Origin of the sequence: Candidatus Uabimicrobium helgolandensis (genome assembly GCF_041508025.1) — a bacterium.
Lineage (GTDB): Bacteria > Planctomycetota > Uabimicrobiia > Uabimicrobiales > Uabimicrobiaceae > Uabimicrobium > Uabimicrobium helgolandensis.
Map to the genome: position 1 here is coordinate 3,570,461 of NZ_CP165719.1, position 230,686 is coordinate 3,801,146.

General features: G+C 35.0%; 161 protein-coding genes, 2 tRNA genes and 1 pseudogene (2 of these 164 cut by a window edge). 92 read left to right on the plus strand and 72 right to left on the minus strand.

Annotated features, from left to right (window positions below):
* From bamA to UABHE_RS13110, 6 genes are all read left to right on the plus strand, one after another.
* A protein-coding gene (gene bamA / locus UABHE_RS13085) for an outer membrane protein assembly factor BamA (RefSeq protein ID WP_372370788.1) crosses the window boundary here: on the plus strand, positions 1–1,141 show its final stretch. Its footprint begins 1,175 nt before the window's first position; only the last 1,141 of its 2,316 coding nucleotides appear in the window; the start codon falls outside the window, past its left edge; its stop codon occupies positions 1,139–1,141.
* Between the two features lie 11 nt (positions 1,142–1,152).
* The gene (gene lpxC, locus UABHE_RS13090) at positions 1,153–1,977 is read left to right on the plus strand and encodes a UDP-3-O-acyl-N-acetylglucosamine deacetylase (RefSeq protein ID WP_372370789.1); all 825 of its coding nucleotides are present in this window, start codon (positions 1,153–1,155) and stop codon (positions 1,975–1,977) included.
* A 62-nt stretch (positions 1,978–2,039) separates the two neighbouring features.
* Positions 2,040–2,609, plus strand: a complete 570-nt coding sequence (gene hpt / locus UABHE_RS13095; protein ID WP_372370790.1) for a hypoxanthine phosphoribosyltransferase — start codon at positions 2,040–2,042, stop codon at positions 2,607–2,609.
* Between the two features lie 2 nt (positions 2,610–2,611).
* Positions 2,612–3,847 carry a metallophosphoesterase gene (locus UABHE_RS13100; protein ID WP_372370791.1) on the plus strand — a complete coding sequence of 412 codons (1,236 nt, stop codon included), beginning with the start codon at positions 2,612–2,614 and terminating at the stop codon, positions 3,845–3,847.
* An 11-nt stretch (positions 3,848–3,858) separates the two neighbouring features.
* Positions 3,859–6,300, plus strand: coding sequence for a hypothetical protein (locus tag UABHE_RS13105; RefSeq protein ID WP_372370792.1), 2,442 nt, complete (start codon positions 3,859–3,861; stop codon positions 6,298–6,300).
* 203 nt (positions 6,301–6,503) lie between these two features.
* Positions 6,504–7,298 carry a metallophosphoesterase gene (locus tag UABHE_RS13110; RefSeq protein WP_372370793.1) on the plus strand — a complete coding sequence of 265 codons (795 nt, stop codon included), beginning with the start codon at positions 6,504–6,506 and terminating at the stop codon, positions 7,296–7,298.
* A 34-nt stretch (positions 7,299–7,332) separates the two neighbouring features.
* On the opposite strand, the gene UABHE_RS13115 is transcribed toward UABHE_RS13110, so the two are convergent.
* From UABHE_RS13115 to alaS, 5 genes are all read right to left on the minus strand, one after another.
* Positions 7,333–8,700: a protein kinase gene (locus UABHE_RS13115; RefSeq protein WP_372370794.1), complete on the minus strand. Its 1,368-nt coding sequence runs from the start codon at positions 8,698–8,700 to the stop codon at positions 7,333–7,335.
* Positions 8,701–8,827: 127 nt separating this feature from the next.
* Complete coding sequence (gene fabF / locus UABHE_RS13120; protein WP_372370795.1) at positions 8,828–10,075, minus strand: beta-ketoacyl-ACP synthase II; 1,248 nt, start codon at positions 10,073–10,075, stop codon at positions 8,828–8,830.
* Between the two features lie 8 nt (positions 10,076–10,083).
* Complete coding sequence (locus UABHE_RS13125) at positions 10,084–10,419, minus strand: acyl carrier protein (RefSeq protein WP_372370796.1); 336 nt, start codon at positions 10,417–10,419, stop codon at positions 10,084–10,086.
* Complete coding sequence (gene rpmF, locus UABHE_RS13130) at positions 10,365–10,628, minus strand: 50S ribosomal protein L32 (RefSeq protein WP_372370797.1); 264 nt, start codon at positions 10,626–10,628, stop codon at positions 10,365–10,367. Before rpmF ends, UABHE_RS13125 begins: the two co-directional genes overlap by 55 nt.
* 354 nt (positions 10,629–10,982) lie before the next feature.
* Complete coding sequence (gene alaS / locus UABHE_RS13135) at positions 10,983–13,628, minus strand: alanine--tRNA ligase (protein WP_372370798.1); 2,646 nt, start codon at positions 13,626–13,628, stop codon at positions 10,983–10,985.
* 147 nt (positions 13,629–13,775) lie between these two features.
* Here alaS and UABHE_RS13140 point away from each other — a divergent pair, with 147 nt between their 5' ends.
* The 6 genes from UABHE_RS13140 to UABHE_RS13165 all read left to right on the plus strand — a co-directional run bounded on the left by UABHE_RS13140 (position 13,776) and on the right by UABHE_RS13165 (position 30,416).
* A complete protein-coding gene (locus tag UABHE_RS13140; RefSeq protein WP_372370799.1) occupies positions 13,776–14,273 on the plus strand; it encodes a hypothetical protein in 498 nt (165 codons plus the stop codon).
* 747 nt (positions 14,274–15,020) lie between these two features.
* Complete coding sequence (locus UABHE_RS13145; RefSeq protein ID WP_372370800.1) at positions 15,021–16,592, plus strand: ATP-binding protein; 1,572 nt, start codon at positions 15,021–15,023, stop codon at positions 16,590–16,592.
* A gap of 15 nt (positions 16,593–16,607) precedes the next feature.
* Positions 16,608–19,595, plus strand: coding sequence for a bifunctional serine/threonine-protein kinase/formylglycine-generating enzyme family protein (locus UABHE_RS13150; RefSeq protein WP_372370801.1), 2,988 nt, complete (start codon positions 16,608–16,610; stop codon positions 19,593–19,595).
* A 7-nt stretch (positions 19,596–19,602) separates the two neighbouring features.
* Positions 19,603–26,592 carry a hypothetical protein gene (locus UABHE_RS13155; RefSeq protein ID WP_372370802.1) on the plus strand — a complete coding sequence of 2,330 codons (6,990 nt, stop codon included), beginning with the start codon at positions 19,603–19,605 and terminating at the stop codon, positions 26,590–26,592.
* Complete coding sequence (gene pulA / locus UABHE_RS13160; protein ID WP_372370803.1) at positions 26,589–29,285, plus strand: pullulanase-type alpha-1,6-glucosidase; 2,697 nt, start codon at positions 26,589–26,591, stop codon at positions 29,283–29,285. Before UABHE_RS13155 ends, pulA begins: the two co-directional genes overlap by 4 nt.
* A 6-nt stretch (positions 29,286–29,291) precedes the next feature.
* Positions 29,292–30,416 (plus strand): saccharopine dehydrogenase C-terminal domain-containing protein, encoded by a 1,125-nt coding sequence (locus tag UABHE_RS13165; protein WP_372370804.1) that lies wholly within the window; start codon positions 29,292–29,294, stop codon positions 30,414–30,416.
* 81 nt (positions 30,417–30,497) lie between these two features.
* Here the strand turns inward: UABHE_RS13165 and UABHE_RS13170 are convergent, their stop codons facing one another.
* Entirely contained in the window at positions 30,498–30,701 is a 204-nt protein-coding gene (locus tag UABHE_RS13170; protein WP_372370805.1) for a hypothetical protein, read from the minus strand.
* A gap of 68 nt (positions 30,702–30,769) precedes the next feature.
* On the minus strand, positions 30,770–33,085 hold the full coding sequence (locus UABHE_RS13175) for a TonB-dependent receptor plug domain-containing protein (RefSeq protein ID WP_372370806.1): 2,316 nt from the start codon (positions 33,083–33,085) through the stop codon (positions 30,770–30,772).
* 109 nt (positions 33,086–33,194) lie between these two features.
* Between UABHE_RS13175 and UABHE_RS13180 the strand changes: the two genes are divergently transcribed.
* Both UABHE_RS13180 and UABHE_RS13185 read left to right on the plus strand, forming a co-directional pair.
* The gene (locus tag UABHE_RS13180) at positions 33,195–34,022 is read left to right on the plus strand and encodes a TonB family protein (RefSeq protein ID WP_372370807.1); all 828 of its coding nucleotides are present in this window, start codon (positions 33,195–33,197) and stop codon (positions 34,020–34,022) included.
* A 56-nt stretch (positions 34,023–34,078) separates the two neighbouring features.
* Positions 34,079–35,461 (plus strand): leucine-rich repeat domain-containing protein, encoded by a 1,383-nt coding sequence (locus UABHE_RS13185; RefSeq protein ID WP_372370808.1) that lies wholly within the window; start codon positions 34,079–34,081, stop codon positions 35,459–35,461.
* 1,167 nt (positions 35,462–36,628) lie between these two features.
* On the opposite strand, the gene UABHE_RS13190 is transcribed toward UABHE_RS13185, so the two are convergent.
* Genes UABHE_RS13190 through UABHE_RS13200 form a run of 3 tightly spaced genes read right to left on the minus strand, consistent with a single transcriptional unit; the run spans position 36,629 to position 38,905 of the window.
* Positions 36,629–36,952, minus strand: a complete 324-nt coding sequence (locus UABHE_RS13190; RefSeq protein WP_372370809.1) for a hypothetical protein — start codon at positions 36,950–36,952, stop codon at positions 36,629–36,631.
* Positions 36,945–37,436: an RNA polymerase sigma factor gene (locus UABHE_RS13195; RefSeq protein ID WP_372370810.1), complete on the minus strand. Its 492-nt coding sequence runs from the start codon at positions 37,434–37,436 to the stop codon at positions 36,945–36,947. Before UABHE_RS13195 ends, UABHE_RS13190 begins: the two co-directional genes overlap by 8 nt.
* Positions 37,433–38,905 (minus strand): hypothetical protein, encoded by a 1,473-nt coding sequence (locus UABHE_RS13200; RefSeq protein ID WP_372370811.1) that lies wholly within the window; start codon positions 38,903–38,905, stop codon positions 37,433–37,435. Before UABHE_RS13200 ends, UABHE_RS13195 begins: the two co-directional genes overlap by 4 nt.
* Before the next feature lie 557 nt (positions 38,906–39,462).
* On the opposite strand from UABHE_RS13200, the gene UABHE_RS13205 reads away from it, so the two are divergent.
* The 4 genes and pseudogenes from UABHE_RS13205 to UABHE_RS13220 form a co-directional block, all read left to right on the plus strand.
* Positions 39,463–42,237, plus strand: coding sequence for a protein kinase (locus UABHE_RS13205; protein ID WP_372370812.1), 2,775 nt, complete (start codon positions 39,463–39,465; stop codon positions 42,235–42,237).
* An 862-nt stretch (positions 42,238–43,099) separates the two neighbouring features.
* Positions 43,100–43,822: a protein kinase gene (locus UABHE_RS13210; RefSeq protein ID WP_372370813.1), complete on the plus strand. Its 723-nt coding sequence runs from the start codon at positions 43,100–43,102 to the stop codon at positions 43,820–43,822.
* On the plus strand, positions 43,822–45,453 hold the full coding sequence (locus tag UABHE_RS13215; protein WP_372371610.1) for a serine/threonine-protein kinase: 1,632 nt from the start codon (positions 43,822–43,824) through the stop codon (positions 45,451–45,453). The genes UABHE_RS13210 and UABHE_RS13215 overlap by 1 nt, the downstream gene beginning before the upstream one ends.
* Positions 45,454–45,529: 76 nt before the next feature.
* Positions 45,530–46,648: pseudogene (locus tag UABHE_RS13220) on the plus strand (ABC transporter ATP-binding protein); the annotation flags it as partial.
* 75 nt (positions 46,649–46,723) lie between these two features.
* Here UABHE_RS13220 and UABHE_RS13225 read toward each other — a convergent pair.
* Positions 46,724–47,998: a carbohydrate porin gene (locus UABHE_RS13225; RefSeq protein ID WP_372370814.1), complete on the minus strand. Its 1,275-nt coding sequence runs from the start codon at positions 47,996–47,998 to the stop codon at positions 46,724–46,726.
* Between the two features lie 806 nt (positions 47,999–48,804).
* Here UABHE_RS13225 and UABHE_RS13230 point away from each other — a divergent pair.
* Positions 48,805–49,068, plus strand: a complete 264-nt coding sequence (locus UABHE_RS13230) for a four helix bundle protein (protein ID WP_372370815.1) — start codon at positions 48,805–48,807, stop codon at positions 49,066–49,068.
* Between the two features lie 134 nt (positions 49,069–49,202).
* Here UABHE_RS13230 and UABHE_RS13235 read toward each other — a convergent pair whose 3' ends face one another.
* A complete protein-coding gene (locus UABHE_RS13235; RefSeq protein WP_372370816.1) occupies positions 49,203–49,970 on the minus strand; it encodes a hypothetical protein in 768 nt (255 codons plus the stop codon).
* A 104-nt stretch (positions 49,971–50,074) separates the two neighbouring features.
* On the opposite strand from UABHE_RS13235, the gene UABHE_RS13240 reads away from it, so the two are divergent.
* Positions 50,075–50,491 (plus strand): cyclic-phosphate processing receiver domain-containing protein, encoded by a 417-nt coding sequence (locus UABHE_RS13240; RefSeq protein WP_372370817.1) that lies wholly within the window; start codon positions 50,075–50,077, stop codon positions 50,489–50,491.
* 153 nt (positions 50,492–50,644) lie between these two features.
* Here the strand turns inward: UABHE_RS13240 and UABHE_RS13245 are convergent, their stop codons facing one another.
* The 4 genes from UABHE_RS13245 to UABHE_RS13260 form a co-directional block, all read right to left on the minus strand.
* Positions 50,645–51,346: a hypothetical protein gene (locus UABHE_RS13245; protein WP_372370818.1), complete on the minus strand. Its 702-nt coding sequence runs from the start codon at positions 51,344–51,346 to the stop codon at positions 50,645–50,647.
* 92 nt (positions 51,347–51,438) lie between these two features.
* On the minus strand, positions 51,439–52,941 hold the full coding sequence (locus UABHE_RS13250) for a protein kinase (protein WP_372370819.1): 1,503 nt from the start codon (positions 52,939–52,941) through the stop codon (positions 51,439–51,441).
* On the minus strand, positions 52,938–53,537 hold the full coding sequence (locus tag UABHE_RS13255) for a sigma-70 family RNA polymerase sigma factor (protein ID WP_372370820.1): 600 nt from the start codon (positions 53,535–53,537) through the stop codon (positions 52,938–52,940). Before UABHE_RS13255 ends, UABHE_RS13250 begins: the two co-directional genes overlap by 4 nt.
* A gap of 99 nt (positions 53,538–53,636) precedes the next feature.
* On the minus strand, positions 53,637–55,421 hold the full coding sequence (locus UABHE_RS13260) for a hypothetical protein (protein WP_372370821.1): 1,785 nt from the start codon (positions 55,419–55,421) through the stop codon (positions 53,637–53,639).
* 29 nt (positions 55,422–55,450) lie between these two features.
* Between UABHE_RS13260 and UABHE_RS13265 the strand changes: the two genes are divergently transcribed.
* Positions 55,451–57,949 carry a pentapeptide repeat-containing protein gene (locus UABHE_RS13265; RefSeq protein ID WP_372370822.1) on the plus strand — a complete coding sequence of 833 codons (2,499 nt, stop codon included), beginning with the start codon at positions 55,451–55,453 and terminating at the stop codon, positions 57,947–57,949.
* A gap of 223 nt (positions 57,950–58,172) precedes the next feature.
* Here the strand turns inward: UABHE_RS13265 and UABHE_RS13270 are convergent, their stop codons facing one another.
* Positions 58,173–59,117, minus strand: coding sequence for a hypothetical protein (locus tag UABHE_RS13270; RefSeq protein ID WP_372370823.1), 945 nt, complete (start codon positions 59,115–59,117; stop codon positions 58,173–58,175).
* A gap of 128 nt (positions 59,118–59,245) precedes the next feature.
* Positions 59,246–60,127: a DHH family phosphoesterase gene (locus UABHE_RS13275; RefSeq protein ID WP_372370824.1), complete on the minus strand. Its 882-nt coding sequence runs from the start codon at positions 60,125–60,127 to the stop codon at positions 59,246–59,248.
* A gap of 321 nt (positions 60,128–60,448) precedes the next feature.
* On the opposite strand from UABHE_RS13275, the gene UABHE_RS13280 reads away from it, so the two are divergent.
* Positions 60,449–64,390, plus strand: coding sequence for a DUF4062 domain-containing protein (locus tag UABHE_RS13280; RefSeq protein WP_372370825.1), 3,942 nt, complete (start codon positions 60,449–60,451; stop codon positions 64,388–64,390).
* 263 nt (positions 64,391–64,653) lie between these two features.
* On the opposite strand, the gene UABHE_RS13285 is transcribed toward UABHE_RS13280, so the two are convergent.
* The 5 genes from UABHE_RS13285 to UABHE_RS13305 all read right to left on the minus strand — a co-directional run bounded on the left by UABHE_RS13285 (position 64,654) and on the right by UABHE_RS13305 (position 73,248).
* Complete coding sequence (locus UABHE_RS13285) at positions 64,654–65,469, minus strand: hypothetical protein (RefSeq protein ID WP_372370826.1); 816 nt, start codon at positions 65,467–65,469, stop codon at positions 64,654–64,656.
* Between the two features lie 214 nt (positions 65,470–65,683).
* A complete protein-coding gene (locus UABHE_RS13290) occupies positions 65,684–66,901 on the minus strand; it encodes a hypothetical protein (protein ID WP_372370827.1) in 1,218 nt (405 codons plus the stop codon).
* On the minus strand, positions 66,898–67,701 hold the full coding sequence (gene rfaP / locus UABHE_RS13295; RefSeq protein WP_372370828.1) for a lipopolysaccharide core heptose(I) kinase RfaP: 804 nt from the start codon (positions 67,699–67,701) through the stop codon (positions 66,898–66,900). Before rfaP ends, UABHE_RS13290 begins: the two co-directional genes overlap by 4 nt.
* 493 nt (positions 67,702–68,194) lie before the next feature.
* Positions 68,195–71,881, minus strand: a complete 3,687-nt coding sequence (locus tag UABHE_RS13300; protein WP_372370829.1) for an SIS domain-containing protein — start codon at positions 71,879–71,881, stop codon at positions 68,195–68,197.
* Between the two features lie 32 nt (positions 71,882–71,913).
* Positions 71,914–73,248, minus strand: a complete 1,335-nt coding sequence (locus UABHE_RS13305; protein ID WP_372370830.1) for a protein kinase — start codon at positions 73,246–73,248, stop codon at positions 71,914–71,916.
* A gap of 545 nt (positions 73,249–73,793) precedes the next feature.
* Here UABHE_RS13305 and serS point away from each other — a divergent pair.
* The 9 genes from serS (at position 73,794) to UABHE_RS13350 (ending at position 85,828) form a co-directional block, all read left to right on the plus strand.
* A complete protein-coding gene (gene serS / locus UABHE_RS13310) occupies positions 73,794–75,053 on the plus strand; it encodes a serine--tRNA ligase (protein ID WP_372370831.1) in 1,260 nt (419 codons plus the stop codon).
* A gap of 12 nt (positions 75,054–75,065) precedes the next feature.
* The gene (locus UABHE_RS13315) at positions 75,066–77,120 is read left to right on the plus strand and encodes a protein kinase (protein ID WP_372370832.1); all 2,055 of its coding nucleotides are present in this window, start codon (positions 75,066–75,068) and stop codon (positions 77,118–77,120) included.
* A 253-nt stretch (positions 77,121–77,373) separates the two neighbouring features.
* Positions 77,374–79,143 (plus strand): hypothetical protein, encoded by a 1,770-nt coding sequence (locus UABHE_RS13320; RefSeq protein ID WP_372370833.1) that lies wholly within the window; start codon positions 77,374–77,376, stop codon positions 79,141–79,143.
* An 8-nt stretch (positions 79,144–79,151) separates the two neighbouring features.
* Entirely contained in the window at positions 79,152–80,357 is a 1,206-nt protein-coding gene (gene gspF / locus UABHE_RS13325; protein WP_372370834.1) for a type II secretion system inner membrane protein GspF, read from the plus strand.
* 9 nt (positions 80,358–80,366) lie between these two features.
* Complete coding sequence (gspG, locus tag UABHE_RS13330) at positions 80,367–80,783, plus strand: type II secretion system major pseudopilin GspG (RefSeq protein ID WP_372370835.1); 417 nt, start codon at positions 80,367–80,369, stop codon at positions 80,781–80,783.
* 651 nt (positions 80,784–81,434) lie between these two features.
* On the plus strand, positions 81,435–82,457 hold the full coding sequence (locus UABHE_RS13335) for an IS110 family transposase (RefSeq protein ID WP_372370836.1): 1,023 nt from the start codon (positions 81,435–81,437) through the stop codon (positions 82,455–82,457).
* A 326-nt stretch (positions 82,458–82,783) separates the two neighbouring features.
* Complete coding sequence (locus tag UABHE_RS13340; RefSeq protein ID WP_372370837.1) at positions 82,784–83,608, plus strand: oxaloacetate decarboxylase; 825 nt, start codon at positions 82,784–82,786, stop codon at positions 83,606–83,608.
* A gap of 12 nt (positions 83,609–83,620) precedes the next feature.
* Positions 83,621–84,211 (plus strand): DUF4291 domain-containing protein, encoded by a 591-nt coding sequence (locus tag UABHE_RS13345; RefSeq protein WP_372370838.1) that lies wholly within the window; start codon positions 83,621–83,623, stop codon positions 84,209–84,211.
* Positions 84,212–84,523: 312 nt separating this feature from the next.
* A complete protein-coding gene (locus UABHE_RS13350) occupies positions 84,524–85,828 on the plus strand; it encodes a hypothetical protein (RefSeq protein WP_372370839.1) in 1,305 nt (434 codons plus the stop codon).
* 376 nt (positions 85,829–86,204) lie between these two features.
* On the opposite strand, the gene UABHE_RS13355 is transcribed toward UABHE_RS13350, so the two are convergent.
* The gene (locus tag UABHE_RS13355; protein ID WP_372370840.1) at positions 86,205–87,194 is read right to left on the minus strand and encodes an ROK family protein; all 990 of its coding nucleotides are present in this window, start codon (positions 87,192–87,194) and stop codon (positions 86,205–86,207) included.
* Between the two features lie 101 nt (positions 87,195–87,295).
* Between UABHE_RS13355 and UABHE_RS13360 the strand changes: the two genes are divergently transcribed.
* The 10 genes from UABHE_RS13360 to UABHE_RS13405 all read left to right on the plus strand — a co-directional run bounded on the left by UABHE_RS13360 (position 87,296) and on the right by UABHE_RS13405 (position 96,682).
* Entirely contained in the window at positions 87,296–88,687 is a 1,392-nt protein-coding gene (locus tag UABHE_RS13360; RefSeq protein WP_372370841.1) for a cytochrome D1 domain-containing protein, read from the plus strand.
* A 25-nt stretch (positions 88,688–88,712) separates the two neighbouring features.
* Positions 88,713–89,075 carry a hypothetical protein gene (locus UABHE_RS13365; protein ID WP_372370842.1) on the plus strand — a complete coding sequence of 121 codons (363 nt, stop codon included), beginning with the start codon at positions 88,713–88,715 and terminating at the stop codon, positions 89,073–89,075.
* Between the two features lie 3 nt (positions 89,076–89,078).
* Positions 89,079–89,627 (plus strand): hypothetical protein, encoded by a 549-nt coding sequence (locus UABHE_RS13370; RefSeq protein ID WP_372370843.1) that lies wholly within the window; start codon positions 89,079–89,081, stop codon positions 89,625–89,627.
* Between the two features lie 331 nt (positions 89,628–89,958).
* Positions 89,959–91,050, plus strand: coding sequence for a hypothetical protein (locus UABHE_RS13375; protein ID WP_372370844.1), 1,092 nt, complete (start codon positions 89,959–89,961; stop codon positions 91,048–91,050).
* Positions 91,051–91,344: 294 nt separating this feature from the next.
* On the plus strand, positions 91,345–92,901 hold the full coding sequence (locus tag UABHE_RS13380; protein WP_372370845.1) for an aldehyde dehydrogenase family protein: 1,557 nt from the start codon (positions 91,345–91,347) through the stop codon (positions 92,899–92,901).
* Between the two features lie 92 nt (positions 92,902–92,993).
* Positions 92,994–93,296, plus strand: coding sequence for a BMC domain-containing protein (locus UABHE_RS13385; RefSeq protein WP_372370846.1), 303 nt, complete (start codon positions 92,994–92,996; stop codon positions 93,294–93,296).
* Between the two features lie 147 nt (positions 93,297–93,443).
* Entirely contained in the window at positions 93,444–94,058 is a 615-nt protein-coding gene (locus tag UABHE_RS13390) for a hypothetical protein (protein WP_372370847.1), read from the plus strand.
* Between the two features lies 1 nt (position 94,059).
* Entirely contained in the window at positions 94,060–94,626 is a 567-nt protein-coding gene (locus UABHE_RS13395) for a BMC domain-containing protein (RefSeq protein ID WP_372370848.1), read from the plus strand.
* A gap of 6 nt (positions 94,627–94,632) precedes the next feature.
* Positions 94,633–96,102, plus strand: coding sequence for a formylglycine-generating enzyme family protein (locus tag UABHE_RS13400; protein WP_372370849.1), 1,470 nt, complete (start codon positions 94,633–94,635; stop codon positions 96,100–96,102).
* Positions 96,095–96,682, plus strand: a complete 588-nt coding sequence (locus UABHE_RS13405; protein WP_372370850.1) for a HEAT repeat domain-containing protein — start codon at positions 96,095–96,097, stop codon at positions 96,680–96,682. Before UABHE_RS13400 ends, UABHE_RS13405 begins: the two co-directional genes overlap by 8 nt.
* A 90-nt stretch (positions 96,683–96,772) precedes the next feature.
* Here the strand turns inward: UABHE_RS13405 and UABHE_RS13410 are convergent, their stop codons facing one another.
* Entirely contained in the window at positions 96,773–98,722 is a 1,950-nt protein-coding gene (locus tag UABHE_RS13410) for a SpoIIE family protein phosphatase (RefSeq protein ID WP_372370851.1), read from the minus strand.
* A 613-nt stretch (positions 98,723–99,335) separates the two neighbouring features.
* Here UABHE_RS13410 and UABHE_RS13415 point away from each other — a divergent pair.
* Together UABHE_RS13415 and UABHE_RS13420 are read left to right on the plus strand one after the other, a co-directional pair.
* Positions 99,336–100,394 (plus strand): RluA family pseudouridine synthase, encoded by a 1,059-nt coding sequence (locus UABHE_RS13415; RefSeq protein WP_372370852.1) that lies wholly within the window; start codon positions 99,336–99,338, stop codon positions 100,392–100,394.
* Between the two features lie 19 nt (positions 100,395–100,413).
* Positions 100,414–101,598: an ATP-binding protein gene (locus UABHE_RS13420; protein WP_372370853.1), complete on the plus strand. Its 1,185-nt coding sequence runs from the start codon at positions 100,414–100,416 to the stop codon at positions 101,596–101,598.
* On the opposite strand, the gene UABHE_RS13425 is transcribed toward UABHE_RS13420, so the two are convergent.
* Positions 101,599–101,988, minus strand: a complete 390-nt coding sequence (locus UABHE_RS13425) for a hypothetical protein (protein ID WP_372370854.1) — start codon at positions 101,986–101,988, stop codon at positions 101,599–101,601.
* A 23-nt stretch (positions 101,989–102,011) separates the two neighbouring features.
* Between UABHE_RS13425 and UABHE_RS13430 the strand changes: the two genes are divergently transcribed.
* A complete protein-coding gene (locus UABHE_RS13430; protein ID WP_372370855.1) occupies positions 102,012–102,533 on the plus strand; it encodes a hypothetical protein in 522 nt (173 codons plus the stop codon).
* A gap of 24 nt (positions 102,534–102,557) precedes the next feature.
* On the opposite strand, the gene mnmE is transcribed toward UABHE_RS13430, so the two are convergent.
* On the minus strand, positions 102,558–103,907 hold the full coding sequence (gene mnmE / locus UABHE_RS13435; protein ID WP_372370856.1) for a tRNA uridine-5-carboxymethylaminomethyl(34) synthesis GTPase MnmE: 1,350 nt from the start codon (positions 103,905–103,907) through the stop codon (positions 102,558–102,560).
* A 302-nt stretch (positions 103,908–104,209) separates the two neighbouring features.
* Between mnmE and UABHE_RS13440 the strand changes: the two genes are divergently transcribed.
* The 4 genes from UABHE_RS13440 (at position 104,210) to UABHE_RS13455 (ending at position 108,525) form a co-directional block, all read left to right on the plus strand.
* Positions 104,210–107,293 carry a hypothetical protein gene (locus tag UABHE_RS13440; RefSeq protein ID WP_372370857.1) on the plus strand — a complete coding sequence of 1,028 codons (3,084 nt, stop codon included), beginning with the start codon at positions 104,210–104,212 and terminating at the stop codon, positions 107,291–107,293.
* Positions 107,294–107,452: 159 nt separating this feature from the next.
* Entirely contained in the window at positions 107,453–107,587 is a 135-nt protein-coding gene (locus UABHE_RS13445) for a hypothetical protein (RefSeq protein ID WP_372370858.1), read from the plus strand.
* A 25-nt stretch (positions 107,588–107,612) separates the two neighbouring features.
* On the plus strand, positions 107,613–107,795 hold the full coding sequence (locus UABHE_RS13450) for a four helix bundle protein (protein ID WP_372370859.1): 183 nt from the start codon (positions 107,613–107,615) through the stop codon (positions 107,793–107,795).
* Between the two features lie 205 nt (positions 107,796–108,000).
* Entirely contained in the window at positions 108,001–108,525 is a 525-nt protein-coding gene (locus UABHE_RS13455) for a transposase (RefSeq protein ID WP_372370860.1), read from the plus strand.
* Positions 108,526–108,533: 8 nt separating this feature from the next.
* Here UABHE_RS13455 and yidC read toward each other — a convergent pair whose 3' ends face one another.
* The 5 genes from yidC to rfaD all read right to left on the minus strand — a co-directional run bounded on the left by yidC (position 108,534) and on the right by rfaD (position 113,538).
* Positions 108,534–110,444: a membrane protein insertase YidC gene (gene yidC, locus UABHE_RS13460; protein ID WP_372370861.1), complete on the minus strand. Its 1,911-nt coding sequence runs from the start codon at positions 110,442–110,444 to the stop codon at positions 108,534–108,536.
* Between the two features lie 126 nt (positions 110,445–110,570).
* Positions 110,571–111,338: a metallophosphoesterase gene (locus UABHE_RS13465; RefSeq protein ID WP_372370862.1), complete on the minus strand. Its 768-nt coding sequence runs from the start codon at positions 111,336–111,338 to the stop codon at positions 110,571–110,573.
* Positions 111,339–111,473: 135 nt separating this feature from the next.
* The gene (locus UABHE_RS13470) at positions 111,474–112,046 is read right to left on the minus strand and encodes a hypothetical protein (RefSeq protein ID WP_372370863.1); all 573 of its coding nucleotides are present in this window, start codon (positions 112,044–112,046) and stop codon (positions 111,474–111,476) included.
* Between the two features lie 72 nt (positions 112,047–112,118).
* The gene (locus tag UABHE_RS13475; RefSeq protein ID WP_372370864.1) at positions 112,119–112,616 is read right to left on the minus strand and encodes a hypothetical protein; all 498 of its coding nucleotides are present in this window, start codon (positions 112,614–112,616) and stop codon (positions 112,119–112,121) included.
* On the minus strand, positions 112,570–113,538 hold the full coding sequence (gene rfaD, locus UABHE_RS13480; RefSeq protein ID WP_372370865.1) for an ADP-glyceromanno-heptose 6-epimerase: 969 nt from the start codon (positions 113,536–113,538) through the stop codon (positions 112,570–112,572). Before rfaD ends, UABHE_RS13475 begins: the two co-directional genes overlap by 47 nt.
* Positions 113,539–113,938: 400 nt before the next feature.
* Here rfaD and UABHE_RS13485 point away from each other — a divergent pair, with 400 nt between their 5' ends.
* The 3 genes from UABHE_RS13485 to UABHE_RS13495 all read left to right on the plus strand — a co-directional run bounded on the left by UABHE_RS13485 (position 113,939) and on the right by UABHE_RS13495 (position 121,590).
* Positions 113,939–118,444, plus strand: coding sequence for a CDC27 family protein (locus UABHE_RS13485; protein ID WP_372370866.1), 4,506 nt, complete (start codon positions 113,939–113,941; stop codon positions 118,442–118,444).
* Positions 118,445–118,641: 197 nt separating this feature from the next.
* Entirely contained in the window at positions 118,642–119,607 is a 966-nt protein-coding gene (locus tag UABHE_RS13490; protein ID WP_372370867.1) for a carbohydrate kinase family protein, read from the plus strand.
* Positions 119,608–119,610: 3 nt separating this feature from the next.
* Entirely contained in the window at positions 119,611–121,590 is a 1,980-nt protein-coding gene (locus tag UABHE_RS13495) for a glutamate synthase (RefSeq protein WP_372370868.1), read from the plus strand.
* Positions 121,591–121,826: 236 nt separating this feature from the next.
* Here UABHE_RS13495 and UABHE_RS13500 read toward each other — a convergent pair whose 3' ends face one another.
* Complete coding sequence (locus tag UABHE_RS13500; protein WP_372370869.1) at positions 121,827–122,219, minus strand: type II secretion system protein GspG; 393 nt, start codon at positions 122,217–122,219, stop codon at positions 121,827–121,829.
* An 86-nt stretch (positions 122,220–122,305) separates the two neighbouring features.
* A complete protein-coding gene (locus tag UABHE_RS13505; protein ID WP_372370870.1) occupies positions 122,306–123,151 on the minus strand; it encodes a LysR family transcriptional regulator in 846 nt (281 codons plus the stop codon).
* Between the two features lie 127 nt (positions 123,152–123,278).
* Between UABHE_RS13505 and UABHE_RS13510 the strand changes: the two genes are divergently transcribed.
* Positions 123,279–124,289: a zinc-binding alcohol dehydrogenase family protein gene (locus UABHE_RS13510; RefSeq protein ID WP_372370871.1), complete on the plus strand. Its 1,011-nt coding sequence runs from the start codon at positions 123,279–123,281 to the stop codon at positions 124,287–124,289.
* A gap of 81 nt (positions 124,290–124,370) precedes the next feature.
* On the opposite strand, the gene UABHE_RS13515 is transcribed toward UABHE_RS13510, so the two are convergent.
* Entirely contained in the window at positions 124,371–129,098 is a 4,728-nt protein-coding gene (locus UABHE_RS13515) for a protein kinase (RefSeq protein ID WP_372370872.1), read from the minus strand.
* 156 nt (positions 129,099–129,254) lie between these two features.
* Here UABHE_RS13515 and UABHE_RS13520 point away from each other — a divergent pair, with 156 nt between their 5' ends.
* Positions 129,255–130,178 carry a Gfo/Idh/MocA family oxidoreductase gene (locus tag UABHE_RS13520; RefSeq protein ID WP_372370873.1) on the plus strand — a complete coding sequence of 308 codons (924 nt, stop codon included), beginning with the start codon at positions 129,255–129,257 and terminating at the stop codon, positions 130,176–130,178.
* Between the two features lie 10 nt (positions 130,179–130,188).
* The gene (locus UABHE_RS13525) at positions 130,189–131,463 is read left to right on the plus strand and encodes a radical SAM protein (RefSeq protein WP_372370874.1); all 1,275 of its coding nucleotides are present in this window, start codon (positions 130,189–130,191) and stop codon (positions 131,461–131,463) included.
* Positions 131,464–131,799: 336 nt separating this feature from the next.
* Here UABHE_RS13525 and UABHE_RS13530 read toward each other — a convergent pair whose 3' ends face one another.
* The 3 genes from UABHE_RS13530 to UABHE_RS13540 form a co-directional block, all read right to left on the minus strand.
* Complete coding sequence (locus UABHE_RS13530; RefSeq protein ID WP_372370875.1) at positions 131,800–132,642, minus strand: tetratricopeptide repeat protein; 843 nt, start codon at positions 132,640–132,642, stop codon at positions 131,800–131,802.
* 287 nt (positions 132,643–132,929) lie between these two features.
* On the minus strand, positions 132,930–134,795 hold the full coding sequence (locus tag UABHE_RS13535; protein WP_372370876.1) for a prenyltransferase/squalene oxidase repeat-containing protein: 1,866 nt from the start codon (positions 134,793–134,795) through the stop codon (positions 132,930–132,932).
* A gap of 166 nt (positions 134,796–134,961) precedes the next feature.
* A tRNA-Pro gene (locus tag UABHE_RS13540) sits at positions 134,962–135,036 on the minus strand.
* A 403-nt stretch (positions 135,037–135,439) separates the two neighbouring features.
* On the opposite strand from UABHE_RS13540, the gene UABHE_RS13545 reads away from it, so the two are divergent.
* Entirely contained in the window at positions 135,440–135,712 is a 273-nt protein-coding gene (locus tag UABHE_RS13545) for a hypothetical protein (RefSeq protein WP_372370877.1), read from the plus strand.
* An 8-nt stretch (positions 135,713–135,720) separates the two neighbouring features.
* On the plus strand, positions 135,721–136,269 hold the full coding sequence (locus UABHE_RS13550; protein ID WP_372370878.1) for a hypothetical protein: 549 nt from the start codon (positions 135,721–135,723) through the stop codon (positions 136,267–136,269).
* A 24-nt stretch (positions 136,270–136,293) separates the two neighbouring features.
* Here UABHE_RS13550 and UABHE_RS13555 read toward each other — a convergent pair whose 3' ends face one another.
* The 4 genes from UABHE_RS13555 to UABHE_RS13570 are packed head-to-tail and all read right to left on the minus strand — an operon-like array spanning position 136,294 to position 140,636.
* Positions 136,294–136,665 carry an STAS domain-containing protein gene (locus tag UABHE_RS13555; RefSeq protein WP_372370879.1) on the minus strand — a complete coding sequence of 124 codons (372 nt, stop codon included), beginning with the start codon at positions 136,663–136,665 and terminating at the stop codon, positions 136,294–136,296.
* Complete coding sequence (locus tag UABHE_RS13560; protein ID WP_372370880.1) at positions 136,662–138,314, minus strand: tetratricopeptide repeat protein; 1,653 nt, start codon at positions 138,312–138,314, stop codon at positions 136,662–136,664. The genes UABHE_RS13555 and UABHE_RS13560 overlap by 4 nt, the downstream gene beginning before the upstream one ends.
* A 50-nt stretch (positions 138,315–138,364) precedes the next feature.
* Complete coding sequence (gene mgtE / locus UABHE_RS13565) at positions 138,365–139,726, minus strand: magnesium transporter (protein WP_372370881.1); 1,362 nt, start codon at positions 139,724–139,726, stop codon at positions 138,365–138,367.
* Complete coding sequence (locus UABHE_RS13570; RefSeq protein ID WP_372370882.1) at positions 139,704–140,636, minus strand: DMT family transporter; 933 nt, start codon at positions 140,634–140,636, stop codon at positions 139,704–139,706. Before UABHE_RS13570 ends, mgtE begins: the two co-directional genes overlap by 23 nt.
* A gap of 724 nt (positions 140,637–141,360) precedes the next feature.
* On the opposite strand from UABHE_RS13570, the gene UABHE_RS13575 reads away from it, so the two are divergent.
* The 8 genes from UABHE_RS13575 (at position 141,361) to UABHE_RS13610 (ending at position 150,266) form a co-directional block, all read left to right on the plus strand.
* Complete coding sequence (locus UABHE_RS13575) at positions 141,361–143,055, plus strand: SpoIIE family protein phosphatase (RefSeq protein ID WP_372370883.1); 1,695 nt, start codon at positions 141,361–141,363, stop codon at positions 143,053–143,055.
* Positions 143,056–143,373: 318 nt separating this feature from the next.
* Positions 143,374–143,760 (plus strand): hypothetical protein, encoded by a 387-nt coding sequence (locus UABHE_RS13580; RefSeq protein WP_372370884.1) that lies wholly within the window; start codon positions 143,374–143,376, stop codon positions 143,758–143,760.
* A gap of 7 nt (positions 143,761–143,767) precedes the next feature.
* Positions 143,768–144,130: a ribonuclease P protein component gene (gene rnpA, locus UABHE_RS13585; protein ID WP_372370885.1), complete on the plus strand. Its 363-nt coding sequence runs from the start codon at positions 143,768–143,770 to the stop codon at positions 144,128–144,130.
* 4 nt (positions 144,131–144,134) lie between these two features.
* On the plus strand, positions 144,135–144,344 hold the full coding sequence (gene yidD, locus UABHE_RS13590) for a membrane protein insertion efficiency factor YidD (RefSeq protein WP_372371612.1): 210 nt from the start codon (positions 144,135–144,137) through the stop codon (positions 144,342–144,344).
* An 87-nt stretch (positions 144,345–144,431) separates the two neighbouring features.
* Positions 144,432–146,897, plus strand: coding sequence for an ATP-binding cassette domain-containing protein (locus tag UABHE_RS13595; RefSeq protein WP_372370886.1), 2,466 nt, complete (start codon positions 144,432–144,434; stop codon positions 146,895–146,897).
* A 45-nt stretch (positions 146,898–146,942) separates the two neighbouring features.
* Positions 146,943–147,518: a CDP-diacylglycerol--glycerol-3-phosphate 3-phosphatidyltransferase gene (gene pgsA / locus UABHE_RS13600; RefSeq protein WP_372370887.1), complete on the plus strand. Its 576-nt coding sequence runs from the start codon at positions 146,943–146,945 to the stop codon at positions 147,516–147,518.
* Complete coding sequence (locus UABHE_RS13605; RefSeq protein WP_372370888.1) at positions 147,511–148,977, plus strand: NFACT family protein; 1,467 nt, start codon at positions 147,511–147,513, stop codon at positions 148,975–148,977. The genes pgsA and UABHE_RS13605 overlap by 8 nt, the downstream gene beginning before the upstream one ends.
* Before the next feature lie 53 nt (positions 148,978–149,030).
* Positions 149,031–150,266: a DUF1501 domain-containing protein gene (locus UABHE_RS13610; RefSeq protein ID WP_372370889.1), complete on the plus strand. Its 1,236-nt coding sequence runs from the start codon at positions 149,031–149,033 to the stop codon at positions 150,264–150,266.
* A 179-nt stretch (positions 150,267–150,445) separates the two neighbouring features.
* Here UABHE_RS13610 and UABHE_RS13615 read toward each other — a convergent pair whose 3' ends face one another.
* From UABHE_RS13615 to UABHE_RS13645, 7 genes are all read right to left on the minus strand, one after another.
* Positions 150,446–152,032: a phytoene desaturase family protein gene (locus UABHE_RS13615; protein ID WP_372370890.1), complete on the minus strand. Its 1,587-nt coding sequence runs from the start codon at positions 152,030–152,032 to the stop codon at positions 150,446–150,448.
* A gap of 455 nt (positions 152,033–152,487) precedes the next feature.
* On the minus strand, positions 152,488–153,207 hold the full coding sequence (locus tag UABHE_RS13620) for a class I SAM-dependent methyltransferase (RefSeq protein WP_372370891.1): 720 nt from the start codon (positions 153,205–153,207) through the stop codon (positions 152,488–152,490).
* A 339-nt stretch (positions 153,208–153,546) separates the two neighbouring features.
* On the minus strand, positions 153,547–153,855 hold the full coding sequence (rpmB, locus tag UABHE_RS13625) for a 50S ribosomal protein L28 (RefSeq protein ID WP_372370892.1): 309 nt from the start codon (positions 153,853–153,855) through the stop codon (positions 153,547–153,549).
* A 120-nt stretch (positions 153,856–153,975) separates the two neighbouring features.
* Entirely contained in the window at positions 153,976–155,241 is a 1,266-nt protein-coding gene (locus tag UABHE_RS13630) for an adenylosuccinate synthase (RefSeq protein WP_372370893.1), read from the minus strand.
* A gap of 2 nt (positions 155,242–155,243) precedes the next feature.
* Positions 155,244–155,813, minus strand: a complete 570-nt coding sequence (locus UABHE_RS13635) for a helix-turn-helix domain-containing protein (protein WP_372370894.1) — start codon at positions 155,811–155,813, stop codon at positions 155,244–155,246.
* 366 nt (positions 155,814–156,179) lie between these two features.
* The gene (locus UABHE_RS13640) at positions 156,180–156,848 is read right to left on the minus strand and encodes a DUF445 domain-containing protein (protein ID WP_372370895.1); all 669 of its coding nucleotides are present in this window, start codon (positions 156,846–156,848) and stop codon (positions 156,180–156,182) included.
* Between the two features lie 27 nt (positions 156,849–156,875).
* Positions 156,876–156,961, minus strand: a tRNA-Leu gene (locus tag UABHE_RS13645).
* A 151-nt stretch (positions 156,962–157,112) separates the two neighbouring features.
* On the opposite strand from UABHE_RS13645, the gene UABHE_RS13650 reads away from it, so the two are divergent.
* Positions 157,113–157,691 carry a hypothetical protein gene (locus UABHE_RS13650; protein WP_372370896.1) on the plus strand — a complete coding sequence of 193 codons (579 nt, stop codon included), beginning with the start codon at positions 157,113–157,115 and terminating at the stop codon, positions 157,689–157,691.
* 5 nt (positions 157,692–157,696) lie between these two features.
* On the opposite strand, the gene UABHE_RS13655 is transcribed toward UABHE_RS13650, so the two are convergent.
* The gene (locus tag UABHE_RS13655) at positions 157,697–159,322 is read right to left on the minus strand and encodes an FHA domain-containing protein (protein WP_372370897.1); all 1,626 of its coding nucleotides are present in this window, start codon (positions 159,320–159,322) and stop codon (positions 157,697–157,699) included.
* Positions 159,323–159,499: 177 nt separating this feature from the next.
* On the opposite strand from UABHE_RS13655, the gene UABHE_RS13660 reads away from it, so the two are divergent.
* The 6 genes from UABHE_RS13660 to UABHE_RS13685 all read left to right on the plus strand — a co-directional run bounded on the left by UABHE_RS13660 (position 159,500) and on the right by UABHE_RS13685 (position 173,663).
* Positions 159,500–160,336, plus strand: a complete 837-nt coding sequence (locus tag UABHE_RS13660; RefSeq protein WP_372370898.1) for a phosphatase PAP2 family protein — start codon at positions 159,500–159,502, stop codon at positions 160,334–160,336.
* Between the two features lie 109 nt (positions 160,337–160,445).
* Positions 160,446–164,552 carry a protein kinase gene (locus UABHE_RS13665; RefSeq protein ID WP_372370899.1) on the plus strand — a complete coding sequence of 1,369 codons (4,107 nt, stop codon included), beginning with the start codon at positions 160,446–160,448 and terminating at the stop codon, positions 164,550–164,552.
* Between the two features lie 10 nt (positions 164,553–164,562).
* Positions 164,563–166,149, plus strand: coding sequence for a protein kinase (locus UABHE_RS13670; protein ID WP_372370900.1), 1,587 nt, complete (start codon positions 164,563–164,565; stop codon positions 166,147–166,149).
* Positions 166,150–166,158: 9 nt separating this feature from the next.
* Positions 166,159–172,056, plus strand: coding sequence for a protein kinase (locus UABHE_RS13675; RefSeq protein WP_372370901.1), 5,898 nt, complete (start codon positions 166,159–166,161; stop codon positions 172,054–172,056).
* Positions 172,057–172,722 carry a hypothetical protein gene (locus UABHE_RS13680; protein ID WP_372370902.1) on the plus strand — a complete coding sequence of 222 codons (666 nt, stop codon included), beginning with the start codon at positions 172,057–172,059 and terminating at the stop codon, positions 172,720–172,722.
* The gene (locus UABHE_RS13685) at positions 172,722–173,663 is read left to right on the plus strand and encodes a M14 family zinc carboxypeptidase (RefSeq protein ID WP_372370903.1); all 942 of its coding nucleotides are present in this window, start codon (positions 172,722–172,724) and stop codon (positions 173,661–173,663) included. Before UABHE_RS13680 ends, UABHE_RS13685 begins: the two co-directional genes overlap by 1 nt.
* An 89-nt stretch (positions 173,664–173,752) precedes the next feature.
* On the opposite strand, the gene UABHE_RS13690 is transcribed toward UABHE_RS13685, so the two are convergent.
* Positions 173,753–175,462 (minus strand): serine/threonine-protein kinase, encoded by a 1,710-nt coding sequence (locus tag UABHE_RS13690; protein WP_372370904.1) that lies wholly within the window; start codon positions 175,460–175,462, stop codon positions 173,753–173,755.
* Positions 175,463–175,974: 512 nt separating this feature from the next.
* On the opposite strand from UABHE_RS13690, the gene UABHE_RS13695 reads away from it, so the two are divergent.
* The 6 genes from UABHE_RS13695 (at position 175,975) to UABHE_RS13720 (ending at position 183,467) form a co-directional block, all read left to right on the plus strand.
* Entirely contained in the window at positions 175,975–177,114 is a 1,140-nt protein-coding gene (locus UABHE_RS13695; protein WP_372370905.1) for a Re/Si-specific NAD(P)(+) transhydrogenase subunit alpha, read from the plus strand.
* Positions 177,115–177,121: 7 nt separating this feature from the next.
* On the plus strand, positions 177,122–177,424 hold the full coding sequence (locus UABHE_RS13700) for an NAD(P) transhydrogenase subunit alpha (protein WP_372370906.1): 303 nt from the start codon (positions 177,122–177,124) through the stop codon (positions 177,422–177,424).
* A complete protein-coding gene (locus UABHE_RS13705; protein ID WP_372370907.1) occupies positions 177,421–178,845 on the plus strand; it encodes an NAD(P)(+) transhydrogenase (Re/Si-specific) subunit beta in 1,425 nt (474 codons plus the stop codon). Before UABHE_RS13700 ends, UABHE_RS13705 begins: the two co-directional genes overlap by 4 nt.
* A gap of 103 nt (positions 178,846–178,948) precedes the next feature.
* Complete coding sequence (locus tag UABHE_RS13710) at positions 178,949–180,082, plus strand: cysteine desulfurase family protein (protein ID WP_372370908.1); 1,134 nt, start codon at positions 178,949–178,951, stop codon at positions 180,080–180,082.
* 50 nt (positions 180,083–180,132) lie between these two features.
* On the plus strand, positions 180,133–182,499 hold the full coding sequence (locus UABHE_RS13715) for a serine/threonine-protein kinase (RefSeq protein WP_372370909.1): 2,367 nt from the start codon (positions 180,133–180,135) through the stop codon (positions 182,497–182,499).
* A gap of 140 nt (positions 182,500–182,639) precedes the next feature.
* On the plus strand, positions 182,640–183,467 hold the full coding sequence (locus tag UABHE_RS13720; RefSeq protein WP_372370910.1) for a hypothetical protein: 828 nt from the start codon (positions 182,640–182,642) through the stop codon (positions 183,465–183,467).
* 184 nt (positions 183,468–183,651) lie between these two features.
* On the opposite strand, the gene UABHE_RS13725 is transcribed toward UABHE_RS13720, so the two are convergent.
* From UABHE_RS13725 to UABHE_RS13735, 3 genes are all read right to left on the minus strand, one after another.
* Positions 183,652–185,397, minus strand: a complete 1,746-nt coding sequence (locus tag UABHE_RS13725) for a hypothetical protein (protein ID WP_372370911.1) — start codon at positions 185,395–185,397, stop codon at positions 183,652–183,654.
* A gap of 1,539 nt (positions 185,398–186,936) precedes the next feature.
* Positions 186,937–188,184, minus strand: a complete 1,248-nt coding sequence (locus tag UABHE_RS13730) for a serine/threonine protein kinase (protein ID WP_372370912.1) — start codon at positions 188,182–188,184, stop codon at positions 186,937–186,939.
* Positions 188,184–190,355 carry a SpoIIE family protein phosphatase gene (locus UABHE_RS13735; RefSeq protein ID WP_372370913.1) on the minus strand — a complete coding sequence of 724 codons (2,172 nt, stop codon included), beginning with the start codon at positions 190,353–190,355 and terminating at the stop codon, positions 188,184–188,186. The genes UABHE_RS13730 and UABHE_RS13735 overlap by 1 nt, the downstream gene beginning before the upstream one ends.
* Before the next feature lie 295 nt (positions 190,356–190,650).
* On the opposite strand from UABHE_RS13735, the gene UABHE_RS13740 reads away from it, so the two are divergent.
* From UABHE_RS13740 to UABHE_RS13775, 8 genes are all read left to right on the plus strand, one after another.
* Entirely contained in the window at positions 190,651–191,112 is a 462-nt protein-coding gene (locus UABHE_RS13740) for a hypothetical protein (RefSeq protein WP_372370914.1), read from the plus strand.
* 267 nt (positions 191,113–191,379) lie between these two features.
* Positions 191,380–194,688, plus strand: coding sequence for a protein kinase (locus tag UABHE_RS13745; protein WP_372370915.1), 3,309 nt, complete (start codon positions 191,380–191,382; stop codon positions 194,686–194,688).
* A gap of 157 nt (positions 194,689–194,845) precedes the next feature.
* Entirely contained in the window at positions 194,846–196,588 is a 1,743-nt protein-coding gene (locus tag UABHE_RS13750; protein ID WP_372370916.1) for a hypothetical protein, read from the plus strand.
* 10 nt (positions 196,589–196,598) lie between these two features.
* Positions 196,599–197,066 carry a hypothetical protein gene (locus tag UABHE_RS13755; RefSeq protein WP_372370917.1) on the plus strand — a complete coding sequence of 156 codons (468 nt, stop codon included), beginning with the start codon at positions 196,599–196,601 and terminating at the stop codon, positions 197,064–197,066.
* A gap of 202 nt (positions 197,067–197,268) precedes the next feature.
* Entirely contained in the window at positions 197,269–201,780 is a 4,512-nt protein-coding gene (locus tag UABHE_RS13760) for a tetratricopeptide repeat protein (protein ID WP_372370918.1), read from the plus strand.
* Positions 201,780–202,706: a pseudouridine-5'-phosphate glycosidase gene (locus UABHE_RS13765; protein ID WP_372370919.1), complete on the plus strand. Its 927-nt coding sequence runs from the start codon at positions 201,780–201,782 to the stop codon at positions 202,704–202,706. The genes UABHE_RS13760 and UABHE_RS13765 overlap by 1 nt, the downstream gene beginning before the upstream one ends.
* A 248-nt stretch (positions 202,707–202,954) precedes the next feature.
* Complete coding sequence (locus tag UABHE_RS13770; protein WP_372370920.1) at positions 202,955–203,347, plus strand: hypothetical protein; 393 nt, start codon at positions 202,955–202,957, stop codon at positions 203,345–203,347.
* Positions 203,348–203,602: 255 nt separating this feature from the next.
* Positions 203,603–204,214, plus strand: a complete 612-nt coding sequence (locus UABHE_RS13775) for a hypothetical protein (protein WP_372370921.1) — start codon at positions 203,603–203,605, stop codon at positions 204,212–204,214.
* 85 nt (positions 204,215–204,299) lie between these two features.
* On the opposite strand, the gene UABHE_RS13780 is transcribed toward UABHE_RS13775, so the two are convergent.
* The gene (locus UABHE_RS13780) at positions 204,300–204,737 is read right to left on the minus strand and encodes a universal stress protein (RefSeq protein ID WP_372370922.1); all 438 of its coding nucleotides are present in this window, start codon (positions 204,735–204,737) and stop codon (positions 204,300–204,302) included.
* Positions 204,738–205,407: 670 nt separating this feature from the next.
* Between UABHE_RS13780 and UABHE_RS13785 the strand changes: the two genes are divergently transcribed.
* Complete coding sequence (locus UABHE_RS13785) at positions 205,408–205,890, plus strand: HPP family protein (RefSeq protein WP_372370923.1); 483 nt, start codon at positions 205,408–205,410, stop codon at positions 205,888–205,890.
* Positions 205,891–206,849: 959 nt separating this feature from the next.
* On the opposite strand, the gene UABHE_RS13790 is transcribed toward UABHE_RS13785, so the two are convergent.
* The 9 genes from UABHE_RS13790 to UABHE_RS13830 all read right to left on the minus strand — a co-directional run bounded on the left by UABHE_RS13790 (position 206,850) and on the right by UABHE_RS13830 (position 216,182).
* A complete protein-coding gene (locus UABHE_RS13790) occupies positions 206,850–207,368 on the minus strand; it encodes a hypothetical protein (RefSeq protein WP_372370924.1) in 519 nt (172 codons plus the stop codon).
* A 32-nt stretch (positions 207,369–207,400) separates the two neighbouring features.
* Positions 207,401–208,741, minus strand: a complete 1,341-nt coding sequence (locus UABHE_RS13795) for a serine/threonine-protein kinase (protein ID WP_372370925.1) — start codon at positions 208,739–208,741, stop codon at positions 207,401–207,403.
* A 10-nt stretch (positions 208,742–208,751) separates the two neighbouring features.
* Positions 208,752–210,074 carry a tRNA (N6-isopentenyl adenosine(37)-C2)-methylthiotransferase MiaB gene (gene miaB / locus UABHE_RS13800; RefSeq protein WP_372370926.1) on the minus strand — a complete coding sequence of 441 codons (1,323 nt, stop codon included), beginning with the start codon at positions 210,072–210,074 and terminating at the stop codon, positions 208,752–208,754.
* Positions 210,074–211,366, minus strand: coding sequence for a tRNA (N(6)-L-threonylcarbamoyladenosine(37)-C(2))-methylthiotransferase MtaB (gene mtaB, locus UABHE_RS13805; protein ID WP_372370927.1), 1,293 nt, complete (start codon positions 211,364–211,366; stop codon positions 210,074–210,076). Before mtaB ends, miaB begins: the two co-directional genes overlap by 1 nt.
* Before the next feature lie 12 nt (positions 211,367–211,378).
* A complete protein-coding gene (locus tag UABHE_RS13810; RefSeq protein ID WP_372370928.1) occupies positions 211,379–212,104 on the minus strand; it encodes a metallophosphoesterase in 726 nt (241 codons plus the stop codon).
* A 321-nt stretch (positions 212,105–212,425) separates the two neighbouring features.
* A complete protein-coding gene (gene ligA, locus UABHE_RS13815) occupies positions 212,426–214,486 on the minus strand; it encodes an NAD-dependent DNA ligase LigA (RefSeq protein ID WP_372370929.1) in 2,061 nt (686 codons plus the stop codon).
* Positions 214,476–214,976 carry a tetratricopeptide repeat protein gene (locus tag UABHE_RS13820; RefSeq protein ID WP_372370930.1) on the minus strand — a complete coding sequence of 167 codons (501 nt, stop codon included), beginning with the start codon at positions 214,974–214,976 and terminating at the stop codon, positions 214,476–214,478. The genes ligA and UABHE_RS13820 overlap by 11 nt, the downstream gene beginning before the upstream one ends.
* Positions 214,945–215,454: a tetratricopeptide repeat protein gene (locus UABHE_RS13825; RefSeq protein ID WP_372370931.1), complete on the minus strand. Its 510-nt coding sequence runs from the start codon at positions 215,452–215,454 to the stop codon at positions 214,945–214,947. The genes UABHE_RS13820 and UABHE_RS13825 overlap by 32 nt, the downstream gene beginning before the upstream one ends.
* Positions 215,455–215,456: 2 nt before the next feature.
* Positions 215,457–216,182: a metallophosphoesterase gene (locus tag UABHE_RS13830; RefSeq protein ID WP_372370932.1), complete on the minus strand. Its 726-nt coding sequence runs from the start codon at positions 216,180–216,182 to the stop codon at positions 215,457–215,459.
* A 421-nt stretch (positions 216,183–216,603) separates the two neighbouring features.
* On the opposite strand from UABHE_RS13830, the gene UABHE_RS13835 reads away from it, so the two are divergent.
* Entirely contained in the window at positions 216,604–217,752 is a 1,149-nt protein-coding gene (locus UABHE_RS13835; RefSeq protein WP_372370933.1) for an acyl-CoA dehydrogenase, read from the plus strand.
* Between the two features lie 8 nt (positions 217,753–217,760).
* Positions 217,761–218,822, plus strand: coding sequence for a two-component regulator propeller domain-containing protein (locus UABHE_RS13840; protein ID WP_372370934.1), 1,062 nt, complete (start codon positions 217,761–217,763; stop codon positions 218,820–218,822).
* A gap of 159 nt (positions 218,823–218,981) precedes the next feature.
* On the opposite strand, the gene UABHE_RS13845 is transcribed toward UABHE_RS13840, so the two are convergent.
* Entirely contained in the window at positions 218,982–220,787 is a 1,806-nt protein-coding gene (locus tag UABHE_RS13845; RefSeq protein ID WP_372370935.1) for a sodium:solute symporter family protein, read from the minus strand.
* Positions 220,788–220,790: 3 nt separating this feature from the next.
* The gene (locus tag UABHE_RS13850; RefSeq protein WP_372370936.1) at positions 220,791–221,042 is read right to left on the minus strand and encodes a DUF4212 domain-containing protein; all 252 of its coding nucleotides are present in this window, start codon (positions 221,040–221,042) and stop codon (positions 220,791–220,793) included.
* Between the two features lie 217 nt (positions 221,043–221,259).
* On the opposite strand from UABHE_RS13850, the gene UABHE_RS13855 reads away from it, so the two are divergent.
* Complete coding sequence (locus tag UABHE_RS13855) at positions 221,260–222,489, plus strand: hypothetical protein (protein WP_372370937.1); 1,230 nt, start codon at positions 221,260–221,262, stop codon at positions 222,487–222,489.
* Between the two features lie 163 nt (positions 222,490–222,652).
* On the plus strand, positions 222,653–223,159 hold the full coding sequence (locus UABHE_RS13860; RefSeq protein ID WP_372370938.1) for a hypothetical protein: 507 nt from the start codon (positions 222,653–222,655) through the stop codon (positions 223,157–223,159).
* Between the two features lie 35 nt (positions 223,160–223,194).
* Here the strand turns inward: UABHE_RS13860 and UABHE_RS13865 are convergent, their stop codons facing one another.
* Genes UABHE_RS13865 through UABHE_RS13875 form a run of 3 tightly spaced genes read right to left on the minus strand, consistent with a single transcriptional unit; the run spans position 223,195 to position 224,445 of the window.
* A complete protein-coding gene (locus UABHE_RS13865) occupies positions 223,195–223,512 on the minus strand; it encodes a leucine-rich repeat domain-containing protein (protein WP_372371613.1) in 318 nt (105 codons plus the stop codon).
* Positions 223,482–223,703: a hypothetical protein gene (locus UABHE_RS13870; protein WP_372370939.1), complete on the minus strand. Its 222-nt coding sequence runs from the start codon at positions 223,701–223,703 to the stop codon at positions 223,482–223,484. The genes UABHE_RS13865 and UABHE_RS13870 overlap by 31 nt, the downstream gene beginning before the upstream one ends.
* Positions 223,693–224,445: a HEAT repeat domain-containing protein gene (locus UABHE_RS13875; protein ID WP_372370940.1), complete on the minus strand. Its 753-nt coding sequence runs from the start codon at positions 224,443–224,445 to the stop codon at positions 223,693–223,695. The genes UABHE_RS13870 and UABHE_RS13875 overlap by 11 nt, the downstream gene beginning before the upstream one ends.
* Positions 224,446–224,702: 257 nt before the next feature.
* Here UABHE_RS13875 and UABHE_RS13880 point away from each other — a divergent pair, with 257 nt between their 5' ends.
* Positions 224,703–225,119 carry a hypothetical protein gene (locus UABHE_RS13880; RefSeq protein ID WP_372370941.1) on the plus strand — a complete coding sequence of 139 codons (417 nt, stop codon included), beginning with the start codon at positions 224,703–224,705 and terminating at the stop codon, positions 225,117–225,119.
* A gap of 73 nt (positions 225,120–225,192) precedes the next feature.
* On the opposite strand, the gene UABHE_RS13885 is transcribed toward UABHE_RS13880, so the two are convergent.
* Complete coding sequence (locus UABHE_RS13885) at positions 225,193–225,789, minus strand: hypothetical protein (protein WP_372370942.1); 597 nt, start codon at positions 225,787–225,789, stop codon at positions 225,193–225,195.
* A gap of 260 nt (positions 225,790–226,049) precedes the next feature.
* Between UABHE_RS13885 and UABHE_RS13890 the strand changes: the two genes are divergently transcribed.
* A complete protein-coding gene (locus UABHE_RS13890; protein WP_372370943.1) occupies positions 226,050–228,269 on the plus strand; it encodes a DUF3160 domain-containing protein in 2,220 nt (739 codons plus the stop codon).
* 272 nt (positions 228,270–228,541) lie between these two features.
* On the opposite strand, the gene UABHE_RS13895 is transcribed toward UABHE_RS13890, so the two are convergent.
* Together UABHE_RS13895 and UABHE_RS13900 are read right to left on the minus strand one after the other, a co-directional pair.
* Positions 228,542–229,303, minus strand: coding sequence for a hypothetical protein (locus tag UABHE_RS13895; protein ID WP_372370944.1), 762 nt, complete (start codon positions 229,301–229,303; stop codon positions 228,542–228,544).
* Positions 229,304–229,394: 91 nt separating this feature from the next.
* Positions 229,395–230,686, minus strand: the 3' portion of a protein-coding gene (locus tag UABHE_RS13900; RefSeq protein WP_372370945.1) for a M56 family metallopeptidase. 52 nt of this gene lie beyond the right edge of the window; the window shows 1,292 of its 1,344 coding nt (coding positions 53–1,344); the start codon falls outside the window, past its right edge; its stop codon occupies positions 229,395–229,397.

Below are 230,686 nucleotides of genomic sequence, written 5' to 3' on the forward strand. Positions count from 1 at the left end.
AATGGACTTAGCAAATACTGAGGATGCAAATTGGAAAGACATTGCTATTCATGTAGAAGAAGGACGCACAGGTAACTTGCGTTTTGCTGCTGGGCTTACCTCTGATGTGGGTGTGGTGGGAGAAGTATCTGTCACTAAGCGTAATTTTGATATTACTAAATGGCCGCGTAGTTTTGATGAGTTTTTTAGCGGTGTCAGCTTTACAGGAGCAGGCCAAACTCTTTCTGTAAATCTTCAAGCTGGAGGAGAAATTTTACGCTTCAACGTTAACTTTACAGAGCCACGACTTCTTGGATATAATTTAATCTTTGGTGTCAACTTGTTTTCAAATGAAAGACAAAGAGAATCATTTGATGAAGAGCGCCTAGGAGCAAAACTTACCTTTGGTCGTAATCTCGATATAGATACCAAAATAAGCGCGAGCTATCGTTTTGAAAGTGTAAATATTAATGATGTAGATAATGATGCTCCTCAAGATGTTGTTGATGTTGAAGGAGATAATATTCTGTCTAGTATCATTCTCGATTTTACTATAGACACGCGCGACGATTTTATACTTCCTGCACGCGGTTATATTTTTGGAGTATCATACGAACTTGCAGGCACCTTGCTTGGTGGAGATCACGACTTCTCTAAAGTGAATTTTCGCCTTGCGTGGTTCCAAACTCTCTACACAAACGATGATGGCTTTAAACATATCCTCAGCCTTGGAAGCAGAATCGGCTTTGCACTTGCTCACTTAGATTCTGATCGTGTACCTATTTTTGAGCGCTTTTTCGCTGGAGGCGCGAGTTCAATTAGAGGTTTTGAATTTCGTACAGTAGGTCCTATCGATCCCGTAGGTTTAGAAGATCCTCTTGGAGGAGAATTATTATTTGTAAATACAGTAGAGTACTCTATTCCTGTATTTCAAAATACGTTTCGCATGGTACTATTTTCTGATTTCGGTAGTGTAGCTCCTGAAATTGAGGATGTCGACGTTATATTTGATGAATTTAGATTATCTGTAGGAATTGGTTTTCGAATCAAAGTTCCAGCTTTAGGACCACGTCCTTTTGCTTTAGACTTTGGTTTTCCAATATTATCAGAAGATACAGATGACAAGCAAATCTTTAGCTTTTCATTTGGCAAGCCTTTTTAACGGGAATAAATATGGCAACTATATCTAAAACAGCACATTTTGAAGGTGTTGGGTTACACACAGGAGAGCACGTTCAGCTCAACATACATCCTGCTCAAGTAGGGCATGGAGTAGTATTTGTACGCACGGATATCGAGTCTCAACCCAAAATACCAGCGAGCATAGATTACATAGATTATAGGCAAAGGCGCACAGCTCTTATGAATAACGGTGTTGAAATTCAAACTCCTGAACACTTTCTTGCTGCTTGCTATGGTTTAGGTATTGAAAATTTGCTTGTTGAAATTAGTGGAGCAGAACTCCCAGGTGCTGACGGAAGTGCATTACCATTCTGCAAAGCTTTACTTGGCGCTGGTATTGAGGAACAAAGTGGTAGTAAAACAGTCAAAGTTAGTTCTGAATTACAAGCAGATAGAGATAAAGCCTATATTAAAGTTACTCCAAGTGAAAAATTCGAAATAAAATATACCTTAGACCATGATCTAGACTTCTTTCCAAAACAAGTATTCTCACTAGTAGTCACTAAAGACAGTTTTTTAAAAGAAATTGCACCTGCAAGAACATTTGTTCTAAAAAAGGAAGTGGAGGCCCTTCAAAAGTTTGGTTTGGGAAAAGGAGCCACGGTTAAAAATACTTTAGTTATAGACGATAATGGTAGTATTATTGACAACGAACTGCGTTTTCCTGATGAATTTACTCGTCATAAAATACTTGACATTATTGGTGACTTTTTTCTACTCGGCGCACGACTACAGGGAAAACTTGAGGCCCATCGTTCTGGACATAACTTAAACGCAATGCTAGTAGAAAAAATTAGAGGTGCAGAGCATAAGTAGAGCATAAGAAAACACAATCAAGTGAGAATGTTTGAGATTTTTAGTGAAAAGGACGATGTACAATGTCAAATATAGAAGAAGTTCTCTCCAGTGACGAGTTAGAAGAAAGAGTTCAAGAACTAGCAGACCAGATAAGTGAAGACTACAAAGACGAAGAATTGACAATTATCACCGTATTAAATGGAGCGTTTATTTTTTCTGCCGATTTAGCAAGAGCAATAGATTTACCTATGCATTGCGAGTTTCTAAAAGTTTCGTCTTATGGAGATGCCAAAGTTTCGTCAGGGAATGTGAAGATGGTTCTCGATATAGATTCGAAAAAAGTAGAAGGTAAAAACATTTTAATTGTGGAAGATATTGTTGATACTGGAAATACCGTTCATTTTTTGAATCAACATTTTACAAAGATGAACCCTAAATCTATTAAGATATGTAGCTTGCTATTAAAAAAAGATGCTCTAAAACATGATTTGAAAGTAGACTACGTAGGTTTCTCTATACCGACTTTATTTGTAATTGGTTACGGTTTAGATTACGGTGGCCTTTATCGCGACTTACCATTTTTAGGTGCTATTGTTGAAGATGGTGAAAACTTAGACCGAGAAGCTTTGGCTCTTGAAAAAGGCCAGTAGGAATGTTAAAAAGCGTTTTTACTAAAAAAATTTCATCTAAATTTAGAAAACTACTAGAAGAAAAAGAATATAACAAAGCAAAAACCTTGTACGATAAGCATATTGCAAATATTCTTTCTCTTCGCGATGTGTGGATTCATGTATACCGTAAGAATTTAAAAGTAGGAGCCCATCAAACGGCTTTAACCATTGCCACTAATTTTGAAAACACAAGACAATGGATTGTGCCAGCAGTAACAAGCCTTGTACAAACCGCTCTTTGTTCAGGAGAGTACAAAAAAGCAAAAGAACTTTTGATGCAATTTCCTGCCCATTATTTTTCAATAATTGAAATTTTAAAAGAAATAAAACCAACTAAAAATTCCGACCTAAAAATCATTTTAGAAACAATAGAACCCCAACCACGCAGAGATAAAAACCAAGTTTTAGAGATTCTCAATGCAGCTCTTGTTATTCTGCAAGACAGTATTTATCGTCAAGGATTTCTATTTGAATTGCCAGAAGATGCAGAACTTTTCATTACTGGTGACCTACACGGAAATCGCAATAATTTCGAAATTATAAAATCAAAAGCTAAATTGCAAAAACATGGAAATCGCCATTTAATTTTCCAAGAAATTATTCATTCTCGAAGCTTTCTCGTTGACTATCGCGACGTTTCATTTTTAGAAGTAATTGACATTCTTGAACTCCTCGTTACTTTTCCAAATCAAGTTCACATCATACTTGGTAATCATGACCTCAACTTTTTTCTAAATCGATCATCTATGAGAAGTAAACGAAAACTAGACGATTATTTTTTCCGTGGTATAGAACTTATTTTTGGTGGTCCTGCTAATGAAATCATCAAAAAGTACAAGGAAATCATCACTTGGATGGCTGCTGCAATCAAATGCGACTCAATGATACTAACACACTCCAATCCTAGTTCTCATGACATGAAAAATTTCGACTTTGAACGATTAAAAAAAATATCAACTCTAAAACCCAAAAAAACTATCGACTTTTTGGTTTCAGGCCGTGATCATTCGGAAGAAACGGTTAAAACATTCTTACAAAAGTGCGAAAGTGAGTTTTCGGTAATTGGACATGAATTTTGTCGCAAAGGGTTTTCAGTTGCAAACTCTCAACAAGTTATTATCGACAGTTGTCATAATTTAGGTACTTATCTGTTGTGTCAGCCCAATAAAATAAATTCAATAGAACAATTACAGGCATGTATACATAATCTTCGCTAACGGAATTTTTTATGAAAAATACCAAACTATACAAAAATTTAAAGTCACATTATTGCAAAAAATTTCCCAATGACATTAAGAATTGTCAAATACGCGCAGCAGTACAAACATACGGTTACATACCTCTTGCATTTGAAATTGCACAAAAAGAGTTATCAAACCAAGATATATTTATCGCTTTAGATACCCTACTTGAAAAAAAATACAATCATCCTATCGAAGATTTAGGTTATGAGACAAGCTCTTGGTTACACCAAGAACAGCACAAAATAGAAACTCTTTGTATGTCGGGATTTCGCGATAGCGATAGAGGCTTTTTTCGCAACTATCTAATAAAAATAATCACCACTCCTAAGGGAAATACCCAATTACAATTACCAGCAACAACTTTTTATTTGCTACCTCCATATAGAAGAGATATGGCTTTTTCATCTGTCTATTGCCCTATTTCTACAGAAATTGATATAGAGGACGAAGATCTTCGCCAAAATTTAGGATGGGATGGAGAAAAACAACTATCTTTTTTTATACGTTTAAGTCAAAGTATTGGCCATCCTATTGTCATCGATTTACTGCCTCAAGTAGGGCGATTTAGCAAAACTATCTTTGCTCATCCCGAATGCTTTCTATGGAATGACCTAAAACATTTAATAAGCCATTTAGAACAAAAAATCCATGAAATTACTGAGAGAATGGGGTTACAAGGTTTTGCTCCTATGATTGTCAGAAACCTTCATGGGCTACCTTTATTCGAAAAAGAAGAAGGTATTGAAAAACAAGTTCTCAACGCTTTACGAGTAGAATACAACAAAAGGCGAAAACAAATTTTAGCTAAATATAAATTTGTTGATGGTGGCGATAAGGGCGTTCGTTGTGCAAAATTACAAGAAGATTTACTCCAAGATATTCAAAATATTGATATAAACGAGCTAGCAGAAAATTTTTCTTTTAGTGAAGAAATTACTCATGAAAATTTTTGTCAATTGTACGCTCAACTTGCAAAAATTGATTTTTATCTTGATAAAGAAAGAGCACACTTTTGCACTCAGCAGTTTATTGATTCCGTACAATGCGAAATCTTACAAAAAGTACAGCACTTAATTTATGAGAACGTAGGTCTTATTCACGATGAAAAAGATTTAGATGACGATGAACATAGAAATCTCATTGAAATATTTATTGCTTCTGGCTTGTGGCCTATTAGTGGAGGTTGTTGGAATAGTAGTGGCTATCCTATTTTTCGCCATATGTCTACAGAAAACTACCCTGTTAGTGACCATTATAACTACCAAGGGAACCTAGTGAGTGCATTTGCGGGAGATATGGACATAATCGCTCCATGGCATTTTGCTATTCCACATAAACATGAGCAAGCGTGTAACTTAAATTATCATGTCATTAAAAAGTACATAACTTACTGCGAAAAAATATACGATCGTTTTCAACCTAACGGCTTTCGTTTAGATCACGTAGATCACAGTGTTGACTACCCTGTGTCAATCAACGAACAAGGAAATCCTATTAGTTATAGAGCTCCATTGATTGTTTTTGCTGAACTAGCTAAAAAATTACGAAAGCAACAACCCACTTTTGCATTTCTAGCTGAATACATGGGATGGGGAGATGACAACAATCCTCATTTGTACGAAGCATATGCTAAAAACGCTATTGGGACAGCAATTTCTTTGGATATTGTCGGAGAATATCGCCACAATGCGAAAATAATTATTGAAGAAACCAACAAGCGCCTAGAGGAGTTTAATGCAAAACAGCAACAACAGAGTTTTACACTAACACATATATTCGACAATCATGATCGTAGTCATCCTGACATTGTCAGAGCGTTAAGTGAATTTAATGAAGAGCGGGCCTTGTTAAAATGGGTAAAATGTATATTTTTACCTGGAGGAATATTTGCGCAAAGATCAACTGTGTATCTCGACGGAAACGATACTTTCACACCAAATAAAGAATTTGCACAAATTTTTCTCAATACCGGACCACTTAATCGTTCGCAAAATTATCGATTTTTTAATGCCTTTTCTGCATTATATAGACATTCACTAAATGACAAAATTTTACGCTATGGAAAAGCAGAATTAATTTTTTGCGACACAGCAACACCAGAGTCAAACAACGCAGTTAGTGCTTGGAGTGTTCTAAATGAAAATCACCCACAACAAGGTTATTTGGTAGTATGCAATGAATACATTGACGACAACACTCCTTCTACTCCTGTTACTGTTAATGCTGCAATTCAAAGTATGCCTTCATATGAAATTGCCTCAGAAATTTTGGTACCACAAACAACTGAAATAATAAGAACGTTCGATAAAATACCTGAAATCATCCAAACAAAACAATCCAAAAATCTTGACATTAATCATAATAAGTGGATATGCATGAATCTAAAACATAATGAATTCCGTATTTTTGTAATTGAGGCTAAATAAGGACTTTCATTAGGGCGTGTCATCATTCAATACAGATAAAAATATAACGGATTCATTTAATGATACGCCAGTAGTATTGAGCCCGAGCCCGTTTGCGAGCCCGCGCTCGAAAAAACACACAATATTTTGAATGATGACACACCCTAATTAAAACATTATGCTAAAAAATTAGTGACTGCGAATCTAGAACGGGAGTTAAAATTATGTTAAAAGCATTGTGGCTAACAGATATACACCTTGAATTCCTAGAAGATGACTTATTGCAGAAATTTATTGTCGAAACTAAACAGTATGATTTTGATATGATTTGGATTACTGGGGATATTTCTCATGGCCCCCACCTTTCGCCACATTTAATTTCTCTAGCTAATTCATTTCAAAAGCCTATTTACTTTGTACTTGGCAACCATGATTTCTATGGCCAAAAAATGATTGATGTCTATGGAGATATGGCAACAATCACAACCAATCCAAATCTTACATACCTTTCCACTTCTTCAGGAATACATCTTAATGATAACAACGTCTTAATAGGTCATGATTCTTGGGGAGATGGACGCTACGGAAATTATTATCAATCAGAAATTGTACTTAACGATTTTTTTGCCATTCGCGATTTTGTAGGTTTAAGTAAAGAGAATATTTTACAAAAAATGCAAGACATCGTTTCTAAAGCTACTATTCATACTGAAAAGGTTTTAAATAAAGCTCTACAAACTTATGAGCACGTTTGGATGCTAACTCACGTTCCTCCGTTTAAAGAGGCAAGTTTATATGGGGAGGTTATAGCAGATGATAATTGGTTGCCTTTTTTTTCATGCAAGCAAATGGGTGATATGTTAAAGGAAGTAATGAGGAAACACAGTAAACAAAAACTTACCGTTTTATGTGGTCATACTCATAATAAAGCTGATATTCAGGTATGTGAAAATCTTCGTGTTTATGTTGGTGGTGCGGAATACTGTAAACCATGCGTACAGAGAATATTTGATATCTAATTAGTATTGTTTTAAAAGCTCCCGAAGGAGCTTTCTACGTTTTAATTGCTAAAAGAGCATCGCGCATTTCTTCCATTGTTTGAAAACGATCTTTACTCTTTTTAGCTAGAGCTTTCATTATGATATTTTCAAGCTCTGCTGAAATATTTGCAACTGCTCCACGAAGAGGAGGAGGATCATTACGCAAAATATTTTCAATCACTTTACCAGGTGGGTCTTCTCCAAAAGGAGGATAACCTGTAAGAGTATAATATAGTGTACCACCAAGCGAAAATATATCAGTTTGCGCATTTACGCTTTTCGCATCTTCTAATTGTTCTGGCGAAATATACTGTATTGTTCCAAGCATTTGTCCCGATGCAGTAAGTTGCCCGGCTTTTTCGCGAACTTTTGCCAATCCAAAGTCTGCTATTTTCACTACACCTTTACGATCAACCAATATATTCGATGGTTTTACATCGCGATGAATAATGCCTTTTTGATGTGCATGTCCTAATCCACTAGCCATTTGAACAGCCAATTTTATAAGTATTGGCGGAACAAGCGGTCCGTGTTTTTTGATAATTTTGTTCACATCTTCGCCATCAAAACACTCCATCGATATATAAAAATTTCCATTGGCTTCGCCAGCGTCATGAATACGTAAAATGTTTGGATGGTCCAAAGATATACCAAGCTTAGCCTCTTGAAGAAAGCGTTTTACAATTTTTTCTTCTGATGTAAACTCTTCTTTAATAACCTTGATTGCAACGACATTTTCAAGATAAGTATGTCTCGCTTTGAATACAAAACCCATACCACCTTCCCCAAGAACATCAAGCACTTGAAAAGGCCCTATTTGGGTTGGAATACCAGGAGGTAGCGAAACCTTTTGCACATTTGGAGCTGGTGGATTTCCACCTCCCATTGGAGGTCTCGACGACATCTCTTCGGTAATTGTCGCTTGGTGAGCTCGCCTTTGGTTCTTTGCTGGAATTCCTCGTTCTAAACACTGTTGGCAATATATTTGATCACCGTGTCGGAAAGCTCTTCTTTCTTTTACATCTCTGTCAAGAATATTACAGGCACATTGACCACACTTCCCAACAATTCCAGGAGATAAATTTTGTTGAGGTACTATTTGAAAAACATGGCTCCCCACGCGAATTTCATCGTGTAGACCAAGAATTTTTTCTCCTATTCTCTGCCCACTGACGAAAGTACCATTTCGGCTTTTTAAATCAATAGCTTTTATACCTGAGTTTGTGATTTCTATAAGGCAATGTTGTCTGGAAAGTAGTGGATCATCGGGAATTGAAAGATCGCAGCTAGCATCTCTACCTATTAGCACTCTCTCTGGCTTAGTGATTTGTTTTAGGTAACCAGTTCTTTGTCCTTTAGTTATACGAAGTTCCAGGTTCATAATTTTATGTTACAAATCTCAAGATATGAGTTTGTTTTCCTTTATTCAGTGTTCTATTTGGAATAACAAGTTTAAAATTTTACCTAAATTTATGATAGAGAATAGTATTGTTTTCTATTCAACATAACTAGTCGTTTAGTTTGCCTAAAACAAGTGATACGTTTGAGCCTCCAAACGCAAAAGAGTTGGACATAGCATAGAGTACTTCTAAATCTCTTGATTCATTAGGAACATAATCAAGGTCGCATTCAGGATCTGGAGTTTCGTAGTTAGCTGTTCCGTGAATTTTGCTATGAAAAATACTAAGAGCACAAACCATACACTCTATACCGCCAGCAGCACCAATGAGGTGGCCTATCATTGATTTTGTTGATGACACCGGGATATTATAGGCATAGTCACCAAACACACTTTTGATTGCCATGGTCTCAATAAAGTCATTTTGTTTTGTACTTGTGCCATGAGCATTAATGTAAGAAATTTGCTCTTTTTTTATGTTTGCATCATTGATAGCTTGAAGCATAACATATTCTGCACCTTTGCCTTTTTGATCTGGTGCGGTTATATGGTACGCATCAGCTCCCCAACCAACACCAACAAGCTCTGCATATATTTTAGCATTTCGCTTTTTGGCGTGCTCTAACTCTTCAAGAATAATTATTCCAGCGCCTTCTCCCATAACGAAGCCGTCGCGCTCACTATCAAAAGGTCGCGATGCTTTTTGTGGTTCATTATTTCTTTTTGATAAGGCTCTTGCCGATGCAAAACCTGCTATTGTTGTAGGAGTCACTACTGCCTCTGTACCCCCAGACACAACAATATCAGATTCTCCATACTGAATCATTCTTGCTGACAACCCAATCGCATAAGATGACGAAGCACAAGCTGCAGATGCTGCAAAGTTCATCCCTTTTAAACCATATTTAATTGAAATTTCAGAACTTGCGGCACTTAGCATAGCAGAAGGAATTGCGTAAGGAGCTACTCTACGAAATCCTTTGTCTCTAGCAAGTTGAACTTGTTTTTCTACTTGCGTCATTCCTCCCATGCCAGACCCCAAGTTTACACTGATTCGCGAAGGGTTTTCTTCTGCAAAATTGATTTTTGAGTCTTGTACTGCTTCATGGGTTGCATACAAAGCGTATTGAGTAAACAGGTCTAATCTGCGAATATCTCGCGGCTCAATTACTAATGAAGGATCGAAATTTTTTACTTCTGCTGCAATCTTACATCTATGTTGCGAACAGTCAAATTTAGAAATAGTGTCAACACCGCTTTTTCCTTGTAACAAATGTTCCCAGAACTCAGGGACACTGTTACCTAGCGAATTCACAGAACCTATACCTGTAATTACAACTCTTTTTTTGTTTGTCATACGCTATATTACTTAATTCTTTTTTCTATATGATTTGTAGCATCATCAATAGTTTTGATTTTTTCTAAGTCTTCTTCATCAATTTCTATTTCAAATGTGGCTTCTATTTCCTGTGCGATTTCATATGTCATCAAAGAATCAGCGTGGATATCTTCGATAAGAGAAGAACTTCCCTGGATCTTTTCCTCAGGAAAGCTAGCAATTTCAGCTACAATATGAATGATTTTTTTTTGTATTTCGTCTCGTGTCACGCTCTTATTTGCCTTTCTAAATGGTAGCTCAGAATAACCTACTTCTTCTTTTCTTTCACTTTCAGAATTTGTACACCCTTGTATGTTCCACATGCAGAACACACAGAATGTGGTCGACTTAATGAACCACAATTTGTACATGATGTATATACTGGTGCTGTGAGCGCATCATGAGAACGTCTTTTTCTCGAACGAGATTTTGATTGTCTTCTTTTTGGAACTGCCATTTTATATCTTTCGCAAATAATGTTCAAAGTTAATAATTTTCTAGTCAATAACAAGTTATGGAATATAGCAAGCATCGAATAGTTTGTCAACTTTTTTTTAGGCAATCTAAGGTGGTCTGATAAAAATATCTACTTAATCGGAATAATGAGGTTTTATTTTTATAGTTCTTTACAAACAATAATAGAGGTATTCAAATAAGATAAACTTGAGCTAAGTGATTTGTAGGGATAACCTTGTGCCGCCCGTATTGTAAATATTTAAATAGTGTTTGCTGATTATTTGTATTTGCAATACGGGTGTATAAATAACGCAAAAGGTGTTTCTATAAAAGTGTAGATATTTGAATGGATTATTTTGACAGAAATAGTTCATTTTAAACACCCAAGTCAATGGTTTGGCTTGGGTATTATCACAACTCATTTACAATTTTAAACTTGTGTTGCTGTGGTGATGTAATTCATTACCAAGTCTTGCGCTTCCTCAAGCAAGTCCAATTTAATAGCCTGCCCTTGAGCAAAATCTTTTCTTTTTGAATTGCCACCTCCACCTAAAAGCCCGCATATTTGTTTGAGAAGTTCACCAGCATGAAGTTTAGGGTGCTCAGATAGATGATCGGATAAAAATACAACTAAAGGCAACTTACCATTTTTCTCACATGAAATCACACCGACACAAGGACTAGAACTTTTACGCATCAAATCAGCCATTTCGCGTAAATTTTCGACCTTTGCTTGATCTAAAGTTGTAAAAATAGCTTTTACATCATTTATTTGACGCGCATTTTGTAAAATCACATCTCTTTGAGCTTTTACTTGCTGCTGCTCTAGCTGTTTTTGAGCTTTACGCAAAGACTTGATTTCATCTTGCATTTGTATTATTTTTTCTAATAATTGCGGTCCACTGACTTTTAATTGCGTCTGTACAGAATCAACTAGTGAATCAACCTCTTGTATATTTTCAATAGCAGCACTACGAGTTACCGCTTCTATTCTACGTACTCCTGCCTGCACTGCACCTTCAGAAGTTATCCTAAAACAACCGATATTGCCAGTATAGTGTACATGAGTTCCTCCGCATAACTCCATCGAATAGTTACTAATAGAAACAACCCGTACTTTATCACCATATTTTTCGCCAAAAAGCGCCATTGCACCTTTACTCTTTGCCTCTTCTAGAGAACAAACGCGACGGCTTACTCTTGTGTTTTGAGCTATTGCACTATTGACAATTCTTTCAATGGTAACAATTTGCTCTTTGGTAATTTTTTGCGGATGAGATACATCAAAACGCAATCTCTGTGGCGAAACTTCAGAACCTCTTTGTACAGCATGTTCCCCTAAAACTTGGTGTAAAGCAGAATGTAACAAATGCGTTGCAGTATGATTTGCCATTATATTACGGCGTCTTTGTTTATCAACATGAGTACTTACCCATCGTGGCAACTGCGACAAATCCCCTTCGACAAGTTGTCCATAATGAACATATATTTCTCCATGTTTCTGTGTATCGTCTACTTGGAAAGCAAAACTCTTACCAGTAATCATACCTGTATCGGAAACCTGACCACCTGACTCAGCATAAAATGTGGTGCGATCTAAAACTATTTTATCAGTACCAATAAGTTTTAATAATTTTGCTTGGCCAGATAGTTTGCCGTAACCATTGAACTTAGTCGCAGGTAAACCTTCTATTTCTGTCATCGAAAAGCTATAGTTAAACGCTTTACCTCGAGAAAGCTCGCGATGTTTTTGCTCTGCTTTTTGCCATTCATCATCATTAATTTTTACTGAATTTTGTTCCGCCATTAACTCGATGAGGTCAACAGGAAAACCGTGTGTCTCGTATAGAGAGTAAGCTTTTTCTCCTGAGATTTCTTTTGCGTTTTTACTTTTAGTTTCTTCAAGTAGCTCGTTAAAAAGAGTCACACCGTTTTCGAGAACCTTTGCAAATGATGGCTCTTCACTTTTGATAACCAGTGAGATATGATCTTGTTGTTGCAAAATCTCAGGAAATATATCCTCGTAAATTTTACCAACACAAGGAACGAGCTTGTAAAGAAAAGGTTCTTCTATATTTAAATACTCTTTAGCAAATAACGAAGCACGCCTTAGAATGCGACGTAGTACCGATCCTCCACCTTTATTACTAGGAAGACCTCCATCGGAAAAAGCAATCGTTAACGCTCGTATATGGTCAGCAATAACGCGAAAAGCAATATCTGATATTAGCGTTTCTTGCCCAGAGTATTTGAAATTACACAAAGTCTCCGTTTCTTTTATAATAGGTGCAAATAAATCAGTATCATAATTCGATTTTTTGTTTTGCAAGTAAGCGACTAAGCGTTCAAATCCCATACCAGTATCAACATGTTTTGCTGGTAAAGACTCTAGTTGTCCTTCTTCATTACGATTATATTCTATAAATACTAAATTCCAAATCTCAATAAAACGATCATTTTCACCATTAACTCCAAGCACTGGATCTGTAGCGAGTGCTAAGTCTCCTACTGTTTCACCGCGATCAATGTGAATTTCGGAACAAGGCCCACAAGGACCACTTTTTCCCATTTCCCAAAAGTTGTCACTTTTATCAAAAGACAATATACGTTCTTTTGACACACCTGCTTCTAGCCAAATCTTAGACGCTTCTTCATCTGCAGGTACATTATCCTTTTCATCACCACCAAATACAGATACCCACAAACGTTCTTCTGGTATTTCAAGTACTTTTGTTAGAAACTCCCAAGCCCAAGAAATAGCCTCTTTTTTGAAATAATCTCCAAATGACCAGTTACCTAACATTTCAAAAAAAGTATGGTGATAAGAGTCTCTCCCGACAACATCAAGGTCATTGTGTTTTCCCGAAACACGCAAACATTTTTGCGTATCAGCAACTCTATTTTCGTTAGTTTGTCGTGTACCAAGAAATATGTCTTTGAATTGGTTCATACCCGCATTACAAAAGAGTAGCGTCGGATCTCCGTGGTTCATAACAGGTGCAGAGCTTACTATTTTGTGGTCTTTACTCTTAAAAAAATCTAAAAATTGATTGCGTATTTCCGTTGAGGTTTTCATTCAAACTACCTTAATCTAAATCTAGGGCGCGCCCTACAGAAATAAAAATTTATCTAGAATCATAACTCCTTTTGTAGTATCATATTATTGATACTCTAAAATTGTTGCTCATAAGTTATGACTACTCTATCAAACATGTGGTTTTCTATGAAAAAATGTATAGTTTTTGTTTTACTAATATGTATCCTGTCTCCAGGATGTGTGTTGTTTGAGCTCCCAGGTATGCTTTTACAACAAGTAGTTCCTATGGTGATTCAGTACGCTCCATATGCACTAATGTTTATAGAAGAAACAAACGAACGCACTATTGCAGAGAACGACCTGGAAAAATTTTATCAAGATCTGCATAGTAATATACCGAAATCTTCTGATAATTTAAATGAATTATCGTTTAGCGTACGTAAAAGTTTAGCACAAAAAAATAAAAAAATACAATCTGTTTATGTCCTAAATATTAAAGATATAAGCGAAGAACAGCTTACACATTTTTTTACAAAGCTGTCTAAAAAGGGAAAAATACATTATAAGTTTGTTAAAATAAATACTCTTGAATACAAAGAAAAAATTACAGAACTACAACTACAAGAAAATATCCCCATACATACAACGCAAATAGCTACAGCAAATCTTTATAACAAACAATAAAAAATACTCCAAAATTAATTTTGGAGTATTTTTATGCGCTTTTACAAAAAAATAACATCGTTTGTTTTCATCCAATCTGACCATTAATTTTAGATTCAAGACAAAACTATTTCAGAGATACTAAGGAAAAAAATTTGCCAAATTATTTTTCTCTACATTCTTTACTAATACATTATTTTTGAGTAAGGCGTCTCGGCATTTCAACTTTTATCTGGCATAAATTGTTTTAGGGAGTAACGAAGAATTTTAAAAGCGCAAATTATGCTCCACCACTGAAAAGTAACCAAGCTAACCCATAAAAGAATTAAATTATAAGTAAGATAAACGTCAGCACGTTCTACTACAATACAGAGATTTCCATTTTTAAACTGACGTTTTCAGTAAGCGAGAAACAATCATACTAAAAATTGAATAGATTAGGGTTTGTCATCAATTAAAACATTCGTGACTGTGACCCTAGCCGTAATCGTGATTGTAGCTGTAATCATAACCAAACAGTTGCGATTTTTTTTCAAGAAATATTCGATTACAGTCAGGGGCAGGTCACGACTACCGCTACGATTACGATAGTTATTAATATCTAATTGATGACACTCCCTAGAATATACAAAAATTTTTGTAACACTGTACTAGCTTTTTCTACTGGCACAAGCCATAATGATTATATATTATATACACAGGGCATTTCAACACCCTTGATCATTTGAACTTAATTTCCTAATGTAATTGTTTTGAAAGGTAATAACCTTGAGACTGCAAATTTTATCTGGTCCTGGAAAAGGTAGAGTATTCGACATACAGAAAAACAGAATAACCATTGGTCGAAGAGCAGATCAAGATATCCGACTAGTAGATGATGTTAAAATATCACGTTGTCACTGCGAAATCACTCATAACGGAATTTGCTATACTGTACAAGATTTAAACAGTGTTAATGGTACGTGGATTGACGGCGAGAGAACAGATTTCGCTAAACTAAAAATCGGTAATGTTTTTACCGTAGGGCAAACAGAGTTTTCTATTTTAATAGAACAAGAAACATCTGTTACTATCGACTCCTCGTCGACTAATCACTTAAATTTCTCTACAATTTCCACAGCAAATCTACTTATAGACCACGAAGACGCACATACTCTAAAAAAGCACCTACTCGTTTTGCAAAAAGTATCAAAGTCTTTAGTTGGCAAACTGAGTATGGAAAACTTTTTAGAAGCAATAGTCGAAATTATTATAAAAGCAATTGATGCCGAACGAGCCTTTGTATTATTAGTCGAAGAGAATAAGTTCTCAACGCCTGTAGTAATAAAAAACTATACGACAAACGTAACAATCAGCGATACAATTTTGCGTAAATGTATTGACGATCGCATTGCAATTCTTATCGAAGACACAGAAAACGACGAAGACTACAGAGACCAAGAAAGTATACGCCGCTTATCGACGCGTGCAGCTGTGTGTGTTCCTTTAACATCGAAAGACAAAGTAGTTGCGGTTATTTATCTTGACTCAAGACAAGAACAAAAATTTCACGAAAATGACTTACAATTACTGGTAGCGATTGCTAGACAAGCTGAACTGGCAATTGAAAACATTAAGTTATATGAAGAATTACAACAAAAACACGAAGAGCTGAAGAACGCACAAGAGCAATTAGTAAAAAATGAAAAATTATCTATTGTTGGTACTTTAGCGACAGCCATTTCTCATGACATGAAAAATATTTTAACACCTATTCTTGGTGTTTCCTATATGGTGCTTAAAAACGATCAGATTGACCCTAGCTTACGCGAAGCTTTTGAAAGGCAGATTGAAAGACTTCAATCTTTAACACAACAATTACTTTCGCTTGTACGAACAGACCCTATTAATCTGGCTCTTGGTGATATTAATGAAAAAATAGATCAAAGTTTACAATTAATAAAAACTGAAGCACGTTGTCAACAGGTTTCTGTTGTTAAAAACTTCGCCAAAGATCTTCCCTCTATACGTATGGATGTAAATCGTTTAGATCAGGTATTTATTAATTTATGTTTAAATGCAATACAAGCAATGGCAGGCCAAGAACAACCAACCTTAGAAGTAAATACACACGAAGATAATAATTATATTGTTGTTACGTTTAAAGACAATGGTCCAGGGATCAGGTTAGAATACCAAGGTTTAATCTTTGAGCCATTCTTCACAACTAAAAATACAGGAACAGGAATGGGGCTTTTTAGTTGCAAAAAAATTATAGAAAAAGATCACAAGGGATTATTGGAAATGAAAAGTGAACTAGGTAAAGGTACAACCTTTATCCTTAAAATACCAAAAAATTGATAGAAGGTTTTAGATATGGAAAAGTCAGGAGATGACCTCGAAAAAACGCAGTGCAATTTGGAAGATGATGGTACTCAAAACAGTGGCGATGAAGTCACGCAAAGACAAGATTTCCAAAATAGTAATGAACAAGAGGGTAATGCTACAAAATCAACCCCCTCCAAACTAGAACAAGACGAACAGGCAACAGAATCTACAAAACTAAATATTCCTTCAATGCCTGAATGGGAAAACAAGGAAAGTAAGGAAACGATATTAAACTCTTCAGAAGAACTAAGTATTCCTTCTGTATTAAAGCTAAAAAATATTGACCAAAAAACAATAGATGTTAATTTCGCAGAAGATTGCTTTAAAGAAAAAGAAGAATGTAAACCTTCTGAAATAGTGAGATCAAATCAAAATTCCTCCACTCCAGACTCAGACACTATTAAAAGCATTTCCAACAAACGAAGTCTTTTTGAACAAGCTCAAAAACCTGCCAACGCAAATAAAAAAACCGCCGTCGACAATAAATCAAAGGAGAAATCATCAGGAAGAGATTCGTGGAACCAAAAAGTAAAAAGTATTGGTGCCACACTTGGTAAATCGACAAGTGGACAAGATATAACCATTGAAAATCTTGGAATAATTCCTAATGAAGAGCGGTATCAAGTAAAGAAAATTCTTGGTAAAGGTGGTATGGGCGTTGTTATGCTTGCGCGCGATAATATATTACAACGCGAAGTGGCCATGAAATTGATTAAGGGTAACAACATAACAAACGCTACAAGATACCGCTTTATGCGAGAAGCTCGTATTAGTGGTTTACTTGAACATCCAAATATAGTAACAATATACGATATATCTTCTTTGGATGACTTATATTTCACCATGCGAATGATTAGCGGTGTTACTCTCGCAGACATCATCGACAACCTTAGAAAAAAAACACCCGAAAGTAAGGAATATACTCTTATACGGCGTTTAGAAATTATTCAAAACATATGCTACGCACTAGAATTTTCTCATAGTAAAAAAATAATCCATCGCGATTTAAAACCTGAAAATATTATGGTAGGAGAATTTGGCGAAGTTCTAGTTCTAGATTGGGGACTTGCCAAAAAAATAGGAGAAGAAGAAGGAGAAGGAGAAGAAGAAGAAGAGAAATTTTCCGTAGATTTTATTGATGAAACTGTTGACGGAAGTATTATCGGTACTCCACGTTACATGTCTCCAGAACAAGCACGCGGCGAAACAAAAACGATGGACGAAAGTACTGATATTTATTCTCTAGGAGCTATTCTTTACGAATTTCTTGTTTTATCTCCTCCTTTCAACGCTAAAAACTTAGTAAAAATTGTTCAGTTGGTAATTAATGAACCTGCAGAAAAAAAACGCTATGATTACAATAAAGATCCAATTCCTAGGGAACTAATGGCTATTTCACTTAAGGCTATGGCTAAAGAAAAACACAACAGATACTTTTCTATCAAAGAACTTCGCGAAGATATACGTCTTTTTATGGAAGGTCACTCCGTAAAAGCAATACGCGATAACTGGTTCAATAAACTAGAAAAAATGATTGCTCGCAATGCAAATATTGCAATTGTCTCTTTTATTTTTGTGGCTGCCCTACTTTTGGCATATAGTTATTCTATTGGAGACACATCGAGTGCTGTTACAAGTGAACAAGCAATTAAAATGCAGAGAACGTACTGGATAGACGAAATCATTAAGCAAGCTGCTTATTCGCAAAAACGGTGGACAACGCTCCGCGAAAAACGTTCTCAAGTACTAGATACTTTACGTAAAGATGAAGAGCAAAACAAAAGTTCTGTTTCAGAGTTGCTATCACAAGCAACAGAAATCAATGCGCGTATACAAGAATGTGAACAGCGCATCACAACATTGTGTAAAAATATCTTAGATTTTTCTCCGGACAATGAAAAAGCAAAAAAGATTCTTGCTCAAAATTATTTAAATTCAGCACAGAAACTATTTCATGAAAGAGATTACAAAGATTTTTCTACTATACGCGACAAATTGAACAAAGCCGTACAGTTAAATTCTCAGTTAAAAGATCTAACAAGTAAAATTAATAATCATGGATCTATTCATATCAAAAATACACCAAATGCTGCGATTACCTTATTTCGTATAATAAAGAAAGATGGTTTTCTGTTGGCAAAAAATCTTAAAAATTTCGTACAAAATGATACTTATAAACTTGAAATTGGCAGCTATGTACTAAAAACGAATCAATATTCTTTTCCTTTCAATCTTGAAACTAACGCCCATCTGGATATCCCAATATTCCGTACAGAGAAAGCGCCTAAAAATATGGTTTTTATACCAGAAGGAAAGTTTTATGTCGGGGCAAAATTACTTATGGATGATTACCAAAATCAAGTATCTGTAAAGTCCTTTTTTATAGACTCAACAGAGGTAACATTTAGAAATTATAAACAATTTTTTCGCGCCCTAGGTACAGATAAGCACATTCCTCGTGTTATGATTGCAAATGCCTGGGAAGTCTTGTGGGATAAGGATCTCAATTTGCGCTTTGGGCTAGAAGAAGAAGCTCCTGTTTTTGGAGTCAATTATTATGCAGCAAAGGACTTTTGTAAGTGGAAAAGTCGCGTGACAGGGACACGTTTTGATTTACCTCGCGTAAAAGAATGGGAAAAAGCAGCACGCGGTACAGATGGTCGGAATTTTCCGTGGGGAAACAAAAAAGACTCCTCCCTTGCTAATTTAGCTACAAACCAACAATTTGGTAGAGTCACAAAAGTAAAAAGTTTTCCATATGACCAGAGTATCTACGGAGTCCATGATATGGCGGGTAATGTAGCTGAATGGACAAATACTCTTCTTGCTAATGGCAAATATCTTGTAAAAGGCAGTCATTTTAACGGTACAATTGACCGAGCAAAGACATATGTTAGCCACGGAGTAGAACCAGAACACATTGGTTTTATCGGTTTTCGCTGCGTATGTAGAACAGTCAAAATAAAGAAACAATGAGGTTACCATGCAAAAAAATATGTTTTTCTTCGCTTGCCCGTTTTGCTGTGCTAAGTTAGTTAACGAAGTTTCAGAAGTTGGGCAAAAAAGAAGCTGTACGCAATGTAGTGGACAGCTTACTATTCCTAAGCCACCAGAACGAATACCTCCATTTGCCATACTTAATAAAGTAGAGCAAACTGTAGTATCGATTTGTCCTTATTGCCGCGAAGTAAAAAGAATAACGAGTAATCTTTATGGCACTCGTATTAACTGCGAGCAATGCCACATACCAATAGAAATTCCGAAAATACATGCAGCAAAACTACAACTAAAACTATCTCAAAATACGATTACTGCTGACGGCAAAGGAATTGTTCATATCACAATCCGTACGATTGATCGCGACAATATAGCTGTTGCAGGACAAAAAGTAGAACTTACTATTGAAAGACAACGCGGAAAAAGTCATAAAGTAACAACTGTAACTAAAGAAAATGGTCAAGTTACAGTGGGTTACACAGTAAACGTATACAGCGGTGTTACACAAATCAAAGCTGTTCTTTGCGAGCACACAAATACAACATGCCAACTGACTCTAAAAGAAATAAATGGTGTTGCCGACGAACGTATTCGTATCAGTGATATTGTTTTTTCTCCTCGTAATCCAGAAGAAGATATAAAAGGAGAAATCGTCCTTGAAAATAACAACGAAATAGATATTGTCTTATCTTCCATTGCTTTCGATTCACAGCAAAATAAAAATATTAGCTGGGGACAAACGTTTCGCGATACGAAAATCACTGCACACAGTAAGTATAATGTTCCTTTTAGCATTCCTCACACAGAGGACAATATACAAAAAATGATAGGACAAGTTAAGGTAGTGGCACAATTGCCAAATGTCCGAAAAACATTTGTGAAGGACATTGAAAAAACACTACCTTCAACAGGTAAAGTATATTTTATTCTTCAAAGTGACTGTGAAGAGGTGATTGCTGGACAAAGTTTTTCATTAAAAATAAAAGCTATGTGTAGCGAGAAACTTGCCACTTCTTTTACAAAGGAACTTGATGTTTCTTTTTGCTTTGATGCCAAAAAATCACCAAACGATAAACAAGTGAAATTTCCAGAGAAGTATAAGTTAAAATTTAATGATGGAATTGCACAAACGGAAAATATTTTTTGCAGTTTTGCCAGCCAACCAGATGCTGTTATTGTTATGTTGCATCAAGAAGAAGTGCTTGGAGAAACAGCAAACATAAAAATTATTCCTAGTAAAGATTTGCAATTAAATATACAACTTACATCTCCTCAAATAAATGGAGAGAAATTAACTGGAACTAATACTATCGAGGTCACTGACATTTATGGCAATTTCATAGATGATTTTAATGAAAACATTACATTATCTGTGGAAAATGGTTACCTGAATAGCAAAGAAGAACAAACTCTTCTACTTCCAACGGTTAATGGTGTTCTCGATCTCACATCGACAGGTATGTCATGTATAGTAGATAATGTTTCGCAAAAAGCAAATTTACAGTGCGCGTACCAAAAAATAAAATCCACAGATTCATGGGAAATGCATTCTTTAGAATGCCACATGGAACTTAGTAATATGCAATTAATTGATAATTGCATTCTTGAAGGAGAAAAAGGAGAAGTTACCTTAACCGCTTTGATAGAACCTTCGCAGTTTTCTTTAGAAAAAGTAAAAGTCCTATATGGTCATTTTCCCGATCAGGTAAAAGAAATAGATGCTCCTTTTATTTATAATGACAATGAACTTAGTGTAAGTCTTTTAACAGAAAAATTATCTTTGACAGGAGAAATGGACTTACAGCTTTCTCTCTGTGCATACAACCCAATCACAAACGAAAAACACTACGCAGACTCAGATAAAATAAGCGGTTTTTTAGTAGAAAAGGCAGGACGAACTTTTGCTATTTCCTCCATGGAAAATGATGTTGTTGTAGGGCAGAAATTTGCTATTTCTATACAATCTAAACACAAAGAAAACGTGGATACTACTTACTCCGGTAAGAAGAAAATTTCTTTTTTCTACAACGACATTAAGGAAAACGAAAATTTAGTTAGTAAAGTAACCTTAGATTTTATAAATGGAGAAGCATGTACTGATAAAATCTTACAATTTAATGAGCAACGTTCGGTAACAATTGAAATAGAAGATCCTTCGTTGGGAGGCGCCAAAGGAACATTTACATGCGAAATTCTAAGTGGAAAACTACAATGCTTTGACATTCACATAGACCCCCAAGATGCATCATTAGAAAAAAACTATATATTGGCAAAAGATGCATTTGGGAATACCATAAACAATTTTGCTAAAGATGTCATTCTTTCTAGTGAAAATCTAAATTTTTACAACAAGGGGTTCTCCTCTATACTGCCAGGAGAACAATTTGTTGATGGCAAATGTTATTTGGAAAAATTGTTTTTGTTCCCAGACAATAACTGCGATGAGGAATCCTATATTTGTTTTTCTTGCGACAAAGTACAAACCAAACATCAAATAAATTTTCCTCTACAAAAAGGTACTTTGTTATGCAAAAGCCTTGTTTGCGACCAGTTTATTGTTGAGTGCGGCGATAAAATAGATTTTGATTTACATTTATATAACAATGGACATACTTCTTTAAAAATAAATAAATTATCACTGACAATTGGAAATTGTTCTATCCCTTTGGGACAAAATCAACAAATAGAAGGACAACAATACTTCCATCATCGTTATTCATGCTCTTTACCTGAAAATCTCAAGAAAGGTACATTTCCTTGTTACGTTACTGTTGAAACAACTGACCTTAGCTCACAAGAAACAAATTCCTATTCTTACAAGAATAGATTTTCCCTGCAAATAGAACCCAAAAATCGCACCTTAAATTTTATTATGCCAACAAATGTTGTTGCAGGTAAAAAATTTGGAATTGAAATTGAGGTTTGGCATAACGGAGAACTTGACCAAACATACAATCGCAAAAGTATTTTGAAAATAAAAGGTGAACACCGCCATGAAGAATTTCCTCCTACAGTGCCCGACAATATTACCCTAAATTTTCATAAGGGTTCTGCAACAACTGATACTGTTTTTTGTTTATATGCAAGCGAAAATCGCTATACCTTTGATGTCTCTTTGCCAGCTCCTGGCCGCGCAGAGTCAATGCTCACATTTCCAGAATGCGTTGCTGCAGAAATAGATCATTTGCATGTTATATGCGCGCAAAAACAAGTTGCTTGCCGTCCATTTGGAGGCAATTTCATTGTATGTGCCCAAGATAAATTTACCAATCTTAAAGAAGATTTTTCAGATAAAGTAACCGTGGAAGCTATTGGCAGTGGTTCTTTACAGTTGAATAATGCTCCATTTATCATTAAACCTCAGCAATTCAAAAAAGGTAAAGTCAAGATAGATGTTCAAAATTTGTGCTACCGTTCCACCTTACGCCAAACAGAAAATGTACAAATTTTACTTCGAAGTTCAAAATGTACTAGCCGTTTCCCTATGGAAATTACTCCTGCCCCTGCTGAATTATCCATTACCGGAGTTACAATTCCAAACAAGAAAGTTCAGTGGAATGAGAGTAACTATATAGTTTCTCTTAAAATAGAAAATATCGGACAGACAACCGCAACCGTAACTAACGCTGAGATTAATTTTTACTTCAACGACACTAAAGTAGAAGAGGGTTACGAGATCACGGCACAGAAAAAAGCGACAAAGATAGCACCTGGCGATACTGGTGTTGTACCACTCATGGTAGCGCTTAGTGACAAAGTACCACTAGGATCTCATAGTTTAATGGCACATTTGGAATATAAAGACGAATATTATAAAGTCGAGTCGACTTGCACAACAAATAACTCAGCGTGGCAAGTAGAACCCTGCGGTCGCGTTGTTACTTTTTCAACCAATGACAAACCACGAATGCTTGAAGCATTTGCATTTGATTTTTCCGTTTCGCTCAATGGTAAAGTTGACACTACTTACCACGGTAAGCGAGTGTATTTGTGTAGCAGTAAAAACAATATTACCAAAAAAATTCCTCGTAAATTGGATCTTACCTTTTACGAAGGTATGGCCCAATCAAAAACTGTTTTTCAGTTTGATGAAAAAGCCCAAAACGTAGAGATTGAATTTTTAGAAATGGAAGTAGGCGGTGCCAGCGGTAAGGGCCAAATTACTATTTACCCTGAAAGACTAGAGGTCGTTTTACAACGTTACTGGACATCCCTTGTAAGATTTTGCAAAGAGCATAAACGGCGTCTTATTCTCGCTTTTTGCGCATTATATTTTATATTGTTTGGTTTTTGGCACTGGCAAAAAGTCAAAGAAACACAATCTTTCAAAATATTATCTATATCCGGAGTTGTTACTGTCGATGGGCAAAAAGTCAATGAAAATTCTCTTGTTTATCAATCGCAAAATGTTCAAGTATCACCAGGAGGATTTTGTGTACTACAAACTAAAAATGGTTCCACGGTAAAGCTATACAAATCAGCAAATATTTATATTCAAAGCGTTGGAAGAGGTATGATTACTTCCTCATACGACAACCAAATAGACGTCAAAAAAGGTGAAGTTAGTTATCAAGCGAGTGAAACATCTCAAGGCCAAAGTTTTCCAAAAATAGCTATACCTGATGCTGACAAAGTGGATGTAAGTAGCCAAAAGTTCCGTGTAGGCGTCCAAGACGAAGGATCTCTTCTTTCTGTATACCAAGGTTCTGTAGGACTAACTTCAGGTGGGCAAACTATTTCTGTAGGTAAAAATCAAGGTTCGTCGGTTAAAAAAGGGCAAGTTCCTTCTCCACCAAGGTCTCTCCCTACTCCTCCTACATGGATTTCTCCAGATAAAGATGGACTCATTATTGCAACAAATGCTATTCCCTTGGAATGGCAAGGAACTACAGGTATTAATCTATACACACTAGAAGTATTTAATCGCGATACGCCAAGTATTCCATTACAATCTGAAGATGTTGAAGCAGAGACTCCAAAATCTATCTTTCATAAATTACGAGGAATAAGTAATGGTAGTTTTTATTGCCAACTAACAAGCATTGATAGTATGGGATTTGCGAGTGAGTCAATTGCATCTAAGTTTTTTATACGCCAAGTGGACAAACCTAAATGCGAACTTATTATAAATGGTCAAGATAAAAAATCTGGCCGTCTTATCGATATCGAAATGTTTTTTATCGATAAAATTCAATATAAAAACGGCAGTGAAATAGAATCTGGCGTTCATAAAATCGAAATTAAAAAGCCAGGTTACCACATCGAAAAAATGGAAATAACCCTAGACAACGATAAAGATGTCAAACGGCTTCAAGTAAAATTGTTACCAAAAGAACGCGTAGTAGAATTTGATTTACAAGCAGACACTGGGTATTATGCAAAAGACACAGTTTCTATTACAACAAAACAGGGACAACAAATAGAGAATCCGAGTAAACTTAATCCTGATAAATATACTTTTGTCATCAAAGTTGAAGGCTTCAAAGAATTTTCAGAAGAAATAGTTATTATTCCTGGAGAAAAACCACAAAAACTCGCCATTCCTATCATTGCCAAAGAACGACAATTTTCTCATAAAATCAATACAGGTATACCAAACTTTGATTTTAATGGAGTTATTAAACTTGGCGAGCATGAGAATCCTAAAACTATCAAACCAGGAGAATACAACCTCGATATACAATGCGATGGTTTCGAAAGAATAAATAAAGATATCAATATTCTTCCAAAAGAAGAACCATTTGTTTTAGAAGAAAAAATAATGGCAATGTTACGCCCTATCTTTTTCAAAATAAAAAAAGACAAAAGTGACATTCCTGGAGCAGTAATTACAGCAACGCAAGGCCAAGAAGAATTTAAATTGAAAGCAAACGTAGAGCAAAAGTTACTCCCAGGAAATTGGAATTTACTTATAGAAGCTCGTGGCTACCGAACAGAAAAAAAATCTATTTATGTAAAACCATCTCAGAGACTTTTTGAGCACGAAATACTACTGGAAATTGAAAACGTAAAACTAGAAATCAATCTCTTTGAAAGCGAATCACTACAAGGCCTTAAATTAACAATCATTAATTCAAACGAGAAAAGAATCGATTTTGATTATCAAAAAATAGTAATGCTCCCTCCAGGAGAATATACACTAAAAGTTACTGCTAGAGGCTACCAAGACTACACAACACAAACTCATTTACGTTCAGATGAAGAAAATGTAGAAGATATTCGCTTAGAACCAATACCAGTAAAACTAAATCCACAAATTATAGATCCACAACATAACATTCAAGAAACTATTGTTGGCGTTATACATAACGGTGAACTTAACGAAGAGCTAGAACTTGTACCGGGGCAATACACAGCAACGATCCAAACATCAAGATTCGGCGATATTCAGGTAGAGGTAAATCTCTCTCCAGGACAAAGTATGTACCAAATATATACTGTGTTACCTTACAAGACCAAAACATATGCTTTTACTCTCAACGATATTCTAAAAAATGGTAACATCGTTGTGCGTTCAAAAGATGAATCAATTATTGAAAATACATTTCTCATTGATAGCCAAACATATTCAATTGAAGTATTTGAAGATGGTCAACAAGTCAATGAAAACCAAATGACAATAGTCGAATATCTTAATAAAGCGAAGGTTGCCAAGGTTAAAGCATTTCATTCATTCAAAGCGTTTGATTTCAAAATAGGCTGTTATAGAGCGCGTGTTACTCGAAACCAGTATATAGACTCAGTAACTCTTTCATTATTGAACATTAATGTTAAAGAATTCTTAGAACACATTGAGAATGAAAAAGATATAAACACCAAAATTCAGCGCATAGAAACTACTCTTAAACTAAGTGAGATAGTTGAAAGCATTTCAACAGAAGAAAAAGAGTTTTTAAGTAAGTTCATTCTAACTCTAGAAGAAGAGTCAGCAAAAGATTTGCGTTATTTAATAAAAGCACTAGGAGAGAATAAGTGAAAAAAATAGTGTTTTTGTATATTTTTTTAGGATGGATAATGTCGCAAACAACTCATCTGAACATTCAACAAGCTAAAGCATATTGGTTAAATTCACAAACCATTTTGTGCAAATTGCCGCAACAAGAGTATATAAATAACTGCCGCATGTACCATATTGAAAATGGCGATAGTAATTTAACAAACTCTCCGTATATAGAGCTTAGCGTTAGCAAAGACAAAATAGCAGTACCTAGTTACTTAAAAGACTATACACAGTTCACTTTAACGATAAAAAAACAACAAATTCGTGAACTCCTACAGCAGCAATTGATTTTTACAGCAGTGCAAAACGAACAAGTTGTATACGCAACAACTTTACAAACTTGGGGAGTATTAGATCAGCTATTTCACTACGATGGTGATTTAGGAGTGATTTTTGATGGCAATAATGTGATTTGCCGTCTGTGGGCTCCGACCGCAAAATCAGTAAAATTACATTTGTTTGATAAAGCGCAAACACCGCAAAAACAAATTTTTACAACTAAATACATCAAAAACGGATTGTGGCAAGTACAAGGTCCACTATCATGGAAAAATAAGTTTTACTTGTATGAAGTTGAAGTTTTTACCACAGCCACAAATCGCATTGAAAAAAATATGGTGACAGATCCTTATTCTGTTAGCTTGGCTCAGAATAGTAAGCGCAGCCAAATTGTTGACCTAAATGATAAATGCTTAAAACCTGATGGATGGGACAAAGTCAATAAGCCAATTCTCGAAGACTTTACTGACATATCTTTATATGAATTACACGTACGCGATTTTAGCATAAATGATTCTAGTATTTCAGAGAAATATCGTGGAACCTTTATGGCTTTCACCGAAGAAAAATCTTTTGGGATGAAGCACTTAAAAACCTTATCGAATTATGGATTAAGCCATGTTCACTTGTTACCTATCTTTGACATTGCAACAATCAATGAAGATAAATCGCAACAACAACACATAGAAATACCAGAAAATTTAGCACGAGATTCAGAAATACCTCAAAAACTACTCAGCGGTGTGGACGATGGCTTTAATTGGGGATACGACCCTTTCCATTACGGAGTTCCTGAAGGAAGCTATGCTACAAATCCTCAGGGAAATTCGCGAATCATAGAAGTGCGCTCGATGGTACAATCCCTATCTAAAATCGGCCTACGTATTGTAATGGACGTAGTCTACAATCATACACATGCAAGTGGTCAAGACTCTCGTTCGGTACTAGATAAAATAGTTCCAGGGTATTATTACCGTTTAGATCGCAACGGTTATGTACAAAATAGTAGTTGTTGTCCAGATACTGCGACGGAACGAATTATGATGGAAAAACTGATGGTTGACACCCTTCTTACTTGGGCAAAACACTACAAAATAGACGGTTTTCGTTTTGACCTTATGGGCCACCATACCATAGATAATCTACATAATATACGCATTGCTTTAGATAAGCTCACTTTAGATAAAGATGGTGTAAATGGTAAAAAAATATATCTCTACGGAGAAGGTTGGACATTTGGTTCTTTACACAACATTCATCCACAAAAAGTAATGAACCAAATAAATGCACGTGGTACAGGAATTGGTACATTTAATGATCGTTTGCGCGACACAGCACGTGGTGGTAATTTTCAACATCATACGCGCTCCGACCAAGGATTTGTCACAGGCCTTTTCTATGACTATAATCATTGTGAAAACAACAGCGAAATTACGGCTGATTTACAGCAACAAAAACAAGTCCTCCTCAACTACGCCAACAACATTCGTATATCCCTAGCAGGAGGCCTTGCCGATTTCCCACTGTATCAAAACTCTAATAAAAATATTTATGGTTACGAAATAGATTATCGCGGAGCTCCTAGTGGTTATACATCACAACCTTATGAATGTATCAATTACATTTCTGCACATGATAACTATACGCTATGGGACCAAATTTGCGCTAAAGCGACACTACGAGATACTCAAAAAACAACAGTCACAACATCAGAACGTATTAAAATGCAAACTTTAGGTTTAAGTTTAGTGCTTTTGGGACAAGGAATTCCATTTATCCATGCTGGTTCTGAAATAGCACGTTCGAAATCGGGTGATGGAGACAGCTATAACTCAGGTGATTGGTTTAATCGATTGGATTTTACTTACGCTACAAATAACTGGGGAGTAGGACTTCCTTGTAGAGAAAAAAACTATCATGAGTGGGATTTTTGGCGTCCACGACTACTAGATAAAAATCTACGAGCGACAACACCAGATATTATAGAGTGCTTTGCGCAATTTTTACGCTTGCTTAAAATTCGCTATAGCTCTAAACTATTTCGACTTGCAAATGCACAACAAATAATCAAAAGAATAAAATTCTTAAATGTTAATTCATTGAATTTACCAGGTGTTATTGTTATGTTAATCGACAATAGTGATTTAGCATTTGATAGTAAATACACACAAGTGATCGTTGCATTTAATGCCGATGTTAATTCAGTAAAATTTTCTCATGAATTATTAAAGCAAACTTCATGGAAAATTCACCCTGCAATGTTGGAACCTGTTGTTATTTCAGTTGCAGGTCAAAATCACACAGTTACCAGTAATTTTAGTAAAGATGTACATTACCAAGAATTAATGTTACCACAGCGTAGCTGCACCGTTTATTTACAAGAGAGGTAAGACAATATGAAGAAAATCATTGTACTAGGCGCTGGTCTCATGGGGAAAGCGATGGCCAAAGACTTGGCAAAAGACTACCAAGTAACAGCCGTAGATGTAAACCCTGATAATCTACAAGAGTTAAAAAATGCCAATATCGAAACCAAAGTAATGGATCTTACAAAGACGGATGAAATTAAGGCTTGTATAGATCCTTTTGATCTAGTTGTACTCGCCGTTCCAGGTTTTATGGGATTCGAAACGCTAAAGGCTGTTATTGAGTCGCAAAAGAATGTTGTAGACATTTCTTTTGGCGAAGAAGACTTTTTTTTACTAGATGATTTGGCGAAAAAAAATGGGATAACAGCAGTTGTCGATTGCGGTGTTGCTCCTGGCCTTGGTAATATTATTTTAGGGCATCATACTCAAAAAATGCAAATAGAGAATTTCGAATGCCTTGTAGGTGGTTTGCCAGCAAAAAGAACATGGCCTTACGAATATAAAGCTCCATTTTCTCCGATTGATGTTATCGAAGAATACACTAGACCAGCACGTATTGTCGAGAATGGCGAAGTTGTTATAAAAGAAGCACTCTCTGAAGCAGAGTACATTGAATTTTCGCAAATAGGCACTCTAGAATCTTTCAATAGTGATGGCCTAAGAACTTTGCTCACCACAATGCAGATACCAAATATGAAAGAAAAAACTATGCGCTACCCAGGGCATATAGAGTATATGAAAGTACTCCGAGAAACAGGATTTTTCTCCAAAGAGGAGATGACAATAAATGGCACAAAAATACGTCCAATAGACTTTACTTCAAAATTGCTATTTCCAAAATGGAAATTCAAAGACAAAGAACACGATTTTACCATTATGCGCATTACTATTGATGGTAAAGAAAATGGCACTAGTAAAAAATATGTATATGAAATGCTAGATCGTTATTGCAGTGAAACAGACACAACTTCAATGGCAAGAACAACGGGATATACATGTACTGGTGTTGCGCGCTTGGTTGCAGAAGGACATTTCTCTCGTAAAGGAATTTGTCCTCCAGAGTATGTAGGTCAGCATGAAGACTGTATGGCAAAAGTATTTACTCATTTACAGCAAAGAAATGTGACTGTTGATTTGCAGCCAGACGCGTAGTGCGATGATAAAGTGGAATCTCGGATTAGAGATTCCACTTGCTATCTTTTTCAAAACAATGAAGTTTCAATTTTTACGATTTCACATAATTCTTAATAATTTCAACACGCCAAAAAGAATGCACAGAGGAGAAGCAATTACAATTATCTTCCCGTAACGATTTTTCCAATCTTCAAAACCTTCAGGATCTTTATTTGGAATAATTTCATTGTAATACAGAAAAGCCCAAAGTCCTCCTATAAAAGGAATTACCCCATCAATCCACTCCCCGATATTTTCAAACATAAATATCCTTTCTCGGGCGTATGACCTCCCTAAGCTTCATTTCTGTCAACAATTAACACTCCAAAGTATTAATAATTAAAATCAACAGAAACAATCCCATTAAATCCCGGTTCATTTTGCCCAGACCCATGTACGCGAAAATCTTTATCGCTAATATTTTCAATAGCAGCGCTCACTGTAATATTATCAGTAATTTGTGCGCCCGCACGTACTGTGTAGGTTGTATATCCTGGTGTACCTCCAGGTGGAATTCTCTCAGTATCAGCCGCATCGCGCGTCGATAGACGATCTTGTCCGCGAACCATAGTAACAAGTCCCTCCGCCCAATATTTTTTCGACGGGTGTGTCCAACGTAGTCCTACAAAGCCTTGTGCTGGCTGCATACGGTCAATGGGTTCATCTTTCTTAATTCCATTTGCTTCTGGAAATGTAGATACAATCCCTTCCATCCACGCAAAACCACCAAAAACTTGCCAATCAGAGGTGATGTTAAAACCTCCCTCAAGCTCAACACCGTGCACAAAACCATCACCTTCATTATCTTTAGTTACTTCGACATCACCATTGATAATATTGCCAGTAGGAAAACGAATGATCATATTGTCTATTTGTGTATAGTAATAAGAGCCTTGAAAATACCAATTCGAATATTGCGCTTTTAAGCCTATTTCATAAGAAATAAAATATTCAGGATCGAGTTCGCGTACAGGCGTTTCGATCTCATTAGAACGAGCTGTATCAAAGCGCGTGACATCTGAAAGGTTTGGAGTACGAAAACTTTGTGAAACACCACCAAAGATATGCCAATTTTCATTAAGCGCCCATACAAACTTTAAACTACCAACAAAACCTCCCCAATCGTCTTCAATAGATACCGCGTCGCCAGTAACTGGATCTTCCACTTCATTTGCCTCTAACCATGCATGAGTGTAGCGTACGCCAGGAATAATAGTAAGCTGATCGAAAACAGGTAGCTCAAGTTGTACATATGCTCCAAGTAAATCGTAAGTCGCATCATCTCCTACTGGTCCTTGTATTCTTCTTCCACGAAAACTACCATCGGCATTAAAATCTTCGCGAAAAGAGCGCACAAAGTCGCGATAGTACTCTCCACCATAAACTAAAGTTCCAAAACCTAAATCACTAGCAAGTCGCGCATTAAGTCCAACCGTATTTGTAGTAATCCCCTGTACATCGCGACGTAAATTTGCACGAACTCGATCTTGCTCTTCTTGTTGGTAATGCCATGAAGCAGTAAAAGTAGCGTTGTCCACAAATTCCTCAACATCATACAAACGATACTGCACGTAAGTCAAGTGTCGATCATGGTCTAAACGCCTTTGCAGTTCATCTCCAACATCAGTGCCGCGAAAACTTTTTGAAAAAATGGTTTTGTGAGTACGCTCTGCATTGTTTTGATTTAAGCCAAAATAACCAAAAACAAGCTCTTCATGATTCGATAAAAACCAATTGAGTTTAAAATCTCCTCCACGCTCATCATATCCGGTTTTTTCTAACTCATTAGTATCACCACCAGCAATCAAATCGCCAAATCGTTTGTAAAAAATTCCACCAGTAAAACCAAAATCATAACCATAATTCCCCGAAACCTCTGCACGCGTAACATGAGAACGTTCACCACTAGAATAACGATAATACAAACGCGTATTTAGTAACGAATCATCACTATAGCGCTCGCGCTCTCTGGTAATAGCATTGACAACTCCTCCCACTGCATCGGAACCATAAATAAGTGACCCTGGTCCCTTCACCACTTCCAAAGACTTGATCGCTAAAAAATCCACAGTATTCCAATATTGATTAGGTCCTTCGCGAAAAATAGAGTTGTTTAGGCGAACACCATCGATAAGAAGAAGTGTACGAAACCCAGTAAATCCACGGATAAATGGTGAACCTTGCCCATGAGCTGTCTTTTGTACCATAACTCCTGGCGTTTCTTTAAGTGCTTCAGGTAAAGTACGTACCATTTTTCTATTTTGTAAGGTCTCTTGGTCGAGTTTATAAATAATATTTGGTTGATCAAATTTTTTCGATTCTTGGGTATTTGGCGTAACTACCGTTTCATCCAACGCCCACTTTTCATCAACCACATCTTCTTCTTGGTTTTCCTTTTCTTTTTCTTCGGCCATTTTCCGCTTCATGTTACTGTTAGGAATAATTTTAAATTCTTTTTTCTCTTTTTTCTCTTTTTTCTCTGCTTCCATTTTCCGTTTCATACTATTATTGGGAATAATTTTAAATTCAGGCTTCTTCTGTTTTTGCGAAGTCTCTTCTTCTAAATCAAGAGGTTCATCAAAAATAATGTCATCATCTGCACAAACGGGCAACATAAGTAGAAAAGTCACAAGTAAAATCGTTTTCATTTGTTATTCCTATGATAAAAATATTTTTTTCGTTGAACATAACGTGTTATATTACGTATACGTAATTAATATACCAAAGTTCATAATAAAATTTTTTTTTGGCCAACATATGAAAATAAACAAAAGTCTTTTAGCTTCCATTGTAGTACATATTGCGATTTTTTCGGTTTCATTTGTCATTTTAATAGGACAAAAATCGAAAACCAAAATCTCACTACACTATAATTATGAAGTAGACCCGCACATTTCACGAGATACAACACTGCGTAACAATTTACTAGTTGAGCCACAAGTATTCGAGCCAAAAATAAAAGACCCGCAAAATCCAAGTGTCGATTTTACAGAACAAACAGACGACTTCTCAAAACCAATTGTAGACCATAAACCTCTTCCAATAAAACCACAACAAAACTTCGGATCATTACGTCTGACCCCAAAAAAACCTATAACGAAACGTACCCCTAAACTACCATCCAAGCAAGTAAATAAAAATAATCAACCCATAAAAAGCAAAACACCCAAACAACAAAACGCCAAAATGACGAAAACAACAAAACAACAATTCGAAAAAAAACAAACACAACAAACAGCGTCACAAAAAAGTACATCAAAACAGCAAACCTCAAAACAAAGTACTGCGACTAACAGCTCTGCGCAAAAAAACGCAAAAATCACCCGACCAAAGCTGCGAAAAAAACTCCCCATAGACTACCCAAAAATGGCGAGAAGACTTAGGCTTTCAGGTAAGCTACTCCTACGCATTCAGATACTCAAAGATGGGACAGTAGGCCAAATAGAGATGCTAAAAGGAAGTGGCATGAGAATGCTTGACCAGGCCGCCAAAAAATCAGTAAAAAGATGGCAATTTGTCCCCGCAACTAAAAATGACGTACCTGTAAATTCGTGGATTAAGGTACCCATTGCGTTTCGACTGTAGAGGTTACTTCGTTAGATGATTTTGATAGGAATTGCCCTAATCGAAATGAGAACAGAATGAAAAAAAGTAAAATTTTAATTAAACTGTTATTAGTGGCAATTATTCTGTGTTCTATTGGGTGCATAATAATTGCTGCTGTATTTTTCCTCGGACATCTCAAAGGCAAAAAGATTTATGGCAATAGTCTAGAAACGAATACTTTCTCTCTTTCTTACAAACACGGAATGATTTTTTACGGTACATATAAACGGCAACGTGAAGTATTAGGAGAAACTCGTACTTTTCGCGAGCCAATATTATGGAGCCTAAAAGCTAAGTATCTTGACTGGACTGATGACAACGTTTATTACATAACAAAGTTGACTAAAACTTCCTTGTGGAAATTAAATAACTTAACCACATTTTTACCAAAAGGAATAGAAAAACTTTCATCTTTGAAAACTTTAATAGTGGGCCAAAAATCCACCGCTGGTTATTCTCGATTTGTGGTTATAGATGTAGATGTAGCTGAAACATTAACAGGTAAATTACCAAAAGGAATAGGACAACTTACCTCTTTAGAAACTTTAATAATAGAAAAAGAAGCATTTGTCAGTGAACTTCCAAATGAAATAGGGCAACTTTTAACTTTGAAAAATTTAGTGATAGAAGACACATACATAACAAAATTACCAAAAGAAATAGGACAACTTACTTCTTTAAAAAAGCTGTCTTTGTCTTATAATCAAATAAGTGAGTTACCAAAAGAAATAGGACAACTTACTTCTTTAAAAGAACTCTTTTTGTCTTCTAATCAAATAAAAAAACTACCGAAAGAAATAGGACAGCTTTCATCTCTTCAAAATTTATCTATAAACGAAGATAAACTAAACAAACTACCAAAAGAAATCGGACAACTTATATCTCTTCAAAATCTAAGCATAGACAAATCACAAATAAGTGAATTACCACAGGAAATAGGGCAACTTTCTAAGCTTAAAAGTTTAACAATCAGACAAACACCATTAACTAGCCTCCCACCAGAAATAGGAAAACTTTCATTAATTAAATGGTTAGATTTATCAATAAATAACTTAACCAGTTTACCTAGTGAAATAGGAAAACTGCATTCTCTTGAAAATTTAAACTTATCCTCAAACATAATAAAAACTTTGCCAAGGGAAATAGGACAACTTACTTCCTTAAAAAAACTATTTTTATCTTCTAATCAAATAAGTACATTACCAAAAGAAATAGGAAAAGCTCATTCTCTAGAACTACTAGATTTATACGACAACAATATAACGCAATTACCAAAAGAAATAGGAAATCTCTATAAACTTAAATTGCTAAGTATTGGCAAAAATAATATCAATAAACGATATCGAGATGTAAAAAAGTGGTTACCTAATTGTAATGTAAAAGATAATCTCGAGTGGTTTGAAATGTTTACAAAATAGAGACTAATACACACAAAATTTAAGTGAGCTTTTCGCGCTAGCCTCAGACTCAGACTGAAATTTTTTTGTACGAAATAGTGTCCAAGAAATCAACACCCACATCACACTTGATGCTCTCATCAAAAACGACCACAAAATCTACAACACTGCCAGAGAACTCAACAAAAAAGAAAACATCGAGAGAATTAATGGCAAAGCTGTTGCTTTGTAAGAAAGATTAACTAAAATAGAAAATTCGTACCTAATTGCAAAATCGTTTGGTTACTCTAACATTGGTAAACGGGTGATATACGTTAGAATAACTACCTTTTAGGAAAGCAGAAAAAATAAATATTTCCACTTCCCTTAGTTTATATAAATATTGTGGAGCAATATAATGAGTAAGAAAAATATACGAGAAAAATATGCTAGTAGCTACTTTTATGGTTCCATAGTCGTCTTTATCATGAATATGTTCTTCAATCCGCTATTGATGTTCTGACCAACCGAAAATACAACTAGTTTAGTTGTAGGAATTTCTTCATTTGTTATTGGTACTTGGTTCTCAATAAATGGATTGTGGTTAAAAACGAGAGGAAGTAGGGTAGCTGGTATATTATTACTATCGATGAACTTAATGATTATGTTATCTGTTATATATCACGCAATTTTTGGGAGAGGCTTTGCATACTACATTATACTATTCAAAGGTTTTTATGGTTTATTTTGAATTGTTATCAAGGTTGCTGTGCAAAATAGTATTTTGTACAGCAATTTTTATTTTATATCTCAATCGTGGATTTCTTACGATTGAAGATGAAGTAGCAAAATTAACAAACAAAGTAAAAAAAATAATAAGGTCTCAAGAAACTTATAAAGCAAGGACTTTATGATTTACGTAAAAATAAATATAATTGCACCTCGATACTATTTTATATAGAGTATCTCTATAAAGACAACTCTCCTTGAGATTTATCTTAAATTTTTGATAAAAATTATACCATTAATAATTTTCGTTATATAAACGTTTTAATATAATCTGTTTTTAGGAACACAAATGAGATATTTATTAATAGTTATAATATTTGTAGCTACATTTACACATGCAGAAGTTGTTTTTGCATTCTCAAATGTAGAATACCGAGATAACGGTGGCGGAGGTACGCTATTCCCTACCCTAGCATCGGATTATTTCGTTAAATAAGCAAACTTACGTTTTAGTAAAATTTCATTCGCAAAGTCAGTTTTTCTATATAATCCTTTAAAATCTTGGTAGATATTTTTTTTAGTAACCATTTTATAGTTTATAGTTTCAAGTATTTGATAATTCTCGTACTCGCGCCATACAACAGTGATCGCGATAAGTATAATTGCTGCTTTAAGCCAAAAATGATTACCAAACTTTGGTTTTTCTGAAAGTCTTGGATTAAGAACCTTACAACTTAATTCTAGCGATGGTTGTTTGGGACGAATTGCCTGCAAACGGTTTTCTAAATCTGCAAATTCATTCATTGTTTTCCCTTAAAAATTTATTCATTTTTTCTAATCCATAGCGATATCTGCTAGTAGCTGTATTGATAGAGATTTTCAGAATATCGGCTATTTCTTGAAATGTCAAGAGGCCATATATTTTTAAGTAAACTATCTCACGTTGTTCCTCTGGTATCCTCAAAAGTGCTTCTTCCAGAGATAAGGAATCTAAAATTGAGATTTGCTCGGGCTTTGCCACCTCAAAAAAAGCACTATCGTCTTGCACTATTCTGATGCGACTTTTTCGTTTATCTAGTTCTCTCCATACTTCATTTCTAGCTATGGCAAACACAAAAGCTTTGAGGTTTTTTATATTTTCTATAGATGTTTTTGTTTGCCATAACTTGCAGAAGACATTTTGAAAAATATCTTCTGCTGTATTGCAGTCTCGTAAGAGAGTTTTGATATAACCAAGCAAAGAGGAAGCCATACTTTCATGCACTATCTCTGCTAGAGAATTGCTCATTTCACGCGTACTCCTATATCAAAATTTTTACCTTGTCTGGCAAAACGAGCATTATCATCTTTAAGATCCTTTCCCACACTATAGATATAATATTTTCCTGCGATATTTTTACATATTAAAGATTTCTGGGTAAAAGGGTCCTTAAATAGCGAATTTTTTTGCAGGAGTTCAAAATCCAATTTTTCAGAATTATTCAAAGTAATATCGATAGCTGCGACAAGACTTCGTGCTTGTGCTAATTTATTAAATTCTTTCATTGCCATGTTGACTAAGTGATTATAATAAGGAGAAATTTTTTCATCTTTTATAGCAGGCAAAATTAACTTATAAGCTTCATCTTCAGTTTTATTAATTTTTTGAAAATGCAATGTATAATACGAAACAATATTAGCCAAAAACCACTTGCCAAAACCACGTGGTATTATAGGAGCTTTTATGCCCATGAATTTATCAATTTCCAGCTCTTCAGGATATTTCCACATATCTTGTTCAGCCCAAGAATGGAGATAAAGCAATTCCCAACTTACATTAATAGAATTATATTCGCAGTAATCTTGCACCATGTTTTGAAGCCTTTGTAAGCGTTCTTTATCATCGCATACTAAATAGTAGCGATAACACTCTTCTAAGACCGATATCTGAGTTCTTATTCGATAGCTTTGAGAAGACATTAGACATTCGCCCTCTAAAGCAGATACCAAACGAAACATCTTAGATATGCAGTTTTCTAATGAATCAAATTGCTTTGTGTGTAAGAAATAATAACAACGTAGTTGATAGAATTTTATCATACTTGGTAAACTAGAAAAAAGGAGAGTTTCAAAGTGCGAACTTTTGCTATAGAGAGAATAATAAGGCTCAAACTTTGGAGAATCCAAAGCTTTTTCCAAAATAGCAACATGATCTTCAGTAAGCGACATTAATTGCGAGATGTGCTCCAAATGTTTTTTAGAAGGAGATTGAAACTTTGCAAGATCACGATCCAAAGGAAACCATGTTAACATATATTTGAGATCTTGATCTTGCAAAGTTTCACAAAAATACTCGTATTGTTTTTGGATAATTTGACTTACTCCCTGAGCCAAAGGAAGCCCGTTGACAGTAAATTTTAAATCATCGCCGTGAGCAAAATTCTTCCATAAATCTGCAACAGTAAGCGGACAATTTCGCTTGCCCGCTTCTTCAAAAGCTTTTCTTAGGCAATGTGTACCGTAAATATTAAATGTTTGTAAAACAAGAAAACAAACAATTGTGATGGTGATAACAGATTTTTTTGCACGCTTATACCAACAATACTTCTGTATAGAACGGCAAAACCAGTGGACGATAAACAATACAGCTAAAGTTGTCAACATTGTAGGATAAGAATCTGCCACAATAAACATTACGATAACATATGCCATAGCCAATAATGCTATTGCAGAATACAGCAAAGATTTTTGCCACCAATTAAGTTGTCTTTTTTCCATTGTTTTCTCCTCGTTATAAGAATAACCTCTAAATTTTATGTGCGATCAAGTAAATAAGTTTTATTCAATATTAAGCTAGACCCCCAAATTTACATTTTTTGTTTATGGAAAAAAAAAATTTAAAGTTTTTAATATGAAAATGGAGTACTACATATCTGTTATTTACGAACAATTTAAGGAACCTCTAAATTAGAATGGTAAATTTACTTATAGTTTTTTTAAACTTGAATATCTGACATAAGGACAGAGGCTTCGAAGTACTCCATTACGAGTTATAAGATAATCAAAAATAGAGCCGTGAGTACTTTGACAAAATTTTTCCTGTACATATATTTTTAAGTAATTGATATGATATAAGGCGTGTTCTTATTCATAAGCTATTCAATCGAACTAGTCATCTAAAACCTAACAAGGAGCACCAAGGTCTCATAGCCAATTTCTTTAAAATAGGTCCAAACAAGATCAGTATTTACAAGGAGTTGTAGAGTCAACAATCTAAATAGAGACACGTCCTAGTAGGAATAATATTTTTAAACTACTTTTTGTGGAATTACTCGATGTCTGAATCAAAAAATAAAAAACCTAGCGATGATAATTTAAATTTATTAAAAGAAAAATACAACAATTATACTTCACAGCGCAATTGGTCAAAAGCTCTAAAAGTTCTTGATGAAATCTTAGATATAAATACCAATGCAGATTTTTATTATAAACGAGCTAGAGTATACTTAAAACTTTCGATGTTAAAAGAAGCCCGCAATGATTTACGGCAAACTATATCACTAGATTCGGCACATCTCAAAGCCCAGAAACTACTAACTCAATTTCGATTAGACAAAGAAATAAGTTCTGCCGATACAGTTGTTTTTAAAAGTCGCGTAGATCAAGATCCAACAGCATTTTTGGAAGATACTGGCAAATTAGAAAAAATGACCGCTGCTGCGACAGTCGTCGATTCCCACGGTTCTAATAAGTCATCAACACAAATATTAATCCAAGCTGGACAACGTCTCGGGCGCTACGAAATCAAAAAGAAAATTGGAAGTGGAGGTATGGGATATGTTTTTCAGGCATATGATATCGAATTGGAAAGAATTGTTGCCTTAAAATTACTACATCGAGGTGACAGTGAAAAACAAAAAGAGAATATTCTTAAAGAAGCAAAAACAACAGCAAAACTTGTACACCCTAATATTGTGACCATACATGACATTGGCCACGAGTCAGGAAATTACTACTTTTCGATGGATTTCATCGACGGTTCACCACTTAAAGATTTAATCCTCAAATATAATCAGCAACAACTAATTGAAATTTTTATTCAAGTAGCATATGCTGTAAATTTTGCCAATAATGAAGGAGTTATTCATCGCGATTTAAAACCTGCCAATATCATGGTAGATAAAAACAACATTGCAAAAGTGATGGATTTTGGTTTGGCAAAAACAGGGGCTGTCCAAGAAAGTATCTCGCAAACAGGAGGACAGATGGGAACACCTCTTTATATGGCTCCTGAGCAAGTAGAAGGAAGCAAGATTGGCAAATATACAGATGTATATGCTTTGGGCATTATTCTTTTTGAAATACTAACTGGCGATGTTCCTTTTGGCGGAGATACTCACTATAATATATTCTTTCAAATTCTCAATACCTCTCCCGAATTCCCAAAAAATCTCAAAATAAATAACAATCTCAAACTTATATGTTTTAAAGCATTAGCAAAAAATCCAAAAAACCGCTATAAAAATGCTGAAGAACTTGTCGCAGATATAGAAAAAGTCATTAAAAATCGACCTATCAATATAAAAAAAACATCTAACAACAGAAAAACTATTCTTGGCTCCGCTATCATTCTTTTATCTATTTTAGTTTACTTATGGCTACAACCACACCTTTCAATCTCAGTACAAAAACCGCAAAAAGTAGATAGCATAACAACAGGAGTTTTTCCCAAAGGAGAACAAATTGACCCTGAGATACTTTCTCTCAACGGTAAAAATATTCGCGACAATACATTTATGCCTGGAGAATACATATTAAAAATTTCTCAGCCAGGTTATTATCCTATTAATAAAAAAATTCATATTTACTCATTTCCATATATAATAAAGGAAGAACTTAAAACAATACCTCGAAAAATAGACATCAAAATTAGTCATGATATAAAACCGAAAGAAAAGACTCCTTACAAAGTAACATTCACTTCTCTAAATAATCCAAATCAATATGAAGTACAAAAAGGCGACTCTATAGCTCCAGATAGTTACAAAGTCAATATAAAGCAACGAGGATTTGAAGATTATATAGGTAAAATCCATATTTGGCCGGATGATCGTCAATATACTCTTCAGGTAAAAATGACAGCAAAATTAATTCCTATTTACATTTCGACAAATATGGACGATTTTTTAGCGAATATTAAGGATATGTTTACTGATGTAAGTCAAAGTATACAAAGTGGAGAAAAAATAAAGCCTGGTAAGTATCTACTTCAAATATCTCATCCCAATTGCAAAACTATTACTAAACAAATAAACATAGCTCCTGGTCCAAACAAATACCAATTTAAATTCAAATTAAATTTTCTCCAAAAAGGTGAAAAAAACACCAAAATATCTAGCGGTCGTCAAATAGTATTTCATATCTTAGATCGTAATCTAAATAAAGTTGTTACCGCTTACAAAATAATTTACCAAGCCAATAACAAAATGCTTCGTTTCAAAGATCGTTTGCCAATTGGAAAAATAAAAATTATTGTGCAGTTTCTAAAATATAAAACCGTTCGCAAAACAATAAATGTTATCGCTGGCAAAGAACCAATGGTTGTAGAAATCTCGCTGCAAAAATTGGCAAAGAAGGAGTTTATAACAAAAGAAAATGCGCAAATGATTAATGGAATCGTATACAAATATCGTCTTTATTCCAATGGTAAAGAAATAGAAGACCACTTGATAAAAATATATAGAGGTGTCGGGCGTTACTATTGGAGTATTCAAGTAAAACCGCAAGTAGAAAAGATAAAAATCTGCGCTGGGTATTTCTTTGATATAAGTAGTTTTGGTTCTACTAAAGATACATTTTTTTCCCAAATCGAGATTGCACACCTAATAGAACACCTAAACAAACTAATCCCCAAAGGAGAAGCGGTTCTTTTATCAGCGATAGAATCATTGGTTCACGATTATATGCACACTCAAGCTTTAAAGAATTGCAACAAAAAAGAAATTAAAAAACTCATTGTTTATCTCACAAACCTAAACTTACGAAAAGTCTACGCGGCACGTAAAAAAGAAATAATCAATACAATCATTGAAATCCGTAAAAGTAAATAACTGCAGCTAACTTGAGTATAGTTTAATATTATTGTTCATTCTTGGACAGTATGCACGAATTGAGTAAATTTTTATTTGCGGTGTTGTATCCTATTTATTTCGTTAAATTTAGGAGGAGATTTCTATCCATGTAGTACATTTGCTGAACAACCTTTCAACAACAAGAAATATAAAGGATATAAAAGATTTATTGAACATATTTCCTCAAAAAATGAGTTAAATATTGAACAACTTTTTATTGTATTGTAAATGATTTCTGACAAGTATTGATGGTCAAAAATCTTTTAGAGCTAGCAATAATAACAACCCACTATCTACAGACGATGAAATAATTACTATCAATATTGTCGGACAACTCTCTGGACAGAACTCTCAATCTACCTAGTTTCGTTATGTACGAAAGAATTATCAATATTTATTTCCCCAAATTTCTCAACGTCCACAAATATGTAAAAAGATCTTTTCGTTTGCAAAACACTACTTGCTTTCTCCAACAGTATCTCGTAAACCATACAGATGCTAACTGTAGCAAAGAATTTCTTATTGATTCTTTTCCCACTTAACCATGTAACATCCAAAGATTGAAAAACTCTTCATAAGATAATCCCAAAAATAGAGCTGTGAGTAGTTTGACAAAATTTTTCCTGTACATATATTTTTAAGTAATTGATATGATATAAGGTGTGTTCTTATTCATAAGCTACTCAATCGAACTAGTCATCTAAAACCAAGGACCTCATCGCCAACTTTTTTAAAATAGTTACAATAATCAGTATTTACAAGAGTTGTAGAGTCAAAAACCTGAATAGAGACGCGTCCTAGGTAGAAAGAATATTTTAAACTACTTTTGTGGAATTACTCGATGTCTGAATCAAAAAATAAAAAGCCTAGCAATGATAATTTAAATTTATTAAAAGAAAAATACAATCAATATACTTCACAGCGCAATTGGTCAAAAGCTCTAAAAGTTCTTGATGAAATCTTAGATATAAATACCAATGCAGATTTTTATTATAAACGAGCTAGAGTATACTTAAAACTTTCGATGTTAAAAGAAGCCCGCAATGATTTACGGCAAACTATATCACTAGATTCGGCACATCTCAAAGCTCAGAAACTACTAACTCAATTTCGATTAGACAAAGAAATAAGTTCTGCCGATACAGTTGTTTTTAAAAGTCGCGTAGATCAAGATCCAACAGCATTTTTGGAAGATACTGGCAAATTAGAAAAAATGACCGCTGCTGCGACAGTCGTCGATTCCCACGGTTCTAATAAGTCATCAACACAAATATTAATCCAAGCTGGACAACGTCTCGGGCGCTACGAAATCAAAAAGAAAATTGGAAGTGGAGGTATGGGATATGTTTTTCAGGCATATGATATCGAATTGGAAAGAATTGTTGCCTTAAAATTACTACATCGAGGTGACAGTGAAAAACAAAAAGAGAATATTCTTAAAGAAGCAAAAACAACAGCAAAACTTGTACACCCTAATATTGTGACCATACATGACATTGGCCACGAGTCAGGAAATTACTACTTTGCGATGGATTTATCGACGGTTCACCACTTAAAGATTTAATCCTCAAATATAATCAGCAACAACTAATTGAAATTTTTATTCAAGTAGCATATGCTGTAAATTTTGCCAATAATGAAGGAGTTATTCATCGCGATTTAAAACCTGCCAATATCATGGTAGATAAAAACAACATTGCAAAAGTGATGGATTTTGGTTTGGCAAAAACAGGGGCTGTCCAAGAAAGTATCTCGCAAACAGGAGGACAGATGGGAACACCTCTTTATATGGCTCCTGAGCAAGTAGAAGGAAGCAAGATTGGCAAATATACAGATGTATATGCTTTGGGCATTATTCTTTTTGAAATACTAACTGGCGATGTTCCTTTTGGCGGAGATACTCACTATAATATATTCTTTCAAATTCTCAATACCTCTCCCGAATTCCCAAAAAATCTCAAAATAAATAACAATCTCAAACTTATATGTTTTAAAGCATTAGCAAAAAATCCAAAAGACCGCTATAAAAATGCTGAAGAACTTGTCGTAGATATAGAAAAAGTCATTAAAAATCAACCTATCAATATAAAAAAAACATCTAACAACAGAAAAACTATTCTTGGCTCCACTATCATTCTTTTATCTATTTTGGTTTACTTATGGCTACAACCACACATAGCTCCTGGTCCAAACAAATTAAATTTTCTCCAAGAAGGTGAAAAAAACACCAAAATATCTAGCGGTCGTCAAATAGTATTTCATATCTTAGATCGTAATCTAAATAAAGTTGTTACCGCTTACAAAATAATTTACCAAGCCAATAACAAAATGCTTCGTTTCAAAGATCGTTTGCCTGTTGGAAAAATAAAAATTATGGTGCAGTTTCCAAAATATAAAACCGTTCGCAAAACAATAAATGTTACCCCTGGTAAAGAACCAATGGTTGTAGAAATTCGATTATCGTATCCAGACATTGCAACTAAGGGAAAGCTAAAACAAAAAAATGGTAATCTCCCTGTTGATATTTCAATGAAGCTTCCAAAAGAACCAAAAATTAATCAAAAAAATATTTATAACCTTGATTTAAAAAGCACAGATGGTTCTTCTCTGGAAAACGTTACTTTACATGTAAAACTACCATTTAATGTGAAGTATAAAGACTATAAATATCCAAGAGATTTGAAATATCAAATTAGCGAATTACGCGAAAAAATAACATACCAATTTGAAGTTGCGCATTTGTGTAGTGGCGATGGTTCCTTTGATATTACTTTAACTGATAGGAACGGTAGACAAAAAATAACTAGCTTTCCTTTTAAAATTGAACAGAAAGAACTACCTTATTACAGAGTTACTGCAGAACAAAACGACTATCAAGTCGACATGCAAAGTGCAACGAGTGCTGTAATAATAAAAAAAGGAAATGAGTTTATATGTAGAACATCAATACATAATGAGAGCGATCAGGTTAAATTGGTTACAACAAAAATATATACATCTTATAACATAAATTGCCCTGAAAGAGATGAAAAAAGAAGAACATTTGAGTGGACAAATACTATAAGGCCAGGTTTGAAAAGTAATTATTTTATACCACTAAATGGACTAAGTATTGGCAAGGGAAAAGTTACTGTTAAGGGACTTATTGATGGAAAAGAGATATTTGTTGCAGATCATAAAATTACTGTAGAGTAAGTGATAAAAAGAAAATCGGAAGTGGAGGTGTAGGATACATTTTTCAGGCATATGATATCGAATTGGAAAGAATAGTATTTTTGGCGTCGGAGCAAAATTACTAGATCGTTATAAGCGTATTTTTAACAAAAAATACCAAGAAGACCGAAATTTGACAATTCGCCGGAGTTTTTGGGGTTACGTTTTAGGTTTGTTAGGAACTATTGCATTTTATGGAGCTTATCTGTGGATTGCAACTGCTGCGATCAAAAATCAAATTACTTTGGGAGAAATGACGATGTATATTCTCGTATTTAAACAGGTTCAAACGAGTTTATCATCAGCACTAAATTCAATTAGCGGAATGTATGAAGACAACCTTTACTTATCAAATTTATATCAATTTTTAGAACAATAAATTATATCCTCTACAGGAAACCACAATGAGGGTTTACAGCCTGGAGATGGAATACGTTTTGAAAATGTTTCTTTTATTTATCCTGGATCAGAAATTCCAGCAGTGCAAAATATTTCTTTTCACTTACAACCAGGAAAAAAACTAGCATTAGTTGGTGAAAATGGTTCTGGAAAAACGACATTGATAAAATTGCTCACTCGCCTCTACAGTCCTACTTCTGGACGCATTCTTTTCGATGGTCGCGATTTACAAGAATGGAGCAAACAAAGTCTGCATAATCGCATTGCAGTAATTTTTCAAGATTTCGTTAGATACCAATTTAAAGTAGGAGAAAACATCGGAGTTGGGGATATTTCAGGTTGGGAAGACGAAGAGCGTTGGCAAAAAGCTGCAGAAAAAGGAATGGCAGCTTCTTTTATTAAAGAGCTACCTGAGCAGTACAATACGCAACTAGGACGATGGTTTCGCGGTGGCCAAGAATTATCCTTAGGTCAATGGCAAAAAATTGCTCTAGCGCGAGCTTTTATGAGGAAAAATGCAGATATTTTTGTCCTCGATGAGCCAACAGCTTCAATGGACGCAGCAGCAGAATACCAAATGTTTGATTACTTTCGTGAAATGACATCGGAAAAAATTACCATTTTCATTTCTCATCGATTTTCCACAGTACGCATGGCTGACCATATCATTGTTCTTCACAAGGGAACAATCATCGAAGAAGGCAGTCATCAACAACTCATGAAGCAAGAAGGTCAATATTCGCGACTTTTTTCACTGCAAGCTAAAGGCTATCAATAAACAACATCAAAGCCGGACTATTCTACTTTTTGTTGGTTCAACTGGTGTTTGTCTGGAAGTGCATCTTTGAAATGTCTACAAAAGCACAGAAAAACGTAAAGCCAATACTACAGCATCATCTAGATCTGGATCGGTACCAGGGTTAATAACATACTGGATATTTGGCTGCAAGGTAAACCATGGAGTAATTTGCGCTAGATAAGTAAATTCTATACTTGCTTCAAAAGCATTTGCACCATTCGCATTTATAAAATCATTTCCGTTATATGCAATAGCAGTAGCAATACCAATGCTATCTTCGTTACGATTGGGAACCAAACCTGTATAGGCAAAACCAAAGCCTGAATAAGCTGCAAACTGGTTTACATTACTGTTAGCAGCACCTATACGCGCGTAAACTACACCGCGAGGAGAATTTCCATCGCAGATAACAGTTTGCTCCATTAACAAATATAGCCCTGCGTTACCACGATGAAAATCATCCTCTCTTGCTACGTCTTCAAATTCTTCGGTATAATACCACCCGCCCAATGCATATTTACTGTAGACTTGTGATTCATCGTTCTCTGAATATGTAATATAACCAATTTCTCCTGCGAAAAGTAAACCATCATCGCGTTTGAGAATAACATGTGTTCCTACTTCGTCGTCTGGATCTCCTGGAATTCCGTCGAGTACAGCTGCTAATAGATAGATATTTTGGGTTGCCTGAACAAGTACTCTTGCTGCTAATGAAGTTACTGGAAATATCGAGGGGCCATTCACGCCGCTTTGTGAATAATCTGCGCCTATTCCATGTGAACCATTGAGAAATAGACCAGCAGCTTCGATTACATCAAATTCTGAGTTTATATCATATAGTCCGATTTTAAAAGAAAGTTGATCTCCAAAGAAATTTTGTTGCCACCATGCTTCATAAAGTTTAAATGTATCAGGAGCTTCAATATTGCTTGTGCCCTGGGCATCCCCAACATTTTCCGAAGGATCTCCTCCGTAATTGCCAATACCATAAATGAGAAAAGTAGAACCACTCCATCCAAATAATTTCTCACCGTCAATTGACATAATGAGGTCTACATTGTCTAGGTATTCCGTTTGACGTGCGACACCTCCTGCTACGTTAGATACAACCTCACCTGTATAGGCAATTTCAAAAAAAATCCCCCTGTCTTGAAGATCTGTACGCATACCGCCCCAATTCCCAGTTGCATAATCCCACTCGCTGAATGGTTTTTCGTCACTTACACTGTTCAAATTTTCTTTGGGCGCTTGCTTGTTTTCTGTTTCTATCGGTTCGTTTGCAAATATTAATAGTTGTAATAATAGTAGTAGTACAAGTATATTTGTCATTTTTTTCCTTATTGTTTTTGTGAAAGTAAATTACACTTCTAGTGCCTAGAATTTTTTAACTAGCATGTTCCCCTCCTATATCATGCGAAATATACTAAGAATGCCATATGTTCAATTCAAATATAGAATTCAAGTTTTAGCAAATATGAATTATTAATAATATTACATATTGAATATATTTAAAAGACTATAAATTAATAATTTATAGTAAATATTGGCAATTGCATATAAACTCAACAATATTATTGTTTATTCTGAAACCCAATCAGTATTGGACAATCTAGCTTCTATTGAAATACTGACAAAACCGATCAATGAACAAAATCTTACAGAGCTAAAAAATTACTACGAAGAACAAAAGTATTGAAATGTAGTAGAAATAAAAGAAACAGAGTCAGAGCTAAATTACAAAAAGCGAGACTTTGTAAAACTACTACGATTAATGTTGACGGGAAACATTAAACGAGTAGTGGTAAGTTATCAAGATCGATTGATAAGATTCGGTAGAGAAATAATAGAAGAAATATGTTTATCAAGAGGAATATTATTAGTAGTTATCCATGAGAAAAAAAAGCAAGCCTTTGAAGAGCAACTTTCAGTGTTCTGTTCGAAAATCCATAGGCGTAGATCTCACGAGCGAAGAAAAAAGAGAAAAATGCAAATAACAATTCAAACTATACTGGATAAAGAAACGGCGAAGTATTTAGAGAAAGCAGGAAAATAAACTGCAAAACTTCGCAGAGAATTGTTGTGCGCGTTGTTACAGGGAAAAAAGCAATCCTATACTAAAAAAGTTACCAAGAAAATTGGCTGCGCTCTATCAGTTGGATAGAGCATCAACCTCGATTGCTTTAAATATTGCAGAAGGAAACGGAAAATATACACCTAAAGATCGCTACTTTGATATTGCTAGAGGATCTGCGCTTGAAAGTGCTGGCGCTTTAGATATAATAATTACCAAAGAATACTACCCTAAAGAGCAAATTAATTTGGGAAAAAATATGCTGCGGTCAATTGTCTCAATGCTGGTTCTTTTGATCAAAAGAACTTCCAAAGACCGCGCCCCTTAAAGGATTAAGATTAGGATTAAGAATTAAGATTAAGAATTAAGACTACTAGGGCCTCTGAATCTCTATTTAGTGTTGATTTCCTACGATATTTCATCAAGCGAAATATTAGAATCCATGTATTTTCACTTGTATTTCTAATCGTTTGTTTTGTTTAGTAATCTGATAATAGCTGCTCTCATAATTTTGTTATATCTTTGTAAATCTTTTTGTGGCAAACCCAAAAGAGCTTTTTCATTGTAATGAGCAATTTGTGTGGCTTGTTGCGGATTTAGATTTTCGATATTTTCGGTTAGACTAGTGCACTTTTCTTGATCTTCTTTAGGCAAACTTGAAAAAGCTCTTTCTTGTATTTGATCAAATTCTTTCTGTTCTTGAGTCGTCATTTCTTCAAAAATGAGAGAAAAATATTGCATTCCGAATTGTAAACCGTGTTTTTTTATATCGTTGTATATATTTATTGTATTTAGTATATGAAAACGTTGTTCTATTTTTACATTCAAATAGCGTTTGATTAGTGCTTTTGTTGTTGGTTCAAATTGCCGTTTTTTCTCTACTACTTCGCTAACGCCTTGTTTCATCTGCTGTTTGATTTTTTCTAATTGCTTCTGAGCATCTTTTTGTTCTCCTAATCCACCAATAATACCTAAAAGCATTGACAGTAAAAAAGTGGTTATCCCTATTTTCATTAAGGACCAAACCTTCGGTGATTTACGAATAATAAATCCATTAACTATCGCTGCCATAAAGAACACAGCGAAACAACGTCCACAAATTTCTGCCACTACTCTACTAGGAATTTGTTTTTCAATATAATTAAAAAACAAAGCTAAAGTGATTACCGCAAACACAAACGCAAATGAGAATACCTTTATAAATGGCTTTGCTGTGTTGTTATTTTCCATGAGTCCTCCTGATGCTTTTTTAAAAGATGACTTTATTCTTCCATATTTTTTTCTTATAGTTGATAATCTCAAACTAAGATTAGCCTAAGAAATAGGAGTGTCATATGTCAAATAAAAAAATACTGAGGATATTGTTTGTTGAAGATCTGCTTGAAAGACAACAGAAACTTTGTGACATGTATAAAGATCATGCATGGATTGTAGCGGAGACAGCAATGCGAGCAATAAAATTAATTTCAGTGTACGACTTTGATCTAATTCTTTTAGATTACAATTTAGAAGAGGAAACAACAGGACTTGAAGTGGCACAATTTATCGTAAAATCTCGTAACGCTCATACAAAAGTAGTACTACATTCTATGAATCCTGACGGTGCGAAGAAGATGCTTGGAGTGATAACGAGCGCAGAAGTGATTCCTATTTCTAAATTAACAAAAAAATCTATGTATACAAAAAGACTAAATGAGCAGTTAAACCAAGAGCAAGTGAATTGGAATTATGTTTTCAATGGTTATTGTTGAACTAAGTAGTCTTTCAATTAGGGCGTGTCATCATTCAATACAGATAAAAATATAATGGATTCATTTAATTATATGCCAGTAGTATTGAGCCCGAGCCCGTTTGCGAACATATTCCCTCAATTACAAAATTACGACGATACAAAATTATTCTATTTATTGTTTTTTATCCTTCCTTTTTTTAACAAAATAACTAAAAGCCTCTTGTACATCCCCTCTTTTATCGTTTTTATACCGCATAATATGTGGTACTGCCTCGGATATATCAGTATCAAGATCAGACAATATCCCAATAGCAAATGTACGACAATCTTCATCATCTATCATCTTGATAAGATGAGAAACGCTAGCTTTTTTCGCAGCTAAAAATATTTTAATAATGATCATCTCTAAATACGGATCAACACCATAGTGACCATCTTTCTTAACTGCTTCCGTCATTTTTTTTACTGTTTTTACAACAGTAGGAAGAGTTAATTCTGCGTAATCTTTTAACAACATAATGCCAAGAGCAGCGCTTTTTAGACCTTTTTCGCGAAACATTTGATATTTATAATGTGCAGTATTATTGTATTTTTTTAAATAAGGTAATATGCGGTTAACAGCTTCTGTTGCCTGAAATAAAGACATATTACCTGGAATATATGTGCTAATAATGCATCCACAATGCTTTACAACGCAACCTGTACCAAAACAACTTCCACACAAATACACATCTTCATTTTGAGTAAATTCACCACTTCCACGGCATTTAGTGCACATATCGCTAATATGAAACTGTTCTTTCTCACATGCACATGGTTCGTCAGCGATAATAGTTGCTGCTAAAATTATAAAACAAAAAAGATAGAATTTCATTTATTCCCCCCTACAAGGACGCTTCTGTGAGCTCTATTTCTATTCGATAAAACGAAAATTTCTATTCTGAAAATAAGTTCGATTTTTTGCTATTATTTTGCTAGTTTATGGCGGATAAATAAACGGTATTCTTTTTTTGAAATAAAAGAATCTTTATTTTCGTCTATTTTCCAAAACAGTGGTTTGTCGAATTCCTTTTTGGATAACTTTCCGTTTTTATCTATATCTAGATGAGTAAAAGCTGGTACTCGCCTCTGCAATTTGTTTTTTCTTGTCCGCTGTACCCACGAGTGCATTTCGCGTCTTTTCCCCATGTGATTAAATAAATGCTTGATCTTTTTATTTAATTCTCGCTTCGTTAACGATTGGTCCCTGTTTCTGTCTATAGCTCGAAAACTCTCTTTTTTGAAGGGCCATTCTTTTATATCTATTTTATTATCATTGTTCTCATCATATTGCTCTAAAAAACTAGCAGCTATAACTTGCTGCGGACGAAGGGAGTCTTTTTCTGAGATTTCTTCGGTATTATTTGGTTGCGTTTTTTCCTCTTTGTTTTTTGGCGGTTGTTGTGCCTTTTGAGTTATCAGGCTTTGTGGAAACAGATATTGATTATTATATATAACAAAAACAAACAGAATTGCCGCAGCAGCGATAAATGATTTTTGTAAAATGCTTTGCTTTTTGTGATGCAGACGCGTAAAGTTTTTTTTCATCTCTGTTACCGATGAGAAACGCAGTTCTTTATCTTTTTGCAAAGCTTTTAAACAATAGTTCTCCCATTTAGGAGATAGCCTTTCTATTGGCAAAGGCTTTTCATTCATTACTTTATGTAATATCGTAAATGGGTTATTTCCTGTAAACACCGGTTGACCTGATAGCATTTCATAAAGTATAGCGCCTAAAGAGTAAATATCAGTGCGTCGATCGACTTTATGTCCTTGTGCTTGTTCAGGTGACATATACATAGGGGTTCCTATAATCTCGCCTGTTGTCGACACATTAGAATTTCCTTCATTTAGAGCTTTTGCTATACCAAAATCAGTTATAAATACTTTGTTATTTTTATCCAGTAAAATGTTGCTTGGTTTTAAATCGCGATGAACTATTCTTTCTTTATGAGCATATTCAACAGCATCTAGAATTTGATGAAATATATGATAGACTTCCCCTAAGTCTAACTTTTTTTTTCTCAAAAAGTCGGCGAGTGATATACCTTCAACATATTGCATAATTATACATGGAGCATTGGCAATTGTCTGAAAATCATGAACAGCAACAATATTAGGATGATGGAGAGAGGCATTGTTCACGGCTTCTTTTTGAAAACGCTGCAAAGCGACAGGAGAAGGGAGCATTATTTGTTTGATCGCAACAATACGCGAGAGTATTTTGTCGTACGCTTTATGAACAACTCCCATACCACCTTGCCCTATTTTTTCGCGTAGTTCAAAGCGTTGGTTTGCAGATACTGTTGAATCATTGCTTGGTTCCATACTCATCGTTTTATCACTGTGAATGCTATTAGAACTATCTTCTGGAAGTAACTTAGCGCATTGACGCAGTAATTGATCGACTTTGCTTGAAGCATCATTCATTGTTCTTCTTCCTCCAAATAGCTTTTTACTTCATCGTGAATCTTCTTTAAGTATTTCTTTACTTGATAATCAGTAATTCCAAGTTTATTTACAATTGATTCAATGCTTTCATCATCGCGGTAACGAAGAGCAAAAACCTTTTTCATTAGAGGGTCTTCAGCGTTTTCAATCAAGTCTCGAATAACAAGCAAACTAAGTACTTCCTCCGCTTTTTTTTCGTTGCTCTCTAGTGTTGATAAAAGTGAAATATGCTCATCGTTGTGATAAATTGTCGCTTGGCGCATCAATTGAGCTTTTTTGGTTTTTTTCCCTTTCCAATAGTTACTAATTTCTCCTTTTATTACCATTAGCGCCAAAGCATTAAACGCTTTTTTTTCGCGAATTTCTTTTACTTTTTTTGACAACGTTAACAAAATTTTATTTGTTAGATCATAACTGTCGTGATAATGACCAACAGTTAAACGCACAAAATTAAAAATTGGAGTTTGGTAGCGAGCCAAAAAAGCATCCATGTGATGAACTGTATTGGGATTATTTTGGATATACCGAATCAGTTCAATTGTCATTGTCGAACATGGTCTATTTAAATTTTTCATAAGCGCGTCCTCAACAATTTTTAAAGATGCTGCCCATACATTATAAGTGTACAGATATGATAAACTTCAGTGTTTTTTGGGTAATTCCATGATGCTTACTTAATAAACAAAATCAATTTCAAGCGCCGTATTCCATTGTATTTCATCTGATGCTGTTTCTATTTCAGCAGAAAGGTTTATCTTAAACGACCTTGCATAATTAAGGTATTTTTTCCAAATACGCAGTAACTGAGCTTTAATATGCTCCATTTTCCTACCATTAGGATTACGGATGGATATTGCCAACGCTTTTTCTTCTGCCCATAACTCTTGAAAATCTTCGATATATTTTATTATACCACTACTTGCAACTTCTACCTTTATTAGTGGAGAAAGAGACTGTACCTCTTTTGAAAAAGTGTATAAATTACTTTGCCGCCAATCAGGAGCTATTTTATCTTTGATATCAACTAGATCCTTAAAAAAGGATATGTGGCTACAGAAAACAATATAGTTATCAAAAATTGTCAGAATAGGCTGCACTGCACCACCAGTAATATCAAAGTTTCCGATATCTATACGCAAAAAAGTATGATTGCCGTATTTATCCTCAAAAACCTTTACTTTACCTTTAGTTTTTGCTACTTCTCGCTGTAACATTTCTTTCAAGTAATTGTAAAATTCCTGGGCTGTAGATGAAGGTGCAAATACACATAGTGCAGGATAAGGATCAAAAACATCAATATCTTGTTTTACATAATCAATAGATGAAGAAGTTAATATCAAATGCTGATCTATATGCTTAAAGATATAATCTTCTACGAAACTAGCTGTTCGATGAGATCTGTTTAATAAGCGAATACGACGATCTGCTTCTTTACGAATTTTACGAGGAAGTAGTAGATAAAGTTTTTCCCATATATCGATGTTTATAGGTACTTGCGTTTTCAAATATACCTTCTTAGGTAAAATTTCATCGCGAAATAAGTGAGGAGAAATTTGATATATTTTTTCGTGATATTGAGATATAGAATTTATTTTCGTAATTCCTTCAATGACAATATTCGGTTGCATTTTTATAGAGACCAGAGTATGGCCAATGTTTTTCAGATCTACTAAAGGTTGAATTTTATGAACTATTTTTGATGAAATGTATTTTTTTAGTGTCTCATTATCTGAATATAGCAACAAAGGAGTTTTTTTATTATGTGCGCGATTTTTTAAAGTAGTTGATTGGGACAGTATAGAGGAATTTTTTTTATTAACTAAACGCCAACTTTCTTGTAGATAGTCCTTGTTATTTGAAACAAATAACACATCGCTTTGAAAAGCAATAAACAGTGTATTCTTTTTATCTAAGTGTATTTCTTTTATTACAGAGTTTACAACATGCTTTTGAGACATATGATCTGGAATAACATAAGGAGCGATTCCTTCAGCAATTCTCATTAAAAAATCAACACGAGCAACACTTAAAAAATGTAATTTATTTTCTTTAAAACGTATAGAGGTAGCTATTTCACCTTTTATAAGTTTCCATAAATACTTTTCTTGCAGAAATTGAAAATCAATCTGCTGTTGTTGCTTCTCTGCATTTTTCCATGCCGTTTTCAAAAGACGATATTCTTTTGTTCTTGCAAACTGGCGAAATGCTAAAGTTTTTTTTATTTCAGAAAATGGAAAGCGATCCTTTACATCACTCCACAATTGTTTTGCATCATGAATATATGCTATACTGTCACTTTCAATAGGAAGAAGAGAAACTAAATTTTTGTTGTAAGCACTTTCAAAAGGATTAGCAATGAAAATGCAAAATAATATAAATGAAATGCATAGCAGCGAAAGTATAGAAATACTCAAATAAACAAAGACTTTTTTCCAGCGCTTTTTTTTCACGTCTTCCAATTTTTAACCTTTCGCGGCAGGGGATTATTTTGGCTAATTTAAAGCATTTTGAGCTTATTCTACAATCTTGTAAACAGAACAATTGTAACACACAATGGAATACATGGCGTAAACAAAATCCGAAAGAATTTATAGATCTATCATCGGTAAATTTATCGTATTGTGATCTATCGTCAGCTAATTTAAATGGAGTGTTATTTGATAAATCTTACCTAAAAGATACTGTATTTACAGATTGTAATTTACAAAACAGTTCCTTCTATAAAAGTTATGCACAGAATGCTTCTTTCAAACATTGCAATATGGCAAAAACAAAAATAATTGATGCTCATTTTTTGAACATATGTTTTTTCGACACAAATTTACTTGGAAGTGATTTTACAGGGAGTGACCTACGTGGATGCCGTTTTGATCAAGTTTGTTACAGAAAGATACGTTTGCAGAACACTCTTGTAGACAATATTTGCTTAAATAATTGCCAGGGGCGCGCAGCGAAAGTTGTAAATATAAAATGTAGTAAGTGCACAATAGACGGCAAATATATTACAAACGAGAACGCACACTTATTGTTGAAAGATATTTTGTTATTTTCGAAACAACATAAAAATTTGCAACAATTCTTCCACAGCAATGCGAAAAAAGAATTGATTGTCCCCAAAAAAAAACAACGACAAAAATCCGAGAAAATTACTTCTAGTTCGCTAGAAACGGATATAAGTTTTTTACCTACAAAAATTCATGCACAAAAAAATGAACCGCAAAAAGAACAGTTTAAATCCATCTCTAATACTTCTCATTTTAAAAAGTACTTACTTCTAGGAGGAGTATTTTTAATTTTTGCAGGCCTTATGAGCTTCTATTTTCGTCAAAATTTGTTTTTTTATATTTTATCTTACAAACTTCATCATCATGAAACTAAAACGCGTTACAAAGCAATCTCTGATTTAAAAATGTCCTCGCGAGAAACCCAGTCACATCCACAAGTTATTAAAATTTTAATTTCGCGATTAGTGGAAGATGTTCCTGAAGTTCGCGAAAAAGTCCTCAAAGTTCTAAGCATGATTAATCGTCCAGCGTTAAAGTATTTGTTAAAAGTTTTATATTTTGGCAATAAAAAACAACGATTGGCAGCATTAGAAATTGTCGAAGGTATGAGAGACGAGGGTTTTGCGGCTTTACCTATTGTTTTAAAACTCCTAAAAAGCACAGATCGCGATATTTGCATTGCAGCAACAAAAGTAATTCTACAAATGGGACATTTAGCAGGAAAAGCTTTGCCTTTGTTACTCGAAAATTTGGAAGTGAACGATTCCAAAGTACGTGTCATTACAATTCGCGCTATCTCACAAATGCCATCGTTTAGTTTAGTTCGTCCGCGTTTATTTAAATATTTACATTCCCAAGATAAAAATGTACTTGGAGAGGTGGTTTTAGCAATCTCTGGAAGTCATTATTTACCTTCCGGTACAATTCCATTGTTATGCGAACGGTTACTGAAAGAAAAGAGCGCCCATCTGAAAAATCGCATATTGTTTTGTTTAGGAAACCTCAGTCAAAATATGGATTTACATATTCCCACGAACAGTATTGAGAAATGCTTGTATGGTGAAAACCCTAAAACAGCTAACTATGCTGCGCGAACTCTAGGACAAGTTAAGGCCATTGGAGTAATAAAGAAACTGCTAAAAGCAAAAGAAGCGAATATACGATATTTAGCGGTAATTAGTGTGCATTCATTGGGAGAACAAAAAAATGCTATCATGAATGATTTTTTTAGGGCTATGAAAAACGAAGAGAATCATGGTGTATTATTAAAGCAATTAGCAGTGTTTTCGTATTTAGAAAAGTCATTATCCAATGAAAAAATGCTACTTAGTATTATGAATTCAACCAACGATTATCGAGTTCGTAACTCTTGTATACACCAACTCCGCTATGTTGCTGTGTCGCCAGAGGTCATTGACATGCTAGTGCAGATTATTATTGACGATTTGCTTGAAAAGGAGGCAGCAAAAGTTTCTTTAGGATTTATGGAGAAACGAACTTTACCGTTAATTTCTAACATTTGGCCTAAAGCAAAACGGCGCGTAAAAATTGATCTACTCGAAGTTTTACAAAAAATGAGCGATATAACAACAATAACGTCCTTAATTTTACCGATGGTTCGAGATAAAGATCCCCAAGTAAGAAGAAGTTTATTAAAAGCGTTAATGAAATCAAAATCACAAAACATCACTCATATTATTGAGAAGTGCCTTCAAGACGAAAAGATAAGTGTGCGGCGTTTAGCAACACAGCTATTTGCAAAATCACAAATAAAACGTTCACCAGGGATCCACCGTTTTCTTATGCAAAATATTACCCACACTGATAATAAATTACGTTTATACAGTTTAAAAGCTTTGGTGGAATCTGGATATTATAACAAAGAGTTTATTGAACATCTAAAAAAAGATCCCTATCACCAAATACTAAATTTAATTAGGAAAATAGAAAGACAAAAGATCTTGAACGAAAAAATCCGCTAAGGGGTGTCGAAATAATTTACCTGATTTTACATGGAGATTTTATTTTATCAGCTAGGCATTTTGAATGCACATAGCCAGTTTCTGTAATTGAAAAATAACGACGCTGAAAAATAAAAGAATATGTAAAATGGTAAACTATTTTCGACCACATCCCTAAGATGTGCTCCAAAATGACGGCACCCCTACAAACTAACATAAACGGATTTTTTTCATACAAAACTTCTTAGTTATTTGACTCGCGATAATTGAATTGAACAGCTTGCCAGCGATAAGCTTTTCCTGATCCAACGCGCTTTTCACTACCAAGAAAAGGTTTGTAGTATATATCAAAGTTTTTAACAGTGTATTTATAAACAAGATCTACATAAGCATATTTTCCAGGTGCAACATCTCGCCAGTATGAAAGAGACCGAGAAAATGTACTGGTTACATCAAAACCTACTCCAGCAGTAACAATGTCTGCTTTAATACCTACACTTGCTGAAACTTTGTTAGAAACAGTTCTTGTTTCGTTAACAATCACTTTTCCACCAGGACCACTGTGACTAATGATAGTACCTTGGCTTATAGGGAAATAATCTTGTTGCCCAGTAACAACGACACGATAAGAACCAAGTACTCGTGCTTGTGCTTGCTGTCTAACCTCAGGTTCAATATCATTTGCAACAGGATCAATTCCTGGTTTAAATACTTTGAAATTATTTTCTTGTAAAAAAGATTTTACGAAAACATTTCGAGAGACACAGTGATGGGCTCCCCACCCACTGTGAATTACAGTCACTTCTTCACCTTGAACATCAATAACAACCATTGTATGTGCTTCAGGTGAATTCTTTTGTAAAACATCACCAGCTTCTACTTTTGCTACAGAATGTGTTGCATAGTCAAGCCCGCTAGGAAGTGCATAACCGCACTCTGATGATACAATAATACGTGCAAAAGTTTTACTATCAGCCACATGGTGGCCAGAGCCTGCAGGAAAATCTGTAAAGCCATTGTATTGAAGAAGTTTATCGTCTTGTTTTAATTGCGTAACAGCCTCCGTGCTACGTTCAACAACCCATTTCCCCAAAAATTCTAGACTATTAGCTCTTTGAGCAATATTTGCATTTTCTGCAGCAATAAAACTAAACGCAATTATAAGTGATAACAAAATATTTTTTAACATAGCGATTCCTTATGAGAAATGCCCTGTGTTCAATGTAAGAGTATTCTACTCTTGTAAAATTGAATAGGAGCGCGTCCTAAAACAAAACATATTATATAATAAAAGATAGCTTGTACAAAGCATTATCTCTACGTATCTTTCAAACCCAAAAAAGAATAGATGTCAAAGTCTTTATCTGCATATCCAGCAGCATTTTTGTGTCCTCCGCCCCCAAATTGTTCAGCAATTTTACTGACATCAAATTCATTATCATACGAACGTAAAGAGTGGGTACCTTTTTCAACATTGACCATATCAATATATTTGACATCTTTCCACTCTGCAGGAGGATTTTTTAGACCACGAACATACCCTGCAAGGTCAGATCTGTGAAGATTAGCAACAATAAGAAGACGATCTCCATCGACAACAGCGCTTTCAATTTTGTTTTTAAAATACCATTCTTTTTTTACAGAAAGAGCGTCTAAAAATAAAGTATCGTTACTACTTATCAAAGCTTCTTTTTTGCGTAAACGACTTAGCATGGTGTCCACAAATTTTCTTTTACCCAGTAAACCGAAAAGATCATTAAACTGCGTTGCGTAAGGTAGTGTATGTAGCCATAGGTCATAGTCATTAACGTAATACACAAAAGCTGGCAGATGTAGAGGAACTTTACACCCTGGTTTTCTTGTGCAGCTATCGTCAAAAATAATTTTGGTGGCACTTTTTTGTTGATCAATCACACACCAACTATAGTCTTTTAAATATTCCTCAGAGGTTTGATGATGATCATACAACAACACGCGTTTTGCATATTTCTCATCTATAAGAATTGCTGTTTCTTCTGAAATAGATACATCACTTACGATTAGCTTTTCTTTTGTTTCTGTGAGAATATTTTTTACTGTTTCGTTTACAATGCCATAATCACAATGGTAAACTTTATCAGGGGTAATTTCAGGATAAAAGCAACGAGCAACTATCTCGCAACCAACGCCATCTAAATCATTATGTGTAACTAAAATCATACAAGAACCTTTAAATTTATTTGGATTTTAACAAGTCCAAAACTTTTTGCGACTTGTTAAGATCGAAGAAAAGTGTGAAGAATTCTTCACTATAACAACTTATCAAACAAATACAATAAAAGAGTTACTAAGCAAGTCACAAAAGTTTCTGGAACCGCATAACTTGTCTTTGAGTATCGTAGCGGTGTCAAGTATTCAGCTAAATAGCCATAGCGATATGTCTCTCGGATGCCCTTCTCTAATAGTCAAATTCTATGTTGACTTAAAATGTAATCAAAAATTTTTCACGACCCACTTAAAATACATATCAAAAGGAAACTCATGAATATTTGGAAAACACTTAAGTTATTTTTAAGTTCTACCTTTGTTGACTTAGAACTTGAACGCGATGAATTGGCTAAACAATTTCGTAAACTTAAATCTCAATTAATTGAACGACAGCTTTCTTTTATGACTTACGATTTAAGATGGCGTCAAAAACATGAGCGCGATTCTATTGTAAAATGGTGTATTGAAATGGTGGAACGCTGCGAATATTTTGTAGGTATATTAGGAAGTCGTTATGGTTGGCGTCCTCCACAAGATGCCTGGGGAAAGAAGAATTTTTCGGGTATCTCGGTAACAGAAATGGAGATAAGGCATGCGCTTTTACATACCGATCGCGGTAAACGTTTTTTTTGTATTTTACATCGAGAAATAAAGGACACTAAAGATCGAGCGTCCATACTGGCTTTAAAAAAACATTTAAAAGCACAAGGAGAAGATGTTTTTGAATTTGCAGATACAAAATCAATGCTTGCCTTTATTGTCGAACATATGCGCAAAAAAATCGATGAACACTACCCTCTCTTATCTACAACTGAAAATGACGCAAATGCTCGCGAAACGTTGATGGAAGATTTTGCGCGCGAAAAATTGCAAGGCTTTGTGGGTCGTGATAGTTTTTCACAAAAAATATGGGAATTTGCTAACAGTAAAAACCAACAAAATTATTTGGTAATACATGCTCTTGCAGGTACAGGAAAATCGGCAATAATAGCGCAGTTTTATAAACATTGGAAACAACAAAATCCTCAAATCACTATCTTACGCTATTTTTTTAGTGTTAACAGTAGCGCTCGTGAATTTATTGCTAGTATTGTCGAGCAAATGTATTTTTATGGTTTATTAGAAGAGGTTCCTAAAAAAGACCCTTTAGAGTTAAGATTTCAAATGCGCTCAGCTCTAGAAAATACTTCCCAAAAATTAATTATTGTTATCGACGCGATTGATGAAGTAGATGAAGCTAACAAGGATTTATCATGGTTACCGAGCAATTTACCAGACAATATCAATATTATTCTTTCTACAAGACCTGTGTCTACTTTTGACATTGCTAAAGATTATATAAATGTACAAACGCAAGAATTACCTCCTCTAACAACTCACGAAATCACAACTATCATCGAAACATATGTTGAGAAACATAAAGTAAAAATTTCACCAGAAGATATTCAACTTTTGCAAAAAAGAGCTGATGGTAATCCCCTATACTTGAAAGTTGCTCTAGAAGAAATTGCCTCCAGTGGCTCAGGTGTTGGACAATTGGCAACATCTATTGATTCTTTATTTGAACAGATAGTACAACGTTTAAGTGACAAATACAATACTAGTGTGATTTTTGACTATTTGGGATTTATAGCTGCTAGTGAAGCTGGTCTTATGGAAATAGAAATACAGGAAGTACTGCAACAATACTACAATACTGGAGATGATCTGCTATTAATGATAACTAAATCTCTAGACCACTTTATTGTGGAACGTGGAGGAATGTTGCAGTTTTTCCACGCGGAATTCGAACGATCTATAAAGGAACGTTTAGGTCGCAACCGTTTGCGAAACTACCACCAAAAACTCGCTGATTACTTTAAAAATAAAGGTCATAAATACTCGCGTGGACTAAAAGAAGTTTGTTATCAACTGTTGTGGGCTGAAAAATATGAGGAACTTTTACAACAACTTTGTGATATTGAATTTCTTCAGAAAAAAGCAGCCAGTGGAATGATTGATGATTTGGTTCATGACTTTGAAATAGCTTTGTATCATCCTCTACTACCTATGCCAAAAAGCACATCTAGCAAATATATGGAAGTAGAAATCGGTACAGAAATGTTGCGTTTATTGTGTCACTCTCTCTCTTTAGATTTGCGCTTCTTGCGCCGTTATCCACTATCTTTATTTCAATGTTTATGGAATCGATGTTACTGGTACGACAATCCCAAGGTAAAAAACTATTATAGTTATGATGAGACGGCGTATTTACCTTGGAAAAAAACGCAATTATTTGTGCTTGTCGAAAAATGGCGCGAAAATTATCACGAAACTTGGGCGAAGAGCTTATCTCCTTTAGAGCCGCACCTAAATTCTAAGCTAAGAAGATTGTTTATTGGACATAGTCGCGAGGTACTTTGCGTTGCCTTTAATCAAGACCGCGAACGCATTATCTCTGTGGGTACGGATAGAAAAATTTGTGTTTGGAACTCAGGAACAGGAGAGTGCTTATACGAAATTAGTGAGCACGAAGAAATTATCCGTCGTACTATTTTTAGCAGTGATGGTAAAAAATTTGCAACAGCAGGAGACGATGGTTACATTTTTGTTTGGGATACCCAAACAGGAGAGTGTGTCCAAATGATAGAAAGTGGCCTTGGCATAATTACTGCTTTGCAGTTTACAAAAAAAAATAAATGGTTAATTTCTGGAGGAGATGACGCGCGCATTGTTATATGGAATGTTAACAATGGTAAACAAGTCTGTTTTTTAGAAGGTCATAACGAAGCTGTATATGCTCTGGATGTAATGGGTGACTATTTTGCTTCGGCATCAAAAAACGGCGAAATAAAAATTTGGCAGAACAATGAATGTATTTGCTCTTTACAAGGCCATGAGAGAATTGTAAACGATTTAAAATTTAGTTTTGATGGAAAGTACCTAGCTTCCTGCTCTAAAGATAATAGCATTCGCGTTTGGAGTGTTACCAACAAAGAATGTATGCAAGTCATTGAAAATCATTATGATAGTGTAAATGCTATAGATTTTGTTCCATACACCCATTTGCTAGTTTCAGGAGGCGACGATCGTTCGATATGCATTACAAATATCATCACCGGCAATATTGTGATGGGTTGGAAACATCATAATTGGCAAGTAACTAGTTTACAAGTTAGTTTAGATGGAAAATATTTAGCATGTGGAGCAAGAGATGGTTCTGTATCTCTTTGGGATATCGGTCGCTATGAATCACAAGACTACAAAGCTCAGTTCACTTTAAAGGGACATAAAGAGAGAATTCGTAGTTTATCTATTTTAACTGAGCGCGCACAAGCCGTAACAGGTTCGAAAGATCAATTTATTAAAGTGTGGGACATAAAAAGCGGAGAATGTAACAAAAGTATTTCCACCAATATGAAAATACGTTGCGTTAGTACCAGTAAAGATGAAACTAAAGTTGTTGTAGGCAGCCGTCAAGGTGATATTGGCTTATGGAACTTGCAAAGCGGAGACTTCATTCACCTCTTGCAAGGACACAAAGGAATTGTCTCTCATGTTTTATTTTGCCACAATGATCAACAATTACTTTCTATCGGTTATTTTGACAATACTATGCGTTTATGGAATGTTGCTGATGGTAAATGTTTGAAAGTCTACAAAGGACACAAAAGATGGATTGAGTGTGTGGGTCTAGATCCGAAACAAAATTTAATTGCTTCTGGTTCTCGCGATAAAACATTAAAAATCTGGGACATGAATGGCAATTGCATTCGTACAATGCATGGGCATGAAATTGGCGTAACAAGCGTTGCCTTTCACTATGACAGTTCAAAAGTTGCCTCAGCAAGTGGTCACTCTGGTATTATACGAATCTGGGACGTAGATACTGGAGCGTGTCTACATATTCTAACGGGACACAAAGATGTAATTACTCAAATGCGATTCAAAAATAATAGTCTAATTTCCGTTAGTCGCGATCATCAAACATTTATATGGGATACAACAAGTGGAAGTTGCGTACGTCAGATAAATGGGCAGGTTGATTTAGAGAGTTATTGTCGGCAAGATGTTTTTAGTTTAACTGAAAGCTGGCAAACCACTATTGTAAAAAATAACCAAGAAATTGTTCACATTCCCGAAAAAATGTCGTTTGTTTCTGTTGTCGATAATCACATAGTTGGCGTTTATAAATCAAATGAACGCTCCGTCGGAGTGCTAAAAATTACTTGCTAGAATAAAAATACTTTTTCGTAGAATACTAAGACGTGTCATCATTCAAGCTGACAAAAACCAAATAATATAAACCGGCTTGAGAAAATAGGTAATACTATAGCAGGCTGTAATTTTCTTATATCATGCAATTGGCTGTAAACTCAAGAAAACCTGTCATTCCCACAAAAATGGGAATTCAGGTATGTGAAAGTTCGAATTGATTATCCTAGGTTACTACTTTCGTTTATAAGATATTATTCAAGCTTAGATTCTTCAATTTGGATTTATTTGGCATCTTGTATATTTTTACAAAAAAATCTTACTTGTATAGGACTACCAGTGTGCGAATCCACGGAGCTACTTTTTTCTATAGGAAACTCTATTTTTTTACTGAAAGGTAGATCCGAAATATCGAGATTTTTATTTGTGTCAGTTCCTCCCAGCCACACTGTAAAGTAACGGCTTTTGAGACCAACAATACGAAGGTTAACGACAGAGATTGCTTTGCTTTTTCCCTTACCAACAACACGACCTTTGGCATCACAAACCTCAACTTCTTGCCTAAAACTCGTTTTACCGTCCACAACAGCAACAAACTCTATGCTCCAAAGTCCAGGATGTTTCCAATCAGAAAGAGAATCTTCTGGTACGTTATAGTATTTTGCAATTTTTTTTCTTATACCACGAAACATTTTGAAATGTTCTAGTTCTATCGCTCGAAAACGTTCCCACAATGCTGGGTCCCATACATAAGAAAAAATTTCTTTATTGTGTTTTAAAAACCACCCTTTTTGATGCCACTTTACTTTCCTAAACTTTGCATTAGCAATTATTTTTCCGTTATACTGATCTAACGATTTTAAAATTTGCTGGCGATCAGGCTGCACCACCTCATATCCGCGAATAAATTTTTCAAAGCCATTGTCACATGCTTTTTGAGAAGCAAATCGAATACGTTTGAGAAATTCTTTTCTTGTAGTTTGTAAAAACGTTTTGGCACTATCATCCGCATTTTTTTGCAAATCGCTTTTTTCTTGGGTATGTAAAGTTGTGAATACAACGAAAACTAGCAACAATCGTCCGAGTGTAGATTTTTTCATGCTTTTCACCCTTACAAAATGAACTCAAACATAAAGTTCCTCTTGTAATTATTCTCCATTAAATACGATTTAGCAATTTTTTTTTAAAATAGTTTCAAAGAAGAACCTTTTTTCTGCGTTTTTTTATATTTTCCAGGTAACAAAATTTACAATCATCCACACCTGCACAAGTGATAATTCCATATCATCCGCACTCTCACTATCTTCGTAGGGATTACTTGGGCTTATTAATGAGAATATTCGATTTTTTTAAGTCGGTGGCGAATAATATTTCGGCCCTTAAAATTTCATAAAATCTTGATGTTTTTTGTGTACCTAACTTATAAACAAAAGGCTTTTTTGTTTTTAAAAGCGTTGGTATAGAGGATAAATAGATTGGAATAAGGTCTTGCAAACTCTGTGGTAATTCATCATTATTACTGTAGTACGCTTCTATTGCGAGTGATATTTTCAATAGTATTGTTGTTTCATTAAATGAAAAAATTAGTGGATACATCTGTTCTAAAGTAATTCCTTGTAAAGCAACATTTGAAGATAAACTCATCTTTTTTATTTTATCTTCAATAGAAATCTTTGAATTAAGTATCTTGTAATCTTCCTGCCATTTTTTTAAATGCCCTATAATTGTTTTTGATGCTGTTGCTTTTATCTTATCCAAGAATTGTTCTTTTATTCCGTGCTTTTTCGAATTTCTAAAAATATCTATCGCACACGCCATTTCAGAAAAAAAATAACGTTTAATATTCATATGTGGAATTTGCGAAAATACGTTTTGCAATACTTGTATGTGTTCATTAGTTAATTTACGATTTTCAACTAATATTTGAAAACCATGTACTATATTAATGTTGATTTTACGTAAGTGAACTAAAGATAAAATAGATGGCTCTTCGCGTATTGAGTTGAGTATCGCAACGCTACTTCGAAGACACTCAATTGCTAGAGAAATATCCTGGGATTCAACTGCAACATACAAACGAGATAAAAGTAAACGCGATAAAGTACTGAGATCTACTAAATGGTCTTGTTGAAGAAGATAGCCTTGGTTAAAATCAATCCCAAATCGACAACGGTTGTTAATAGGAATAGTGTTCAGTATTTTATATACTTCTTTGTAGCGTTGACAAAAAGTCTCGATTTTCAATTTAGAGTGCTTTTTGTCCCAATCAATGTGGTAAAGAATTTCATCGTGAGAATCTATTTTTTCAACACCTTGGTAGGCTTGTATTGCTTTCTCAAAGGACGACGCAAAGTTTTGCTCTATAGGCGCATAATAAGTATTATGAAGTACAGATAAATTCGTGATCATGCCACTTTTTTGTAAATACTGTATCTTTATATCTACAGCGTTGTGAAGAATATTAATACGAATATATACCCCTAGACATGTCACAACAATAAGCCCTAATAAAATACCAAGCACTTTATTCATAGCGAAGGTTCCTTCTTATGTATTTTACGATATAGTTTGATTGCTCTTTGTTGAACTTCTTTCCAAAAAAGCAAATCATTTTTCAGAATCCATGATATCGATTTCTCGCGATAAGTTTCCATAAAGAGGTGTAGATCTTCTTCTGCAAGAGGTAAATCCATAGAAGAAAAGTAAATGGCTGCAAGATCTTTTATTATATAACGTCTCTTTAAAAGAGAATGATATTGAGCTCTATGCAAGTCAATCAGATACAGACTTACTTGATTGCTCTGTAACTTTTTATGGTCAATAAGAAAATGACATATGTACAAATCGTGGTGAGTCATGTTTACGCGATGTAGTTTGCGAGTAATTACTGCCATTGATTTAATGATTTGTTGTTTTAGTGGGTCATCTCTCGTAGCTTGTGCTAAAAAATGGGGAGTAAAATCCTCCAATGTTTCCATTGATTGTAGAGCATCAGTAATTAGAAAAGATTTTTGTTTGGCAGGATTTATTCCTTTTTTCCCATAGCCAGCGATTTCCATGGTGTTTATATCTAGCTTTTTACATAATTCAATGGCTTGCCACTCATTTTTTGCACCAATGATGGGTATTTTGGCACGAAGTAAATTTTTGAAGATTTCTTTCCAGCCAACACCAGTGTGTATTTTAATAAAATATGTTTTGTTGTTTCTGTCTATAGAAAAAGTATGACGATTTTTTACTTGGCGATAAGTTTTACCACAAAGTTTCAATATATCGTCAAATGTATTTTGAGGTGATAAATCTTGTTGTAGATTTTCGCGTAAATAAAACATAGTTTTTACCTGCTAGTTGAAAATAGGCTGCGTACAGCAGCTAAAAAATCCCAAAAGCCTAAAATTACTATTGACTAATTATAAAACAAATGCACAATAAACCGTACAAAAACAGTAACAAGTATTTTGTGAATCATTTTTTTTAGCAACGCTCCTCGTCTGCCAGAGGATAGACTTGGCCACGTACTAGAAATAAAAAAATTATTTACTCTGCTGTCTCTAACAGGGAACTATAAGTTGAGTTTTTACTCTCGGCACTACACTCTCAGACTGTAGTGACCTCCACTTATTTTCTAGAGTGAGATTCTCTAGCAGCAATCGGCCACAGCACTGTTCGGTGTCCGCCTTAAACCTGCTTTTCGATTTTTGGGTTTTAATAGGAGCGGTTCTTCTTTCTAACTGAGACGTACCCATAAAGAAAAACGAATGTCATTTAATTTTCAAGGGATTTAAGATTAGGGCATGTCGATGCCCTAGTAATTGGGTTAGTTTTCTATTGTTGGGTTTGATCAATAATTTTCTCACTAATATCTTCGTGAGAAAGTAACAATAAATCTTTTACTGTTATTTGTTGTAAGAGTTTTGCTAAAAAACAATCGTCTAAAATATTGTTATTTATATTATGATAAGCAAGAATTTGTTCTCTATTTTCTTGGACAGCAATGAATATTTCTGTTGCCTTAGAATTTCTCGCTTCTAATCCACCAAGTAGAGTTACTTTTTCTAATGGCTCAATATTTTCATTCGTTTCAAACCGACACAATAAAATTTTACTAATTTTACCTAAAGAACGAATAGGAATGCTTATTGTATTTTTGTTGTCGTGTCCTTTACCAATATTTACTTTATCATTTTTTATGGCGATGGCTTTGCGCCCACCGCGCAATTGTGCTTTTGAATTATAGCGTGAAGTTTGGTTTTGCGAATCACCAAAAGCTGATTGCGGCACAACTTGTAAGAAGATTTGTTGTTCTTGTTCGTAAACATCATAAAGCAGGCCACCAATAATTTTGCCTATACCACACTGAATATTTGACAATGTAATGAGGTCATATTCATTTACGTCTTCTTCGTAACGAATGAGTAGGTTTTGTTGCAAAAGATTTTGAAAAACACTTTGTAACACTCCATCAGGCATATCAGTAATACCTTCAAATCCCGTTACTCCAACAGTTATATATTTTGCTTGGTGCTTGATCGCATCAATAGAACGACACAGCCATGTTCGCAAATACGACAACTTGCTTTTAAATTCTTGTAAAATACGTTCACTGCTCCAATTTTCATCAAAAAGCACAGAGGTCGCGCTCGCAGGGATAACTTGTAAAATAAGTAAAAAAAGCTTTTCCAATTCACTCGCATCTTTTGTAAGTAAACCATTGTTAAAATCGTTTTTAACAATAAGATCCCTATAGTTTTTATAGTGTTTACTCATACACTTCTGGAAATCTTTAGAATGCATTATATTTTGTTTGTTTGCGCTATTTTCATAAGTCGCTTCTAAATTATGAAAATCATCGAGAATTTGCGCCAAAAACAAGGAACGTCTATTCAAAGCTTGGGCAGCATAATATGCCCATAAATGTCCTGCTGCAGTATTCATTATAACAGAAAAAGTAGGAGAAATTTCTGGAAGAACCTTAAGAAGTTGATAAGGTTGTTTATCTTCTGGAACAACATCGTCGTAAGTGATATCATTTTCAGTAGTGATGACAATAGGGGTATTGCTTTGAGCTAAAAAGATAGCTATTTCGCCTCTCAAGTCTTTAGCCAAAGCACCTTGGTGCGATATACCTGAAAAATCTACTGCTCCTAAAAAGCATAGAATGAGCGCTTCAGCAGAGAGATTAATATGTTTTTTGTTCGCTGCTGCAAACGAAGGAATACTCATATAACAAAGTTCACTTAATTTTATCTTAAGTTCGCGAGCAACAGGTTTGCCAATACCCGTTGAAAGAGTATCCCAATAAACATGTTTAGGGGCCAGCTCATATGCTGAATTTTTGATATGATTACGACGCGCAAATAGTGTCTCTAATTTACTAGGAATCTCTAGTAATTCGCTAACAATTTCGTGAATTTTATTACCAGAGAGTCTCTGTATCTTCGCTATTTCTAATGCATAGAGTGTTCCTGCAACTACTTGGGCATAAAACGCTTTTGTTGACGCCACGGCAATTTCTACATCGCGTCCATCTCCTGTATATAAAACTCCATCTACAAGAAAACTCATATCAGAATCGCGCTTGTTGATAATACCAAGTACATCTGCTTTATCTTCTATGAATTTGCGAATAGCAGCATTTGTGTCTGTTGTTCCTCCCGATTGAGAGACACCTATAACTAGTGTATTTTGGCGATTCTTTTTTGTATAAGTTGCCATAAATTCTGTGGCAAGTAAACTCGAAAAAATAAGTTCACTGTGCTCTTGTAGGATATTGGCAAAAGTAGCAGCAATAGCTTCTCCTGCAGCATGCGCTGTTCCCATTCCGACAAAATACACATACCTATATTCATTTTTTTGCAGTTTATCGCGAATCTTTAGAGGAAGAATTTCGCTCCCAAGATTAGTTGTTATTTGGCCGTTAGTTGTCTTTAACCATTTGCCACAAAGAGTTTTTTCAATAATTTGCGGAGCTTCATGAATTTCTTTTTGTAAGAAATGTTGAAATTTTGTCGTATCAAGAAAAACATCGCGCGTTGTGATTGGCGTTTGTGCTGTTTTGAGATCAAGAGCTATAGGTTGTCCATTCGTGTCAAATGCGCGAATTGCATCAATACCACCACTGCTATTTTGGTCAAGAATAATAATTTGCCCTGGTTCCATTGATATATATTTTGCTGTCTGTTCGACAAACCCATATATTTCCGAGGCAATATGGTAACCATATTCAGAGATGCCAACATACAGTCCTTGCCCTTTACCTTGTTGCGCGAGATATATTTTTCCTGGCTCTAAACTACTGTGCATCTCAATAGCAAAAGATCCGTTTAGCACCTTTATAGCTTTGCAAAACGCCCGATCTAGATTATTATCTTCTTGGAAGAATCTATCAATAACTATCGGAATAATTTTAGCATCTGTCGTTATTTGTTCGCTAATAGTTTGTTGGTCATTTTCATATCGGTGGCGTATTTCTAAATAGTTATCAATATCTCCATTTAATACCGTATAAATAGAACCTTGGTTTTTGCAATTAGAAAGGCTATTATCCACAGGGTGGCAATTTTCAATAGAAACTACTCCTTGAGAAGCCCAACGAGTGTGAACAATCGCACTGGAAAATTCATGTTTCGCATTGCATAGTAAAGCACGTAAAATTCGGTCTTCTTTTATATATTTTTGTAATAAAGCAACATTATCCCCTAGTTGGCCCACCGCTTTTGCTACTTTGTAAGTAAAGGTAAACACACTAGACTTCTCACCATGATAAATGCGAAGTGCATAATTTTTTAAATCCACAATATCACATCGGTCATTGAATATTTTTGCCAAAGACTGTTGATTTAAAAAATCAACAAAAAAGTTGTAATCTTTTTTATCTAAGGTAAACATTACTGATAGTCCACATGAATCGCGTCCACGCGTTTCTAATTTCTTATCTAGTCCGCGTAAGACTGCTGCAATAGCCAAACATTCACAAAAGATGTCTAACTTACTGCGCGCTTCAGGAAATAAATCAACAACATAATCGGCAAAATCTATACACTCTTGTTGAATAGACCAGGCGCTATCAAGAAGCCACAGATTTTCTTGGGTGATTTTTTCTGTTTGTTGCGAAGATATATTGGAAATTTGTTTTACGCGCGATGCCACAAAATCGCGAATCTCACTTGCAAGTTTGGAAAGCTGTTGCCGCTCCTTTTCACTGTTTAAAATTTCGAACATTTTTTGTGGCGTTTTTAATAAGCGTACAGATTCAAGTAGTGACAATGCATTCTGGGGAGAAGATTTTATTTCTCCCCAGAATGCACACGGATCAGGAATATCAGAGACTTGTTTTAAATATCGTGGGTAGACAATGCCTGCGATCCCGCAACCAAGAACAACAGTATCACCATCGCTGTCAGTCAGATATCGAATAATAGCTGACTGGCACTGCCAAATAGTTTTTGCTACCTTCCAATTATAATAAACAAATGTGTTCAAGCTTTTTCGGATGATGGTTTTTATACTCACAATATTCCTCTATACAAATTTTTCCAGATAACCTAAAGATCTTTTAGGTACACTTTTACTTCTTCCATTGTTTGCGGACGTTTTTTCGCATCTTTTTGTAAAGATTGTGTAATAAGCTTGTTTAGTGCAACAGGTATACCTGGGCATAATTCTTTAATAGGAACAAATTTTCCTCCCAAAACTTTATCTAAAAGCTCAGCAAGCGTTTTACCTTCAAAAGGCGGACGCCCTGTTAAACAATAATACAAACACGATCCAATAGCATAAATATCAGCACGTTGATCTACTTTGCTTGCATTTGCTATTTGCTCTGGCGGTTGATAGCGGAGTGTCCCAATAAATTGACCACGCTGTGTTAAATCGCTTGATTCTGGGTTTTCCCACTCTTTTGCAGCTCCCAAATCTGTTAGTTTAAGTTCCCCTGTGTGGTTGATCAAAACATTTGACGGTTTTATATCACGGTGGACAACTCCCCATGAGTGGGCATAGGCTACCGCATTACACAGTTGCTTTGCGATTTGTATTGTTTGAGAAATTGAAAATGGCTTTTGTCCGGCTACCTCATATAATGTTTTACCATCGAAGTACTCTAGCACTAGATAATAATATTTTAGAGCTTTGCCAGCATCGTAAATTCGTACAATGTTTTCATGATCAAAACGAATTCCAAATTTGGCTTCGCGAAAAAATCGTTCAACGATATTTTTTTGACCAGTTAAATTGGTACGCATAAGTTTAATAGCAACCACTGTATCAACAAAGACATGACGAGCTTTAAATACATTACTCACTGATCCACCGCCTAAGGGCATCAGTAATTTGTACTGCGCAACAACAGGAGGAATAGCCTTTTCTAAAGGTAGGCAATCTTCGCAGTAATAACGCTTTTTAAAAAATACAGCTTTTCCTAGTAGTATATCTTCTCTTGTTACTTCTTTTGAACAACCACGGCATGGGTGTTTTTCATCGGCTAGGTTATTACTATCATCAACAAGAACCTCTTTAAGCGTATTGTGTTTTTGTAATCGCTTTGATGTATTACTTGCTTTGGTTTTTTGTACTTCATTACCATCGTCACGACGTACAAACTTGAAGACATTCTTTCCTAAACGAATTTCGTCTCCAAATATGAGGGCTGATTTTTGTACTCTACGGTCATTTAGGTAAGTACCAGTTGCACTTCCTAGGTCGACAATACTACTGCCCTTTGGAGAGAAAACAACTAAAGTATGAAGCCGCGAAACATTCGCGTCGTTAAGGATTACCTCGCACAGATGATGACGCCCTAAAACTACTTTCCCATTGGGTTGGATAATAATTTTCCGTGCAGTATTTTCCCCCTGAACCATTAGTAATTCGGCCTTCATAAACGTTTTACTTCCTCTGTAATGATAAAATGTTTTAGATTAGAGTGCACTTCTATAAGCGCACGTCTATGCAATGTTATCGATTTCTTGTTATTATTATATATTCGAGGTTACAAATCAATAAGAAACTATCATTAAATGTCAGTTGCTTTTTGAAAAAAAAAAAGGTAAACTAGGGCATGTCATCAACGAAATTTGCGCATTATTAGACACTTTCAATAGGGTGTGCTCTTATTTAAATTTTTATAGAATTCGAGTTATTTTAGGCAATAGCGAAGCACTTTAAAAGTACACAATGCCGTTATGTGCTTTCAAAGTAAGACGTATCGACATCTAAGTTTTTATAGAATGTTAGTTATTTTAGGGAGTAGCGAGGCGCTTTGAAAACACAAAATTGCCTACAATAAAAAAGTAGTATGTTAACCTAAAAAAGCTAAATTATAAAGAAGGTAAATGTTCGTACGCCTAACAAAATACTAGTGCTTAAAGATACTGAATATGAGTAAATAGGGTCACTCCTTAATTTATACGAGGAAAATTTTTCCATGTTAGATATAAAGTTTGTCCGGAAGTACCCGGATAAAGCCAGAGAACTGTTAAAAAAAAGAAAATACGATCATAGAATAGATGATCTTTTGCAGTTAGATGAATTGCGACGAGAGAAAATAGTTGCTGTTGAAAATTTAAAACAAATCAGAAACCAAAAAAATGAAGAAGTCGCCGCTGCTAAAAAAGAGGGAAGAGATATTTCCGAAGTAATTTCGCATATGAAAGAAACTTCCAAGAGTATCAAAGATCACGACCACGAAATCAGTGAAATAGATGACAAAATACGAGGCATTCTTTTAGAAATACCAAATCTACCACAGGAAGATATTCCGATAGGGGATGAATCGCAGAATAAACTTCTTAGTGTTCACGGAGAAAAATCTAAATTTGACTTTACTCCTAAAGCACATTGGGATTTAGGCAAGGATCTTGGAATCCTTGAAACTGAACGCGCTTCACGTATGAGCGGCAGCGGTTTTAACGTTCTTGTTGGAGCCGGAGCTAGATTTGAAAGAGCACTTATTAACTTTATGTTGGATTTACAGGTAGAAGCTGGTTACACCGAGATTTCTCCTCCTCATTTAGTTTTGCGTAGAACTGTCGAGGGATCAGGACAACTTCCTAAGATGGAAAACGACATGTACAACACTCAGCCTGATGATTTATTTTTAATACCGACATCTGAGGTTGCCTTAGTAAATCTGTATCAAAATGAAGTTATTCCGGCCAGTGAAATACCTATCAGCGTAACCGCCGCGACTTCTTGCTATCGCAGAGAAGCAGGGGCTGCAGGTAAAGATACACGTGGCTTACTTCGCGTACACGAATTCAAAAAAGTTGAGTTAGTAAAATTTGTTGAGCCAAATAAGTCCGATGAAGCGCTTGAAACGATACTGAAAAATGCAGAAGCTGTACTTCAAAAATTAAATCTACACTACCGAGTATTATTACTTGCTTCTGAAGATATGTCTTTTGCGTCTTCAAAAACGTACGATTTAGAAGTTTGGGCACCTGGAGTAGAACGTTGGCTCGAAGTATCTAGTTGTAGTAACTGCAAAGATTTCCAAGCAAGAAGAGCTAATATTCGCTACAAAAATCAAGGCGAAAAACCGCAATTTCTTCACTTACTTAATGGTTCAGGTTTAGCGGTTCCACGGCTCATGGCTGCTATTTGGGAAACATATCAAAAAGCCGATGGTCGTATTTCTGTTCCAGAAGCTTTACAATCGTACCTAAGTGGGGCAAAAGAAATTTAAGGGATACATACTATGATAGGCCAGGTTTTCAATAACTGCAAAATCGAATCAAAAATAGCATTGGCGACTACTGGAGTAGTTTATAAAGCAACAGATATTCACCTCGAAGTTATGCGCTCAATAAAAATCATACATCCACAACTCGCGAAAAAGAAAGTTGTGCGTGATCGATTACTATTGGCAGTTCAAGCTTGGGCAAAGTTAGATATTCCTAGCTTTGTTCAAATATTTTCGGCAATTTATCACGACGATCAACTTGGATTTGTGATGGACTACTTCGATGGCGTTTCACTAGCCAACATGCTAAAAGATCAAGGTCATCTAGGAATTTCACAAGCGGTAGAGTATTTTTTACAAATATCTCGTGCAATTGCTTTTGCACATAAAAAGAAAATATTACATCGCAAATTATATCCTGGTAATATCATTGTAGGTAAAGCAGAAACTGTAAAAATACTAGGTCTAGGAGCTTGTCGAGAGATAAATGTTCCAAAAGTAACTCCATCTAATTTATGTTTAGGTAAAATAAAATATATGGCTCCAGAGCAATTAGCCGGTGAGTATACTGTGCACACCGACCAATATGCTCTAGGAGCGATTTTTTACGAAATGGTGACAGGTGTTCCTCCATTCAACGGAACAACGATGTCATCGATAAGCCGAATGCATTTACAGCAAAAACCAGCGAAACCTAACAAACTAAATGGCGAGATTTCAAAAGAATTGGAACAAATAATATTAAAGGCTCTATCAAAAAAACCCGAAGACCGCTATCCTGATATTGAAACGATGATCAATGAAGTTATTGGCGCAACAGATCGTATTGATTTTACTACCGATTTAAGTGTCCACTCCTTAATGTCTCACGGACGCAAGGCTCTTGAACGCCGAAAACTCGAAAATGCTATTTATTTTTTCAATAAAGTCCTCTCTATATACGGCAAAGAAACAGCATACTACGAAGAAGCATTCGCAAATCGCGAAGACTCCATCAAAATGCAAAAAGAAGAAGAGGCTGCGGTGCATATTCGCGATTTAGTCCAAGAAACCTTTGTTCTTTTCGACGAAGAAGATGAAGAAGGAGCTCTCAACTACGTTGCAAAGATATTGCGTATAGTTAAAAAATATCCCAACTCTAGTCGTTTAAAAGGAATTGTTCAGGATATAGACAGAGAACTTCCTGATTTACTCAAAGCAGGGGAAGCGATTATTCAACGCGAAACAGAGCAGTGCAATATTGCATTTACAACAGGCCAAAAAGCTTATGATGAGGGTAATTATGAAGATGCAGTTGACTTTTTTGAGCAAGCTTTAGATTACGATGAGGATCACATAGAAGCAGCACAGCTTCGCAACAGTGCCCAGAAAAAATTACGTATAGCCGAAATTACTGGTTTATATACCAACGGCCTTATCTCCATGAAAAAAGGTAGATACCAAACAGCGATCAACTACTTTAAAAAAGTATTGGAAATAAACCCTGATCATGATCATGCCAAAAACTACCATGATCTCGCTGAAAAATCGTACGAAAAACAAGCAACTACGAGAATCGCTGTTGATGAAGCTTACAAACGCGGGTTGCAAATGTACGAGCGTTGGCAATATGATGAAGCGGTCTTTAGTTTAGAAGAAGCCATTTCTTTAAATCCAAATCACAAAGAAGCCCATCAGTTCTTAGAGCAAGCTAAAGCACGTTTACATGATGGAAATACAATTGAAGATATCAGCTTTTTCTACCAGGAAGGAATGAAGTTTTATAATCAAAAACAATGGCATGAAGCAATTGTTTGTTTTAACAGAATACTACAATGTATGGATTCTCACAAAAAAGCTTTGGAGTATAGAAATTATGCTCAACATGAGCTAGAAAAAGAAGAAGTGTTCGAAAAAGCAATGGATGAAGCCATGTTATTTTTCAGAGAAAATAAATACAGCGAAGCACTGGAAAGATTTGATTACCTACTTACCTTGAGCGATGAATCGAGTAAAGAAAGTGAAGAAGTGCACAAATACAAAGAACTATGTTTAGAATTTATGGAGATGGAGAATAAACGTACAGTATAATTCTACCTAGCCTTAAATAATGTCACAAGCATCAATCGTTTAAGAATACAACTTTACACAGACTTTTATTAAAAGTTATGCTCCTTTAGTTCTTATTTTCCGCGTTCTTAATTAATTTTTCTTTTTTCTCTACATCCTTCATGGTTTAATTTTCAAGGGATAAGATTAGCAATTAGGGTAATTATATAAAAAGAGATAGTCCGTTTTTCTTGCTTCTAAGAAACAGCTAAAATTGCTATACAAAAACTAAAATATGAATAAAAAAGCTCCTACTATATATTTTCTATCTTTGTTTATATTGATTATCACTTTGTTTGTAAATTTGATTCTTCAAAACACCACTTTAAATTATTTTAGTTGTGCGATTTCTATTTTTGTCTTGTTCGTAGCCATCAATAGATTATTTCTTGCACAAGAAGAAGCCTTACGAATTAGTAAATTACAAAAGCTACCAATCGTTATACAACAAAAAGAAGAAGCGATAACAGCTCTCAACGCAAAATGTGAAAATTATTCTCAACAACAAAAACAACTACAACAAGATATTAAAAATCTTACTGAAGATAACAAAAGCAATAATAATTTTCGCCAGCAACTAGAACAGCAATTAAACAATGTTGCACAAAAAAACAATTTAGATACTCAAAATTTGTGGGAAATCATCCGTTCAAACACAGATATTCTTCAAGATTTTTTGCGAGAAATTCCACAAAAAATAGAAACACTTCTCCATGAATTTTACCTTCTTCAAGAACAATCAGCGAATCGCGGACTTCTTGCCAATCTAGACATTCACATTCAACAAATCAAAAACCATGTGCGCTTATTAAAATTTGATACCGCAATAAATAAGTGCAAAAAAATCGAAGCTCTTTCTGGAATTGTACGTACAAAAACAGGAGAGATTCGCTTAGAACAACTTGTTGAAATGGAAAATCACGTTTTACAATTAGTAAAAAGTCTCAGACAATATCACAAGTTTGGGCAAGAATACCTAGAACAATTACAAAAAAATGCCAAAAATAATAAACTATCTATTAGTGGTCAACGTCTATCTAACATAGAAAATCACTTACAGGTGTTACAACGTATGATTTTCTCTGGAGATGTCTATAGTTCAGAACTAGATGAGTTTTTAAAAACCACGCACAAGGCGCTCATTAACATTATCGATTTGCCACCATTCAAAGATAAAATTATTTTTGAGTTTTGTGATGTTTTTGATCAGGTTTTTAAATCTCATTATAATAGACTTCTTCGACGCCAAATTTCGTGGAACATTGTTCACGAACAATCTCGCGTTTTATTGTATGCTGATTGTGTAAGTACAAATCAAATACTTACAATTTTTACATACATGTGTATTTTATTGGCTGAAAAAGGAAGTTCGATTTCTTTTGTATCTAAAATTCTTCCTGCAACACGTAAAGGTGACTGGGACATTTTACAAATAAAAACAGTAGCTAAAAATGCTAGTAAAACAGAAAAGACAAAGAAAAGTATCAAAAAGTTATTTCGCGAGTACCAAAAAGTTACGCGTAATACTTTGACAGAATTAGAGGTCATTAGTAAAGGATTTTGTCTGCGTTTTCCCGTAGTAGTCAATAAAAAATTTCAAGAAAAGTTACTTGTGGGAATATTCGGTTCTTTAGATGAACGTCTTTCAAACAAACTAGCATCTTGTGCAAAATTTTTTCCTTTTGAATTTGAAATCGTTTTGAATCCGACAGATTGTTATAATATCGATATTGCAATTGCCGACAGTAAAGTTTTGGGAAGTTTAAGTGGTCATATATACAAATTACTACAAGCTGGTCAGCATGCTATTCCACTGCTTATTCCAGTTTTACAAGATGAAAAAGATCCAATTACATTCGCAGGAGAATATTACTATTTGAATTTACCTGTACGAAAAATTCAACTGCGCTGGCTCATTTTTCAATGTCTTGATTATATTATTATAAATACCAAGACTCCCAAAATAGAAAAAACGATTATGTTTCAACGTCCCCCAAGACAATGAGGTATTTTATGCCAATATATGAATACAAAGCACTAGGAAAATCGGGTCAAATAAAAAGAGGTCTTATTGATGCCGATAGCCCAAAAGAAGCACGAGATAAATTGCGCATGGATCGCATTCATGTAATGGACTTAAAGGTTATGAATAAAAAATCTGCCTCAAGTCCAAAAAATCGCTCGGCAAAGAAAATAAAACCAATGGAATTAGCGATGATAACGAGACAGTTAGCTACTTTAATTGAATCAGATATTAAATTGCGTGAGGCGATTGGCGTACTTATTGAACAAATCGAAGACAAAAATGTACAAATTGTTTTCCGAGATATTCGCGAAAAAATTACCGCAGGTACTACTTTTGCGGATGCACTTGCGCAGCACGCTCATGTTTTTCCCGAACTATATATTCACATGGTTCGCGCAGGAGAAGCAGCCGGAAATCTCGATGCTATATTGAATCAATTAGCAAACTATTTACAAGCGCAAAGTCGCATGAAAGGAAAAGTATCTGCTGCCTTAGCATATCCTTTTATGATGGCATTTATTGGGGTTGTAGTGGTTATTTTCTTAGTAACTTTTGTTGTCCCTAAAATTCGCCGCGCAATTGAAAGTAACGGTGGTGAGTTACCTGTGCCAACACAGATACTTATATTTTTATCTGATTTTTTTATTAATTGGTGGTGGCTAGTTTTGGCAATTGTGATCACTATGGTTATAGCGTTTAAATCTTTTATTTCAAGCCCTTACGGGCGACGCTCTTTTGATCGCTTTTGTTTGTCGCTTCCTATCTTTGGAATATTATTCAAAAAACAATCGGTATCGCGATTTGCAGTAACATTTTCTACATTATTGCAATCGGGTTTACCAGCACTCGAATCACTACGAATTGTACGTAATGTCGTTGATAATAAAGTAATGGAAGAAACATTAGATGAAGTAGAAAAAAATATCATTGATGGTAATGGAATCTCACTTGCCATACGTAAAAGTGATGTTTTTCCTTCGGTTGTAGGTTATATGATCTCTGTGGGAGAGCAGAGTGGTAATCTTGATAAAGTTTTAGTTAAGATTGCAAGTGCTTACGACGAAGAAGTTGAAATTACTACCCAAAAAGTTACATCTTTGTTGGAACCTATTATGATAGTTAGCTTGTCAGCTATTGTAGGTTTTATCGTATTAGCTATTATAATGCCCATCATGCAGATGTCACAACTATAGGAGAAATTTATGAAAAAATCTCATTATAATCGGTCACGTGGATTCTCTCTAGTAGAGATCATGGTTGTAGTGGTTATTATTGGACTTCTTGCAGGAGTTGTAGGTGCAGGAGTTGTTCGTTATTTGAAAGATGCACGTATCAGTGCAGCCAAGACCCAAATTAAAAACTTTGGTGAAGTACTTAAGCTTTATAAAATGAAAAAAGGTTCTTATCCAAAAAACTTAGAAACTCTTACAAAACCAAATAAAAGTGGTGACACATTTATCGATGCAATTCCTTTAGATCCTTGGGGAAATGAGTACGAGTACAAAAAGAGAAAAAGCAAATTCGAAATTACCTCTTTTGGTGCTGATAGTCGTGATGGTGGTGAGGGTGAAGGTGCTGATATCAAATACACCGAGCTACATAAAAAAGAAGAAGAATAGTTTAGTTCAATCATAGTTATCAAAATGCTCGTACTTATTAAACAAGTACGAGCATTTTTTTGTTTAGACCACTGAATTTAACTAATTTTAAACAAAACGTATCGATATTTAGAGTAATTAGGGCGTGTCATCATTCAATACAGATAAAAATATAACGGATTCATTTAATGATACGCCAGTAGTATTGAGCCCGCGCCCGAAAACTTTTTGAGAGCGACAGAAAGTGATTTATTGGTTCAATACTAGTTTTTTGCGATGGAAAAAGAAACTTTGCTTCTTTGATAAATTGTTAGTGAAAGTTTCGGAAACGGGCTCGCAAACGGGCTCGGGCTCGAAAAAACACACAATATTTTGAATGATGACACGCCCTGGTATCATCAATCTTGACAAAATTAATCTACTTTGAGAAGATAAAATTCGCACACGCCCTAAGGCAAAACTTGATATTTAGACAGAATCAATAATCTTCTCTTGAGTAGACCGGACAAATAAACGCCAAAGGTTTCTCAAAACCGTTGTTAGACAGGTCAAAAATCTCTGGGAAAGCGTAGAGAAATCAGAGCTCCGAGCTCGTATACCAGGTAGCAAAGGGTCCCCAGAGAACAACACTCAGTGAGAAAGGTATTTCATTCATAAGATAAGGAATAAAAAATGTCAGTTCTCACAGTAGGAATAGATGTAAGCCAAGACAAATTGGATGTCGCAATAATAAATAAAAGTCAGGATAAGCCAACAGATCTTGGAACATTCTCCAACGCAAACAAAGGTCATAAAAAGTTATTAAAACAGTTAAAGAACATAATAAAAAAACATGAGTTAGAAAAAATACGAGTAGTAATAGAGCCAAGCGGTGGATATGAGCAACCAATAGCAAGATTTGCTCTCGACCACGAATGGACTGTAAACATGGTCAACCCATTTAAAGTAAGAAAGTGGGCTGAATCAGAAGGCATAAGAGCCAAAACAGATCGTATGGATGCAAGATTACTTGCTAATTTTGCTATTGCAAAAGGCACTTTACCACAGTGGCAACCTCAAGAAGAGCATATTGCTCAACTTGACGAAATGCTCAAACGTAAAGAAGAATTAGAGCAATCCCTTTTGCGTGAAAAAAATCGCCTTAATGCCTTACTTCTCAAACTAAAGTTTGAAGGTTCTGCTCTTGCTAGTATCAAAAGATCCATCGAGTGGATTCAAGATGAAATTAGACGTCTTGAGAGTGACATCAACGACCACATTGGGGAGCATATTGACTTAAAAGAACAAGTCAAAAAGCTCAAAAAAACTCCTGGCGTTGGTGATAAAAATTCTCTTTATTTTCTTGTCCTTTTTCATCGTTGGACTTCTCTTACTCAAGGTCTTGGTTCTGCAAAACAACTTACTTCTTATGTTGGCCTCGATCCAGTACCTCGATCTAGTGGTTCTAGCATTAAATGCCACGAAGCTATTTCTCGTAAAGGTAATCCTTCTTTACGTAAAATGCTGTATCTTGGAGCTCTCGGAGCTGTTTACGGAACTACAAAAGGTCCTCTTCGCACCTTTTTTAATCGTCTTGTTTCTCGTGGCAAGCACAAGAAGCTTGCTCTTATTGCTTGCGCTCGTAAAATTCTTATTTGGGCTTGGACTACTTTTCATAAAAATACGTCTTTTGATCCTTTAAAATTTATTTCTTAACCTTATTTTTTATAGCTTCTTTACTGTTCTTTGAAAATTTTAATTTTACTGAGTTTTTGACTTGTCTCGATGAGAGAAATCTAATTGCATCTCACCAGATAAAATATAGATTTTAATTCCGATTTTCATCATTTTAGTGACATAACAGCAATCACAATTACTACGAAAGCAGCAATGACAGTTAACAGTCACGAATTTTTAACATAATTTCCTAATTGATAATATGCTCTAACAAACAACGAAGCTAGTATCTGAAAGTGCTATTCTTTGTTTTATCGGTATTTATGAGATGTTATTTTGATCTAGAAAAGAGTAAAGAAAATAAAATGACAACAGAATCGTTAAATACATTTTGGAATTTACATAAGTCAGGAAGCTTTGTTATTCCTAATCCTTGGGATATTGGAACTTCCATATTTCTTCAACAACTAGGTTTTAAAGCATTAGCAACTACTTCTGCTGGTGTTTCTTTCACTAAAGGTGTCCCTGATGAAATTGGAAGACTTTCTCTTGAAGAAATTTTGACAAATATTAGAGATATTGTTACTGCAACATCTTTGCCTGTTAATGCCGATTTTCAAAATGGCTATGCTAATACGCTTGAAGAATTGGCCGAAAACGTAAAAAAATGTATTTCAACAGGAGTAGCAGGACTTTCTATAGAAGATGCAACCGGCAATAAAAAATATCCTTTGTATGATAAAAAAATTGCCGTTGAAAGAATTCGTACCACTAGAAAAGTAATAAATGATTCAAATATCCCTGTATTGTTGACCGCAAGATGCGAAGCGTGGCTCGTTTGTGATGCGACTCCTTTTGAAACCGCGCTCGACAGGCTTGTTGCTTATGCAGATGCAGGCGCAGATTGCCTTTATGCTCCTGGAGTAACCAATAATCGTGAAATAGAAAAAATTGTCACATCTGTAGCACCAAAGCCAGTAAATGTGCTAATGTCTTCAGCAATTGATAATTTATCGGTTTCTCGCCTAACTGATTTAGGAGTGAGACGTATTTCTGTCGGCTCCGTTTTGAATCGTATCGCATGGGGAGCTTTTATCAAAGCATCAAAAGATCTTGTTCAGCGTGGTTCCCCTGCCTTGTTTGAAGAAGCTGCTTCTTTTTCTGAACTTAATAAAATTTTTGATTCTTAAAATGAGTTTATTATGAATTACAGTATACGTGCAGATTATAACAAAAAGTCCATTGTTGTGTACCAAGCTTTTCGTGAACAAATAGCGGTACCAGCACTACGCGAACAAAAATTTGTAAATCCTTTTTCTTTTCAGCGGATGACATGGATTAAGCCATCTTTTTTATGGCTAATGGCGCGCAGTAATTGGTCTCAAAAAAAAGGACAAGAGTATATTCTTGCGGTTCGTATTTCTCTTGAAGGTTGGGAGAAAGCTCTAAAAAAAGGAGTGCTTACGACTCCTCAGCCTAGTATTTACGGTTCTTATGATAATTGGCAAGAACATTTTTCTCAAGCACAAGTTCATATTCAGTGGGACCCAGAACGCAATATTTATGGTAAAAAATCAGACTTACGTAGTATTCAAGTAGGAATTAGTCGTTTTTTAAGTCCAGAGTATGTAAATGAATGGGTATATAGTATAGAAGATTATAGCTCTCTTGCGCGAAAAATATATGGTTTCTTACAAAAAGGATATGTTGATAAAGCCAAAAAACTTCTTCCGAAAGAAAAGCCATATCCGCTATGTAAAAAACAACACCGCAAACTCATTCCTAAAAATTAAATGATCTAACACAATTGAATTACTCCTCAAGAAAGACACGATAGGTCAAAAATTTCTCACTCGCACTCAAGGCAAACATGAGCGTGAGCGAGAAATTTTCCTCACCATTGTTTAGAAACTACCGTGTTGCAACAAAGCTAGAAAATAAAACAAAGCCAACCATAAATACTCTTGGTAAGAATTTCTCCGCTTTTTCATAGCTTGCTTCGCTGTTATTTTAGAATAAACGCTGAGAAAAAGATTGAATGTACACTATAAAAACAACTTTTATTTATAAAGCTGTTTTGTACACTTATACAAAAGGAGATAAACATGTCATCCAAAAAACATCGTAGCTCTCGCTCGCGCAATACAAGACGAACAAACCGTTCGCGTAAAAAAAACACTCCGCCTAGTGTTATTATGAGTATTATATTCGGTTCTTTTTCTGTTGTACTTATTTTGATAATTTTATTTTCAAGTAATGGCGTTAAAGAAACAGAATTTGTTGAAAATGAAGATACTCAAATTGAACATGAAAAACTTTCTACAAAAAAAGTACCAGAGAAAACGCGGCAAACTCCAAAACAAATTTTTCAAAAAAAATGGCACTCTCTTCGTGAAAAAAAAGATATTGATGGTTTACTATCTCTAGTAAACTGGTGTTCAAAAAATGAGATGTCCGAAAAAATAGTTGATTTGTACAATGATATTTTGCTCATTGCTCCTGACCATGAAACAGCAAGACAAAAACTAGGTTACGTAAAAACGAGTAATGGATGGTTACTTCGTAAAAACCTTGAACAAAAAGGTTATGTTTTACACAATGGTATGTGGTACACAACTAACGATTTACAGGGAAAAGGCTTAGTATTTCACAACCGTAAGTGGTATAGTCTAAAAGAGATGCGCAGCAATGGGTATGTTTTTTTTAAAAATAAATGGATTAAACAAGAATTAGTTACGTACAAAGAAAAAGAAAGACCAAAAGTACAAGAAAATAAGTTAGAAGCTGACATCAAAAAAGATAATATTAAAAAAATCAAAATCGTTCAAAAAAAACAACAAGATACTCCTAAACAAAAACCTGAAATAAAACCTGAAATAAAACAACCAAATCCTGAGACAATAAAAAAACAACGGAAAAGACTATCGCTCACATATAACTTAGTAAAAATCAACACACCTCTTGGGCTGTGGTATCAAAACGAAGAGCCTATTTTAAAACGCCAAGATCGCCGCGAAACAGTAATGCTTTCCTTAAAAAACGAAGAAAATGGAATGCTTGTGAGCATAGATTCAATGGCATTTGGAAAAAGACTGTTTCACAACATCGGTGGAGTAAGAACAACAGGTGACAATATAGAAACGATTATGCTTGGTTATACCACTTTGCTACAACAAAGTGGCTATACCAATGTAAAATTTGCTTCCAAAGGCCAAAGAATAGGCTCAAAATTTGGGGCATTCATTCGTTTCTATGGAAAAGCTTCTTTTGAAAATCAGAAACTTGTAATGGCGTTCAATTTTTTTAAATACCGAGAGAATACATATTGTATGATGATTTCTGTACCTAAAAAGAACTATAAAAAAAGCAAAAAAAGTATGCAGTTGCTATGGAATGGCATAAGAAAATAATAGGCTCCATTTGTGTGCAAGATCCAACCAAAAATGTTCAGTGGGGAACTTTACCACTGAATATACTTTAAATAATCATGTCGCGCAGAGTTAATTTAGGGCGTGTCATCATTCAATACAGATAAAAATATAACGGATTCATTTAATGATACGCCAGTAGTATTGAGCCCGAGCCCGTTTGCGAGCCCGCGCCCGAAAACTTTTTGAGAGCGACAGAAAGTGATTTATTGGTTCAATACTAGTTTTTTGCGATGGAAAAAGAAACTTTGCTTCTTTGATAAATTGTTAGTGAAAGTTTCGGAAACGGGCTCGGGCTCGAAAAAACACACAATATTTTGAATGATGACACGCCCTATCTCGGAAACATTACCCAAACCTATTCTACAATAACCGCAGAAGGCGCAGATAACCATGGCTTTTCTTGTTGCCATTTATCAATCCAATCTTCAGGCATGATTAAACTCAAAGCCGCCAAGTCACCTAAATACTCTCCCAAATCCGAAGCGACTATTTCGACACCGTCGCTGAAAACAGTAAACGATTCTCCAAAAAATTTGCTTTTTATCATTGGCATTAAAAGCTCTTGGTTGTTTAAAAAAACACTTCCACCTAAAATAATTTTGCTAGTGTCGAGAACGTAATTTATGGAAATAAGACCTTTGACAAAATGATAGATTGCATTATCAACAACATTGTGCGCATGTTCGTTATTCGCATATTGCTCAAAGGCATCTTTTGTTGAACCCTGTCCAAAATTGCGAGCTATCGCTGTTCCTGAGGCAAGAGCCTCTAAGTGTTCGTAACTTGCATTACCTGAGTTTTGGTCGCAGTCCACCATATAAATAGGGCCAAAATGCGGCGCATTGCCATTTTTACCTCTAACAAGATTTCCATTAACATAAGCCCCACAGCCAATTCCGGTGCTCCAAGTTATGTAAATAATATTTTCAAATCCTTGCCCCGCTCCAAAAGTTCTTTCAGCCGTAACAGCACTTACGCAATCGTTTTCCATTTCAACACACGAAAAACGCTTGTGTAAATGTTCTTGTAAAGGTATTCTTTGCCAATTGTTTTTTAATTCTTTTTGACGTAATCCTAAACCTCCACACAAATTTGGAGCGGCAATAGCTTTGTAATTATCAATAGAAACAAAAGGGCTACAAGTGCTAATTCCAACACTTTTAATCTGCTTTTCAGTTATTGATATTTTTTGACAAGCGAGATAAATGAGATTATCTATTTGTTTTGGTATTGTCATTTCATCGCCAATAAGTTTTACACTTTGAAACATTTTTATTAAAATTTTCTCTTGGCTTGCAATGCTTACTGTAATTTTTGTTCCGCCAATATCGATTGCTAACAGCATAGTTCACCTCACAAACAAATAAAATTTTTATTTATCCACAACATTACATCATGATATAAGTATATAGCAAATTGAAGTTACATTTAAAAGAAGGAAAGACAATGCAAAAGAAAATGATTTTATTTATATTTGGTTTGCTGACACTCATATATGCTGATGAAATTGTTGTGTGGCAAGCATTTTCAAAAAATGAACGAAATACTAATTACGATTTGACTTTACAATCTTTTAATCTGCAAGGTCGTGTAACTGCGAGTAAAAACATAGTGACGACTGAGGCGGTGTTTTATCGTTATCAGTCTGAAACGCGAAAAGTTACTCTCGATTTATACTACAAAGAAAAAAACGACGCTATTTTTCAAGGACAACTTACAGTTGAAGCAAATGAAACCGATCTCATTATTGTAGCCACCTTAGATGGTGGCTCAAAATTTACGAAAAGAATACAGCTTGGTAATTTCGGATTTATCAAAAATCCGCAATTTGAAGACTACGATTTCATCACTTCAAAAAAAATTCACAAAGATAAAATAACTTCTATGGCGTTTACTCGTAACAGCCGTTATCTTGTAACAGGAGCAGACGATAACTACGCGCGTATTATGGATGCAAGGACCCTTAAAATTAAGCATAATTTGCGAGGACATAGCGGTTATGTAAAATCTATAGCAATCACTCGCGATGATAAATACGTATTATCTGGAGGCAAAGACGGAACAATGCGTGTTTGGGATATAGAAACCGGAAAAAAAATTAAAGTTATACAAGCACATAAAAATGCAGTAAATGCGATAGCTATTAGTAATAGTGGTAAGTATGCGGTAACCGGTAGCAAAAATGCCCGCGTTACTTTATGGGACTTAACTACTTACAAAAAGGTACTTGAATACCCAGACTCTAGTTCAACCCGTGAATACTTATGTTTGGCTTTTAGCAGTGATGATCGTTTTGTTCTTACCGGAGACAATAATAAAAAAGCCACTATTTTAAATGCTATAGAAGGAACTTATGTTAAAAACACTACGGGTAGTGGTCCAATTACCGCACTTGCAATGACACGTAATATGCGTCATTTGTATACAGGAGATACAACTGGCCGCGTAAAATGGGTTCGCTCTTTGCTACAACCAAATTTTGATGATCCCCATTGGCGTGGTCAACGCGATGTAATTTGGACGGCTTTTTTTAAGCGCGATCAAATAGACATTGACGAATTTAAATCTTCTAGTCGAGCCTACAATAAAATTTACTACGGTCATCCTATACGCGGTTATGAGTCGTCTATTGTATGTTTAAATCTTAGCGGCAATGGTAAGTTTATTATGTACGCTGAAGAAAATGGACGCTTACGAATTTCTGATGTAGATTCAGGATTTCGCAGGTTCAGAGCTAGGTTATATAGCGGATTGTCGGCAGGAACACTTTCTTATGATGGTAAGCTTACCGCTATCGGAGAGATAAGAGGAAAAATCAATATATACGGTTTACCTTAAAATTTAGAGAATAAAAGGAGAGTACATGGTGAATAACTATGAATTCACACCAGAACAAGATAAAATCTTTGCAGAGCTCGCAAAAAATGTTCGTTTTGTGGGAACTTCAATTTTAATAATTGTGGTCTTGAAAGTAATTACATTCTTTTTTGTTTTTTCAACCCACCAAATATTGTTAATTGTCGATTTATTGGTAATATGCGGGATTGCAATATCGCACTTTTTTGCAGCAAAATCACTAAAACTCGTTGTAGATACTAAAGGAAACGACATTGCTCACTTTATGAACGCAATGAAAAACTTTAATCGTTTTTACTTTTTATACTACTGGGCGTTTGTGATCTTTATTTTATCAACAACACTTTCTTATATATTGGGAGGCGTCTAGAACATGTCAGAGGAACAAAATAGCGATAATATCGAGAAAGTTACTTCTGCGGAAAATACGCAAGAAACTCCAAATCAAGACATCTCTTCCGAAAGTGTCACAGAGCAAACAACTTCTCCAAAAGAAGTTGTAGAGCAAACTTCTGAAGACGTTACACCCGAAGAAACCCCTCAATCATATGAATTTGAAAACGAAGAAAATATGATTTTTGAAGAGTTCGCTATGCGCTTGGGTGTTGTAGCCAAATTAGCTGTGTTTACTGGAATTATTGGATTTATTCGCTCTGCATTTTTCATTAATGATGGAAGCTTCGTTAATGGAATAGCCACTCTTTTCATTATGGGACTACTCTGTTTTTTTATAGGTATTTGCCATTTTAAAGCTTCGCGGGCCTTTCTAAAAATAGTAACTACAGAAGGTGATGATATTGCATTTGCAATGAAAGCAGTGAACAGTTTACGCCTTTATTACCGTGCTTTATATGGTATTGCAGCCGTTGGAGTTATTATAGCATTAGGCTACACTGCTACAATTATTTTTAGAAGCTTGTAAATTATTTGATAAAAACAACTGGCTTAACAAAAGCAAAAAAATTGTAAAAGTCCCTGCAGGTAATGGTTATCTAAATTTTACAAAAGTGATACAAGTGATTTCATTTTGGCTCTATACAAAACCTTTTACGATTAGTGTTTATATACTTAAGATGTGCGTAAGAGTGAATACACTTTTGTTCCAAGTTTACAATAACCTTACTTGTTTAGGACTACCAAAATAGTAATGCTTTTGCGAGTCGCTTCAAAAAAATCTAAAACGCATTAACATTTATCAACCAAATGCGTTGCTTTTCGAATGGTCACTATCAATTTTTATAGAAAGTAGTATCATGAAACGCTACACATTATTCTTAATAATGTTCACAACAATAATTTCTGCCCTTGAAATCTTTCCACGTCAAGTAGTTATGAATCCTGGTGACAAGCTACAATTTTGCGTTTTTACTAAGGTCAATGGAGCTGTTTCTACTCCTAATAACTTACAGTGGTATGTACAAAGAGGTATTATCTCTAACAAAGGTGAGTTTACAGCCCCTAATACTTCTGGCAAATATATTATTACCGTTACCGTAAATAAACAAAAATGCCAAGCAATTGTGTTTGTAAAAAATCCACGTAGACAAGTCATACAAAGCATACAAATCATCTCTCCTAAAAAAAAGATATACGAGAAACAAGCATTGCAATTACAAGCTGTTGCTTATGATAGAAAAGGTAACGAAGTTTACTTTTCTCCTGCGTGGGAAAGTTCAGGCGCAGGTTCGATTTCAACAAATGGTTTGTTTACAGCAACGCGATCAGGAGAAGCAACAGTAAAAGTGCGTGATATAAATTCTCACACGTTTACTACTTTAAATTTAACAGTTCATGCAAACCAGATACAAAAAGTCACCGTTTCTCCAAAAACAACAAGCCTTTCTTTAAGAGGAAAAATACGTTTTTTTGCTCTTGGATACGATAGCGAAGGCAAAGAAATATCTTTCAAACCTAGATGGTATGTAGAGGGGCAAGGAAGCGTAAAGCAAACAGGTGAATTTACAGCTGGTAGCTACCGTGGTAATGCCAAGGTTTGGGCAAAAGATCCTGTAAGTGGCAAAAAGGGCTACGCCAACGTTTCTATTCATCAAAATAGTGGCGGAAATCAAGGAAGCATAGAAATAGGAACTGCTCTAATTCACAACAGTTATACCTTGCGTATTGCCTATCAAGTGCTAGGTGTTAATATACATAGAACAAAATTATTTGCTATACAACCTAATGGAAGTAAACAAATACTTGCAGAACAAACATGTGGCAATGGAAAAAACATTGTATTCGAAAAACAGTTTGCCTATCGAACAATTGCTTTTGAAATCCAGCTATTTGATAACTATAATCGCGTTGTTGCAAGTGTACGTAAAAACTTAGATCAAATAAAATAGGTAAGAGCTATAACTCGATTCTTGAAAAGAATGAACAGTTAATTTTTATTGTATTTTTTACGCAATTATGTTAATGTTTTTAAAATAATAACTAGCCAAAAATTTGTATACAGATTTTGCTGGATTAGGTCTTACATACTTGCTTTCTTATATGAATATGAGTAGATCCTAAAAAATTGTTCTAAACTTTTATGCTCTCTGAAATATATTTGCATTAACATAGAGCAGAGATGTAGACTATCGTGATTTTTATGTCAGGCTAAACCAATTTACCACCACCTGTAATATAATTATATGCTATCAGAAAAACTTACAAAATTACAAGAAGTTGAAACCTTAGTTGCTAGCGCTACTCGCGCACAACAAAAACTTGCTGAGTACAGTCAAAGCCAGATAGACACTATCGTTGGAAAGATGGCTCAAGCTAGCGTTCAATCATCAGAAATGCTTGCTCGCTTGGCAGCAGGCGAGACCAAAATGGGACGCGTCGAAAGCAAGACGGCTAAGAATTTATTTGCAAGTCGAGATATATATAACAGTATTCGCAATGAAAAAACAACTGGTATTTTAAACTATGATAAGAATACAAATTGCTACGAAATAGCTGACCCTGTAGGAACAATCGCTGCGATTATACCTACTACCAATCCTACATCTACAGCAATATATAAAATAATGATTGCTATTAAAGCGAGAAATACTATTGTTTTAGCTCCTCATCCACGCTCAGCAAACTGTGTCTACAAGACCACTCAAATTCTTAAAGAGGTAGGAGAACAAGTAGGTTTACCTCCAGGAGCAGTCAGTTGTCTTAACCAACCAACTCTTGAAGCAACACAGCGTTTAATGAAACATCCAGCTGTTTCGCTTATTTTGGCGACCGGTGGTCCAGGTCTTGTAAAGGCTGCTTATAGCTCTGGGAAACCTGCGTACGGAGTAGGTGCAGGAAATCCTCCCGCTTTTATTGAAAAGTCTGCAGATATCACTCATGCAGTTCATTGTATTGTGACAAGTCAGCTTTTTGATTATGGTACGATCTGCTCTTCAGAGCAATCTGTTATCGTTGAATCCTCAATTAAAAATAAAGTTATTGCTGAATTTAAAAAACACAAAGCTTATTTTTTAAATAAAGAAGAAACACAAAAAATATCAAATATTGCTGTGCGTAACAAGGTTATGAATCCTGAAATAGTTGGCCAACCAGCGTATGTTATCGCTCAAAAAGCACAAATAAATATACCCATTGATACATCTGTTTTATTAGCTCCTCTAAACGGACTAGGCGAAAAATTTCCTCTATCATTTGAAACTTTAGCTCCCATACTTGCGTTTTACGAAGTAAAATCTTGGCAAGAAGCCTTAGATCTAGGGGAAGGATTGCTAAATCTTGGAGGACGAGGTCATACCTTTGGTATCCATTCTACAAATACCGATATCATTATGCAATGTGCACTGCAGCAACCAGTATCGCGTATTATTGTAAACGGACCAACTTCACAAGGAGGAGTCGGGTTTGCAACAAACCTACTGCCTTCAATGACTTTAGGATGTGGAAGTTTTGGTAATAATATTATCTCCGACAACATTTCAGCAAAACATCTACTAAATATAAAAAGAGTTACAACTTTAAAAGAAAACTTTTCTCTATGGGATAACGGCACTTCAGTAGATCCAGCAAATTGCTATTTGAATCTAGAAGAAGAAGTTCAATTATCACCACAGAATATGTTTTCTTACGAACAAAAAATATTAGCAGAAAAATTAGCGTTAGATTTAGTTCCACCAAAGAAATCTATTACAAGCCATTCTTTTAGTTCTAAAAAGCGTGGTTGGCCATACGATGCGATTTAATATATTAGAAACACTCTAATTTTCGCGCGATTTTTTTTGGAATATAAAGAAAATCAAAATAATAGAATAAAAATTACTAAAGGAGTTTTATTATGAGCAAGATTGCTCTTGGACTTGTTGAAACACGCGGTTTTGTTGGATGCGTAGAAGCTGCAGATGCAATGGTAAAAGCTGCAAAAGTAACATTATTAGGTACTGAAAAAATAGGTGGCGGTTACGTAACGGTAATGGTACGTGGGGAAGTTGGTGCGGTTAAAGCTGCTACTGATGCTGGCGCTACCGCAGCAAAGAGAGTTGGCGAATTGGTATCTGTACACGTAATCCCTAGACCACATAGCGAAGTTGAATTTATTTTACCTAAAAATGCAAACTGGAGTAGAGAGCAAAATAACTAAATAATCCTACATATATTTTGATCAAACTACAGATTACATATTGTTTTGCGATGTTCAATTATAGGTGAGCATCGCAAATCCTCTTGCAATGTAATATTTTATCTATCAAATTTATTTCTATTTTGTTATGTAGTTCTAGGAAACATTATGATTCAACTACGCACGTACACATTTTTAAATAGTTTACAGCCACAACTTGCTAGTTATATGGCCGCAACTTGCCGAGGCTATCTACCAATTGCTGGAGAAGCTTCTTTATGGATTGAAATTGCACCTGGCATGGAAATCAATCGCATTACTGACGTAGCACAAAAAAGTACAGATGTTAAACCTGCTGTACAAGTTGTTGAGAGGGCTTTTGGTATTCTTGAAGTCCACGCTGAAAAACAAGATTCTGTTTTAGAAGCAGGTAGTCAAATACTATCCTATCTAGGTATGACAGAAAACATGAGACAAAAACCAAGTATCAAAACTAACGAAGTAATTACAGGGGTGAATGATCATCAAGCAATGCTCATTAATAGAACGCGAAAAGGCAATATGCTTCTAGGAGGACAAACACTCCTAATTTTAGAAGTACAGCCAGCTGGATACGCTATGATTGCTGCAAACGAAGCAGAAAAGGCTACTCATTTGTCTCTTGTTGATATACAACCAATAGGTGCATTTGGTCGTTTATACATAGCTGGAACAGATAGCGAAATACAGGAAGCGCAAAAAGCTGCTACAAATATATTGAAACAAATAGCTGGAGAAGCGTAGAATGAACAAACCGTGTGTCGGCCTTATAGAATTTGCTTCTATAGCAAAAGGAATAGAAACTGTAGATGCCTTGCTAAAAAAAGCGGTTGTGCGTATACTTATTGCACAAACAATTAGCTCTGGTAAGTATCTAGTTATGTTTGATGGAGAAGTCGAAGATGTAAAGAGTTCTTTCGCCGAAGGTTTACGTATTGGCGCGCAAAGTGTTCTCGATTCTTTTGTTATTCCAAATATGAGTTTGTCTATCATTGAAACGTTAAAATCGAAACCTAGTGTATACGATTTAAGTGCAATAGGTATTCTTGAAACAACAACTTGCGCAACATGTATAGAGGCTGTTGATAGCGCTTTAAAAATTGCCAGCGTTGAACTCGTCAAAATTCATCTTGGTAAAGGAATCGCAGGAAACGCTTATTTTATAATCAATGGGGAAGTCGGCGATGTTGAAACAGCAATTCTTGCTGCTACAAAAATAGCCAAGCGCAAAAATACCTTAATTGAAAAGGTCATTATTCCCCAAGTTACGCCTGAAATTGTACAGGCATTTCGACCAACTTTTCAGTTGTAATTTGATATGAAGCAAGAAGTTGTTTGGGTATCATTTTGTAGTTTAGCCGTTTGCTGTGCTTTATTTATTGTTCACGGTGGAATAGAGATTTATATTCCATCAACAATAAATTCCTCCCCTATTGTTTCTTCTGAAAAACCTAAAGAAAAAAAAACACAAATAATTACAGTTCCTTCCCAAACACAAATCCCCAAAGAATATAGCATTTGGAGAAATAAAGGAAAACGGGCAGAAAAGAACAACGATATTGTTCTTGCAATTCGTTGCTACTCCTGGGCTTTAAACTTTTACCAAGACGAAAATTTACAACGTCATATTTCGATTCTTTCACAAAAAATAAACCAGCAAGACTTACAAACTTTACAACACTACAATTGGTGGAAACAAGCACTACACTACGAAAATAACTATCAATATAATAAGGCCATAAGTACATACAAAAAGCTAAAACAACATAAGCTTTTTTCTCACAAAGTACAAAAGAGAATTAAATATTGCCGCGAACAAATCAGTAAAAGTTTGCTGAACCAACAATCTTTAAATTTAGCGAAAAAACTACAAAAACAAGGGCATTTCAAAGCAGCCTTGAAACAGTATCAAAAAATCAATTCTTCTTATGCAAGAGATAAGATAAAAGCTCTGAGCAAAATACATAAAGTACATCTCCGCGTACAAAAAAAAGCGCAGAAACTTATAAAACAAAAACGCTATGTCTACGCTTTGCGTTACATCTCTCATCCATCACTTAATAAAAATTATTTCTCCAATCTTTTTCCAGATTTACATGCAAAAGTTCATCAAAATCTTGCATTAGTTCCTGAAGGACATTTTGTTTTTGGAAATGATAGCCACAAAGACGAAAGCCCAGAAACGAAAATACACTTGCCAGCTTTTTACATTTGTAAACATGAAGTAACAAATGCACAATACTACGATTACATAAAACATTCAAAAGCAAGTGCTCCTCAACATTGGGAGCGTGGGGTTCCAAATTCTTTGGATTTACAAAAACCTGTTACAGGAGTATCATGGAATGAAGCAGTCAACTATTGTAATTGGATGGGAGTAAGACTTCCTTCAGAACAAGAATGGGAAAAGGCAGCGCGAGGAAGCCAAGGTTTTGTTTATCCATGGGGAAATTCTTTTTACAAAAACCATGCTAATACAATAGAAGAAGGTCTAAAAGACACCAGTACTGTCGCGCGATTTTCTTCTGGAAAATCTTACTATGGTTGTTATGATATGATAGGTAATGTCTTAGAGTGGACAGCTAATAATTATGAAGTTTATGAAGGTAATTCTCATTTCTTACCAATACGACCAGGATATAAAGTTGCACGAGGTGGTAGTTGGTATTACAAAGGTATATCCTTGAGATGTAGTAAACGTTACCCTCAACAACCACAAGTGAGAATGTTAGCATTAGGATTTCGTTACGTTATTGACATAGATCAGTTAGGAACCAGGTATGAATAAGTTATATTTTTGTATTTTTTTAACTATTGTTTTAACTGGTTGTCTTAGCCCATCACAACCAGGAACAGTCGTAGATGAAACTGCAGACGAAAGAGTGCCAAGATTAATTCAAATTATGCATTTGTCTAAAAAAGATGACTATTGGCGATTATGCCAAGAAATTATTGATTATAAAGACGAGGCTTTGCCCCACTTGGCCAAAAACATCACTAGTTTCTCGCCAAAAGTACGCACCGGTTGCATGTATTGTATTTCAAGAATATACAAAAACACAAAATCCGATGAAGCTTTAGAATTGAAAGATGATATTTTCAAGCGATTAGAAGATACAACCGATTATGTTCAATTAGAAGCAGCAGCTTCGTTGTGTGATATGAATGATTACAGAGGTGTGCCTGTATTAATAGGTATTGGACTAAGAAACAATAACATTAATATTCGCTTTCGCTCGCAACAAACTTTAAAATCCATATTTAAAATGAATTTTAATTATCGTTATGAAGTTTCAGAAAAAGAGCGCGAATCTAGTATCAATCGTTGGGAAAAATGGTGGGAAGAAAATAAAACAAAATATATTTAGTGCAAACATCGCTATATTTTCTAAATACTCTTTCGAGCCCGTTAAACGGGCTCGAATTGATCAATATTTTCAATTGAAAAGCAGATTATTTTATAAAACCTTTACGCCAATTACAGCAATATCATCTTGTTGCTTTTCAGCACCTACGAATTTTTCTACCGATTGCTCAATATTACTTAAAATATTCAGTATATTGTTTTCACTATTTCGGATAGTATCACACAATCTTTCCATACCAAATTCTTCTTGTTCAGAGTTCATTGCTTCGGTAACTCCATCGGTATACTGAACTAAACAGTCTCCAGCTTGAAGTTGAATTTGCATTTCTTGTAGCTCGCATTGAGCGAACATCCCTAAACATCTTCCTTCTGGATGATAAGTAGTTATGGGCTTTGCTCTATCAGGATTATAAATAATAAGAGGATTATGTCCCGCGCGGGAAAAACGTAAAGTCTTCTTTTCGCGATTAATAATTCCATAAAAGACAGTTGCAAAAGTTGTTTGATCTAAATCAGGATATACTTCCTTGTTCGCATGCTTCAACGCATCAGTTGTTGTCGCATATTGTTTTGCAAAAATCTTAACAGCCATTTTAATCATACCGACAATTATAGCCGCTTCAATACCATGGCCAGTTACATCACCGATAACAACACCTATTTCTTTATCATTAAGTTCAATAAAGTCATAGAAATCCCCACCTACATCAGCATACGGCTTATAAAGAGCTTCAAAATTGAAACCGCTAACCGATATTTCCTGCGGCAGCATACTACTTTGATTGGCTGTTGCCTGTTGTATACTGTACTCGTTATCTATGCTCGCACCTTTGAGAGCTAATATGAATTCCGTTATGGTTTGGAAGCGCTTTTCAGGATTATACTCAAGTGCCTTTAAAATCAAATCACTAATTGTTCTTGGTATATCTTGATTTACTTCGTGCGGTCGCGGAGGTGGTATTCTTTTGTGAATACAGCTGAAAAAGTCGCGAATGTTTTTTGTGTCATATGGTGTTTGACCACAAAGACAACGGTAAAAAACAGCTCCGAGAGAATAGATGTCGGAACGATGGTCTGCTTTTGACGCATCCAACAATTGTTCTGGAGCAATATAACCAACCATTCCCATCCCTTGACCTGGTTGCGTTAACGAAGTTACCTCATCATTTAAACATTTTGCAAGACCTAATCCTATCAATTTTGGAACATCTTCTTCACCAACTAAAATATTAGATGGATTTATATCACGGTGGATAATATTATGTTTATTTGCAAATTCAAGAGCACTTGCAATTCTTCCAATAATTAGACGCGAGCGGTCAAGTGGTAATTTCCCATATTCTTTTAACAAAGCATTCAAATTTTGACCTTCGACATACTCCATTACAATGTAGTATATTCCTCGTTTATCAAGACGACCGCTATCAAATATTTGAACAATATTAGGATGAGTTAAAACACTTGCAACCTTTGCAACATTAGCAAAACGTTTTATTGCCTTTGGATTTTGTATTAAACGACTTACCAAAGTTTTTATAGCTACAGGACGATTTAGTCCTAAGTGTGTAGCTTTGTAAACTACAGCCATACCTCCTTCACCAACGCGACGTTCAACTTTATAACCATTAATAATTTCGCCGTGTTGCAAAATCTGATCACCAGGAGGAGGTGTAGGCACAGGATCTGTTGTTATTCCCTGATTACCTTGTGCTAGTTCTAAAGATACAATTACAGAGCTACTACTAGCTAAACGAATTTGTTCACCACCTTTTAATTGTGCTCGTCCGTGTATCCTTTGTTTGTTAACAAAGGTTCCGTTACGGCTTGCTAAATCCTCAACAAAGACTTCACCGTTTACGCACGATACTTTACAATGTTCGCGTGAAATATTTTTATCGTTTACCCATAGTTGGACGTTTTGTCCTCTACCAAGAATAAGACTATCACCCGATTTTAGAGTGCTTAATATAGTTCTTGGTTTCTTGTCTACTTCATATAAGATAAGAGTTAGCTTTACAACTGTATTCTCATCAATAACCATACTTATGCCATTTCATAGTTAAGTGTATGTGAACGGGAATGATATAAATATGTAACTACAAAAATTTAGATCCTCTACGTAGGGACACACCCTAAATCATTTTAGTGATGTGGCGAAAGTAGTTGGGCGTTTCGATGTCAAACAGTCTAAATACTTTTGTCAGGTCACTTTAGTGTAAATTTTTGTACAAGATAGCGTATTTTGTATGGTAACAAATATAGTTTTTTATGTCAAACGATCTGTTTTTATTTTTTCTTGCTTTTTTTTAGGGCAAGACTATAATAAAAACACTAACGTGTGGCAGTATATTAAGTAACCGCCGGAAGTATTTGCTCATTTTGATTTGCCCTTTTATTTTGTTACTTCGTTGTTTCCCAGTTACAATTATAACTGTGTACCTTCGTCACACCTTACAAAAAATAAAACTGGAAAATTGAATTTGTGAATATATTTTTGTTACTTGTATAATTATGTAGCAGCGTACATAATAAAATTCACTTTGCTATAGTTCAATCTTAAAATGCACTTTGTACTGTGTTATGTGCAGATTGAACTACAAATTTGCTGAAGCTGTCTTGGATTTTCAATAATATTTTGTTTTGTGACAAAAACTATGGAACGACCTCTTGTACCTAATTACGAAAATTTGGATAGTTTTGATTTTTTAGTTCCAGAAGGAACTTCAGGTAGTAGACTAGACCAATATATAGCTAATTCCTTTTCTCAGTATACGCGATCTTTTATCACAAAACTCATTAAAGATGGTAACATTACTATAAACAACAGCGCGGTAAAACCAAGTTCAAAAGTCAAAGCAGGGCACAGAATTTTTATTTCTCTTCCACAGCTAGAACCTTTGCAGCTAAAACCTGAGCCTATACCTCTTGATATCCTTTACGAAGATGAGTGTATGGCCGCTGTTAACAAGCAAGCAGATTTGGTTGTTCACCCTGTAAAAGGAAAAAATGGTGGAACGTTAGTAAATGCTTTGCTACATCATTTTGCTAATTTGTCAGAAGTAAACGGTTATATTCGTCCAGGAATCGTTCATCGCCTTGACCGTTTTACAAGTGGTGTTATACTAATAGCTAAAACTAATTATGCACATGCATTTTTGGCAAAACAATTCGAAAAACGCGAAATACAGAAAGAATATATTGCATTAACTGAAAAGCCAATTGAGTGCAAAAAAGGAAACATTAGTCTTCCTATAGCAATGGATTCGCGTTGTAGAGAAAAAATGAGTGTGAATCATGGTGGCAAGCCTTCGGAAACAAACTATAAAGTTCTTTATAACTACCCACAATTTTCTTTAGTTCACGTTTTTCCCAAAACAGGACGCACTCATCAAATAAGAGTGCATTTGAAATCATTGGGAAATCCAATAGTCGCTGATGATCTGTATGGAGCAAGCCCTGTTTTAACAGTGGATAATCTTCTAAAAAAAGTTACAGAAGACTCCATAAAATATGAAAAACGGCTTGCAGATGAAAATCTTTGTGGTAAATTGATTGACCGACAAGCACTTCATGCGTGGAAAATAAATTTCATTCATCCTCGTACAAAAAAAGAAATGCTTATTCATGCCCCGTTACCATTGGATTTTCAAAAAGTTTTGAAAGCTCTAAACGTATTTTGGCCAAACAAGGTAGTGGATAAGTTTTTATCATAAGGTAAAGAAGAGTGACAATATGCAAAACGTAACCACGAATTTTTCATATGATACAGAAGATAAAAGAATCGGTATTATTAGTATTTCTGGTATGATAGATCTGTCAAACGTTGGAGATTTTTCTCAATTTCTCGATAAGGTGTTAGAAGTTAACTGTAGTATTTTAATATTTAATTTAAGTGGTCTAACGTACATGAACAGTACAGGCTTCGGTGCTTTAACATCAAGAGCAATGAATGAACCAAAGTTCAAAATTATTTTTTGTAATTTGGAAAATAATATTAGTGAAGTTTTTTCAATGTTTGGCCTTGACAATGTATGTGATATACTCCCTGATTTAGATTCAGCAGTAGAAGTAGCAAAAACTTTAGTTGAAGATAACACACAACATAAAGATTCTCCTGTAGAAGAAATCGAAGAATTAGAAGATAGTAATAATATTGATGTGCAAGATGCACAAACAAGTAAAACCGAAGATCCTCCTATATCTGATGCACCAACAAACTTTAGTGATGCATCAACAAATTTTAGTGATGCACCAACTCCAAACAATGAAAATGCAACTGACAGTTCTCAACCAACTGTAAATTCAAATAATACAGCCAGTGCAAGCCAGCAATTTCCAACAATAAAAAGATGTCTATCTTGCGGAAAAAAAATAAACTTCAGAACAACAGGTCACTATCGTTGTCCAAGATGTAAAAACATTTTATTTATTAATAACGAAGGTGTCTTAAGTTTAATTGAAAATCCATTATCCCCTTCACTACCTGCTGTACCGGAAAATGAAGGAGCCCCAGACGAAATTACAATTATTTTTCCTTCCGACACAAATTACTTAAGTAAAATACGAGATTTTATCATGTCGTTTACCAAGACGACTTTCAGTGACCAGCACGAAAGTATTACAATGGCTGTGGATGAAGCTTGTAGTAATGCAATAGAACACGCGCATCATTTTGATCGTAACAAGAAAATTCACATGTCTGTACTTATTAATGAGGAATATTTTTCAATTACTATAACAGATAGTGGTGTAAATACTTTTAATGAACATCTTGTCCAACCAGATGATGATCAAATCAAGAAATCAGGTAGAGGCATGGGACTTATTTTGATGAGAAGAATGATGGACGAGGTAAATATTCGTAAAACAGAAACAAATGGAACTTCCATCAATTTAGTAAAATATTCAAAAAGTTAGTTAACCAATCAATACTTTTAGAGTTTTTAAGTTGATTATAATATAAATAATAGAAACTAAACTAATAATAATACATACTCCCCAAATAACATAATATATGTTTGCTGAATTTTTGGGAGAAATGATTACGCTGCTATTATAATCAGTTTCGTCGTATGTATCTTCATTTTTTTCTGTCATTTCAACAGTTTTATGACAAGACGGACACTTATCTAAGTTAGTAGAGAATGGTACTTTACAATCGGCGCACTCTAAATTTAAAACCGTATCATCTTGTAAATTGGGTATTTTTATTTTTCTTTGGCAAAGAGGACACTGCAACGTTCGTCCTATTTTTTTTATTGAGGTTTTTATCCTCTTTCCACATTCACATTTAAATTTTATTTTCATTTTCTTATTTTCGGGAGATTTTCATGCCTTTAAAGATTAGGTGCTCTTGCGGAGCCATACTTTTAGCTCCAGAGGAAAGAATAGGACAGACGGGAAAATGTCCGTCGTGCAATCGCTCGATTGCTGTAGACCTTTCTATGTCTAAAACGCAAGAAATCATGCATAAATTAGAGTTGGAAAAAACTCAGCGCATGGAACAACACCAATTGAATTCTACCCAACCTACTAACTCAAATATAGCAAAAAAATCTATTATTCACAAGATACTAACATTATTAATTTATGTTGTTTTCTTTGGCCTTGTTACAGGAACACTATTTTTACATTATTCCAAAGATATTCGAAATATAAATGTTAACAATTCCACAATGAAAGATTTATGGCAAAACTACAAAGAGCCACTCCACGAAATTCGCGAAATACATAGAGCATGGTATTCAAAAATGACCGGTAAGAAAACTAAAAGTAAAAAGCCTTCTATTTATAAACCTACAAGTAAAATACATGAAGCATGGTACAAAAAAGTTATTTTACAGAAAAAATAGATTTGAGGTCTATTTTTTTTGTAACTACTTTCCTATACAGAATTTACTAAAAATTTCTCCTAAAATATCTTCTGTAGTCACTTTACCAACTATTTCTCCTAAGTAGTCAAGAGCTAAACGAAGATCCCCAACAATAAATTCATATGAAGTGTTATTGCCTAAATCTTCTATAACTTGGTCCAATATTTTTGCTGTTCGTTGTACAGCGTAATGTTGTCGAGTATTCAGGAGAATTTCATTTTTGTTTTCTTGTATTTTTACTGCTTGCACACTTAACCACTTTTTTAGCGGCTTTAAGTCTGAATGCGTGGTTAACGATACTGAAAATATGGTATCACATTCCTTTTGTAATCTCTTTTTTTCCACTTGAGAAGGTAAATCTATTTTATTATACATCACAGCAAAAGGAACGTCTGGAATAACGGCAAATAAACGATCGTATATTTCCTGGTACTCTACCGATGAGTCTATAACAAAAAGAATAACATCGCAGTTTTCGAGTATCTCTAGTCCTTTCTTCTGAGCTCGCTCCTGTATTTTTTTATCCGTTTGTTCTTCAATACCCGGTGTATCAATTACATTAAACCGAGTACCTTCAATAACAACATAATCTTCCATCCAATCGAGCGTAGTCCCTGAAATATCAGAAACCAAAGACTCATTCTTTTGTAAGAGTAAATTAAATAATGTTGATTTTCCAGCATTAGGTGCACCACAGATACACAATTGTACTCCATGTAGAGATAACTCTTTATTTTTTTGGTGGAATTTTTCAAGCATATCTAGCACCGGTTTCAAACGAATAAGAACATAGTCTGCAGGCAACGGATCTATTTCTTCATCCGAGAAATCAATATGTGCTTCCATAAGAGCTACTACATGTAACACTACAGACTGCATCTCATCTATCTGCCGCGAAAGCTGCCCAGTCATTCCTAAAAATGCTGACTTTCTCTCAGAAGAAGTCTTAGCAGCAATAATTTCAGCAACAGCCTCTGCTTGCGTTAAATCCATTTTTCCCGATAAAAAGGCTCTTTTTGTAAACTCACCTGGCTCCGCAGGTTGACATCCAGCAAGAATAAATTGCTTTACCATAATATCTAATAATATCGGAGATGAATAAGTGTGCACTTCAATAACATTCTCTGAAGTATAAGAAAAAGGAGCTTTCATCAAATACAATACCACGGGAATAGTTATGTCCCATTCGTCAATCTTTAGCTTGCATTCATGCCAACGATGTTTACAAGGAGAAATTTCTTCTGGAATAAAATTCGAAATTATCGAAAAAGCTTCCAAACCCGAAATTCGAATAACTCCTCTCTGGCCTTCTCCCATTGTAGATGAAACGGCAACAATAGTTGTATCACTCATAATGCTTTCCTATTTGACTTTTTCTTTATTTGAGATCAAAATAAAATAATAAAACCATAATAAAACGACTCGATACTTTATATCGCATGCAAAATAGTTATTCTACACAAAACACCAAGATTTCATTGTACAGTGAGTTGTTGTAAATAATAGTAAAAACACATCTGCATACAAAAAAAGAATTAAGTCGTGTCACCATTCAGTGCATTAGAAGTTAAAAAGAACAATTTTGCACCTTAAAATAATTTTATAACAGCTCTAATTGATGACAGTACTAACTAAATCATTTTTGAAAGTACAATATGAATAAACAAAGACTGTTTTTCCTATCATGCATTATTATAGCTAGTTGCCAGCTTAGTACACCTTCATGGAAAGAAATAAATAGCTTAGAAAAAAAACGAAAATTCCAAATAGTGTCCGAAAAATTAGATTTAGTATTGAAAAATGCTCGCGATAAAAACGTTGCTTCAGAATGGCGGCAAGCACTTATCCGTAAAGTAGCAAACAATCGAGTACGTTGTCGCCATAAAGAAGCAGTCACTTTGTTAGAGCAATCACCTTGGCCTAAAGATGATATTAGTCAAGCAATGTTAAATATGGTTTACGCAGACGCCTTGTATTCCTACTTAAAAGATGAAAAAAAAGAAATAAATAAGCGTAGTAATAGTAGTCATAGTAAAGACTTTACTCAATGGAATCAACTACAATTAGTGAAAGCAATCAATAAGCACTACAAATTAGCATATGATCAGCGCCAAATATTATCAAAATTAAGAGTAAGCGATTTCGCATATTGTATACAACGCGATAACTATCCTGGCAATATAAGTAATACAATACGCGACTTTGTATCATATGCTTGGGTTGATTTTTTACAAGACCATGACTGCTGGAACGATCAGGAATACAAAGACAGATTCAAAACAGCAAAACTTATGATTACTACTCAAAAAAGCAAAGAAACAATAAAAGATAGCCATCCATTGCTAAAAATATCTACTCTTTTAGAAGAGTTATACAATTGGAATGATTCTAAAAATAAACGCGAATCGGCACTTGAAGCTAAGTTAGAAAAAGCTCGCGTGGTAGCAAAATACTATAACTTAAACCAGGAACGGCAAAAACACCTACAATATATACTAAAAGACTATGAAGACACACCATGGTGGAGTTTTGGTATGTACGAACTTGCCAAACTTTTACCTAAAGATGGTTATCATGTAGCACTTAAAGGCTATAATAAATATCCAACAAGTATTGGTGGCAAGATGTGCTTAGAACTGAGTAATTCATTTATAGCTCCTGAGTATGCTGCCGAAGCTAAATTAATAAATTCTCCACAAAGTAATTCTATTCGTGTATATTCAAGGAATATTGACAAGCTTTACTTCAGGGCCTATCGTTTACATGTTCCAACCGTCATTAAAGACCATGGATGGCTTCAACAGTTAGAAAAAGAAAAATACACAAAATCCGTAGCTCATTCCAACTGGGAAGTGACCACAAAAACAAAGAAAGAACACTATACAAACGTTAAGACACCGATACAACAACCTGGTACTTACCTAATACTTTCGTCTATAAGAAAAGACTTTGCGCCGCAAGACAATCATATTACGAGTAATTTATTATGTATTTCGGACTATGTCATTTTAAAGACTGATAGTGAGCGTGGACTTGAAATATGTGTTCTTAACGGAAATAATGGTCACATAGTCAATAATGCCAATATTAGCATATACACAAAAGATGGTATTTTACAGGATTCTCAAGTAAGTAATAGTGAAGGATTTGCCTTATTTAAAAATCTCTCATCACAAAAATTATTTATTGTTGCCGAAAAAAATACACAACATTCTATACATGCACCATTTTATTACCAAGAAGTTAAAAAAAAATCTCCTTTGGGCGCAATTATTAACACCAATCGTCAGATTTATCAATTAGGGCAAGAAATCATATGTGAGATCACAACATTTGCAACGAACAATCATACTGCCTTTCACATTCTAAAACAAAAAGAAATAGAGATAGCCTTCTACTCCAGTTCATTCCGTGAAATTAGTAAACACAAAGTAAAAACAGATAACAATGGTAAAGCAACCATAAAGTTTACTAGTAGTAAACCAGGGCGACATTACATTCAAGCGCAAATTGGTGATTCCCTAAATACCAAAAGAATTGTAATTGAAAAGGCACCCAAACCAGAAAACATTAACATCGAACTATTAGATAAAAAATTGATTCTTGATCAACCAGCAATAGTCAGTGGTTCAATAAAAGACCATTTGGGAAATCCTATCGTAGGAAAGTTGCTCACCTACAAAGTTGAATGTTTTGACAGAATATGGAATTACACAGCGCAGAATGAGCGTCAATTTAAAAAAGTTGCTAATGGTAGTACATATTCAAATTCACAAGGAAAGTTTAATATTAACTTTGTGCCAACTCACTATAAAAGTATATGGATACAAGAAAATTTTCGCGTTGTTGTAGAAACTACCGACAACAATAACTACAAACATAGTCAAAAACACATTTATGTTCCTGAAAAAGCCAACATAAAAGTTGATTTTATAATGCCAAAAAATTTCTTACCTGCAAATATAAGAAATATAATCAAAATAAAAAAATTAGATACCGAAGGTGTACCAATTACTGGACAAGCTAACTACAAAATCTATCGTTCACAATATACAGTTGATAAAGTTTCTTCCAAAAAAATAGTCGTAACAGGCCGTGTCAACCATGATAATCAAGGGATAGCTAAAATTTTATTGCCTGCATTAGTGAGTGATTTTTATAAGATAGAATATGAGACTAAAGACAAATATCAAACAATGTTTACAACAACAAAAAATTTTCATGTAGCGATTTCTCAATCAAATAGAAAACTACCATTTTTAATTACAGAACACAATAAAGTTGATGTTGGAAACCATATTAAATTTTATGTTGGTCCAAGCGTAACAAATCGAAATTTAATATTTGAAATTCATCGTGCAGACAAATTGCTATATCGTAAAACAGTTAACAAAGCAGAAATTGTTTCTTTCAAAACAAATCCTGCCCACACTGGCGAATTACTTGTCCGTCTATACGGTATCAACAATTACAAACTACACAGCATTCAAAAAACAGTAGTGGTACAGCCAAAAAATTCGCAGCTATTGAATTTCTGGAACGAACGATCATTTAAAAACTTAACCATTTCGGCAGCTTGTAAACATAATGACTCTAATTTAAAATATCGAATTCACAAATACAAATATAAACGAAAAACTAAATTTATTCGAGGTAAATTCACGTTTAAATATCCAACACAGCACCAGGCAATGTTTGGATTTGGACACAACTTTGGTGTTCTTTATAAAGGTTCATAATCAATAGATTTGATAAATCAAATTACTAGTAATAACCCAAGTTGCGACCTATAAAAGTTATCGTACAGTCTGGTATAATTACTCTTACAAATTCGATGTGCGCGGTTCGAATCTCGTGAGACGCAGTCGTGGCATATGGCACGAAGTAAGGGTAATGCAATGAATTTTAATCATGAAAAATTAGATGTATATCAAGTATCACTAGAATATACAAAAGAAACATTTAATGCGATGGAGAAAATGCCATCAGGTTACAGCTATTTAAAGGATCAGCTAAAAAGAGCATCGCTTTGAGTCCCTCTTAATATAGCAGAAGGCAATGCCAAATTTAGCAAAAAAGAGAAAGCAAGGTTTTTCTTCTATAGCAAGAGCATCAGCAAATGAATGTAGTGCAGTATTCGATGTTGCCAAGATAGCCCAAATAATAGACTCAAAAGAAAAAGAGAAAATCAAAAAACTACTCTATAGAATAATTTGTATGCTTTCAAAGTTAATAGTCTAATTTTCGCACATGGAATATCGATCCACGACCACGAACCTCAAAAATCGAATTGCACACATCGTTTTTTTATACTGTTATAACGACTCTTCTCTTAAAGTAGGAAAAACAAGAAGGAGAAAGTCATGGAAAAGAAATTATAATTGTTTTCTGTATATGTGATGAGATAACACAAGCACTCAAGATTGTAGAAGATCCTCAAGTTAAAATGACTAATTCAGAAATTATGACAACAGCATTAGTTTCTATGCTCTACTTTTCTGGCAACTTTGAAAAAGGACGAAACTTTTTAGCTGAACATGGCTACATCAAAAAAATGCTAAGTAAAAGTCGTTTCAATCGCCGCATACGTGCTATTGGTGAAAGTGTATGGCTTTCTCTTTTTCATTTGTTTGCTAAAATTAGTAAGCGAAACAATCTGCGAGATTATATCATAGATAGTTTCCCTATTCCGGTCTGTGACAATATTCGCATTAGTCGTTGCAAAATATACAATACACAAGATCATCGGAGTTGTGTTGCAAGTAAACGTCGTTATTTTTTCGGTTTGCGGGTTCATATGCTCGTCACCAAAACTGGTTTACCAGTTGAGTTTTTGCTTGCTCCTGGTGGCTGCAATGATTGTCGTGTTCTCAAACAATTTCAATTAGCTAGATCTGCAAAAAAAAACATATACTTTCTCTTACGTGTAAGAAAAAGTATATGTTTGGTATGTTATACTACTTATCAATAGTACAATATCTACGTATTCTCTTGTTTTTCTTTGAGCTTGCGAATAATTAATTGTTCGCCAATACTAATTAAGTTAACTGTTAGCCAGTACAACACTAAACCTGCTGGTAAACTATAGAATAAAAAGCCAAAAAAGATAGTCATAAACATGAAGATCTTTTGTTGTTGTTGCATCTCTGGGCTTTCAGGTTTTGGCATTAATTTTTGCTGTAATATCCACAAAACGGTCATAATAATAGGCAGAATATTTAAATAATCACCTAGTAGTGGTAATTTATACAACATAAATCTATCTGGCTGTGCTAAATCAGTTACCCACATAAATGTTTCTTGTCTTAGGATAATTGAGTATTGTAGTGATTGATACAAACCAATAAAAATTGGTATTTGTATAAAAATTGGTAAACAACCACCAACGGGTATAGGGTTCACATTATGCTTTTTATATAAACCCATCATTTCTTGATTTAGCTTCTGGCGATTATTTTTATACTTTTGTTGTAGTTTCTTTATCTGTGGCTGGATTACTTTCATCGATTTTTGGTATTTTTGCATCGATAACTGTTGCTTTTTTGTCAGTGGAAACAAAATAAGTTTTATGCACACAGTCATACAAATAATTGCAATACCGTAATTGCCAAAAATACCTGCAAATAAAGTAACGACTGTTAGTAAAAATCTTGCGACAAAATCGAACATCCCATAGTTTTCAAGTATAGTAAAGTCTTTATTGTCTTCTGCTAAGTTAACTTTACTACCAGCTCTAAATTTAAATTGAAGAGTTTTTGTTTCTCCCTTTGCCAAATCAAAAGCGTTAAATTTGATAATAGGGGCAAAAAGCTTTATTTTTTGCAGTTCTTCTTCGTTTGGCGTTTCGCCTTTAAGACGTTTATTGCTTAGATTTTCCTGAATATAGAACTGGTCAAGAGGAAATCCTTGGGTTGTAATTTCGGATACCTCTTCGGGGTTATTTGCTTCTATAACCGTTGCAAAATATTTATTACCTGCAGCCACCCACGAAAAATTATTTTTTAATTCAAATTCTCCAACCACTGTGTCTAGATATTCATATGATGAGATGGCATTACCTTTGTGATTTTTGTAAAAATGATGCAACGTTAAAAACTGCGCTACACTACTATCACTACATTCCCAACTAATACCACTAGAACCATTTATCGAAGATTGGCAATTAATTTTTTCATCTTTAGTGTTGGTAATGGTTACTTCACCTTCAATAATATTCTCTTCGCCGAAAGTAAAGGTTTTCTTATATAAAATCCCATTATCTGTTTTTGTAAAAATCAATTTCCTCGGTGTCTTATCTGTTTCGTTTACAATATTCCACAACGAATTCGATAAAGAAGAATTACTTATTTTTTCCTTCGTTCCTATATTGTTTGCAAAAGCTAATGAGTGATGACGAGAATTAAATTCAGGGATAATTTCTAACCAATTCTTTTTCTCTTTTTGTTCTTTGGCTTTATCTACATCCCCATTAAAATATTTTTTTAATTTTAAAGAGACTAACGAGCCTCCTTTATTTGTCCAAACAGTATAGTACCTAGGGGTTTCAACAACAATTTTTTCATCTTCAACACTGTTTACTTGTTCGTTGTTTTGCTCATTGTTCTGATTGTTTTGGTTTTGTGCATCATTTTTCTGGTTATTATTTTGATTTTGCGCATCATTTTGCTCATTATTCTGGTTGTTCTGGTTGTTCTGGTTGTTTTGATTGTTTTGATTTTGCGCATCATTTTGTTGATTGTTTTGAGCGTTGTTTTGTTGATTGTTTTGGTTTTGAGCATTCTTTTGTTGGTTATCTTTTACTTGCCTTTTCTTAACCATTACTTGTCCCCAAATCATGAGAAAAAGTAATGACAAAGACATTGCAAGAAGAAATCTTTTTTCTGGGGTCATTGAAATGTTCCTGTTTGATGAATTAAAAAAAAGCATGCTTATGAAGCATGCTGCGAGCTAGAGAATTTAATGAATAGGAAAAGGGGAGTAATGGAGCTCCTTTGGATGGTTATTGAGATATGTTGTTTATCGACCTTCTTCTAAACGAACAGCTAAGTAATCAGCTAGGTCATCAACAGCTCTAATTTTTTCCATTGTTTTTTTGTAATCATATGGAAGTCTTTTCCATTCGATTAGCTGATTTTCAACATCAAATAGTACGTAGCTTGCGCGGTTGTCGCCGTCTCGCGGTTGACCGACAGAGCCTATGTTGATCAGCTTTTTCCCAGGATAAGAAGAAATCTCAAAGCGGTTTCCTAAGTTTCGAGAGTACTCAAACTTCAGATCATCGGTAAAAACGCCTGGTATGTGAGTGTGTCCACAAAAACAAACACCGCAATTTTCAAATTCCATAAAAATGGATTCCATTTTATTTTGATCTTTAATATCCTTAGGAAGTACATATTCTCGGGTGGGTTGTCTTGGAGAGGCGTGTACATAGAGAACGCTGTCATCTTTGACTTTTTTTCTCAGTTCACCCAAAAAATCCCAAAGTTCATAATTCTCTTCTTGATCATACTTATCCGAGTTAAGTTGATCTCTTGTCCAATCAATAGCCCTACGAGCTTTCACATTAAAATCTTGTGCACTAAATAGCACTGCTTCCTCGTGGTTACCGCAAAGTGTAAATTCGCTACAATTTCGCACAATTTCTATACATTCCCGTGGGTTTGGTCCATAACCAATTACGTCACCAAGACAAAAAATTGTGTCAACATTTTGCTTATTTATATCTTCCATTACAACGGTTAAGGCTTCTATATTGGCATGTATATCCGAAATTAGCGCTATCAAACTATTTCTCCATACTTGGGAAGGTAAAATTTATTTTGTATCATGTATTTTTAAAATAATTTACGATATTATTCTACAAAAGAAGTTAGATGTCAAGATATTTTTACATGGATACAAATATCACTACAAATCGTTTTAACCTTGCTTTAAAGCAAAAGCAACGATTGTTATTATTAAAATAATTGAAACGAGACCGATTATACCGAAATACAATTTATTGTTTTTATTTACTCCGCCTTTTTTGCGCGAACCTGCATCTACAAAACCAGAACTATCTGGCTCAAGAAAACGTCTTTCGGCATGACGTGTGGGAATTACTGAATTGTCTTCTTCCCAAATTGTTTTACTACCATAAAATCTAACTAAAGGGATCTCTTGATCAAGACCTAAAGCATTCTCTATTTTCGCTTTCATCGAAGTTTCCTGCTGGATTCTTCTATATATTTGATTTGTAACGCGAAGGCCAAGGAAACACATAAATATTGTGGTAATAGGGCCAAAAAGAAAAAATAGTACCGGAAACCCTTTATCATACGAGTTAACAAAACCGGAAAGAGTGATACCTAAAATAGCAAAGCACACAGCAGAGTAAAAATTAGTGAAGCGAAATAAATCTTCGCGAAACCCTCTTGTTCTCGTTTCTATAACTGAATACAAACGTATAAGCTCTTCTTTTGAAAACCCACCCTTGTCTATTTTATACCACATACTAGGCCTTTCTTTAAAGATTTGTTTACATGGGTAGTAAGTTTATAGACCACTATTATGTACAGAAAGTATTTATAATTCAACTAAAACTGTGTTAGGAGAAAATTCTTTTTTTATATTACGCCCCAATATTCGATAACGCGTAGTTAAAACTCTTAATGATGTTTTCCTGCGAAGAGCTACTAGTAGTGTATCATATAGGTTTTTATACGCTTGTAATTTTTGTTGATCTTCTTCGTTTAGAAAAATTTGCATATTTGATAAGTTATTTTGAATATTGTGATGCGAATCTATAGCTTCTAAAGTACTTTTTCCTAAATTAATTTCTAAATTCTTGTGCTCAGCAAGCCACGACAAAAAAAATCGTTTATACGAAGGTTGTGCCGTTTCTCCTTTAAAATTATTGGTAAAGCGACTTATAGGATCTATAGGCGCACGATACTCAATAACTCTAGATTCGCTAATGACATAACGATCAGCCTGATTACATGATAAAATAAAAATAGGTAAAATACAAACCAAACTAGATATAACAATTTTCCTGTAGTAGATAATTATCGTAGTAATCACGTATTCCTTCTTCTAAACTAAAAAAAGTTTCTTTATAGCCCACACTATGAAGTTTCTCCATATTAGCCTCAGTAAAATACTGGTACTGATTACGTAGTGACATAGGCATGTTAATATATTCTATCTTTTTTTCTAAATTCATCGATTTAAATATTGCCTGGGCGAGGTCATTCCATGTTCTTGCTTTTCCTGTTCCTACATTAAAAATTCCATTACATTTCTCATTTTCTAAAAACCAAAGAACAACGTTCGCACAATCTTTTATGTATATAAAATCGCGCAGTTGTTCTCCATCATTATAACCAGTTTTATGCGATTTAAAAAGTTTTAAAGTTCCATTCTTTTTTATTTGATCAAAAGCTTTATAAGCAAGACTAGCCATACTATCTTTGTGATACTCGTTAGGACCATAAACATTGAAAAATTTCAATCCAACAATGGAATGAGACAATTTTCTTTTCAATACCCACAAATCAAAAAGTTGCTTTGAATAACCATAACGGTTTAACGGCATCAAACTATGAGTTTTTTTTTCGCAGTCTATATAACCGTCGTTGCCGCAACCATAGGTTGCTGCACTACTAGCATATATAAACCGGACTTGTTCTTGTAAACACCATTTAGCAAGCTCTATGCTATACAAATAGTTATTATTGTATAGGTAATCAAAATCTTCTTCTGTAGTCGCACTACACGCTCCCATGTGAAGAATTGCTTTTACGTTATGAAAAGATCCTCCGTAAAGGTGCGATATAAAATCTTCCTTCGAAATATAATCTATATATTTTTTGCCTAATAAATTTTTCCACTTTAAAGATTTTTTTACACTATCTACTATTAAAACGTCTTCAATGCCACGTTCGTTTAGTTTTTTTACAAGTACGCTGCCGATAAATCCAGCACCACCTGTTACAATATACATTATACAGCCTTTCGTTGTGAAGTCAGTTAAAAATTAATTTGCAAACACATTAAAAATGCGTAGGGAATCAACTGCATAGTTCGAAAAATATAAAAATATAAAAATATAAAGTTCTCTATAAGTTTTTCGTTGAGAATTTGTATGAATACAACATATAATAATCTTAATAAAGAAAGCTTTCTTAGCTGTAACAAACTGTTTAGTCACAATATAGCAAAAAATAATGTCTTGTGCAGGGAATACTTTTAAAAAATCTTGGAAAAATCGAGCGCGGTTTGTTATTCTTTAATTAAAAATAAATCATGTGTTGGGCAACAGTGAAGTTTTGGTCTTCGTTGGTAAGTCGCAAACGGTAATTCAAAATCCCTAGCAGAAAAGGGTCAATTTAATGGATACGGCCATGAATGGTAAAATGAGATTTGGGCAGTTAGCTGTTTCTATGGGGCTTGTATCTTCTGCACAAGTGGAAGAGTGCTTACTTATACAAAAAAAACTACCACAATCAAATCATCAACCACTCGGACAAATAATGATTAAACAAGGATATATTTCTTCCGATGCAGTATCTGGTGTTCTTCAACGCCAAACACCACAAAATTTTAATGATTTAGATGATGAAATTTCTTCCGACATGGAAATAGAAGAAATAGAAGAGCTGGAAGATTTAGAAGATTCTTCAGCAGAAATGCTTGCGGAAGATATCTCTCAAGAAATGGTTGTGGAAGATGATGATGAACAAGTAGAGGATGGAATACCTTTAGATTTAGGCTATTCTGACAGTATGAAGTCAGAAATGGACGATCAGGCGTCTCAGGATTTTGATATTAATTCTGCACAAGAAATTTTTGTTGATGACGAATCTGGTGCCCAAGATGCCGTTTCTTTAAGTACTAGTAGTCCGTCAGATTTTACTGAACAAAACGAAAATTCTTTTTCGTCAAACTCTGAATTTGATACTGAGCAACCAATAGCGGGAAGTGATGCAAGTTTTGATATTGGATCATCAGGTCCATTCGATACTGGTGGTAGTTCTCCATTTGATCCGACATCAGAAAGTGACTCAGGGTTCGATGTTGGACAATCAAGTCCATTTGATACCGCAGGCAGTTCTCCTTTTGATACGGGAGGTAGTTCTCCATTTGATCCAACATCAGAAAGCGACTCAGGTTTTGGTGTCGGAGGACAATCAGACCCATTTGATACTGACGGTAGCTCACCTTTTGATCCAACATCAGAAAGCGACTCAGGTTTTGGTGTCGGAGGACAGTCAGATCCATTTGATACTGACGGTAGCTCACCTTTCGATCCAACATCCAAAAGTGACTCAGGATTCGATGTTGGGCAGTCAAATCCATTTGACACCGGAGGTAGTTCCCCTTTTGACCCAACATCAGAAAGCGACTCAGGTTTTGACGCGGGAGGACAGTCAGATCCATTTGATACTGGCAGTACCTCACCTTTTGATCCAATATCTGGAAGCGATTCGGGATTTGACACTGGCAGTTCCCCTTTTGACCCAGCTCCAGTAAATGACTCAGGTTTTGATGTCGGAGGACAGTCAGATCCATTCGATACCGGCAACTCCCCCTTTGATTCGCCTGCAAATGATGTAGCGCAATCAAGTCCATTTGATACTGAAGGTAATTCTCCTTTCGACCCAGTATCTGGAAGCTCAGATCCATTTGACACCGGAGGTAATTCTCCTTTTGACCCATCTACAAACAATGCAGAACAACCAAGTCCATTTGATACTGGAGCTAGTTCCCCTTTTGAGCCCGCAAATAATGCCCCAAATCCATTCGATACTAGCGGTAATTCACCTTTTGATCCAGTACCTGGAAACGATCCAGCATTTGATGTCGGCCAACCGAATCCATTTAATACTGGAAACGAACTAGGAAACAATATAGGACAAACAGATCCATTTGATACTGGTGGTAGTTCACCTTTTGATCCAGTACCTGGAAACGAACTAGGAAACAATATAGGACAAACAGATCCATTTGATACTGGTGGTAATTCTCCTTTTGATCCAGTACCTGGAAACGAACTAGGAAACAATATAGGACAAACAGATCCATTTGATACTGGTGGTAATTCTCCTTTTGACCCAGCATCGGCAAATGGCTCAGGGTTTGATCTTGGACAACCAAATGCGCCTTTTGACACAGGTTCACCTTTTGTTAGCGAACAATCTAACGATTTGTTTGCACAACCAAATAACAATCCATTTGAAGACAACAAACAATCAAGCGATCCTTTTTCAGGAGCAAACTCTCCTTTTGAAAGTGGACCACCTCAGGATTCATTTCCTAACGATCCAAATTCACCTTTCAATACTGGGACAAACCCAAATGATATTTTTTCTTCTCAACCAGCTCCAGCGCCGACCCCTGATTCATTTTTTAATCAATTTCCCGATACTGGAAATAATTCAGGTTTCGACATTTTTGGACAACCTAACCAACCAAACCAAGTGAGCCCAGAAGACGATGCTACGATATCAGAAGAAGGTGAAGGTGCTATAGATTTATTTTCTCAATCTAGTATAGATAAGATAGCTACAGGTGAGGAAATAACTTTAAGCGACGGTGTTAATCAGCCAAATGAAAGCGGTTCTTTTTTTAACAACGCTGGAAATCAAAACCTCGATTCATTTTTTACCGGTCAGGGAGATCCTTTTAATCCAAATAGCGATCCAACAATAGATCTATCTGGTGGTAGCAATTTACCAATGGACAATGTCATTGACTTAGAAAATTCGCATGGTATGCCAAGCGAAACATTTGGTATGCAACCTATAGCAGATCCTATTAATTTAGAAAATTCAATGAATGCCGCTGGCGGTTTTGACCCGTCAAATGCATCAGATGCAACGATTTCATATGAAAACAATAACAATCTTCTAACAGGTGAACCAAACGCTCAAACTCAAGAGTGGGATTGGGAGAGCATTAATAACCAAAACCAACAATTACCTCCTGACTCTGATATAGAATCTGATTTTTTTAATCCTCCTGATTTACGCAGCGACATCAAGGCGCCACAACCACAAGCTGGGCCTTTCGATTTACCAGACGTTGTAAATACTGGAGATGTAACAATTGCTGCCGCAGCTAATCCAAATATGCCAAATGCTTTTCCACAAAATATAGGGACTTTTCCTCCTACAGATTCTCCGTTTCCAGGAAACCCAGCACCAAACAACAATTTTGCCGCACCTTCGACTCCTAAAGCTCCAGCACCAAGAAGAAATTCATCGCGAAGACCTGCAAGTAAAAAAATCAATATTCCAAGGCAAAGAAGTTCGCGAATATCACGACGAGTAAGTGGCGCATCTGACCGTTCGAATAGTTTGAGTAGTAAAGAATTTAAATACTTAATTGCTGTTTTGGTTTTTTGCTTTGCTATCCTCATCGCTGTAGCTGTTGTTGTTGTCATGCAGAGTAATGGCGGTGAACGTCGCGCTGAAGGCGAAAATGGAGAAGAAACAGAATATGCAGCAGCTATTGGTGGAGAAAATCCATTAGAAAATGACCCAGAAAATGGTATAGATAACAACATCAATAGTAATGATATAAGCGAAGAACAATTGGCTTCTTACTATGAAAAAGCCAAAGAGTCAATGAAAATTGACTCTCCACCCCAAACTAACGAAGCGATTAAAACTTTAGGGTTCATTATAAGTAAAAACCCTAACTACAAAGATGCTTATCTTTTACGTGCGCAATGTTATTTTCGTAGCAACCGGTATAGAGAAGCAAGACTCGATGCAGAAAAAGCTATAGAAAATTCAAGTGACGAAACTCAATGTTACTACATCTTGGCTGCTTGCGCGCAAAAAAATGAGAACTACGATCGATGTATAGAATTTTGCAATAAAGTATTAGAAACAAATCCTAGTTTTTTAAAAGCAAAATCTATTAAAATGAAAGTATTAAAGGCCAAAGGATTACTCATCGAAGCATTAAAGTTAGCTAAAGAGTTAGAACGGGATAAATACGAGTATGCAAAAGGTGATATACAAAATGCAAGAGTTGCTATTCTAGGCAAAGCACTCCAAGGACAAAAAGAGTTGCTTTACCAAGCAATAGAATTAGACGAAGATTATGCACCTTTTTACTACGAACTAGCCATGCTTAGTTATAGAATAGAAGAGACAAATACAGAAGCTCTTAAACAGGCAAAATCGTATATAGGGAAGTACCTAGAGCTTTCAAAAAGTAGCAATGATACACCCGATATGAGATATCTTGTAATGAAAGAATTGCACACTTTCGCAGAGTATCAAACAGGTAGTATTAACACCAAAAAAAAGATACACGCAAACATAGTAAAAAAACTTCGAGGAAAAAAAGTTAATTTTCTTCCATGTCTCTCTCTTATTATTCTTACCGATGTGCAGCAAAAAATACTTAAAAGTGCCTTAAAGAAAAACGCCTCTAAGAGTGAAATAAAAAAAAAGGAAAAAACTCTTTTTTACTACATGATTTTAGCAATCAAAGCTCGAGTATATGTTAAGAAACCAAGTTTCCAACAAAACCATCCAAGAGAGTCACAACTTGTTGAGGTATCTTTCAACAGCATCGCTGCTTCTTTGCAAGAATACCAAAAAAAAATAGATACGTATATGAAAGATAAGCGTTTTATGAAGTATTTTTCAAATTACATAAGTCTTGTTGTAAAAGATGTACCTAAAAATCACGCACTTAAAGTAAACGATGTCATTCTTCGCTTTGATGATGTCTACATGTATACTTCTTATGAATTTTCCTCTGCTTTATCACGTCAAAATAGTCAATATCAAAGTGTTTACGTGCGGCGTAGTAATAAAATTATACAACTAAGCCTCAGGGATATAGTGCCTGGCGCACTGTTTACACATAACCTACTCACAAGGCGATAATATTACTACTGGATTAGCTAAAAATATTTACGCTTTTTAGCATTATTCCTAATCTAAAAATTTCCTTAAATCCAAATCAAATATTTTTCCACAACAAGATTACGAGAAAAATATACCAACACTCCTAAAACCTGTTGCAAATTTTCATACACTCCGCAATAGGTTTTATATGTAAATTTTTAACTAGAAAGAAAATTATGTCAACAATTTTAGTTACTGGTTCTCTTGCTTATGACTACATAATGCATTTTGGAGATACCTTCGGCAAACATATATTAGTAGATAAAATTGATAAATTAAATGTAAGCTTTACTGCCAGCGACCTCAGTAAAAATAGAGGAGGAACAGCAGGAAATATATCTTACAGCCTTGCTTTATTAAATGAAACACCTGTAATTGCTACAACCGTTGGTAAAGACTTTGACGAATATCGCACGTTTTTAGAACAACGTGGTATTGTTACATCAGAAATAATTGTTTTAGAAAACGAATGGACTGCTTCAGCACACATTATTACTGATTTAAATGCTAATCAAATCACTGCATTCCACGGCGGAGCAATGCTTAATAATGATTTTAGTTTAGAAAGTACTCTTGGTAAGTTTGATATTAAAATTGCTATTATTTCTGCCGATGGTAAAACAGGTATGTTACGCCATGCAGAAGAATTTCGTTCTTCTGGTACTAAATATGTATATGATCCAGGACACTCACTCCCTGCTTTCAACGGCGAAGAAATAATGAACATACTAAATGGTTCTTATATCGTTTTAGTTAATTCTTACGAAGCAGATCTTATAGTTGATAAAACAGGTAAAAGCCTAGATGAACTTAGACAACTTGTTGACTATTTTATTGTAACGCAAGGTGGAGATGGATCTGTAATTTACCATAAAGATGAGGAAACTCAAATCAAGGTAGCAAAAACCGATAATTTTGTTGATCCTACAGGTGCAGGAGATGCTTATCGTGCTGGTTTACTTAAAGGTCTAGTAAACGACTTACCTATGGAAACATGTGGGCATATTGCTTCTGTTGCTGCTTGTTATGCTGTAGAATGTAATGGAACTCAAAATTTCGCTTATGACACAGAAGGTTTTCTCAATAGGTTTTCAGAAAACTACGGGCAAAACGACCAAGTAGTTAAACTTTTTAACGGGTAAAAAATGTCAGAATTAATCCCTTATTCGTTTGGCAAACTCATTAAGAGAATATTTCGCGAGTGGGAAACACAAAAATCGATATTTGATATTAAGCAAAAGTCTTTTTTTCATACTCCCGAAAATCTTGATTTCTCAGTGATGTTTCATAACAAACGTGCAGCAACACCATTTGGACCAGCGTCTGGGCCTCATGCCCAAATGGCCCAAAATATTGCTATGTCGTGGCTGTGTGGAGCTAGAATTATAGAGTTAAAAACCGTACAGATTCTCGACGAGTTAGAAATACCACGCCCATGCATTGATGTACCAAATGTGGGTTACAATGTTGAATGGTCTCAAGAGCTAAAAATCGAAGAATCACTTCACGAGTATGTTAAAGGTTCTATGCTAATTGACATATTAAAGTATAGTGGGATTATCAAGTGGCAAGAGCAAGATATTGATACTGTACTTGATATATCTTTGGGTTACGACCTGAAGGGTATACAAAGCCAGCCAGTTCAAGACTATGTTCGCAAAATGCGTGATGCAAGCGATATTGTTGAATTATATCGCTCGCAAATACCTGAAGAGTACGCCCATTTACGCGAAATACCATTTAATAAACAAATTTCAAATTCGGTAACTTTATCTACATTTCACGGTTGCCCCCCAGATGAAGTGGAAAAAATAGCCTCTTACTTAATTAGCGAAATGGGCTTAAATACCATTGTAAAATTTAATCCTACGCTTTTAGGAAAAGTTAAATTACGCGAAATTCTTCACGAGCGTTTAGGTTACAACGATTTAATTGTACCAGACTCTGCTTTTGACGATGATATGCACTGGGACCAAGCAATTGGAATTTGCGAGAGGATGAAAAAATTAGCAGAAGAGTGCAATGTTGGTTATGGAGCTAAATTTACCAATACTCTGATTGTTGAAAACTATCGCAAAGTTTTTGAAGAAAAAGAAAAAGTAATGTACGCGTCGGGAGCGCCTCTACATGTTTTAGCAGTTAACGTTGCCGCTAAATTTCGCGAACATTTCGCCAATGAAGTTCCCATCTCATTTTCTGCTGGTATTGCGCCTAACAATTTCCACGAAAGTGTAGCACTGGGCTTTAAACCGGTAACAGTTTGTACTGACCTCCTTAGAAAAGGTGGTTATGCTCGCGCAAGTAAATATTTTCAAGCGTTAACAAAAGAAATGAAAAAACTACAAACTTCAGATATCCCAAGTTACGTTAAAGCGCGCGCTCAAGAACGTGGTAGTAGTACAGCCTCTTTATCAGAAGCACTACAAGTAAACAGTCGTATGTATGCAGATGAAGTAGCAAATTCTGAAGGCGAATATCACCAAAGTAAACATATCAAAACACCTCCTAAACCAGGTACAAAAATGAAGATATTCGATTGTTTAACTTGCGATATCTGTATCCCTGTCTGTCCTAATCACGCTAATTTTTCTTACGGTTTAGAAAAAGGTTCTGTTCCTGTTACCAAATTTGTAAAACAAAACGGCGTATGGGAACAGCAGAAAACAGGAGAGGTTTCTGTTAACAAAAGGCACCAAATAGCTAATTTTGCTGATTTTTGTAACGAGTGTGGAAACTGCGATACTTTTTGCCCAGACCTAGGTGGACCATACATTCTAAAACCTAGATTTTTTAGCAGTTTAGAGCAGTGGCAACAAGACGGACAGTATGATGGCTTTTTCTTGCAAAAAGAAATCGGCAGTGAAACTATATGGGCAAGATTTGACAAAAAAGAATATAGTCTAACAGTAGCAAACGACCAACAAGATTCATCAGAGGACTTGCCTCTATGTGAATTCACTTATGAAGGCAAATCGTTTGCAATCACAACCGATGGGCTGCAAGGCGATGCTTCAGACGGCACAGAAATCGATGGAACATATCTTATTTGGATGAACCTACTTCGCAAGGGAGTAACAGGTGAAAAACAGGTAAATTATGCAATGCTATCAGGTGATTATTGTTAAGTGAGTCACAAAAAGTTTTTGAGCACGTTTCAAGTCAGCGTAGAATTTGAGTGTCAAAGAAGGACAGCCTGTAACCAAAGGCTCAACGCCGCTATGATACTCAAAGGCAAGCTGCGTGCTCTTAAAAACTTTTTGCGACTTGCCTAAGTGAGTTACTTTTGTAAAGAAGGTCGTCTTCATGCGATGTCCTCGCTCTGCAAGCGAGGTGAGAACATCGCATAAAGACGATTTTTCTTTTACTCTTCCTCTCTTTTATGCAATTCGCTATATTTGATATCAGCATACTTCCCATTACCACCATAAGCACCATCTGCTCCAAACGAAATAATTTCAAACTTACCATTTTTCTCATAGTAAATGTAATCATTCCCCCACGGATCTTTCGGAATAACATCTATAAACGTATCACCACTTTTGTTTGGAACAGTAACAACTTCTAAAGTCAGTGGATAAAAACCTTTTTTCATTTTGTACAATTTTAACACTTCTCCAAAATTTTTTATTTGCGTTTTTGCTGCTGAACAACGATTACTGTGGTAGCCCATTTTTATCTCACCGAGTAACAACGGTAAAACACATATTACAAGACATAAAAAAATCAAAAGAAGAGAAATTTTTTCCTTCCACATAACGAAATCCCCTAAACATAAACACTAAAGTTTTGCCCTAGTCATTTATACGTTTAAAATACGCGAAAGTTTAGTTAGCAGTTCATTTACCTTTTTTCAAGAAATGCGACAAATGTTTTTAGGCATCGTGAATCAGCATCATTGCGATAAATAAACGTAGCAGGCGCTTTTAATTTTGGCTCAATTTCGTGCATACAAATATTTTGGTATATACGTCTTCGCAAAAGAGTTTTTGGCAGCAGAGAAAATCCCATTCCCGCATCAATACAACTCAAAATTCCATCGATACTATTGAACTCCATAATCTGCGGTTGAGGTAGTCCTTCTTTATAAATCCAGTTTTGTAAATGACTACGATAAACACAACCTTCGTAAAAAGTAATCACAGTAGTTAAAGTTTCGTGGTTAAGTTTTTCTACACTTTTGTGTGTTACCATCACTAAATTTTCATCAGCAATTGGTATAGTGTTTAAACTTGGTTGTTGCCATGTAGTATGTACAAAAGCACCATCAAGCTCATAACGAAGCACTCTTTGAATTAAATCCTCGGTTCTTCCACTTTGTAAATTCAGTCGTATCCCTTTATGCTCTTTATGAAAATTGATTAAAATCGGTGGTAAAAATATCATAGCTACACTTTCAATTGCAGCTATCTTTAAAATTCCCTGAGGTTTATCTTGTGATTTTAGATGTATTATTGCCTGCTCTGATAACTGAATAATACGCCGTGCGTAAGGCTCTAGTAATTCTCCTGCTGGCGCCAATTTAATACCTCGGTTATGACGGAAGAACAACTTCGTTTGTAGCTGTTGTTCGAGCTTCTTAATGCGACTAGTTATATTTGATTGTACATAATGTAATTCTTTGGCTGCCTGAGAGATACTTCCACTATCAGCCACTTGCAAAAAGATTTGCAAATCAGTAATTTCCATATGCGCCTCCTGATATCATTTTTTTTAATATATGATATCAAACAAAATCTATTTTAAAGATATCTAAAGAAGTATATACTTGTAGTAATTAATAGTCAATTAAGTTTTTATAAGAAAGAACAATAATATGAAAGCGGTAGGATATAATCAGGCAGGACCAATTAGTGCAGCAAATTCATTAATTGAATTTGAAACAGAAACACCGCAATTGCAACCACATGACTTACTAGTAAAAGTCCAAGGTATTTCCGTTAATCCTGTAGATGTAAAAGTGCGTGCCGGCGCTACACCAAACAATGGTACTAAAATTATAGGTTACGACGCAGCAGGAGTTGTGCAACAAATTGGTAGCGGTGTTAGTAAATTCAAAGTCGGTGATGAAGTATACTACGCTGGTGATATTACACGACCAGGCACCAACTCAGAGCTTCATGCTGTCGATGAACGAATAGTAGGAAAAAAACCTAAATCTTTAGATTTTGCCGAAGCAGCAGGCTTTCCTCTTACTTCGATTACTGCTTGGGAACTTCTATTTGATTCTTTTAAAATTAAAGAGGGAGAAGGCCAAGGCGAAAGTTTACTTGTTATTGGTGGAGCAGGAGGCGTTGGATCTATTCTTATTCAACTTGCCAAACAACTAACCCAATTGACAGTAATTGCTACTGCATCGCGCCCTGAAACAATAGAGTGGGTCAAGAAAATGGGTGCCGATCACGTTATTAATCATCGCCAATCGCTTGTAGATCAAATGAAGTCACTAAACAATGCCCCTCTCTATGTCGCTGCTCTTACAGGTACAAGCGGACATTTCCCTGCTATTATAAAACTAATAAAACCTCGTGGTCACGTCGCATTAATTGATGACCCCGAATCATTAGACATTCTACCAGGTAAGTACAAAGCTCTAACTTTTAGTTGGGAGTTCATGTTTACACGCTCCATGTATCAAACAAATGACATCGAAAAACAACATGATCTACTAAACAGAGTCTCTGAACTTATTGATAATGGTACACTCATGTCTACAGTAACCAATCATCTCGGTAAAATAAGTGCAGAAACGCTAAAAGCTGCTCATGCTCAACAAGAAAGTGGTCGCGTTATTGGTAAAAATGTACTCGATGGTTTTGGTAAATAAAGATTAAGATAATTCTCTAGCCACATTTCTTTTTAGTAAAGAATCCCTGGCAAATAAAACATTTTGCCAGGGATTCTTCTATTATTTGATTTGCTGAAAAATATCTTGCGCTTCTTTATTATTCTCATCTAGTTTAAGAACGATACGACAATTTTTTTTGATTTTGTCAATATCAATACTTGTTTCAGCTATGTAAAGGTAGCGTTTTGCTAAGCTTGGACTTAATTTGGGATATTGCTGACGAATTCTGGGCACAATACCTGGATCTATACTTATAGCTACTTGTAAACAATCGATAGATAAAGCACCAGAACCATATTCTTGTGCTTGTTCAAGATATTTTTCAACTAGGCTATTGTCTAAGGAAAATTCGCTACTCCATAAGTAAGAACTTCGCTTTTTATGCTTAAGTTGCAACGTTTCTCCTACTTCAAATTGAAATAGCTCACGGCTAAGATGTGGCTGAGGATTATCACAAGCGTGTATAATTACATCAGAGGATATATTGTGATGGATAAACTGCTCTTTTCTAGGCTTAATATACTCATCTGCCGCAATAATATTTTTGAGATAAAATGGTACTTGCATCACTACTCTATTAGTGATTTGAGGACGACGCCAGTGGCGAATTGTTTTATCTTGGGCTATAGAAATGATTACAGGTTTCTTGGGGTGAAAAGCAATATTAGCAGCTGTTTGCGTATGTCCAATAAGCTCGTCTTCTAAAAGACCAGAGTCAGTGTTCCACAAGCGAATGGTTTTATCATATGAACTTGATGCAAGTATTTTATTGTCAGGGCTAAAAGCTAAATCAGTGATAAAGCCACGATGGCCTTGCAATTCTTTTTTTTCACGTTTTTCTAAATCCCAAATAAATACATTTTGACTCGCAGAATAAGCAAGTTTTTTGCCATCATGACTAAATATAACATTAATTGTTATAAGATCTTTTTCAGTCAATGTTTCCAGTATTTTTCCGCTAGCAACATCCCACACCTTAACGGAACGATCTTCGGAAGCAGAAGCTATCATCTTACTATCAGGGCTAAATGATATACGGTATACAGAAAGATGATGACCAAATAGATGGTGCAATTTCTTTCCTGTATCTAAGTCCCATAAAATAATAGTGCGATCTTTTGATGAGGATGCTAGTAATTTGTTATTGTTGGAAAGAGCCACTGACCATACTGGCGCATCGTGCCCCATAAAGGATTTTACAATTTTTTGTTGTTCAATATCAAAAATCTTGATGCCTTTGCTTACGGTTGCTAATGCTATAAAACGCCCATCTTGAGAATAATCAATACCATAAGCTTCACTGTCTTTCAAAGTAAATACTGTTTCCACTTTGCTCGTTGCGAAAGTATATAAACTTATTTTGCGTAATTCTTGCAGGGTTGCATAGGTACTACCATTTTTTTGCGGACGAAGAAACGCTCCAGATACTTTTAAATCCTTTCGATATTTTTCAAGATAAGATAGTTTCCATAGTTTTAGAATACCATCTTGGTCTCCCCCGACTAATAAATTCTTCTTAGGGTGAAAAGCAATAGAATTTACCCAATTAAAGTTAGAGAAATCTTTCACTTGTTTTCTATCTGCGATATTCCACACATATACACGTTTATCATCTGCACAAGAAGCAATAAACTTGTTTGTTGAATCAAAACTAATGTCATTAACAGAACCAACATGGCCATGTAACTCTGTAATTTTTTGATTCATTATATTAAAGATAAAAATCGTTTTACTTTGACCAGCATATGCGATTTTTTCACCATCAGGACTAAATTTTACGGTTGTGAAAGCAAAGTGTTCTAACGGATACTCTAGTTTACCAGCTTCTTCGTTTTTATTTAAATCCCATATACGTAGCGACCTGTCTTCCGAAACGGAGACCAACATATCGTAAAAAGGATGAAAATCAATATTCCACACTTGGTCTTTATGAAGAGAAATAACTGAATGCTTTTTTCCAGATGAAAGAAACCATATGGTTGTATCTCCTGATTGCGAAGATCCTGCGATCAAAGAATCATCGAAATTAAAAGCAACATCCGTAAATTTTTTTCCATAAAAAACCTGTATTAATTTACCTGTCTGCCAATTCCAAACTTGAATCTCTTTGTCCGTAGTAGTGGCAAGTAGGTTGCCACTTCGTGAAAAACAACAACTATAGATATAAGCATTGTGAGGTAGCTCGCGAATTTGTTCGCCAGAAAGAGCATTACAGATACGCACTGTTCCATCATACGACGAACTCGCAACAATTTTACCTTCAGGATGAAAAATTACTTTAGAAATAGCGTTAGTATGCCCGTTTTTATTATGGATTGGTTTTCCTGTTTTTAAGTCCCATATTTCTATACTATTTGCTAAAGAAGCGCTTATCAGGTAGTTGTCGTCGCGACTAATATCAATAGATGAAATAGGCATATGAGTTTTACGAAATATATGATGTAGACCGCGACTGACGACATCATACACTAATATCTCACCATTTTCGCAAGCGCAAATAAAAAAATCATTGTTATGAGAACTTTGCAAATTAATAACACTGCTTTTCGTTTTCCAGGAGTGCAATTTTTTCATTTGAGGAAAAGACCAAAGATCAATAATGTGATTTTCGGAAGCGGATAGAAGCATTGTTCCTGAGTGATGAAATTGCAAGCTGCGAATGGTTTGAGCACAAGTCTTTTGGTGTAATAATTCTTGAGAAGATATATCCCAAATTTTAATCATGTTATCTGCAGCTGATACGAAATGGTTAGTAGATGCACTAAACGCAATTGCCGTAACTTCTTTTATTCCATGAGGTATTGTCGCAATCACTTTTTGTGATGCTAATGACCAGATTTTGCAAACTCCATCTTTTCCTCCAGCAGCAATAAATTTACCATCACGAGAAAAAGACAAAGATGAAACAAAACCATTATGAATAAATAATGTAATAGCTTTTTCAGTTTCGCTATTCCATAAAGAAACTTGGTCGTCATTTGCTGCAAAAGCAAATATCGGTTGTTTTGGGTGAGCAATAAGATGAGCAATACTAAGATGATGTACTGTTATTTCTCTGTTTTTTTTTCCCGTTTTTCGTTCATAAAATGAAATCTTTCCATCCCAACTTCCACTGAGAATTTTTTCTTTACAAAAAGCTACTTGCAGAGGTGCAGGCTCATGAGAAGTTACTTTCGAAATAGCATATTCTTCTCGAACAGGAGCGACTCCAAAGTAATTTGTTTCCCATAAAATGCCATTTCGCTGTAAAGCAATGCGTATAAGACTTTGTGCACGATGAACTATTTCAAGTTTATCATTCCCTTTGTATTCCCCAACTAGTTCAATAGCTGCAACTGCCATTGATCCGCACTTTTGCCATTTTTGTTGTTCTTGAGAATTAAAATATTCTTGGGCTTTAGCCAAAGTAATTTTAGCTAAACGAAAGACTGTATTGCGACGATCTCTCTCCGCTTGTTGTTTTTGCTCTAGTGCTTCTTGCCATTGAATAAAAGTTGTGAAGGTACCGACAAAGATACTTAGTAATAAAAGAAAGCCTGCAATAGCCCAAGTTCGGTGCCTTTTGATAAATTTAACAGCCAGAGTCACTACCGTTGCAGGTTTTGCAGTGATAGGGCGATTGTTTAAAAAGTTTTGTAAGTCTTCAGCTAGAAGATTTGCACTGCTATAGCGTTTTTCTGGTTTTTTTTCGAGACATTTGAGACATATAGCTTCTAACTCTAATGAAATATCAGGATTCAATTTTCTAGGTAAAATAGGATCTTTACTGAGTACCTGAAAAAGAACATTGTAGTGATTTTCTCCCACAAAAGGAGGACGTCCTACAAGAAGCTGGTAAAGAATGGTTCCTAAAGCGTAAACATCAGTACGCGCATCAACTTTTTCACCATCAGCTTGTTCAGGAGACATGTATGCAGGAGTTCCCATCGAATCACCAGTGCGCGACAGTTCATCATTTGAGTGCACCATTTTTGCCAAGCCAAAATCCATGACTTTAACTTCGCGATTTTTTGTTATCATTACATTTGCAGGTTTTAAATCGCGGTGAACAATGCCTTCGTTGTGTGCATAATGAATTGCTTGAGAAATAGTAATTGTAATATTAACAATTTCTTTTATGGATAGATCTTGTTGGGAACTATAACTTTTTAATGTTTCACCATCAATATAATCCATAGTAAAAAATACAAAATTGTTTTGATGATTTATATCGTGCAGAGCTATGATATTAGGGTGATGAAGTTTAGCGGTTGCTTTTGCTTCGCGTAGGAATCTCTTTATTTGTTCGGGACGCGATTCACTCCCTTCAAGAAGTACTTTAAGCGCAACTATCCTATCAAGATTAGGATCAAAAACTTTATACACTTTACCCATACCGCCGCGACCTATTTCACTTTTTATTATATAGCGCCCTATTTTTTTATCCGTGTGTTGCAGAGCTTCTTTTTCTAGAGAAAGTGGCTTTTGAACTGCAGGGGTAACAACAAGTTCTTCAAGAGTTACGTCTTCATCAAACGCGATTTTGCTATTTAACTTGCGCGAAATACTACTTTGAATTTGATATGCATGCTTTAAACTGCTATCTAACTCTAAAGCTTTAGAGATATCAATCTGTGCTTTTCTCCATTTTTTTTGCTTATAAAAAATCATGCCTCTACGCAATATAAATTTAGCATTGTCAGGCTCTTGTTCAATGATTTTGTCTATAACATTTATGGCTTTTTTCCACTTGTGAGAAATTGTATATTTGTTATACAATTCCTTAAGCTCGCGAATGTTGCGACTCATAAATTTTACCTCGTTTAACTAGATAGTATCTTGTAGTAACTTCTTATTATCATAGTCAAATTTTATTGATTTTACAACTCTGTGTAGTTAACATTGCATATAAATTCAAAATTATAATTCCAAAATAAGATGTAGGCACAACTATTAGGTGAAAAAATGTTAAAAGCAATTGTATGCGGTGCGCGACGAGCGCGACAAGGTATTGGAGAATATGTATGTAAGTACTTACACCAAGAAAAAGTAGAGATAAGTGCAATTGTTGCTACATCTATAGAAACGCAAGTACTTACAGCTGAACATCTAAAAAACACATATGGAATAGAGTGTAGAGGATATGTTGATTTAGAAGAAGCTCTTCAAAAAGAAGAATGCGATATTGTCGTTATTTGCACTCCTTTTCGTAGCCATGGCCACTTACTTGAAATTGCAGCAAAGTACAATAAAAATTGCTTATGTGATAAACCACTAGTGTGGGATTATCCATTCACTACAGAGAGGCTAATCACCGCATTTTCTTCAAAGTTCATTGATACTATTACACAATGGCCATTTACTTTGGATAGTTTTTATAAGATATATCCACAAGTCAAAGAGCAAAAAATTCAAAATTTTTCAATGTTGATGAGCCCTATATCTATAGGCCAAGAAATGATTATAGATGCAATGCCTCATGTATTTAGTATGCTGTATTCTGTTGTTGGTGATGGAGATGTTACCAATGTCAAATGTGGCTTTTCGTTGCCTAAAAAACAATTACTCATTGAATTTACTTATAGACATAAGTATACAACAACAGTACAATGTAAATTCATACAAGTAAAAGAGCAACCTAGGCCTGCCAAATATGCAATTAATAATTATGAAGTAAGTAGATACGTAGACACACAAGGCTATAAAATATATTTATGTGGAAACAAACAGGAAATACAAATAAAAGATCCATTAGAAAGCCTCATTTGCCACTTTATCAAAAGCGTGCAAAGCTCAAAAGCCACAGATACAAATAAACTTGTTAGTGGCGTGCAACAACTACGCTGCTTGTATTCTATTATTCAGCAGGAAAATATGAATATTAAATAAGGAATATACAATGCAAGAAGTCCAAGAAAATAAAAAAGAAAAGCAAGTAGAACTCTCTTCCATCCACGACTTTGCTGCCAAATTACTCCAACCGGAAACAATAAAACCTCTAAAAGAATATGTAAAATGGCAAAGTAAACTACGCAATTTACCTCAAGAAACGCGCGATATATCAGATCTCGCCCAAATCCCTGATTTCGCTCCGATATCTATCAATTTAGATATTACAACCTCTTGTAATTATGCATGTGATCATTGTGTAGATATGGACATCCTCAACAAAGCCATTCGTTATAATCACGAACGTTTACTTGATTCTATAAAACTTATGGCCGACAAAGGGCTAAAATCTATCATCGTAATCGGTGGTGGAGAACCAACTCTTTATCCTAAATTTACTGAAGCAATACGTTTCATGAAGTCGTTAGGTTTGCAAATTGCAATTGTTTCAAATGGTTCGCGCAACGAGAAAATTGCTGAAATTGCTGATTGCTTAGGCAAGAAAGACTGGGTACGCCTGTCGTTAGATTCTGGTGGTGATGATGTTTTTCAAAAAATGCACAAGCCGCGTAAACCTGTAAGTTTACCTGAAATTTGTGAAAAAGTATCTTTGATCAAAAAAGTGAATGCTGATGTTCAAGTAGGATTTTCTTACATCATTACTTGGAAAGGTGCCTTCATTAACGATACCGATATTGTCGAAAATATCCACGAAATGGTAACGGCTACAAAACTAGCTAAGGATTCAGGGTTTGACTATATATCTTTTAAACCTTTTCTTACAAGAGCTGAAGATAATAATGCTGAAATTGTAGACTTAAAAGAAAAAGAAAACCATTTTGCTGGAGTAATTAAGCAAATCCAAGAATATGTGGCAGAGGCTAAAAAATTAGAAGATGACAATTTTAAAGTTTACGAATCGACAAATTTAAAAGTACTAATGAATAACAGTGCTTCTGACTATATGCAACAACCACAAATGTGCCACATGCAATTCTTTCGTCAAGTTCTTAGCCCTCTTGGTATGTTTAATTGTCCCGTATATCGCAACCAACCTCATGGAAAACTTGGTGCACGCGACACCTATTCGACAACAGAAAAGTTTGGCGATGTCAAGCAAGAAATGGCACAGCAATTATTTAAATTTAATGCTACACAGGAATGTAAAGAAGTGACTTGTTTGTACAATCATGTCAATTGGTGGATTGAAGATTTAATTGCAAATCCTCATAAGTTAAATGAATTAAAAGCAAGCGAAATGATTGAACCAGATTACTACTTATAAAATGAAGTACTAACTAGGGGTGTGACCGGTCGTTTTTGTTCTTAAAAGAGTTATAGATTTTTCTCTTTAAAGCAATTAATACGAGATCAAAGTCACACCCACTATCTAAATTAACGGTAATCAATTAATCTTGCCATTACAGTACCAATAACTTAACTAAAATAATTTACGACTTGTTCCAGTTGAAAAAGCTAAATTAGCATACAAACCCTTTAATACGAAGTAAAGACCTAACAAGAGACTAAGGAAGCTGGTCATATTAAAAGCAGTAATTTTATCAACAGTTTTATAGAACGACGTTTAGTTTTGTTAGCATGTAACTCTTGAGAAAGTATATTACTCTGCTAATTTTTTCAAACGCTGTAATCGAGAATTTTCATTTTTCTGCAACCACATATCTTTATTCAGTTCATCGTAAGCCTTTTGTGCATATCTTTTATAGTTAGAATCTTCTAAAGATAAGTAACATTCAGCAAGTTCTTCATAAACATAGCCATCTTTTTTTTGTTGATCGTCATATACAGATTCCAACTTTTTTTGAATAGCAAGCGCTTCCATCATTTTATTTTGCATACGTAATGTTTTAGCAATAGACCATCGCGCTATAAGTGTTCGCTGGAGATCCCCCTTGTCTTCGTGCCAAGCTTGTGTTTTTAGAAACAAGTGGTGTGCTTTTTCATACTCTTTCATTTCAAAATATCCCCAACCGATATTGTTATATAAAGATCCACACCAATTCCTTGCTTTCTCTTCCTCTGTTTTCTCTGCAACGCTCAATGCTTTTAAATTCCACTCCATAGAACTGTTTGTGTCGGAAATCCCCAACATGTGCAAAGCATCAATAATATAAAAATCATATTGCTCTTTATTTGCTATTTCCAAAGCCTGTAAGAATAAATTTGTTGCTTTTTGATGATCGTTCGCTGAATTAAAAGTACGGCCACGTTCAAGTAAATAACGAATATTTGTTAGTGAATCTCTTTCCTTGATTTGTGCAATGTCATCTAAAATGTTATGTGCTTTGGTAAAATTTTGTTGTAACGAATACGTACGAGATATTTGTGTTTTTAGTTGAAGAGTATAGTTATTGTTTTGCGGTGAACTATCTAAAATTGATATAAATTTTTTTCTTGTCGTTTCGGGATCCTGGTAATTCCATAAAGAATCAAAATTAATCATTGTACTACCTTTTATTCTATGATGATTTAACACATCGATTAGTAACTAAGTAATTTGCTAATAAATTAATTCTTTTAGTTCTCTTTCTGTTAGTACTAGAACATGCCCATTGAAATAAGAAATATTGATAAACAAAAAAAGAGAGATCTTTTCAAGATCTCTCTTTTAATGTGCTTCAATCTAAGTTGCGCTTTCCAATACTTCTTGACACAATGTAAGGAATAGCATCTCACTTACATTTTTTATGTTTTAACTTCCGTCAAGAAAAAATGTTACAGAGTACTAACTTACTTAACGCGGTTACCAAATGATTTTGGATAACGGTAATATATTTGTAAAGACATAATACTTAGTGCTGTTGCATACACACGGCTATTGACGCGACATCTTTTTCCTACCGCTGGCCATGATCCGTCTTGGCAACCACCTTTTACTTGATGTCTAACAAAAACATCTACCATTTTTTGGTTCCACTCTTCCCAATAAGGTTCACCTTTTTGGAACATTGCAAGTGTACCGTGGTACCAATAGTAATAGTTAATTAAGCTATAACCTTGCTGATCTCGACCCCATACCGGCGGGTTTTGAGATAATCTTTGTGCGCCTGTTTCTACATAAATATCATCATCATCAGTAATAGCCATAAAAACGCGAGCATTCATTCCTACAGCGGTCATTGACTCACTTGCTGCATATTTTTCATTGATTTGATCTGATTTAATGCGATCTGGCATTTTTTGTAGTAAAAATTCTTGGCGTTCAGATGAAACAACATCTTTCACGATCCACGCATCATTAGTTCCTTTTTTACGGCTTGATCCTAAAGCCATATCAATGTTAGTTACAGTCGTCTTTTCTACCGTAGCATTGTATCCTAATGGTTTTCCTAGCTGCTTCAATTTATCTGCTAGTTCACGTGGGACATTGCCTTTATCTAATTCTTCTGCATTTTTTAAATCAATAGAAAAAAGTTCATCATCATCAATAACAGTTCCTTCAAACTCTAAACCATCTTCTCTTTCACGATAAGCTGCGCGATACCCCTGATCTGCAGGAGTTATTTTATTTAGAAATGCTGTCGCCCCTTCAAATGAAGAGTCTGGTACACTAAGTTTTGCTTCTTTTGCCGAGCGTAATGCTGTTACACACCATCCCATCACTGAAGTATCATCTTCTCCTTTGGCAAAAGTATATCGCCATCCTTGGCCAGGGTTTTGCGCTTTTAAAAGAAAATCAACGGCTTTTTGTGCTGGAATTTTAAGCAAGGGATTATAATTCGACATTGCGTATGCTTCTACAAGTGCGAAAGTACCAATAGCATGATTATACATGTGATGTTCTGTTCCACGAGTACCAATACAGCCTTCGGGATCTTGCTGTTGCTTTAGGAACTGAATACCTTTTTTAACCTGCTCTTTGTAATCTCCTTCGCTTGTAGAACTACCAGAAGCTAAAAAACACAATAATGCAAATCCTGTCATCGCCGGATCGTAATCACGATAACCTGCTCCTTCACAGAAACCTTGGAATTTTGGATTTTTACCACACTGTGATGTATATGTATCTGTATCCCAACGCCCATCAGACGACTGATGTCGCTTTAACCATTCGAGGCCTGCTTTTACTGCGCTTTCTGTTAGGTCACTACCACCACCACGTTTAACTAAATTTCTGCGACCGCCTCCAATTCTTTGACCAAAGTAACCACCACCACCACCACCAGCGCCTATATTGCTATTATCAAATACACTTTTAAAAGGGCTATTAGCAGCAGCTTGAACCTCTCCTTTGGCGGTTTCCTGGTCTTCATTACTATCTGTTTCATGGTGATCAGAAATTTCTACTTCTTTTACAACGGGATCTTCTATGACCGGTTCATCGGTAGGAACTGGTTTTGTATCTTTGATTTTTTCTTCGCGGATTTTTGGTTTAAGTACAACTTCTTTTTTTTCCACTGTATAAACTTCCACAGGGTAGGAGTCTTTAACCTCTGCTTTCTTACTAGCAATGACCGCCAGAGTTGTGAGAAGAGCTAATATTGCATGAAAAACTATTGAAATAAGCCACCATGGAGCTCTTTGTAGCTGTTCAGACCAAAAATCACGGAGTTCAACATCGTCTATTTCATCTTGATACTCTTCATCATACGACATCTTGTACTCCTAAATGGGAAATTAACATTTTATTTTTAATTGAGATGTAAAGCGTTTTATTATATATAAAAAATTTTTTTTTTGCAATCAGTACCTAGTAAAACGACTATATTAAATAAAAGTTCAAAAAAAAAACTTGCGAATTTTAAATTCGCAAGCTTTTTTATCGGGGTGACTGGATTTGAACCAGCGACCTCCTGAACCCCATTCAGGCGCGCTCGCCAAGCTACGCTACACCCCGTATCTTGGCAGAATAACTTTTTTTTAAAAAAAGTCAAGAAAAAATGAGCCAGCACATTAACATTTAGGTTTTTATATAGTACCAGTTATTTTACTTTGAAAGCGCAAAGTTGTATATAATCGAAAGCAACATATTAATTCCGAAAAGAGCCAAGAAAATAAATATCAACATCCTAAACTTTAGAGTTGGTAGTTCTGTACAATTAAGATTATTGTAATTTCGATCATTGCCTATGCTCACTCGATGCACATTGTTTACCAATCCGGATATAGTGGCGTATTCGACATTTCTCGATATTCAATCTAGCGAAACAATGGTCTTGAGACAAAAAATCTGTTAAAGTACATTTTGATCTTCTAAGGTAAAAGCATTAGCAATAGAATATTGAGAGTTTTATGAATAAATGGTATACATATACTACGATTTTAAAACTAAAGAGTTCTATAACATATATGAAGGTTACGCTAAGTTTGGAACTAGTAATTTTGCCAAAAATTGGAAAAAAGCTTATTTTGGAAATGCTTCTGGAGGCATATCAGTCTTTAAACAAGATTATTTTATAAATAATTCTTTGTTGAAGAAAAAAATAAAAGATTGCGATACACTACTCAATGAAAAATCAAATTCATGGTTACAACTCATAGAAAGCATTGAGAAAAAGCTACAAATTCGCTAGGAGAAATATTGAAAGTACTTATTGTTGTTGTAGCCATTTGCTATTCTTTGCTTCGATATGCTTGGGCAAGTGGTGTATATATTACCAACTGGCCAGCTTATATAGGAAACAAAGCGATGGCTTTTTGTGCCGTTAGTTTTTTAGTCACAGCCCTATTCAAAAAGACTTCTAATAACAAGGAAGCCAAAGAATATTTTTATTTATCAAGTATTTCTGCTATAGCGCACGCAGCAATGTCTATGGCAATTTTACACCCCGAATACTACAACTTTCTTTTTTCAGCAAACAATAAACTCAATATTTTTGGCGAATTTACTATTTTATTTGGCTCACTGGGATTTGGAATTTTTGTTACTACATCACAACATACATTCGCAAAAGATATAGCCTTACTATCTATCATTTTTGCTCATATCACAAGTGTAGGTATTTTAAAGTGGATTGAACCGCAACGTTGGGCATACGGACTAGTTCCCATCTCTTTAATCAGTGGTACAATTATTATAATCGGCGCTATTATACGTACGAAAGCACAAAAAAAGCAAAAGATTGAATAAGACTACTTTTACAGCATTCTTATACTACATTACTGTCATTACAATCTTTTCTACCGCCTCCTCCTCCGTTTTACATAATCTGGGAGGAGTCATCAATAAAATATGATCCATGTAATCAATCATTCGTTGCAAACCACTACCTGCCACAATTTCACATATGGAGTATTCTTCTAGTAGTTCCAATCCCTTGAATAATAAACCCATACCTGAACTATCTATATCTGTAATCTTTGCAAAATTCAAGACGACATAGCGAGCTCTTAATTTTCTTAATTGACAAAAAACATCATCAAACAGTATCAATGTTGATTGGTTAATTACGCCAGAAACTAAAACGATCAATATATCTCGGTTATCTTTTACTTGGGTTTTATACTCAGTAGAAAGCAGGCTCATTTTCGCTCATTTTTTTCTCGTAAAAAATATTCTATATTTGCACTAGGAAATGTACGTCTTGGAGTTTTTTGTTGTGCTTTTTGTAGTGATTCCACTGTCTGCGATTTTTGTTTATCTAAAAAATACAAACCTTGAAAAAACAGTGCGTCATTTTGTAAAGAAAATTCACATTCTACTTCTTTACCCTGTAACAAACACGATGCTAAATGTGTCGTACGCACATCAGTGATATAGTTTTCCCACGCTATTTTAGAAGTTTCTTGCCATATTTGTTCAGCTTGCGGTTTATTTTGTTGTAAAAGTTGGCACACGCTATCCCATAAACGGCTTGTGAGTATTAAATCGGGAAGACTAGTATTTTGAGTGTATACTTTTCGAAAGTACTCGCTTGCCCTTTTGTATTCTTTTAATGCTAAAAATGCGCGCGCAACACTTTGCATAAGCAAAGCATATTCACTAGTGCCTACCAACATTTTCTTTTCGAGACTTTTAGTCTCTTCTATAATCTTTTGATACTGCTTGCAGTAGTAAGCAATTCTATTTTTAATTATTTGTTGTCGAAATAACTGCTTGTTATTTCCGACCTTTATTTGTTCACAAATTTTTTCAGCACTTTCTACGTCGTTTTCCGCAAGCGCTATTTCAACCATTATTTTGTTTTGCGATGCTATTTTTTTCGCCTCATCTATGTTACCTAAGCGCAGGTAAGATTCGCAAATCAAAGACTGGATTTTAACGCGTAACTTACTGTGATGAATTTGTCGTAGTTTCTTTTTGCCAAGCTCAATAACAACCTTGTTTTCCCCCAAAGTTAGATAATTGCGCAATTCATAATAGTAATCTAATGATGTTTTTTTGGGTAGTTCGCTGTATATTTTCTTCGCTGAAAATGGCGAAAGAGTTAGCGCATAAACAGAACGGTAAAAACTATAGTCCGATTTTTTAGGATTTTGCATATGCGACTCATAAAACTCCTTTGCTTTATTGAGTTTACCTTGTACACTTAGTGCTCTCACATAAAAAATATGTGCTGTAAATACATAAGGATTTTGCATTAAAAAATTATGAAATAGATTTTCCGCTTGTTCATAATTACCCAAAAGCATCTGAATCTTGCCAGCAATAAACACTAAGTCGCGATATTTACCTCGTTCGTGACCGGGTATCTTTGCAATCATCTGTTCCGCTTTTTTTACTTCGTACTGCGCAAGATATATATCAGCACTTGCTAATAAAGAAGGTGTATAATTTTGCTTTATGAGTGTACTGTATATATTTAAAGCTTCAGAATACTGCTGTTGTTGTTGATAGACTCTTCCTTTTAACAATAAATATTCTGGCCTAACATCTTTTTTTATAACAAAGTCAATAGCTTGTAAAGCTCTATCAAATTCATCTCTAGTAAGATAGAGTTGCGCTAAAATATAATAAAAACGATCTACTTCTGGATGATTAGTATACAAACGTTGTATCTCTTGAATAACTTCTATCGCTTCTTTAATTTTATTCTGCTTGAGAGCAAAATTTACGCGCATTGTCAGTTCTTGTAAGTAAGGCTTGTCTATTTTAGTTTTCTTGTTGTAATGATAAAAGAATAAAGAAACGAACATGATAGCAACCATGGATAGTAAGAAAAATTTTGCTTTCATCGGAAACCTACTTTACTAAGAATTTTATAAGCGATTAGTACTTGTAAGCCTTACAATAAGCCAAAGTACTTCAGTTGTAATGAAGCCATCGCCAAGTAAATAAAAGCACTCATCGCATCATTTAATGTGGTAATGAGCGGCCCCGATGCAATAGCAGGGTCTATCTTTAACTTACTGAAGAAAATGGGTATAAAAAAACCTGTGCATGTCGAAAAAAATATTGTCAGAAGCATAGACGAACCAATAATTAGACCATAGATAATATTTCCTAGCCATAGCAAAGATATACAGCACACTAAAAAACCACATGTAATTCCAATAATTACACCCGAAAGAAGTTCGCGGCGTGCTAATTTTTTACGATTACTGTGAAAAACAGCTTCATAAGTGAGATTGCGAATAGTTACCGTTGAAGTTTGCAAACCACTATTTCCACCCATTGCACAAATAGCAGGTAAAAAGGCAATGAGCACCATAGATTTTGAAAGTATACTTTCAAAATTTTGCAATACAAAAGCGGAAACCATACTACCACCTAAACAAATAGAAAGCCACGGCAAGCGCATTCTCGCAATTGCAAACCCTGAATCCACATGTATTTCATCTGAGTCAACTCCAGCCATTCTATAAACATCTTCATCTGCTTCTTCGTGAACAACATCTATGACATCGTCCATAGTAATTCGTCCAAGTAATTTCCCAGCATCATCGATAACAGGAACAGATAACAAGTTATATTTACGAACTGTTTGCCCTACAATTTCCTGATCATCGTTAACATTCACTGCGATAGGACTCAACTCCATAATGTCTTCTATTTTAGCTTTCCCATCGGCAATAATTAGGTTTTGCAAAGGCACAGAACCAATGAGCTTAAAATTCTGATCAACAATATACACATTTATAATAATCTCGTCTGATTTATACTCCCTAATTTGTTCTATCGCCATATTAACAGTATCACCAGCATGTACTGTCAAAAGAATGGAAGTCATAATACCACCAGCACTTTCTTCGCCATACAAAAGTAGCGTACGAAATTTGCGCTGTAATCTTTGTGGTAATTCACTCAATAATTCTTGTTGGCGATCCTCATCTAGTAGACTCAGAAAATCAGCTGCTTCATCTGGTTCAAGTTCTTTAAACAAAGCTAAAAGTCTTTGGTCATCTGTTTCTTCTATGAATTCGGATTGAAGATCTTCTGGAAGTTCGACAAATACATCCCCGCGTTGTTTTACATCTAGTGCATCAAAAACCTTCAACTGCCTATCTTCTGATACGTGTGAGATGATCTCTGCTATATCTGCTGCGTGGGCTTTAGTAAAAATAGAATGTGTAATCGGCGCTTTTTCATCTTTTGAGAACTGACTTAAAAGCGACTGTACCGCTTTACGATAGTTTTTGGTTTTCATAATTTTTAATCTGAATCCAGGCAAGTTTTAAAATAACAAATAGTAATACAACGCCAGCAATTATTTGTCCCCAAAATAAACGTTCATTTAAAAATTGGTATCCGATAATAACCGCCGAAAGAGGATAAACAAGCTCTAAAATGGTAGATGTTTGGGCTGGTGTATACTGAAGTCCTTTATAGTAAAGAGACATGGCTACTGCACCAGCAGTACACGCAATTCCAAATAAATATAGCCATTGTTTATACGTCACAACGTCAAAAATTTCGGTCAAGGGAATATAATTTCCCATGATAATTCCCATTAGGTATGAAAATGGGATTACGATCATAAAGCGTACTATTGTTGCAGTAAGAACATCAACTTTTGTCAAAATCAATTTACTAAGGACTGTTGCTGATCCCCAAGAAACAGCAGCTGCAAGAGCAAAAACAGCAGCAAAAATTTCCTGCGAATTCCCTTTGATTTTAGGCATATAATCCGGAAAAGATAGAAAATAAGCGGCAACAACTCCCACCGATGCCAACAATATATAGTTTTTAGTAATATTCTCTTTAAGAATAAAATGAGCAAGTACTATAGCAAATAGAGGTTGTGTTTGTTGTAATAGAACGACAACAGTATACTGAATAAACTCAACTTTGGCCAAAGCAATCGTGTAAAAACAAGTACCAAGAACACCACCAATAATAGAAACAGTAAATAATATCATCCATTCTTTGTAATGAATTTTTTGTAATTTTGGTATTGTTCGCGGAATAAATGGAAGTAACAATAACAAACCAACACAGTGTTCAAGCATAACGAGTGTTGCTGCTGGAATTGCCCGTAATTCACGACGAATAATTCCATCTAAACTCCACAGTAAAGCAGCAAAAATAATGAGAAAAGGTGCTATTTTTTTGATCATAGTTTATGGTCACTTACTTTTATCAGGACACTTAAATCTTAAATAGTAAACGCCTTAGGTGAGTTATTTTAGAAAATAGCAAGACTTTCAAAGCGCAAAGTTGCGCTCTACAATTGAAAAGTACTAATCTCTAAAAGAGCTAAATCATAAGGAAGACAAATATCGACACGCCCTAACATCAAAAAAAAATATTAGTTGTAATGCAAGAAAAATCTGCGAAAAATTTACGGTATTACTTGTTTACTCTACAAATCAATAATCAGTTGGCTAGGTTCCTTACACTCAAATCTTCTCTCATCCCCTAGATTACTTAAATTGTGAAATTTTTTAAATAATAGAACGGTCTCACAGTAAATTTTATTTCCAACTTGAAAAATTTGCTAAAATTATGTACCATCAGAATAGAGTATATTCATATTTAAAGTTTGTTTAGTGTGTAAGTCATTGTAGAACAGAGAATCGAACATAACATACAAAATAAAATCTAAATATTGATATTCCCTAGTTAATGTGGTTTTAAGCAAGTCACAAAAAGTTTTTTTGAGATATGCAGCTTGCTTTTGGGTATTATAACAGAGTCAGCTCTTCGGTTATGTAGCTATAGTTATATAGCTTTTAGACTGTTTCCGCTCTAACACTCAAATTTTACGCTGACTTAAAATGCACTCGAAACTTTTTGCGGCTCACTATAAATAGAACTTCTCTATCAAAAGTTGGGTTAAACGTGACATCAGCTCAGGTAATTATCAGAAACGGTAAGCAAGCAAATAAAGTTTTTCCGCTATCTAAACACGAAAAGAAAATTATTGGGCGAGAAACTAACTGTAACATTCAAGTTCTAGACAAAGGAGCTTCGCGTAATCATTCTCTTATTGAATTCAAGGGAGACCACTTCCTTCTTGTAGACCTAGGAAGTACAAATGGTACTTTTGTTAACGACAAAACTATTATCTCTAAAATTCTTGCTGATGGCGATATTATTAAAATAGGTCAAACAGAGCTATTATATCGTCTTTCTGAGCCAGAAACAGAAACCAAAGTAGCTCCAAGTGCTGTGGGGATGATTGATGAATTTCTTCCAGCCAATAGTATTGTGGAAAAAATAGATGTAGGAAATTCTCTTTGCGGTGTTTCCTTACAAGACTTGAGGCAACAAACCGGCAACAATAATAATTCTGCTGCAAATTACTTGTCCACAATATACGAACTCAGTAGCTTGATTAATGCAGAACAAACTCAAACCAAGATGTTTGATGCTGTTCTTGAGAAGATTATGGATGTATTTAAGCCTGACCGCGCTTATATTGTTATTTATAAAAAAGAGCAAGAGAATCCTTTCCATGTCGCTGTTGAACGAGATAATATAGGTGATGAACGTAAAATTTCGAAAACAATTCTTTCGAAAACAATCCTCGATGGTGTTTCTGTAAGATCAGGTAATGCAGCCATTGATGGTGACTTAGCAGGCGGAATGAGTATTGTCGTACAAAAAATTAAATCGGTAATGTGTGTTCCACTTGAATCGCAAAACAAAATACTTGGTGCGATTTACATTGATTCCGTTGCGAGTACAAACAGATTCACAAAATCTGACTTAGATTTATTAACCGCGGTTGGTAAACAAGCAGGTATTGCCATTGAACGAGCAAGATTATCAGAGTCAGCCGTAGAAAAAGAAAAACTACACCAAGCTATGGAAATTGCGCAAAATATCCAACGCAGTATGCTTCCTGATCGAGTTCCTGACAGTTTTGAATACGACTTAGTTGGATGGAATAAGACTTGCGATGAAACAGGTGGTGATTACTATGACTTTTTTGAGTTACCCAATAGCAGACTTGCCATTACAGTTGGAGACGTAACAGGCCACGGTATTGGGGCTGCACTACTTATGGCAACCGCGCGAGCTTTTTTAAAAGCGCTAGCAATTAAAGCCCAAAGTGTCACGAGCTTAATCAATGAACTCAATTTTCTGCTAGAAAAAGACATGGATGATGATAAATTCATGACTTTATTTTACGGTGAATTTAATCCAGAAACAATGAAACTCATATACTCCAACGCAGGACACGATAATCCACTATTATATCGTGTTGCCACCAAAAAATTTGAAGAGTTGGAGGCAACAGGTATGCCTTTGGGAATAGATGACGAAGAAGAATACGACGAAGAAAGCGTTGTCATTAACAAAGGTGATGTACTCATTCTTTCTACCGATGGAATCACTGAAGCAATGAATCCCGAAGGTGAACAATTTGGACAAGAAAGGTTTGTTCAAATTATAGAAAGTAACGTTCACAAATCCGCAAATCAAATTATTAGAGAGTGCTATAATGCGGTAACAACTTTCTGCCAAGGTGCTGCCCAAAGAGATGACTTAACTCTAGTAGTGGTAAAATTTAATTCGCGGATAAAATAATACTCTAGGTTACTGGTTAAAAGTATAGAAAACAAATCACAGAGACCACAGAGAAAGGTTTATAAGGTAAACCTTTTTCAACCTTTAATCAAAACAGGAAAACCAGCATTGATTAACAAAGTAAGCTTGTGGTTGCCAATTTCATATTATGAAAGAATTGTGCATAATAACTATTCGCTTTCTCTGTGCCCTCTGTGGTTTGATTTTCAAAACACAAAGCTAGCGATTAGAGTAGTAATAGATATAGTTCTTTACAAGCCTGTATTCTCACCTACCAATCATCTCCATCAAATTCTAAAATAATGATATGGAGCAACAATGAAAAGTATTAGCGCTATAGCAATTCTGGGTATTTTCACGACTATTTTGCTAATCATAATGATGCTGTTTACTCTTGAAAGTTCTCCTACTATTAAGAATACAGTGAGTATGGCAAACGAAATTGAATTTGACCAGAATTTGGATTTTGTTTCTATCGCTCAAACAGCCGAAAAATGCCGCGTACTTATAGTTTCTAGTGTTAGTAAAGACGATGACTTAAAAAAAGAAATACAGAAAATAGGCAATTATATTTGGCGTAAATTTTCCATTGAAGCTGGCTTTGAAGAACTTGAAATTATTTTTCAAGGTAAAGTTGGTTCTGGTTGTTACCAAGACACCGTTATCGTAAAAAGTAATATAGAAAACCCTATTAAACGAAAGTGAAAACAAAGTGGAAACAACAAAGAATTTTTTTCCACAAACAAGTCGTTTGCGAAGTAAATCAGACTTTTCTAATGTATTCTTAAAAAAGAGGTCTCACTCTGGACGTTTTTTACGTTGTTACTATAGAAAAAACTCGCTTTCGGTTACTCGGATTGGTATTGTAGTAGGTAGAAAATACGGCAAAGCTCATGAACGCAATAAGTTCAAAAGAATAGTTCGTGAAGCTTTTCGTTTATACGATCAACAAAATTTCCCAATGGATATTGTCATATTGCCTCTTAAACGCAATAAAAGTCTACAATACGAAGATTTATCAAAAGATATATGGCAATTATTGAGAAAAAGCTACAAAAGACTAGGTTACCATTAACATGATTCGATATATATTCATTGTCATGATACGCATATATCAAAAACTACTCAGCCCTCTTTTTCCCGGCTGTTGTAGATTTCAGCCAACTTGTTCAAGCTACTTTATTGAAGCACTTCAACGCAAAGGTCTCATAAAAGGCTTTGGGTTGGGGTGTTACCGCATACTGCGTTGCAATCCTTTTTGCGAAGGGGGATATGATCCCGTAGATTAATCCACCAAAGAATTTTCCTCATCGTTTATACATAAAAGGGCAGGCGGCAAATTTTTTCGCCACTTCCCTAAGTTTGGAGTTATTGTAATGTTTACAAAGTTTGTACATTTTATAAGCTTACGCTATATAAAAACGCGAAAGGTTACGCGGTTTGCCATAGGAGGAATTGCAATCGGAGTTATGGTACTTCTTGTTGTAATTTCGGTTATGGATGGATTTATTAAAGAGTTTAAATCTCGTTTGCAAGGTGCTCTTTCTGATGTAATTATAACTGTACGCGCTCATCAAATGAACTACAATCAAATTGAAGATATTGTAAAAAAACATCCTAACGTACATTCTTGTTCTCCTCATTTAGATGGTTTAGTACTTATAGGTACTGGTCGGTTTTATGCAGGAGGAATGGTATTAGGTATTGACTATGAAAAAGAATATGAAGTAGGTAAGTTAAATGAATACCTAGTTACTTCGTATAAATCTCAGAAATTACGTGTCGAAAGAATCTTTGAAGAAAACGTACAACGTTCAAGAAAGATGCAAGTTAGTTGGGTTGTAAAAGCAGGAGAAGTTGTTGCAGAAGACGGACTTTTCCCCGCAGGAACACGCATAATATGCGAAAAGATAATCAAATATAAAAATAAAGACCCCGAAAGCAAAAACGATATACCGCCATCAATGAGCCTTATCGCCTATACGTTCAATAGCGAGAATAAAATTATTTTTATTGAGGACGATCTTCCTCTTGATGAACTTGAAAATGTCGCCAGATTATCAGAAGAAGGAAAACTCAAGTGGCAACAGTACTTCTCTGATATGTCAAAATACTTTCGCAATCGCAAGCTCAATGAGTACATGGCTCATTTCGACAAAAATCTACGCACATATAATGGAGAGATGTTGGGAGATGTTGATCCACAGAATCCTTTTAAAACGGAAGAAGAAGGCGTTCGTCCTGTAATTATGGGCTACGAGCTTATGAAAAATCTCCAATTAAAACGCGGTGACGAAATAGGACTTATGACAGGGAAACGCGACGAAACACAAGACGAACTCAAACCAATTACACGTAAATTTGTTGTTGTTGGTTCTTTTCGATCAGGTTGGCAAGAAATTGATGCGCGTTTGTGCTATACACGTCGCTCAGATTTACGAGGTTTTATCGATTGGCCAAACGATGTAAAAGAAGTATGTGTTGCCTTAAAAGACGCAACGCTTGCAGAGGAAACCAAGTATGATATCTACGATATGCTCAATAAAAGCCACTTAAATGCAACTTTTAGCGTTGAAAGATGGGAAGATAGACGTCGTACTTTTTTGTCTGCCATTCAGTTAGAACGAACTGTAATGTATTACATATTGTTTTTTATTGTTCTTCTTGCAGTAACAATGATTATGATCATTTTGGTTTTACTCGTAAAAGAAAAGACAAAAGATATCGGAATTTTAAGATCCATGGGAGCTTCTTCCAATGAAATAATGTGGATCTTTTTGTATAACGGTATTTTAATTAGTTTTCTCGGCGCGGTAATTGGTTGTCTTCTTGGTAGCTACATCAGCATAAATGTAAACGTGATTGCCGATTTTATCTTTGAGGCAACAGGCTTTCGCGTATTTCCTCGTGATATTTACTATCTTGATCAAATTCCATCAGAACTAAATTTAATGAGCATTGTGTGGATAGTATCACCTACACTTATTTTTTCTGTTATCTTTTGCGCTGTGCCTGCTCGGGCTGCTTCAAAAATGACATGTGTCGAAGCTCTAGTCGGTGGAAAAAGAGATAAAAATGCCTCTCGTAGGGTTAGAGGGCGTAAAAATTTAGAGATATCAAGAATTCACAATGAATTTTTCTCTACCAAAAGACTTACTAAAGAGTATCAAATGGGGTCACAAAAATTACGAATTTTAGATGACGTAAATTTTAAGGCTTCTCCTGGAAAAATGACGGCAATTATTGGGCCTTCTGGCGCGGGAAAAAGTACTCTACTACACCTACTTGGAATGCTCGACACACCAACTTCTGGTCATATTTATCTTGATGGCATCGATTTAGAATCATTGTCTCAAAGCCAACGTTGTAAAATTTTAAATACTAAAATAGGTTTTATCTTTCAGTTTTACCATCTATTTCCAGAGTTTACAGCATTAGAAAACGTTCTTCTTGCAACAATGGTTAGATATGATATTTTTTCATGGCAAACAGCGAAAAAGCAAAAAAAACAAGAAGCAATAGATTTATTGACTCGTTTTGGCTTAGCAGATCGCCTATCACATTTGCCAGATCAACTATCTGGCGGAGAACGCCAACGTGTTGCTATCGCACGTGCGCTTATCAATAATCCACAAATCGTTTTATGTGATGAACCAACAGGAAATTTAGATGAAGACAACTCTAAATCAATCCAAGATTTACTATGGGAACTCAATGAGCAATTTGAACAAACATTTGTTATTGTTACCCATGACTTAAACATTGCACGCCGTGCACACGAAGTGTACAAAGTAGAACAAAAAACGTTAGTTAAAAAAGACTTAAAGAGTCTGACTCAATAATCTTAGGGCACATAATGTGCCCTATGTTTTTTTATGGATATTTACATGAACCTACCAAATATGCTTACTCTTTTTCGTATAGGATTAAGCCCTGTATTTATGGTGTTTTTTCTATGGGGAACTCCTACGACGAGAATTGTTGCTTTATGTATTGTTTTTATTTCAGAGTGGACTGATTTACTTGATGGTTACCTTGCTCGTAAATACAAATTAGTAACTGACGTAGGAAAGTTACTAGATCCTCTTGCCGACAGGCTGTTTCGTTTTTCAATTTTCTTATGTTTTTTAGTTCAAGGATATGCCGAAATTTGGATGGTGGCGATATTTTTCTATCGCGATTCAATTGTATCGTGGTTACGTACAATCGCAGCTTCGCAAAATCAAATTCTTGCAGCACGTATGAGTGGTAAATTAAAAGCTTTAGCCCAAGCAGCAGCAACATTCTTTATTATTTTACTGGTAACAATAAACGATTGGACTCCTGTACCTCATCTAACAACAATTAGTTATTCATTAATGATAATGGCTACAGTAGTTACTCTTTATTCAGGTATAGAATATTTCTGGGCAAATGCAACCGTTATTAAAACCGCTTTTATGGATAAAGAGCAAAATGCCTAGTTTAACTTATGAACAACTTTCACTTATTTTTAATGAAAATAAAGATGTTGTTCTTGGTGGTATGATCCAAAAAATACATCAACCACAAAAAGAATTCTTGCTTTTACAAATTCGCAAGCCACAAATAAATTATCGTTTATTTTTTTGTTTTGAACAGCAGAGTATTGCGTTTTATTTGACAAATAAAACTTGGAAGAATCCATCTTCTCCCTTGTTTTTTTGCCAGTTATTACGAAAATACCTGCTTAACGGACGAATTACAGAATTCACACTTGCAAAAAGTGATCGCTCTTTGTTAATGAAAATACAAACAAATAAAGAAAATATACAAACAAATTTCTTATTAAGTGAGATGTGGGGACGTAGCGGCAATACATACCTTCTAGACTCCAATAAAAATATTATCGGTTCGCTGCACCCATCTAAAAAACCAAAAGACTATTTTGCAATTGTAACTCCCTCTGTATCAACAAATGTGACTCCTAAAAAAAATTTTCTGGAAGAACATATAACAAAAGATCCAGGAAGCTTCCCTTGGAACGAAGCCGCAGACAATTTTTTTTCAACAAATTTACTACAAGAAAGAGAGAACCGTCAACTAAGAGTTCTCTCCTCGATAATAAATAAAGAACAAAAAAAATTACGTAATAAAATATCAAAACTACAAACTCATTTGAGCGAAGCAAAAAGTAGTGAAGATTTACGTATTCAAGGTGAGCTACTAAAAAGTAATATGCATTTGGCTAAACGCGGTACAAAACAAATAAAAGTTATCAACTATTTTTCCGAAAACGCAAACGAATACATAGAAATCCCTCTAGACTCACGTAAAGACGCCAAAGAAAATATGCAGCACTACTTTAAACGTTATCGTAAATTACAAGATGGAATTCCCTTTCTACACAAGCAAATCGATAAAGCGCAGCAAGAAATTGACAATAACGAAAAACATTTAGAGTGCTTAAAAAATGGTAACTTTCCACCTTTGTCTAATCTTCCTTTAAAATGGCAACGACAACTGCAACAATTGTCTAAAGGAACTTCAACAAAAAGCGTTCCACAAAAGCAACGTGATTGTTATTACAAATTTACATCCCAAGATAACATTACAATCTTAGTAGGACGCGGTAGTCGCGACAATGATCAACTAACATTTCAAGTAGCAAAAGGTAACGATTTGTGGATGCACGCCGAAAACTACCCAGGTGCTCATGTAGTTATTCTAAACAGAGATAAAAATTCGCCACCACAAAGAACATTATTTGATGCTGCGCAACTTACAGCTTACTATAGCAAGGCCAAAAACCATCCTAAAGTTTCTATTTCGTATACATATCGCAAAAATGTCTCTAAACCAAAAAAATCAAAGCCAGGGTTAGTCTACCTATCAAGTAAGAAAAACTTAATTGTTGCACCTGATAAAGAAATACTAGAAAAACTACTGCCGACTAAGGAATAGTTTGAGGTTTTGTAATAAATAAGTTACGACACCCGTAAAAGAAAGGCAATACAATGAAAATGACGCGCCGTTATTTTTTAAAATCAGCTGGGCTTTTGAGTTTATACTGCGGTTTAAGCCCTATTTTGGCAAATGTCGAACAAATACAGGTTAAGCGCAATAAAACGATAGTAGTCATTTTTTTACGTGGCGGAATGGACGGTTTAAATTTCATTATTCCTTATAATGATCCGCATTATTATACTCTGCGTCAATCAATAGCAATCCCCAAAACAGGTAGTAACGCTGTTATTCCTTTAGATAATTTTTTTGGTCTACATCCCAAAGCTGCTTCTTTACTGCCTTTTTTCAAACAAGGTTATGCAACAGCGTTACATGCTGTAGGCTATTCTCAAAATACTCGCTCTCATTTTGAAGAACAAGATGTCTGGGAAACAGGAGTCATTGGCAATACTATCAATTCAGATGGTTGGCTAAATAGACATTTACTAACTTCAGAAGGCCATGGTCCAATAAGGGCAATTTCTTTAGGAGAAAATCTTCCACGAATTTTGCGTGGTAAAGCGCCGGCCTATTCTATTCGCGGTTTAGATAACCTGGCTATACCAAAAGAGCTAAATGAATCGCAAATGATGGCCGCCTTAGAAAGTGCATACTCCGCTCCTGAAGAAAAAAACGATGCCGCATATCGACTTTCACAAGCAAGCAAAGAAACCCTACAGAGCATAGGTATACTACAAAAAGTAGCTGGGCAACCATACCAAACAAAGGTAAAGTACCCGAATAACCCTTTGGGAAAAAAATTACAACAAACTGTTCAATTAATCAAAGCAAATATTGGATTAGAAGTTGTTGAAATAGACTATGGTGGTTGGGATACGCATCGTCAGCAAGGAGGCGGAAATGGACGCTATGCAACGATGCTAAAAAATTTAAGCGATAGCATTTCTGCATTTGCACAGGATTTACAAAGCAAACTCGACGATGTTCTGCTTATCACAATCAGTGACTTTGGACGTACAGCGAGAGAAAATGGTACGCAAGGCACAGACCACGGTTGGGCAAATTGTATGTTTGCAATGGGAGGGGCAGTAAAAAAACAAAATAAACCAGTTATTGCTAATTGGCCAGGTTTAGCTCCAGAACTTCTATATCAAGGAAGAGATCTAAAGCATACTATTGATTTTAGAGATGTTCTTGCAGAAGTTGTTGCAACGCACCTTGGTAATAACAATCTACAAAAAATATTACCTCAACACAATTTTCAAAAAATCGGCTTTCTAAATTAGAAATTTTATTCGAAAAATATGATAAGAATAAGATAGAAGTGTTCACGTTCATTTATTATTTTAAATAAGAACTTAAGGCGTATCATCAATTAAAAAAAGGTAGCTTCTTGTGTTATCTTACTTCATTGAATAAGGACAGGCCCTAGGCCAAAGTTTATTCATTGCCTAGATTCTTTGGTCTAGTTGATTAAATTCCTTAGTAGACGTGGCCCATCGTCATAAAAATCATGCTGTGTTTGCGTTAAGATGTCATGAATACCACAATTTGACACACCGCATGCAGCAACAATCCCTGATATAGTTGCTCCCATAATTCCATGATAAACATTACTAGCACCACATGTATATAAATTGTTTATTTCTGTCGCTGCAGAATAAGCAAAAGGACCTATCTGTCGTACAGTTTTCTTTACTCCATAAACATTATAATTTGTAGCTGGTATATAATGATTATTGGTAAGAGGTGTCCCTATAGATTCAAATACAATTTTTTCAGAAATGCCTGGAATTAATTTTTCAAGAGCTCTTTTCATTTGTTGCGAAATTTGCTGTTTTACCGCTAAATATTCTTGTGGTCGCGATTGTGGATCGCTATTATGCCATTTTTCAAAAGAGTTATGCGGCACAAATGAAAACATCTCCATTGTGTGTATGCCATCTTTTCTCTTACTAGGATCTTTTAATGTTGTTACTGTTAAAAAGAAATGAGTAATTTCTTTGGGTAATGTTTTGCCGTAAGCAGCATGTTGATAAGTAGCTTCTATATCTGAAGTTGTATCCGCATACAAATAATTGCCAGAATCTAAACCAGCAGCGATAACATCCATATCTATCGCTAAAAATAAACTAATACAAGAAGTAGAGTATACTGTTTTTTGCAACTGTTTTTTTAGCTTTCGGCTTAAATACTGTTGACCTATAAGTTTGTGAAATGTCATGTGAGGGTCAGCATTAGAGATCACATTTTTTGCTGTTATTTCTGTTCCATCTTGTGTGCAAATGCCTTGCGCTTGCCACCCTGAAAATCGTTTTTTCAACAATATTTTTTCTACAGCAGTGCGCGTTTTTATTTTACCATTATGCTGACGCAATGCTTTAATATAAGCTTTTATAATGGACTTACCTCCACCTTTAGGATAGTAAGCACCTTCGAAATAATGTGAGGCTAGACCAGCATGTGATACAACAGAAGCTTCGCTTGGTGACATCGCGTGATTGCCAGCTTGTATGGTAAGAATTCCTCGAAGAAGAGGCGCTTTTATTTTACAATAGTCGAGCAACCGCTCTACACTACCAAAACCATGTCGCAAGAGACAATAAAGGTCTTTTACCGTATGCTTTTTTGATAGTCCTTTCAAGGTGCGAGCCACAATTGTAAAATACTTTTTTATATTCTGTGCCTCTTGTGGAAAGCGCTGCTGTAAACGTTGTATATAGATCTCTCTACCTTTAGGAATATCAAAACGTTGATTGCCAATACAAACATGATCATAGCCATTGGGATTTATCTCTAAAAAAGTAATATTTTCAGCAATTCCTAAATTTTTATAAATATCGTGAAGTTTTCCTCCAGGTTTTAGAGCACCTAGATAATGAATTCCAGGACTAAATTGAAATCCTTCTAGGGAAAAAGAATGACACCAACCTCCTGGTAGATAATGTTGTTCCAAAACCAAAACACGCTGACCACTACGAGCTAGGCAAAGAGCTGCAGTTAAACCTCCTACTCCAGAGCCAATCACAATTGTATCGTAATCTGTTTGCATTATATTGTATTCTTTCAATGGGTAAACATTTTTGTCAGGTTACTTAGTTATTAGACTTTATTGCTTTGTGTAAAAATTAACTTATATTACGACTTGTTCCAATTGAAATAATAATCTTACAACGGGTATAAAATCTTGTTTAGAACATGTTAAAAGTGACCTATGACAAAAGTTGTCGAACTTCAGTGGTAAAATGCTTACAAAAGTATTTCCCCAAAGGGGAAAAATATGTCAGCTCAAGACAACGCTCAACTACAGTTGACTTAAGAGATGGAGATAATGAGTAAGTTACTCATATTCAAATATTTATGTTGGTTTTGGTCTAATTGGAACAAGCCGTACTTTAGAATAGATTACGGCAAGAGTCACGGTGACTATTTAATTGATGACAGGCTCTAAATAAAGATGAACGTGTTCAATATCCCTTATATTTTGTAGACATCCAAAACTTCACGTTAGTTAGCAACGGAAGTTTCTAACTTCTGTGCCGCACCAAAAGAGTTAGAGCCTAATTTAAGATTTCTAACAACACTTTCTTCTGGAGTTTTTGCTACAGCACAATATTTTCTCCATGCCCAAATGCTTTTTCCCAAAGACATAGATATAGAATGTGCAGATTCAAAACCAAAGTGAATGCACTCTTTAATAAATTCTTTTTTACCTGTACTTTTTCCTTTCCAAAACTGCAAAATTATCCAATTAATAAGCCCCTTACGGTGGCCAATATTAGTAAGATAACCATTTGGTTTTAGTAAAGAAAAGAGAAAAGGAATAACGGCTTTTAAGTTTCCATATTCCGTTAGTGATCCAGTACTGATAATTAAGTCAAAAGAATTAGGTTCAAAAGTATACTCTTTTCCGCTTTCGAAATCGTAAAACTCTTGCTTGTTATAATCTCCTTGAATCAAATGTACATCAGGCTCTTTACTTTTGCAAAGATCTAACATATTTTTGGAGATATCAAGTCCAATAATTGTTGCATCCGGATACATTTCCTTCAATTTTGTCATTGCAATCCCTGTTCCACATCCTAAATCAAGTATCTGTGGTTTAGGAGACAGCTTTATCTTTGCTTGCGTAATGTACTCTTCTATTACATCCTTGTAGCCCCATTTTTGAAGAGAAGCATCATACTGCGAAGCTATTTTTTCATAATATTGCTTTACTTTTTCCATGAATAAGCTCGAAATTGTGAAATAATCAAAATACCATTGTTCATTCGCTGATTATAACAAATTAATTTTTTACTACAAGGAGCTATCTAGAAATAATTTGTGTTCGGTAAGCAAGTAAAAAGAAAGGCCTTAAGGGTAAGATCCTTGCAAATTTATATAAAACAGCTCATAGCGATGCTTAAGGAGGTGTTAGCAATAAAAAGAGTAGAAGATCAACTAGCTTATAAAAAGAATATGTAGAAATTGCCAGTTATAGATTGAGGATTGGGATATTTTTGAATTGTTTTAAGAAGTATGGTTTTAGGCGTAGTTTTCTACGCCTAAACACATAGAGTAGCGTTATTCTTTTTCTTTATTCTTTTTCTTTTTTTTCGGTTTCACAGGTTTAATCAAACCAGCTTTGAGTAAAACTCTATATGCACCATCTCGATCAATAGTTTTTAATGCTTTTTTACAAATTTTCACTTGTACATGAGCATTCATTTCAGGAACCCATATTCTTCTTTTTTGTAAATTAGGTTTAAAGGTTCTTTTTGAAATTCCTGTGGTTTTTAAACCGATACCACCTTCACATTTAGGCTTACCTCTTCTGGCAATGCTACGCCCAAATTGTGTGCGTTTTTTTGTGACTTCACAAACTCTAGACATAATTCTTGTCCTTGTAGTAATTATTTTTATCGAACTAAGGACATACTGTGTGAGCAGTCCTATTGAAGAATTTTTTATAATATCATTGTATGAGCTAGCTGTCAAGATTTAAGCAGTTTACTATTTGAAAATAGTTTGCGATCTCTCTGGCCCAACGGAAATAATATCAACTGAAACATCTAATAGAAGCTCTATTTCCTTAATATAAGCTTTACAATTGTCAGGGAGATCATCGAAATTTTTACACATAGTAATATCTTCCGTCCAACCAGGTAAAGTTTTATATACTGGTTCAAGCTCTTCAATTATAGATAACGAATTAGGAAAATGATCAATAACTTGGTCTTTATAATGGTATTTAGTACAAATCTTTATTTCTTCAATACCCGAAAGAACATCTAGTTTTGTTAACGCTATACTCGTTAGACCATTTATTCGATGCGTACATTTTAACAGTACAGTATCTAACCATCCACATCGTCGTTTTCGACCTGTCACTGTTCCAAACTCTTGGCCAACTGTACCAAGTCGTTCACCTATTTCATCCTCTAATTCTGTTGGAAATGGCCCGCCTCCTACTCTTGTAGTATAGGCTTTAACAACTCCAACAATATTATGAAGACTAGACGGTGGTACTCCACTTCCAAGACTAGCAGCTCCAGCACAGGTATTCGAAGATGTGACAAAAGGATATATTCCATGATCAATATCAAGAAATACTCCTTGCGCCCCTTCAAAAAGTATAGGCTTTTTACTAGCAATATATTCTTCAAGAAGCAAAGACGTACTAGTTACATGCTTCTTTAGGAGTTCGCCATATTTGGTATACTGCTCACAAATTTCATCTAACGTTGGGCTCATTTCCCCATGTGCTTCTATAGTTTTTTGCTTTAATGGAAAAACAATTTCTAGCCGCTTTCTCAATTGATCTTTGTCACAAATATCACAAATACGAACACCATTGCGAGAAATTTTATCGCTGTAACAAGGTCCTATGCCCTTTAAAGTTGTCCCAATTTTATTTTTGCCACGATGATTCTCTTCGATACCTTCCCACACTTTATGGTAAGGCATAATTACTTGTGCACGTTCACTAATATAAAGCTTCTCAATGCCAACGCCAGCTTTTTGTAAAATATCAAATTCTTCCAAGAGAACTTTAGGATCAATGACAACACCATTTCCTAAAATACAAGTTTTTTGGTGGAAAATACCTGAAGGAATTAAGCGTAACTTATAAGTGTTTTCGCCAATTACAATTGTGTGTCCAGCATTATTACCACCTTGAAAACGAACAACCGCTTCATAATTCTCGGATAAAAGATCAACTAGCTTTCCTTTACCTTCATCGCCCCACTGTGTACCTAATACAACTGTATTTTTCATTTTTAATTCTTTTTCAACAAAGAGCTAATTTTCTTTTTGAATGACGTTGCTTTTAGCGGAAGTTCTAGAAATTCATTAAACCCATATTGGGTTAATTTTTTTTTCTGAGAACCTGAAAAAGCACCAGATATAGCCACAATAAGCAAAGCAAAATTATTTACTGTTCCACGAATCGAACTACAGAAGTTTTTATTATCTACACCTGTAAGTGATAAATCAACAAAAATAATATCTGGAGATTCTTGCGTTGCAATCATGCCTGCTGCAAAAACATCATTTGCTATATTACATTGATAAACATCGCTTTTACAAATTGCATTTGCAAATTTTTTATTGTAGTGTTCTTCCCCACAAATAAGCAAAATATTCATCGTATTTTGCTCTTCATCTGTAGGAAAGCCGTGAGACTTCATGAATTGATATATTGCATCTCTAGGAATGCGAATTTTTCCTGAGCCTGGCATTTTGAAATGCTTTATTCGATCTTCACGAATCCACTTGTGGATTGTAGGAATGGAAACATCACATAATTTTGCTACTTCACCTGTTGTCAACGATTTTTTTTTATCCATTCTAAATTCCGTATCTATATATTGAGAGTTATAAATAACAATGTGCATATATGCAAAAAATTTCTTATTTGCAAGGCGCCAACTATAACTGTAAGAATGAGAAAATTCAAGAAAAAAATAGGCGTATCTACATTTGTTTTATTGCTGTTTACCGTTTTTAAACTACCACTAATAAAAGCATCTAAATTATCAAAGATATCAGGTTTAAAATTGCTTTGTAATTATGAACAGGAATGTTTAGGTTAGTGTAGGATTTGAGTATGATTTACTATCAAGAAGATAGCCCTACAGGTTACCTTCTTGTTTTATTGAGCCAATAACACTGATTGTTAATAGATTAGCTAGATTTCCTAGAACTACTACATTTTATAGGAATAGAGAAGCAGAAAGACCTAATAAAGCGCCAAAAATTCCACCCCAAACAACTAACCATCCCAAATGTTCTCGAATCATGCTTTGAATGATTTCTTTAACTTTTTGCGGTGTTAATTCCTCTAAACGCTTGTCAACAAGTTGCTCTACTTTAGTTCGTAAACTGTCATAGTTTCCTGTTGTAAATTTTTCAACAAGCTGCGATTCATTTAGAAAACCTAGAGTTTTAGTCTTGAAGTCTTCGCGTAAAGGCTCAAGAGCAGCCACTCCACCAAACATACCTAACATCGAACCAAATGAAGACTCCTCAACGGTTTGTTTTAATTTATCAAACAACCCATTTACGATAGAATCTAAATCAATTTCTTGATTTACGGTTTCCTTAACATATTTTTCGAAATTCTCTTTATTGAAAAAGTTATCCATAATTAAATTACGAATACCTGCTTTAAACTCTTCGAAACGATTAGGTATAATACCTGAACCATACAAAAAGGGAATTTTTTCGAATAACATATAAACAGCTAGCCAGTTGGTAAATGCACCTGATAAGGCGAATAAACTCGCTTGATATAAGTGTTGTTGACCATAAAATTGTGGGCTAAAATAAGCAGCCACAAAAACAGCCAATGAAATTAGGTTGGTAAATAGACTTTTTTTCATAATTTTTTTTGGTTTGTGTATAAAGGATGCCGAAAGTGGGATTTGAACCCACACGAGGTATTACCCTCACAAGGCCCTCAACCTTGCGCGTCTGCCAATTCCGCCACTTCGGCTTTAATTACAATTTCGACCAAAGAATAATACAAAAAATATAAAAAGTCAAGCTTTTTTTCTAACTTTATTATAGTATTGTAGCGTTGGAATAGCTCAATGTAAAAACCATAATCATATTACACATATAAAAACTAATAAGGAGTAGTTACAATGACAAAAACAATTACAAGAATAGTCACAGTATTAATGATTGTATTTACTATAGTTGCCGTTGTTGCTACTGGATTACTTTATGTTTCTTGGTCAAGTAGTCTAGCGACAAGCTCTGGATATTGTAAAATAGTTAGCCTCTGCAAAGCTTACTCGTTGTACCATGTTGATTTTGGAGAAAATAATTTTCCTCCATTCGAAAAACTATTTGAGTTAGAAATGCTTGAAAAAAAAGAATGTTGGTGCCATGAGAGAATACCGCCGTACACATATCACTATAATATTTATGGTCAAGAAATAAAGAGAGAACGAGACTTCAATAATTTTCCCACTCAAGTAGATTATTGTTATCTCTACGACAAAAGTATACCTAAAACGTTCGACGCTATTATCGCTTACTGTCCGCAACACACTGACCAAGGTAATGTTCCGGTAGTACATCGCGATTTATCAGTTAGTACTATGAGATGGTCTAAATTCCAAAAAATATATGAACAACAAGTACATTTCCTTAAACAACAAGGAACTGAATATTCCTTTAAAGAAGGGATTATTTCGCAAAAAACTCAAAAGCAATAAAAGACTTAATTTGCAGTTTTTTTCGTTACAATACCAGCTAAATTATGCCAGCCGCTTATTTTTGATGGTGTTGGATTCATGAGTTCTTTACGCTGTTGTTTTAGCATTTTATAATTCCAAAAACCAAGGGTGGTTTGCCCTATGGCAAAAGTTACTCCGCTATCAATCTCGCATTTACTCATTTTCTCCCCGAGAATTTTTGTGCCGTTACTACTTCCTAAATCTTCTAAGGTACATACACCACTTTGCAGAATGATTTTAGTATGTTGACGCGAGATGTGTGTATCCCCAGGTATATTTATATCTGCTTTGCGTCCAATAATAAAACTTTGATTATCTCTTAGTGGACATATTTCACCACTAATTGGCTTCGGAGAAGACACTATTTCTAACCCATAAAATACTTGCTGTTCATCCATATTAAGAACATTTTCCCATAGTTTGACATCATGAATATCCTGTACAAAACTTTCAATTTCATCAATAAATGGACGGTTATCTGGCACAAAGTCCAGTAATTTTTCTAAAAGATTCGCTGTTTGTGGCGTAATATACACAGAACTAGCTTGTAGTTCTAAACTGGTAACAGGCTGATTATTTTCAATGCGTGTTCGATATTCAGCAGCAGAAGCAAAAGGGAAACGGCCAGTAATCATACGATACAGAATAATTCCCGCCGAATAAATATCCGCAGATGTTGCGATTCTTTCGCCACGTATATATTCGGGCGCTAAGTACAATGCATGCCTTGAAGTAAACATAACTCCATCGAGCGCAGTGTTCCACCCAACAAATTTCACTTGCTTATCGCGACCACACAATATATTGTCTAAATGAAGATTTTTACATATGTATTCGCGCTTTGATGTTTCTCTTAAAAGTAGTAGCACTTTACGAAAAACCAACATAGCTTCGTTATAGGAAAGTTTACCTTTTTTAGCCAAATAATTCTGCAAACTTTGTCCAGCAAAATACTCTACTTCTACATGAGGGAGTGTTTCGTCAAAACTTTTTATATTGCATAAGATATCGCTGTGGATCTGCTTAATACTTCTAGCTACTTTAAAGAACTCCATTACTTGTAATTGTTCTTGCTTGTGATATGGATGAAGAATTTTAACCACTGAATTATCGGTAACCTTGTAGATAAGGTAACGTTCACTTTCAGAAATTTTCTTAGCAAACTGATATTTTTCACCTAGATAATGCTCTAAACCATCTTTGGCATATCCTTCTTCACTAGTAACTGTTACATTTATAATTGCATGTGGTTGTATTTCAATACCCCATTCCAAAAGAGTATGAGCTTCAATAACTTGATTATCACTAAAACGCAAAGTATAGATATCGTCTTTTTGTAAGGAAATTTCGTTGCCATTTTCGCGAATAGTAATATTACCATAAGCTTTTATCAACATAGAGTCATGTTGAAAATTAAATGTACAGTGCGTTGCTTGAGCACCTTCAACAATAATAGAAGATTTCTTAGCACTCCCAATAGAGATAAAAGGTGTTGGAGTGTGGTCAAAGAAGAAATTTAATGTGTTATGCAAGGTATCTTTCACCGTAATGTTATTCGGTAAATTTCTCGAAATATCTATTTTACAATGGAAAGCATCGTGACTATTCATATGTCCTCAAATTTGTAAGTTATTTTATAACAATGACCTAAGATCTACAGGATACTCAGTTTGTGCGCCAGAGACTATCATTTTAACAATTTTACATAATTGAAACACATATAATATACTAAATAGAAAGCGTAAATTGCAACTTTCGAATATTTTCTTAGCAAAAAAGGAGATGTTATGTCTTGGGAAGTAACGATCATACAAAAAATACAAGGCTTTGATTCCCAAGCACTTGTTTACTTTAATCAAGGAATTACTAGTTTAGGAGAAGCTTACTTTTTTTTAATTTTTTTATCTGTTGCCTGGGTAATCGCACCACGTAGATTTTCAATTCATTTTACGTTCCTGCTTTTATTTACAGTACTAATAAACACAATACTCAAGGAAATTTTTACGCGTCCACGTCCTTTTGTAGTACACCCTCAATTACAATTGTTTTCAGCACAAGGCTATTCTTTTCCAAGTGGCCACGCTCAAATAGCCGTGGTATTCTGGGGGTACCTCGCATACTACTTACGAAACAAAGTTTTTTGGTTAATTAGTTTGACTTTAATACTACTTATTGGAATATCCCGAGTTTACCTAGGCGTCCATTATCCAACAGATGTTTTATGCGGATGGCTTGTAGGGAGTGGATGTTTAGCTGTATACTTTTATTCATACACCTTCTGGCAAAAACACTGGAAATTAAGTTCTACTACCTGGGTTTTTACTTCCATTTCTAGCGCACTATTATTTCATACAGAACTACTTGTTCCTACTTTAGGCAGTTTAGTTGGTGTTATTATTGGGTGTCATTTGGCGCAAAAATACTTACACTTTACAACAACTAAAACTAGTAAAAATATTGCTATTCGCATTTCAATTTGTGTATTAGGAACCTTATCGTTATATATCCTAGGTAAAAAGTTTTTTCCACGCACAGAAGTAATTCGTTTTATTCACTACGCAGCAATATTATTATGGATGTCCTTTATCGCTCCTAAATTGTGCTGTTACAAGACAAAAGAGTAATCACATGTTCCACAGTACAAGAGCTTTGTTGTTGCGTAACTTGTATTATATTGTAAAATAATAGCAAAGCTTTTTACGATAAATGACTATTGCATGAAAGTTTATCTAAATGACAAACCATCCTTCTAGTTCAGGTGACAATACGGGTAAATACTCTTCTACACGAGTAAACGGACAAGATACACAGCACTCGTTGAAGATTACTTCTCCACAAATGCTTCGTCATTACAAGATTATGAACCTCCTAGGAGAAGGAGGTATGGGAAAAGTTTATAAAGCTTGGGATACCAAAATAAATCGTCCAGTAGCTTTAAAAGTACTACTTTCTCGAAATGCCCAAATGCAAAAGATCATTGAACGTTTTTGCCGCGAAGCTCTGGCAGTCGCAAAACTTCAACACCATAATATCGTTGGACTATACGATGTTGGGGTTGATAAAGGGCAACGTTTTTTTACAATGCAGTATATTGAAGGTAAAACTCTACACGAGTTAGGCATTCATCGTAAATTACGCATACCAAAAATCGTGACCATTCTAATTAAAATCGCTTATGCTATGGATTATGCTCACAACCAAAAAGTCATTCATCGCGATTTAAAGCCTGCAAATATATTAATAAATGAAGAAGGCGAACCCTTCGTTATGGATTTTGGCTTGGCAAAGATGTCCGAAGTAGATAAAAATCTTACTAAAACAGGTGAAGTGATGGGGACTCCCTACTACATGTCACCCGAGCAAGCAGTAGGACAAAGTAAAAACATTGACCGCACAACTGACATCTATTCTCTAGGAGTTATTCTCTACGAACTTCTTACAGGGGAAGTTCCATTTAAAGCTCCTTCGACAATGCAAATATTGACTAAAATCACCGAAACAGAACCTGTTTTGCCATCCAAAATTAATCCTCGAATTCCAAAATCGCTACAAGCTATATGTCTTAAAGCAATGAACAAAAAAATACAAAAACGTTACCAAAGTGCCAAAGAACTTGCTGAAGATCTAGAGCGTTTTAAAAAAGGAGAAAAAGTTCATGCTAAAAACCCTTTTTCAACGCAGAAATGGCAAGTTATTGCGATTATTGCCACGACAAGCTTGCTATCGATATGTTTTGGGTACACTTTCGGCATACTCAATCAAAAATCACAAGAAAATGTTTACGAACTTAGTATATCCTGGGAATTATTACCTCCGCATGAATGGACAAAGTACGGAAAAAGGCTCATTGACAAAGAATTTTATCAACAAGCGCACGAAATATTTACAAAAGCCTTAACTATACAGAGTGCCCGTTTAGATGAAACAGTTATACTTGGTCACTTAATTACTGCAAGTGTAAATTTGAGTAAATACAAACAAGCTTTGTTCTATTACCAAAAACTACCTTTAAGTCATCAGAAAAATCCGCAAACAATGCTTTCTGCAGCTAAGGCATATTATTACTTAGAAGACTACTCCTCTGCCCAATTGCTACTCAACGAATTACAAAGTAAAAGCAATATTAGCAACCAAGAACATATACAAATGATATTTTATCTCGGTAAAACCGCCTACGAACTAAAAGGCTATGAAACAGCGAAAAGATACTTAGAAAAAGTAGAACACCTACTATTCAAACACAACAACAGCTTTAATGATTCGTATAAAGCAACATTGTTTCTGTACCTTGGCAATTGTTTTTTACACAACAAAGACTATTCGTTAGCCGAAAATTACTTAAAAAAAGCCCAAAGTTTTTTGCCTAATATTATCGAGGTTTATGGTGGTCTTGGAGTATGTTACCTACAAGAAGAAAGTACTATTCGCGATCTTAACAAAGCAGAGAAATGTTTTCGTAAATGCGTTTTACTAGATGCAAACAGTAGCAAATACTACGCTTACCTAGGAAATGTATTAGAAGCATTAGGAGATTATCGCCAAGCCAACGATATGTATGTACATGCTCTAAATATTGATGTCGAAAACTTTACTGCGACAAGAGGATTACTCACCGTTCCTTTAAAAGATGTTGCTATTATTGAAACAAATATTCAATACTTGATGTTTTATTTAAACAAAATACAAAAAGTTTCTGCTGAAGATCTGCTCGCGAACAGCATCACAAAAATTCAAAGGAAATTCCAAGGAACTTACATTCAATATTTATCTATGCAAAAACAGCAAAAAAATTCGCCTCAAATCTTCATAAGACGTTTATTACAAGAAAACATTTCTCTACAAGTATACGACTCTATTCAAAAAGGGCTTCTAACTTTGCGCTACCATCCGCAAATAGACGACTTAGCCAAAGCTATTTTACAGAAGAAAAACCATAAAAACCATGTAAAAAAACGCCTTCAACAAACTTTCAAAATGATTTTTGATGTGCGTCTTCGCGAACAAAAATTTGTGGCCTATTATTTAATAGCAAAACATTATTTTACAAAAAATATCAATATTAAAGATATAAGTAGCAGCATTGACATAAAATTACTGTACAATATTTTACGTGACAACAAGGAAGAAACCCTATTTAGGTACCTCGCCGCAAAAATCATCATCAAATTATTAGATTTTAAAACCATTGAAAACCATGCGAAAAAAGATGATATTTGTTCTATTATCTGCCGCACAGTTCTAAAAGAAGAGGGATTCCCTATTGTATTCGACCATAGCAATTTATTTTGGAAAAACAATCTCTTGCTTACTAAATTTGTTGCACGTTACAGTGATTACTTAGTAAAGGACTGGACTTTTTTCAAAAACCACGAAGACAAAATTGTTCAACTCTACGCCGCAGCAAACATCGCCCAATACAGTAATCAGAGAAAAAAAATTGTCAATGCACGTGAAGTTTTATCTAAATTAACAGAGCACAAAAACTCTAAGATAAGAAGTTACGCACATTACTCTTTATGGAGTTCATACTGCATTCATAATGACAAAGTACAACATATCAAGCAGTTAATCTCAGGGCTTAGAGATCCAAATACTCAAGTCAAAAAAAGCATATTATTCCATCGCCAATTATTTAAAATTCCAAGGTTATGGGAAGAGTTGCGTTTGTTATTGCGCAAATCTGAAGAAGACACGGTCCTACGTATGGCAATGGCAAACCTAGCAACATACAACACTGACAACTCAGTTTTTGATGAGATTATTTATAGTTACAATAAATATTTATACTCAACTAGGGCGCTTGCATTTATGAGTAATTTATTTATTATGGGGCCAGATCCTAACAAAGATCGCAAATCTAAAATTCAACGAAAATTTTTTAAATTATTCCAAAATATCCCCAAACTTACGAAAGACCCAGAGCCACGCTTTCGTTATATTATATATTGTTTTTTATCTTTGGCGGGATTTCAACCCACTGATTTCATAGACAAAGAACAAAATTCTTATGTAAAGTCGCACATAATTGCAAATATAAAGTTTAAATTAATGAGCAATAAAAGTGATAACCATAGTAATGAGCTTAAAATCATAAAACCATTCTTAAGCTACAAAAATTCAAACATTCAAAAAGCAGCAATGATTTCCTATGCTTCTCTTCTTTCCATTCCTGAACAACGAAAATTTTACAAAAAAATTAAAAAAAGTAAAAAGTCTTACTTGCACGAAGGAGCAGCTACAGGATTCTATAGTTCTGCGCGTCTACCTATTTTAAAAAGAATGAATTGGGAAGGACGATTTAATCCGGACTCTGTTAACGAACATTACCAAGGTTATGTAGCATTTCTAAAACACTTTTTTCGGTACCCAACTATAAAAAAACAACTATACGAGCGATTTACATTTGCAATAGAGCTATTTCCCGAACCTCGTTACTACTATGAACGAAGTTTAATTCATATCTTCAATAAAAATCACAATGCTGCTATAGAAGATTTAAAAAATGCATTGAAATTTTCACAAAATATAGAAAATTCAGAAGAGTACATCTATACTATTGCAAAAATTTACTATGATACAAAGAGAATTTCTCAAGCCAAAAAATGGCTAAGCCAATTAAAAAAATCGGCATATGATTTACACAACGCAAAGTTGATAGCAGAGTTACATGTCAATTTGGGTCTGCATGAAAAAGCTCGTAAAATATATTCCCAACTAATATTACTTTTTCCCAACAACAAAAACTTATATTTAGGTTTAGCAAAATGTTATAATAAACTATATGAAACGCACTGGGAAAAAGTATATCTAAACTATGCAAACAAACTGGACTCTAAATAAGGTACGACAAATGATAGGTGGTAGCTTCGGAAAATACGAAATAATTTCTACTATTGGTAAAGGTTCTATGGGCGTCGTTTTTCACGCCAAAGATCCTGATGGTAGAGAAGTCGCGTTAAAATTAATTTCTAATAACGAGAGTGAATATGAAGACACAAGTGTCTCTCGCTTACGTTTTAATCGCGAATCTAGATATGCAATGGAATTACAACATCCAAATATCGTAAAGACATTCGACACAGGAGAAGTAGACAATACGCTCTATTTAGCCTGCGAATTAGTAGAAGGTGGTTCTCTTGAAGATGTTCTCGAAAAAGAAACGTTCTCCGAACTTAATTGTTTAAAAATCGGGCGTCAAATACTAAGAGCTTTATCCAAAATCAATGAATTTGACTTAGTGCATCGCGATATTAAACCAGGAAATATACTGATTCACCGCGATGGAACAGTAAAACTTTCTGACCTAGGCCTTGTACGCTCAACATCTTCAGATAGAACAATGTTAACACAACAAGACAATGTTGTAGGAACACCTTATTACCTAGCTCCTGAACAAATATACTCTCCTGAAGAAGTTGACATCAGATGCGATTTATACGCAGTTGGAGTAATGATGTATGAGTGTTTAGCAGGCCATTTGCCTTTTGACGGCGAAGGTTTGGTTGAAATTCTCAAACAACACCTTTATGCTCCTGTTCCAGAAATTACAAATGTGGATGTACGCAAAGAAGTTTTTGATTTCCTATGCGACTTGATGGCGAAAAAACCTAAAAAGAGACCAAGTTCTCCAAATAAAGCACTTGCTAAAATCGAAAAAATTATGCAGTACTATGGACGAGATATTGAAGATGCAATCCCTGAACTTCGTAAAGTTAATGTAGAAGCAACAACCTCACGCGTCAAAAATTTAAAACTCATTGCCAAAGTTAAAACGCGTATGCAACAAGCCAAGTTTACAGTCTTTAACGGCAAAGAGGAACATACAATTTTTATTTATGGTGGTACAGAATTAACACTAGGGCGAAATTCTGTTAAAGATCAAGAATCGCATGTTTGCTTACGCTTACGTCCTGCAAAGGGCAACGAAAGTTCTACACGCAAAATCTCAGGTCAACACTGCAAAGTTTTTACAAAAGACAATAAAAGTTATTTCCAAGACACAAATAGCACTTACGGGAGTATTATCGATTCCGAAAAAGCCCAAGCAAATACAATCATTGAAATGAAAAATAATCACCAGGTAAGCATTGCCAAGGTCATTGATATAGATATCCATTCAATACAATACCCAAGTCTTGTATACAATATAGAAAATGAAGGACGCAGCTATTTAGCTCCCGCAATATTCGTTGAACGTCCTAACAATGGATCTCAACATTCCTACGCTTTGGTAGCGGGAAATTTCCGTATGGGAATAGATGACGCTGAAAAATTGTACCCACAAATTGATGGAATTATTGAAATTATCTACGTAAATAAGACTTTGTGGCTACATAATCCTTCAAAGAATCAGTGCTACGCTCTTTCTCCAGGAAAATTTAGTATAGGTAGTTCGCGAATCACTGTCGCTCACATCGACATAGAAGATCAAAAATAGGCCGAAACTATGGATGAAAAGAATTTTCGTAAAATATGGGAAGAAATGGTCTCAGAGAAGTATTTAGATAGTAGCCGTTGCGATGCTACATTTAAAGATTCTCATGAGTTTTCATTGTATGATAGTTTTAAATTAGAAGATGACTCAGGTGAACCTATTCCTATAATAGTGGAAGAAGATATTAGTTATGTGGAAAGTGAAAGTACTTACCCTAAAGACACTTTATCTGGAATTACGGCATCAGAGCAACAGAATCAAGCTGTTAACAATACTTTATCTGGAAAAACAATTCAAGAAGAAGACGAAGGCACTCTTTCTGGACAGACTATAGGTAAACATACGCTATCGGGTCAAACTCTTTCTGGACAAACAAGCGATGAAAACGCAGGCGATGAAAACTTAGCAATTCCTTCAGAACGCAAAGACTACGAAATTTTCTGTGAAATAAACCGCGGAGGAATGGGGACTATCAGCTGTGGACGTCAGCTAAGTTTAAAGAGAAATATTGCTATCAAACAAATTCTCCCACAAAATAGTAATATTCCTTCTCACAGGCAAAAATTTATCTCAGAAGCATTAGTAACTGCATATCTCGATCATCCAAATATTGTTCCAGTGTACCAACTCAGTTACGATGAAGAACAAAACGTTATTTTGTCGATGAAGCTAATTGATGGTGTATCGTGGAAAACCAGTTTGAAAAACAACACAACTCAAGAAGAACGCAATCATAAATTATTAGAAAATATCAAAATTTTAGTGAATGTATGCAATGCTGTTGCTTATGCCCATAGCAAAGGAATTATTCACAATGACCTCAAACCTGATAATATAATGGTCGGGCAATTTGGTGAGGTTTTTGTTATGGATTGGGGAATTTCTGTAGATATAAGTGATGAAAAAGCAGAAAAACGTACACTTCATAAATCAGAAGTTATCAAACCAATGGGAACACCCAGTTATATTCCCATTGAACTTGCTGAAGGACGAGGAAATGATATAGGTCCTTGGACAGATGTATATCTACTAGGCGCTATTTTATACGAAATTATTACTGGACGTCCTCCTCACTACCAAGATACAGTATGGCTGTCTCTTATTTCATGCCGCGAAGGTTTATTACCTAAATTTACAGACGACATATCAGAAGAACTTCAAGATATTTGCTACAAAGCTCTTAACAAGAATAAAGAGTCACGCTACCAGAGTATTAAAGAATTCCAGCAAACGATCGAAGATTATCTACAGCACAGAGAAAGCATTGCAATAGAAGAAAAGGCGCGTTTTGTTTTACACAAGAGTCAAAATACTGTAGAGAATTTACTAAAAAGTCATGTCAAAATGAAAGAAACGCAGCGCAATCGTTTGTACAGTGAATTTGCCCAAGCAGTTGCTTTTTTCGAACAAGCTCAAATGCTATGGAAGGGAAACTACCCTGCTCACCGCGGAGAATTACAAGCGCGTAGCCTTTATGCCGATTTTGCTCTTATCAATGGCGATATTGGTTTAGCAGAAGCCCAAGCAGAGTTGTTAAAAATGAGTAACCACTCGCAAGCTTCTACTACTTTAGGTAAAGTACAAAAAGCAAAGAAAAATCGCAATAAACACCAAAAACGCTACCGCAATCTGCGCCATATGCTACTAGGGGCTATTCTTCTTATTATAGTTGGCCTCACACTGTTCACTCTCTCCTTACAAGAAGAGAAAAAGAGAACAGAAGCACAAACAGCAGAAGCAGCAAGACAACGTGAACATGCTTACTATAGGCGCAATGAAGCAATTAATCGCGAATACGAAGCAAAACGTGCACAAGATAAAGCAGAAGGATATGCACTTGCTTTAGAAAAGCAAAAGAAAAAAATTGTAGAAGAAGCGCAGCAAGCAAAAGAAACACTAGCGCAAATTGCCCTACAAAAAGCAAATGAAGCTTATGAAGACGCACAGTGGAAAAACTGTGGTGTTTATGCTGGAATTGGTCTTGAGCTAATCAAAGACTTTCCTAAAAATGTTGCAGCTGACTTACAACGTAAAAATCGTAGTTTTATTCGTTTAGCTTTGCAAAAAGAAAATCTCATCTGGAAAACAAACCCTGGCTATGGTAATTATATACATAAAATGTTATGTATACCAAACAAAGAAACGCTGATAACTGCTGCCAAAGATAAAGACATACGTATATGGAACACAATTACTGGTAAACAGAAATTTTACTTATCAGGACACACATCAGAAGTACATAATATTTTACATTTCGATTCTTTACTTATTTCTGCATCTAAAGACAAAACAATTCGTTTTTGGAATTTAGAAACACGTAAACAGATTCAGAGCATATACTGCGATAATTTTTTAGTAAAATCTATGGCCTATAATGGAGAATTACTAGCTGTTGGTAGCGATGGAGAAATAATTCTCTTTCGGCGCAAAAATTCAATTTTTCATATATGGCAACGATTTAAATTAAGTAAGAAACAACCCGTTAAAAATTTACTTTTTGTAAATAACAAGATGCTTTTTGCTACTCATAACGGTGGAGTTTTAATAGACACGATTCATCAAAAAGTTGTTCAACAATTTACGGATCTTACAAGTGCACGCTTAACAACTTACAACCCGTACAAAAAAATCCTTGCTGTCTCAGATGATAAACGTATTGTTTTGTATAAAAGTAACGGATCTATACTCAAAAATATTGCAATAAATTCTCCTCCTACACAAATGTTATTTACTTCAGAAAACGAATTACTTTCAAGCCATCAAAATGGTATAGTCACCAGTTGGAATTTAGCCAAAAACACCAGTAAAGATATGAAGCACAATACAAACGTCGTAGCTATGGCATACGACAATAAGCTTGGTTTACTTTTTGCCAGTACCAAAAATCAGCGTACTTATGTATGGGCAAAAAACAAAAAAATGTCGCACCTTCCCATTCATACAGAAGCAATAACTTCTGTTGCATTTAACCATTCTGGAGAGAAAGTTGCATCTACGGCAAAAGATAACAGTATTCGTATTTGGAACACCAGTACAGGTAAACAGACACGCGAAACATTTGTGCACACAGACACAATCACCACAATCGCCTTTCACCCAAATAAAAACTTACTGGCTTCAGGTTCATACGACCGCAGTATTAAATTATGGGACTTAGAAAGTAATCAAAATGCAGCGCTATTTGGACACAATGATGACATCACACAAGTAATCGTCCATCCTAGTGGCAATTTTTTCGCTTCTGGGGCTAAAGATAACAATGTTTGTATTTGGGAAATTCCTTCGGGTAACCAAAAAAAGGTTTTATCAAACCATAAAGGTGCTATTACTGCAATAGCTTACAACAAAAGCGGACGTTTACTCGCTTCTGGTTCAGAAGATAATACAATATGTATCTGGAACCAAAACAAATTGCTTTTTGTTTTTGATAAGCACAAAGCCACCATCAATAAGCTATTGTTTCACCCACAAAAAAACTTATTGGCTTCTGCTTCAGATGACAACACTGTTTGCTTGTGGGATATAAAAAAAGGACGTCTTTTAGCAAAATTCTCAGGGCATACAGCCCCAGTAATATCACTATTTTTCTTCAAAAATAAGCCTTTTCTTTTTAGCGGTAGCAAAGATAGAAAAATAGCCTTGTGGAATTTAGAAACAAAACAATTAGTAAAAATGTATCGCAAACACCGCGCTTGGGTAACAGATTTAAAAGGAAATAATGAATTTTGTATTTCAACTTCTTCTGATTCAAATGCTATTTTGTGGAATAATCGTTTTGTAGAACAACAAAGATTCAAACACAGTTCAGATATCAGTGCCATTGATTTTCATTACAGGCGCTCTATTTTTGCAACGTCAGCAGGAAGCAATGTTTATTTATGGGACTACAATGGTACGCGCGTTTTTAAACTTCAAGGACATCGTTCGTGGGTAAAAGGAATTTCATTTCGTTCTGGTACAGATGAGCTAGCATCCTCTTCTTCAGACAAAAGTATATGTATCTGGAATACAAACTCTGGACGCAAGATTAAACAGCTAAAAAAACATAATAGCGATGTGAATGGTGTTATTTATACTGCTAACGGTAATTATCTTGTTTCTTTTTCCAAAAATGACCTTATCATATGGAATGCCCATACCAAAAAAGTAATCACCAGAATTATCGCTGGTCACACCGATAAAATCAATGACATATGTTTTAGCCCTGATGGAAAAAAACTAGCGTCTGTTTCGGACGATGGCCTTGTAAAAATATGGGATATTGCTACCAAAAAAGTAATTACTCAATTTGAAGGACATAATTCGGGTATTAAGTCTGTCGATTACAGCCCAAAAGGTAAGTATTTAGCAACAGCATCAAGCGATAAAACAATTCGCATTTGGGATGTTGAAAGAGGTAAAGCAAATTGGGTGCTTTTTGGCCATGAAGATGTTGTTCACGAAGTATCCTACAACACCAGTGGAAATGCTGTCGCAACAGCATCTAAAGATGGTACTGTCAAAATTTGGAATATTGCAACAGGCAAAGCAAATATTACTCTCGAAAATATGAATAATGTTAGAAGTCTCAAATATAGTAAAGATAGTCAAATGCTAACCATCGCAGCTAATAACGACATTCGTTTATGGGATATCTCCAGCGAAAGTATGGTCGACATTTTAACAGGACACACCTCCGCAGTTACTGACATCGTTTATAGTCCAAATGGAAAAAAGCTACTTTCAGGTTCTAAAGACAAAACATTGCGTTTGTGGAGCATACCATCTCAACCAAAAATTGCGCTACGACGTGGATATAACAATCAACGTATTAACGATATTGATTACCACCCGCAAGGAAAATTTTTCGCAACTGTTGCAAACGACTATATTCATATTTGGGACCACAAATCCTCTAAGCCTATAAATGTCAAAAAATTTCGCGCAGGAAAAATGACAAACATTGAATTTAGCAACAGTGGTCAAGAAATAGCAACAGCTAGCCAAAACGGAAAAATTACATTATGGAGAAGTAAAGATTTATCCGTATTACATTCATTTTCTGGACACAACAAACCTATCACCCAAGTAAAATATAATAAAAATGCTTCGCTATTAGCTTCTTGTTCAACTGACGCAAGTATTAATTTGTGGAGTATAAAGCGCCAAAAGAAAAAAATAACCCATAAAATCTTGGCTTCATTCAAAGCACATTCATCAACCGTAAACTCCGTGGCATTTCACCCGAATAACTATATTTTAGCCTCTGCTTCAGAAGATAAAACAATTCGTATTTGGGATGTAGAAAACAAAGTACAACTAAAAGTAATATCACGACATAAATCAGCAGTAAACGACGTAATATTTAGTCCAAGTGGTGAATTTTTAGCATCGGCGTCAGACGATAAAACTATACGAATTTGGCATACAAAAACATGGAAACAACTATATATCTTGAGAAAACACTCGGAACCTATCGCTTCTTTAATGTTTCGCGGAAATTCGCTTATATCAACTTCTGTAGATAATACTATTTTGCTATGGGACGCGATAACAGGCAAACTCGTTTCACGTTTTCAACACAGCAGTTCTAATATTACAGGGATGGCATATCATCCAAACGGCGAAGGTTTTATTTCTACTTCTGCTGATGCCACTATTCGCATTTGGCAGTTAGAAAAAATAGTAAAAAGAGATATTGCAATGAGTAGTATGCCTGCATGGTTTAAAAACATAGTCGCTCCTTATACCCAGAAACTACAACCACGTAAATCAATGTTTGATTTGCGTTCAGATATACCAGGATATCTATTAGAAATCGCAATTGCCACTCATCCACGAAACGCAACAGAAAACTTGTTTGATACCAAAGGTACTTCTACATTTGCTGTTATAAACCACACCCCTATAACTCTTTTTGAAATTAAGTAAATGGACACACTTTTTCTATTTCCTACAACTAACGAATTACAGTCAGTCCACCGATCTCACAAGAGTGGTGTTTTATACAAGACACCTTCTTTTGATTGTATATGCATCGGTATGGGTAAACGAGAAATAACTATTGATAGTTGCTATCTTCCCGTGATAATTGGTTATGCAGGTGCATTATGTCCACAATTAAAAACGGGAGATATTGTTGTGAGCACCCATTTTATCACAAATGACAAAGAACTCCACTTACAACAAAACAACAAATTTGCTACAGAATTTGTTGCTCACCTAAACAGTATTGGTATTCGCTCATACCACAAAAGCATCTACACCGCTTCAGGTATTATTTCTCAAAAGAAACAAAAGCAAAATATTTATGAGCAGGGGGCGTCGATTGTTGATATGGAAGGATTTTGGTTAGCAGAAAAGTACCCAAATTTATTATCCATTCGAGTAATTCTTGATACTTATGAAATGCATTTGCCTGATTTCACAAATACCATAAAAGGAAATGGAGAAATTTCTCTAGCAAATACATTCAAACATTTGCTAAAATATCCACACCATATAATTTCACTTCTAAAGGTATTTTATCTGACGACAAAGATAAAACCTATTTTAAAAAAATGCTGTTATTCTATGGCGGCATTTAGGAGGTCGTAATGAGACATTTACTTATAGCATCTTTAATTTTCTGTGTGAGTGTTTGGAGCGCAGAATACGATAAGATCATTGATGGCTTAACAAAAATAGTTGATAATAATACAGAATTAGTACAATGGATGGATATTGGTAAAAACGATCAAGGCCAAGACATCCGCGGCGTCAAGATCCACAACCCTTCCGCTAAAATAGATGGCGAAAAAAGAAACCATCTACTTGTAGGAACTCACCACGGAAATGAGCGCCAAAGTGCCTATTTGTGTGTAGAGGCTGTAAAGGTCATGGTTGAAGCTCTAAAAGATCCAAATCATGAATACCACGCAAAACTATCATCTTATGTTATCTATGTTGTACCTGTTCTTAACATAGGTGGTTTTAACGCTTACAGCCGCTCAGAGAGAGATAAAAATGGATACTCTCATGATCCTAATCGCGATTATCCCGATCCTTGTGAGAGCAATTCATATTTCAAATTGATGAGTACTCAAAACATTGCTAACTTTGTAGAGCGTCACAACATTCTTGGTGCTGTTACCGTTCACGGATATATTGGAACTTTTACATACCCTTGGGGAATGTACACTTCTAACACCAAAACAGCAGATCATAGAATATATGACATGATTGGTAAAGAGTGCTGCAAAATTAACAATTATCGTACAGGTACTCACGCTGATGTAATATATCCAGCAACAGGAGCGTTTGAAGATTGGTGTTACAACGCTCATGGTATTTGGACAATGCTTTTAGAGCTTTCGCGCTCTGCTAATCTTGAAAAAGATGCACAAGCAGTTGCAAAATACTTTACACTTGTTCCAGCAGAACGTTCAAAAAGTCATAAGCATCCAGGTAAGAACTGCTCGCTAAAAGTGCGCAGTAATCTTAGCCGCTGCGATATGCTAGAACAACAGCAAAAAGAACAATTACAACCGCAAAAGTAATTGCAAAATAGCAAAGAAAAAGCCTCTCCTTGAAAAGAGAGGCTTTTTTATTAGATCCAATATTTGCACTTTTATGCACTAAATAGTTGTTAGAGATTGTCCAAAGCAGTAAGAACTTCCTCCATATCCGAAAAACGTTCGCTCTTGTTCTTTGCTAACATTTTTAGAATAATTTGCGACAGTTCTAAGGGAACACTATCATTGTATTCCTGTGGATCAACTACAGGAACATTTATCACTTGGTACATAATCTGCATAGGGGTACCGGTAAAACAAAATTGGCCTGTCACCAAAAAATAAAGAGTAGCACCTAAAGAATAAATATCACTTCGAGGATCAACAGCTTCTTTTTCGGCCATTTCTGGTGCCATAAATTGTGGGGTACCAATAATCGTAGATGCCGCAGTCAACCCAGCATTGTTATTTAAATCTTTGGCTATCCCAAAATCGGTGATTTTAACATCTTCACCACAATACATAAAATTCGCAGGCTTCACATCGCGATGAACAAGTCCTTTTTGATGTATTGCCGCCAAACCTTTAGCACACATCTTCGTGATTTCCACAGCTTCTTCAATTGAGAATATGCCGTGCTTTTTCATATATTCGTCAAGACTGTTTCCTTCGACATACTCCATCACAATAAAATAAAAATCTTCCGTTTCATCGATATCATGCACTTGCACTACATTCGTATTTTCAATAGATGCAGCAATATTCGCTTCCACATAAAAACGATCAATATCTTCTTGAGGAATAGATGCCGATTTAGGCAATATTTTAATCGCACGCTTTTTCCCTAGATTTTTGTGCTCTGCTAAATAAACAACCCCCATTCCTCCGCGACCAAGGAGATCAATAACATTATATTTATCAATAATGATAGTTCCAATTAAATTCATTGGATCTCTTCTTGACTTCTGAGGCTTTTCTCCCGCTTTGTATGTCACTGTAGGAGCTAAATTTTGTCCTGTTGGCGGCAAACTACTAGTGCAAAGACTTTCTAACGTTTCTTTTATAGTAGCATCATCTCTAGAAGATAGATTTTCACATATAGTGTTATCATTTGACTGCTCTACAATCTTAGAAAAATCAACATTCATTGTTTGCGACAAACCTTGCTCTATCGGTTTTTCTTTAGGTTTTTCGATAAATTCAATATCATTATTTTTATTTTGGTTACTAAAATTAACAGACGATTGATATTTTTTTTGAAAATTGAAAGCTAAATTTTCAAAACTTTTCTTATTGTTTTGCGTTTTAGCCACTTGTTGATTTTCACCTAGAATAGACCTATTGTTTTGAGTTTTTGGTTGAACCATATAATTACTGGCTGTAACAGCATCAGCATTTGGAAGTGAAGGTCTACGTTCTGTTGGTGGAATTTTGCTCTTAATCGTAGAGGCGTAAAATGGCAAAGAACTATTTTTAAGAAAATCTTTGTGGTGAATATCACGATTTTCTTCTCTTTTTGTTTGGCTATTCTCTGATGATGGAAAATTTCCATTGCTATTATTTTTTGGTAAGTATACACCAACTTTTTTTGGTAGGGTTGTACCCTCTACAAACGTTTCTTCCTCTGTCGATTGAAAGATAAAAGTTTTATCTTTATTTATTAATTCTTGATTTAAACGTTCAATTTCTGAATTGATAGTATGCAATTCTTCTTGTTGCTTCTTCTCAGCTAATTCTTCTTGGCGAAAATTATGTCCACTAGTTTGCATATTTTTTTCGTTTTTTTGTTTATATTCAATATTTCTTTTATTGTTGTTATAATTAAAATTCGCTTTTTTATCCATCTTCCTCACAATATCACATGAAATTAATAAATTTCATGCATACTGTTCTCCATTATTGGATGCCTAGTCTTAGTTCGTTCGTGAAAATTTTATTGCAAAGGAGAATCTTGACTTTTATAATCTCAGAACTAGAGCTGCATAATTGAAGTTTTATTTAATTTAAAACAAAGATTGTATCTTTTTTGAAAAGTTAACTTATTCGTCATTATTATAACACAATATTCATTAGTGTTCCACTTGAAAAGACAAGCACCTAAGCTCTAAAAAATTACCGATCTTGGTTTACTGTGCTAAAGTGTATCTGTTTGTCTTCCTTAATTTGAACACGCCCTAGTAAAATATCCTTTCAAAAAATTTTAAATTATCGATGAATATGTTCTTAGAGTCTGCCCACATTTATATAACATCTAACAATAGCACTATGAAGAAAATGAGTGTGGATGTACCTTAAAAATTGTAGCTCTAATGTAGAAAATCATTTAACTAGTTTTTATCAAACCGAGGTAAGCTTTATGCAAATTTCGATACCGAAAGAAACTCATCCAAAAGAAAAAAGAGTTCCTATTATACCAGCAACTGCTGAGAAATTAGTAAAAATGGGAGCAAAAGTTGTTATTGAATCTGGAATGGGTTCAGGATCTGGTTACAAAGATGAGGATTACAAAAACGTTGGAGCTGAAGTTGAGACTGATCGCGAGAAAGTTCTTAAAGAAGGCGATATGGTACTTCGTTTACGTAAACCAGATATCTCAGAAATAAAACTTCTAAAAAAAGGATGCATCCACGTAAGTTATCTGGACCCTTTTAATGAACTTGATTTAGTAAAAGAATTCAGCAAAGAAGGAACCAATGCTATTTGTATGGAATTAATTCCAAGATCTACAATAGCGCAAAAAATGGATGCCTTGAGTTCGCAAGCAAACCTTGCAGGATACACTGCTGTGATCATTGCGGCAGATCATCTTGACAAGATATTTCCAATGATGATGACTCCTTCAGGAACAATTAAACCTTCACGAGTATTTATTGTTGGCGCTGGTGTTGCTGGACTTCAAGCAATTGCTACTGCAAAAAGACTAGGTGCTCGTGTAGATGCATTCGACACAAGACCAGTTGTAGAAGAACAAGTAAAATCGCTAGGAGGAAAATTTCTAAAAATAGATTTAGGCGACACTGGACAAACAAAAGATGGTTACGCAAAAGCTTTGACAGAAGAACAGCTTGCAATGCAACGAGAAGGCATGGCAAAACATTGCTCTCTTTGCGATGTAGTAATTACTACTGCTCAAGTTTTTGGCCGCAAGGCACCTGTTATTATCACTGCTGATATGGTAAAACGAATGAAGCCAGGAAGCGTTATTGTTGACTTAGCAGTTGAAACGGGAGGAAACGTCGAAGGTTCAAAAGTAGACGAAGTTGTAGATGTTGACGGAGTGAAGATAGTTGGTTTGGGAAATCTACCAGGACGCGTAGCGAGAAATGCAAGCCAAATGTATTCGCAAAACTTGCTCAATTTGATAGACGAATTCTGGGACAAAGAAAATAAAACTTTTCAGTTAGACATGGAAAGCGAAATTATGCAAGGATGTCTTGTAACCCACAATAATGAAGTTCGCCACGAAAAAATCAAAAGTTTGTTAGAAGAAAAGTGAGACAATTATGGACAGTCAGGTAATTTATCTACTATTTATACTTGCACTATCAATTTTTTTGGGCTTTGAAATTATTTCGAAAGTTCCCTCTACTCTCCACACACCTCTAATGTCAGGATCCAATGCGATCTCTGGAATTACTTTAGTAGGGGCTATTATTGCCGCTGGAACTAGTGGTGAAGACCAAACAACATTGATACTTGCAACAGCAGCTGTAACATTTGCGACAATAAACGTTGTCGGTGGATATATGGTTACAGATCGCATGTTAGGAATGTTTAAGAAAAAAGGTAGCGGAGGTAAGAAATGAATGCTGGTATAATAGAACTATCATATATATTCGCAGCGATATTATTTATCTATGGATTAAAAATGATGAGCTCCCCTGCCACAGCGCGCAAGGGAAACTTTATATCTTTTCTTGGTATGCTCATCGCAATTGTTGCTACTTTCTTATATCTTCCAGAACTTGCGCAAACTAAATTGAAAAACGCCTCCAACCTACATTATGACTGGATTGCCTATGGTATGATCGCAGGAACAGTTATTGGAGTTCTAGCTGCAAGGCTTGTTGGCATGACAAGTATGCCCGAAATGGTAGCACTTCTAAATGGTTTTGGTGGTATTAGTAGTTTGTTTGTTGGTTGGGCAGTTTTTCAGTTTGATCTTATTGCTAGTAAACCAGACTCAGTCAACACTCTTACGCTAATAACAATCTTTTTGTCAGTACTCATTGGTGGAGTAACTTTCTCTGGAAGTTTAATCGCTTGGGCAAAACTAAAAGAAATAATTGGCGGAAAACCAGTAAGTTTTCCAGGGCAACATATTTTCAATATTCTACTTGTAGTTGGCGCCGGTACCTGCGCAACAATGATCATTCAAAATCCTGCAGGAGAGATGACACTACAACTATTTTTGGGTGCAATAGGAATTTCAGTTCTATTAGGTATTTTTGCTGTTATCCCTATTGGTGGTGCTGATATGCCAGTAGTTATTTCACTTATGAATAGTTACTCGGGGTTAGCGGCTTGTGCTGCGGGATTTGTTGTAAAAAACAATATTCTTATTGTCTCCGGAGCACTAGTAGGTGCCAGCGGCGTTATCTTAACCGTCATAATGTGTAAGGCGATGAATCGCTCTCTATCTAACGTTCTTTTTAGCGGATTTGGCGGCGCATCTTCTGGCGGCAAAGCTGTTGAAGGCGAAGCCAAACCTTCTTCTGCGCAAGACGCATTCTATGTTCTTGAAAGTGCAAGCTCGGTAGTTTTTGTTCCAGGTTATGGTCTTGCTGTGGCACAAGCACAACACGTAGCACGCGAGCTCGGAGAGCTTTTAGAAGAAAACGGCGCAGAAGTAAGTTACGCAATACATCCTGTTGCAGGACGTATGCCAGGACACATGAATGTACTGTTAGCAGAAGCAAATGTTTCTTACGACCAACTTATTGAAATGGACGACATAAATCCAAATATCGAAAACGTTGATGTTGCCATTGTTGTTGGTGCAAATGATGTTGTAAACCCTGCTGCACGCGACGATGAAACCAGTCCAATATATGGAATGCCGATCATAGACGTTGATAAGGCTCGTACCGTGTATGTATTAAAAAGAGGTATGGGAATGGGTTTTGCAGGTATTCAAAATCCACTATTCTTCAAAGAAAATACGCGCATGATTTTTGGTGATGCTAAAGGCACACTACAATCACTTGTTGATGAATTTAAAAACTAATTAGGTTTTAAAAATTGAGGTATACCTCAAGAGTGTCTCAAAAAAATTTGAGACACTCTTAAAATCTTTGCATCCAAAAATTATAGAGCACTAGGAGCTAAGAATGATATATTTAGACAATAACGCCACAACTCCTCTTGCTCCAGAAGTCAAAACGTGCATTTTTGATCATATAAATTTTTATGCCAACCCCTCCTCTCTTCACGCTCTAGGAAGAAAAAATCGTCAATTATTGGACAATGCACGACAGCAAGTCGCGTTTTTATTAGAATGTAAACCCCAAGAAATTATTTTCACTAGCGGTGGAACCGAAAGCAATAATCTTGCTATTCTTGGTAGTTTACCTAATTCTCCTGGCACAAAAAATCACATAATAACAACTCAAGTTGAGCACCCTTCTGTACTTGAAACAATGAAAAAATGTGAATCTAGAGGCTGGAAGGTAACCTATTTACCTGTCAACAAAGATGGTGAACTGTGCTTATCTTCATTTACAGAATCTATCTCGCCGAAAACATTCTTGGTTTCGATTATGTACGCAAATAACGAAACAGGAGTTATATTTCCTGTAGAAAAAATAGCAAAGATAGCTAAAGAGTACAATGCACTTATTCATGTTGACGCAACACAAATTGTTGGGCGTAGTGCATTTTCTGCTAGTAATTTTGACTTACTAACACTTTCTGGGCATAAATTTCATTCTTTAAAAGGTGTGGGCGCATTGTATGTAAAAACAGGCGTGCGCATAGTTCCTATTATTCACGGAGGAAAACAAGAACGAAATATTCGCTCAGGAACGGAAAATTTTCATAATATAATTGCAATGGGACAAGCTTCACACTTGGCAAAAACCTTATTTTTAGCTAAAATAAGTAATGTGAAAGAAATGCGCGATAATTTGCAGAACTTCATTTTGCACAATATTCCAAACAGCACAATAAATGGGATAAACAGTTCTCGGCTGATAAATACGATGAACGTTAGTTTTAATGGTGTGTTAGGAGAAATTTTAGTTCGCGAATTATCAAAGCATAAAATATATATTTCTCATGGATCGGCGTGTAGCTCTGGCGGAAGAGACCCTTCTCACGTTCTTAAAGCGATGAATTTAGACTGGGGTCTTATTTTAAATGCGGTGCGCTTCTCTTTTTCTATTTACAATACAATGCAAGAAGTCGAACTAATCAAAAAGATACTACCTCAAGTCATATGCAAACTACGTGAAATACCTACATAAGCACCTAATGACAAGTCATAGCAATTACAAAATCTGAATGTGGATACTTTATGGACAAATACTTACGAGATCGTTATCAATTACAAAAAGTTATAGGTAAAGGAGGAATGGGTAAAGTTTACCGCGCTTTTGACACCCAAAAAAAACAACTTTGTGCTATCAAACAAAATATCATTATCGTAACAGGAAATAATCGCGATGTTATCACAGAACGTTTAAAACGAGAATTCTATTTTCTATCGAAAATAGATCACAGAAATGTGATCAAAGCATATGATTTTTTTGCTGAAAACCATCAATACTTCCTCGTTGTTGAATATGTACCTGGTCTATCACTAAAAGAATTCATTCATCGTAAAAATGGTGATCTTTCTCTTGAAGAACAACTTTGTATTGCGGTCCAAATATGCCGTGCAATTGATACAATTAACACCATAGGTCTAATACACCGTGATGTTAAACCTTCTAATATAATTTTAAATGAAGATAAGCATGTTGTTAAGCTACTTGATTTAGGAGTAGCCAAAGCTGTTTCGAGTAAACTAACTAAAATTACCCAAGACAACTCTCTCGTTGGTACTCTTGGCTACATGAGCCCAGAACAGCTACACGGAAAAGTAGAACAAAACACGGATGTTTTTTGCCTAGCCATCGTCCTATATCAATTTTTCACTTGGCAGCATGAATCACCATTCCATTCAAAATCTCCTGCTATTATGATTGACAAGATACAGAGTTCAGAATTACCAGCTCTTCAAAATGTTGTTCCTAAAATGAATCAAGATTTTCACCACTATTACTTAGATATAAACAACATTTTACAACAAGCTCTTTGCAAAAATCCAGAACAGCGAACTCCTTCTGCTGATTTATTAGCCGAAAAATTGCAAGGAATTTTGGAAAAAGTCAACATTAAAGAAAAAACCAATTGGCGTCCTACGGCAGAATCTTCTTACATCGTAAAACGCAAGCTAGTAAAGTTAGAAAAAGAGTATCAAAATTATTGTAAAAAGCAACTTGTTGAAAAGTACAAGCAGCCGCGCAAGAAATTATATCGCTATTACATTGCTAGTACGTGTATTGTTATTGCTGGCATTATTATTTCGTACTACATATATGACCACAACAAACGCAAAGAAATTTTTCAAAAATCGCTTAGTCTATACCTCAAAGGTGAATACCTACAAGCTAAACAAAAAAATCAACAAATTCTAGCAACAAACAACATAAAATCATTAATACTGCAAGCTCTAATTTTACACCAAACCCAAAACATTAAATCAGCAGAAATAGTGGTTATAAATAATTTTCAGCGATTAACCAAACTAAACGATTCTTTTTCTTGGTATGCTCAAGGAATACTATACAAACATGGCATAGGAATCAAAAAAGATATTCACTTAGCAGTAAAATGGCTAAAAAAGGCATCTAAAAATAATAATTTTTCGGCAACACTTCATCTAATAGATATTTTTGAAAAGCACAAAACAGCTTTGAGCCAAAAAGACTACATAGCTTTACTATACAAAGCCGCTAAAAAGCAACATAGTGTATCTATTAAAAATTTAGCTGACATTTACTATAAAGGGCAAATAGTAAACAAAAATATAGAAAAAGCTTTATACTGGTATAAAAAATTAGCCGAAAATGGCGACAACAGTATATGTTTACTTCTTGCAGATGTATATTTATCCGAAAAGAAATATCAACAAAGAAAACAGTGGCTCATTAAAGCCGCAGAAAACAAAAGCGCGAATGCAAAATTACTTCTTGCAGAGACTTATTACTATGGAATAGGCGAAAAAGTAAACTTTTCAAAAGCAAAACACTGGGGAAAACGCGCAGCAGAAACAGGAGAATTAAATGGTATTATTTTCTATACCAAGCTCCTAAATACAAGTGGTCATAATCCAATAAAATGGCATAAGATAGCGGCGAAAAAAGGACATGTAAAGTCTATGAGATATTTAGCAAATCACTTTTACAAGCAAAAACGATTTGTTCAAGCTTTTAAATGGATGAAAAAAGCAGCTTCGCAAGACGATGCCCCTTCAATGAGTAACCTTGGAACACTATATGCTTTAGGGAATGGCGTTCGACAGGACTTCAAAACAGCATACAAATGGTTTCATAAATCAGCACAGATGGGTCACTTTAGCGGTATGTCTGGACTAAGTAAGATGTACGCGCGTGGTGATGGTGTTGAAAAAAACATCCAAACATCTATTAAATGGTTAGAAAAAGCTGCGAATGCCGGAGGAGTAATCGAAATGAGAACGTTAGGACAATATCACATGGTTGGACAGCATGTCACCAAAGATCTAGAAAAAGCGCGTTATTGGCTTACAAAAGCTACGCAGAAAAATGATCTGATAGCACAGCGAATACTCAAGCAACTCGCCAAAAAAGATAAGTAAAATTGTGAAGTATGCCCTAATTTTACTAGCTAGTATAGATATTTATTACTATAATATTTATACTCAGGTGGAGGTCAATAATAAGTCTAGAAAAAATATCATTTTCTAGGATGTCCCTTAGTTGGATAGAAAGGTTTTTAATGAAAAAACTTTATATAATTTTATGCTTAGCCATTACTTTTGTGTGCGCAGAAGAAAAAAGTTTATTTTGGTTGAGCCTAGACAATAATGTATCGACAGTAACAAAATCAGCTTTGAGCGGAAAAAATCAAAAAGAAATTTTGCAAACAAAATCCGCAAATAAAATTACCATAGACGAATTAGATGGAACGATTTACTGGATCGACAACAAGCGTAAAACACTAAAGAAATCGAATGCAAATCGCTCTGAAATCGTAGAGATTGCAAAATTAGATAACAATGCGCGCTCTCTTGTTGTAGATGGAAAAAATCGCAATTTATACTGGGTTAATGATGGTAGGGTATTGACAGAAGTAATTAAGGCTGATTTACAAGGTCAAAATCAAACATCTATCCTAAAAGGTAAAAATGTTCAATGTGTAACTATAGATATTGAAAGCGAACAAATTTTCTGGATGACAGATAATAACATCGCACAACGTATACGCGTTTCAGATTTAGATGGAAAAATTACAAAGACAATTCTACGCAAAAGTCAAGGTCCTTATACTGACCTTGCTATTGATAGTAAGCGAAAAGAACTTTACTGGATAAAATCGGAAGATCAAGTAAACACTGTGATTTGTCGCTGCGATTTTTCAGGTCGCAATCAACAAGAAATCATTGCTTCATCTTTTATCACATCAATAGATATTGCAAACGACAAGGTTCTTTGGGTAGGCAGAGATGCTGGCGGAAATGCTATATTTCAAGCAGATAGAGATGGTTTAAATATAGAAGTTCTTGTTTTATCGAATGCTAAAATTCAAAATATTATAGTTAAGTAACCTGAAGATAATTTTGATTTTACTATTTTATTTAAGTGTGTCTCTATGTAAGCTTCGAACAGAGACACACTTAATCTTTTCAATAATTTTGCTCAAGTAGGTCCTTGTAAAATCTTACAGAGTATTTACCTGAGAACAAGTAATATTTTAGTTCGTTAGATAAGCAGCTACTTTGTTCAACCACTTATTTTTCTTGTAACAATTCAGAAAAATATTTTTTGACATGTTCTTCATGTTCTTTTGGTATTTTACCTTCAGAAATACCACTTTCCACTTCTTGTAAAGCTTTTTTTACATATTCTTCATATTTAACTCGCGCCTCTCCCTTAGGAGCTTCATCGCGAAATTTAAATTCTGCAACTTTCTTCCCCTTGAAGTTATTTCCTTTTAAAACTTCTTTTGTCCATTTATTGTTGCCGTTGTTTTTTCCTTTAGGAGGTGTGCCCCCTCCCTTTCCTTTTCCTCCAGAACCTTTGCCCTGTCCCTGTCCTTGTCCCTGTCCTTGACCTTGTCCCTGTCCTTGTCCCTGTCCTTGTCCCTGTCCTTGTCCTTGTCCCTGTCCTTGTCCTTGTCCTTGGCCTTGTCCCTGACCAAGAATAGGCAATTTTCCGTTTTTCCCTTGCCCCTGACCCTGTCCTTGCCCTTGGCCTTTTCCAAATTTTTGTTCTACTTGAGTTTTACCTTTTCCTGACAACGCTTTTCTTTCTGATTTTAAAGAAGAATACATCTTTTTTAACGCTTTAAGTTCCTCTAAATATTTCTTCATATCCTTCAACTTTTCTTGCATTTCTTGAAGGTTTTTCAACTGTTCTTCAAGGCTTAGTTCCTGACTTTTACTTTTTTCTAAATAATCAGGAGAAAGTTGTTCTGACAATTCGTTTAAGATTTTTTGTAACTCTTTCGAAAGTTCGTTGTCTTTGTTCAAAGCTTTACTTAATTTGTCTAGTTCTTTTTTTAATTTCTCGGCCTGTTGCTTTTCTTCTTTTGTTAACTGTTTTTTTTGCTTTCGACGTAGACGCTTTTTTGCAAACATTTTTTCAATTTTCTTACGCAATTTCTCTAATTCTTCTGCCGCTTTATCAAATTTACCTTGTTGCATATTTTTCATAAATTCTTTTGAATCTTCTAAACTCTCAGAATCAGCATTTTTATTTACCATCTTTTCTGAATTTACTAATTTCTCTTGTGTTTTCTTATGCAATTTTTCTAATTTCTCAAGAAGCTGTGACATTTTCAATTGGTTTTTCTTAATGTCTTTCTTAGGACTTTTTTGCATATTTTTAGCAAGTTTTTCCAATTGCTTTATCATAATCATAATATTTTTATTTTTAAGAGATATTTTAGGTAAATCTTTTTTGATTTTCTCTACTTTTTTGAGTAACTTGCGTGCAGTTTTTTTTTGTCGTTTTTCAACTTCTTTTGTTTCAACATACTGTTTTCCCCAACCAAGTACATCTTTTTGAGGAAACATACCATGCATAAGTATAGCAATTACTACTCCAACAATAGCAATACACATATTTTTTGCTATCTTTGGCGTTATTATAGGAAATAAGCCTCCAACATCTGTCTTTTTAACGTGGGATATCGCATCTTCGCAAATAGGTTTTGCCATAGAATTTTTCTGAGAAATAACTAAAGCACTAGACACACGCTCTTTTAGACCAGCTCTTTCATCAATAGCAATAGCAACTTTTTGATTAGATAAATTCAATTTAACCAATCGCCAAATAGGATACAAGAAAACAACAACAGCAGCTGTAAGATAAAAGCTATTATGCTCTGCTATAGGAAAGAACAATCGCAATAATACAATAATGCATGCACAAACTATAGAAACAACAAGAGCACTATAAACAAGAGATTTTAAAAATGTTTCAAACACAATACGATATTTCGCATGGTTAATGGCTTTTTCAATTACTTTCATTATAAACCCCTTTGTATAGTAATTTTCAGATATAGTGTCGAGAATACTAGTTATTTAGACAACAACAGGAGTACAAAAGTTTCATTATTTTTTGACGATCATTGATTTTAGAAATAGTTATGGCTGCGCTTTCAAAACCAAAATTACTTTATTCCTACGGCAGGGGATTCTTTTGTATAGTAATTTTCAGATATAGTGTCGAGAATACTAGTTATTTAGACAACAACAGGAGTACAAAAGTTTCATTATTTTTTGACGATCATTGATTTTAGAAATAGTTATGGCTGCGCTTTCAAAACCAAAATTACTTTATTCCTACGGCAGGGATTCTTTTGAAAGCGCATATTTCAGTTTCTTCAAAATTGTTTTATTTCCCCATACGCAACTTCTTCAAAATTGCTTTATTTCCCGTAATAGCAAGGCACTTTTGAAAGCGCATATTTCAGTTTCTTCAAAATTGTTTTATTTCCCCATACGCAACTTCTTCAAAATTGCTTTATTTCCCGTAATAGCAAGGCACTTTTGAAAGCGCATATTTCAGTTTCTTCAAAATTGTTTTATTTCCCCATACGCAACTTCTTCAAAATTGCTTTATTTCCCGTAATAGCAAGGCACTTTTGAAAGCGCATATTTCAGTTTCTTCAAAATTGTTTTATTTCCCCATACACAACTTCTTCAAAATTGCTTTATTTCCCGTAATAGCAAGGCACTTTTGAAAGCGCATATTTCAGTTTCTTCAAAATTGTTTTATTTCCCCATACGCAACTTCTTCAAAATTGCTTTATTTCCCGTAATAGCAAGGCACTTTTGAAAGCGCATATTTCAGTTTCTTCAAAATTGTTTTATTTCCCCATACGCAACTTCTTCAAAATTGCTTTATTTCCCGTAATAGCAAGGCACTTTTGAAAGCGCATATTTCAGTTTCTTCAAAATTGTTTTATTTCCCCATACGCAACTTCTTCAAAATTGCTTTATTTCCCGTAATAGCAAGGCACTTTTGAAAGCGCATATTTCAGTTTCTTCAAAATTGTTTTATTTCCCCATACACAACTTCTTCAAAATTGCTTTATTTCCCGTAATAGCAAGGCACTTTTGAAAGCGCATATTTCAGTTTCTTCAAAATTGTTTTATTTCCCCATACGCAACTTCTTCAAAATTGCTTTATTTCCCGTAATAGCAAGGCACTTTTGAAAGCGCATATTTCAGTTTCTTCAAAATTGTTTTATTTCCCCATACACAACTTCTTCAAAATTGCTTTATTTCCCGTAATAGCAAGGCACTTTTGAAAGCGCATATTTCAGTTTCTTCAAAATTGTTTTATTTCCCCATACGCAACTTCTTCAAAATTGCTTTATTTCCCGTAATAGCAAGGCACTTTTGAAAGCGCATATTTCAGTTTCTTCAAAATTGTTTTATTTCCCCATACGCAACTTCTTCAAAATTGCTTTATTTCCCGTAATAGCAAGGCACTTTTGAAAGCGCATAGCCCAGCTATGTGCTTTCAAAATAACGCAGCTAGTACGGGAAATAAAGCTATTTTTAGATTAGGAGAACGCGGTCTAGATCATTTAGTACATCTGTCATATTTTGGTAGCGTTCATTTGGATCTTTAGCGATCATTTTATCAATAATTTTTTCTATTTCAGGGCTTACTTCTGGAACTATTTCAGTGATAGGTTTAGGAATTTGTTCATTTATATTTTTTATGATCTCTTTGGCATCGTTACCAGTAATAGGGTATTCACCTGTTAATAATCTGTAGAACGAAACGCCCAATGCATATATATCAGCGCGCTGATTTGCTTCTTGAGGGTTATGAATAAGTTCTGGGGACATGTAATACGGTGTTCCCATGGTCGACGCTTTTTTTTGTAGCTTAGAAAGTTGACGTGCTAATCCTAAATCCATGATTTTCACGATACCGTCGTGGCGAATAATAAAATTAGAAGGCTTTATATCGCGGTGAACAATATCAAATGAGTGGATATGTTCAAGCCCCTGACCTGCTTGAATAATAATATCAAGCGCATCTTCTTGAGAGAGTTTTTGTTCTTCTAAAAGACGATCTCCTAGATTAACACCTTCTACTAACTCCATAGAGTAGTAATAAAAACCTTGATCGTTACCAACTTCGAAAATATGAACAAGATTTGGGTGATTAAGTGCCGCAGACAGACGCGCTTCTCGATAAAATTGATTTAAGTGCTTTTTTTTTCGCGCAAACTGGTCAAATAATATTTTCAGAGCTATTGTTCGTTCTAATTCAAGCTGCACAGCACGATAAACAATCCCCATACCACCAGAAGCAATCTCTGAGATTAGCTGATAACCACCAAGAACGCGATTGATCAACCCTTTACGGTTAGGATCATCACTCGAAACAGCTTGCTGAATAAAGCGGCGTATTTCGCGCGCTTCTTTGATTTCATTCATACGTACTTGTGTGGCTAAACCGTGGGAAACGACTAGTTGATCAATGGGGATCAAAGTTTTTTGTTCTAATGCGCGTTTCTGAATAGTTAGACACTTTTCGAGTTTATCTTGAGGAACAACCTTCATTTTTACTACATAGTCGACAATAGCTTGGTTCTCTATTTTTTTAATATTAACCTTGCGCTTTTTTTGCAAGTTAATGATTTGTTCTTTAGACAAAAGTTTTTGTGAAAATAATATTTGTTCAATACTATCTTTACCTTCGTTTTTATCGAAAAGGTCAACACTTTGTAGTAGTTGTTCTTCTGTTAGCCATTTTTTTTCTACAGCTAACTTACCTATATTTGTATGCATTACACAACCCTCATACTTAGCATGGTCAAATCATCGTGCTGTGGTCCGGTATTTTGGTGACGCAAAACACCACAAACAATATACTTTGTAAAAGCATCTGAACGAAAATTAGCACCCTTGGCTATAGTTCCAAATAACCTCTCTTCACCATATTCTTCTTGATCAGGGCACATCGTTTCCACTAGTCCATCAGTAAACAAAATGAAGCGATCTCCAGCTTCTAATTGAATAACCTCTTCGCGAAGAGTCCTATTGAAAGCATTACCTGATAAAATTCCTAACGGCATTCCTCCTTTTTTAGTCTCAATGCATTTATTTTCTCTATGTCGCCATATAACTGCGGGATTGTGCCCAGCGCAAGAACAACAAAGTTCTCTTTTTTCAATATCCAGAACTCCGTAATAAACGGTACAGAAAAAACCTGGAAGTATGTCTCGTGCCACCATTGGATTTACTTTTTCTAATAGCTGTTTTGGGCTCTCGCAATGAGGAGCCCAAGTTTGAACAGCGGAGCGAACCATAACCATAACCATCGCTCCAGTAATTCCGTGTCCAGAAACGTCTGCAATTAAAAAACCAATCTTATTGTCATTAATTTTGATTACATCAAAGTAATCTCCACCAATCATATCGTAAGCCTTGTAATACGAATAGATTTCTAAACCTTCTATTTCCGGAAAAGTTTTAGGCATCAGATTCCGCTGTATTTCGCGCGCTTTTTTCAACTCAGCCTTCATTTCTTCTGAAAGCTCTGGATGCCCTTGAGGTGTTACTGGCGCTATAGGATCATCTTGTACAATAGGTGGGCAGTGTTCATCAATAAAAGGGAGGAGATTCTCTACAGCTAAATCTGTTTTAGTGTGGAAATCTAATTTGCGGTGCATTTGTACTTCAAAAGATTCTTTAGCGCTTACCATATCAGTGCATATAATTGTAGGAATACATACTCTCATAGAATCTAAAGTACGAAGGACTTCGATACCTGACATCTCCGGCAATTTAGCGTCCATTACAATTAGGTCTGGTTGCTCTTTACTTTTGGTAATTCTTTCAAGAAGTACTTTACCATCATTCACTACTTCAATTTCAAACCTAAGTTGCGTAAAAAAATCTTGATATGTTTTAATTGGTCCTTCTTCTACTTCGGCAATTAAAACGTTTCCACGCTTTTTGTCAATAATAATATCATTGCGGTCTAATTGTTGTAAAAGGCCGAAAATTTTGCTCATTTTTTCTTGAGAATCTTCTCCACCTTGTACTCCAAATTTCTTAGCAATTTCTTCGGCAAGTTGAACAATATCACCGTTCTCTGTCACTAAACTATCTAATGCTTTTGACAAGTCTTGTCCATGCGAGACCTCTTCAGCAATAATAGAAGCTTTGCGTTCTCCAGAAAAGTTCTTGATGATATTCTCAACTTCTTTGTCTGATTTTATAACTCCACCAAACAATAATTTTTGAACTTCAGGGTCCATTGTTCGAAGAGATGCCTGTAAGCTCTGCTTCGTTTTGGAGATATCTCCTCCTCCAAAACTTTCGATACTCATTTCGAAAAAGTCGCGAATTTCATCGTCTTCGTTTTCAAAATCTTTTTCAGCAAGTTGCGGAAGTATTTTCTGAATTACACTACCTATTTTTTGGAGTGCATCTGTTCCTTTAAGGCCTTTAAATTCTTCTTTGAAGATACTGTCAAAAAACTTTTTAGCTTCTGTCATATCTTCGAGATCTTCTGTAGAAATAAACTCTACTTCATCAATTTCTATATTCTTAAAAGGCAATAGTAACTCGGGGTTTATTTTACTATCAATTAAAACGTGATCGCGTTTTGCACTCATCAAAGTTACTAGAGCCTCTAATTCCTCAGACATTACACCGCGCTTAATAATTACTTTTCCAATTTCTCTTTCAGCCATTTGGCGAAGAAACTGCTCTGCAATAATATTTTTTTCAGTAATTTTTTGGTTTTGAATTAATAGCGTTTCGTTACCTTTTCCAAAAATCAAAGAAGGAGTACTGGCGAGTATTCCACGTAAATCTTCTTCTGCTTTCTCCATACCAGCAAGTACAACTGGATGCTTTTCATTGTACATTTGGCGGTCACGGATTACTTTAGAAAGCTTCATCAAAAACTCTAGTGACTTTTTTTGAAATGCTCTTTCGGATGCATTCATGATTGTACCCCTACAAAAAATCGTTATGTCTTTTCTTTTTCCCGTCTTATAATTATAAGATATTCATCATTCTTTGCAATGAGTTTCTTGCTTTCTTTAAAGCCTGTTATAAAATTGATATTAGCTATAAATTCGTATGCACATTATGATTCACTACTAAAAGTTCTAAAATGCTCTCGCCCCGGCGGCCACTGCTAAGCCTGTAAGAATTCTGGAACTTTTCCTATGTTTAAAAGCACCTATAAATTTCGTTTCAACACAATTTTGTAACAAGCTTCTAACGGAGTAAAACCAAATGAACAAATATGATTTTTTAGCGATAACTTTTTTGGTCTTCACAGTTTTCTTTTTAATCTCCGGTTTTTATCATCAAATTAATCAAAGAAAATTACAGTTGTTATGTCGTGGAAAACTAAATAATATTGGTAGTACTTTCTTTGTCTATCGCCAAACAGCTAACTACCAGCCTAAAAACTTACTTTTGTGGAGAGATAACCTTAAAAAATATTCCGCAGACCCAGAGTTTGGTCATTGTCCGAGTCAAGAAAAAGACCAACCTAGTTACCAACTCTACTTTCCAACTACCCAACAACTTTCTTCAAACAACAAGATATTATTTTTCGATAGTTCTTCGTTAGAGAAACATCACACTACAAATAAAAACAATATCTCTTGGCGTCACCTTGGAGGAGCAAACATATTACTACCCAACGGTGCTGTTGTTTACTATAAAAAAAACAATTTTTTCGCAAAATAAATTTGTTTAAAACACTTTATTTGAATATTCGGGCACTTTTATTGCACATATACAAAATTATTGACTTTATTGCAATATAAATAGTTAACTAAATTTATGCACAATTTGTTAGAATGTCTTAAATCTAATGTGGTTTGGCATTTTTAGTTAAGTACGTTGCGTTATGTACAATATACTACACTGGATTTATAGACGACTTGTCGTCTATAAAAGAGATTTTTAGTTACAGATATAATGATTTCTGTAAAATAAAAATTTAGAGCTAATTTGAAAGCTAATACTATGACTTTGGACGATAGGCCACAACAACGAAAAAAGAGAATACTTGTTGTTGATGATGAACTTACAATTGCTAATTTTTGCGCTATGATTCTAAATGAAGCGGGTATGACCTGTTTTATTGTGCAAGAATTTGATCAAGTAGAGAGTAATTACAAGTCTTTCCAACCTGACTTAATACTACTTGATTTTCACATTCCTGAGTTCGATACAATAAAATTTATTCAAACAATGCGTCAAGAGCGTAATGATATTGTAGTGCCAATTGTGGTTATTTCAACCAACGATAATCCCGATAATATTCTCTACGCTTACGATGCCGGCGCTGACGATTTTATAGAAAAACCAATACATCCAGATTACTTAATTTCCGTAATAAACTCGCGAATAAATCGTATGCAAGGCATACATAAAGTCCTCACTAGTAAATCCTTAGTTGTTCGCTCTACTCAAAAGTTATCACTTGAAAAAGCAAAAATTGGTACCCAATCATCAGCCGTACGTAAAATCTCAATTGCCGACGATATACTTCGTAAGTTCTTACTTGATTTCGACATAATGTCTCCTGATGACATGAAAAATCTTTTACGCAAACAACGCGAACTAGAACAAGATGACTATTTTGTGCGTTTATATGACCTAATAAACCACCTAAAAATGGTAGATACATGTACTCTTGATTATATTTCACTGCTAAAAGATGTCTCAGGTAAATCATTGATCGAAGGTTATGAAGCAAATAAGATTATTGCTGAAGGAGGAATGGGTCTTGTTTATAAGGGCCACGATAAAATAACGAAAGATCACGTTGCTATCAAAGTATTCTACGATAAAGAAAATGTACAATCTATCGACTTACAACGCTTTATAAGAGAATGTAACCTAGCACAATCATTAGATCATTCAGGTATTACCAAAGCCTACAATTTCGGTGAAATAAACGAAATTTACTACATTGTAATGGAATATATTGATGGTGTTACTCTAACTTCAAAAATTAAATCTGCAAATATTATCGAAGAAAAAGAGGCGTTAGCTATTTTTGGAAAAGCACTAGAAACAATGATTTTTGCTTGGGAAAAAAACATCATCCATCGCGATTTAAAACCTGACAATATTATGTTAACAACAGATAAAGTAAAAATCTGTGACCTCGGACTTGCAAAGGCAATCAATAGCGATTCACAACTGACCCAAGATAATGTTATATTGGGTACTCCTTTTTACATGTCTCCTGAGCAGTGCATGGGGAAAGAGCTGGATTACCGTACAGATGTATACTCACTAGGTGTAACTTTGTATGTCATGTTAACTGGTCATACTCCTTTTCAAGGAAATTTTTTAGAAGTTGCCCAGGGGCACATGACAGAGCATCCCCCAGAACCAAGTATTTATGATATTGAAGTATCAAGTCCTGTTCGCGAATTTTTATATCAGTTGCTGGAGAAAATGCCAGAATTTCGCTGTTCTAGTACCAAAGAGCTCTGGAAAGACTTTTGTGATGTCAAAGCAGGTAGAAGACCATATTCGCGACGCATGATCAATACTAAAAATACAATCCGTCGTCAATTTCGCCGTGTAGTACTCATCTCGACTATCGCCCTCTTAGGATTTTTCAGTTTTTGGGGCTACCATAAGTTTGAAAATATTCAAAATCACACAAATATAGAAAAATCTTTTATCAACAATGAGTACCAAACTGCAATACAACAAGCTGATATTTATTTAGTAAAAAATCCATTGGCAAACGATATACAAAAAATACGTGCTTTAAGCTATTTCAAATTAAAAAAATATAACCAAGCCGTAAGATATTTCACAAACGTTGCTATTCAATATCCGAAAGATTTAGAAGTATTGTGGGCTTATTCTTACTCCATTTTCAAAACAAAATCAACAACCGAAGCATCACTTCACATAAAAAAAGCACTCAAGATCAAAAAGCAGGCTCGTTTATACTATTTACAAGCACGTATTCACTTCCAACAAAACAATAAAAACCTAACAATAAAAAATTTGAAAAACGCAATATCTGTGGATAAAAAATATTGGCGTGCTTACTATCTAATGGGAATAACTACTTTTGAAGTTAAGTGGTTCCAAAAACTTTTCTCCTCTTTAGAGAAACAACCACAACAATTACAACAATGGCTCCACTACTCATACGGAGTAGTCCTGTTTCGCAATAAAAAATACGAAGAAGCAAAAGCTCAATTCTCATTAGCACAAAATATAGAAGAAAAACAAGAAATATCATACTACTTAGGAGTAGTTTCGTATTACCTAAATAACTACAAACAGGCCATTATCTTACTTCAAAAAAATAGCGCAAAGTTTAGCAGTTTGCAAAATCAATACAATTTGAATGTCTCCTCTAAAGACTTAGAACTAGGTGAAGATAAGGTATTTGCTTATTTAGCTAAATCTTTTTACAAAACAGGTAATAATAACACATCTCTAAAATATATTAACCAAGCACTACGTCAAAATCCTCAAAATATCGATTATTTAAAAATGCAAGTAATCATTTTAGAGAGCCAAAAAAAATACCAAGAAGTGGTAGAGCACCTCGACTTCATAATAAATAACTTTCCACAAGAGCAAAATCATGCTTTATTAAATAAAGCAATAAATTTATTTAAATTACCCAAATGGCAAGAAGCCTTACCTATTTTAAATATTCTTATACAAAAGAACTTTCAGCTACAAGAAGCGCTACCTTTACAAATAAAAGCTTTAATACGTCTAAAGAAATATGATTTAGCGCTCCAGAAAACAGAAAAATACCTAGCTTCTTACCCCGATAATACTCGAGTGTTACTACTACGTGGTAAAATATATGAAGAACAAGGAAATCTAGACATGGCGATTAAAGATTATCAAACGATTGTTCAGGCACATGAAAACTTAGAAGCCTACCAAAGATTGATTCAAATCTTTTATCGTACAGAAAAGTATTTGCGGGTTGCCGATGCTGTCAATAAAGTCTTTGCAACAGACTTAGTGCTTAAAGACACCAGACCGTATTTACTTTTTTATAGAGGAGTGGCTTACTACTTTTTAAACAGGTTACAAGAGAGCACAAAAGATCTTTCCCTTGCTCTCCAAGAAAAGAAGAAACTAAGCAAAAGAGTATTAAGTCATCTACATTACTACCAAGGGCTTACTTTTTTTAAACAAAGCAAATACGATAAAGCCCAAAAAGTTTTCGATATAGCTATAAAAACTATACGCGACAAAAGAAAAAAAGCTTCTATTCGTTTTCATTTACAAGAAATAAAAGCAAAAGGTCAGTAGTTATTCTACTTAACAAACTAATTCAATTAACTAGTACTGTGTACAAGTTTTGAAGTACTAGAGCGGACGCGCTAACATTTTTTATCAATAAGGGATAAGCGTTTGTTAAGAACAACTAAAGTAAGTTTAAAACAAACTTACTATCAGGAGTGAATTTATGAAAAAAAGTATTATATATCTAATCTTAATCATGTCATTCGTGTTTGCGGATGACCAAAAAAAAGACGTAGATAAATTAAAAGAAGAAATTGAATTTCTAAAAAGTGCAGTTCAGCAACTTTTAGAAAAAGATAAAAAATCTCAACAAGAAGTTGATTCGTTAAAACAAGAAATCGGCAAACTCAAAAATCGCGACCAAAAACACGAGAAAGATCATGGCGAATTAAAAAAGCTACGTAATGAAGTTGAACAATTGAAAAAAACGTCTGTAAAAGATGAAGATCTTTTTTCGGAAGAAGATGCACTTGATCCTTTTGCAGAAGATGATGTTTTTGTAGAAGAACAGCTTGTTGATCCTTTTGCAGAAGACGAACAGCTCGATTCTTTTACAGAAGAACAGCAAACAACTGAAGAAGATCCATCAAATGCAGAAGAGTATTTTTCAGAAGAAGCGGAACTTGAGATCGAAGACGATTTCGGTGAAGAAGACGAAACAGAATTTTATCTTCGCAACGCGGCTAATGTGCAGGGAGGCTATATCGCCGAACAATCGAGGCGTTTAACTAACGATGTACTGTCAGTTAGTGGTTTCTTCTCTCTAGAATATAGCGATTTCCAAACAAATAGTTCAACAGTAGAATCTCTATTTCCTAGTGAAGCATCCTTTAATAACTCGCACATAAATCTTTACTTTGACGCACGTTTTTACGAAAACTTCCGTTTTTTTACTGAGCTACGTTTTCTATATCAACCATTTACTGAAGTATTTGAACTAGGACAAGTAAACCGATCCGGAGAAGTTATCATCGAACGTGCTTGGGCTGAGTGGGAATACAGAGACTGGTTAAAAGTCCGCGGTGGAACATTTTTCATACCTTACGGGATTTGGAATTTAGAGCACGGAGCTCCTATTTTACTTTCAACCTTTACACCTATTTTATTACGGCGCCAAATATTCCCAGAAAGAACCACAGGGATCCAAGCAAATGGATTGGTAGATTTCGAATACTTTGACCTAAAATACTATGCATGGGTAGGAAACGGTAAGGTCCAAATAGAAGAAGCAGCTCTACCAACACAAGATAACCAAAACAACAAAGCCTACGGAGGAAGATTAGAAATTCAATTTCCTTATACTAAAGTTTTTAACGAACTTGCTTTTGGTGTCTCAGCCTATACAGGTAAAGTACAAGGCCAGGAATTTAATGGTGCAGATATCCAAAACCTCATCGCCCAAGTTTTTATTGCTGAAAACGATGTACAAACAATAGTCGATCTTGAACTTGATGGTTTTAGTGCTATTGGAGAACCTTTAGATGAATATTTAGACCGCGCCATCGGTTTTGATTTTCGCTTCCGTTTTCAGAACTTCTCCGTACAAAGCGAATTTATTGTAAACTTTATAAAACCTCTAAAAACAGCTGTAGGTCCTCTCACTGGTGTACAAGTTAAAGGAAACTCTTTTCAAGAGTACGGCGCCTACACACAATTTGCGTACGAAATTGACATAGAGCAATTTGGCTTAATTGGGCTCTTAACACCATTTGCACGCCTTGGTGTTGTGCAGGCAAACAACAAAGTTTCCAAAGAATTGGGAAGTTTTAGGGAATATACATTCGGTCTAAACTGGAAAGTAAATCCTGCCGTTGTTTTAAAAGCAGAATACATCATTATCAAATTTGCCGATGTCGATGATCGCGACTTTGGTGCTTTCTTTTCCTCGTTTAACGTTAGTTTTTAAGGAAATCATGATGAAGAAAATACTAAATATTTGTTGCGTCATTGCCTTGGTTATTTGTGGGTGTAAAACAACCACTAAAACTCCCAGTGAGCAGTACGCTGAATCTCAGAAAAGAACACTATACCTAGTAGTTCATCAAACCAATCCCAGCGAAAAAATAGCAGTGAAGGAACTGCGAAGGCTTTATTTAGGCAAAAAAGGAAAATGGGATCATCTTGTTGTTGTAAAACGTTACGATTATCCACCTCTACAAAAAGCATTTTACGAGCAAGTTTTACGAATGACCTCATCTGAAGTTACGCGATATTGGAATTATCAGAAGTTTATGGCAGGTCCTCCAAGGCCATTTATAATTAAAAGAGCAAAAGATTTAATATCCATTTTACAAAAAGAACCTGGCGGAATTGCTTACGTTACATCAAAAAATATTCCAAAAAATCTCAAAATAGTGGCTGAATTTGAAGTGGTACGCAAGTAGGTGCACTAAACATTTATCTCCTTATAATCAATTGGCTATTTTAGATATGAGTACAATATTACTTTACAACTACAAAATGCAAATATCTAAAATATTTTATATAACGTAAAATCTAAATGTCAACACGCCCTATAAAAGTGAGCTGCAGAACTTTGCAGTTCACTTAACTGGTTACCTAATCGCTTAGTTTTAGGATGAGAATATGAATACAAACATTTCCAATATTGAAGAATTACAAGATGCGCTAAACACTTTTTCTAATGGCGGTAATGGTTCTCTTGAAATGAAAAATCCTTATGTAATAAAGCAATTTAATTATGAAAGCGGCTATTTCACATCGTGGTTTACTTCTAATCGTAATAGACAAATGGGAAATGTCGGCTTTGCTCTCTTACAGCAAGGTTTTGTACCATGCGAAGACTTGTACAATGCTTTTTTGCAACAAGTCAAATTAAGAAAACACTACTGCGAAATTTTAGTAGATTCAAAAAAACTATCCGCTGAACACTTACAAATAGCTATCAATCAGGCTCTTTTCGAAGAAGTTGCAGAAGTATTTATCTGGCAAGAAGGTAAATATAAAGTTTCGGAAAGAAAAATTGAACAATCAAGTATGTATGGTAATCCTTATTTACAGACTTTTCAGTTTAGAACATCTATAGAAAAAATTACCTCGCAAATTAACGGATATCTTAAAAGGTGGCAATTTATTTGCGAACAATTACAAAATTTGAATATCATTTTGTACATGAACCAAAATTTAAAAAATGAACTACGCGAATATCTTCATGAAAATTATATTTTATATTCTGGAAATTTTGACAAAGATGCTAACAAAATATTTCTCAATTGTATTGGCGAACGAGTAGAGAAAAATTTATCTTTCTTCAATAAACAAATGACCTTGCATGAAATTATTCCGCTGCTTTCTATAGACCCTTTATGGTTTTGTAATTTAGTTCTCGATTTAGAAAAACATAGCTACCTTGTAAAAATGTCTCCCGAACAAATAATGGATTTGGCAGAGTCTAGCAAAAAAGAAAACAACACATCAGAAACAAGACGCCTTTACAATGTTTTACTAGAATCTAAAGAAGTCGAAGACGAAGATAAAAAAAATATTCAAAATGTTATCACCAGTATGGAAGAAACAGCGAGTCGGCGTATAAAAACACATAGCTCTGAAACAATAAGCCGTACTTACAATAAAGAAGAGCCCGTAGATGAACAATTTCCTGGTTATGAAATTATGGAAGAACTAGGGCGCGGGGCAATGGGCACAGTGTATAAAGCGCGTCAGAAAAGTTTACAACGCGATGTCGCTATTAAAGTAGTACGACCAAGTTTAGCAATTGATGAAGTCTACATCAAGCGCTTGGAACTCGAGGCGAAAACGATGGCAAAGTTACGTCATCCGAGTATTGTTTCTGCCATTGATTTTGGGTTCCAAAAAAACCTATGCTATATTGTAATGGAGTACGTTGATGGTGGAACAACCCTTCTTGATATAATAGGAAAAAATAAGGTCAATGAAAAAGAGATTCTACGTATTGGTTTGTCTATAGCAGGGGCGCTTAAATATCTACATGAAAACCATTTAATACATAGGGACATAAAACCGAGTAATATTCTTCTCGACAAAAATCAGACAGCAAAACTTGCAGACTTGGGGCTTATCAAAGATACCCAAGCAAGCAGTGACATTACTTTTCCAGGTTCAGCAGTAGGAACTCCTTCCTACATGTCTCCTGAACAACTACAGATGGACAATGATATAGATATTCGTTCTGATATATATTCTTTAGGCGCAACGCTGTTTTACGCCATGACCGGTACATCGCGTTTTGATAGCTCTGTTCCTCCAGGAGTCATTTATCATAAAATTATTTCACTGGGAAACGGCTATGTAAAAAAAGAAAAATGCCTTTCAACAGTAATGAAACAAATCTTAGGAAAAATGCTTGAACCTAAAAAAGAAAATCGCTATCAAACTCCTGAAGAACTCATACAAGACTTCGAGCTCGTTATTATTGGTAAAGGTGCTCGATACGCTAAAAAAAGACGTTTACCGCTACAACTGCTTCTTTTTACTTTGTTTTTATGCGCAGCGATTACTGTATTCATACGTTTTCCTGAATACGTCAACTCGATTTCTCCATCAGCAAAAGCGAGTAAAAAGGAGGAACAACATAAGGTTCCTGAGCAAACAGAGAAACAAAACAATGACAAAAAAAACGTTCAAACAACAAAAAATATAGAATATTCCGAAGACTTAGAAAAGCAGCCGGCAGAAAAGAAAATAGAAGTTGTTAAACAACCAACACAAGAACAAATTCGCGAAGAAAATAAAAATTTAGACTCCCATAATACTAATGAAACGCATCTTGAGAACTTAAAAATAGCATTCAACAATGAAGAATATGCTACTGTTATCAGTCAAATTAATAAACTTAAAAACCCCTCTCCTGAGTTTGTTAACATTAAAGGACATTCTTATATTGCCTTAGAAAAATACAAAGATGCTCTTGCTTGCTTTAAAAAACTTTCTGCGCAAAAACACCTAACTAAATCGTATTTGGGCGCAGCAAAATGCTACTACTTAAGTGGAGAAATAAAGAAATCCTATTCATACTTAAAACGTATAAAAGGCAATAAATCTATAGATTTTTATTATCTACGCGCGCGCGTTTTCTACAAAAGAAATATGGAAGACAAGGCTCGAAAAGACTTGAATTATATCTTAAAAAAATCACCTGATTTTTGGAAAGCTAATTACTTACTTTCTATCATTTGGCTAAAACAACAACCTACACTAGCTTTAGAGTCGCTCAACATCGCATTTGAAAATGGCGCAGATCAGGAAAATTCAAAAACACTAGCATGGTTATATTATTACAAAGGTATTCTGCTATACAAAGAGAAGAATTTCAAAGACGCAAGACAGTCTTTTGATACTTCGTTATCCAAAATAAACACCAAAGAAGCTCTTTTTTATTGCGGCCTCATTAGCTCTCAAAATAAAAAAAATGATAAAGCTATTGATTATTACACAAATGCTCTAGTTACAGATACTCTAGAAAAATACAAAATACAAAATATTGATGTACAACCTATTAGAGAATCACTAGTAAAAACAAAGATAATACACTTTCAACGCGGGCAAATGTTTCTAAAAAGAAATAATTACAAATTAGCGTTAAGTGAATTCCAACATGCTATTAAATTAGACACGAAATATCTCCCTGGACTCAAGGCAGCTTTAACCTTACAGCAAAAACAACAAAATCTTACACAAGCAGTAGCTACTTTAGATGTTTTAATTGAGTTACAACCTGAAAACAATTCATATTATTGGGAAAGAGCAAATTTAAATTTTAAATTAAAAAAGCACACAAAAGTAATTTCTGACGCGTCTTTACTAGTAAAACGCTCTTTCCAAAAAGAACAGGTCATACGATTACGAGCCAAGAGTTATACCTCCCGAAAAGATAAGCGCGCTTTAAAAGACATAAACTATTTACTTCAAATAAATCCTCAGGATTTAAAACTGCTTATTAACCAAGCACGCTTGTATGAACGATTCAAAGACAACCGCGCAAAACTGTCTTACGAAAAAATATTGCTTCTAGACAAAAGTAATGAAAAAGCCTATAAGTACTTACTTCGATTATATTTAAAAGCAAAAAATTATGCTAATTTGGCAGAGCTATATGAAAAACGTCTAAAAATCAGTCCCAATAATTTAGAATATCTCTACGGCGCTGCAAGATGCTATGTTCAATTACAAAAATACAATGAAAGCATACCCAAACTACAAAAAATCAAGGAACAACAAACTGGTTATCTAGAATCGCTTTACTATCTTGGCTATAGCTATTATTTTGAGCAAAGACACGAGCAAGCTTTAGTAACATTATCTATGGCAATTAAACGTCGTACAAAAAATCGTAAAGCTTACTACTTAAGAGGTAACATTTACCATTCAAAAGGAATGTATCGCGAAGCTGTTGTTGATCTTTCTACTTATATCAAATATGATTCGCAAAACGTCACAGCACTCTATTTAAGAGCACAAAGTTATCAAAAATTAGAATTATATAGTCGCGCATTTAAAGACTATAAAAACCTAGCTGTTCTTTCTCCTGAAAATTATAAAGCTAGAGAGAATAAAGGTATTTGCGAAGTTAAACTAAAACAATACAAATCAGCGATTCGCAGCTTCTTACAAGCCAAAAATCACATAGCGTTGGAAACAGATAGCTACCATTATTTAGGCTACTGTTATTCGCAATTAGGAAAATTACAAAAAGCAATGGACTACTACAAACAAGCAATAAGAATGGATTCATCTCATTCTTTAGCGCGCACTAACTACGCAATTACTTTGTACGCGCTCAAAAAATACAAAGAAGCTCTATCTGAAATTTCAAAAGCTATCGACTCAGATCGCAGCAATGCCAACGCTTTAGAAAATAGAGGTAAGATATACTTAAAGTTAAAAAAATATAAAAATGCTGTCAATGACTTTGCTACGGTTATCCAAATAGATACAAACAATAAAGACGCATTTTATTACTTAGGTCTTAGCTACTACAAATTGCAAAATCTGCCAAAGGCAAAAACCCATTTTCAAAAAGCACTATTTGGCACCAAGAAAAAAGTCTTAGCCAAAAAATATCTACAAGTTATTTCTCAAATTGAGAAAGAACAATAATGATAGAATATTCCAAAGAAGTAGCAAACGCTTTTGAAGTCGGAATACCAATAGTTGCACTGGAGTCCACTATTATTTCTTTTGGTATGCCTTATCCTCAAAATTTAGCAGTGGCTAAGCAAATTGAGAGTACTATTCGTTCGCTAGGAGCAGTACCAGCGACAATTGCAGTAATAAATGGTAAAATTAAAATAGGTTTGCAAGAAGAAGAGCTCCTTACCTTAGCAACATCAAAAAATATTATCAAAGCAAGTACTAAAGATTTACCTTATTTATTAGCTACCCAAAAAAATGGTGCAACAACAGTAGCAAGTACAGCTTATTGTGCACAAATGGCAAATATTCGCGTATTTGCAACAGGAGGAATTGGCGGAGTTCATCGTGGGGTCAACGAAACTTTTGATGTCTCCGCTGATTTACTTGAAATAAAAAACAATAGCTTAGCAGTCGTTTGCGCTGGAATGAAATCCATTCTCGACATAGAAAAAACCATTGAACGCTTAGAAACACTTAGTATACTTGCTATTGGATACAAATGCGATACTTGGCCACTATTTTATAGTAGTGATAGTAATTACCACATTTTACGCACTAATAGTACAGTTGAAATCGCAAAAATTATGGACTATAAATGGAATAAATTAGATCAACCTGGTGGTATCATAATCGCCAACCCTATTGAGAAAAACCAAGAAATATCTTACACACTTATCGACAAATATATCCGCGAAATTGCAAAGCAAGCAGCAGAAAAAAAAATCTCAGGTAAAAAGATTACACCCTTTTTTCTACAGGAAATTGTAAATAAAACCCAAGGTAAAAGTCTAAAAGCTAATATTTCTTTAGTTTTGAATAACGCCAAGTTAGCAGCTGAAATTGCCAAACAGTATGCGATTACAAAAAATCACTTTGCAAAAAAGATATAGAAAGATACAATAATTTAAATGATTATCTAGAACATGTCGACATTTAGGTTTTTTATAGAATATGAAATATTTTAGTAAGTAATGAGGTACTTTGAAAGCGATCTCTCTACAATTTAAATTAATGTTAGCCTAAAATAGCAAAGTTATAAGAGAGATAAATGTCGATGCGCTTTAACTGCTGCTAATAACAACATAAATTCAGTGGCGTTGTATTTCTGGCATCACTCGATTTCGAAAGGAATAAAACAATGAACTCAATTGCAAAAATAATGGTTCTCCTATTATGCTTAGTTCTAGCAAGTTGCTCAACATCTGCATATGTATTAGGGTACAATGTATGGCATGAAGAAACTCAAATACCTCACCCTTACGGCGATGACAACCTTCCAAATGATCCATATCGTAGTCCATCAGCAAATAATATTATGTATGCTGAAACAGGTTTTGGAAACCCAGTTTTGTCTATACTTACTTTACCAATGGGAGTACTTTTCGGCCCTATTCTCCTCATTGCAGGAAACATCGCTGGTGCATCTGAACCAAAAGATGTCAAAGATTATAAAAAAAGAACTCCTGAAGAGCTTATCAACATGTACGAAAAAGAGCTCAATGAGGATGCCAAAGAAAACACAAAAGAATAGATTCAAATATAGGAGGGAACCCCTCCTATCATCAACACATTCCCAACCTTGTTATCCTCATTTCACTTCTAATCAGGATGTCGACATTTATAATTTGCTTCTTTTAGAGATTAGCTCCACTGCTTTTCAATTCAGAGCGCTCCAAAATAACATCTTAAATGTCGACATACTCTAGCTATTTCTAAAATAAGAGACAAATTATACTAACCGATAGCAAGCGCTTCTGACATTAAACAAATACTTAAGGAGAAATAAATGAATCGCACACTATTGTTAATTATTTTGGTTTTAATTTTTTCCCCTATCTTTATAAGCGCCATTGAATACAAAAATATAAAAATGGCTAGTCGGCCTGCTATATGGCAAAAGCAACTGGAGCAAGACGGCAAAGATGGTTGGCGTTTTATCGAAGTTTCCTCAGGCTGGGCAACTCTTATTCGCGAAAGTGATAAAACTCCAGTCACATACTTCTTCGCTAAAACTTTCAAACGTTTTTCTAAATACCAAGAACTAATAGAAGAAAAAGCGAATGAAGGATTGCGAGCTCATGGTAGGTATGATGGTAGATATATCTTTTCTAAATACACAAAATCTAATTCCAAAGTTCAAAATAAATTTACCAAAAAAGCATTGATTACCGCAAGATGGAAAAAACAGATTGAACAAGAAGGTAAAGAATCCTGGGTACTTGTTGACATTGACAGTGGCTGGTTTATCTTTGTTAAAGAAAATACACAAGCAATCGACTATAATTTTGTTAAATCTTTTAGTAACAGTAAAAAACGCTTGCAACAAATTAAAACAGAAGGAAAAGAAAACTGGATTTATTTATTTAAACATGGTGGTTGGTTAATTTTTGCTAAATAACACAACAAATAACATTGCTCAGTAACCTTATCCATAGTCATTGAGCGATGTTGTTTATACAAGTATGATAAAGCACAAAGTATCTCTAAGGTACTAGTAAAACAGAACAATCAGCATACTCTGTAACATACTCAGATACACTACCTATATAGTGTCCTTCTTTACCACCACGTTTTCCCATAACAAGTAATTCAACATTATATTTTTTCGTAAACTCAACTATTTTCTTTTTAGGATTTCCTTCAAAAATATACTTTTGTCCCGTTGCTTGTAATTTTTCATACAATTCAGAAATCAGAGATCGACACTTCTTTCTCATTTCTTTTTGCATTCCATCTAACCACTCAGGATGTTTATCCATAACCTCATAGTACAAGCCAGGAGACATTACTTTGTTATTCAGCACATAAACAATACTCAGTGGTACATGAAGTTTCTTAGCCATTATCATTGCTTTTTGTTCTGCTTTTTGCGAATGCTCCCCAAAGTCTGTAGCCAAAAAAATTTCAGAAATAGCTTCCATCTCATCATCCTCTCAAATATACATGCTTTACAATGGTTTTATTATAAAGAAACACTTCCCTTATAATTCAACAACTTAGTAATAACGACATAATTAGCTAAAACTATGCCACTGTAGATACAAAATGTATTGTTATGTACCACCATTATAACTAGCACATAAAAACAATGACTTTCTACTTAACTTGAAATATAGAATAACACTGGTTTGCGATGCTATCTGACTGGCTACGTCAATTCTTCTTATGTGCTTAAATATTTTAAAAAAATCTGAAAAATGACTAACACGCAGTATTTAAAATACCTCTGCGCTTCGAATGAAGCTGCGTTTTTTCATTCTTTTAATATGTAAATCCCTTCTACAAGATTAGCCGCACAAGGCACCAGCCAACGCATCCTCTATACTTTGAATAGTAATTCTCAAAATTTTAATTGATAACAGTTTCTAATTAACATTGTTAACACTGTTAAAGTTTTTTTAGACACAACTCACTTTGTAATAGCTCAATTCTATAAATATCATCTTATCCAATGCTCTCGCGCGCATAAAAATGTACATTTTCCACAAAATCGGCTTGATACAGTAAGTCTATTGGCATGTTGTTTGCAAATTTTTCAATACCACAGAGTAAATTAAACAAACAAAGATTTCAAAGCTATAGGAATTCATCATGAAAAAAAAAGACTACAAAGCAAAAAATATCATGAGCACACAATTAATTTTAGTGCAAAACACTATGACTTTATTTGAGGCTTCAAAAGTTCTTATCGAAAACAAAATATCAGGAGCTCCTGTTGTTGATCATAATAAAAAATTGCGTGGAGTAATATCGTTGCGCGATTTAGTAAAAAAAGAACGTGCTAGTATTGATGAAAATAAAGTTCTAAAAGTAGATTCTAGCCAATTTTTTATTGATTCAAGTTTCTATTTTTCGCTAAATGATCAAATAGACGAAGAAAATCTCACTGTTGAAGATGTCATGACTCCATTAACACTTTATGTGAACCAAAATACACCTATTGAGGAAATTGCTATATTAATTGTAAATACAGGAGTGCATCGCATTTTTGTGCAAAATGAAGAATGTTTAGTTGGAGTTATAAGCACCATCGATATTTTACGTTTTGCATGCGAAGAAGGTTTGTTTGTATGATTTGAGAAAAAAACAGACGCGGAGCCATATTGCTAAAAGGTTATATGCTACCACTGCTATATAGTCTAGTGTTTACTGTTTGTTGTAAATTTACATGTCAGTCCAACACGTACCAATGGTTTTAGCTTATCACAGAAGCAACTCTGGGCTATGATTAGTCACCTAATCATTTGCGCTTGCTCCCCTGTCTGTAAAATCTATTCACTCTATTTGTCTATTGTAAAAAACAGACGCGGAGTCATATTGCTAAGAGGTTATGTGCTACCATTGCTATGCTGGTTTAGTATTTGGCGTTTGTTGTAAGTTTTACGTGCCAATCCAACACGTCCGGGCGGTTTTTGCTTATTACAGAAGCAACTCTGGGCTATGATTAGTCACCTAATCATTTGCACTTACTCCCCTGTCTGCAGAAATCTATTTGTCTAAAAATCCATTTCGACTTCAAATTCGATTTTAAAATTATCCTAGAGTATCATCCAAATTAATAAGGAATAATAGGCGTGTCATCATTCAAAATATTGTGTGTTTTTTCGAGCCCGAGCCCGTTTGCGAACCCGTTTCCGAAACTTTCACTAACAACTTATCAAAGAAGCAAAGCTTCTCCCCCCACCGCAAAAAACTAGTATCGAACCAATAAATCACCCTCTGTCGCTCTCAAAAAGTTTTCGGGCGCGGGCTCGCAAACGAGCTCGGGCTCAATACTACTGGCGTATCATTAAATGAATCCGTTATATTTTTATCTGTATTGAATGATGACACGCCCTAGTAATAAAAAAACAGACGCGGAGCCATATTGCTAAAGGGTTATATGCTACCATTGCTATATAGGTATAGTGTTTAGCGTTTATTGTAAATTTACGTGTTAACACGTACCGTCTGGGTTTTTGCTATTACAGAAGCAACTCTGGGCTATGATTAATCACTTAATCATTTGCACTTGCTCCCCTGTCTGTAGAAATCTATTCGTCTAAAAAATCAATTTCAATCTCAAATGAAGCGCGGCGAATTTTTCTGTTCAAATCTCGAAAACGTAACCTTGCTTTTTCAAGACCTTCAGAGCATTCTGTAAATGAAACTTCATTAGGCTCAACAATATCCCGATCATCTTTGTAAATAACGCGCTGATAAGCCGATTTTACTAATTGAGAATGTAATTCTTGTATCTGCCCATTAAGTTTTTTACGAATTTCAAGCGCTTCACTAATGGTAATAGATTCGTTATCCAATTTTATTTTATTTAAGAAATTAGCTTGTTGAATAGCAATATTTATTTTACTTGCTTTAAATTCTAGCTTTTTAAAGCTCTCGCGCATAGTTTTTGCATTAAAATCAGGGCTTACCTTAAAAACAACATCCGCTTGACGACTATGAGCTTTAAACTCTGGTAAGCACGCCCTACAAGTTTCGATTCTTTTTTCGTACTCTGATCGTAATTCTAAAGCTTCATAAAGCATTAACTTGCGTTTGCTATCGTTCATTTTATCTCCCTAGTGCATTAGTACATACTACTCTAACACAAAATATAAAAATTTTTCATATCATCAATAAATTCTTCATAATCCTGATAGCGATCGTCTGGTTCATACTGCATACATGTACAAATAATATTCTTGAGAACCGAAGGTACATTATGAAAAGAAAGTTTGCTTGCATCTAGTTTGGTGTCGAAAAAATACGAGATTCCATACTCTTTTAATTTAAGCGCATAAGGTGGAATACCTGTGACCATGTGGTACAACAAACAACCAATCGAATATATATCAGAAAGATGTGTCGCATCGCGAAATTTATGTATTTGTTCTGGAGAACAAAAGCACGGAGTTCCCAGTGAAATCCCTGTATGTGTTATTTTAGTTTCTTCTGCCACTTCATCTACAAATTTTGCCAATCCAAAATCAGAGAGCTTAACAATTTTATTGCTCTTATCTAAAAGAATATTTGCTGGCTTTACATCGCGATGAATCAGAGCTTTTTCTCGCCAACCATAGTTTAAAGCGTTGGCAACACTCATGCCAATTCCTAACGCCGTGCGAATGCTAAGACGCCCTTTACGTTTTATAAGAGCTTGTAAGTCACCGCCATCAGCATATTCGGTAATTAAATAAACATAACGAGTTCTTGCACCTGCCTCAAGTGTAGTAATTATATTGCGATGCTCCAAAGCAGAATGTACACGCACTTCGCGTTTGAAGCGATCAAAAAACTGATCACTAGCTTTTACAATCTTGACAACAACCTCATCATGCCCTTTAAAATCACTTTGATAAAGATAGGTCTCAGCCATACCCCCGCCTGAAAGTGGGCGAATAATTTTTTCTTTATCTAATTGAAAAAACGGAGGAGCTTGTTGTTTAAGAAAAGATATAGAAAATACCGCCTTGGCTTTCTCATCTTCACTTATTTCTGCATTGTTAGAAATAGAACGCGGTGTGTTATCAAATATTTTTTTCTTTGGTAATTCCTCTTCACGATCATTTTTAAGCTCTTGAGAAGTCAAAAATGTTATGCGATCTTTCGGTGCTGGAGCACTTCCTGGTTGCTCTTGTAAATTCTCTTCTAACTCACGCGTATTATTCGCAGAAGTAATAAATTCATCTTCAAATGTTTCATCAATATCTTCGTTTACAGAGTCTTCAAATATCGATACAAGAGCTGATTTCTCTGTTTTTCGTTCGAAATTTTTTGTTGCTATTTTAACGAGATCTTTTTCAATTATAATATGAGCTTGTCCCAAGACATGACCACATTCAATACAGTAGAGAAGATTCCAAATACAACTAGAATCTTCTCCAAAAATATCTTTACAACTAAACTCTGCTTGTTTTTGACACTGAGGGCATTTGGCTTTCATAAAACTATCTTTATACACAAAAGGCAACTGCAGGGGTAACAACTTCTCCACGTAGAGTATTTGTTCCTGCTGAGACTATCTTAACTTTGACAAAATCTCCTGGTTTATTCTGCGGTGCAGAAAATACAACACCTTTATTTTGATCGCTACGTCCTAACCATTCTTCGCGATTTTTTTTACTTGGTTGTTCAATTAAAACATCAAATATCTTACCAACATCTAACTCGTTACGCACCAAAGAAATACCGCGTTGAATCTGAACTAGCTCATGAATGCGTTTTGATTTTATTTCTTCACTAACATCATCAGGATATTTTCGCGAAGCAATAGTATTTTTGCGCTCGCTATATTTAAAAATAAATGCTGAATCAAACTGCACTTGCTCAACAACTTCAATCGTATCCTCAAAATCTTTGTCAGTCTCACCACAAAAACCGCAAATAATATCTGTAGAAAGAGAAACATCTGGTATTGTGTCGCGAATTTCTGCAACGACATCGAGAAATTCTTGTTTAGAATAAGTACGATTCATACGATCCAGAACTTCTGTACTCCCTGCTTGTAAGGGCAAATGAATTTGATTGCACAGTTTAGGGTGATTTTTCATTACCTGCAAAAGTTTCATAGGAAAATCTTTGGGGTGCGGAGAGGTAAAACGCACACGACGCATTCCTGGCACATCACCAACCATTTTCATTAAATCAGCGAAATCGTAGTTGCCGTATTTGTATGAATTTACATTTTGACCTAACAAAGTAACTTGTTTAAAACCTTGCGCAACAATAGCTTCTGTTTCTTCAATAATACTTTGTGGAGAACGACTTCTTTCGCGTCCTCTAGTATATGGAACAACGCAAAAAGTGCAAAAATTATCGCACCCGCGCATAATTGCAATCCACGCGTTTACTCCAGGAACTCTCACAGGAGCAATATCGGAGTAAGTTTCATATTCGGATAACGATAAATCGTAGCCAGTATCACCACCACATGCCTCGGAAATTAAACTTGGCAAACGCTTATAACTATCTGGACCTGCTATAATATCAACAACAGGCGCTTTGTCTTTCAGTTCCTCACGTAAACTTTGTGCCATACACCCTAAAACACCAACCACAAGTTTTTGTCCTCGCTTCTTGCGGCCGCGCATTTCATCCAAGCGATTATATATTCGAGTGTGGGCATTTTCGCGAATAGCACACGTGTTTAAAAAAGCAACATCGGCCTCGTTGGCGCTTTTTACAATGTTGTGGTCTGCCTTTTTAAGAATACTCAGAATAAGTTCTGAATCGTATTCGTTCATTTGGCAACCATATGTTTCTAAATAAATTTTCATCAAAACTCTCCCTGTGTTGCGTAAACAACATCGTTTACAACTTCTTTTAGTTGTACATTAATCAGATCGTTTTTGCTGGCGCCCGGTATATCCACCGCTATTTTTATGTAGTTATCACTAAAACCTTGCCAACGACCACTGTGATCCTTATTTTCTAATAACAATCTAACCGTTTGGCCTAAAGATTGTTCATAAAATTTTAATTTTTTGTCGTTAGATAAAATATGAAGCTTTTTACTGCGCTGTTTTTTAACTTCAGTTGTCACCTTTTCAGGTAATCTGTTGGCTGCAGTTTTATCACGTTGTGAAAAGCTAAACACGTGAACATAGGTCAAAGGAGAATTATTAAAAGTTGCACACGTTTGTGCAAAATCTTCATCTGTTTCCCCAGGAAATCCAACAATAATATCAGTTGCAAGCATAACATTCGGCATTTTTTTATAAGCAAGATCTATAAAATCCATGTATTCTTTAATAGTGTACTTTCGTCTCATTGCTTGTAAGGTTTTATCACATCCACTTTGAAGTGGTATGTGTAAATGCGAACATAATTTTTCATTGTCAGCCATTATATCTAAAAGTTCGAGAGGAATAGTTGTAGGTTCAATACTACTAATACGAATACGCTCCAAACCTGGAATAGTCAGAAGCATTTTAATCACATCGAGAAAACTCTTATCTTCAAATTGATAAGTTCCAATATTCACTCCAGTAACAACAAGCTCTTTAAAACCTTGGGAAGCAAGATCTATAGCCTCGCGTTGTATATCCCAAAATGCCCGGCTTCGCGCACGTCCACGTGCAAAAGGTATCACACAAAAACTGCACATGAAATCACAACCATCTTGTATTTTAATATTCGCTCGCGTTGTTTTTATTTTTGGATTTTTGATATCAATAGTAAAGGATTTACGATCGACAGTATCGCGTACAATTTTAGGAACAGGTGTTTTTGAAGGTTCATCTATATGTTGTAACACTTTTAATTTTTCTTGGGTACCAATAATAAGGTCTATTCCTTCAACCTTTTTAAGTTCTTCCGAGCTTGTTTGAGAGTAACAACCCACAACAGCTACGTATGTTTCAGGATTTCGTTTTAGTACTTGACGTACAAGCTGGCGACACTTAGAGTCAGCGTGTTCAGTAACAGTACAAGAATTAATTACACATACATCCGCCGATTTGCTAAACGGTACAATTTCATAGCCATTATCTGTAAAAGTACTGCTTATTAAAGCTGTTTCTGCTTGATTTAATCGGCATCCTAGGGTATAGAAAGAAGCTTTAAGCATTGATTATATCCATTATTTTCCATAATAAAGTCGTTTGGCCAGAATTTCGGGAAGTCCAGCGCGCATAATTTTTTCTACTGCGGTATCTATATCATATTCTACACGATGAATCCACACTTTGCCAAGTTCATCATCATAAACACAGCAGCTAGCTAAAGGATTACCATCACGTGGTTGTCCTACACTACCTACATTAACAAGAACTTTTGAATCGGGATTTACATCAATCTCATCATCCATAGAAAATGTAACAGCATGCCCTTCAAAAAATGCTACTGGGACATGAGAATGCCCGTAAAAACAAATAGGAGTGTCAAGTATTTCGAGAGATAAGTGAGCATCATAACCAGTTTGAATATAATCGAATAGTTCTGGAAAACTCAGTGTACTGTGTACAAGAGTGAGTTTATCATCTAACCTTTGTACCATATCGACACTTGCTAGAAAATTTTTATATTTTTTAGATAACTGTTCTCGTGTCCACATTACCGCTTGTCTTGCATGTTGATTAAAATAGTCTATTTTTAATTTCCCCGCAATAGCGTAATCGTGGTTACCTGCAACTAACATACTATCGAGTTCCAAGACTTTTTCCAAACATTCTTTTGGATTAGCACCATAACCAACAACATCACCACCGCATATATATTTATCTACTCCCTCATGAAGAAAAACTTCAAGAACGGCTTCGAGAGCTTCATAGTTACCATGAATGTCACTGTATATTCCATATCGCACGTAGCTACTCCTTAATGTAAGGTTCCTCCCGCGAACTTACGCCACATAACTGTTAAACGCAAAATACGGTGGTTTTTAGGAGGGCGAAGCTCCTGTTGAGCCAAGTTTTTATAGATAAAAACTTTTAAGAAACAAACAATTTACAATAGATTCTGGCAGCTAAAGATACTTGTTTTCGTAAGTAATTCTCCACAAAGCCTTTTTAAAAAGGCTTTGGCTCAGCAGGAGCTTCGCCCTCCTGGTTCAAAATCCAATACTATCTAGACTTTCCTTTGGGAAATTTTAAAACACCAATAGAACCCTACAATAAACACCTCTAACTTAAAAAAAAGATTGTTGCGTATTTTCCCCAATGTTTGCAATCGGTTCTAACATAACCTCTAGCTCTTTTTCAGAAATAACCGCAATCCCTAAATCATTTGCTTTTGTCAATTTGGAACCAGCATTCTCACCTGCAACAACATAATCAGTGTTTCTTGATACAGATGAACGAACAACAGCCCCTAGATCCTCTAATTTTTTTTGTAGCTCACTACGAGTATAGTTCACTAAGGAGCCTGTAAGAACCATATTTTTACCTTTAAATTGCGATGGAAGTTCTGGTATAGAAGTCGCGGTATCTTCTTCTATTTGCTCCATTTTAACTCCTGCACTACACAGAGCTTTAATATTATTCTGACCTTGTTCGCTACGCAAATATTCATAGACACTTTCCGCCATAACTGGACCTATCTCATCTATATCCTGTAAAGATTCAATCGACACAGTCATCAAAGTATCTATACTGTTGTATGTTTTGGCAAGAATCTTGCTTGCTTTTGTTCCAACATGGCGAATTCCCAAAGAAAATATTAATTTAGGTAAAGAAACATTTTTACTATTTTCGATATTATCAATAAGTTTCTGCGCTGATTTTTCTCCCATGCGTTCTAAAAGAAGCAAATCATCTTTGCGAAGAGCATAAAGATCCGAGAAACTCGCTACCATTTTTTTATCTACAAGCTGGGAAATAATTTTTTCACCTAGCCCACTAATATCCATACCTTTACGCGAAGCAAAAAATTTCAATTGCGCTTTAAATCCTTGTGCACACTGATCATTTATACAACGTAAATAAACCCCACCATCATCTCTTTTTACCTCTCCACTACAACTCGGGCACATCTCCGGCGCGGAAATTATTGTTTCTGTCCCTGTACGTCTTTCAACATCACTACCTAGGACTTGCGGTATAATTTCTCCCGCTTTCACAATCGTAACATAATCTCCAATGCGCACATCTTTACGAGCAACGTCTTCGTAATTATGTAAAGAGGCTCTCTTCACTACCGTTCCTGCTAATTGTACTGGATCAAGAATAGCAACAGGAGTTAAAGTTCCACCGCGACCTACTTGAACAATAACATCAAGCAACTTTGTAATTGCTTGTTCATGCTCAAACTTGTATGCAATTGCCCAACGTGGCGCGCGAGAAGTAGTCGCTAAACGTTGTTGAAGATCAATGCGATTTACCTTAATAACAAGGCCATCAATATCGTATTCTAACTTTTGTTTCTTATCCACCCAGTTTTGACATAGATCTACGACCTGTTCCAAATTGTCAGCATGTTGGCAATGTTCATTTACTGGTAATCCTAATTCTTTAAAAGAATTAAGAGTTTCATAATGATGTTCAAAGTCTAGATTAGTATATTCACCTAAACTGTGAGCAAAAAAATCAAGTTGACGATGACGAACAACTTTACTGTCGAGCATTTTTAGTGTACCTGCCGCAGCATTACGTGGATTAGCAAAAATATTTTCACCACCACTAGCACGCTCTTTATTGATTTTAGAAAAAGCTTTGTGACCTAAGTATATTTCACCGCGTACTTCTAAAAAATCAGGTGCACTCCCTAACAGCTTTAAAGGTAAACTGCGAATAGTTCGCGCATTGTTTGTCACATCCTCTCCAACAATTCCGTCACCTCTAGTTAAGGCTTTAACTAACACACCTTTTTCATACCACAAACTAATAGCAACTCCATCTATTTTTGGCTCTACTACAAAACTAATTTGTGAAGTATTAACGGAAATATTACGAGACACTCTTTGAGCAAAATCGCGAATTTCATCCAAAGAATAGCTATTATCTATTGACAACATTGGTAGTCGGTGGGAAGTTCTCTTGAAAGGTGTATTTTCTATAAGAGCTACTCTTTGTGATGGAGAATCAGGAGTAATATACTGAGGGGATTCTTTTTCTAGCTCTTGCAACTTACGAAAAAGTAAATCATATTCATAGTCGCTAATAACTGGTTGAGAATCAACATAGTAAAGTTTAGCATGCCTCCATATTTCTTTGCGTAATTCATCAATTTCTTTTTTTATATTAGCACTCATTGTTTTCACTTGTTTGCTTTGAGAGTTTATCTAATAAAAATTTTATTTTTCGATAATAAAAAGACGGATCGTTATAATCTATTTTTCTCATAGTTTTTAAAGCTGATTGGGTCTCACCTTTATATACTTGTATTAGCGCTTTTGTTAATAAAATTTCTGGCTCGTTAGCATCAGCTGTTATAGCCGCGCTTACCAATTTTTCAGCTTCCTCTATATCTCCACGCTCTAAATAAACTCTTCCACGATAACCCTTAATATAAGGATTGAGGTGAGAAGCTTTAATTTTTAACAATTCTCTATCATCAAAAACTTGCATTGCTTCATCATAGCGTTCGTTAAGGATATAAGCTTCTCCTAAATAAGCACATACTTCATCGCTCTTAGGGTCTTTTTCTCGTGCTTGTTGAAGTAGTACCAACGCTTGTGCGTAATTTTGTTTCTCAAGTTGCAAATACGCTTTATTCACTAACCGTGAGGCTCTGTAATTCATAACTATTCCAGTTTCGAATTTGCTTTTCTAAAAGTAGAATCATACGAATCTGCAATTCGTGGTTTTCTGACAGTGGTTTTTTTTGTACAATTTCATTAAATTTTTGATTATCCCCATCCCCAAGATAGGCAAGAGCAAGATAACTCCATGACAGCTGATTGTTTTGATCTTTTTCAATAGACTCTAACAATTTGAGAATAGCTTTCTCATAACGCTCGCCATCAATTAAAACCTTCCCCATAAACAAATCAAAAACTGGGTTGGAAGGATCTAAATTACAAGCTTGTTGTAAATGATATTCTGCTTTATCCCAGTTTTCTTTCTGTGCATACGCAAGACCTAAGTGCAAGAATAAGAAAGAGTAACCTGGATACTTAACAATACCTTTTTCCAAAATAGCAATTGCTTTATCAGGTTTTTTGTTTAGGTATACTTGTGCGATACGCAAACGCCAAAAAGCCATAAATAAATTGATCATTTTTAACGTCCGTACCGCAAACGTTCACCCAAAACTTCAGGTAAACCTGCATCAAGGATTTTTTCGACGGCAGTCTCTATGTCATATTCTAAACGATGAATTTCAACAACTCTTTCTTCATCATCATAAATAGCACAACTTGCTAAAGGATTTCCATCTCGCGGCTGACCAACGCTCCCCACATTAACAAGTACTTTTTGATTATCTTCTATCTTAATTTTAGTATCCAAGCAATATGTTACGCGCTCTTTCTCAATAAATGCTATCGGAACATGTGAATGTCCATAGAAACACACTGGTGTGTTGAGTATTTCCAATGACAAAAGTGCATCGTGAATACTTTGAATATAATCAAACATCTCAGGAAAATTGAGAGAACCATGTACCAATGTTAAGATGTCTTCTAATTCGTGCACAAGCCCTAAATTGCCTAAAAACTTAATTTGTTCTTCTTCTAGCTGTTCTCTTGTCCACAAAACAGCTTGTTGTGCAAAAGGGTTAAAGTAAGTAATATCGATGTTCCCTGCTATAGCATAGTCATGGTTACCAGCGACAATTATGCTGTCTAACTCAATTACTTTTTGTAAACACTCTTTGGGATTAGCACCATAACCTACAATGTCACCAAGACATAGATATTTATCTATTTTTTGCTCTTGAAAAAATTGAATAACAGTTTCTAAGGCTTCTAGGTTTCCATGGATATCACTATACAATCCGTATCGCAAATGTAATCTCCTAGCCTTTTAATATTTTAGATCTACTAATATTTAAAATTTGCAAACTTGTGAAGTTAGCAAAACCATATTTATTAGGGACACACCCTAATACAGCGTCGTAAATGTTTTAAAATAACAAAGTCAACAGCAAAAAGCCATAATATTTTTCGTTTCGTACTTAGCAAAATGATCTGAGGCGAGAAATAACGACACTAATAGTAAAATTTTGTTGCATTTCTTACCTAGTTAGTTTAGAAACAAAGTGTTTTTTTGCAAGTTATACTAAAGTAGGTTATTATTTAGAGTCTACATCTAGGTTTTTATAATGTAAAAGAAACGCCAACATACCCTAGGTAAAATTTTTGTCTGGTTTAGAATGCAAGAACATTTCTCAGCAAAACACAAAGCAACAAATACGAAAGGAATTTTTATGAGCCAATTGCCAACATCGCTAAACACATTTAGTGAAGACGAACTGATGTTTCGAGATACGGTAAGAAAATTCGCACAAAATAAATTAAAACCTCTTGTTCCTGAAATGGAAAAAAATGAAAAAGTTGCTCCAGAAATTATAAAGGAACTTTTTGATTTAGGACTGATGTCTGTAGAAATCCCAGAGGAATATGATGGTTCAGGCGCTAATTTTACAAGTTCCATTATTGTTGTTGAAGAAGTATCATCTGTAGATCCTTCAGTGGGAGTATGTGTAGATGTACAAAATACATTAGTCAACAATGCTTTTATTCGTTGGGGAACAGCAGAACAAAAGCAAAAATATTTACCACAGTTAGCTACGGGAAAAATAGGCGCTTATTCTTTATCCGAAGCTGGATCAGGAAGTGACGCATTCGCTTTAAGAGTAACTGCCGAAGACTGTGGAGATCACTACTCACTAAACGGTGAAAAAATGTGGGTCACCAATGCTGCAGAAGCTGAAATTTTTATTGTTTTTGCCTCCGTTGATCGCGAAAAAGGTTATAAAGGTATTACCGGTTTCATTGTAGAAAAAGACTTCTCTGGCTTTAGTATTGGTAAAAAAGAAGACAAGCTTGGTATACGTGCAAGCAGTACATGCTCACTTATTTTAGACAATTGCAAAGTTCCTAAAGAAAATGTAATTGGCGAAATTGGTAAAGGCTACAAGATAGCAATAGAAACACTTAATGAAGGGCGAATTGGAATTGGTGCACAAATGGTTGGTCTCGCAAGAGGAGCACTTGAATATGCAACTAACTACACAAAAGAGCGCAAACAATTCGGTAAAGCCATTGGTGAATTCCAAGGGATGCAATTTCTACTTGCAGACCTAGCAACACAATTAGAAGCTGCTCGATTACTGGTATACAACGCTTCGCGCCTTAAAGACGCAGGTCTCCCATATGTAAAAGAAGCTGCTATGGCAAAATATTTTTCATCAACTACAGCAGAAAAAATAGCGAGTAAATCCATTGAAATTTTAGGTGGATACGGATACACAAAAGAATATCCTGTTGAAAAATACTACCGCGACTCGAAAATTGGTCAAATTTATGAAGGGACTACACACATGCAATTAATGACAATTGCAAAGATGTTGTAGATTGAGAAATGCTTGCAAAAAAATTTATTTTTTGCATACTTTTTCTTTCCATCAATTTACTTGGCCAACAGCAAAGCGTTCATCAAATTATTGGCACAAGTAATAAATACACATACGCGACAACAAAAAATAAACTATTTGTATTTACTATTGATTCGCAAAATTGGCGCGAAATTCTGTCTTTTGCAAAAAAATTTACAACAACCAATCAGAATTTGCGCCACAACTCTATATCTGCATCGTGTTGCGACAGCAACGGTAATTTATGGATACTATCATCGCGAAAAATAGCGGTTTATTTTCATCAAAAAAACCAGTGGGAAGAAATCAAGGCTGCTAGTGGATTGCAAGGAGTGTCCCCTTCTATTTTTGTTAAAGTTGGTATGGTACACTGGAACCAAAAAATCTGGATTGCAGCACAAGATAAATTATTATCTTACGATATGCACAATAAAAAATGGTCATCTGAACCGTACCCGATTGGAATAAGTGGTGGCATGATTTATATTGGACTCGACAAACGTTTGTGGTTAAGTGGTCGTGCTAGCTTCGATGGTAAGGGATGGCAAAAGCTCCCTCCTGTTCCAAGTATATGGCAACAAAAACAAAACGAATCTTTTGCAATAGATTCCCAAGGTCGTCCATGGATAATAACTGACACCCAAATCTATTTTTTCGATTTTTTGCAAAAAAAATGGTTACAAGCAACACCTTCTGAACCAATGACACGGCTAACGTCGATAACATGTTTTCAAAATGAAATGTGGGTATGTGATTATGGGAATGGCATTTTTAAACTTATTGCTAATAAATGGGAAAAAATCGCAATTGATAAACCTCGCCCAAGCTTAGGTTACGGTCACAACTTCTTTGTAACCAGCAATACTTTATGGATAAATACCTACTTTGGTGTAGGAAGTTTCGATGGCCAAAAATGGGAATCTCATTTTGATTATACCCAGTACAATTCAGTAAACAGATTGTTTTACTCTACACTAGCTTCTATTATTATTTTGCTTATTGTATGGATTGTATCTGTTTTTACAGTAAATCGCTTTACTAAAAAATAAGTGCACTTACAAAGACAGAAATTATTTTCTACGCGACAAAGGCACAAAGCTAAAAAATAAAACAACAAATTCCAGTTTTTGGTACGTAGATTTTAGGCTGACACTTAATTGTAACAGCGCTCTCTTTTAAAAGAAAGCGCTGTTATAACATTATAATTTTTAAAAACTCTTAGGAACACGTATATCCTCAACTAGTGCCTGGACTTCTTGTGGAGGAGCAGGTGTCAAATACGAGACAATGTAAGCGACAACAAAATTAAGAACCATTCCTACTGAACCAATTCCTTCCGGAGAAATACCAAATAACCAATTTTCAGGAATATTTGCCACAGTAGGAGCAATAAAAACTCCTTTAAAATAAATAATATAACCAGAAGTAAAAACAAGCCCGGTTAACATTCCACAAATAGCTCCCCACTTATTCATACGTTTACTAAAAATTCCCAACAAAATAACAGGAAAAAGAGAAGAGGCTGCCAGACCAAAAGCAAACGCAACCACCTGCGCGACAAAAGCAGGAGGATGAAGCCCTAAATACCCAGCTATACCAATAGCAAACGCAGCGGCAATTCTCCCAGCAAGTAGTTCATTTTTTTCACTAATCTGTGGAGTAAAAGTACTTTTGAGTAAATCGTGAGAAACACTTACTGAAATCACCAGTAGTAATCCCGCTGCTGTCGACAGTGCCGCAGCAATTCCTCCAGCGGCAATAAGTGCAATAACCCAATTGGGTAATCCAGCAATTTCAGGGTTTGCCAGAACCATGATATCGCGATCTACGTATATTTCATTCGCAAACGCAACGTTTTCTACTGGTTTTCCTTCACTTGGATTTTTTACCAATCGCTCACCATGTTTACCGCGTTTATCTCCATCAAATTGAGGCTTTCCTTCGAAAGCACTTCCCGCCGCATACTGTACATGTCCATCGTCATTATGATCGTACCACGCAATTAGCCCCGCATTCTCCCATGTCTTAAACCAATCGGGAATCTCTTTATACGCTGTTCCTTTTTGTTCGACACCATTTACAGTGTGGATCATATTAGTACGAGCAAGCGCTCCCACTGCAGGCGCTGTGGTATAAAGAATCGCAATAAATACAAGTGCCCATCCCGCAGAAAGACGCGCATCGCGAACCTTGGGTACAGTAAAAAAACGTACAATAACATGTGGTAACCCCGCTGTTCCAACCATAAGAGCAAGAGTAATCGCAAACACATCGATCATCGACTTATCGTTAAAGGGCGCGGTGTAAGCACCAAAACCCAAATCGAGAAGAGACCTGTCTAATTTCGCAAGCAAAGTTCCTGAACCATCTATAACTTCTGCCCCTAGAGCTATTTGAGGTAAGGCAAAACCTGTTGTTTGTAGGGCAATAAATATGGCAGGTACAGTGTAAGCAAAAATCAAAACGCAGTACTGAGCTACTTGAGTATAGGTAATCCCCTTCATACCACCAAGTACCGCGTAAATAAAAACAATTCCCATGCCAATAAATAATCCATTATCAACAGACACTTCTAAAAAACGTGAAAAAACAATACCAACGCCGCGCATTTGTCCAGCAACATAAGTAAAAGAAATAAAAATCAAACACACAACCGCAACAACGCGCGCTAATTGTGAATAGTAACGGTCACCAATAAACTCAGGAACAGTGTATTTACCAAATTTGCGTAGGTATGGTGCCAAAAGCGTCGCTAAAAGCACATATCCTCCTGTCCACCCCATCAAATACATTCCACCTTCATAACCAAGAAAGGCAATAAGACCTGCCATGGAAATAAAAGAAGCTGCCGACATCCAATCAGCTGCTGTTGCCATGCCATTAGCGATAGGATGTATTCCCTTACCCGCCACATAAAATTCGCTAGTGCTACTCGCTCTAGACCAAAAAGCAATCCCAATATAAAGGGCAAAACTCAAACCCACAACAAAGTACGTCAGCGTCTGCAATTCCATCACCTACTCCTCGTAAACCCCAAATTGTTGATCTATGCGATTCATTTGCCACGAATAAAAAAATATAAGAACCACAAATACGTAAATAGATCCTTGCTGAGCAAACCAAAACCCCAATTTATAACCGCCAAGAGAAAAATTATTGAGCGGTTCTACAAGCAAGATAGCAAAAACAAAAGACACCAGAAACCACACGAACAAACAAATAGCAATAACACGCAAGTTCGCTCTCCAGTATGCATTTTTATTTTCCATCTCTACTCCTTTCTTTTATTGTTAGTACTCGACATTTTTCTATAGTATAATTTGAAACCCGCTTTCAGAATATTTTAACACATAGCTTAAGAATACTCATATTACTGCGTATTTACCGATCGGGTCATTTATAACGCGCAAAAACTTAAATACTCCTACGATAATTATAGAAATACCAACGACTCTAACAACAAAAATAATAGAATAGGAATTTTATATGACAGCTACACATAACAAAAGTCTTACCTTAGGACCAATAGCAACTAGATTTCTCTTAATTATATCCATTCCTTTAATCTGCATTTCAGTCATATATATTTTTATTGATATCGCTTACCAAAAACAACAGGTAAAGTGTAGCGAACTCTATCCAGAAAACGCAACAACATATAAATATCGTATCACAGATTGCTATATAGATTACCGACTTGCTGTTCTTGTAGGAGGCGACTACTACGTCCCAATACTTTCATCTTCTACAGACCAAATCGTAAACAAAGTAATGCATATTACAAATCGTAAACAACAACAATTTATCACCGACTTATTAAGAAAAAGTAATCTCAAAAATGAGAACTTTATACAAAAAAACCGCCATAAAATATTACACAATTCAATTGCTGGAACGATATCATCCACAATAACTAACACAAAAAAAGCAGACATTTGTCGTGCCCTTTTATACCACCAAAAACAGGCCACATCTCTTTTGGTTTTCGAAGAAGAGCGAGATTTAGCCATAATGATCGCTGTTTTTTTTATATTTCTAATACCGCTCCTTATTGGTCTATACAACAGAACGTTGCACAAGCAAGGAATTTTTTATCCAAAAAGATCAACAATACTAATAGATACCTTTATTGGTATCCTTTTTCTTTTTATTGCAATTTTACCTACTGCTATTGGTGTGATAGATTTATATAATTATTTAACTGGTCTTCGCAAAACATCAGTTAAGTACAGTGATGTAAAAAAAGGCAATATACCTGCATTTATAAAAATAACCAACGCTCAACTCGAATATAAAAATTCAGTTTGGTATAAAACAGACATTTATGTTCCTCTTGTAGACCCCAACAATAAACAAAGCAAAATTTATGTTGTATTAAAGTTAGAAGATCGCAAAAAAATCTTTCGCGCAATAGAAATCAAAAAAAATGACTCCATAAAAAAAACTACTTACCAAGGCGATCTCCACGGACTCATCAGAAATGTTGAAACAAATAAAATAAAAGAAGCTTTTTCTAATGCCAACAAAAAAACAGCCAAGAATCTTGTTATTCTTCACGAAAATAGAAAACCACAAAGGGAAAATTTCTTTTTGTTACTACTTTTCATCACCTTTTGTTTACTAATTTCAATAACTATGCTTTACTTACTACACCTTGATATAAAAAAATATAAACAACCCAAAAAAGAAAAATTGGTAGCGGATATTCTTGAATAAATCACTTGATAGTACCAAATAAAAAAATAGAAGTACTTATGACAAAACTATGACTTAAAAAAGATAAAAATATCATTCTTTCGTGACAAATCGATGAACTACAAAAGTTATAATAGTCTCTTTATTTATACTTGTCTATCATGCGATTATCGAAGGAGAAGATATGAAATTTTTTTACTTTATAGTTTTTGCTATTATTTGTAGTGGATGTTTCGTGTTGCCAAAAGAAGTTGCCGAAAGACTTAAATGGGAACTAGCTTTGAAGGAAAAGAAAAAACTAGCGGCATTAGATCTCAAGGAGGCAGCACGTTTTAAGCAGCATAGTTTTATTACAACAAAAAGAGGACAGGCTTGGTATTGCATTTCTATAAAAGATGGCAACAAACTTACAAAAACATCAGGAATGTTTATTGAGTTTAAACAAGTAAGTGACAATACTTATCGCTACACAATCAAGAGTGGCGGTGCTGGATTTAACGGCAAAATTCTAATAGAAAACAATAAGTTTTTTATCCTTGATACTCAAGGAACCGCTAAAGAATGCGAACGTTGTGAACAACTGGTAAATTACTTTTGTAGGTCAAAAAAGTTTGCCTTAGAAAACGAGAATCTTCTATTACATGACGACAACAAAAAATTCGTAGTAACTTTAAGCAGAGTGAGCATTTAACATCTATGCCAAGGATAGGTAAACTTCAGTCCACTTCAAAATTGAAACGAACAGTTTGGTAAGTGGGATTTTAAATCGCGAAGTCTTTCATTACTAATGTGGTAACCGTTAAAAAAGAGATGTGCGAGACTTGATAATTTGTAAATGGCTTCGGGAAATTCTTTCCATTTATTATAACTTATATCTAAATGAGTTAATGATGTTAACTGCTCAAAACTCTCAGGGAGTAATTCTAATTTGTTATTGTTCAAATTGAGTTTTTTCAAAGCGGTTAGTTTTTGAATGTTTGTTGGTATTTCCTTTAGCTTGTTTTTACTAAGATTTAAAGAGGTAAGAGCTTGACACCTATAGATATTTTACAATGTATAGTTTTCTTCTCAATATGAAAAACAATACAAGCCATACTTTCTGTAATCACAGCAATATAGAGAGAAGAATATTCGACACCTATAATACAAGATTTCCATTTTTTATAAAGTTCTATTCTCTCAAAATCTCTATCTGTTTCTACTTCAAAAATCAGCTTTTTTCTACTAAAAAACATTACTATTCAATTTAGTGTAACTTGAAGCCCATTTCCTACTAGACACGAACGAGAAATTTTCCAAAGAATTTATTCCTTGAAGCAAAGGATGCGTTTGTACTATTTCTTCGCGAAATCGCGGAGATACATATTTTTTACGCTCTTCAACATTACCAACAAGTGTCTCTAAACGAGCAATACAAAATCGCACAATTTTTTTCTTTATATCCCACAACCACGAAAGACGTTTGTCCTTTAAAGCCCTTTCATCTAAGATTTCTTTGCATGTCTTGAGAGCAAGTAACTCTGTCAAAGCGTCGCCTTCGGAAAAAGTACTGGATATATAAAAAGGCTCTGGGCAAAATTCTTCCTCTTCAAATAGTGGTCTTGGTTTTTCTGTTAGCGATAGTAATTCACCTGTCAAAAATGAAAACAACTTCTCTATTCGTGATATCAACGATATTTCCACCATCAAAAAATTATCTATCGTTTGTCCAACAAAAACCAAGACATCATGATCGTGCTCTTTTTCAAGTTGCAAGCTTAGTTTGTCCATCACAACTTTAGACCTATCATTCATAAAACTTATTGTACGAACAGAGTTATAACGCACTAGCCAATTTTTATGATCAAGAGCGGCCAAAAGGTAAGGAATAGCAGGTCTTCCTATTTTTGTAAGCTCTATTACTGCATTATATCTAACATCTACTTCGTCATCAGAAAAAAGGTCTACAAATTTAATAATATTGTCTTCGTTAGTCATACGTACCTCTATATAATCTCTAATTATATCAAAACCTTTATAACTATATCCTATAACATCAACATAAGCACTGCCACAGTGCCTCTCTTATACTTCAGATAAGGCAAAGATCTGTATTGTATTTACATTAGAATGCACTATTCATAATAACACATAATTTTAAAAAAATCATAGAATTATACACTAGTACTCTGTAACATTGATTCGCAAGAAAGTGTCGCAAACCTCAGCCAAAATACTATTGAAAGGTATATGTAATGAATAGATGGAAAATAATTGGATTTTGTATCGTTAGTTTTTTATTCGCGGCTTGTAATGACTCTAGTTCAAGTACAATTTCTTTTCCTGGTACAGATAAAATCGTTGTAACGTACGCACCTAAATTTAATTTTTCAGCTCCTGACGTAAAAAAAGTACAAATTACCGAAAAAGCGGTCGTTGATAGTTGGCTAAAAGCATTGGAAAAAATACCAACAAAAGGATCTGGTATCAGAGCTAAAATGGCGGGAGATTCTCCGGCATACAAAATTGCATTTTACAAAGCCACAACAAAACTTGGTATCTTGCGCGCCATCGGAGAACGTTTAGATGCCCCTTTTGAAGATGGATTTGATTTTTATGAAAGAGATATTGATCGCGACTTTATTACTTTATTAAAGAGCAGCGTAAAATAATTAAGGTGTGTCGGCATTTAAAAATTTAAATGTCGACACGCCTTAGCAAACGATAAAATTACGGCCTTACAACCTATCTAGCAAAAATTAACCAACGGCTACGATTACCTAAATATACCCAATTATCTTTGCTTTCAGTTTCAATTTGTTTATCGCGTTCTTTTCTTGACGGTTTAACAAATTTATAACTAATAGCTCTTTTATTTTTTCTAGTAAAGACAAACCAACCACTACTGACATCATTAACAAGCCAACCTTCTCGGCCTTCTTGCTCAACCTGCTTGTGCCATCTTTCAGCGATCGATGCTTTTTTAAGAAACTTGCTTTCAATTCGATTGGCTAATTTTGAAAAAATAAACCAGCCATCGTGTTTGCCATGTGTACGCCATCCTTCTTTTACTTTTTCTTCTACTAATTTTTGGTACTTACCAAAACCTTTAAACGCTTTAGCAAAATAATATCGTACTGATTTTTTACGTTTTCCACGAACAAGAGTTGCCCACCCTGAAGAAACTTCGATAAAACGCCAACCATCTTTACCATCTTGTTCTAATTGCTTTTGCCACATAGCGGGATTAGTTCCCATTTTAATATTTTTATATTCAACCCCCCGAGCAAAAATAGGCGAAAAAAACAAAACCAAAGTAGTTAATAAAAGAATGCGAGTCATTTACTTCTCCTGAAATTTTTTTGTGCTTTAATTGGCCTTATAAATAGAAACGTTTGTTAGGCCCTTAAACATAAATTATGCTCTAGTTTTAGCTTTTAGCAAGAATTAAAAAATAAATCTATGTCTAAAAAATATTATTAAATAATGACACAACAATGACTTAACGATTACTACATTATGATTTTTTTTTGCTATTATGTTTCTACTGATACTCACTCAACATAAACACTGTTACCTACAACTATAGACAGGTGGTAAATATGAAATCGTGGATAATTGTTGTTGTAATCTTTATTTTATCTTGCACAACTAGCTTAATAAGAGAAGAAGATGGTAGTATAGCTAAGGAAGAAATTTCGCAAGAAAAAGCAAAATTTGATCAACTTTTAAAAAAATACCAAGCAAATGAACCGCAAACTAATAACCAACAAATGGTAGAAAAATTTTCTGCGCCTGAGTACCGCCAAAAATTATCTTTCAAAGGAAAAGACAGCAAATATTTTACCCAAATAGCTAAAGAACTACGATTGGGAGGCGCAGAAAAAGAGCAACTAGATAAAAATGGCTTTGTTACCTTACCTTCGCGCAAGAATACTACATTTGTAAGTATCTATTATGATATTTACCAAAAACACCTTCCTTTGTTTATAACTAGTGACTCGATATTGTATGCTTTTCAACGCTCGTATGGAACGATGCTAAAGCAATTGGAATCTCAATTATTTAAAACGATTATTTTATCGACCTTGAAAGAAAGTCAATTATTACTAAAAGAAAAATCTGTTGATGTTACAAACAACCTACTACAACACTATAAAGATGTGGATTTGTATTTAACAGTAGCCCAAAATTTATTTCTTGAAAGTGATGAAAGTACTTTAAAGGTTCCACCAGTTGTCGCTTCTCCAGTAAAAGTAAAAGAAATTTTATCTTTTATTTCAAAACTTAAAATGCAAGTCGCAGGGAGAAGCGAATCAACAGCAATTTACGGAGGAACCCGCTATATCGACTATTCGCAGTTCCGACCGCGCGGTCATTACACAGAACAAGGTCTACAAGGATATTTTCGCGGAATGATGTGGTTAGGACGCGCGGACTGCGGCATGATATTATCTTCTGCAAAAGGTGTAAAAGTAGATATTGAGCGCGAACTACGTAATGCAATGCTTATTAGCAAGTTATTCTCGCAAACAAAAGCATGGCAAAGTTTTACACTTGTAGATACTATTTTAACTTACCTAGTTGGCCAAAGCGATAATCTCAAAATTAACACAATGATATCCCTTTTACAAGATCACAAAATACAAAGCCTCTCCGATACGCGAACAGATCGCTGGATTGCCTTTCGCGAAGATGTCGCTCAATTATCGCAACAAGGTATTAATTCGCAATATATCAAGTCTGACTCCAAAACAACAAAACAAGCTGAACATCCGCAACTATTCCAAGTATTTGGTCAACGCTTTGTCATTGATTCTTTTATTCTTTCAAGTGTTGTATACGACAAAATCGTCTTTCAAGAAAAAAAACAAAAGCGCCGCATCCCTAAAGGCCTTGATGTAATGGCGATTCTAGGAAATAGTGAAGCTGCGAGACTATTACAACCAGAAATAGATAAATGGAACTATACTGCAAATATATTGGCATTAAACGAACTTATCGAAGGATTTGACAAAGAGTATTGGCAAAAAAGTTGCTACAACAACATGTTAGACAACTTACGCATTCTCGACAAAGATGTAACAAAAGACAGTCGTTATCCACAAGCGATGCAAAGCCAAATTTGGCAAAAAAAACAGCTTACAACTCAATTAGCAACATGGGCAGAAATGCGCCATAATAACATTCTGTATGCAAAACAATCATATACAGCTTCAATATCATGCGAATACCCTGAAGGTTATGTAGAACCATATCCAGAATTTTACAAACGCCTAGGAGAATATTGCAGTAATTTGGATTCTCTTTTAACGCAAACCGCAAAGTTTATTGACAAAGATCATCACCACATAACGACTGCGCAAAGCCGTTATTTTAATCATTTTTCTCAAACAATGAAAACATTAGAACAAATAGCTAACAAGCAACTAGACTCACAACCTTTAGATGAAAAGCAACAAAGTTTTCTGAAAAAAACCGTAGAAAAAGCCTTTTTAGGATGTGGTGGCCCACCTTCGTATGACGGCTGGTATTGTAAACTATATTATGCTCAGGACTACGACTGGAAACCTTCTATTGCCGATATCCACACAGACCCTAATAGCCAAAGCTTTCTAGAAGTCGCAACTGGTAATGCACAATATTCAGCAATCGTCATTGATAATGAAAACGATCTTTGCTCTTATGTCGGTCCTGTATTCTCATACTATGAATTTACTTCAAAAAAGCGGCTACAAGATGAAGAATGGCGAGAATTATTACGCTCGGAGACATTCGAAGAAAAAAAATATCAACCTGAATGGATTGGTAACACAGAGTAACGATTAACAATTTAACACTGCATATCAAAAAGTACTGAAAAAACGCGACTTCACTTTGAAATACTTAAGTATAGACATTTCAAAGTCGAAGCTCGACAACGTTGACCTAAGGAATTTATAATACAGCTAAAAGTCTTGTATCCAAAGGTAAATCACATAGTTCTTCACTATTGTATTTAGAATTAGGAGGGCGAAACTCCTATTCAAAATCCTAGTTTAACCGCTATGCGATTTCTCTTAGGATGCAAGACTTTTAAAATTGAAGTTTTACTTTACTTTATTGTAGTTCCTTCTTGTTCTTTTATCTTAAAGGAATCGATTTCTAAAATAAAACTGCTAACAGCAAAACCGCTACGTTTTGCAACAGCAGTAACTTCAAAAATCTTCTTCTCTCCCGGTTTTAATGTAAAAGGAGCAAATTGCACTTCATTTTTATTTATAGAATTCTCAACAGAAATTAATTCCATTTCTTCAGCGATAGAACCACGTAAAATAATGCCTTTGCAAGTATTAATACCTTCGTTGCGAACTCCAATCACATATGTAGTAGACTCATCAACAGCAATAGGGTTATCAGTGTCATAACATATTACATCAATTCCCCAGCGATCACGAGCAGATGTTATACTTGTAGCTACACTTGTCGCCTCTTCAATTGTAATACTTTTTAAAAATTCACGACAGGAAACAACAACAGTATTCTTTACAAGACCTTTCTTAGTGGTTTTAACTTTAACATAACAAGTAATTTTTTCTCCTGGAGATAACGATTTATGAGAAAACACAACGTTACCATCTATTATCTCGTATTTCAAATCGCCTTTAGCACCGAGTAATCTCACTTCTGATGAAATATAATTCTTTATCACAATTTCCGAACAATCACTTGTACCTTCATTTCTTACAGAAATAACATAAGCTGTCGCACCTCCTGCAACAACACAATCTTCCGTATCATACATTGAAACATGTAAAGCAGGCATACCTGCAAATAAGTTACATAGGAAAATAACAAAACATAATAATTTTTTCATAAAAGAGTCCTTAATAATAAATATTAATTTAATAGTACTAATTAATTAGTACTTGAATTCAAAAAAATTTCAAAATAAAAAACTATAAATCTTAGTTAGGATACACACTCGTCCCTTCTTCGTTACGCATCGTTGATGAAAATTCATCAAACTTAACAAAAGCTGTATTTTTTGCTGAACCCGGTTTTTGAGCACGCAGCTTTACTTTATATATGATAGATTCACCTGGTTGTAACTTCACAGGAGCAAACCTTATTTCTTTCCCTTGTTCACTATAATTTACAGGGTTCACAGACCCAACAAAAACCATTTCATCAGCAATTTTGTTAGTCAAAACTACATTTGTGCAAGGCGCTGTGCCTTCATTACGCAACTCAATAACATATATTGTAGTGCCGCCAACTTCAACAGGATCGTCTGTGTCATAACTACTAATATGCATAGCTGCGTGGCCAATTCTTTTAAAATAGTATTCACCACTTCCCCAAAAACACAAACAACTACACCAAAGACTAAACACACAAATAACAATACCAATATAACGCACAGGTGAAGTTGTATATTCGGGAGCATTCACCAAAAGATTAATTCTTTCTTTTACATGTGCAAAATAATTAATTGTAAAAGTAGGTGAACTACAAAAAATACTCTTAAGTTCAAGAAAACACATAAAGGATTTTGCATATTCTATACCATTTTGTTCATACGTTAATACTTGTTGATCACAACAGATTTCCATCGTTTGTTCTGTCTCTTTCACGATCCACCATGCTAAAGGATGGAAAAAATAAATAGCGATAAATATTTTTTCCAAGAAAACGACAAGTTGATCATAACGACAAACATGCATCAGTTCATGCGTTAGAATTGGGCGTAACTGTTTTTGAGAAAAATTTGCTAATAAAAATTCTGGTACAATAACCACAGGTCTTAAAATACCAAAAGTTCCTGGTGTAGAAGTTTTTGAACTACGTAAACTAACCCGACGCTTGATATTAAATTCCTTGCACAGCGATTGAAATTGCCGTTGCCTTTCTTCATCGACAAGAGGTTGCTTTTTACACCAGAAAAACGTGGTATATACTGCGCTTATAATAAAACGAAACATCATAAAAACACTTACCAACATCCATAAAAACAATAACGAAAAATATTTTGGCAATTGCTGTTCATTCACTTTATTTACTGCAGTAATTTTAACAACATCTTTGTTAGCAGGCTCTAATTTCATTTTCGCAACAGAAGTTTCGGAGAAAAAATTGGGCACAAGTGGTAGCACCCAAGATAGCGCTAAACAACCAATCATTGTGAAAATTGCTAATTGGAAACGCAATTTAAAATAATGGGTTATACACTTACTTATTAACCACATTACCAACAAAC

Bases quoted from the DNA above. Each gene is read 5' to 3' on its own strand.
- lpxC (WP_372370789.1), top strand. From the start codon at position 1,153: ATGGCAACTATATCTAAAACAGCACATTTTGAAGGTGTTGGGTTACAC.
- hpt (WP_372370790.1), top strand. From the start codon at position 2,040: ATGTCAAATATAGAAGAAGTTCTCTCCAGTGACGAGTTAGAAGAAAGA.
- UABHE_RS13100 (WP_372370791.1), top strand. From the start codon at position 2,612: ATGTTAAAAAGCGTTTTTACTAAAAAAATTTCATCTAAATTTAGAAAA.
- UABHE_RS13105 (WP_372370792.1), top strand. From the start codon at position 3,859: ATGAAAAATACCAAACTATACAAAAATTTAAAGTCACATTATTGCAAA.
- UABHE_RS13110 (WP_372370793.1), top strand. From the start codon at position 6,504: ATGTTAAAAGCATTGTGGCTAACAGATATACACCTTGAATTCCTAGAA.
- UABHE_RS13115 (WP_372370794.1), bottom strand. From the start codon at position 8,700: ATGAACCTGGAACTTCGTATAACTAAAGGACAAAGAACTGGTTACCTA.
- fabF (WP_372370795.1), bottom strand. From the start codon at position 10,075: ATGACAAACAAAAAAAGAGTTGTAATTACAGGTATAGGTTCTGTGAAT.
- UABHE_RS13125 (WP_372370796.1), bottom strand. From the start codon at position 10,419: ATGTGGAACATACAAGGGTGTACAAATTCTGAAAGTGAAAGAAAAGAA.
- rpmF (WP_372370797.1), bottom strand. From the start codon at position 10,628: ATGCTTGCTATATTCCATAACTTGTTATTGACTAGAAAATTATTAACT.
- alaS (WP_372370798.1), bottom strand. From the start codon at position 13,628: ATGAAAACCTCAACGGAAATACGCAATCAATTTTTAGATTTTTTTAAG.
- UABHE_RS13140 (WP_372370799.1), top strand. From the start codon at position 13,776: ATGAAAAAATGTATAGTTTTTGTTTTACTAATATGTATCCTGTCTCCA.
- UABHE_RS13150 (WP_372370801.1), top strand. From the start codon at position 16,608: ATGGAAAAGTCAGGAGATGACCTCGAAAAAACGCAGTGCAATTTGGAA.
- UABHE_RS13155 (WP_372370802.1), top strand. From the start codon at position 19,603: ATGCAAAAAAATATGTTTTTCTTCGCTTGCCCGTTTTGCTGTGCTAAG.
- UABHE_RS13165 (WP_372370804.1), top strand. From the start codon at position 29,292: ATGAAGAAAATCATTGTACTAGGCGCTGGTCTCATGGGGAAAGCGATG.
- UABHE_RS13170 (WP_372370805.1), bottom strand. From the start codon at position 30,701: ATGTTTGAAAATATCGGGGAGTGGATTGATGGGGTAATTCCTTTTATA.
- UABHE_RS13175 (WP_372370806.1), bottom strand. From the start codon at position 33,085: ATGAAAACGATTTTACTTGTGACTTTTCTACTTATGTTGCCCGTTTGT.
- UABHE_RS13180 (WP_372370807.1), top strand. From the start codon at position 33,195: ATGAAAATAAACAAAAGTCTTTTAGCTTCCATTGTAGTACATATTGCG.
- UABHE_RS13185 (WP_372370808.1), top strand. From the start codon at position 34,079: ATGAAAAAAAGTAAAATTTTAATTAAACTGTTATTAGTGGCAATTATT.
- UABHE_RS13190 (WP_372370809.1), bottom strand. From the start codon at position 36,952: ATGAATGAATTTGCAGATTTAGAAAACCGTTTGCAGGCAATTCGTCCC.
- UABHE_RS13195 (WP_372370810.1), bottom strand. From the start codon at position 37,436: ATGAGCAATTCTCTAGCAGAGATAGTGCATGAAAGTATGGCTTCCTCT.
- UABHE_RS13200 (WP_372370811.1), bottom strand. From the start codon at position 38,905: ATGGAAAAAAGACAACTTAATTGGTGGCAAAAATCTTTGCTGTATTCT.
- UABHE_RS13205 (WP_372370812.1), top strand. From the start codon at position 39,463: ATGTCTGAATCAAAAAATAAAAAACCTAGCGATGATAATTTAAATTTA.
- UABHE_RS13210 (WP_372370813.1), top strand. From the start codon at position 43,100: ATGTCTGAATCAAAAAATAAAAAGCCTAGCAATGATAATTTAAATTTA.
- UABHE_RS13225 (WP_372370814.1), bottom strand. From the start codon at position 47,998: ATGACAAATATACTTGTACTACTACTATTATTACAACTATTAATATTT.
- UABHE_RS13235 (WP_372370816.1), bottom strand. From the start codon at position 49,970: ATGGAAAATAACAACACAGCAAAGCCATTTATAAAGGTATTCTCATTT.
- UABHE_RS13240 (WP_372370817.1), top strand. From the start codon at position 50,075: ATGTCAAATAAAAAAATACTGAGGATATTGTTTGTTGAAGATCTGCTT.
- UABHE_RS13245 (WP_372370818.1), bottom strand. From the start codon at position 51,346: ATGAAATTCTATCTTTTTTGTTTTATAATTTTAGCAGCAACTATTATC.
- UABHE_RS13250 (WP_372370819.1), bottom strand. From the start codon at position 52,941: ATGAATGATGCTTCAAGCAAAGTCGATCAATTACTGCGTCAATGCGCT.
- UABHE_RS13255 (WP_372370820.1), bottom strand. From the start codon at position 53,537: ATGAAAAATTTAAATAGACCATGTTCGACAATGACAATTGAACTGATT.
- UABHE_RS13270 (WP_372370823.1), bottom strand. From the start codon at position 59,117: ATGTTAAAAAATATTTTGTTATCACTTATAATTGCGTTTAGTTTTATT.
- UABHE_RS13275 (WP_372370824.1), bottom strand. From the start codon at position 60,127: ATGATTTTAGTTACACATAATGATTTAGATGGCGTTGGTTGCGAGATA.
- UABHE_RS13280 (WP_372370825.1), top strand. From the start codon at position 60,449: ATGAATATTTGGAAAACACTTAAGTTATTTTTAAGTTCTACCTTTGTT.
- UABHE_RS13285 (WP_372370826.1), bottom strand. From the start codon at position 65,469: ATGAAAAAATCTACACTCGGACGATTGTTGCTAGTTTTCGTTGTATTC.
- UABHE_RS13290 (WP_372370827.1), bottom strand. From the start codon at position 66,901: ATGAATAAAGTGCTTGGTATTTTATTAGGGCTTATTGTTGTGACATGT.
- rfaP (WP_372370828.1), bottom strand. From the start codon at position 67,701: ATGTTTTATTTACGCGAAAATCTACAACAAGATTTATCACCTCAAAAT.
- UABHE_RS13305 (WP_372370830.1), bottom strand. From the start codon at position 73,248: ATGAAGGCCGAATTACTAATGGTTCAGGGGGAAAATACTGCACGGAAA.
- serS (WP_372370831.1), top strand. From the start codon at position 73,794: ATGTTAGATATAAAGTTTGTCCGGAAGTACCCGGATAAAGCCAGAGAA.
- UABHE_RS13315 (WP_372370832.1), top strand. From the start codon at position 75,066: ATGATAGGCCAGGTTTTCAATAACTGCAAAATCGAATCAAAAATAGCA.
- UABHE_RS13320 (WP_372370833.1), top strand. From the start codon at position 77,374: ATGAATAAAAAAGCTCCTACTATATATTTTCTATCTTTGTTTATATTG.
- gspF (WP_372370834.1), top strand. From the start codon at position 79,152: ATGCCAATATATGAATACAAAGCACTAGGAAAATCGGGTCAAATAAAA.
- gspG (WP_372370835.1), top strand. From the start codon at position 80,367: ATGAAAAAATCTCATTATAATCGGTCACGTGGATTCTCTCTAGTAGAG.
- UABHE_RS13335 (WP_372370836.1), top strand. From the start codon at position 81,435: ATGTCAGTTCTCACAGTAGGAATAGATGTAAGCCAAGACAAATTGGAT.
- UABHE_RS13340 (WP_372370837.1), top strand. From the start codon at position 82,784: ATGACAACAGAATCGTTAAATACATTTTGGAATTTACATAAGTCAGGA.
- UABHE_RS13345 (WP_372370838.1), top strand. From the start codon at position 83,621: ATGAATTACAGTATACGTGCAGATTATAACAAAAAGTCCATTGTTGTG.
- UABHE_RS13350 (WP_372370839.1), top strand. From the start codon at position 84,524: ATGTCATCCAAAAAACATCGTAGCTCTCGCTCGCGCAATACAAGACGA.
- UABHE_RS13355 (WP_372370840.1), bottom strand. From the start codon at position 87,194: ATGCTGTTAGCAATCGATATTGGCGGAACAAAAATTACAGTAAGCATT.
- UABHE_RS13360 (WP_372370841.1), top strand. From the start codon at position 87,296: ATGCAAAAGAAAATGATTTTATTTATATTTGGTTTGCTGACACTCATA.
- UABHE_RS13365 (WP_372370842.1), top strand. From the start codon at position 88,713: ATGGTGAATAACTATGAATTCACACCAGAACAAGATAAAATCTTTGCA.
- UABHE_RS13370 (WP_372370843.1), top strand. From the start codon at position 89,079: ATGTCAGAGGAACAAAATAGCGATAATATCGAGAAAGTTACTTCTGCG.
- UABHE_RS13375 (WP_372370844.1), top strand. From the start codon at position 89,959: ATGAAACGCTACACATTATTCTTAATAATGTTCACAACAATAATTTCT.
- UABHE_RS13380 (WP_372370845.1), top strand. From the start codon at position 91,345: ATGCTATCAGAAAAACTTACAAAATTACAAGAAGTTGAAACCTTAGTT.
- UABHE_RS13385 (WP_372370846.1), top strand. From the start codon at position 92,994: ATGAGCAAGATTGCTCTTGGACTTGTTGAAACACGCGGTTTTGTTGGA.
- UABHE_RS13390 (WP_372370847.1), top strand. From the start codon at position 93,444: ATGATTCAACTACGCACGTACACATTTTTAAATAGTTTACAGCCACAA.
- UABHE_RS13395 (WP_372370848.1), top strand. From the start codon at position 94,060: ATGAACAAACCGTGTGTCGGCCTTATAGAATTTGCTTCTATAGCAAAA.
- UABHE_RS13400 (WP_372370849.1), top strand. From the start codon at position 94,633: ATGAAGCAAGAAGTTGTTTGGGTATCATTTTGTAGTTTAGCCGTTTGC.
- UABHE_RS13405 (WP_372370850.1), top strand. From the start codon at position 96,095: ATGAATAAGTTATATTTTTGTATTTTTTTAACTATTGTTTTAACTGGT.
- UABHE_RS13410 (WP_372370851.1), bottom strand. From the start codon at position 98,722: ATGGTTATTGATGAGAATACAGTTGTAAAGCTAACTCTTATCTTATAT.
- UABHE_RS13415 (WP_372370852.1), top strand. From the start codon at position 99,336: ATGGAACGACCTCTTGTACCTAATTACGAAAATTTGGATAGTTTTGAT.
- UABHE_RS13420 (WP_372370853.1), top strand. From the start codon at position 100,414: ATGCAAAACGTAACCACGAATTTTTCATATGATACAGAAGATAAAAGA.
- UABHE_RS13425 (WP_372370854.1), bottom strand. From the start codon at position 101,988: ATGAAAATAAAATTTAAATGTGAATGTGGAAAGAGGATAAAAACCTCA.
- UABHE_RS13430 (WP_372370855.1), top strand. From the start codon at position 102,012: ATGCCTTTAAAGATTAGGTGCTCTTGCGGAGCCATACTTTTAGCTCCA.
- mnmE (WP_372370856.1), bottom strand. From the start codon at position 103,907: ATGAGTGATACAACTATTGTTGCCGTTTCATCTACAATGGGAGAAGGC.
- UABHE_RS13440 (WP_372370857.1), top strand. From the start codon at position 104,210: ATGAATAAACAAAGACTGTTTTTCCTATCATGCATTATTATAGCTAGT.
- UABHE_RS13445 (WP_372370858.1), top strand. From the start codon at position 107,453: ATGAATTTTAATCATGAAAAATTAGATGTATATCAAGTATCACTAGAA.
- UABHE_RS13450 (WP_372370859.1), top strand. From the start codon at position 107,613: ATGCCAAATTTAGCAAAAAAGAGAAAGCAAGGTTTTTCTTCTATAGCA.
- UABHE_RS13455 (WP_372370860.1), top strand. From the start codon at position 108,001: ATGACTAATTCAGAAATTATGACAACAGCATTAGTTTCTATGCTCTAC.
- yidC (WP_372370861.1), bottom strand. From the start codon at position 110,444: ATGACCCCAGAAAAAAGATTTCTTCTTGCAATGTCTTTGTCATTACTT.
- UABHE_RS13470 (WP_372370863.1), bottom strand. From the start codon at position 112,046: ATGTGGTATAAAATAGACAAGGGTGGGTTTTCAAAAGAAGAGCTTATA.
- rfaD (WP_372370865.1), bottom strand. From the start codon at position 113,538: ATGTATATTGTAACAGGTGGTGCTGGATTTATCGGCAGCGTACTTGTA.
- UABHE_RS13485 (WP_372370866.1), top strand. From the start codon at position 113,939: ATGAATGGTAAAATGAGATTTGGGCAGTTAGCTGTTTCTATGGGGCTT.
- UABHE_RS13490 (WP_372370867.1), top strand. From the start codon at position 118,642: ATGTCAACAATTTTAGTTACTGGTTCTCTTGCTTATGACTACATAATG.
- UABHE_RS13495 (WP_372370868.1), top strand. From the start codon at position 119,611: ATGTCAGAATTAATCCCTTATTCGTTTGGCAAACTCATTAAGAGAATA.
- UABHE_RS13500 (WP_372370869.1), bottom strand. From the start codon at position 122,219: ATGTGGAAGGAAAAAATTTCTCTTCTTTTGATTTTTTTATGTCTTGTA.
- UABHE_RS13505 (WP_372370870.1), bottom strand. From the start codon at position 123,151: ATGGAAATTACTGATTTGCAAATCTTTTTGCAAGTGGCTGATAGTGGA.
- UABHE_RS13510 (WP_372370871.1), top strand. From the start codon at position 123,279: ATGAAAGCGGTAGGATATAATCAGGCAGGACCAATTAGTGCAGCAAAT.
- UABHE_RS13515 (WP_372370872.1), bottom strand. From the start codon at position 129,098: ATGAGTCGCAACATTCGCGAGCTTAAGGAATTGTATAACAAATATACA.
- UABHE_RS13520 (WP_372370873.1), top strand. From the start codon at position 129,255: ATGTTAAAAGCAATTGTATGCGGTGCGCGACGAGCGCGACAAGGTATT.
- UABHE_RS13525 (WP_372370874.1), top strand. From the start codon at position 130,189: ATGCAAGAAGTCCAAGAAAATAAAAAAGAAAAGCAAGTAGAACTCTCT.
- UABHE_RS13530 (WP_372370875.1), bottom strand. From the start codon at position 132,642: ATGATTAATTTTGATTCTTTATGGAATTACCAGGATCCCGAAACGACA.
- UABHE_RS13535 (WP_372370876.1), bottom strand. From the start codon at position 134,795: ATGTCGTATGATGAAGAGTATCAAGATGAAATAGACGATGTTGAACTC.
- UABHE_RS13545 (WP_372370877.1), top strand. From the start codon at position 135,440: ATGGTATACATATACTACGATTTTAAAACTAAAGAGTTCTATAACATA.
- UABHE_RS13555 (WP_372370879.1), bottom strand. From the start codon at position 136,665: ATGAGCCTGCTTTCTACTGAGTATAAAACCCAAGTAAAAGATAACCGA.
- UABHE_RS13560 (WP_372370880.1), bottom strand. From the start codon at position 138,314: ATGAAAGCAAAATTTTTCTTACTATCCATGGTTGCTATCATGTTCGTT.
- mgtE (WP_372370881.1), bottom strand. From the start codon at position 139,726: ATGAAAACCAAAAACTATCGTAAAGCGGTACAGTCGCTTTTAAGTCAG.
- UABHE_RS13570 (WP_372370882.1), bottom strand. From the start codon at position 140,636: ATGATCAAAAAAATAGCACCTTTTCTCATTATTTTTGCTGCTTTACTG.
- UABHE_RS13580 (WP_372370884.1), top strand. From the start codon at position 143,374: ATGAAAAGTATTAGCGCTATAGCAATTCTGGGTATTTTCACGACTATT.
- UABHE_RS13595 (WP_372370886.1), top strand. From the start codon at position 144,432: ATGTTTACAAAGTTTGTACATTTTATAAGCTTACGCTATATAAAAACG.
- pgsA (WP_372370887.1), top strand. From the start codon at position 146,943: ATGAACCTACCAAATATGCTTACTCTTTTTCGTATAGGATTAAGCCCT.
- UABHE_RS13605 (WP_372370888.1), top strand. From the start codon at position 147,511: ATGCCTAGTTTAACTTATGAACAACTTTCACTTATTTTTAATGAAAAT.
- UABHE_RS13610 (WP_372370889.1), top strand. From the start codon at position 149,031: ATGAAAATGACGCGCCGTTATTTTTTAAAATCAGCTGGGCTTTTGAGT.
- UABHE_RS13615 (WP_372370890.1), bottom strand. From the start codon at position 152,032: ATGCAAACAGATTACGATACAATTGTGATTGGCTCTGGAGTAGGAGGT.
- UABHE_RS13620 (WP_372370891.1), bottom strand. From the start codon at position 153,207: ATGGAAAAAGTAAAGCAATATTATGAAAAAATAGCTTCGCAGTATGAT.
- rpmB (WP_372370892.1), bottom strand. From the start codon at position 153,855: ATGTCTAGAGTTTGTGAAGTCACAAAAAAACGCACACAATTTGGGCGT.
- UABHE_RS13630 (WP_372370893.1), bottom strand. From the start codon at position 155,241: ATGAAAAATACAGTTGTATTAGGTACACAGTGGGGCGATGAAGGTAAA.
- UABHE_RS13635 (WP_372370894.1), bottom strand. From the start codon at position 155,813: ATGGATAAAAAAAAATCGTTGACAACAGGTGAAGTAGCAAAATTATGT.
- UABHE_RS13640 (WP_372370895.1), bottom strand. From the start codon at position 156,848: ATGAAAAAAAGTCTATTTACCAACCTAATTTCATTGGCTGTTTTTGTG.
- UABHE_RS13650 (WP_372370896.1), top strand. From the start codon at position 157,113: ATGACAAAAACAATTACAAGAATAGTCACAGTATTAATGATTGTATTT.
- UABHE_RS13655 (WP_372370897.1), bottom strand. From the start codon at position 159,322: ATGAATAGTCACGATGCTTTCCATTGTAAAATAGATATTTCGAGAAAT.
- UABHE_RS13660 (WP_372370898.1), top strand. From the start codon at position 159,500: ATGTCTTGGGAAGTAACGATCATACAAAAAATACAAGGCTTTGATTCC.
- UABHE_RS13665 (WP_372370899.1), top strand. From the start codon at position 160,446: ATGACAAACCATCCTTCTAGTTCAGGTGACAATACGGGTAAATACTCT.
- UABHE_RS13670 (WP_372370900.1), top strand. From the start codon at position 164,563: ATGATAGGTGGTAGCTTCGGAAAATACGAAATAATTTCTACTATTGGT.
- UABHE_RS13675 (WP_372370901.1), top strand. From the start codon at position 166,159: ATGGATGAAAAGAATTTTCGTAAAATATGGGAAGAAATGGTCTCAGAG.
- UABHE_RS13680 (WP_372370902.1), top strand. From the start codon at position 172,057: ATGGACACACTTTTTCTATTTCCTACAACTAACGAATTACAGTCAGTC.
- UABHE_RS13685 (WP_372370903.1), top strand. From the start codon at position 172,722: ATGAGACATTTACTTATAGCATCTTTAATTTTCTGTGTGAGTGTTTGG.
- UABHE_RS13690 (WP_372370904.1), bottom strand. From the start codon at position 175,462: ATGGATAAAAAAGCGAATTTTAATTATAACAACAATAAAAGAAATATT.
- UABHE_RS13695 (WP_372370905.1), top strand. From the start codon at position 175,975: ATGCAAATTTCGATACCGAAAGAAACTCATCCAAAAGAAAAAAGAGTT.
- UABHE_RS13700 (WP_372370906.1), top strand. From the start codon at position 177,122: ATGGACAGTCAGGTAATTTATCTACTATTTATACTTGCACTATCAATT.
- UABHE_RS13705 (WP_372370907.1), top strand. From the start codon at position 177,421: ATGAATGCTGGTATAATAGAACTATCATATATATTCGCAGCGATATTA.
- UABHE_RS13710 (WP_372370908.1), top strand. From the start codon at position 178,949: ATGATATATTTAGACAATAACGCCACAACTCCTCTTGCTCCAGAAGTC.
- UABHE_RS13715 (WP_372370909.1), top strand. From the start codon at position 180,133: ATGGACAAATACTTACGAGATCGTTATCAATTACAAAAAGTTATAGGT.
- UABHE_RS13720 (WP_372370910.1), top strand. From the start codon at position 182,640: ATGAAAAAACTTTATATAATTTTATGCTTAGCCATTACTTTTGTGTGC.
- UABHE_RS13725 (WP_372370911.1), bottom strand. From the start codon at position 185,397: ATGAAAGTAATTGAAAAAGCCATTAACCATGCGAAATATCGTATTGTG.
- UABHE_RS13730 (WP_372370912.1), bottom strand. From the start codon at position 188,184: ATGCATACAAATATAGGTAAGTTAGCTGTAGAAAAAAAATGGCTAACA.
- UABHE_RS13735 (WP_372370913.1), bottom strand. From the start codon at position 190,355: ATGAATGCATCCGAAAGAGCATTTCAAAAAAAGTCACTAGAGTTTTTG.
- UABHE_RS13740 (WP_372370914.1), top strand. From the start codon at position 190,651: ATGAACAAATATGATTTTTTAGCGATAACTTTTTTGGTCTTCACAGTT.
- UABHE_RS13750 (WP_372370916.1), top strand. From the start codon at position 194,846: ATGAAAAAAAGTATTATATATCTAATCTTAATCATGTCATTCGTGTTT.
- UABHE_RS13755 (WP_372370917.1), top strand. From the start codon at position 196,599: ATGAAGAAAATACTAAATATTTGTTGCGTCATTGCCTTGGTTATTTGT.
- UABHE_RS13760 (WP_372370918.1), top strand. From the start codon at position 197,269: ATGAATACAAACATTTCCAATATTGAAGAATTACAAGATGCGCTAAAC.
- UABHE_RS13765 (WP_372370919.1), top strand. From the start codon at position 201,780: ATGATAGAATATTCCAAAGAAGTAGCAAACGCTTTTGAAGTCGGAATA.
- UABHE_RS13770 (WP_372370920.1), top strand. From the start codon at position 202,955: ATGAACTCAATTGCAAAAATAATGGTTCTCCTATTATGCTTAGTTCTA.
- UABHE_RS13775 (WP_372370921.1), top strand. From the start codon at position 203,603: ATGAATCGCACACTATTGTTAATTATTTTGGTTTTAATTTTTTCCCCT.
- UABHE_RS13780 (WP_372370922.1), bottom strand. From the start codon at position 204,737: ATGGAAGCTATTTCTGAAATTTTTTTGGCTACAGACTTTGGGGAGCAT.
- UABHE_RS13785 (WP_372370923.1), top strand. From the start codon at position 205,408: ATGAAAAAAAAAGACTACAAAGCAAAAAATATCATGAGCACACAATTA.
- UABHE_RS13790 (WP_372370924.1), bottom strand. From the start codon at position 207,368: ATGAACGATAGCAAACGCAAGTTAATGCTTTATGAAGCTTTAGAATTA.
- UABHE_RS13795 (WP_372370925.1), bottom strand. From the start codon at position 208,741: ATGAAAGCCAAATGCCCTCAGTGTCAAAAACAAGCAGAGTTTAGTTGT.
- miaB (WP_372370926.1), bottom strand. From the start codon at position 210,074: ATGAAAATTTATTTAGAAACATATGGTTGCCAAATGAACGAATACGAT.
- mtaB (WP_372370927.1), bottom strand. From the start codon at position 211,366: ATGCTTAAAGCTTCTTTCTATACCCTAGGATGCCGATTAAATCAAGCA.
- ligA (WP_372370929.1), bottom strand. From the start codon at position 214,486: ATGAGTGCTAATATAAAAAAAGAAATTGATGAATTACGCAAAGAAATA.
- UABHE_RS13820 (WP_372370930.1), bottom strand. From the start codon at position 214,976: ATGAATTACAGAGCCTCACGGTTAGTGAATAAAGCGTATTTGCAACTT.
- UABHE_RS13825 (WP_372370931.1), bottom strand. From the start codon at position 215,454: ATGATCAATTTATTTATGGCTTTTTGGCGTTTGCGTATCGCACAAGTA.
- UABHE_RS13835 (WP_372370933.1), top strand. From the start codon at position 216,604: ATGAGCCAATTGCCAACATCGCTAAACACATTTAGTGAAGACGAACTG.
- UABHE_RS13840 (WP_372370934.1), top strand. From the start codon at position 217,761: ATGCTTGCAAAAAAATTTATTTTTTGCATACTTTTTCTTTCCATCAAT.
- UABHE_RS13845 (WP_372370935.1), bottom strand. From the start codon at position 220,787: ATGGAATTGCAGACGCTGACGTACTTTGTTGTGGGTTTGAGTTTTGCC.
- UABHE_RS13850 (WP_372370936.1), bottom strand. From the start codon at position 221,042: ATGGAAAATAAAAATGCATACTGGAGAGCGAACTTGCGTGTTATTGCT.
- UABHE_RS13855 (WP_372370937.1), top strand. From the start codon at position 221,260: ATGACAGCTACACATAACAAAAGTCTTACCTTAGGACCAATAGCAACT.
- UABHE_RS13860 (WP_372370938.1), top strand. From the start codon at position 222,653: ATGAAATTTTTTTACTTTATAGTTTTTGCTATTATTTGTAGTGGATGT.
- UABHE_RS13870 (WP_372370939.1), bottom strand. From the start codon at position 223,703: ATGTTTTTTAGTAGAAAAAAGCTGATTTTTGAAGTAGAAACAGATAGA.
- UABHE_RS13875 (WP_372370940.1), bottom strand. From the start codon at position 224,445: ATGACTAACGAAGACAATATTATTAAATTTGTAGACCTTTTTTCTGAT.
- UABHE_RS13880 (WP_372370941.1), top strand. From the start codon at position 224,703: ATGAATAGATGGAAAATAATTGGATTTTGTATCGTTAGTTTTTTATTC.
- UABHE_RS13885 (WP_372370942.1), bottom strand. From the start codon at position 225,789: ATGACTCGCATTCTTTTATTAACTACTTTGGTTTTGTTTTTTTCGCCT.
- UABHE_RS13890 (WP_372370943.1), top strand. From the start codon at position 226,050: ATGAAATCGTGGATAATTGTTGTTGTAATCTTTATTTTATCTTGCACA.
- UABHE_RS13895 (WP_372370944.1), bottom strand. From the start codon at position 229,303: ATGAAAAAATTATTATGTTTTGTTATTTTCCTATGTAACTTATTTGCA.